This window comes from Bradyrhizobium sp. WU425, from assembly GCF_021052305.1.
In the GTDB taxonomy this organism is placed as follows: domain Bacteria; phylum Pseudomonadota; class Alphaproteobacteria; order Rhizobiales; family Xanthobacteraceae; genus Bradyrhizobium; species Bradyrhizobium canariense_D.
In genome coordinates this window covers 3,921,169-4,147,292 of record NZ_CP088089.1, presented here as the reverse complement: position 1 = coordinate 4,147,292, position 226,124 = coordinate 3,921,169, and the positions used below count along the sequence as shown (strand labels likewise).

Below are 226,124 nucleotides of genomic sequence, written 5' to 3'. Positions count from 1 at the left end.
GTCTGATCGCCCTTCACGGCCACGGTCCTGATCGCGCGCGGCGAATTGTTCGGCAGCGTGCCGTTGCTCGGATTCGGGCCCGCACTCGACAGCGGAATGCTGGACGGCGACACGCTCGCGACTGGCGGCGGGTTCGCGTTCTGGTTCAGCGCCGGGAACACCACGCGGGGACCTCCCGCCTTGGCGTTGACGTCGACAGGCGCCTCCTCGCGCGGCACGATCTTCTCGGCGCCATCTCCGGTGACCATGCGGTCCGGTACCTTGGCCGAGGAGTCCGACGGCGCCGGCACGATTTTGGTCGGCGTGTTGTCGGCCTTGATGATCGGCGGCTCGCCGCTGCGGGGCGAGCCCACATAGGTCTTGTAAGCGAACGCAGCGCCGGTCCCGACCACGGCAAGGGCCAGGATCGCCGCGACGGTCATCATGCCGCCGCGCTGCTTCTTCGGCTCGTCGAGATCGGCCTCGGGATAGTCGCTCTGGAACGCGTAAGGATCGTCGGGATAGGCGGGATCGCGCTGATAGTCCTGCTCGCCCGCCTCCAGCCGTCCGTAGAGCGCCTCGTCGTAGCGCGCCGGATCGGGCTGCTGGTGGGCTTGCTCCTGGTAAGCCTGATCGGGCTGCTGATATGCCTGATCCTGATAGGCCTGCCCCTGATGGGTGCGAGCTTGATAGGCCTGATCCGGATAGGCCTGCGGCTGACGATAATCAGGTTCAGGCTCGGGCGCAGTCGGCTGGGCTGAATAACGATGCAGTGGATGAACCGGGTTTACGGAAGCGGGATAGGCAGGCTCAGCTGGCACCGTCTGCGGCTGCACATTGGCGCGCCGCATCCATGAGGGTGGCCCGGGCGGCGGCGGGGCCTGCTCGGCATAGTCCTGCTGGCCATCGTCCTGGCGATAGTCGTCGTCCTGATAGCTCTGGGCAGGCGCAGGTGCTGCAGGCGGGTGCACGCCCGGCCGCTCTTGCGCTGCGAACGGATCGGTCTGCCCGATCAGGCGGGCAAGTTCGGCCAAGGGATCACCGCTCTCCGCCCTCCCATGCTGATCGCCACCGCGATAGTCATCGGAAGGAAACGGTCTGTCCTGATATCGTTCGGCCATCGTGATGATGCGTCCCTTCGGGAAAGCCGCGCGCCCTCGACCAAGGCGCGGCTTTCGACCCACAAGGCTTTCAACCAAGTCTAAGCGATCCGGCTTCTGCCGGTTACCCCCGAAATCCCTTAAGTAGTTCGCCCCAAACTACCGCATCTCGTCCGGAGCATGGACGCCGAGGATGGCGAGGCCCGATGCCAGGACAGAGACGACGCCCTGGACCATGGCCAGCCGCGCCTTCGTTAGATCTGCATCATTATTGATAATGAAGCGTAAATAGGGCAAATCGCGCCCCTTCGTCCAAAGTGCATGAAATTCGCTGGCTAAATCATAGAGATAGAAGGCAATTCGGTGCGGCTCGTGGGCGGTTGCGGCCGCTTCCAGCATGCGCGGAAATATTGCGAGCCGCTTAAGAAGGTCGAGTTCAGCCGGGTCCGACAGCCGTTCCACCGCCGACTCACCCAGCCAGGCGATGCGCTTTTCCGTTTCCTCCGGGAGTTCCGGGAACACCTCGGCCCGGGCGTTGCGGAAGATCGAGTGGCCGCGGGCGTGGCCGTACTGCACGTAGAACACCGGGTTGTCGCGCGACTGTTCCATGACCTTGGCGAGGTCGAAGTCGAGCACCGCGTCGTTCTTGCGGTAGAGCATCATGAAGCGGACGGCGTCCTGGCCGACTTCATCCACCACCTCACGCAAGGTGACGAAGTCCCCGCTCCGCTTGGACATTTTCACCGGCTCGCCGTTGCGCAGCAACTTCACCAGCTGGACGATCTTGACGTCGAGCGCCCCCTTGCCGGAGGTGGTCGCCTTCACCGCCGCCTGCATGCGCTTGATGTAGCCGCCATGGTCGGCGCCCCAGACGTCGATCATCTCCGCGAAACCACGATCGAACTTGTTCTTGTGGTAGGCGATGTCGGCGGCGAAGTAGGTGTAGGAATTATCCGACTTGATCAGCGGGCGATCGACGTCGTCGCCATAGGCGGTCGCCTTGAACAGCAACTGCTCGCGATCTTCCCAATCCTCGGTCGGAGCCCCCTTTGGGGGCGGCAGACGGCCCTGGTAGACGTCGCCCTTGGCGCGCAGGAAATCGATGGTCTCGGCGACCTTATTGTTGCCGGCGTTCTGTAGCGAGCGCTCGGAGAAGAACACGTCGTGGCGGATGTTGAGCGCGGCGAGATCATCCTTGATCTCGTCCATCATCATCGCGATCGCCTTGGCGCGCACCGTCGGTAGCCACGCGCCCTCGCTCACGGCGAGGAGCTTGTCGCCGTGCTCCTGCGCCAGCGCCTGCCCGACCGGCTTCAGATAGTCGCCGGGATAAAGGCCTTCCGGCATCGCGCCGATGTCTTCGCCGAGCGCCTCGCGATACCGGAGGAACGCGGAGCGGGCGAGCACGTCGACCTGCGCGCCGGCGTCGTTGATGTAATATTCGCGCGTGACGTCACGGCCTGCGAATTCAAGCAGGCTCGCCAGCGCATCGCCGAACACGGCGCCGCGGCAATGGCCGACATGCATCGGTCCGGTGGGGTTGGCGGAGACATATTCGACGTTGACCTTGGAGCCGCCGCGGACGCGGCCGTAATCGGCGCCCTCGCGCAGCACGGTCCGTAGCGCCTCGGCCCATGCGGCCGGCTCCAGCGTCAGGTTGATGAAGCCTGGACCTGCGACGTCGACCTTGGCGATCAACGGGTCCGCGCGCAGCCGTTCGGCGATCTGCTCGGCGAGGTCGCGCGGCTTTGCCTTTGCCTCTTTCGCAAGCACCATGGCTGCGTTGGTCGCCATGTCGCCATGGGAAGCATCGCGCGGCGGCTCGACCACCACGCGCGAGAAATCGATGCCCTCGGGCCAGTTGGCTTCCGCCGCGAGCGCGCGGCAGACCGCGTGCACGCGTGCGAGCACGTCGGCGAACAGGTGCAGTGCTGAGGATGTGTCGGGCATGGGCGCCGCCTAACGCAAATCCGGGGTCGAGTCAAAGAGCCGCTGGTGCTCGGTCAGGGCGAAACGGTCGGTCATTCCGGCAATGAAATTCCCGATCCGGCGGGCCCGGTCGCCCTCATTGTCCGCCTCCGCCCCGACCAGCCATTCCGGCGGCAGCTCGCCGGGCGAGGTGAGGTATTTTGCGAACAGGTCGAACAGGATCTGTTCCGCCTCGCCCATCACCCGCATGACCCGCTTGTGGCGGTACATGTGCTGATAGAGAAAGCGCTTGATGGCGGCCTCCTCCTCGGCGACCGCTGCGGGGAATGCGATCAATGCCCGGCTCTGCTGGCGCACGTCCTGTGCGGATTGCGGTTTCACGGCGGTAAGGTTTATCTGGGCCTCGGCGAACACGGCACCGATCAAGTGTGAGATCAGCTCGCGCACCAGCTCGGCGCCGCGCCTGACGTCTTCGAGATCGGGGTAATGCGCAGAAGTCTCGGCGATGATCTCCGCGGTCAGCGGCATCACCTTGAGGTCGTCGAGGTGAAACAGGCCGGCGCGCAGACCGTCGTCGATATCGTGGGCATCATAGGCGATGTCGTCCGCGATCGCGGCGACCTGTGCCTCCAGCGAGGCGAAACTCCACAATTCGAGATCATAGATCTTGATGTAGTCGGCGATGCCGACGGGAACGCCGCGCTCGCGATAACGCCCGGCCGGCGCACCGCTGCGATCGGTCAGCGGGCCGTTGTGCTTGACGATGCCCTCCAGCGCTTCCCAGGTCAGGTTGAGCCCGTCGAATTCGGGATAGCGCTGTTCCAGGGCCGCAACGACGCGGAGCGTCTGGGCGTTGTGATCGAAGCCGCCAAAATCCTTCAGGCAGGCGTCCAGCGCCCGCTCGCCGGCGTGCCCGAACGGCGGATGGCCGAGATCGTGGGCGAGCGCCAGGGTTTCCGTGAGGTCCTCGTCCAGCCCGAGCTGCCGGGCCAGCGCGCGGGCGATCTGCGCCACCTCCAGCGAATGGGTCAGCCGGGTGCGGTAGTGGTCGCCCTCGTGGAACACGAACACCTGGGTCTTGTATTTCAGCCGGCGGAACGCGGTGGAATGGATCACCCGGTCGCAATCCCGTCGAAACGGGCTGCGGGTCCGGCTTGGCGGTTCCGCGACCAATCGGCCGCGACTGCGCTCGGGATCGCAGGCATAGGGCGCGTGGGGGGCAGCCATTCCGACGGACACGGCGAATTTAGTCTCTATCCATTTGATTCTGCGTATGGTGGCACTTAACTATGCCGGACGCGGGATACCAACTGAATAGGGCACGTGACCTTCAGGTGACCTTGGTGTGACCGCGGGCCTATCGGAGACGAACGATGACGACTGACGTGACCATCAGTGACAAGGCCGCACGCCGGATTGGGGAGATCCTCAAGGGCGAAGGGTCTGGCGCGATGCTGCGGATCTCGGTCGAGGGCGGAGGCTGTTCCGGCTTCCAGTACAAGTTCGACATTGACCGTGCCCGCACTGACGACGATCTCGTGATCGAGCAGGACAATGCGGTGGTGCTGGTCGATTCCGCCTCGCAGCCGTTCCTGGCGGGGTCGCAGGTCGATTTCGTCGACGATCTGATCGGCGCCTCGTTCCGCGTCAACAATCCGAACGCCACGGCGTCCTGCGGCTGCGGGACCAGCTTCTCGATCTGACGTCGCCGGCTAGGCGCCGGTCATCTGCCTTTCCTCGTCCGTCCACTCCACGTCGACCGACATGAGCTCCGGCTGAAGTGGTGCGTCTCCCGCCATCACATGTCCATCGAGCGCGCGCAGCAGCGCCGCCAGCAGCGCGGGTTTGCGTAGCGGCTTGGCCAGGAAGTCCGACATGCCGGCCTCGCGGCAGATCTTGACGTCCTCGGGGAAGGCATTGGCGGTGAGCGCGATGATCGGCAAGGATTCGAATCGGCCACCTTGCGCACGGATCGCCCGGGTTGCGGCAAGGCCGTCCATGTCGGGCATCCGCACGTCCATCAGCACGATATCGTATTCGCCTTGGGACATGGCCGCGACGGCGTCAACACCGTCGGTCACGACGCGCAACTCGACATCGAAGGCGCCAAGCATCTTGCTCACGACCATGCGGTTGACGGCGTCGTCCTCGGCGACCAGCACCCTCAGCGGTCGGTCGAGACTCGCGATACGCGCCTTGAGGTCGTCGGCTTCGTCGCGGTCGGCAATGTAGTCGGACGCCTGCTCCTGGCTCCAGGGCAGCACCAGCGTGAAGCTGAATGTCGAGCCCTCGCCCGGCGTCGAGGTGACGCCGATGGTGCCGCCCATCTGTTCGATGATGCGCCGGGAGATCGCAAGCCCAAGCCCGGTCCCGCCGAAGCGGCGGCTGATCGAGGCGTCGGCCTGCGCGAAGTCGGAGAAGAGCTGGCCAAGCTTCTCGGGGGCGATGCCGATACCGCTGTCGGTCACGCTCCATTCGACGGTGGCGAGCAGATCGCGGCGGGCCTGACAGACGGCTGCGATCGTGACTTCGCCTTGGTCGGTGAACTTCACCGCGTTGGATGCGAGGTTGTGCAGGACCTGGCGGATACGCGCGACATCGCCGCGCAGCGTCGGCGGCAGGTTCGGATCGAGCTTGACCTTGACCGCGAGCCCCTTGCTCTTGGCACTCGCGCGCACGACGGTCGCCAATGTCTCTACCAGCGCCTGCGGCGCGAAGTCGATCACCTCGAATGCGAAGCGTCCGGCCTCGAGCTTGGAGAGGTCCAGGATGTCGTTGAGGATGCGCTGGAGATTGTCGCCGGACTCGCGGATCGTGGTGACGGCCTCGTGCTGCTCCGGATCGAGTTTTGTCTCCAGAAGCATGCTGGCAAGCCCGAGCACGCCGTTCATCGGCGTGCGGATCTCGTGGCTCATCACCGCGAGGAAATCCGATTTGGCGCGGCTCTCGGCCTCGGCCTTTTCCGCGCGCCAGCGCTCGGTCACGTCGCGGCCGAAGCCGCGATAGCCGAGGAATTGACCGTCGCGGTCGTAGGCCGGCTTCGCGGTGAGCGACCACAGCCGCGCCTCGCCGCCGGCGACGACCTTGAGGTTCATCTCGTGCAGCGGTTCGGCGTGCTCCATCAGGCCGACGACATTGTAGGCCGCGCTCTTGTCTTCGGGGCACAGCATGTCGAGCACGTCGGCGAAATGCGAGCCCTTCAGCAAGGGCAGTGGCAGCTGTGCGACCGCGGCGAAGCGCTCGGGCACGTCGACGAAATGCCCTTCGGCGTCGGTCTGCCACAGCCAGTCGCTGGCGTTCTCCTGAAAATCTTTCAGCAACAGCGAGATGATCTCGGTCTGGCGCTCGAGCTCAAGCTGGGCCTTGAGATTGCCAAGGAACAGATTGCCTTGCGAGACGATGTTGCGCGCCATGAAGAACGCGAACAGCAGCAGGAACACGGCGGTCACGAGGTAAGGCCCGGTGCCGCATAACAGCAACGCACCGGCGCAGGCGATCGTCGTCGTCGCGAGATAGACAAGGCCCGCACGCGGGAAGGTCGAGAGCGTGAAGGCACCGCCGGACATCATGCCGACCATAAGGCAGGCCAGAATGAGCTGACTGGTCGGCTCGATGCGGCTGAACAGCGCGACCGGCAGCGTGCCCCAGATTGCGGCGAGGAAGAACGCCTGCCGCAACATCTGCCGCGCGGCGCGGGGTGAGGCTTCCTGAGGCGGGCTTTGGTGGGAGCGCCGCCACGCGCGCACCGCGAGCGAGGCGGCGGTCGCGAGGGTCATGCCCCAGATCGCGAGAAAGTCGTTCCAGCCACGACCCCAGAACAAAATCAGCACAACGGCGACGTTGAGCATGGCGACGGCCATCGTCACGGGGATCAGGCGTATCACCGCGTCGATCTGCTTGGCGCGGATGCGGCTCAGCTCGCGGTCGCTGAGACCGGCGGTCAGGCCGTCCTCGATCTCGTAGCCGCCGAGCCAGTACAGGAACGCGCCGATCAACCCGTCGCGGGGCTCGGTTGGCTTCATGGCTTTGTTCGGCCGTCCCATTCGAAAAACCTTTCCACGATCAATGGCCCAGGCCCGACTTAAGCCGGGTTAATTTTGTGGGAGATTTCGCAGCGTCCTTGACGGGCGCGTTTGCATTTTGTTCTAACCATGGCCCCTGCCCGGAGCCGCCAAGATGCCCATCAGAATAGCCACCTGGAACGTGAACTCGGTCCGGCAGCGCATCGATCTCCTCCTGACCTGGCTGAAGGAGTGCCAGCCGGACATCGTCTGCCTCCAGGAGATCAAATGCGTCGACGAAGCCTTCCCGCGGCTGGAGATCGAGGCGCTCGGCTACAACGTGGTCACCCACGGCCAGAAGACGTTCAACGGTGTCGCCCTGCTCTCCAAGCTCCGGTTCGACGAGACCAAGTCGGGGCTGGCCGGCGACGACGAGGACGCCCATGCCCGCTTCCTCGAAGGCGTGGTGACGCTCAAGTCCGGCGTGCTGCGCATCGCCTGCCTCTATCTGCCCAACGGCAATCCGGTCGGCACCGAGAAATATCCCTACAAGCTCAAATGGATGTCGCGGCTTCTTGAGTATTCGAAGGAGCGCCTCAAGACCGAGGAGCCGCTGATCCTCGCAGGCGACTTCAACGTCATCCCGCATGCCCGGGACGTCCATAATCCCGCCGCCTGGACCGAGGACGCCCTGTTCAAGGCCGAGACGCGGGAGAGTTTTCAGTCCCTGCTCGGCCTCGGCCTGACCGATGCGCTTCGGGCCGTCACCGACGAGCCCGGGCTCTACACTTTCTGGGACTACCAGGCCGGCGCCTGGCAGAAGAACCACGGCCTGCGGATCGACCATCTTCTGCTGTCGCCACAGGCCAGCGACCGGCTCGCCAATGTCGGCATCGACAGCTATGTGCGCAGCTGGGAGAAGCCGTCGGACCACGTGCCGGTGTGGGCGGATCTCGATCTTGAGGCGGCGTGAGGCCGCCTCAACCCATCACTCCCGTCGACCCTGCACCCATTGCTCCAGCATCTGCAGGCACATGGCGCGATCGTCGTCGGAGGCCTTTGCGAAGGCGCGGTTGTAGTTTTCCTTGATCCAGGTCTCGTCGCTGCCTGCGCTGTCGCGCGCCAGCGTCAGCCACATCAGGCCGCGGGCGGCCTGCCGCGGCAGGCGGTCGCCGTTGAACAGCATCTGGCCGAGCAGCGCCTGGGCCTCGTGCTGGCCCTTCTGCGCGGCGAGCCCAAGCCAGCGCGCGCCGTAGCGGAAATCCTCGCGCGAAGCGTCCGGCGTCTTCAGGTACAGGCGGGCGAGATCGTATTGCGCATCCGCATTGCCGAAATAGGACGCGGCATAGGAAAACATCTCCCGCGCCCGCTCCTGGTCCGGCTTGACCTTCGAATTCGGGATGCCGCTGAGATAATAGCGGCCGAGCGCCACAAAGGCGTTGGCGACGATCTGCGCCTGCGGCGCGGACGGGCTGTCTTCGGCGTGCGCGTTGGCGATGCGGGTGAAATACTCGAACGCACGCACATCGTCCTGGGCGACGCCGTCGCCATTGGCGTACATGCGGCCAAGCTTCCACTGCGCGATGGGGTGGCCACCCTCCGCGGCATATTGCAGGGCGCTGAGCGAGGTTTCCTGGGGCACGACTGGCGGTACATTGCGCACCTTGCCTGCTGCGCCCGGCAAGGTCGTGACCACCGGGATGGTCGCATCCTTCTGGCTGACGGGTGCGCCGTCAAAGGCGAGCGCCGGCGCGGCCAGCGCAGTAGCCCCCAACACAAATGCAACGATGGTACGCCTAGATGTCCGCATAGCACTGTTTCTCGTGCGCGCCGCCCGGATGGGTCACTGCCCCACCGACCGCTGGTCCAACCTGCTGAGCATATTTCCAGAGCGCGCCCGTCGTGTGGTTAGTCGCGCGAGCGGTCCATTTGGTCTTGCGTTGGGCAAGCTCCTGGTCGCTCAATTTTACGTTAAGGGTACCGGCGACCGCGTCGATCTCGATGATATCGCCGTCCTCCAGCAACCCGATCGGGCCGCCGATGGCGGCTTCCGGCCCGACATGGCCGATACAGAAGCCGCGGGTGGCGCCGGAGAAGCGGCCGTCGGTGATGAGCGCGATCTTGCCGCCCATGCCCTGGCCGGTCAGCGCCGCGGTGGTCTGGAGCATTTCCCGCATGCCGGGACCGCCCTTCGGCCCCTCGTAGCGGATCACGATGACTTCGCCTTCGCGGTAGGTGCGCTTCTGGACGGCCTCGAAAGCATCCTCCTCACGGTCGAAGCACCTGGCCGGACCGGTGAACCTGAGGTTGGACATTCCCGCGACTTTCACGATCGCACCTTCTGGCGCCAGATTGCCCTTCAGACCGACCACACCGCCGGTGACGGTGATGGGCTTGTCTGCCGGGTGCACCACGTCCTGGTGCGGATTCCACTTCACGCTTTTGAGGTTTTCGGCGATCGTTCGACCGGTGACGGTCATGCAGTCACCGTGGAGAAATCCGTTGTCGAGCAGCGTCTTCATCAGAAGCGGTATGCCACCTACTTCAAACATGTCTTTGGCGACATAACGGCCGCCTGGCTTCAAATCCGCGACGTACGGTGTCTTTTTGAAGATTTCGGCGACGTCGAACAGGTCGAACTTGATGCCGCACTCGTGCGCGATTGCCGGCAGGTGCAGTGCAGCATTAGTCGAGCCACCGGACGCGGCGACCACGGCGGCGGCATTCTCCAGCGCCTTGAGGGTGACGATGTCGCGTGGCCGGATGTTTTGGGCGATCAGCTCCATGACCTGCTCGCCCGCGGTCATGCAGAAGGCGTCGCGAATTTCATAGGGTGCCGGAGCACCGGCCGAGTACGGCAAGGCCAGCCCGATCGCCTCGGAGACGGTCGCCATCGTGTTGGCGGTGAACTGCGCGCCGCAGGCACCCGCCGAGGGGCACGCCACGCGCTCGATCTCGTCGAGGTCCTCGTCCGACATTGCGCCGACCGAGTGCTTGCCGACGGCTTCGAACATGTCCTGCACGGTCACCTGCTGGCCCCGGAAATTGCCGGGCAGGATCGAGCCGCCATAGATGAAGATCGAGGGCACGTTGAGACGGACCATCGCCATCATCATGCCCGGCAGCGACTTGTCGCAGCCGGCCAGGCCAACGAGAGCGTCATAGGCGTGGCCGCGGATCGTCAATTCGACGGAATCGGCGATGCATTCGCGCGACGGCAGCGAGGAGCGCATGCCGTCATGCCCCATGGCGATGCCGTCGGTCACGGTGATGGTGCAGAACTCGCGCGGCGTGCCGCCGGCGGCTGCGACGCCCTTCTTCACCGCCTGCGCCTGGCGCATCAGGGAGATGTTGCAGGGCGCGGCCTCGTTCCAGCACGAGGCGACGCCGACGAAGGGCTGGTGGATCTGGTCGGTGGTCAGACCCATGGCGTAGAGGTAGGAGCGATGGGGCGCGCGCGCAGGACCTTCCGTCACGTGACGGCTCGGCAGCCTCTGCTTGATGTTGCTCTTCGCGTCCATCGCAAACCAGTTTCCCCGGCCAACCCTTTCAGACCCGAAAAATCAGAGCCAAGATTTGAATCGACCTTTTGAATCGACCTTGGGGATTTCCGTCGTCTTCCAGGATCACCGCTGCCGCTAAAATATTCGAGTGATTTTATTCATGTTCGGGTGTGGCCAAAAAGCGGCGTCGATGCGAACGGACAGAGAAGATGGTTAAATCCGTGACGAGTGTTGCACGGACGGCACAATCGTGGCCGTGAGGACACGATCGAGCTTACTGCGATACCCCCGGCGGGAGGACAATCCCACAACTTCAAGTTTCCGGTGCGTGCCTGCGTTGCAACTTCGGCGCGACGACGAGGCGCAGCCAAGGTGAGTCGGCGCTTCATCATCTCCCCGCCTGTCCGGACGCGCCGCAAGGGCGCTGCGTCCAGGCCACAGATCGAAGTGTTGTGCACACTCTCTCCACATCGTCTTTGCGAGCGGAGCGACTTGTCCGCCGAAGCTTTAGCGAAGGCGGAAGCAATCCAGAATCCTCCGCGGAAAGACTCTGGATCGCTTCGCTGCGCTCGCAATGACGGAGCAAGGGGCAGCAATCGCCATCCGCCAATGCAGATTCAACTTGCAGACACGCTTCGCGTTCTCGCGGCTGATTCCGCCCGAGCTTTGCTTCGTCGCTTCACCCTCTTGTCCAAGAGGGCGCAGGGTACCCGCTGTCGTGCTCGCCAGCGTGGGCAGCCTGATCGCGGTGCTCGACCATGCGCACGGGCTGATGACGAAACTGTCCATCGCCGTCGTGGTCTGCGCCTGGGTCTGGATCGTCTGTCGATCGCGGACGCGCGGCTTGAAAATCCGATCGTCCGTGCTGGCTGCAATGTGCGCCGCGACCGTTCTGACCGCGACGGCCGCGCTGTGGCCGGTTATGGGGCCCGCCGTCGTCCACACCCTCGGTGTCGCCAAGAAGCCGAAGCCTCCGGCCGGCTGATGGACGCAATCACAATCTTCGGAGTGCTGTCGGTCAGTGCGATGCTGCTGTTTTACGCGCTTGAGCCGCGCGGACCGCATTTCGTGCTGGCCTTCGCGGCAGCCTGCGCGTTCAGCGGGGTCTATGGCTTTCTCCAGGGCGCCTGGCCGTTCGGGTTTGTCGAGACGGTTTGGACAGCGGTCGCCTTGCAGCGCTGGGCAAAGGTCCGGTTATCGGCATGACCGGACTTCAGTGCCTTGGTTGGCGCTCAGGCGTTCCGCATCGCGCGCCCGAACGGATCGGCCAGACGGACGATCTCACAGACGGCGACGAGGCCGGCGAGCCAGATGGCGCTGGTCAGCCCGATCCGGGTCACGATGGCGGCGGTGAAGGCGCCCTCGCCGCCCAGGACCGGCGTCGCGGCAAGCAGCGCGAACTCATAGACCGCGTAGGCGGCAACGAATGCAATCGCAAGCATCAGTGGCGTGCGGCCTCGCGGCAGCCTACGGAGGACCGTCGATGCTGCTGCGGTCGATAGCAGCGCAGCAGCGCCGATGACGAAGCCCCAGGCGATAGTGCTGGGGTCGATCGGATAGTGCAGCGCGCCGAAGCCGATGCCCTGGTTCACCAGCCAGGCGCCGGTGACGACGAGCAGCGCCGGACGCAGCGGCAGCATGGCGGCGGCGACAACCGCGCAAGCCGCAAACGGCGTGGCACAGGCGAATGCAAAGCTTGCCAGCGCGCATGACACGATCAGCAGCGCGAAGCCGAACAGCGGCGCAAGGCGCGCCGCGACCGGGTTAAGGCGGAAACGGTCGCCGAGGGGCGGCAGGATTGGACGGGGCATGGATGAACTCATGCCGACGATCCTAGCACATTTGCACCTGCTTGGATCACCTCCCGCGGCAGTTCCAACCGCCTCATCAGAGGTCCCGACGGATGGTGACGCGCGCCCTCTTGCCCTCAGCTGGCTGCGCTCGGCCCTCTTCTCCTTAAACGGCGGGCTACGCTCGCCCTCTTGGGCGCTGGGCCTGAGCCCAGGCCGCGGTGACGTCGCGCGGCGGGACGTCGACGCGCCGGATCGGCGTCAACTCGCCGGAGGCGGAGATGATCGCGGTCTCCTCGCGGCGGCAGCGCGGGCAAACGAAGCGGACCTCGTTCGGCGAAGCCGACCAGCTCGAACGTCTTACATTGGCGGCCATCGGCCAGGCTGCGCAGTGAGAGCATGACACCAGGAACCGACCGGGATCGAGCATACCCATTCCAAAGGACTCCGCGTCCTGCCATCCCTTCAATGATTGATCCATGTGAATCGTTCCGGTGCCAAAACACCGTCGAGACACCATCGGCCCCGAACCAGGAGGCGGAGCCGCTCAGCGGGCGCCCTTGAGCGTGCACGACGTGCTGCAGGTGACCGTGTTGCCGTGGTCGCACGCCTTGCAGGCGGCAACGCACTGGGTCATGTCGCGGGGATTGAAGGAAGTGTAGTTCCGCATCGCGCAGACCGGGGTCGAGCCGGTGATCTCCTGCTCCTGGTTGCAGGCTGCCGTCATGAGTCCAAACATGATGACCGCAAAAAGGCGCATGGGATCGCCCTGCTAGGCACGACAAAACAATCTCGCGACGCGCGCTGCACCGCAGCGAGCCCCGGCATTACCACAGCGGGAAATCACCGGAGGCGTCCCCGCATCTGCATTGAGGATGCGCGCCAAGTGTTAAGAACGGATTGCCGGCGTCAGGCCGCAGCTTGGCTCGCTATGGCCTGCCGCATGTCCACCGCCAGCTGGCGATACCGCTCCGAGAGCTTCAGATAAAACTCACGCTTGGTGCTGTCGCTGGCGAGCCTGGCGATCAGCTCGCATTCGGCGGTGAGCGTCTCGAACCGTTCGAGCCTGTTCTCAAGTTCTGTCATCGGCGTGTCCCCATCAAACGCCTCAAGGACACCAAACCTAAGCCCGGGAAATAGGTCACTGCGAACATCGTTATCGAGTAGAATCAATTTTTCCCGCGCGGCCGACTATTTCTGCTCCAACCGCCAGGCGCCGTCCCAGCCCTCGTCCGGCGGATGGGCCTCGAACCGCGTGATACGAGCAAGCATTGCCCGCGAGGGGCCGTCGCCTGGGACGGCTTCAAGTGCCGCGTTGAAGCCCGCGCGGGCCTCGTCGAAGCGGCGGGCGCGATAGGCGGCGAGGCCTTCGGCGTAGTGAGAACGCAGGCTCTCATGCGCGGCCGTGAGTGCGCCTGCCCGGCCCATCACCTCGAAGATCGTTTGCGGCGCGCTCTGGCCGGCGACCGCAAGACGGTCGACCTCGCGCAATCCGAGGTGCGAGCCGATCGCGTCCGCCGTCGCCTGCGAGATCAGGATACGGGTGCCATAGGTCTTGTTGACGGCCTCCAGTCGTGAGGCGAGGTTCACGGCGTCGCCCATCACGGTGAAGCTCATCATCAGCTCGGAGCCGATGCTGCCGGTCAGGACCTCGCCGGTGGCGATGCCGATCCGCAGATCGCAAAGCCCGGGCATGGCGCGGATGCCGAGCAGATCCGGCAATTGCTTCTGCAGCGCGGGCACCTGATCGGCCATTTCGATCGCAGCAAGGCCTGCGAGCAGCGCCGGCTCTTCCTCCTCGATGAAGGGAGGGCCCCAGTAGGCCATGATGGCGTCGCCGATATATTTGTCGATGATGCCGCGGTTGCTCCTGATCGGACCGGACATGACGGTAAAATAGTGGTTCATCACCTTGACCAGGCCGCGCGGGGTCATGCCCTCGCTCATCGCGGTGAAGCCGCTCATGTCGCAGAACATGATGGTCATCACCCGGCGCTGGCCGTCGACGGCGACCTCCGGCCGGTCAATCAGCCCCTGCACCACCTTGGGATCGATGTAGCGGCCAAAGGTCTCGCGGATGCGCTCGTTCTGGCGCAATTGCTCGACCATGCGATTGAAGGCGGAGGCGAGTTCGCCAATCTCGTCCTGCGTCGAGACACTGATGGTCTTGTCGAAGCGGCCCGCCTCGACTTCGCGGGTGCCGGCCAGCAAGAGCCGGACCGGTCGCGTGATCCCGGTGGAGACCATGATCGCAAAGGCAAGTCCGACGATCGCCGCGAGGATGGTCACGATGCCCGAGACGATGATCGCCTGGCGCTGATGGCGGATCACCTGCGCGGTGCTCACGAACACCTGCGAGAGCATCTCGGCGCGGATCGCATCGATCCGCTGGGTGAAGAGATCGCGGAGCGCGTCCACATGGACGAGCACGTCGCGCGTGGCCGCAAAGTCCTTGGCATCGAGCAGCCGGAGCAGCTTGGCGTCCTCCTCGTCGAGTTCGCGGCGAAGCTCCTTGACTGCATTCTCGATGCGCGTCTCGATCCGGGCGAGTGCCGCGTTGTCCGACGGTGTGCTCTCATCGTCGATGATCGCGTTGATCAGCTTTCGCGCGGCTTCGGCCTCCTGCTCGACCTGGGCGTCCGTTTCCCTGAAGATCTTCAGCCGCGCCGCAAAGCCCTCTTCGTCCGGCGGCGTTTGCATTTTGGCGATCACCATGCGCCGCATCGCCAGCGCCCGCTCCAGCGAACGCACATTGGACCGCGCCAGGTGGCCGTAAGCCGGAATATACCGCGCGGTCAGCTCATCCAGAAGATGGCCGACGCGGCTGGACATCACCATCGACAGGATCGCGGTGACGACCATCAGGATGATGAGGCCGAGCGCAATCCCGACGATCTTGCGCCGGATCGACTGGTTGAAAATCGGCATGGGCGCGGGACAATGGGCTGAAGGGGAAAGGCTTTGGAACCCAATACAACGGATTTGCCGCCGGGAATACGCGCAATTTGGCCGCTTCGAGGCGTCCTGAACCGCCGCAACCGTCGCGCGAGCCGTATTCGTTAATGAAGGTTAAGAGACCCGCTCGCCCCGCCGTTGCACAGGTTCCCTGGCTCCATCCGTATTTCGCCGCATTGTTGGAACAGCTTCAGGATGCGAAACGACGTCGTGTCACCATTTTGACGCCGTTTTGATTCTCGAGCCGCATCTCGTCGCGGACTTTGGTTTGTACTGGTTTCGCAGGGGGACCACGGAATGAACCAGTGCCTACGCTCGCTCGCGTGTGTCGTTGCCGTGGCCGCTTTGGCCTTCATCCCTACAGAGCTGGCAGCGAAGAGCGGTCACAAATCGTCCGCGCCGAAGAAGACGCATGAGGCGAAAACCGGCAAGCAGCGCCACGCCTCCGCCGGCAAGGCGCGGCACGGCAAGCATGCCGAGGCCAAGCGCAAGTCGAAGAAGCAGGACGACGCGCCCTCGGACAAGCCGGCAGCCCCGCCGCTGACTGGCGATCTCGCCGCGCTGAAGGATGCCATCGATCTCGCGCGGAAGGGCAAGACCGAGGACGCCAGCGCGGCGCGCGACCGCATTGCCGACCCGGCCGGACAGAAACTCGCCGACTGGTTTATGCTGCGCCATTCCGAAAGCACGGCGAATTTCAAGCGCTACGCCGCCTTCCTCGCCGCCAATCCGGACTGGCCGAGCAGCGCGCTGCTCCGCCGCCGCGCCGAGGCGCGGCTGTGGCAGGAGAAGGCCAACGCGGCGACCGTGCACAAATTCACGATGGACCGGCCGACCAGCGCCAAGGGCAAGTTCGCGCTCGCCCGCGTGCTGATGACCGAGGGCGACAGCGACAGGGCCGCGCGTCTCGTGCGCGATGCCTGGCGCACGGACGAATTGTCCGAGCGCAGTGAGGAGGATTCCTACCAAGCGTTCCGCGATCTCCTGACCGCCGAGGATCATCGCGCCCGCATGGACAAGCGGCTCGGCGCCAAGGACTATGCGGGAGCGCGGCGCGCAGCCAAGCGGCTCGGCGAGGATGCGCTCGCGATCGTCAAGGCCTGCGCCGCAGTCACCGGCAAGGCCAGCAAGGCCAAGGATTACCTGGAGGACATTTCGGCCGAGGCGCGCCGCGACCTCGGCTATGTGCTGTGCCGCGCGCAATGGCATCTCCAGAATGACCGCATCGACGACGCGGCCGAGGTGATCCTGGCCGCCGCGCCCGATACGATGGCGGCGCAAGACACCGACGCCTGGTGGCGCGAGCGCCGCCTGCTCGCGCGAAAGCTGCTCGACCAGGGCAAGTTCAAAACCGCCTATGATTTGGTGCGCTCGGCAGCCGTGCCCGCGATGGAGGTCTATCGCGCCGACTATCACTTCATGTGCGGCTGGATCGCGCTGCGCTATCTCGATGATCCCAAGGCGGCGATGACGCATTTCGCCGCGATCGACGAAGGCTCCGCCAATCCGATCGCGCTGTCGCGCGCGCATTATTGGCGCGGCCGCGCGGCCGAGGCAATGAACGCACCGGCCGATGCGCGCCTGAGCTATCAGGCGGCGGCGCGCTATCCGACCGCCTATTACGGCCAGCTCGCCCGCGCCAGGCTCGGTCTCGACCGCATCGAGCTGCGTGCGCCCTCGCCCGTGCTGGCAGCAGTCGACGCGCCGCCCGCGGACGAGCGCGTGCGCGCCGCCGACATGCTCTACGGCGTCGGTGAGCGCGACATGGTGTTTTACTTCGCCGAGGATTTTGCCAAGGAGAGCACCGACGTCGCCGCACTCGAAGCGCTCGGCGAGCTCGCCGGCCGGCGCAACGATGCGCGCGTGATGCTGGAGGTCGGCAAGTCGGCGCTGGCGCGCGGGCTCGCGCTCGATCACTACGCCTTCCCGACCATCGGCATCCCTGAACATAAGCAGGTGGCGCCCGCGATCGATCCCAGCGTGATCTATTCGGTGGCGCGCACCGAAAGCTCGTTCGACCAGCGCGACAAATCGGCCGCCAACGCAGTCGGGCTGATGCAGGTGACGCCGGAAGCGGGCCGCGACACCGCAAAGCGCTTCGGCCTGACCTATGACTGGGACAAGATGGTCTCCGATCCCGTCTACAACACGCAGATGGGCGCGGCCGAGCTCAGTGCGCTCATGTCGGAATATCGCGGCAACCAGATCATGACCTTCGCCGGCTACAATGCCGGCCGGGGCCGCGTGCGCGAATGGGTGCAGGCGCGCGGCGACCCCAGGGATCCCAAGGTCGATCCGGTCGACTGGGTCGAGCGCATCCCGCTGTCGGAGACGCGCAACTACGTCCAGCGCGTGATCGAGAACGTGCTGGTCTATCGTGCGAGGTTTGAGGCCAGCAGCGTCGTCGCGGGGAAGTCCGAGCAGCGCGTTACGACGCCGAACAGGGGCGCGATGCCGACGGCATCGGCCGCAGCCGCCGCGCCCTAGCTTCGCGACGCCGGGGCTGGACGCGGCGTGAAGCTGGATGCAGTGACTGCGACCGACCTCTCTGCGCGGGTCCGCATCGTTTGGCGAGCCGTCACCTCCTTCCGTGGTCAGAGGGTTCGTACGCGCGCAGAAATGCTTCCGTCAGCGAGCGCGAGAGCGCGCCCGTCTGCAGTATCCAGTTCCAGCTCGACACCGTGATCGCTTCGAGCGAACTGCGGTAAGGCCAGAGCATTTCCACCGCCGTCTGCTGATATCGACGGTAGCAATCATAGTCGCAGTACCGCCGCTCAGCGGGCACATGGCGGACGTAACTCGCGCCCAGCGGCTGCGCGCACGCGCTGCAGGTACCGCCGTGGCGAGGCCCTTCCTGATTGACGAACATGAATCTCATCGCGATGTCCTCTCGCCCGGACGGCAAATCCACCGCCCGTTTCGCCCTCCTATCCGCTCAAGACGCCGCTCGTGTGCGCCCCTCGATCAGCGGCGCAGCTTCGCCATGAAGCGCGTAACACTCGTAGCCGCAGTAGGGCAGCAGCGTCTTCGCATCGCGCAGATAGCCGCCGCTGATCTCCTCGCAGCACCAGAGGCAGGACGTTTTGCGAAAAGGGGTCCTGCCGTTCACCAATATGAACCTCATGTGGCACCTCCGAGCGCAAAGCAGTAGACCGTGTCGACGAGAGAGGCGGACGGCGGCGGCGCGCAAAGATGGTTGCGGCCGTCGGGATTATCCCTGTTTCGCTCGACCTTCTGAGGCGGAATGAGGATGTATTTCCCGTCTTCCCGGCGCAGCGCGTAGATGCTCCCCTCGACCCGCCGTATCTCGGTCGGGTAGCAGTCGGCGTTGTTGCAGCAAGTCAGCACCGGATTGTCCGGCATGTGCCAACTCGAATAGAACTGCTCGTGGAGGAGCAGATCCCGAGGCGGATGACGATGTGCGCCATCCTGTCCAGCCTCGTCCGCCTCCGCTCCAGTCATCAACGAAAGCGGCAGCGTGATCGCCAAGAGGAGCTTGCAACAACGGTTCAACGCGCAGCCTCCCGATACAGAATTGCCGAACGCAGCGGATCCGGTGACTGGTGCTTACGCCGCCTGAGACCGAAACAGCCATCGGCGATCGCGTTCGCGGCGCGCTCTGAAGCGATCGAGACATTTCCGGGAGCAAAGCGGCGCTCGCCAGGAATAATACCGGATCAGGCCGAACTTCCCGCTGCAGACCGCGCAGCTTTTTGCGGCGGAAGGGCGCTCGGAGTGTTCGGGCTTATCGCACATGATCCTCTCCTCCTGGCCTCTGATGGGCGCCTCTGACGGTCGAGGATCCCCACGGGCGCTGATGCACAATCATCACGTTCGTCAACGAAATGCGGCTTCTCAATCGTGACCAGATCATCGGCAAGTCAGCGCCGGCGGAGGCGAAGCTGGCCTCTTGAGTGCACGACCCCGCGCTACTCAACTGTTCAAGCGTTGCGATCGACACCACTGGATTGCCGGTGAGACTAGTCCCCATGTGACGGGCCGCTCAATTGTACGGAGGTAAATGCAGCGTATGACTAGGATTGCGCGACCTATACATAGGTTTGTCCGGTGATTTACCGGAGTTTCGTCCGCTCGCAACGAGACGGCGCAACGCTGGCAAGCTGCACGGAGCCCGCGAACTTTCGATGCGGAATCCTGCTTTGATCAGGGAATTGCCCCTGCTGTCGCAAAGTGCTCTACTCTCCCTGCCCCACGCGGGCCGGGACGCTTGCGATGATGCCTGGCCAGATCGCAAAACTAGGGAATTCGGCCGCGCAATTCCTGCTCGGCGGCCTTGCGGCGCTTCGATCTCTCGGCAATGCGGGGAAAGGCGAGCCCGCGACTGGGGATGGCTGGCGGCAGGACAATGCCGACCTGCGCGACGCCGTGAAGCAATGGCGACAAGTGTTCGAGCACAATCCGGTCATGTATTTCATGGTCGATCCGGCCGGAACGGTGCTCAACGTAAATACATTTGGCGCCGCGCAACTGGGCTACACGGCGGCCGAGTTGACCGGCCAATCTGTGCTGAACGTCTTTTTCGAAGAGGACCGCGATTTCGTCCGTCGCTGTGTCGGGCTGTGCCTGGAAACCGTGGACCAGTCGCACACCTGGGAGATTCGCAAGATCCGGAAGGACGGCTCGGTTCTCTGGGTCCGTGAGAACGCCAAGGCCATGCGACGCGGCGACGGCACGCCGATCGTGCTGGTCGCCTGCGAAAACATCACCCAGCGCAAGGAGGCGGAGGATGCGCTGCGGCAGAGCGAGGCCTACCTTGCCCAAGCGCAGGAGTTGAGCCGCACCGGCAGCTTCGGCCTGAGCCTGGCAACCCGCGAGGCCGTCTGGTCCAGGGAGACCTTTCGCATCTTCCAATGTGACCCGCAGGTCAAACCGACGCTCGATTTCGTTTTCCAGCGCATTCATCCGGAAGATCGCAATGCGGTCAGCAAGACCCTTGATCGGGCCTTCCGTGAGGTCGGCGATTTCGACCATGAGTATCGCCTGCTGATGCCCGATGGAACCATCAAATATCTCCATTCCGTGGCACGCGTGGTGAGACATGGATCCGGCCACATCGAGTTTGTCGGAGCGGTCACTGACGTCACTACGGCAAAGGAAACCGAACAGCGGCTGCGTCGCAGCGAAGCCTATCTGACCGAAGCCCAGCGCCTCAGCCACACGAGCAGCTGGGCCTGGAACGTGCGCAGTCAGGAGTTTGCCTACCGATCGGCCGAACTCTATCGCCTGTTCGGATTCAACCCGGACCAGATCGATCTGTCGGCGCAGGCTTTCCAACAACGGATCCTCGCCGAAGACTTTCGCCGGATCGTCGATGTGGAACGTCAGGCAATCCGGCAAAAGCAGCCTTTCGAAGTTGATTTTCGGATTTTGCGTCCGGACGGTTCCGTACGACACGTCCATACGGAGGGGCATCCCGTCGTCGGCGGGGACGGCGATGTCACGGAAATCATCGGCACCCACGTCGATGTCACCGAGCAGTTTGCCGCCAGACAAGCGCTGCAAAAAGCCTTTGACGAGCTCAAGCTGTCCGAGCAGCGATTTCGCGACTATGCCGAAACCGCCTCGGACTGGTTTTGGGAGAGCGGGCCGGACCACCGTATCACACGGATTTCGGAACATGCCGACACGGCCGGTCCCGTGCCCACGGGCGTGATCGGCCTCGCCCGTTGGGACATTCCACCCGATGCCGAGCTCGAGCCCGAGAAGTGGGAGCGGCATCGCGCGACGCTCGATGCCCACCTTCCGTTTCGCGACCTGGTCTACCGAAGCAAGGATCGCAACGGATCTCCGATCTACGTGCGCACCAGCGGCAAGCCCTTGCACGACGCGAACGGCAACTTTCTCGGTTATCGTGGCGTCAGCAGCGACGTGACGGCGGCCATCCGCGCCGAGCAGGCCGAAGAAGCGCTGCGCAAGGCGCAAGCCGAACTAGCTCACGTGACGCGTGTCACGATGCTCGGCGAACTCACGGCCTCGATCGCCCACGAGATCAATCAGCCCTTGGCCGCCGTGATCTCCAATGCGGATGCCTGTATCGGATGGCTCGGCCGCGAACCAGCCCAACTGAATGCCGCACGCCGTTCCGTGGAATGGATCGTCGAGGACGCCAATCGCGCCAGCGAGGTGATCCGCCGGATCAGAACGCTTGCGAAGAAGACCGAGATCGAGATGGCTCCGGTCGACATGAACCAGCTCGTCAGGGAGACGGTGGCGCTCGTCCGCCGCGAGCTTGCCACCCATGCCGTGTCGGTACGAATGGAGCTGGCGTCCGCTCTACCCAGCGTTTGCGGCGACCGGATCCAGCTGCAGCAGGTGCTGATCAACCTGGTCATGAACGGGATTGAAGCCATGCACGCCAATGTGGACCGTCCGCGCGAGCTTGCGATCCGCTCCAGCCAGGCGAGCGAGCACGGCGAAGGCCGCATGCTCCTGATCGTGACAGACAGCGGGGTCGGCCTCGGCGACGGCGCGACGGAGCGCATCTTCACACCTTTCTTCACGACAAAGCCGAGCGGCCTGGGGATGGGACTGTCGATCTGCCGATCGATCATCGAGGCTCATGCGGGCCGGCTCTCGGCCTTCCCCAATGACGGAAGCGGAGCAACATTCCAGATTGCCCTGCCCTTGCCGATCGAGGACACGTCGTGACCGACCTTCCCAAGGTGGCGACGGTGCAGACGAGTTCCGACGATCCGATCGTCTTGATCGTCGACGACGATCCATCGATGCGCCGTGCGCTCACCAACCTCTTTCAATCCGTCGGCCTCAAGGTCGAGGCTTTCGGCTCCGCGGCGGAGATCATGGAAGCCAAGCCACCGGCGGTCCCCAGCTGCCTTGTGCTCGACATCCGCCTGCCGGGCTCAAGCGGCTTTGACCTGCAGTCGGACCTAGCGAAGGCGAACATTCACACGCCCATTATCTTCATCACCGGTCATGGTGATATTCCGATGACCGTCAGGGCCATGAAGAGCGGCGCCATCGATTTTCTGACCAAGCCGGTGCGCGACCAGGACATGCTGGATGCGGTTCAGGCCGCGATCGAACGGGATCGCAAGCGACGCAATGCCGAGGAGTCGGTCGCGGGAGTGCGGTCCCGATTCGAGGGTTTAAGCGCGCGCCAGCGCGACATCCTCGCCCTGGTGGCGTCCGGCCTGATGAACAAGCAAGTCGCTGCCGAGCTCGGATTGGCTGAGATTACCGTCAAGATCTACCGCGGGCAGATCATGCGGAAAATGGGCGCCAAGTCGTTGGCCGATCTCGTCAGAATGGTGGAGGCGCTCGGAATCTCACGCCCGGGCGGAAAGGTGCAAACCTAAGTATGCTTTTCAAGCTCGCTCCAAGGGCTCACTTTCGTCAAGTGCGGCACCGTGATCGGCGGCTCCCCGATCAGGAGCGATCATCTTGTCAATCCCCTCGGCCATTTCCGTCATCGACGATGATCGATCAGTCCGCCTTGCGACCAATAATCTGCTGACGTCGCGGGGATACACGGTCAACATCTTTCGCTCCGCTGACGAATTTCTTCAATCGGCCGAACTGAAGACGACGTCCTGCGTGATCGCGGATGTGCAGATGTCGTTGATGGGCGGCCTTGAGCTCTTGACGCACATGCGCAGCCTTGGTCACCACACGCCCTTCATTTTCATGACGGCTTTTCCCGACGATGCCGTGCGCGACCGCGCGCTGAAAGCGGGCGCTATCTGCTTTCTGGCGAAGCCGTTCTCCACGCCCGCTCTGCTTGAATGTCTGCGGATGGCCCTGTCCGGCTCCGATCAAACCGAGACGTGATACGCTGGCGCCGAGCCCTGGCGACACGGCGCTCACTCCACCTTGATGTTCGCCGCCTTGATCATTGGCCACCACTTCGCGATCTCCGCCTTCTGGCGGGCGCCCAGGGCCTCGGGCGTGAGCTGATCCTGGGGTGTCATCTCAAGCCCCTGACTTTCGAGCTGCTTCTTCACGCCGGGATCGTTCAGCGCTTCCACGGCAGCGGCATTGAGCTTGGCGACGATCGCCTTTGGCGTGCCCTTCGGCACCCACATGCCGGACCAGAGCGTCATGTTGAAGCCCTTCAGGCCCGCCTCCTCCGCCGTCGGGATGTCGGGCGCCGACGACAGGCGCCTGTCATCGGTGATGGCGTAGGCGCGAATGGTGCCGGCGCGGACCTGGTTGATGGAGTTCGAGGTCTGGTCGACGATGATGTCGATCTGGCCGGCAATGAGATCGTTCAGGGCGGGCGCGGTGCCGCGATACGGTACGTATTGCAGCTTGATGCCGCTGACGCTCTCGAAATAGACCCCGGCGATGTGGCTACCCGAGCCCGCGCCGGCGGTGCCGGCGGTCGGCGGCGACGGTCGCGACTTCAGCCAGTCCAGCAGCTCCTTCAGCGAGGTCGCGGGCACCGCGTTCTTGCTGACGACGATCATCGGATTGCTCGGCAGCAGCACCACCGGCTCCAGGTCCGCGACCAGGTCGTAATTGAGCTTGTAGACGGCGCCGTTGGCGACGTGGGTGCCGAGATGGCCGAACGAGATCGTGTAGCCGTCGGGGGCCGAATGCACGGCGCGGCCGACGCCGATCGAGCCGCCCGCGCCGGTGACGTTCTCGATCACCAGCGGCTGCCCAAGCGATGTCCGCATCCGCTCGGCAAGCACTCGCGCCATCGCATCCGACGGACCGCCGGCGGCGAAGGGAACGATGATGGTGATGGGACGCGAGGGATAGTCGTCGGCGCGCGCGGCGCCTGCAACAGCGAGAATAGCAATCAGCGCAGCCCAGGCGGCCTTCATTGTCTTCTCCCAGCAATGTCATTGTTGTTTTTGTCTCTTCCCGCGTACGGGAAGAGGGATCGTTCGTGAAGGGACGAAATGCCGCGCTAGAACTGCGAATAGTCGATCGGCTTGTGGCGATCGAGCGTACGGGTGACCGGCGGCAGCGGGTACTTCAGGCCGGTGGCGCAGTTGAACAGCATCACGCGGTCGGACCTGCTGACGCGGCCGTCGGCGAGGCTGTCCTTGTAGGCGGCGTAGGTGGCAGCACCTTCGGGGCAGAGCAACAGCCCCTCCTCGCGCGCGACCTCGCTGAGCGCCGACGAGATCTTGTCGTCGTCGACGGCAATGGCAAAACCGTTGCTCTGCCGCACCGCGCGCAAAATGAGAAAGTCGCCGATCGCCTGCGGCACGCGAATGCCTGACGCGATGGTGTGAGCGTCCTCCCAGCGCGTCGCATGCTCGGTGCCGGCCTCATAGGCGCGCACCATGGGCGCGCAGCCGGAGGCTTGCACCGCGACCATGCGCGGGCGCTTGCTGCCGATGAAGCCGATCTTCTCTAGTTCGTCGAACGCCTTCCACATGCCGATCAGGCCGGTGCCGCCGCCGGTCGGATAGAAGATCACGTCGGGCACGTCCCAGCCGAGCTGCTCGGCGAGTTCGAGCCCCATCGTCTTCTTGCCTTCGATGCGGTACGGCTCCTTCAAGGTCGAGGTGTCGAACCAGCCGACTTTCGCCTTGCCCTCGCCGACGATCTTGCCGCAATCGTCGATATAGCCGTTGACGCGGTAGACGGTCGCGCCCTGCAGCTCGATCTCGCTGACGTTCACCTCCGGCGTATCGGCCGGGCAGAAGATCGTGGTCTTGATGCCGCAGGAGGTCGCATAAGCCGCGAGCGCCGCGCCGGCATTGCCGTTGGTCGGCATCGCCATATGCTTGATGCCGAGCGCCTTGCCCATCGACACCGCCATCACGAGGCCGCGCGCCTTGAACGAGCCGGTCGGCAAGCGCCCCTCGTCCTTGACGATGATCTCGCCGCCGCCGAGTTTTGCACCGAGCTTGGGCAGCCGGATCAGCGGCGTCGTGACCTCGCCGAGCGAGACGATATCCTGACATTTACGCACCGGCAAAAGCTCGCGGTAGCGCCACATGTCGGCGGGGCGCTGGGCGAGCGCGTCTTTCGTCAGCGCCGTCTTCACACCGGCAAGGTCGTAGCGCACCAGCAGCGGCTTGCCGGCCTTGGAGAGGTTGTGGACCTGGTCGGCGGCGTAATGATCGCCCTCCATCGCGCATTCGAGATGGGTGACGAAGGTAGGGCGTTCGATGGTGAGGTTGTCGTTGTCTTGCATGGGGTGATTTCCTTCTTGTTTTGCAAACAGATCCCTCCGCTCGTCATTGCGAGCGCAGCGGAGCAATCCAGAGTCTTTCCGCGGAGGCAGTCTGGATTGCTTCGCTTCGCTCGCAATGACGGTGGTGGGCGGCGATGCGCGCCCGTCAAATATTCAGCACCCGTCCATACGCATCCAGCACGGCTTCCTTCATCATCTCCGACAGGGTCGGATGCGGGAACACCGTGTGCATCAGCTCCTCTTCCGTGGTCTCAAGGTTCATGGCGACGACGTAGCCCTGGATCAGCTCGGTGACCTCCGCGCCGATCATGTGGGCGCCAAGCAGCTGGCCGGTCTTCTTGTCGAAGATCACCTTGACCAAGCCCTGGTCCTCGCCGAGCGCGATGGCCTTGCCGTTGCCGACGAAGGGGAAGCGGCCGACGCGGATCTCGCGGCCGTTCTCCTTGGCCTTGGCTTCGGTGAGGCCGACGGAGGCCACCTGCGGCTGACAATAGGTGCAGCCCGGGATCAGGTTCTTGTCCATGGCGTGCGGATGCAGGCCCTTGATCGCCTCGACGCAGATCACGCCTTCATGTTCGGCCTTGTGAGCCAGCATCGGCGGCCCCGCGACATCGCCGATGGCATAGATGCCGGGGATGTTGGTCTTGCCGTAGCCGTCGATCACGATGACGCCGCGATCCGTTTTCACGCCGAGCTTCTCGAGTCCAAGGTTCTCGATGTTGCCGACGACGCCGACCGCCGAGATCACGCGCTCGAACTCGGTCGTCACAGGCTTGCCCTTGCCGTTGTCAATGGTAGCGACGACGCTGTCGGCCTTCTTCTCGAGCTTGGTCACCTTGGTCGAGGACAGGATCTTGATGCCCTGCTTCTCGAAACGCTTGCGGGCCAGGCCGGCGATCTCGGCGTCCTCCACCGGCAGGATCTGCGGCAGCACTTCGACCACGGTGACGTCCGAGCCCATGGTGTGGAAGAAGGAGGCGAACTCGATGCCGATCGCGCCGGAGCCGACGACCAGCAGCGATTTCGGCATCCGCTCCGGCACCATCGCCTCGAAATAAGTCCAGATCAGCTTCTTGTCGGGTTCGAGGCCCGGCAGCACCCGCGGCCGCGCGCCGGTCGCGACGATAATGTGTTTGGCCTGATACGTTCCCTCGCCCAGCGCACCCTTGGGGCCCTCGACGTCCGACTTCTTCACGGTGACTTTGCCGGGCGCGTCGATCGAGGCCGCGCCCCAGATCACGCTGACCTTGTTCTTCTTCATCAGGAAGCCGACGCCGTCGTTCAGCCGCTTCGAGACGCCGCGCGAGCGCTGCACCACCGCCTTCGGATCGAACGAGACGTTATCGGCCGACAGGCCGTAATCCTTGGCGTGCTGCATGTAGTGGTAGATCTCGGCCGAGCGCAGCAGCGCCTTGGTCGGGATGCAGCCCCAGTTCAGGCAGATGCCGCCGAGATAGGATTTTTCGACGATCGCGACCTTGAAGCCGAGCTGGGCGGCGCGGATCGCGGTGACATAGCCGCCCGGACCGGAGCCGATGATGATGATGTCGAAGGATGTCTCGGCCATGGCGGCTCCCATTCAACTCAAGAGGCGCCGCGGGCGCGGCGCTTGATCAGAAAAGACCTCACCAGCCATTCGAGCATCGTCGCCAAAGCCATTACGGCCAAGGCGATCGGCACGACCGGCTGGGCGATGTTCCGTGCCAGTTGTTCACCGGCAAAGAACGCTGAGTAAAGAAGATCGAGCCCAATCGGGTTGAGCGCGACGACTGCTCCAAGCAGCAGCGACATCCATGGCCAGCGGGTACGGACATGCAACGGTGCCCCCTCTACCGCGCGTCAGACCATCATCATGACGGGATTTTCGATCAGCTGCTTGAAGGCGCCGATCAGTTCCGCGCCGAGCGCGCCGTCGATGGCGCGGTGATCGCAGGACAGGGTCACGCTCATCATGTTCGCGATCTCGATCTTGCCGCCGCGGACCACAGGCCGCTCCTCGCTGGTGCCGACCGCGAGGATGGTCGCATGCGGCGGATTGATCACGGCAGTGAAGTGGCTGATGCCGAACATGCCGAGGTTCGAGACGGCCGTCGTGCCGCCCTGGTACTCTTCGGGCTTCAGCTTGCGCGAGCGCGCGCGTGCCGCAAAATCCTTCATCTCGTTGGAAATGGTCGACAGCGTCTTGGTCTCGGCCTTGCGGATGATCGGCGTGATCAGCCCCCCGGGCATCGCCACGGCGACACCGACGTCGGAATGGTGGTGCTTGACCATCCCGGATTCGGTCCAGCTCACATTGCAATTCGGGATCTTCTGCAGCGCCACCGCCATCGCCTTGATGACGAAGTCGTTGACCGAGATCTTGTAGAGCGGCTTCTTCTCCTTGTCCTTGGGAGCAGCCGCATTGATCTCCTCGCGCGCGGCGAGCAGCTTGCCGATGTCGCAGTCGATGGTGAGATAGAAGTGCGGGACGTTCTGGATCGACGCGGTCAGACGCTGCGCAATCGTGCGGCGCATGCCGTCATGCGGGACCACCTCGTAGGAGCCCGGCTCGAACAGCGCCAGGATCTGCTTGTCCGACATGGTCGGCGCGCCCGAGGGTGCACCTGACGGCGCCGCCGCGGGAGCCTTGAGGCCCTTGCCGGACTTGGCCTGCTCCACGTCGCGCGCGACCACGCGGCCGTGCGGGCCGGTGCCGGTCACCATCGCAACATCGACGCCAGCTTCCTTGGCGAGCCGGCGCGCCAGCGGCGAGGAGAACACGCGGCCGGCATGGCCGTTGCTCTGCGCAGCCGGTGCTGCGGCCTGCGGTGCAGGTGCTGCGGCGGGCGCCGGCGCGGCCTTGGGCGCAGCAGGCGCAGGAGCCGGCGCAGCAGCGGGAGCTTCAGCAGCTTTCGGAGGTGCGGCCGAAGCGCTCGGTTTGGCGGCACCTGCCGCCTTCACGTCCTCGCCCTCGCCGGCCAGCACCGCGATCACGTCGTTGACCGGGACGTCCTGCGTGCCCTCGGGCACGAGGATCCTGGCGATCGTGCCCTCGTCGATGGCCTCGACCTCCATGGTCGCCTTGTCGGTCTCGATCTCGGCGATGATGTCGCCGGATTTGACCTTGTCGCCTTCCTTCTTCAGCCACTTGGCGAGGTTGCCCTTCTCCATCGTCGGCGAAAGAGCGGGCATCAGGATGTTGATGGGCATGCTGACCTCAAGAAGAACTTTGCAAAAATCCGTCTCCGGACCGAAGACGAACAGACCAGGTTAGTTGCCGATGTCGCCCTGCCACAGGCGCTCATTGGCAGGGATGGAACGCCAATTCTTCATCATGGTGATGGAGCGGTCGTCGGCAAGGTCGATCCAGGAGATGCCAAACTTGTCGAGAATGTCCTTGGAGCCCTCGAAGGTGACGGACTCTCCAATAACCACAAGCTTGACCTTGAACAGTGAGAGCGCACCGGCACACATCGCGCATGGCGACAGCGTGGTGTACATGACGGTATCGTGGAACGAAATCGCACCCGCCTCGCGCAGGCAACTCATCTCGCCGTGCAGGATCGGGTTGTTCTCCTGCACCCGGTTGTTGTGGCCGCGGGCGATGACCTTGTTGTCGCGGGTCAGCACGGCGCCGATCGGCAGGCCGCCTTGCGCAATCGAGGCTTCCGCCTCGCGGATCGCCTCCAGCATGAAATCGAAATGATAGGCTTCGATCGCCACGGTCAGTGCCCCTTCCCGCGCGGCGTCGTGGTGCCGGTGTCGGTGGGACGCTCGATCTCGGCCTGGAACATCTCGATGATCCGGTTCAGCGCGTCCTCCTCGGTGTATTCGCTCTCGCGCGCATAGGCGCGCGCGGCGTGACGGGCGAGATCGACGAGCAGCAGGCCCCACATGTCGGGCTCGTCGAAGGCCCGCTGGAACGCCATCGACAGCCCGCCGTCCAGCACGAACACGCGCAGGATCTCGACCGCATCATCGCGGACGAGGACGTCGGGTGGCAATGGCTGCTCCTTCGGACCCGCCATGGTCTACCTGTAGCAGACGGCTTTGGCGGCCTCGATCACTTCGGCAGCCGAAGGCAGCGCGAGCTTTTCCAGGTTCGCGGCATACGGCATCGGCACGTCCTTGCCGGAGACCCGGGTTACAGGCGCATCCAGATAGTCGAAGGCATGCTCCATGATCCGCGCGGCGATCTCGGCGCCGACACCGCTCTGGGCCCAGCCCTCTTCCACCGTGACGGCACGTCCCGTCTTCTTGACGGAGTTGACGATGGTGTCGGTGTCCATCGGACGCAGCGTGCGCAGGTCGATCACTTCGGCCTCGATGCCGTCCTTGGCGAGTTCGTCGGCGGCCTTCAGCGCGTAGCTCATGCCGTTCGACCACGAGATGATCGTGACATGGCTGCCGGAGCGCACGATGCGCGCCTTGCCGATCGGAATCACGAAATCGTCGAGCTTCGGCACCTCGCCAGTGTGGCCGTAGAGCATTTCGTTCTCGAGGAAGATCACCGGATTGGGATCGCGGATCGCAGCCTTGAGCAGGCCCTTGTAATCAGCGGCCGAGAACGGCGCGACGACCTTGAGGCCGGGGACGTTCGAATACCAGGACGAATAATCCTGGCTGTGCTGGGCGGCCACGCGGGAAGCGGCGCCGTTGGGCCCGCGGAATACGATGGAGCAGCCCATCTGGCCGCCGGACATATAGAGCGTCTTGGCCGCGGAGTTGATGATCTGGTCGATCGCCTGCATAGCGAAGTTGAAGGTCATGAACTCGACAATCGGCTTCAACCCGGTCATCGCGGCGCCGACGCCGATGCCGGCAAAGCCGTGCTCCGTGATTGGCGTGTCGATGACGCGCTTGGCGCCGAATTCCTGAAGCAGCCCTTGCGTCACCTTGTAGGCGCCTTGGTATTCGGCAACCTCTTCGCCCATCACGAAGACGTCGGCGTCGCGGCGCATCTCTTCGGCCATAGCATCGCGCAGGGCTTCGCGGATGGTCTGCGTCACCATCTCGGTGCCTGCGGGCACTTCCGGGTCGGGTTCTGCGACGGCCTGCGGCGCCGGCGCAGCCTTGGGAGCTGGAGCCTCGGTCTTCGCGGCGGCAGGGGCTGCGGATTCGGCAGCCTTCTGCTGCTGGGCAGGCGCGGGCGCCTTGGCGAGATCGGCGGCACTTTCGCCATCGGCCAGAATTGTCGCGATCGGTGTGTTCACGGCAACGTCGGCGGTGCCCTCGGGGATCAGGATCTTGCCGAGCGTACCTTCATCGGTCGCCTCGACCTCCATGGTCGCCTTGTCGGTCTCGATCTCGGCGATGACGTCGCCGGACTTGATCGTCTCACCCTCTTTTTTCAGCCATTTGGAGAGGTTGCCCTTCTCCATCGTGGGCGACAACGCGGGCATCAGCACTTGAATTGGCATATCGGCTCCAAAAGAAAGCTTGCGCGCGTTCAGCGGTAAATATCGGTCCAGAGCTCGGCGGCATCCGGCTCGGGATCATGCTGGGCGAAATCGGCGGACGCGTTGACGATGTCGCGCACCTCGGCGTCGATCGCCTTCAGATCCTGCTCGCTGACCTTGGCGGCCAACAGGCGGTTGCGCACCTGCTCGATCGGATCCTGGTCGTGGCGGACTTTTTCGACCTCCTCGCGCGTTCTGTACTTTGCGGGATCGGACATCGAGTGGCCGCGGTAACGGTAGGTCTGCATCTCCAGGATGAAGGGTCCCTTGCCGGCGCGGCACCAGGCCGCCGCCTCGTCGCCGGCGGCCTTCACGGCGCGGACGTCCATGCCGTCGACCTGCTGGCCGGGAATGTTGAAGGAGGCGCCGCGCTTGGAGAAATCCTGCTGCGCCGAGGCGCGCGAGACCGAAGTGCCCATGGCGTAGCGGTTGTTCTCGATGACGTAGATCACCGGCAGCTTCCAGAGCTCCGCCATGTTGAAGCTCTCATAGACCTGGCCCTGGTTGGCCGCGCCGTCGCCGAAATAGGTGACGCTGACATTGTCGTTGTCGCGATAGTGATTGGCGAAAGCGAGCCCGGTGCCGAGCGAGACCTGTGCGCCGACGATGCCGTGGCCGCCGTAAAAGTGCTTCTCCTTGCTGAACATATGCATCGAGCCGCCCTTGCCCTTGGAATAGCCGCCGCGACGGCCGGTGAGCTCGGCCATGACGCCTTTGGCCTCCATGCCGGTGGCGAGCATATGGCCGTGATCGCGATAGCCGGTGATGACCTGATCGCCCGGCTTCAGGGCCATCTGCATCCCGACCACCACGGCCTCCTGGCCGATATAAAGGTGGCAGAAGCCGCCGATCGCGCCCATGCCGTAGAGCTGGCCGGCCTTTTCCTCGAACCGCCGGATCAGGAGCATGTCGCGGAGCGCCTTGAGCTCCTGCTCTCTGGTGAATTCCGGGGGCGAACCGCCGTCGGTCTTGTCCTGTGCAGTACTCGCGGCGGCTTTCTTGGGTGCGGCCATGGGAATTCCGGGTCAGAGAAAACTTCAGCCCTGTCTAACCCAAGTCAAACGCCCTTGGAAAGCACCGCGGCGGCATGGCACGCCTTTCATTATGCCGCACTGCAACGCGATCGTAATATTGCAAAATCTTTGACGCGGATCGGGCAACATTTAGCTCCCCGACTCCCGCATCGTGTGTGGAATACCGATCGCAGACCCGCTCACGTCAGCCGCAGGAAGCAACGGGCTGCTTGCATATCGCAATCGCGCTGGCTCGATGGAGTCAGCGGCAGACCGCAAACCCCGCAAATGGCGCTTGTGCCGCTCGCGTGTCAGTTCGCCGGGATTGTCCGGACGAGATCGCGCGGATTGACGTAGTCGAGCTGGAAGCGCGCCCGCTCGTCCAGCATGTCGGGGTCGATCTTCGCGGAGCGCAGCAGCGAAACGCGCTGCTCGCTCCTGGCGCGCTCGCGCTTGAGCTGCGCCAGTTCGCTGGTCAGCGCCACGATCTCCTGGTCGAGCTCCTGGCGGGCGTTGAGGCCGTATTTGCCGGTATAGGCGTTGACGCCGAAATAGCCGACGATGGCGGCCGCCATCGCATAGAGGGCAAGACCGGTCAGGATCGATTTCAGGCGCGCGCGGGAGACCATCCTGGGAAGATGGGACAGGTTGGTTAAGGGCGTGCTAATTGCCCGCCCGCTTGGCGTTCCAATGCCTGGCTCAGCCGTCATGCTCGGCCTTGTGCCGGGCATCCACGTTCTTCGTCAATTTGGCAAAGACGTGGATGGCCGGGACATCTAGCGCGAAGACGCGCTTCGCGCTTTTGCCCGGCCATGACGGAGACCCGGGGTTCGCGGCCTCAGCCGTGATGCTTCGCGACGTGCACCGCAAACGCGTCGATATAGGCCTGGAGCACCGGCTTCAAGGACTCCTTGGTCAGGTTGCCGTCGGCATCGAACGCGTCGCCCACCCCGTTCAGATAGGCCTCCGGCTGCTGCATGATCGGGCCGGAAATGCCCGGCAGGATGTTCTGGAGCGTCTTGGCGGCACTGACGCCGCCGAGCGGGCCCGGCGAGTTCGCGATGATGCCGACCGGCTTGTCGTTGAACGAGCTCTTGCCATAGGGCCGCGAGGCGACGTCGATGGCGTTCTTCAGCACCCCCGGGATCGCGCGATTGTATTCCGGCGTGACGAAGATGACGCCGTCCGATTTCTGGATTTTTTCGCGGAAAGACAGCCAATCCGCCGGCGGCGCTCCCTCGAGGTCCTGGTTGAAGAACGAGATGCCGGCCGGCGTGATGACCTCGAGCTTGAGCGAGGCCGGCGCGAGCTTGGCGAGCGCATTGGCGATCTTGAGCGAAAAGCTGTCCTTACGCAGGCTGCCGGCGATCGTGACGATATTGTAGGCCATAGAGTGTCCTCGAAATCTTCAGCGGGAGTGCCGGGTCGGCACTTAAGCGATCTCGACCGATAGATGCAAGTGCATGGACTGGACGGATTTGGAAACGCTGGGTTTCTGAACGGTTGCCCAAACAATCAGGCCGCCAAGTGGCGGCCCGATCCCTGGTACAAATCTGCAAATCGGCTCAGATGGTCGGATTCCACGCCGACGGGATCAGACGATATTTGGCGCCGTCCTTCTCGACATGGCCGACCGAGGGGAAGGTGAAGTGGAAGCCGATCACGGTCGCCTTCTCGGCGGCCGCCATGTCGTAGAATTTGTGGCGGGTTTCCTGCGCCAGCGCTGCATCGGTGTCGAACACCACATGCCAGTTCGGATTGCGCAGGAAGAACTCCGGGATGTTGGTGACGTCGGACTGGATCAGCACCTTGGAATCGCCTGAGGCGACCGCGAACGAGGTGTGCCCCGGGGTGTGACCGGGCGTCGCGATCGAGGTGATGCCCGGTGCGACCTCCTTGCCCCACTCGTACTTCGTCACCTTGGATTCGAGGCCGGCAAAGGTCTTCTTCACGTTGGCGAAGTAGTTCTTCATCATCGCGTTGGACTCGGCCTTGGCGGCGTTGTCCTCGCTGGTCCAGAACTCCCAGTCCTTGCCTGGCACCATGATCTCCGCATTGGGGAAGGCAAGCGCGCCGTCGGCGAGACGAATGCCGTTGGTGTGGTCGGGATGCAGATGCGAGAGCAGCACGACGTCGATGCTCTTGGGGTCGACGCCGGCGGCCTGGAGGTTCTGCAGCGTGCGGCCGACCGCGCCCTTGCTGGGCTCGAGATTGGCGACACCGTTGCCGGTATCGATCAGCACGAGCTTGGAGCCGGTGTTGATGAGCTGCGGGTTGAACGGCACCGTGACCATGCCCTTCGGCATGTAGGCCGCCTCGCCAGCGGCCAGCGCTTCCTCCTTCGGCGCGTTGACGACGAACTTGTCCGGCATCGGGAAAGTGCGCGCACCGTCATTGATGGAGGTGCACTCGTAGCTGCCGACCTTGTAGCGGTAGAAGCCCGGCGCCTGCGTGCCGGCTTGCGGTACTGAGGCATTGGCGGCGGTCGGCCCAAAGCCGGTCACGGCAGCCGCACCGAAGGTGGCGGCGCCTGCAAGCAAATGGCGGCGATTAAGATCGGTCATGAGGTCCCCTTCTGAGCGCCCCGCGGTTTTCCCGCGTGCAAATGGCGGCGGAATAATCCCCGGCTTCGCTCAGAAGGCAAGACCTTCTTTCGGTGACGTGCCGTCGCACGTCCCGATTATTTGTTCGGGTTGATGAGGAATTTTTCGCCAGTGGCGCGTTTGGCGTACACCGCGATGTTGGCGGGATCGAGCGCCTCGGAAAGCGACACCACCTTGGTGTAGTGGCTGGCAAACGTGGTCTTCAGTTCGTCGACGACGCGCTGGCGCAGCCTGGCCCCGTCCGCCTGCCCGATCTTCATCAGGAACGGAAACAGCAGCCAGCCGCCGACGCCCCAGGCCATGCCGAAGCCGCGCGGCAGCTCAATCGGGCGGACATCGAGCGCGCCATAGACATAGACCTGCTTGTGCACGTTGGAGCCGTAGCGGCTGTATTCCTTCGCGGTCTTGTTGATCGCGACTTCCATGCAGTTGAGGATGTCGCCGGCGAGCTTCCCGCCACCGATGGCGTCGAAGGCGATGGTGGCGCCGGTCTCGACCAGCGCATTGGTGAGATCGCCGAGGAAGCTCGGTGCGGTGGAATCGACGACATATTTGGCGCCGATCTTGTGCAGGATGTCGGCCTGCTCCTTGCTGCGCACAATGTTGACCAGCGGGATGCCGTCCTTGATGCAGATCTTGTTCAGCATCTGCCCGAGATTGGATGCGGCCGCAGTGTGCACCAGCGCCTTGTGACCCTCGCGCCGCATGGTCTCGGTCATGCCGAGCGCGGTCAGCGGATTGACGAAGCAGGAGGCTCCTTCGGCCGGCGTGGTGCCTTCCGGCAGCGGCAGGCACTCGCGCACTTTCAACGTGCGATACTGCGTGTACATCGCGCCGCCGATCATGGCGACGGTCTTGCCCATCAGCGCCTTCGCGGCATCCGAGGAGCCGGTCCTGATCACGACTCCCGCGCCTTCGTTACCGACCGGCATGGATTCGTCGAGCCGGCCTGCCATCGCCCGCATCGCGCCTTCCGGCACTTTCGCGGTGATGACGGGAGCTTCTTTGGTGCCCGAAGCCTTTGCCGTGCTCATGTCGGCCGCGCCGATCAAGAGCCCGAGGTCGGACGGGTTGATCGGCGCGGCCTCGACGCGGACGACAACCTCGTCCGCGGCGGGTTCGGGGGTCGGCACGTCGAGCAGCGAGATTTCGAGCTCACCGCTCTTCTTGATCAGCGAACGCAGTTGCAGGCCGTTCTTGCCGTCGCTCATGTCGATCCTCCCCTGTTCTTGTCCGACCGCTGGCTTATGCCAGCGCCTTCAGTGCCGCCTTGCCGCCGTAGAGCGCCTGCTTGCCGAGCTGCTGCTCGATGCGCAGGAGCTGGTTGTATTTGGCGGTGCGATCGGAGCGCGCAAGGGAGCCGGTCTTGATCTGACCGCAATTGGTGGCGACCGCGAGGTCGGCGATGGTAGAATCCTCGGTCTCGCCGGAGCGGTGCGACATCACCGAGGTGTAGCCGGCCTTGTGCGCCATCTCGACGGCGGCGAGCGTCTCGGTCAGCGTGCCGATCTGGTTGACCTTGATCAGGATCGAATTGGCCCGTCCGGCCTTGATGCCTTCGGCGAGGCGCTTGACGTTGGTGACGAAGAGATCGTCACCGACGAGCTGGCACTTCTTGCCGACGAGGTCGGTCAGCTCCTTCCAGCCGTCCATGTCGTCTTCCGACATGCCGTCCTCGATGGTCACGATCGGATAGCGCGAGACGAGATCAGCAAGGTACTTGGCCTGCTCGGAGATCGAGCGGGTCTTGCCCTCGCCCTCGTAGACGTATTTGCCGTCCTTGAAGAACTCGGTCGAGGCGCAGTCGAGGCCAATGACGATGTCGGAGCCCGCCTTGTAGCCGGCCTTGCCGATCGCGTTCATGACGAATTCGAGCGCGGCGTCCGCCGACGGCAGGTTCGGGGCAAAGCCGCCCTCATCGCCGACATTGGTGTTGTGGCCGGCCTTCTTCAATTCGGACTTCAGGGTGTGGAAGACCTCCGCGCCATAGCGCAAGCCCTCGGCAAAGGAGGACGCGCCAACCGGTAGGATCATGAACTCCTGGAAGTCGATCGGATTGTCGGCGTGCATGCCGCCATTGATGATGTTCATCATCGGCACCGGCAGCAGCCGCGCCGAGGTGCCGCCAACGTAACGATAGAGCGGCATGTCGAGCGAGTTCGCGGCCGCCTTGGCGCAGGCGAGCGACACGCCGAGGATGGCGTTGGCGCCCAGCCGGCTCTTGTTCGGCGTACCGTCGAGGTCGATCATGATCTGGTCGAGCTGGGCCTGCTGCTCGACATCGAGGCCGCTCAGGGCCTCGAAGATTTCGCCGTTGACGGCGCCGACCGCCTTGGTGACGCCCTTGCCGAGATAGCGAGTCTTGTCACCGTCGCGTAGTTCCACCGCCTCATGGGCGCCGGTGGAGGCGCCGGACGGCACGGCAGCACGGCCAAGCGCGCCATCTTCCAGCACGACGTCGACCTCGACGGTGGGATTGCCACGGCTGTCGAGAATTTCGCGGCCGATGATGTCGATGATGGCGGTCATGATGTGCACTTCCGTTCGTTAGGGCTGATCGGTGCCGCGGGTCTTACACGGACCGCAAGCAAATGTGAACGCTTGGAGGGTGGGCTTCGACTGACGCGTGAAGCGGCTCGGACTAAGGTTGACCGCATCTGGTCTGCCGCAAAACCTCAATCTGAAACGGTCGGGGTAACGCCATGAATCGCCGCCAGTTTCTTGCCTCGAGCATCGCCCTCCTCGCGACCCGCCCGAGTTTTGCGCAGGAAGGCCCGTTCCGGACAAAATACTACCCCATTAGCTCCGGCATCGGTCTGCACGACCTCGCTCCCGCTCCCGATGGCACGGTCTGGTTTACGGCCCAGGGCAAGGGCCTGCTCGGCAGGCTCGATCCGAAGGATGGCAGCCATAAGACGGTCAGCCTCGGCCAGGGCGCCGCCCCGCACGGCGTGACCATCGGCCCCGACGGCGCGCCCTGGATCACCGAGGGCGGCCAGAATGCGATCGCCCGCGTCGATCCTTCCGACCTCAAGGTCACCCTGTTCCGCCTGCCCGAGAAGTTCGCCTACGCCAATCCCAACACCGGCGTGTTCGACAAGGACGGCACCTATTGGTTCACCGGCCAGTCCGGCTATTACGGCCGCCTCAAGCCGAACGCGGGCGGGATGGACGTGTTCAGGGCGCCCAAGGGCGTCGGCCCCTACGGAATCACCGTCACGCCCAAGGGCGACGTCTGGTATGCCTCGCTTGCCGGCAGCTATATTGCCAGGATCGATCCGGCGACGGGCAGCGCCAGTGTGGTCGAGCCGCCGACGCCGAGCCAGGGTTCGCGACGGGTCTGGTCGGATTCGAAAAGCCGGATCTGGGTCAGCGAGTGGAACAGTGGCCACGTCTCGGTGCACGATCCCGCGGAAGCCTCCTGGAAGACCTGGAAGCTGCCCGGCGAGCGTCCCCGCACCTACGCGGTCTATGTCGATGACAAGGACAAAGTCTGGCTGACCGATTTCTCCGCCAACGCCATCGTCCGCTTCGATCCCGCCACCGAGCGTTTCAACGTGTTCGCCAGCGACAAGGCTAACGCCAATGTGCGCCAGCTCGACGGGAGGCCGGGCGAGCTCTGGGGCTGCGAATCCGGCAACGACCGGATCGTCATGATCCAGACGGTCGCCGCCGGTTGACGACAGCGGCATTTGCGTCCATCCCGGCACGCGGAACAGGATGTGACGACAATGGCGAAGAAATCCCTTCAGCTGGGCCGCGCGGTCGAATGGCCGCACACACCGGAAGAAGCGCAGCTCGACCGCGTGCCGAACCCGCAAAAGGGCACGGACTATCTGGTACGCTTCACCGTGCCGGAATTCACCTCGCTCTGCCCGGTCACGGGACAACCGGATTTCGCACATCTGATGATCGACTACGCCCCCGGCCAATGGTTGCTGGAGTCGAAGTCGCTCAAGCTCTACATCGCGAGCTTCCGCAATCACGGCGCCTTCCACGAGGACTGCACCGTGATGATCGGCAAGCGCATCGCGAGCGAGATCAAGCCGAAGTTCCTGCGCATCGGGGGCTACTGGTATCCGCGCGGCGGCATTCCAATCGACGTGTTCTGGCAGACGGGCCGCGCGCCGAAGGGATTGTGGGTGCCCGAGCAGGGCGTCGCGCCCTATCGCGGCCGGGGCTGAGCTTGAAGAGACCGTTTCTGACTCACCGCGTTCGGTCTCGACCGCGAAGATTTGCTCGCTCGGGGTACGAGGTATAGCGGCTAACAACCATGCCGCTCGAATAAGCCTTGGCCTCGAGTAATTTTAGCTTCCTGAACCCCGACGCCGCGAAGATCCCGACGCCGTCACCCAATACCGCCGGGTTGACGTAAAATTGAAACTCGTCAACGAGACCTTGTTCGATCAGCGCCGCGGCAAACCCCGCGCCACCGAACACGCCAATGTCGCGCCCTCGTTGGCTCTTTAAGGCGCCGACCACCTCGTGCAAATCTCCGCTGACAAGCGTGGTTCGTTCCCACGCCGGCTCCGTTGGCTTATTCGTCGGAACCATTTTGCTCATTTCTGTGATACGCTTAGCGAACGCGTAGAATGGCTCAGTTGGGTAGCGGTTCGCTGCGTTCTCCCAATGCCGTAGATACCCTTCATTCAGCATCTTCCGACTGAGAAGAATCGTGTCGATGCGCTCGAAGTGAGCATTGAAATCGCGCTTCAGTTCATCATCCCAAAAGTTGTTGTCACCCCAACCCCATAGCTGCCAATTTACCGTTCCGTAGGAGCCGACAAAGCCATCGGCTGACACCTGCATCTGAAGGATAAGTTTTCGCATCGGTCTATTCTCTCGAATCATGCAAGGATCGAAGCTGCGAACGATTCAGCAGCCCATTGTTTGAAGGTCGTTCGAGTTGTGTTTTCTGAAGCTGGCGTGTCGAGTGCCCATCGCTCTTGGCGATTGAAGCTCGCTGGGGTTTCGATCAACGCTTCCGTGAAGCTGGCTGATACCCCGTTTGCGATCATGCTGCTGCGGGCGTCATCGAGCGGGACAGATCGATAAGTCACGTCTTTGCGCAGTTTCCTGCCCAGGAGCTCTGTCACCTTCTGAAATATGTAAAAGCCGCCGCTTCCAACCTGATGAATATCTGCCGGCATTTTCCACCACTCCTCCAGCACTGAGACTTTGTGACTGGTTTACATTTGGAAGCATTGCAGCCAGCATCGAATGATGTCAATAGTAAATCGATTTACAAAGGGAACTACGGATGTCGGGAAGACAGCGATCAGGTTGCCCAATCAGTCTGTCGCTGGAGTTGCTCGGCGATCGCTGGACGCTGCTGATTGTGCGTGACATCGTTTTCGCGGGGAAACAGCACTTCCGGGAATTTCTGCAGTCCGATGAATCGATATCATCGCGGACGCTTGCGGAGCGGCTTCAAACGCTGCAAGAAGGCGGCGTCCTTACCCGTCATGACGACCCCACGCATAAATTGAAGGCGATTTATCGCCTTACGGAGGCGGGCATTGATCTGCTGCCTGTCCTCGCCGAGCTTGGCTTATGGGGCAGCAAATATCGTAATGCTGATCCGGATCTTGGTGCGATTGCCGAGAGACTATCGGCGGGGGGCCCCAAGATGCTTTCCCAGATGAAGCAAAAACTGAGGAAAGGAGGTTCTAAATGACGATACGCCGCGTCAGGCGCTAGACATCTTTTAGGCGACTGCATCCGATGGCGCCCGCTGTTTCAACAGCCGCGCACAGGCGAAGCCCAGCGCGACCATGATCGCGGCGCTCGCGAACAGGGTCGGCATCTTGCCGCCATGCTGGAGGCCAAGTCCATAGGCGAGCGGCCCCACCGTCTGCCCCATGAAGAAGAAGAACGAATGCAGCGACAACGCGGTTGCGCGCGCCTCGACCGAGAGTTCGCTGGCAAACATCTGAAGGCAGCCATGGGCGATGTAGAAGCCCCATCCCATCACGATGAGATTGAACGCCTGCACTTCCCAGCGCAGGCCGAAGCCGACGGCAACGAGCTGCGAAGCCACCAGCGTCATGCCCGCGATCATCATTCCCTTCATGCCCAGCCATGGCAGCAGGCGCGACACCGTCAGCGTGTAGAACAAGCCGCCGACCGCAAAGCCCGCGATGACGATGCCCGCGATCGAGAGCGAGGTCTGACCGAGCTCGAACAGGAACGAAGCGATGTAGGGAAACAGGCCGAGCACGCAGCAGCCTTCGATGAACACCGCCGCATAACAGACATAGGCGTTCGGGTTGGTGAAGATGGTGCGATAGCCCGCCTTCAGCGCCGACAGGCTCGTCTTCGGCGGATGCTTGACCTTGGCGCCACGAAAACCGGCGGCGACCGCGATCGAGGCAACGATCACCAGCGCGCCGAGCACCGCCAGCACGCCGCGCCAGCCGAGGAAATCGCCGATCAGGCCGGAGGCCGAGGCGCCGAGGAGATTGCCCGTCATCGCGCCGGCGAGCGTGCGGCTGATCGCGACCTGGCGCTTCTCCGGACCGACGAGATCGCTGGTCAGGCTGAGCGCCACCGGAAACACGCCGCCGGAGCCGATACCGGCGAGGATACGGGTCGCGAACAGAACCGAGAATGAGCTCGAGAGCGCCCCCAGGATGTTGGCAAGGCCGAGCAGCGCGAGGCAGCCGATCATCAGCCGCGTCTTGCCGAACAGATCGGCGGCGGCGCCGACGATCGGCTGGATGATCGAGAAGGTGAAGGCGAACACCGCGGCAAAACCGGCAGCGGTCGCGATGCTGACGCCAAAGTCCTCCGCGACGTGCGGCAGCACCGGATCGAGCGCGCGCGCGGAGAGCGCCGCGGCGAAGCTTGCACCGGAGATGACGTAAAGCGCGGCCGGCAGGCCGTGATCGTGCGCCCGCGCCTCGCCTTGCTGCATCAGCGCGGGTCGGCTTTGGTCGAATCCTTGGCGAGCGCGTCGAACGCCATCAGCCTTCGGATCAGCCCTTCGAACTCGCGCAGCGGCACCATGTTGGGTCCGTCGGACGGCGCGCTGTCAGGATCGGGATGGGTCTCGATGAAGATACCGGCAACACCGACGGCGACGGCTGCGCGTGCGAGCACCGGCACGAATTCGCGCTCGCCTCCGGAAGACGTCCCCTTCCCGCCCGGCTGTTGCACCGAATGAGTCGCGTCGAAGATCACGGGGGCGCCGGTGGTGCGCGCCAGGATCGGCAGCGCGCGCATGTCGGAGACCAGGGTGTTGTAGCCGAAGGACGCGCCGCGTTCGGTGACGAGCACGTTGGGATTGTTCGCGCTCGTGATCTTGGACACGACGTTGGCCATGTCCCAGGGCGCAAGAAACTGACCCTTCTTGACGTTGACGACCTTGCCGGTTGCGGCCGCCGCCAGCAGCAGATCGGTCTGGCGACACAGGAAGGCGGGAATCTGCAACACGTCCACCGCCTGCGCCACCTCGGCACACTGCCCGGCGTCATGCACGTCGGTCAGGACCGGCAGGCCGAGCGACGATCGGATTTCGGCGAAGATCGGCAGCGATTGTGCAAGTCCGAGGCCACGCGCGGCCGACGCGCTGGTGCGATTGGCCTTGTCGAATGAGGTCTTGTAGACGAGGCCGATCTGCAGCCGCGCGGCGATCTCCTTCAGCGCGGAGGCCACCTCCAGCGCATGCTGGCGGCTTTCGAGCTGACACGGCCCGGCAATGATCGAGATCGGCAGATCATTGCCGAATTTGACCTTGCCAATGGTGACGACCGGCGCCGCTGACGTCGAAGAGCTCAAGGCAAATCCCTCGTTCCGGCGCGACCATAGCCGCGATGAAGGGCGGATCAACCCCATTCGGCCTGGGCTCCCAGAATATCAGGGTTGCGCCCAGGCTCTCCGCGACGCCCTCGCGCCGGCCGCCTCTACTTCACCGACGAGAAGGCGGTCGGCGCCAGGATCTGGCTGACGATGTTGCCGACGATCTGGCCGTCCGCCTCGCTCTCGGCGCGCCCTTTCATCCAGTCCGGATCGGTCATGAAGGCGGCCCACTTCTTCTCGCGCTCGGCGAGCGACTCCCAGGCCAGGAAATAGGTCAGCTCCTGGTTGGATTCACCGATCACGGTCGTGAAGAACCCGGCCTGCTTGATGCCGTGCTTTTCCCACACCTTCAGCGTGACGGTCTCGAACCGCTTGAGCAGTGCCGGCAGGCGGCCGGGCACGCAGCGATAGATGCGCATTTCGTAGATCATTCATATTCCTCCCTGATCAGGTCCGGCGGTTATAACGGCCGGCCCCGACGGTGTCTTGAGGCCCGCTCAGCCGCCCCGGTAGCGTTCCGTGCATGGCTAGAGCCCGCTCAAGCCGCTTCATCGAGAGCGGGTTCCCGCAATGCTGCCGCAATGATACGGCCGCTAGAATGGCGCGATTGAGGTTGAGGTGCGGATCATGCGGATTTTGCTCGTCGAGGACGAGGTCGAAATGGCCGACGCGCTGGCGTCGGCGCTGAAGCGCTACGACATGGTGGTGGACCACGCCCCCACGCTCGCGGAGGCGGAAGAGGCCATTTCTGCCGACGTCCACGCCGCCGTCCTGCTCGATCGCCAGCTTCCCGATGGCGACGGTCTCACCCTGATCCCGAAACTCAGGGCGCGCGCCGACGGCGTGCCGATCATCGTGTTGACGGCGCGCGGCGAACTCGCCGACCGGGTCGCCGGGCTCGACTGCGGGGCGGATGATTATCTGTCAAAGCCGTTCGCGGTAGAGGAATTGCTGGCGCGGCTGCGCGCCGTGCTGCGCCGGCCCGCCGGGCTGCATCCCGACATCATGCACGCCGGCCGCCTCGCCTTCGATTTCGGCCATCGCGAGGCAAGCATCGACGGGGCTCCGCTCGAGCTGCCGCGACGCGAGCTCCTCGTGCTGGAAGCCCTGGTCCGTCGCATGGGCCGGACCGTGCTGCGCTCCGCGCTGGAAGAAGCCGTCTACAGTTTCGACGACGAGATCCAGTCGAATGCGCTCGATACGCACGTGTCGCGCCTGCGCCGCAAACTCTCGGAAGCCGATGCGCGCGTGGAGATCCACGGCATCCGCGGCGTCGGCTATCTCTTGAAGAAGCTGCTATGAGCAAGCACCACGAACCCTATTGCCTGCGCTCGCGGCTGAGCTGGCGCCTGCTGTCGCTCCAGGCGGTGCTGCTCACGGCGCTCGTTGCCGTCGTCGTCGGGGCATTGAGCGCGTCGGGATTCGTGATCGCCGGGCGCGACGAAGATCGCGTGATCGAGATCGTCCAGCGCGCGCTCGGACGCGACGCGCAAGGCGACCTGGTCCTGCGGCCGACGACCGAGCTGAAACAATTGCGCAGCGAGACCCCCGATCTCTGGTTCCTGGTCCGCGACAGGCAGGGACATTCGCTAAGCGAAGGCGCCGTGCCGGCCGAATTCGCCGCCATCGGCAGCGGCCTCGACCAGATCAGCCAGGCCCGGCTCGGGTGGCAGCTGTTCGAGGACGATCCGCGCAAGCCCCCGGCGCGGCTGAAGCGGGTCGATACCGACGCCGGCAATGTGCAAATCATCACGGCGACGCAAGGCAAGCTCACGGGCGCCAAGGCGTTGATCATGACATCGCTTGCACTGCTCGGCATCGCCCTGCCTGGCCTGCTCCTCATGGGAACGGCGACGTTCATCGCCACGCCGATGATCGTGCGGCGCGCCTTCGAGGCGCTCGATGCGACGGCGGACCAGGCGCGGCACATCGACATCCATCAACGCGGCGCGCGGCTGTCGCTGGACCGGATTCCGCTGGAAGTCGTGCCGCTCGTGACCGCGGTCAACGACGCGCTGGCGCGGCTGGACCAGGGCTATGCCCGCCACAAGCGCTTCGTCGCCGATGCCGCACACGAGTTGCGCACACCGATCGCGATCCTGAACACGCGGCTGGAGTCGCTTCCAGCGGGGCCGGACAAGACCCGGTTGCTGGAGGATTCCGCGCGGCTGGCAACGCTTGCCGAGCAGCTGCTGGACATTCAAAGGCTCGACCGCTGCGGCCATCCCTTCACGCGCGTTGACCTCGTCGCAATCGCGCAAAGCGCGGCCGCAGATCTTGCGCCGCTGGCCATTGCCGCCGGCTACGAGTTGGCGCTCGACGCCCCCTCCACGCCGGTCGAAACGATCGGCGATGCGGCGGCGCTGGAGCGCGCGCTGACCAACCTTGTGCAGAATGCGATCCAGCACGGCCCGCGCCGCGGCACCATAGGCATTCGTGTCAGCAGGCCCGCGAGCATCGAGGTCACGGACGAAGGCGCCGGCATTCCGGCCGATCAGCGCGAACAGATATTCGAACCGTTCTACCGGCTGACACCGCTGGATCGCGGTGCCGGCCTCGGTCTCAACATGGTGCGCGAGATCGTGCTCCTGCATGGCGGCCACATCTCGGTCGCGGACACAGCGATCGGCGGCGCGTGCTTCAGGATGTCACTGCCGCCCGTCCGGGAGAATTGACGCAATCGACAGGCGGCACGCAATGCTGTCGCAATGCACTCAAGCGATTGTTCGGCCGCCTCACCTCTGACCTGCGAGGCGCAAGCAAGATGCCGGAGTGCGCATGCCCAACGATTTCCTCTCGTTCTTCCTGTCATGGATGTCAGCCCCGCGCCGCGTCGGCGCGATCGCGCCGTCAGGCGCGGCGCTGGCCGATCTCATCACCCGCGAGATCACCGCATCGACCGGCCCTGTTCTCGAGCTCGGCCCCGGCACCGGCGCGTTCACCTACAAGCTGCTCAAACGCGGCGTGCGCCAGCAGGACCTCACGCTGATCGAATACGGCTCCGACTTCATGAAGGTGCTCCAGATGCGTTTTCCGAACGCGCGCGTCTTGTGGATGGATGCAGGGCGGCTCGCAACGGAGCGCCTCTATGACGGCGCGCCCGTCGGCGCGGTCGTGAGCGGCCTGCCGCTGCTCAACATGTCGACGCGCAAGGTGGTCTCGATCGTCGGTGGCGCGTTCAGTCATGTCCGCCCCGGCGGCGCCTTCTACCAGTTCACCTACGGCATGAGTTGTCCGATCCCGCGGCCCGTGCTCGACCGGCTGGGCTTGCGCGCAAAGCTGGTGGATCGTGCCCTGCTGAACGTGCCGCCGGCCGCCGTCTACAAGCTGACGCGACGGCCGCAGATGAAGCTCGTCACGGGATCGCTTGCGCCTGATACGTCAATGCCGGCCGCGCCGGAGCCGATGCATCTTGCAGGTGACTGCACCGCCACGCGCTGAGCGATTACACCAGGCGGCTCTGAACCATTGCCGCGCGAATGAACGACGCGAACAGCGGATGCGGCTCGAACGGTCGCGACTTCAGTTCCGGATGGAACTGGACGCCGATGAACCAGGGGTGATCCTCGTACTCGACGATCTCCGGCAGCACGCCGTCGGGCGACAGGCCCGAGAATTTCAGCCCGTGCTGTTCGAGGCGATCCTTATAGGCGGTGTTGACCTCGTAGCGATGGCGGTGGCGCTCGGAAATCTCGGTCGCGCCGCCATAGACTTCCGAAACGCGGCTGCCGCGATTGAGCGCCGCGGGATAGGCGCCCAAGCGCATCGTGCCGCCGAGATCGCCGGCGTTGGTGCGCTTCTCAAGCTCGTTGCCGCGCAGCCATTCCGTCATCAGGCCGACCAAGGGCTCCTTGGTCGGGCCGAACTCGGTGGAGTTGGCCTCCTCGATCCCGACGAGATTCCGAGCTGCCTCGATCACCGCCATCTGCATGCCGAAGCAGATGCCGAAATACGGCACGTCGCGCTCGCGCGCGAACTGCGCCGCGCGGATCTTGCCTTCGGCGCCGCGCTGGCCGAAGCCGCCGGGCACCAGAATGCCGTTGACGTGCTCGAGGAACGGCGCGGGATCTTCCTTCTCGAAGATCTCGCTTTCGATCCAGTCGAGATTGACCTTCACCTTGTTGGCGATGCCGCCATGGGAGAGCGCCTCGATCAGCGACTTATACGCATCCTTCATGCCGGTATACTTACCGACGATGGCGATGGTGACGTTGCCCTCGGGATTGCGGATGCGCTCGTTGATCTGCTGCCAGCTCCGCAGCTCCGGCGGAATCCGCGAGCCGATGCCGAAGGCGGCAAGCACTTCGTCGTCGAGGCCTGCCGCATGGTAAGCCTGAGGGACAGCGTAGATGCTGTCGGCGTCGCGCGCCTCGATGACGGCGCTCTCGCGCACGTTACAGAACAGCCCGAGCTTGCGCCGTTCCTCCTTCGGGATCTCGCGATCGGTACGGCAGAGCAGGATGTCCGGCTGGATGCCGATCGAGCGCAGCTCCTTGACGGAGTGCTGCGTCGGCTTTGTCTTCAGCTCACCGGCGCTCGGGATGTAAGGCAGCAGCGTCAAATGAATGTAGATGGCGTGATCGCGCGGCAACTCGTTCTTGAGCTGGCGGATCGCCTCGAAGAACGGCAGGCCCTCGATGTCGCCGACGGTGCCACCGATCTCGACCAGCACGAAGTCGTAATCGTCGTTGCCGTCGAGGACGAAATCCTTGATGGCGTTGGTGACATGCGGAACCACCTGGATGGTCGCGCCGAGATAATCGCCGCGCCGCTCCTTGGAGATGATGTCCTGATAAATCCGCCCGGTCGTGATGTTGTCGGCCTTGGTCGCCGGCCGCCCGGTGAAGCGCTCATAGTGACCGAGATCGAGGTCGGTCTCCGCGCCGTCATCGGTCACGAACACTTCGCCGTGCTGATACGGCGACATCGTTCCGGGATCGAGATTGAGATAGGGGTCAAGCTTGCGGAGGCGGACCTTGTAGCCCCGAGCTTGCAACAGGGCACCGAGTGCCGCTGAAGCCAGACCCTTGCCGAGCGAAGAAACCACGCCGCCGGTGATGAATATGTACCGCGCCATGGGGCTTAACCTCTAATCCCTCGAATTCGATTCGCCAAAGCGATTCGTATTCCGCCCCAAACATTTTGCGGGGCTGTGGGTGAGCCAGAACTGAGAGTGGTGACAGAGCCTTGATAGGGATTGTTGATCCAGGACGGTAGAAGCCGCCCTGCATGGCCCCCCTGTTTTATTGCGAACGCGGTACCTGCGGGCCGCTCGGTGCCGGAGCCTGCTGCTGCTCGTCGGCCTTCTTCAGCGAATCCAGGATGCCACCCGAGGTCGGCGGCGCGATCGGTCCGCCACCGGCCGGCTGTGTCTGCGACGCCGGCGCACCGATGATCGACGACGGCTTGCGGTCGTAGCCGGCATACCAGGACAGGAACAGGCTGGTGAGGAAGAAGCCGACGGCCAGAATCGCGGTGGTCCGCGTCAGAAGGTTCGCCGTGCCGCGGCTCGACATGAAGCCTGCGCCGCCTCCCATGCCGAGGCCCCCGCCTTCCGACTTCTGGAGCAGGACGGCGCCGATCATAACGGTGACGATCATGAGGTGAATGACGATGACAACGGTCTGCATAGTGTCCTTCCGTCACAAGCCGACAGCGCCGAGACGGCGGCCAATCGTGCTTCGCGGGGTTTTCCTGAAGTTGCGCGGTGTTACACGATCGGACGGGGCATTGCCACCCCCGATCAGCCCCGGACCAGTGGTTTGAACCAGCCAGGGACGGCCCTGCCTAATTAGGGCAGCCCTGCGCAATCGCAAGGAAATCGGCCGCCTTCAGACTGGCCCCGCCGACCAGCGCGCCATTGACGTTCTTCACGGCCATCAGCTCGGCCGCGTTCGAAGGCTTGACCGAGCCGCCATAGAGAATGCGCATCCCGGCGCCGTCGGCCTTGAACCTGGAGGTCAGGAATTTCCGGATAAAGCCATGAATCTGCTCGACATCCCGAGACGTCGGGGTCAGGCCGGTGCCGATTGCCCAGACCGGCTCATAGGCCACGACCAGATTGGCGGAGGTCGAGCCATCCGGCAGCGAGCCGGTGAGCTGGCCGCGCAGGATATCCAGGGTCTGGCCCGCATCGCGCTGGCCCTGCGTCTCTCCGATACAGACGATCGCCGTCACCCCGGCGCGCCAGGCGGCCTCTGCCTTCTGCCGGATCAGGGCATCGCCCTCGCCATGGTCGGCGCGGCGCTCGGAATGGCCGACGATGATAGCGGTCGCACCCGAATCCACCAGCATTTCGGCGGCGATGTCGCCGGTATGGGCGCCAGAGGCCTTGGGGTGGCAATCCTGGGCTCCCACCGCGACCTTCTTGCCGCGGGCCTTCTCGGCGAAAGCTGCGATCAGGGTCGCCGGCGGACAAACCAGCAAATCGGCTTTGCCGGCCACTTCTGTCGCACCATTGAGCATGGCGCCGAATTCGGCAGTCGAGGCCTTCAGGCCGTTCATTTTCCAGTTGCCGGCGATCAGGGGGCGGATGGCATCGATCATGTCAAATTCCAGCAAAATTTGGGTTGCGTATGCGCTAGCAGAGGTCCCGTGGCAGTTCCAGAGACCAGGGGCTTTTAACCGCAGGGATCGAAAGCCTGTCGGACCCGAGGTTGCGGGGGGAAAGCCACCACTTTATGATGGTTGATCAATTTGGTGACGCGCTTTTGCGGAATCTGCATTAAGACGCGCTCCCGTTCCCCTCCTGCCAAACAAGTTGGACCAAATGCTTCGAGGAATGCGCAAGGCCTCATCAAACTGGCTCGGCAAGACCATTATGGCCATTGTGATGGGCGTGCTGATCATCAGTTTCGGCGTTTGGGGCATTGCCGACATCTTCAAGGGCTTTGGGCAGTCCACCGTGGCCAAGGTCGGCGGCACCGAGATTTCGTTGAACGAGTTCCGCCAGATCTATACCGATCGCCTCCAGCAGATCAGTCGCCAATTCGGCCGGCCGCTGTCGCCGGAACAGGCGCGCGCCTTCGGCCTCGACCGTCAGGTGCTGCAGCAGACGATCGCGGAAGCCGCCCTCGACGAAGAGGCGCGCCGGCTCGGGCTCGGCCAGTCCGACGACCAGATCCGCCAGCTCATCATGAACGACCCGAACTTCAAGGGCGTCGGCGGCAACTTCGATTCGAACCGCTTCCAGTCCGTGATCCGCAATTTCGGCTATACCGAGCAGCGCTACGTCTCCGAGCAGCGCAAGGTCTCGTTGCGTCGGCAGATCACCGGCACGATCGGTGCCGGCCTCGAGCCGCCGAAGGCGATGCTAGACGTGCTGACGCGCTTCCAGAACGAGCAGCGCGCCATTGAATTCGTCAGGCTCGACGCAGCTCAGGCAGGCACCATCGACGCGCCATCGCCGGAGGCGCTCGCCGCCTATTTCGAGGATCACAAGGTCCAGTTCCGCGCGCCCGAATATCGCAAGATCGCGTTCGTCGTGATCTCGCCGGAGGAGATCGGCAAGTGGAGCGAGGTGTCGGACGAGGACGCCAAGAAAGCATTCGACCAGCGCAAGGACCGGCTCGGCACGCCGGAGAAGCGCCAGATCCAGCAGATCGTATTCCCCAACGCCGCCGAGGCGCAGGCCGCACGCGAGCGGCTCACCAGCGGGACGTCGTTCGAGGACCTCGGCAAGGAGCGCGGACTGAGCGCGTCTGACGTCGATCTCGGGCTCGTGACCAAATCCTCGCTCGATCCCGCAGTTGGAGACGCTGTCTTCGCGCTTCCCGCCGGTGAAATCAGCCAGCCGATCCAGGGCCGTCTCGGCACGTCGATCGTCAAGGTCGAAAAGATCGAGCCGGGCACTGAGGCGAACTACGCGAGCGTTGCCGCCGACATCAAGCGCGAGATCGCCACCGAGCGTGCGCGCGTCAAGGTCGCCGATCTCCGCGACAAGATGGAAGACGAGCGCGGCGGCGGTGCCAGCGTGATCGACGCGGCGCAGAAGCTCGGCCTCACCGCCGTGACCATCGACGCCGTCGACCGTTCCGGCCGCGCGCCGAGCGGCCAGCCGGTCTCCGGCATTCCGCAGGGCCTCGACGTGGTGTCGCAGGCCTTTAACACCGATGTCGGCGTCGACAACGACTCGATCTCGTTCAAGGGCGGCTATGTCTGGTACGACGTGCTTGCCATCACGCCCTCGCGCGACCGCAATCTCGACGAGGTTCGCGACCAGGTCGAGGTGCGCTGGCGCCAGGACCAGATCGCGACCAAGCTGAAGGCCAAGGCGACCGAGATGGTGCAGAAGCTCGAATCTGGCGGCAAGCTCGCCGACGAAGCAGCCGCGATCGGCGCCAAGGTCGAGACCGCCACCGGCTTCAAGCGGGACGACTCGCCCGCCAGCGTGCCCGCGGCCGTCGTGTCGGCCGCCTTCCGCGTCGCCAAGGACGGCGTCGGGCAGACGGCAGTGACCGGCGGCACCGAGGTGATCGTGTTCCGCGTTACCGAGATCATCGATCCCACCGTCGATGCCGCTTCCGATGCGGTCAAGAAGCTGAAGGACAGTCTCGACCGCGCGCAGACCGAGGAGCAGGTCGCGTCCTACGTCAACAAGCTTGAAACCGACATCGGGACCACGATTAATCAGGCCGCCTTCGCGCAGGTGACCGGCGCGAACCAGTGAGTTGAAAGCACGCGATGGACGACCTGAAATCGATCATTGGAAAAGTGGCGACCGGCGCCAGCCTGTCGCGTGACGAAGCGGCTTCCGCCTTCGACGCCGTGATGTCCGGCGAGGCTACGCCCTCGCAAATGGGCGGCCTCCTGATGGCGCTGCGGGTGCGCGGCGAGACCGTGGACGAGATCACCGGCGCGGTCTCGGCCATGCGCTCCAAGATGCTCACGGTCGATGCGCCCGCGGACGCCGTCGACATTGTCGGCACCGGCGGCGACGGCTCCGGCTCGGTCAATGTCTCGACCTGTGCCTCCTTCATCGTTTCGGGCGCCGGTCTGCCGGTGGCCAAGCACGGCAACCGCGCGCTATCGTCGCGTTCGGGCGCTGCCGACGTGCTGGCTTCGCTGGGGGTGAAGATCGATCTGAGGCCCGAACAGGTCGGCCGCTGCATACGCGAATGCGGCATCGGCTTCATGTTCGCGCCCGCCCATCATCCCGCCATGAAGAACGTCGGCCCGACCCGGGTGGAGCTTGCGACACGCACGATCTTCAACCTGCTCGGTCCGTTGTCCAATCCGGCCGGTGTGAAACGGCAGATGGTCGGCGTGTTCTCCCGGCAATGGGTGCAGCCGCTGGCGCAAGTGCTCAAGAACCTCGGCTCCGAATCCGCCTGGGTCGTGCACGGTTCCGACGGCCTCGACGAAATCACCCTCACCGGCCCGACCTTCGTCTCCGCGCTCCACAATGGCGAGATCCGGAATTTCGAGGTGACGCCGGAGGACGCGGGCCTGCCGTGCTGCGAGGCCGGTGCGCTCAAAGGCGGCGACGCCGACGCCAACGCTATCGCCTTGCAGGGCGTGCTCGACGGCAAGCCGAGCCCCTATCGTGACGTCGCGTTGATCAACGCCGCTGCCGCATTGGTCGTAGCGGGGCGTGCCAGGGATCTCAAGGAAGGTGTCGTGATCGGCGCAAAATCGCTCGACAGCGGCGCGGCGCGCGCGCGGCTGAAACATTTGATCGCGGTCTCGAACGGCTGAGCCTGACATGTCGGACATCTTGACCAAGATCGAAGCCTACAAGCGCGAAGAAATCGCTGCGGCCAAGCGCGCGCAGCCGCTGTCGGCGGTAGAGGCGAAGGCCAAGGCGCAAGCAGCACCGCGCGGCTTCCTGCGCGCGATCAAGGCCAAGCACGCCAATGGCGACTACGCGCTGATCGCGGAGGTCAAGAAGGCGTCGCCGTCAAAGGGCCTGATCCGCGCCGATTTCGATCCGCCGCTGTTGGCCAGGGCCTATGAGGCCGGCGGCGCTGCCTGCCTGTCCGTGCTGACGGACACGCCCTCGTTCCAGGGCCATCTCGACTTCATGGTGGCGGCCCGCGCGGCAACGTCACTGCCGGTGCTGCGCAAGGATTTCATGTTCGACATCTATCAGGTGGCGGAGGCCCGGGCGCACGGCGCCGACTGCATCCTGATCATCATGGCGGCGCTCGATGATGCCGCGGCAAAAGAGCTCGAGGATGCCGCCATCGCCCACGGCATGGACGTGCTGATCGAGATCCACGACCGCGTCGAGCTTGACCGCGCGCTGAAGCTGCGTTCGCCGATGATCGGCGTCAACAACCGCAATCTGCGCACCTTCGAAACCACGCTTGCGACCAGCGAAACATTGGCGCCGCTGATCCCCGGCGACCGGTTGATGGTCGGCGAGAGCGGCATCTTCACGCCCGCCGATCTCGCCCGGCTCGAGCGCGTCGGCATGTCGACCTTCCTGGTCGGCGAGAGCCTGATGCGGCAAGCCGATGTTACCGCTGCGACGCGCACATTGCTGGCGCGCGAGACGACGGCGCGCGCGACGGGCACGCGCTGACATGGCCCGCAAGCCGACCGCGACGAAACCAGCCAAGTCCGAGTCCAAGACCCAGTCCAACACCAAGACCGGCCCTGCCCTCACCCATATCGGCGCCTCCGGCGAGGCGCGGATGGTTGACGTGTCGGACAAGCCCGCCAGCGAGCGGCTCGCGGTCGCGGAAGGACGCGTCGTCATGACCAGGGCGACGCTTGACCTGATCGTGTCCGGCAACGCCAAGAAGGGCGACGTGCTCGGCACCGCCCGCATCGCCGGCATCATGGCCGCCAAGCGCACCGCGGAGCTGATCCCGCTCTGCCATCCGCTCGCGCTGTCGAAGGTGACGGTCGAGATCGAGCCAGACGCAACGCTGCCGGGCTGCCTCGTCCGCGCCAGCGTGAAGGTCACGGGCCCGACCGGCGTCGAGATGGAAGCGCTCACCGCCGTCTCGGTCGCCTGCCTCACCATCTACGACATGATCAAGGCGGTGGAGCGCGGCGTGCGCATCGAAGGCATCCATCTGGTCGAGAAGCTCGGCGGCAAGTCCGGCCATTACCGCGTCTGATTGCGGCTGCTACTTCAACGACGCGCTGATCGACCCGAATTTTGAATTGAGCTTGCTGCCCAGGCCGTCCACCACGGCGACGATCGCGAGCGCAATCAGCCCATACTCGATCGCATATTGATTGCTTTTGCGAGGGTCCCTTCACGGCCCATTAACCCAGCTTGCTAACTTCGCCTCCACTCCGTTCCCGTAAACCAACGGATGTTTCCGGGGCCAAGAATTGACCCTGGCGTGTGCACGACAACGATCGATCATGATGACGGGATTCGGCAGTCGCCTTTTTGACCAGGCCTTCGTGCGCAGCGGACCGATCCGCTGGCTGGTGGTGGGCGGCACGCTGTTGATCGCTGCGATCGCCGTCGGCGCGACGCTGATGGCGCAGAATTTCCGCGAACGTGCGCTGCGCAGCTCCGGGCGCGAGCTGGAAAACACCGTGCTGATGCTGGCCCATCATTTCGACCAGCAATTGCAGGATTTCGCGGTCATCCAGAAGGATTTCGTCGACTACGTCCGCGCAAGCGGCATCACCAGTGCGGCGGACTATCGCAAGCGCCTCGCCGGCCAGGACCTCCACCGGATGCTGCGTTCGAAGATCGAGGCACTGCCCTACATGGGCGGCGTCAATATCATCGATGCCGAAGGCAATTTGATCAATTCGTCGGCGGCATGGCCGGCCCCGAACGTGAACGTTGCCGATCGCGCCTATTTCCAGACCTTCCGGTACGATCCCGACGCTCCCGACGTCCTGATCGAGCCACTCTACAGTCGCATCTCCGGCGCATGGACCATCCTGATCGTGCGCAAGGTCGTCGGACCGAACGGCGAATTCATGGGTGTGGTCGGACGCGGCATTGAGCCGGCAAACTTCGAAAAATTCTTCGAGTCCGCCGTGCTCGGCGAAAGCACGACGATCTCGATGCTGCACCGGGACGGCACGATGCTCGCCCGTTATCCCCATTCCAGTGAATTGATGGGACGGAATTTCAAGAACGGTCCGTTCGCGCATCAAAGGGTTTTCGGGCTCGACCATTTTACCGGCCGCTTCATGAGCCCCGTCGACGGCGAGGACCGGCTGATTTCCTCACATGCCCTGCCTCACTTCCCGATCCTGATGATGGCCACCACGACGCGCGCGACGGCCCTGACGGACTGGCGCGAGCAGATCGGCATCCTGATCTCGGTCGCGGCCTCTTCCGCGCTCGCCATCGCGGGCGTGTTGATCGCGATCGTTCGCAAGCTCCTGGAGCAGCATCGTCTTTCGCGGGAACGGCTGACGCTGGAAAAGCAGCGTCTCGACCGCGCCGTCAACAACATGACCCAGGGCCTGCTGCTGTTCGACGCCTCGCAGCAGCTCGTGATCTGCAATCAGCGCTACATCGAGATGTACGGGCTGTCGGCCGAAATCGTGAGACCCGGCTGCAGCTTTCACGACATCATTGCACACCGCAAAGCCACCGGCTCGTTCACCGGCGATGCGGACCAGTATGTCGCACGGGTCCTGCGCGACGTCCACGTGCGCAATTCCATGGTGGTCGAGACCTCCGACGGTCGCTCGATCCAGATCGTGAACGAACCGCTCACGGATGGCGGCTGGGTGGCGACGCATGAGGACATCACGGAGCGCCGGCGTATCGAGGAGCGCATCACCCATCTCGCTCATTACGACGCACTGACCGACCTGCCCAACCGCACCATGTTCCACGAGCATCTGCGTCAGGAACTCGATCTCGTCGCCGGCGGCGAACAACTCGCGGTGCACTACATCGACATCGACGAGTTCAAGGGCGTCAACGACGCGCTCGGGCATCTCGTCGGCGACGAGCTCCTGAAGTCGGTCGCGCAGAGCCTCCACCGCTGTGCGGGGCCGGCGGACTTCGTGGCGCGCCTCGGCGGCGACGAATTTGCCATCGTCCAGAGCGCGGTGACATCGCCGGATCAGGTCAGCGAGCTCGTCGCGCGGGTGTTTGAGGCCATCCGGGCGCCGTTCGACTGCATGGGGCATCATCTTGCCACCGACGCCAGCATCGGCATCGCGCTGGCGCCGCAACATGGAACGGCGCTGGACCAGATCCTGAAGAACGCGGACATGGCGATGTACGCCGCCAAAGCTGCGGGGCGCCGCACCTATCGCTTTTTCGAGTCGGAGATGGACGCCAAGATCCACGAGCGGCGGCAGCTCGAGATCGACCTGCGCCACGCCATCGCTCAAGGCGGGCTCGAAGGCGGCCTCGAGGTGTATTACCAGCCCTGCCTCAGCCTGAAGGACGACCGCATCACCGGCTGCGAGGCGCTGGTGCGCTGGCGCCATCCCGAGCGCGGCATGGTCTCGCCGGCGGAGTTCATCCCGATCGCCGAGGACACCGGCCTGATCAACGAGATCGGCGAATGGGTGCTGGCGACCGCCTGCCGGGATGCGGCGAACTGGCCCGACGACATCCGCCTCGCCGTCAACGTCTCGCCGGTGCAATTCAAGAGCGGCACGCTGGCGCTGAAGATCATGGCGGCGCTTGCCGCCTCCAATTTGTCGGCGAGCCGGCTCGAGCTCGAAATCACCGAGGCGGTGCTGATCCGCGACGACGACACGGCGCTTGCGATCCTGCATCAACTCCGCGCCATCGGCGTCCGCATCGCGCTGGACGATTTCGGCACCGGCTACTCCTCGCTAAGCTATCTGCACCGCTTCCCGTTCGACAAGATCAAGATCGACCGCTGCTTCGTCAACGACATCGCCGGCCCCGACGGCTCCGCCAGCATCGTGCAGGCGGTCGTCAATCTCGCGGCCGCCCGCCGCATGACCACCACGGCCGAGGGCGTCGAGACCGAGGAGCAGCAGCGGTTGCTGCGCGCGCTCGGCTGCTCCGAGATGCAGGGCTATCTGTTCAGCGCCGCAAAGCCCGCCGACAAGGTGCTGGAGCTGTTCGCAGCTCATCGCAGCCGTCTCGCCCGGCGCGGCGGCAACGAAGGCCGCCGCCGCGAGGCAAGCTAGTTCGGACCTCGTGGTCGGCGCAGCGGCATTCCCAGAAGCTCTCCTCGATACACACGACGCAGGTGTCGCGGAGGTCATGCAATTGCTGGAGTTGCGGGTTCATCCCGGCGGCGAGGTCTGGTCGAGCGCGACCGCGCCCGCCGCTGGGCCGAGCGCGATGGCTGCTACGAGGCCACCTTCGCGGCCATGAACCCGAGCTGACACAGCGTCCCGAAACAAGTTCGCCCGGGAACGACTATCCGCTCCCGGGCGATCAACACCTTACCGTCGCGAGCGCCTAGTTCGGCACTGCAGCCTTCGACGCCGGCTTGGCGGCGACCGCATTCGCGGTTTGGCCGTGCAGGAAGTCGTAGGCCGTATGCAGGGCCTTGTCGTCTTTCGCTTCCGGTGGGACATAGGACTGCGACCCGGTCTGCTCGGTGCCGTCGGCTGCCTGGAGATGACCGCGCATCTGGGACTCCGCCATGGTGTCCATCCGGCCCTTCAGCTCGGGCGGCACGTCTTGGAGGATCTCGATGTCGGGCGCGATGCCCTGGGCCTGGATCGAGCGGCCCGAGGGCGTGTAGTAGCGCGCCGTGGTCAGCGCCAGCGCGCCGTTGCCGGTGCCGAGCGGAATGATGGTCTGCACCGAGCCCTTGCCGAACGAGCGCGTGCCGATCAGCGTCGCGCGCTTGTGGTCATGCAGCGCGCCGGCCACGATTTCCGAGGCTGAGGCGGAGCCGCCGTTGACAAGAACCACCAGCGGCTTGCCCTTGGTGAGGTCGCCACCATGGGCGGTAAAGCGCTGGGTCTCTTCCGGATTGCGGCCGCGAGTCGAGACGACCTCGCCACGCTGCAGGAACGCGCTCGACACCGACACGGCCTGGTCGAGCAATCCGCCCGGATTGTTGCGCAGGTCCATCACGTAGCCTACCAGCTTCTCCGGCGGAACCTCCTTGGTGATCGATGCGATCGCCTTCTTCAGGCCATCGGTGGTCTGCTCGTTGAACGAGGTGACGCGGATATAGCCGATATCCCCGTTCTCGACGTGGAAGCGCACGGGACGCACATGGATGATCTCGCGCTTGATCGCGACGTCGAGCGGGGCGTCGGCGCCCTTGCGCACGATCGTGAGCTTGGTCTGGGTCTCGACCGGCCCCTTCATCTTGTTGACGGCCTGCTCGAGCGTCATGCCCTGCACGGCATCGCCGTCGATCTTGCTGATGAGGTCGCCCGACATGATGCCGGCCTTGGATGCCGGCGTGTCGTCGATCGGCGAGACGACCTTGACCAGCCCCTCCTCCATCGTGACCTCGATGCCGAGCCCGCCGAACTCGCCGGAGGTGGTCTCCTGCATCTCGGTCCAGGCCTTGTCGTTCATGTAGCGCGAGTGCGGATCGAGCGAGGTCACCATGCCGGTGATCGCGCCTTCGATCAGCTTGGCATTGTCAGGCTTCTCGACATAGCTCGCCTTCACCCGCTCGAACACTTCGCCGAACAGATTGAGCTTGGAATAGGCGTCATCCGCGCTCGCTGCCGCCCGTGCCGCCCAAACGCCGCCGTGCGGACTGGCTACCAAAAGGGTCAGACACGCTCCGGTGAGCGCGCCCAGTGGAAACAGCAGGGTTTTCCGCATGGATAGGCTGGCCTTTTTGCTTCGCGGTTCGGTGGGCTGGGAGCCGCCATGCAAATGGCGATCCAGCCTGCTTCTCACAATACCATTCTGGTTTCTTCAAGGCCGGGATGCCACGCCGGCGGGTACACCGTAAAAATCGGTTGGTCCGGACCCAAACTTTCGGCAACGTTGCAGGACCGGTTCGTGCGCAGCGGGGGTCGGCCGGCCGGCCCGCGCCTCGCAGCCATGCCATTTTAGGATGGTTTTGGCGCCCCGGACGGGTTAGGCGATCAGGGAAGGCTTCAAATTCTCGGGAGGATAACAATGAACGAAGCACCCCGCATCCAACCGGAAAGGAACGTCGAGCTCGGCGCCAGCACCGAGCCGTTCCAGAATCTGCATGAATTCATCCGGAAAGCCCGCGCCAACCTCAACCAGAATGCATGGGACTATATCGTCGGCGCGGCCGAGACCGAGACCACGATGCGTCGCAACCGCATGGCGCTGGACGAGATCGCTTTCCGCCCGCGCGTGCTGCGCGATGTTCGCAAGGTTACAGGTTCGGTCGAACAGTTCGGCCGCAAGATGCGCCTGCCCGTGGTCCTCGCCCCGGTCGGCGCGCTCGAGATCTTCGATCCGGATGGTGCGGCGAGCGTGGCACGCGCCTGCGGCACTTTCGGTGCGGCGCACATGCTCAGTTCGGTGTCCGAGCCCGGCCTAGAAAAGACCGCCGAAGCTGCGTCCGACGCGCTGCGGCTCTACCAGCTCTATGTGCGCGGCGATGACGCCTTCGTCGCCGACGTCGTCAGCCGGGCCGAGAAGAACGCCTACGCCGCCTTCTGCCTGACCGTCGACACCGCCCACTACAGCCGCCGCGAACGTGACATCGCCAAGCGCTACGTTCGCGAGAGCCGCTTGCGCGCCACCGGGGGCGATTACCAGAAGGGTCTGGAGTGGCGGACGGTGAAGATGATCAAGGACAAGTTCAAGATCCCGCTGATCCTCAAGGGCATCGCGACGCCGGAGGACGCGCTGATCGCGATCGATCACGGCGTCGAATGGATCTACGTCTCCAACCATGGCGGCCGTCAGCTCGATCACGGTCGCGGCGCCATGCACGTGCTGCCCGAGATCGTCGACGCCGTGAACGGCCGCGCCAAGATCATGGTCGATGGCGGTGTCTGTCGCGGCACCGACATCGTCAAGGCGATCGCGGCGGGCGCCGACCTCGTCGGCATCGGCCGGCTGCAATGCTGGGCGCTGGCGGCGGCCGGCGAAGCCGGCGTGGCGCGCATGCTGGAACTGCTCGAGGACGAAGTGCTGCGCTGCCTCGGCCTCTTGGGTGCGACCTCGTTCGCCGAGGTCAACAAATCCTGCCTGCACCAGGCGACCGCAACCAACGCGCCGAGTGTGTTCAGCGCGTTTCCGCTGTTCGACCACGAGCCGTATCGATACTGAGTGAAAGGACGCAGGTGACATCGCTCTCTCCCGGCAGCGCGGATGCGCTCCTGTTCGATCTCGGCCGCGTCGTGCTCGATATCGATTTCTCCAAGGCGATCGCCTGCTGGGCGGGACATGCCGGCTGCAAGCCCGAAGCCATCGTCGCGCGCTATGTGCGGGACAGCGAAGCCTATCGGTTGCACGAGATGGGGAAGATCAGCGATGAGGACTATTTCGCCTCATTGCGAGCCTCGCTCGGAATCGGCATTTCGGATGCGCAGTTCCTGGAAGGCTGGAACGCGATTTTCGCCGGCGAAATGCCTGACATCGCCGAGCTGCTGCCGCGCGCAGCGAAACAGATGCCGCTCTATGCTTTCTCCAACACCAACCGGCCGCACGTGGACCATTTCTCGAGGGAATATGCCGACCTCCTCGGCCATTTCCGCGAGCTGTATTTGTCGTCCAGCATCGGCCTGCGCAAACCGGATGCGGAGGCCTTCGACCACGTCGTTGCGGCGATCGGCGTGCCCGCCGGGCGCATCGTGTTCTTCGACGATCTTGCCGAAAACATCGAGGGAGCGCGCGCGCGCGGCTTGACGGCGGTGCATGTGACCTCGCCGCGTGACGTCGGGAACGCATTGAAGGCATTGGGCATTTGACGACGGTCCGTTGTCGCGAAACCCACGACGGCACGGCCCGACGGACCAATTTTGAAAAATTGAGGAACCGGATCACTTTGTACATTTTTATACAGAGTTCCGGGAACGGAATACCGCCTTCCGGACTCTTAGAGTCCGTTGGGACTTCTACGGACGGATGCATCATCGTGCTGGGCAAAACCTACCTCACCAAGCAGGCCTCTCTTCTTCTTGAATTCGCGAGGACAACTTCAGATTCGGACCTTTCCGCCAAGCTTGTGAGCAAGGCCGCCGACCTGAAATCCCAAGCCGACCCGCTGCCCGACAAGGATCAGGGATCCAAGGCGCCCGACGTAACTCCCGGGCAGGCAGGGAGCTGATCGATTCAGGCCATGGCGCGTTCTCGCCTTGCCATGATTTTCGTCGCTTCCATGACCACTCTCCTGCCGATCTGTGACCTCCTTCGGATCATGCCGCGACGCGCTTGATCCTGCCTTCCGGAACAATGTGAAGGGGCGGGATGACTGTGCCTGCTCAGCCGCTTTTGCCTCTGCGCCTGCGCTCGGCTAGAAGACGTGCGGAACATTCGCCCGAACGTGCCGAGCAGGAGTTTTCGCCGTGGCCTTGATGCCGGTTTCTGACGCGCTTGCCGCGGTGCTGGCGGGTGCAGAGCCGCTGCCGGAAGAAATGATTTCCCTCGACGAGGCCTACCATCGCGTGCTCGCGCGTGACGTCGTGGCGCGGCGCACGCAGCCGCCGCAGGCGATGTCGGCGATGGACGGCTACGCGGTGCGCGCGGCCGATGCCGCGACGATCGATTCGGAGCTCACCGTCATCGGCGAAGTCGCAGCGGGCCGACCGTTCGAGGGGACGGTCGGAGCCGGCGAGGCCGTGCGGATCTTCACCGGCGGCGTCGTTCCCTTTGGCGCGGACGCCGTCGTGATCCAGGAGGACACGGTCGCCGCCGGCAAGCGGATCACGATCAAGGAAGCCGCAATCGCCGGCCGGCACATCCGCCCCGCCGGCGTCGATTTCCGCGAGGGCGACGTGCTCCTGCGCAAGGGAAGCCGTTTGACCGAGCGAGACCTCGCGCTCGCCGCCGGGATGAATCATCCGCACCTTGCCGTTGTCAGGCGTCCGAAAGTCGCGATTCTCGCCACCGGCGACGAGCTGGTGATGCCGGGCACCACGCCCGGCCACGGCCAGATCGTCTATTCCAACGGCTACGCCCTGCACGCGCTCGCCCGCAGCGAGGGCGCCGAGACCATCGACCTCGGTATTGCCGCCGACACGCTGGAGGCGACCACCGCCGGCATCCGCCGCGCCCGCGAGAGCGGCGCCGACGTCCTGATCACGACCGGCGGCGCATCGGTCGGCGACCACGATCTGGTCCAGCAGGCACTGCGGGACGAAGGCATCGCGATGGCGTTCTGGAAGATCGCGATGCGGCCAGGCAAGCCAATGATGCACGGGCGACTCGGCGCAATGGGTGTGATCGGCCTGCCGGGCAATCCCGTATCGTCCTACGTGTGCGCTTTCCTGTTCATGGTGCCGCTGATTCGCGCCCTGTCGGGCCGTTCAGTGATTCACCATCGCCGTGAACGCGCCGTGCTCGGCCGCGACGTCGGCGCCAACGACCAGCGCGAGGACTATCTGCGCGCGCATCTTGAGGAGCGTGACGATGGCACACGCGTCGTTGTTCCCGTCAATCATCAGGACTCTTCGCTGCTTGCGAATCTCGCTGCAGCACAGGTACTTCTCGTCCGCGCACCATTCGCGCCGAAGGCCGAAGCCGGCACGGCTTGCGAAGTGTTGCGGCTCCCCGTCTGAGCGCCCCCGCAACGCGCGTTCCGCGCACTTTGCTCTGTTCACGGTAAATTAAGCAGTTGCGGAACATGTATCGAACATATAGTGTCTGTTCATGATTTGTTTCGAGCATGCAGCGGCTTATGGCCGAATTCAGCGTCTCGGAATCGGACGACATCAACCGGGGGACTTTGGTCGAGATGTTAACGCGCAAACAATACGAGCTTCTGCGGTTCATCAGTGAACGTCTGAAGGAAAGCGGCGTGCCGCCCTCCTTCGACGAGATGAAGGATGCGCTCGATCTGCGCTCGAAGTCGGGCATCCATCGCCTGATCACGGCGCTCGAGGAGCGTGGCTTCATCCGACGCCTGCCCAACCGCGCCCGTGCGATTGAAGTCATCAAGCTGCCGGAGCTCCAGGCAGCCGCTGGCAGCCGCCGCGGCTTCACGCCGAGCGTCATCGAGGGCAATCTCGGCAAGGTGCGTGCGAGCGCGAGCCTGCCCGCTGACGAGGGCGAACGTCCCGTCGCGGTGCCGGTGATGGGCCGCATCGCGGCCGGCACGCCGATCGAGGCGTTGCAGACCCGCAGCCATACTATCAGCGTACCGCCTGACATGCTCGGCTCGGGCGAGCATTACGCGCTGGAAGTGCGCGGCGACTCGATGGTCGAAGCCGGCATTCTCGACGGCGACATGGCCCTGATCCAGCGCAACGAGAGCGCCGATACCGGCGACATCGTGGTGGCGCTGATCGACGACGAGGAAGCGACGCTGAAGCGCTTCCGCCGTCGCGGCGCCTCGATCGCGCTCGAGCCCGCCAACGCGGCCTATGAGGTCCGCATCCTGCCGCCCAACCGGGTGAAGATTCAGGGCAAGCTGATCGGGCTTTACCGGAAGTACTGATACCGGGAGTCTTTCTATCGGCAGTACTTCATATCGGAAGCACTTCATGCCGGAGGTGCTTGGCGCCTCGCGCGCTTCCGATCGGCATCGCCGGTCAGAGATTGGAGCGGATCATCGTCCGCTCCGGCTGGATAGCCTTTCTGGTTCTGCACAGACTATCCGGCCCCTCCTCCAACGCTGGCTCCTCGCCACGCCGACGAAGCAGCACCGCTTCAAGCAGCACCGCTTCGCGGCTCGGTTGTTCGAGGAAACAGCGACCAGCGGTCAAGTTCGGCCGTTGCAGCCAAGTTGGCAATGTTCGCGTACGCGCCTCCCGAATGCATCGCGGCGAGCTTTGTTCCTATTGAATTCGGGAAAGATAATGTGATCGCGGCTTGCGGAAGCCAGCCGCAGATTTGCCCACAACCAAGCAGAGCGTTCGTGCTTCCACTCTGATAGAGGCCTGCGCCTCGATAAGAGACGCGGGTTGCTATCCCAGCATGAGGAGCACCCGATGTGTGACTACAGCCTACATGCCGTCGCGTCGCGCCCCGCCGAAGTCGGCGAGACGATCGTCACGACAAGCTTCCGCGGCACCTCGACGCGCGGCTTCGCCTCTGCAGCCGATCCGTCTGTTGCCGTCTGCCTGCTGCCGGGGACGGAGCTCGCCTTCGCCGACGACGTCCGCTACGACAATCGCTGGATCTGGACGCGCACCATCAATTCCCGCGTGGGCAAGTTCGGCAAGATCGATCCGCACGTTCCCGACCGCCATCATGATGCGATCGAATTCCCCGACGGCAAATACGTGCTGGTGACGCAGCTCGTCGAAGGCCAGCGCGCGACGGTGCTGCAACTGCCGGTGACTCAGTCGGTCACCGAGCGCGAGCACAAGGCGCAGATCACCGCCGACAGGCAGCCGACCGTCACGCACCTGCCGATCGGCTGACAGAGCCGCCCTCCGGCTACGAAGTCGGAGGTCAGGATTGAATCGCCATCGCCGGCCGTGGCCGGCGAGATGGTGTGGTTTGCACCCCGCGAATCCGAACGGACGCACCGAACCACTGCGTTGCTCCGCACCATCAGATCAATCGTCGGCTTGCAGATCGGTGTCCGCCGGCGTTGCGTCCTTGATGCGAGGCGCGGTCGACTTTGGCGCGAGGCTGCCGTCGAAATCACCCTCGCCGGCGCCGGCCGGCAACCAGGGGCGGCTCGTGCCTCTCGCCCTCACTGCCTGAACCACAAAACCGTCACCACGCTGCGTCAGCGCCAGCGCGCTCTGGCTGGCGAGCCGCTGCCGATCGACCACCATCGCCGCGCAATCGGGCGGCGCGGGACGTGTCGTCACCACCAGGGCGGCCCGACTGCAATCGTCTGCGAGAGCGTCGACGCGCAGTGCCAGCGCGACCAGCCTCCCGTCGGCCAGTGGCGTCACGCAGCCGGATTCGTCGCAGGACACGCCATCGGCAAGCGAGGCTCTGCCCGCATCGCGCGGATCGGCGTCGGCAGCGAGCCATTCCTTGAGCAGAAAGCTGTCCTTGTTCGTCCTGATCAGGTGCAGATATCCGTCCCTGCCCCGCACCGCGACGCTGGCGCCATCCCCGGCAATCAGGATGTCGGGCTGCCGCGCCGACAGTCCCCAGAGGATCGCTGCCAGCAGCACCAGGGCGCCGGACCAGCGCAGCGGCGTGCGCAACAAGCCGAGCACAATGATTCCCAGGCTCGCCGCGATCAGCGGCGCGATCCCGAACGCCGGGATGCGGCCCACCGCGCCCGGCAAGGACGCGACCCAGCGCGAGACCGCGACCATCCACTCGATGCCAATCCCCATCACCCACCAGAACACGCTGTCCAGCCCGAACGGCGCAGCAAGCAGCCCCAACAGCCCCGCCGGCATCACCAGCGCAGAGACCACCGGCATCGCGCCGAGATTGGCGAGCACGCCGAACGGCGTGACACGGTGGAAATGAAAGGCGGCATAGGGCGTGGTCGCAAGTCCCGCAATCAGCGAAGCCATGAACAGCATCGCAATCTCGCGCCCACCCCACATCGCAATGCGCGCAGTCGCCGAATTGTCCGGCGAGGCAAACAAATTGGGCATGCCGATCTGCACCAGTGCGACCAAGCCGAGCGTTGCCGCAAACGACATCTGAAAACTCGGATGCACCAGCGCTTCCGGCGCGACCGCCAGCACGATCAGCGCAGCCACAGCAAGCGTGCGGAAGGTGATGGCGCGGCGATCGACCATCACCGCGATCAGCACCACCGCCGTCATGAAGAACGACCTTTGCGTGGCGACCTCCGCGCCCGACAGCAGCAGGTAGAACGCAGCGGCGACCAGCGCGGCGGCGGCCGACCATTTCTTGATGGCGAAGCCGGCCGCCAATCCGGGGATCAGAGCGAGCAGCGCGCGCACCGCGAAGAACACGACGCCGGCAACGACGGCCATGTGATAACCGGAGATCGAGAGCACGTGGCCGAGGCCGGAGATGAACATCGCATCGTTGACGGGCGTGGTGATCGCATCGCGCCGCCCGGTGAGCAGCGCGGTCGCGATCGCCCGATTGTCGCCGTCGAGCGTCGCCCGGATGCGGGCATCGATCGCATCGCGCAGGCCTTGCATGAAGGCCGCGTAACGCAGCCGTAAGCCGCCGGTCTCAGGCGGCGACGCCACCGTGATGGCGCCCATCGCGAAGCCGGAGGCGCCGATGCCCTGGAAGAACATGTCACGCGAAAAGTCGTAGCTGCCGGGCCGCACCGGCGCGAGTGGCGGCATCAGCCGTGCCTTCAGCTGAACGAAGCTACCGACCTCCGGCGCGGTGCCCTTGCGGACCGACAGGCGCACGCGCTCGAGCCTGACGTCGCTGCGCTGCGCCTCCATCGCCGTGACGCGCAGCACGAAACGATCGGTACGCTCGCGGATGTCGCGAGCCTCGACGAAGCCCGACAACGACACCGAATAGAGCGCCCTTGCCAGCACCGGGTGGGCGATGCGCGCCGTCTTCCAGGTTGCGACGGCAAAGCCGGCCGCGACCGCCGCGATCATGATGGCCGGGGCGAACAGCCGGCTCCGCCGCAACAGAGCCGCGCCAAGCAGGAGCGCGATGGCGGTCGTGGCAACGACCCACAGCACCGGCTCATGATCGGCAGAGAAATAAAGCGCGATGCCGCAGCCAAACGCGACGGGCACCCACGGCAACAGCCGCCCGGCGCCCGCCTCGGCGCGCAGCCAGGCGCGGAGGGTCTCGGCCAGCGATGTCCAGAGGTCGAGGCCTGCAGGCGCGAGGCCGCCCGCGGACGCGGCGCGGCCCGCGGGCCACGTCCCCGCGATCCCCTGCGATCGTACCGGCCGGCCCGGCTCGGCCATTCCCTGCACTCGATGATACGCAACGAAGCCAGAAGCTACCGGAACGTGCAGGTGGGCGGATAGCGGTACGGATCAGGAACGAAGGGGCGCGGCCGCTACTTTTCCTCTTCCATCGTCACGGCCACATCCGCCTTGGCCGACAGCCTGACCTTGTTGCCCTCGATATCGGCGACGAGGCCCTTGTCGATGAAGTGATGATGGCCCTTGTGGCTGCCCTCGCCGCTGTCCTTCTTGGTCAGCTTGATGCGATTGCCTTCGACCTTGTCGACGGTGCCGATGTGGACGCCGTCGGCGCCGATCACTTCCATATGCTCTGCGATGTTCTGCATGGTGGGTTCCTTGTTGGACCCACCCCAACGCGCGGGGAGCACGTTCGTTCTCTCACGAGAATGACGAAGCCGTGTGCCCGCTCGTCAGATCAGCGGCGCCTGCGACGAAGCATGGTGATTGACGATCTTCCACTCGCCGTCCTCGCGCATGATGACCCAGCTCATCTTGACCGAGAAATCGGGGCGTTCGCCGGCGAGATCGAACGAGATGGTCGCGGCCATATTGATCAGATCAGGACCTGCCTGCGCCGCCGTCACCTCGGAAAACACCGCGCTCGGCTTGCGCCAGCGCGGCAGGCCGTTGAAATAGTCTGCGACGCCGGCCCTGCCCCGGTAGAGCTTTGGGTTGGAGCCGAAGAAGAAGGCATTCCTCGCATAGAGCGATGAGAGCGCGGCCGCATCGAGCGTGGCGAAGCCGGCGCGCCATTTCGCGATGATGCCGGAAACGATAGCGTCGGCTTCGTTGCTCATTGTGGTCTCGCAGCTCTTTTCAGCCTTTGGCAACTTCCTTCGCGAACGTGTCGCGCAGACCGATAGTCCTGGAAAATACCGGTCTGTCGGACGTCGAGTCCTTGTCGCGCACGAAATAGCCCTGGCGCTCGAACTGCATCGGCTCGGTCGAATTGCTTTCCGCGACCGATGCCTCGACGCGGGCATTAGCGAGAATTTCCAGTGACTGCGGATTGAGGTCGGCGGCGAAGTTCGAGGCGTCCGGGCTCGGTTTGGCAAACAGCTGATTGTAGATGCGGATTTCCGCGGGCACGGATGTCGCCGCCGGCAGCCAGTGCATGGTGGCCTTGACCTTGCGGCCATCGGGCGCGTTGCCGCCCTTGGTCGCGGGATCGTAGGTGCAGCGCAGCTCCACCACCTCGCCGGCATCGTTCTTGATCACGCCGGTGCACTTGACGAAATAGGCGTAGCGCAGCCGCACCTCGTTGCCCGGCGACAGACGGAAGAACTTTTTCGGCGGGTTCTCCATGAAGTCGTCCTGCTCGATATAGAGCTCACGACCGAACGTGATCTTGCGGGTGCCGGCGGAGGGATCATCCGGATGGTTGATCGCCTCGAGCTCCTCGGTCTGCCCCTCGGGATAATTCTCGATCACGACCTTGAGCGGCTTAAGCACCGCCATGCGCCGCTGCGACGTGCGGTTCAATTCCTCGCGGATGCAGAATTCCAGCATGCCGACGTCGACCACGCTATTGGCTTTCGCAACGCCGATGCGCTTGACGAATTCGCGAAGCGCGGCCGGCGGCACGCCGCGGCGGCGCATGCCCGCCATGGTGGGCATGCGCGGGTCGTCCCAGCCCGCGACATGGCCCTCGCGGACGAGCTGGGTCAGCACACGCTTGGACAGCAGCGTGTAGGTCAGGTTCAGCCGCGCGAATTCGTACTGGTGCGGCTTCGAGGGCACCGGCAGCTTCTCGATGAACCAGTCGTAGAGCGGCCGATGGTCCTCGAACTCCAGCGTGCAGATCGAGTGCGTGATGCCTTCGATGGCATCCGACTGGCCGTGGGCATAGTCGTAGCTTGGATAGATGCTCCACTTGGTCCCGGTGCGCGGATGGTGCGCATGCAGGATGCGGTACAGCACGGGGTCGCGCAGATTGATGTTGCCCGCACCCATGTCGATCTTGGCCCGCAGCACGCGCGCGCCGTTCGGGAATTCGCCCGCCTTCATGCGACGGAACAGGTCGAGGTTTTCATCCACGGTGCGATCGCGGAACGGCGAGTTCTTGCCGGGCTCGGTCAGCGTGCCGCGCGCGAGACGAATCTGCTCCTGGGTCTGGTCATCGACATAGGCGAGCCCGTCGCGGATCAGCTGCTCCGCCCATTCGTAGAGGCGGTCGAAATAGTCCGAAGCGAAGAACAGGTTCTTGCCCCAGTCGAAGCCGAGCCAGCGCACGTCGGCCTGGATGGAATCGATATATTCCTGCTCTTCCTTGACCGGATTGGTGTCGTCGAAGCGCAGATGGCAACGGCCCGGAAACTCTTGGGCGATGCCGAAATTGAGCGCGATCGACTTGGCGTGGCCGATATGGAGATAACCGTTCGGCTCCGGCGGGAACCGGGTCACGATCTCCTTGTATTTGGCCTGCTCGAGGTCGGCCTGGATGATGTCACGAATGAAATCGCGCCCAACCTCGTTCGCCACCGGTTCTGTCATTACGAAAATCCTGTAGGGAAATCAGCGGCCCTTCTGCCAAATTCCCTTGGCTGAGCCAAGGGCTTAGGCAAGGTCTCAAGCAACCCCTGGCGGTCCGCTGCCGGGCTTTAGTTATGCTCCGGTCCTGTTATATACCACCGCCTCCAATGCATAGGCCCTGCCAAGAATGACCTCTCCCGTCGTCACCCGTTTCGCTCCTTCGCCGACCGGCTTCCTCCATATCGGGGGCGCGCGCACGGCGCTATTCAACTGGCTCTATGCGAAGAAGCACGGCGGCAAGATGCTGCTCCGGATCGAGGACACCGACCGGGAGCGCTCCACCGAGGCCGCGATCGGCGCCATCCTCGACGGCCTGAAATGGCTGGAGCTCGGCTGGGATGGCGACGTCATCTACCAGTTCAGCCGCGCCGCCCGCCACCGCGAGGTCGCCGAGCAGCTGCTCGCCGACGGCAAGGCCTATCGCTGCTACGCCACCGCCGAGGAGCTCACCGCGATGCGCGAGAAGGCGCGCGCAGAGGGGCGCACGCGCCTCTATGACGGCCTGTGGCGCGACCGCGATCCGGCGACGGCCCCGACCGACGTAAAGCCCACCATCCGGCTCCGTGCGCCCCAGACCGGCGAGACCGTGATCGAGGACCAGGTCCAGGGCCGCGTGGTCTGGCAGAACGAGAATCTGGATGACCTCGTCCTGCTGCGCGGCGATGGCAACCCGACCTACATGCTCGCTGTCGTGGTCGACGACCACGACATGGGCGTCACCCACGTCATCCGCGGCGACGACCATTTGATCAACGCGGCCCGCCAAAAGCAGATCTACGACGCGATGGGCTGGACGCTGCCGAGCATGTCCCACATCCCCCTGATCCATGGCCCGGACGGCTCAAAGCTCTCCAAGAGGCACGGCGCGCTTGGCGTCGATGCCTACCGCGCCATGGGGTACCTCCCGTCCGCGCTCCGCAACTATCTCGTCCGGCTCGGCTGGAGCCATGGCGACCAGGAAATCTTCTCGACGGAGGAGATGATCGCGGCGTTCGATCTTGCCAGCGTCGGCCGCGCAGCAGCGCGCTTCGATTTTGCCAAGCTGGAAAACCTCAACGGCCACTACATCCGCAATGCCGACGATCAATCACTCGTGAAGATGTTCGAGGACGTGCTCGACCACGTCGTGCCCAGCCGCGACGAGCTTAAGGCCAAGTTAAACGACACCACGCGCGCGCAGCTCCTGAAGGCCATGCCGGCCCTGAAGGAGCGCGCCAAGACGCTGATCGAGCTGATCGACAGCGCCTATTTCATTTTCGCGGACCGGCCGCTGGAGCTTGACCCGAAGGCGGCGGCGCTGCTGACGCCTGAGAACCGCAAGCTGATCGGCCAGCTTCATTCCGCGCTGGAGAAAGTCGAGACGTGGAGCGCGGCCAATGCGGAAGCCGCGCTGCGCGCCTTTGCCGAGGAAAATAGTCTCAAGCTCGGCGCGGTCGCCCAGCCGCTGCGGGCCGCGCTGACGGGACGGACGACGTCGCCCGGCATATTCGAGGTTTTGGACGTCTTGGGACGCCAGGAAAGCCTGGGCCGGCTTAAAGATCAGGCCACGGAATAGGCCTAGGACCGCGCTAAGGACCGGGCCCAAGGACCAGGCTACGACGTAAGTCGACCATGCGTGGCGCCATCTTGCAGCGCACACAGCAATAATATACCCATCTCAGCCGTACCTTCTGGAACATCCGGCCTGCCCCGCGATATCTCATCGGGGCCTCCGGGTCCGGCCCGTTTCACCATACATCGGGGACCTCTGATGGACGCAAAACCAAGCAATAAGACCGCCACACTGACGGTCGGAAACAAGAATTTCGATCTTCCGATCCACAGCGGCAGCGTCGGGCCCGACGTCATCGATATCGGCAAGCTCTACGGCCAGTCCGGCCTGTTCACCTACGACCCGGGCTTCACCTCGACCGCGAGCTGCCAGTCCAAGATCACCTATATCGACGGTGACGCGGGCGTGCTGGAATACCGCGGCTATCCGATCGAACAGCTCGCCGAGAATGGCGACTTCCTCGAGACCTGCTATCTGCTGCTGTTCGGGGAGCTTCCGACCGCCGCGCAGAAGAAGGATTTCGACGACCGCGTGATCCATCACACGATGGTGCACGAGCAGATGGCCCGCTTCTTCCAGGGCTTCCGCCGCGACGCCCATCCGATGGCGATCATGGTAGCGGCTGTCGGCGCGCTCGCCGCGTTCTATCACGACTCAACCGACATCAACGATCCGAAGCAGCGCATGATCGCCTCCATGCGCATGATCGCCAAGATCCCGACGTTGGCTGCGATGGCCTACAAATACACGGTCGGCCAGCCCTTCGTGTATCCGAAAAACTCGCTGAAGTTCGCCGAGAACTTCCTGCACATGTGCTTTGCCGTGCCGTGCGAGGACTACAAGATCAACCCGGTGCTGGCTGACGCGCTGGACAAGATCTTCATCCTGCACGCCGACCACGAGCAGAACGCCTCGACCTCAACCGTGCGTATCGCCGGCTCCTCCGGCGCCAACCCGTTCGCCTGCATCGCGGCCGGCATCGCCTGCCTGTGGGGCCCGGCCCATGGCGGCGCCAACGAAGCAGCGCTCGCGATGCTCGCCGAGATCGGCTCGGTCGACAAGATCCCCGAGTTCATCGCCAAGGTGAAGGACAAGAACTCTGAAGTCCGCCTCATGGGCTTCGGTCACCGCGTCTACAAGAACTACGATCCGCGCGCCAAGATCATGCAGAAGATGTGTCACGCCGTGCTCAAGGAGACCGGCCATGGCGACGATCCGATGCTGAAGGTGGCGCTCGAGCTCGAGAAGATCGCGCTCAGCGACCAGTACTTCATCGACCGCAAGCTCTACCCGAACGTCGACTTCTATTCGGGCATCACGCTGAAGGCGATGGGCTTCCCGGTCTCGATGTTCACCGTGCTGTTCGCGGTCGCCCGCACCGTCGGCTGGATCAGCCAGTGGAGCGAAATGATCGAGGATCCGCAGCAGAAGATCGGCCGTCCGCGCCAGCTCTACACCGGCGTCACCCGCCGCGACTACGTCGCGATCAACAACCGGAAGTAAGCTCGAGCCCATCACGGCTTTCGAAGCGGCGCCATCACAAGATGGCGCCGCTTTTGTTTGCGCTGAGACAATCTTGCTGCCGCGCACAACAACAAGTCAGCGCAATGCCTCGGCCGACGCTTGACGTTGAGACGCTTCGCGCGCAAATTCTTACTCTAAGTAAGAATGACGACAGGGATGGAAATGCCGGAGCAGCCGAGAAGTCGGCGGCAGACGCGTGCTGCCATTTTGATTCATCTGCTTCAGTCAGGCGCGTCGTTTCGCCCGCCGCTGGCCAAGGCCGTGCGCCTGTCGGAAGCGAGCCTGTCGCGCATCCTGTTGGATCTGAAGGCCGAAGGCCTGATCGAGGAAGTGCGGCGCCCTGCCCCTTATGTCGGCGGCCCGACGGGCCTCGTGTCACTCGATAAAGCGGTGGCGCTCGCGGCGTTCGAGCTGACCACTCAGCGGCTCAGCGTCGGGGTCGGGGGCCTGTCGGGCGAACTGCACTACACCGGGCATGTGCCGCTGCCGAAGACGCCGACCGTCGCGACGGTCGGCCGGGCGTTTCGCGAAGCGATGACATTGCTGCGCGAGTGGACGCGGCGTCGACGTATCCCCCTCGCACAGATCGGCGTCTCGATCCCGGGTCTCGGCCGGCTGGGCGCGTCAGGCAATCCGATCATTCCCTGCGATGTCGGGCGGATCAGCGAGATGTTCGGCGAGACGCTTCCCGGCGTGCGGGTCGAGTTCACCAATTCGGTCGTCGCGCACGCCATCTTTCACCGTTGCCGCACGGAGCATTATCCATTCAGCGGCGCGCATCTCTTCGTCTTCGTCGGTCAGGGCGTCGCGGGCACCTGGATGGATGACGCGGTCGAGGACGATGCCCTCCAGCCGGTCGAGCTCGGCCACATGGTGTTCGGAGCCGACGGACCAATTTGCCGCTGCGGTCATCATGGCTGCGTCGAGGCTTATACGTCGCTTCCCGCTTTGGCCGAGCTTCTTGGCGTCGCGGAAGCCGAGTTGCTTGAGCTCGGCAGCGAGTGGGTGACCGCGATGCCGCTCTCGTCGCGCGTGCGGCAGGAATTGCGCCGGCGGCTGTTCCGGCTTGGCCTTGCGATCGGCAATACGCTGAACGTGAAGCCATGCAAGGGCGTCGCGATCAGCGGCTGGCCGTCGCTCCTCACCGAGGACGATCGCAACGCGCTCGTCGAGGGGATCGACGCCAGCCTGTTGGGCGGCCGCAAACACGCGCAAGTGTCGCTCGCTTTCGTGCCGCCGTCGAACGGCAACGATCCGCGGGCGGCGCTGGCATTCGCATCTTTCTGCCTCGCTTGCCGCGGCGGCATGCCGGCCGCATCGGCCGAGGCCGCCTGACGTACCTGATGCCGCGCGGCTCTCGCGCGAAAGAGTTCACACCGGGAGGAAATTGCCATGCCGATCACGACAACAAGGCGCCAACTGCTCGCCGGATCTGCGGCCGCGCTCGCGCTGCCGGCATTCGCCCGCGCGCAAGGCGCGATCAAGCCGCGTCTGACTGCGATCTCGCAATGGTCCGCAGGTAGCGATGGGGCGGCCATCACGGCACTCGGCAAGAAATTCGAGGAGAAAGGCGGGGTTTGGCAGCACTCGCCCGTCCCCGGCTTCACCACCGAGATGATGAACAAGCTGCGTGCCCAGATCATGGCCGGCGATCCGCCGGCCTGCTCGCAGCTCAAAGGTCCCGAGATCGCGGCCTGGTCCAAGATTGCCCCAACCGTCGATCTCGATGCCGTCGTCGCTGCCGCCGGCTACGAAAAGGTTGTCGCTCCGGATCTTGCAAAATTGCACAAGCCGGGGGGCAAGTGGATTGCACTGCCGTTGCAGATCTACAGCACCAACATGCTGTTTCTCTCCAAACGCGCGATGGACAAGGCCAAGGCCGACAAGGTCCCCGTCACATGGGCTGAGTTCAACGACCTCGCCGAGAAGATGAAAGCAGGCGGCGTCCCCTATCCCATCGCCAACGGTGGCACCCGCCCGGACGACGGCCAGAAATTCGAGGCCGCTTTGGCGGGCATCAGCCCCACCGCTTACCGCGCAGCCATCATGAATCTCGACAAGAAGGCCCTGGAGGGCCCCGAGATAAAGGCTGCCTTCGTACAGGTGCGCAAGATTGCCGACTGGATGGACCCCAACGTCGGCGCCCAGCACTTTTCGACCAACTTGAAGCGCTTTGTCGACGGCGACATGGGGATGATGATCATGGGCGGGTGGGCGCAGGGCGTCTTGCGCAACGCCGGCTTCAAGTTCGAGGACTTCATCATCGCCCCGGGCCCGAGCGACAATAGCAAGCCGGTCTTCCTGTTGAATGCCGATGCCTTCATATTCTGGCAGCGCAAGGAGCCCGACCTGCAGGCCGGCCAGACGCTGATGGCCCAGCTCGTCATGGATCCGGCGATCCAGACTATGTATTCGCAGATCACGGGATCGATCCCCGTGCGCACCGATGTCGATCTCTCCGGCGAAGGCTGGTCGGACGGGCAACGGCGGACCGCAGCAGCCCTGAAAGACGCGATTGCCAGCAATCAGGCCGTCCTCAGCCTTGCGCACAACATGGCGCAGGAAAACGGCATGACCGCAGCGATGATCGACGTGATCACGGAGTACGTGAAGAACAAGACGATCAAGCCGGAGCAAGCGGCCATACGCCTCGCCGAAGCCGTCGAGAGCTCACGTTGACGATCGCCGTCTCGACAACACCGGGCCGGCCGGCAGCCTCTGGCTGGGTACGCCGGCTGCCTGAATATCTGACGATCTGGGTGCCGCTGCTGTTGTCCGCCGCGCATCTCATTGCGTTTACGCTGTGGACGATCTGGATATCGTTCACGCCGTCCACTCTGGTCCCGGTCTCGGGCTGGGTCGGCTTGCGCAACTATTCTGCGGTCGCCGCATCGCGGAACTGGCAGATTGCCTTGGACAATCTGCTGCTGTTTGGCAGCGCCTTCGTGTTGCTGAGCCTGGCGACCGGTCTCATCCTTGCGATCCTGCTCGATCAGCGCATTCGCGGCGAGAACCTGCTGCGGTCCATCTTCCTCTATCCTCTGGCGGTGTCATTCGTGGTCACCGGCACGGTCTGGAGTTGGCTGCTCAATCCCGGCCTCGGGATCCAGAAGCTGGTCCGCGACCTCGGCTGGACCTCCTTCCGGTTCGACTGGCTGATCGACCGCGACATGGCCATTTGGACCATTGTCATCGCTGCGATCTGGCAATCGTCCGGTTTCGCCATGGCGCTGTTCCTCGCCGGCCTTCGCTCCGTCGACGCCGACCTGATCAAGGCCGCGCAGATCGACGGCGCCGGACCGATCCGAATGTACCGGCGTGTCATCCTGCCGACCCTTTGGCCGATCACCATCACCGTCATCGTCATCCAGCTGCAGTTCGCGATTTCGACCTTCGACCTCGTCCGCGCGCTCACCAATGGCGGACCCGGGATCGCCACCCAGCTGCCGGCCCTCGTCGTCTATGACCTGATGTTCCAGCGCAGCCTGCTCGGACGCGGAGCGGCGGCGGCAGTGCTCATGTTGCTCATTCTTCTTGCGGTTTTGCTGCCCTATGCAGCGTGGCGTTATGTCCAGCGGCGGCGGGCGATCCATGCGTGAGCGAACCATCGCGCCAAGCCGGATTCTGATCTATCTCGTCGTCTCGCTGATCGCTGCAGCATGGCTCGCGCCATTGGTTGTTGTCGGGCTGAACTCGCTCCGCACCAACGAGGAGATCGCGCAGGCGTCGATGATCGGCTGGCCGAAGCAATGGGCATGGAGCAACTACGCCGCGGCCTGGAGCGGTTTCTGCGTCGCCGAGACCTGCGCCGGCATCCGGCCGTACATGCTGAACTCGGCGCTCGTCACGATTCCCGCGACGATTTTCTCGACTCTGCTCGGTGCTGTCGCCGGTTACGCTGTGTCGCTCTGGCGTTTTCGCGGCGATAACTGGATCTACGGCATCGTGACCCTCGGCCTCTTCCTTCCCCAGCAGATGCGCTTGCTTCCCTGGACCATCGTGTTGCGCGATACGGGCCTGATGAACACGCTCACGGGCCTGGTCGTGATCCACACGATCCAGGGGCTCTCCTTTACCGTCTTGTTCTGCCGAAACTACTACACTGCCATCCCGCAGGATCTGATAAGAGCTGCGCGCATCGATGGCGCAGGGTTCTTTCGTATTTTCTGGCGCATCATCCTGCCGCTCTCGCCGCCTATTCTGGTCGTCACCGTGATCTGGCAGTTCACGCATATCTGGAACGAATTTCTCTACGGCGTGACATTCACGACTGGTCAGCAGCAGCCCGTCACCGCCGCGCTGATCGCGCTATCCGCAGCAGTCGCGGACATCCCGCAGCATGGCGTGCAGAGCGCGGCGGTGATGATCGCCGCCCTGCCGACCCTGCTGATCTATCTGATCGGCGGCAAGTATTTCGTGCGCGGCCTCACCGCCGGGGCCGTGAAATGATCGGATTGTCATGGCAGCCCTAAGCATTCGCTCCCTGTCCAAGCGCTACGCCAATCTGGAGGTGCTGAAGGGCATCGATCTCGACATCGAGAGCGGTGAATTCACCGTGCTCGTTGGCCCATCCGGCTGCGGCAAGTCCACGCTGCTCAACATCATCGCTGGGCTCGACCTCCCGAGCGCAGGCACCGTGGAAATCGGCGGACGTATCGTCAACGACATTCCGCCGAAGGACCGCGACATCGCGATGGTGTTCCAGTCCTACGCGCTCTATCCGTCGATGACGGTGCGCCAGAACATCACCTTCGGCATGGAATGCCGTCACGTCCCGAAGGCCGAGCAGGAAAAGGCGCTGGCGAATGTGGCCAGGCTGCTCCAGATCGAGCCGCTGCTCGGCCGCAAGCCCTCGCAGCTCTCCGGCGGCCAGCGCCAGCGTGTGGCGATGGGCCGGGCGCTGGTGCGCGATCCCCTGCTCTTCCTGTTCGACGAGCCGCTCTCCAATCTCGACGCCAAGCTGCGCGTCGAGATGCGGATGGAGATCAAGCGGCTGCACCAGCGCATCGGCGCCACCATCGTCTATGTCACACACGATCAGATCGAGGCGATGACGATGGCGACGCGCATTGCCGTGATGCATCGCGGCGTGGTGCAGCAGTTTGCCGACCCGGATACCGTGTATCGCTATCCCGCCAATCTGTTCGTGGCCCGCTTCATGGGCTCGCCGCCGATGAACACGATGCCGGCACGGCTGGAGGCCGATGCCGGCGGGCCGGTGGTCGTGATCGGCGCGGGACGGCCGGACGAGGTCCGCCTCCGCCTTGGTCAATACGACGCGGCGGCCCCTTTCGTCGGCCGTGACGTGGTGGTCGGGATCAGGCCGGAATGCCTCGCCGAGGGCAGCCGCGTGTTCTCCGCCGATCCGCCCGTCGTCGTCAACGCGCCGGTGGAGATGGTCGAGCCGACGGGAGCCGAAACGATCGTGCTGCTGCGGCTTGGCGGCGAGCCTGCGCTGGCGCGCATCACGCCGGACATCCGCCCCACACCGGGCGCCGCCGCCCCGTTCGCGCTCGACACGCGTCGCATCTGCCTGTTCGACCCCGAGACGGAGCGACTGATCGCATGACAAGAACGAGCTATGCCGGCCTTAGGGACCGCGTGGTGTTGATCACCGGTGGCGCCAGCGGCATCGGTGCCGCCTTCGTGCGGGCGTTCGCGGCGCAAGGGGCGCGCGTCGCGTTCCTGGATCTCGATGAAGCAGCCGGCCGGGCGCTGGTCGCGGAAGTGAAGGCCGCGGCCGGGACCGTACCCTTGTTCGTGCCGTGCGATCTCCTCGACATCGACGCCTTGCGCGGCGCCATGGCGCAGGTCCGGGGATCGCTTGGCGATGCCGCGGTCCTCGTCAACAACGCCGCCAATGATCAGCGTCAGGTGCTGGCCGAGGTGACGCCGGCCGAATTCGACTGGATGATCGGCGTCAACCTCAAGCACGTCTTCTTTGCTGCGCAAGCGGTGGTGCCGCAGATGCAGGCGCGCGGCAGCGGTTCGATCATCAACATGTCGTCGATTGCCTGGATGCGCGGCGCGCCGGGGCTGCCTGTCTACGCCGCGGCAAAGGCCGCGATCGTCGGCTTCACCAACTCCCTGGCCCGGTCGCTCGGGCCCGACCGCATCCGCGTCAACGCGATAGCGCCGGGGATGGTGATCACGGAGCGTCAGCGCCGGCTGTGGTACCCAGACGACCAGGTGATCGCCGAGCTGCGCACGCGCCAGGCCATTCCCGACGCGGTGACACCCGACGACATCGCCAGCATGGCGCTGTTCCTCGCCTCCGATGAGAGCCAGCGCATCACGCGGCAGTGTTTTCAGGTCGACGCTGGTCTCGGCTAGAGCGTGTACTCACAAACCCGAGCTGCCTCGTAGAGGTCCGCTCCGTATCTTGATAGCAGTCGCGTTGGCGTAACTCTCCCTGGGTCCGAGTTGGGCCACAAGCGGAAGTAATCGCTCATTCATTCGATCGGCGCGCCGCCACAATCGCGTACAGTAGTTTCGCGACGCTGTACCCGATATCTTCCCGCGTGAGACCCATACGCAGGATCACCAGTTTACGCGAGGGGATGATCGCAATCACCTGGCGCAGGTGCCCTTGCAACATGAACGTGTCGGTAGGGAGTCGGAATCCCTGGCCCGGCCCCAACCAAAGCTGTCCGCGACCGTAGACCGGGCCATGTCCCTCATCGGACGCTGGCACAGGCGAGCGCATGTAATCGACAAAGCCCGGCGGCAAAAGCTGAGCACCGTTCCACTCTCCGTTCATGCGCAGGAATTCGCCGAAGCGCGCCCAATCATGCGCATTGGCGAAGAGAAAGGCTTCGCCAAGGAATGTGCCTGAAGGGTCAGCCTCAAGAACAGCGCTGGTCATGCCCAAAGGCTTGAACAATCGCTCCTGCGGATACGCTCGCGCGTCGGCTCCAACCGCGTTCTGCCAGACCCGGGCCAACAGGACAGACGAACCCCCGGAATAGTTGAACTGCGTCCCAGGCGGGGCGACAAGCGGACGGTCCCGCGCGAAAGCCGCCGCATCATGTGCGAGATTTTCTAACCCGTCGGGGTCGGGAGAGTCACCGTCCTCGCTCCATTTCAATCCGCTTGTCATGGCCATCAAATCGGCCACCGAGATGTCCGCGCGCGCGTCGCCAGTCCACTGCGGAAACAGATTTTTTCGGTCCAGCGAAAGCTTTCCGTCCCTGATCGCCATGCCGGCCAAGGCGGCGTTCACGGTCTTCGTCATCGACCAGCCCTGGAGGGGCGTCGAAGCGTTGAAGCCTTCGCCGTAGGTTTCTCCGATGATGCGCCCGTCCTGGACCACGACGATCGCGCGCATGCCCGGCCCCTGGAGAGCCGGATCGTTCAGCGTCGCCAGTAAGTGTTTGTCGTCAGACAATTGAGCACTCTCGCCGACCGGCCAGAGCGCACTAGGCTTTCCGGGCAGTGAGGGCGGCTCGGCACGGTCGGGGACTTCGTCCTTAGACACCAGCGTACAACCACGTCCTTCCTCATATTGGGCGTAGCGTTTGGCGAACAGGCCTCGATATGCCGCCTCGACACGCTGGTTGGCGGTGTCGACGTTGATCTTCAGACGTTCGACAATGCGTGGATGTGTTAACGCGAGGTCGGTTTTGATCACCGCATCCGCATCACGTTCGGCAATGAACACATTCGAGCAAACCATTTTTGCCGCATAAGCCGAGGCGGACACTAGTCCATTGGGTGGGCTGAAGGTCAGCCAGCCAGCGAACCCTAAAATCCCAAGAAGCAAGATCGCGACAAGAAATCTGAACATTTTTAGAGCAAGACGCATGCGTCCCTTTAGGTAAATCCAATCAGGAGGCCGCACCTAGGCGAGCGCACAAGATATTGCGCGCAGATCCTGACATGCACCTGACATCCCGGTTTGCCGTGGTTGTTTGGTGGACCGAGGATGTTGGCAGTCTTACCGAGACGATGAGAGATGCAAATCGACGCGAGGTCTGCTCTGGGTCACAAACCGCCGATCACGCCCAAGGTTAGGAGGCTTCCGCTTTGCGCTGGCAAGCCAACGTTTATGAGTACACGTCCAAGCCTGCCCGCCTACCCTTGCGCATCGTCGCCAGCACGATGTCAGCTGCGAGCACGCTCGGCGATCTGTTGCCGGTCGACATGATCGCATCGAGCTGGGCGAATGCTTCCACCTGCTGCCGGCGCAGCGGTGAATCGGTCAGAAGCTCCGAGAGCGCGGCCGCCAGCTTCTCCGGCGTGCAGTCTTCCTGCAGGAACTCCGGGATGACATCCTTGCCGATCACGAGATTGGCGAGGATCACCGAGGAGACACGGATCGCGCGGCGCAGGATGAAGGCTTCGATCGCGCCGACGCGATAGGCCGTCACCATCGGAATGCCCGATAGCGCGAGCTCCAGCGTCACCGTGCCGGATTTTGCCAGTGCCGCGCGCGCGATGCGGAAGGCAGCGCGCTTCTCGTTCTCGCCGACCACGATTTGAGGCTTGACCGGCCAGTTCGCGATGCCTTCGCGGATGGTGGTTTCGAGATGCGGCATGGTCGGCAGCATCAGCTCGAACGCGCGGCCTTCAGTCTGCAATCGGCCGAGCGTCGCGCCGAACACGTCGAGATGGTGCCTGATCTCGCTGCGGCGGCTGCCGGGCAACACCAGCAAGACCGGCGGCTCGCCGTCGCGGCGCGCCTGCTCCTCCGCGTTCGGCCGCAGCGAGGGCAATTGCTCGATCAGGGGATGGCCGACATAGCTGCATGGCGGCCCGCCGAGCTTGCGGTATTCCTCCGGCTCGAATGGCAACAGGCCGAGCACATGGTCGACATAGCCGAGCATGGTCCGCGCCCGTCCCGGCCGCCAGGCCCAGAGCTGTGGCGAGACGTAGTCGACGATCGGGATCGCCGGATTGCGCGTCCGCACGCGGCGGGCGACACGGTGGGTGAAATCGGGGCTGTCGATGATGACGAGCGCGTCCGGCGCGGCTTCGGTCACGGCCTCCGCGGTCTCGCGGATCAGCCGCAGGATCTTCGGCAATTGCTGCACGACCGCGGCGAAGCCGACGATCGAGAGCTGCTCGATCGGAAACAGCGTCTCGAGCCCCTGGCGCGCCATGGTGTGGCCGCCGACGCCCACGAACTGCACGCCGTCGCCGAGGCGCTGGCGCAGCACCTTCATCAAGGCGCTGCCGAGCCGGTCGCCGGATTCCTCCGTGGCGATCAGGAAGATCTTGCGCTTGGGATCGCGACCCTGCATCACGCCGGCAGGCCGATGACGAAGAGATATTTTGCGTCGGCGAGTGCGATCATTGCCTGCGGCTCGGCGGCGATGGTGTTGCCGGCAACGACGGCGATCCCGGCCAGCCCTGCGGCGGCGACGCCCTCGAGGGTGCGCGGGCCGATCGTCGGCAGGTCGAAGCGCAGATCCTGCCCGCTCTTTGGGACCTTCACCAGCACGCCCCGCCCGGTGGCGGCGCGGATGCGGCCCTCTTCGCGCAGCCGTGCCACGCGCGCGAGCAGTGCATCGGTGCCCTCGATATCCTCGACCGCCACCACATGGCCGTCGATCACGACCGCGGCCTGGCCGATGTCGAACGGACCGAGGGCGGTCAGCACCGCGCGTCCGCGCTCGATGTCGGTCTTGCCGGTGTCGCTCGGCCAGGCGCGGCTGATGCAGCCCTCGGGCATCAGCAGATCGGGCGCGACATCCTTGATGCCGACCATCCGAAAGCCGCCCTGCTCGAGAATGCGCCCGACGCCGGACAACAAATGATCGTCGCCGCCGCGGAAGGCGCGGATGACATTGCCGAGCAGCCGAAGCGTCGTGAAGTCGACCCGGACCTCCGAGAGCGAAGGTCGCACCAGCGTGCCGATGAAAATCAGGTCGCGGCAGCCCTCCTCGCGAAACAGCCGCATGGCGCGGCCGAGCTGGCCGACCGAGATCCAGCGATGACGGAATTTCTCTACCCGCGCGGGATCGCAGGCTCCCCGAAGGGGAAACAACACCGGCGTGATGCCGCGGGCGGCGAGCGAGTCGGCAACCGCGAACGGCATCGCGCCGCCGCCAGCGACGACGCCGACCGGCGATGAAATTTCCGAAGCCGCCGATGTCATGCCCGGGGCCATTCCATCATCACTTCGCGATGGCGGGAAGACAGAGCGGGCGCTTGCCCTTGCCGATGAAGTCGAGGATTTCGCCGATCGCCGGATCTCCACCGGCGAGCGGCCGCGCCGCCTCCAGGCGTTCGGCAAAGGTAGCGGGGCCATGGAAGAGTTTCTGGTAGAACGCGCGCACGGTCACAAGCCGCTGCTTGGTGAACTTGCGCCGCTTCATGCCGATCAGGTTGAGGCCTTCGAGCACCGCATATTGGCCGTTGACCAGCCCATACGGGATGACGTCGTCGCGCACGCCGCAGACACCGCCAACCATCACATAGGGGCCGATGCGGGTGAACTGATGCACTGCGGACAGGCCGCCGATATAGACGGCGTCACCGATCTCGCAATGGCCGCCGAGCGTCGCCGAGGTTGCGAAGATCACGTTGTTGCCGACCATGCAGTCATGCCCGACATGACTGTTGTTCATGAAATAGCCGTCGTTGCCGACGCGCGTCAGGCCACCGCCCTTGATGGTGCCGACATTCATGGTCGCACCTTCGCGGATGGTGCAGCCCGAGCCGATCTCAAGCTTCGTGGGCTCGCCCTTGTAGCTGAGATCCTGGGGCGCCCCGCCCAGCACCGCGAACGGCGAGATCACGCAGCCATCTCCGATCGAGGTGTGGCCGATGGCGGTGACCTGTCCGATCAGCTTGCAGTTATTGCCGATCGCGACATGCGGGCCGATGATGCAGAAGGGGCCGATCTCGGTGCCCTCGCCGATCACGGCGCCGTCCGCGATCCGTGCGGTGGGGTCAATCTTACTCATCAAGCAATCTGACTCATCAAGAAGGTCTGATTAGGTGTTGAAGTCGCTCGGTTTTCCGCTGGTTAGCGCGACTATGCCCGATCTGTCCAGTGACGTATGATCTCTCCGTGTTTCAAGTGCCGGATGAGGCAGCCTTCCCGGGTCATCAACAAGTTCACGCGGAGCTTCAGGTATCGTGGTCAGGGCCCTGGCACTTCTCCTCGCACAGTTCGCCGCGGCGCCGATCGTCTCCGAGACGATCGAGACCGCCGAACACCGCCCCATCGACCTCGCGACGTTCGAGTGCCGCGACATCAGCCGCAGCACGGTGCTTCAGCGGGTCTGTTACGACCGTGCGCAGCAGGCCCTCGTCGTGGCCGTTGAAGGCGTTTATGACCGCTATTGCGGCGTACCGGTCGACACGGTCGAGCGCCTGCTGGGCGCACCGTCCATGGGACAGTTCTTCAACCAGAACATCAAGCGCGAGGTCAGCGGCGGCCGGTACGCGTGTCCTGCGCGCGAGCGCATCCAGAGAAGTTGATCCCGCTCAGTCGGTCAGCATGGCGCCGACGTCGGCCTCCGCAACCACCTGGCCGTTGACCTTGGCGTCGCCGTGAAACCACCACATGGCCTTGCGGCGGCCGATCGAGCGCATGTGGTATTCGATGGTATCGCCGGGCAGCACAGGCTTGCGGAACTTGCACTTGTCGATGGTGAGGAAATAGACCGCGCGCGGCTTCTCGGTGCCTTCGACCGACTTGATGCCGATCACACCCGCGGTCTGCGCCATCGCTTCGATCATCATGACGCCGGGATAGACCGGGCGATCGGGAAAGTGGCCCTGGAACGGCGGTTCGTTGAAGGTGACATTCTTGATGCCGATGCCGCTGTAATCGGTGCGGATGTTGATCACGCGATCGATCAGCAGCATCGGAAAACGGTGCGGGAGCGTTTGCAGGATCATGTTGATGTCCACAAGCTCGAACCTGACCGGTGCTTCGTCCGTCACTCCCGTTCCTCCTGCTTCGGATCGGCCTTGCTGTCGCGCGCCAAGCGCTCGACCGCCAAAATTTCCTTGAACCACTGCCTGGTCGGCTTGGCGAAAAAACCACCCCAACGTCCGTTGGGAGGAACGTCGTCCTTGACGCCGCTCATGGCAGTCACCTGAGCTCCATCCCCGATCTTGACGTGATTGTTGATGCCCACCTTCGCTCCCAGCGCCACGTTGTCGCCGAGGGTGAGGCTGCCGGCAAGGCCGATCTGGGCTGCCAGCAGGCAGTGCCGGCCAATGGTCACATTGTGGCCGATCTGGACCTGATTGTCGATTTTGGTCCCTTCCCCGATCACGGTGTCGCGCAAGGAGCCCCGATCGATGGTGGTGCCGGCGCCGACCTCCACGTTGTTCTGAATCAGCACGCGGCCGGTCTGGGGCACCTTCAGATGGCCCTCGGGGCCGAAGAAGATGAAGCCGTAGCCGTCCTGGCCGATCGAACAACCGGGGTGGATCAGCACGTCGTTGCCGATCAGCGCGCACTGGATGGCGGTGCGTGCGCCGACATTGCAGTCCCGGCCGATCTTGACGCCGGGGCCGATCACGGCCCCCACACCGATCACCGTGCCGCTGCCGATCTCCACGTCAGGGCCGATCACGGCCAAGGGATCGACGATCACGCCGTCCTCGAGCCTGGCGGTGGGGTCGATGATGGCCGACGGCGCGATGCCGTCGTTGCCGGTCCAGGATTGCGGCCGGAGCGCGTCGCCATGCCACTCCCGCGCGATCCTGACGAAGGCGCGGAACGGCTGTGGCGCCCGCAGCACGGCGACATGCGCGGGCACCCGCGCCTCGAAGCGTGGGCTCACCAGGCAAGCACCGGCCTTGGTCGCCTTGAGCTCATCGGCATATTTGAGATTGTCGAAGAACGTCAGGTGCATCGGGCCGGCTTCGTCGAGCGAAGCAAGACCCCTGATGATTTGGCCGCCCCTGGCGGGATCGACCAACTCCGCCTTGGTCAGCGTGGCGATGTCAGCCAGCGCTGAGGCGGGCGGCTGTGTGAAGAAGGTCGGCTGCGCCATTCCACCCCGTCGCGGTCCGGCTTCGGCATGAAGCGGCCAAGCCGCATCATGCCTCATCTCCTGGATTGGCACGATCCCTTTCGGAAACCGGCTCCGGTGGTCCGGATCGTGCCGTGCTGTTCGAATTAGAACGAGGTGCCGCCGCCGAACCGGAACTCCTGCGTACGGTCGTTCTTGCCCTTGGTCAGCGGCACGGCGTAGTCGAAGCGCAGCGGACCGAACGGCGAGGCCCAGATCAAGCCGACGCCGACCGACGACCGGACCGCATTGCCATTGTCATACACCAGGCCGGTGCAGGTTCCAGCCGAAGCGGGATTGACGGTCGACGGCGTGCAGCTCGAATTCTTGGTCGTGGTCAGTTCGTTGGTCACCGACCACGTCGTCGGTCCCTGATAGTCGAACAGTCCGCCGGCGTCGGCGTAGACGGCGCCCTTCAGACCCACTTCCTTCGGCAGGAACCAGAACGGCATCTGCAATTCGAGCGAAGCACCCCAATACTTGGTGCCGCCAAGCGCGTCCTGCGTACCGAAGGGGTTCAAATCGCGCGGTCCGATGCCGTTCGGGGCAAAGCCGCGGACGAGGTTCGGGCCCATCTGGAAATGATCGAGCATGCGCAGATCGCTGCCCATCTTGTTCAGCATGCCGCCCTGGAGGCGAACGAGACCGACGATATCGGAGACCAGCGGAGTGTAGTACTTCGCGTCAACCACAGTCTTCAGATAGGAGACGTCGCCGCCGACGCCGGCGAAGTCCTGCCGGAAATCGACCAGCAGACCGTCGGTGGGGTTCTTGTTGTTGTCGAGCGTGTTGTAGGTCAGCGTGTAGCCGAGCGCCGAGGTCAGGGTCTTGCCGTTGGCAAGCTCCTTGCGGACCGGCAGCGAGGCCTCGCCGTCGCTGTAGCAGCCGAGGCCGTTGGTCGAGGGAGCCAGAGGAATACCACTCGCCGCGGAGAAAGCCGGGCTTGGATTGAATGCCGGATTCGGAGTGACACCGTCGGCAAGGAACTGGTTGTTGTTACAGTTCGCGAGGTACGACGGCAGCGTGATTTCCTGCCGGTAGATCGAGTAGCGCACCTGCAGCGACAGATCTTCACGCAGGGAGAAACCGAGGCGCGGCGAGAAGCCGAGCGTCTTGGTGCCGTAGGAGATGTAGCTGTTGGACCTCTGCTCACGCTGATAGAGGTCGAGACCCAGCGCGACCCGGTAGTCGAGCAGATAGGGTTCGACGAACGACAGCGAGTAGCCGCGGGCATACTGGCCGTAGGTCACCGCCGCCTTGGCGAACAGGCCGCGGCCGAGCAAATTGCGTTCGGAAACCGAGACTTCGGCCAGCGCGCCGTCGGTGGTGGAATAACCACCCGAGACCGAGAAGTCGCCGGTCGATTTCTCTTCCATGTCCACGAGCAGGATCACGCGGTCGCTCGACGAGCCGGGCTCCGTCGTGATCTTCACGCTCTTGAAATAGTCGAGGTTCTTCAAGCGGCGCTCGGCACGGTCGACCAGCGCGCGGTTGTAGGCATCGCCCTCGGAGACGTCGAACTCGCGACGAATCACGTAGTCGCGCGTGCGGGTGTTGCCGCGAAGGTTGATGCGCTCGATATAGGTGCGCGGACCCTCGTCGATGTTGAACACGACCGACACGGTGTGCGCCTCGAAATTGCGGTCGCCGCCGGGACGGACCACGGCGAAGGCGTAACCGCGACGCGAGGCCTCGATCTGCATCTCCTCGACCGACTTCTCGACCGACTCGACGTTGTAGAGCGAGCCGACATTGACGCGCGAATAGTTGCGCATCGAGGTGGGATCGAAGTTCGGAATGCTGGAGCGGAAGTCGATCGAGCCGACCCGGTATTGCGAGCCCTCCTCGATCTTGAAGGTAACGTTGAAGCCCTTCTTTTCCGGATCGTATTCGGTGAGCGCGGCGACGACCTGGACGTCGGCGAAACCGTTCTTGAGATAGAAGCGGCGGATCAGGTCGCGGTCGGCCTCGACCCGATCGGGATCGTAGATGTCGCTGCTGGCGAGGAAGCTCAGCAGGTTCGATTCGTGCGTCTTGATGACGTCGCGCAGGCGGTACGACGAGTACGCGTTGTTGCCGACGAACTCGATCGACTTGACGCCGGTCTTGGCGCCCTCCTCGACCGTGAAGACGAGATCGACGCGGTTGTTCGGCTGCTCGATGATTTCAGGCGTGACGCGAACGTCGTAACGGCCGGAGCGGCGATAGATTTCTGCGATTCGCAGGGTGTCGGACTGCACCATGGCGCGGGAGAAGGTGCCGCGCGCCTTGGACTGGACTTCACCGGTGAGCTGCTCGTCCTTGATCTTCTTGTTGCCCTCGAAGGCAATGCGGCCGATCACCGGGTTTTCCACCACGGAGACGACGATCTGGCCACCGGCCCCGCGGTTGATCCTGACGTCCTGGAACAGGCCGGTCTCGATCAACGCCTTGAGGCCGTCGTCGATGGCACCCTGATCCAGGCGACCGCCGGGACCCGGCTTGAAGTAGGAGCGGATCGTCTCCACCTCGACCCGGCGATTTCCTTCGACGGAAATCGACTGCACGGTCTGAGCAAGCGCAGACGAAGACACAAAGGCAGCCCCAACCGGGACACCCGGCGCGCCGAACATGATCAGGGTTGCGAGCAAGCCCCCCCGGAGTCGCAGTCCAAACTTCATTGCGCAACGCGCCCTTATCATTCCGTACCAGACCCAACCCCAACGCCGGTCTGGAGATTCCCCAAGTTCAAGCCGCTTGTAGACAATTTCACCGACGCCGCAAACGGTCGAGCGCGCCGTAATTTCATTTTCATTCCAAGACGTTGCCCAAGAGCAACGCCCGGGCAACGCCACAAAAAAGCCCCTATCAGGATGCGGCCATTCGCAGGATGTCGTTATAGGTCGCAAACACCATCAACATCAGCACCAAGCCAAGCCCGATTCGGAACCCCATCTCCTGGGTCCGCTCGGACAGGGGCCGACCACGGGCGACCTCCGCCGCATAGAACATAAGGTGACCGCCATCGAGCAGTGGGATCGGGAACAGATTCAGCAGGCCGATCGACACCGACAGCACCGCGCAGAGGTTGATCACGAACTGGAACCCGGCGCTGGCCGCCTGCCCTGACATCTTGGCAATGCCGAGCACGCCGCTGACCTCGTTCGGATTGCCGTTCCCGACGAACAACGAGCCCAGGAACTTGAAGGTGCTGGTGATGATGAACCAGACCTGCTCCACCCCGATCTTGAGCGCTTCGCCGACGCCGACCGGCGACGTCGAGGCCTCCCCGGCCTGAGACTTGTGTTCGACGCCGAGCACGCCGAGACGGTGGCTGTTGCCGAAGGGATCCTTGCGCTCGAGCAGCGCCGGCGTCGCGGTCAGCGACACGATGGCGCCGTCGCGCTTGACCTGGAAGACAAGCGGCGAACCAGCATTCATCGCAACCCTGCGCTGCATGTCGGCAAAGCTTTCGATCGGCTTGCCGTCGATCTGGACGACGACGTCGCCGATCTTGAAGCCGGCTGCCGCCGCAGCGCCATCGGCGACGACACCGTCGACGCGCGCAATCGTGCTCGGCTTGCCGTAATACAGCGCCATGCCGGCGAAGATCAGCGCGCCCAGGATGAAATTGGCGATCGGTCCGGCGGCAACGATGGCGGCGCGCGGGCCGACCTTCTTGTGATGGAAGCTGCCGGCGCGCTCCTCGGCCGTCATGGCCGCAAGCTTCTCGGACGACGGCGTCGAAGCCTCGCTCTCGTCGCCGAAGAACTTGACGTAGCCGCCGAGCGGGATCGCCGAGACCTTCCAGCGCGTGCCATGGCGGTCGTTGAAGCCGACCAGCTCAGGTCCGAAACCGAGCGAAAAAGTTAACACGCGAACGCCCGCCCAGCGCGCGACCAGGAAATGGCCGAGCTCATGGAAGAACACGACGATGGTCAGGACGAACAGGAAGGGAACCGCGTAGCCGAGGAGCCCATGGCTCAACGTATTGAAACTATGGACGAAAAAGTCGATCATCGAATTCCCTCATCCAGTGCCGCAAGGCGCTGGCCCCGAACCATCTAGGATGCCTTTAAGGCAATTTGAGGCAATAGGGCGGCAGCCCTATTTCGCGCAACATGGTCAACAGCGATTGCATCGTCCGCTGACGTCAGCGGCGCCTGGTTCCCGCTGCGGATCCAGTCATCCAGCGTCTCCTCCACCAGCCTGGCAATCGCCCCGAACCGGATCTTGCCGGCGATGAAGGCGGCGACCGCGACCTCGTTGGCGGCGTTGTAGACCGTGGTCGCCCCCTTCCCGGTCCGGAGAGAATCGAAGGCCAGGCGCAGCCCGGGGAAGCGCTCGAAATCTGGCGCCTCGAAGGTCAACTGGCCGATCTTGGCCAGATCGAGCTTGGCGGCCGGACCCTTGATACGGTCGGGCCAGCCGAGGCAATGCGCGATCGGCGTGCGCATGTCGGGTGAGCCGAGCTGGGCCACGACCGAGCGATCGGAGAACTCAACCATGCCGTGGATGATCGACTGCGGATGAACGAGGACGTCGATCTCGTCGGGCGAGAGCGCGAACAGATAGGAGGCCTCGATCACCTCGAGCCCCTTGTTCATCATCGAGGCGGAATCGATCGTGATCTTCTGGCCCATGCTCCAGTTCGGATGCTTCAGGGCTTGCGCGAGTGTCGCCTGCTCGATGTCGGCAGGCTTCCAGGTGCGGAAGGGGCCGCCGGAGGCCGTGATGATGACACGGACGAGCTCGTCGCGATTGCCCGAGGCGAGCGCCTGGAACAGCGCATTGTGCTCGGAATCCGCAGGCAGGATACAGGCGCCCGCTTTCGCCGCGCGCTGCATGAAGAAATCACCAGCGCAGACGAGACATTCCTTGTTGGCGAGCGCGACATGCGCGCCGCGATCGACCGCCGCCAGTGCCGGCTTCAGCCCGGCCGCGCCACTCACGGCGGCCATCACCCAATCGGCCGGACGCGCGCCGGCCTCGATCACCGCGCTTTCACCGGCGCCGCATTCGGTGCCGGTGCCCGCGAGCGCAGCCTTGAGTTCGGCAAACTTGGAGGTGTCGGCGATCGCAACGAAGCGCGCGGAAAACTCCTTCGCGAGCTTTGCCAGCGCCTCGACATTGCTGTTCGCCGTTAGCGCCTCGACACGGTAGCGCTCGGGAGAGGCGCGCAGCAGATCCATCGTGCTGTCGCCGATCGAGCCGGTGGCGCCGAGAACCGTGACGCTGCGGACGCTCGATGCCGCAGCCTTGTTGTTACGCAATGGAACCGCGCTCATATCTTCACCAAACCATAAGACCGCTTCCGGCGCTATGCACACCATGGCGGAGGAAGCCGATAATCCATGCCACCAGGATGGCGGCGACAAAACCGTCCAGACGGTCCAATAGCCCGCCATGGCCCGGAATTAAGTGACTGGAATCCTTGACATCGAAGCGCCGCTTGACCGCGGATTCGAACAGATCGCCGCAGGCCGACACGATTGAGAGGACCGCGCTGACGAACAGCAATGGAACTATCTTTCCAACCCCGCAAGCGGCAAAGGCGACCGCGACCAAAAGGCTCGCGGCAAAGCCGCCGAGCGCCCCTGACCAGGTCTTCTTCGGGCTCACGCGCGGCCACAGCTTCGGTCCGCCGATGCCGCGGCCGGCGAAATAGCCGCCGATATCGGTCGCCCACACCACGAGCAGCACGAACATCAGCGCGGCGAAGCCGTTCAGGGGATCCTTCCGCAGCAGGATCGAGGCGAGTAGCGCCGCCGACGCATAGGCAAATCCGGAGGCCGCCCAGACGAACTTGCCCCGCGCGATCACCGTCACGACCGCCCCGCCAATCAGGCCGGTGATGATTGCGGTCTTCAGCGCGCCGAAGGCAACGCACAAGCCCATCGTGGCGATGACGATCGTCCCCGCCCCGGTCAGCGCGGTCGAGCCTGCGCCAACCACCATCAGCCATTCCGCGAACAGTCCGATCGACACCAGGGTGACGAGAAGCGCCCACAGCCAGCCGCCGGCATAAGCGAGCGCAATGGCGAGCGGCGCCAGCACCAGCGCCGCGAGGATTCGCATCACGAGATTGCTCGGGGCAGGCTGAGAGCCGGCCGGTGCGGAGTTGGGCTCGCTCACGAGGCGGTTTTCGCGACCAGGCCGCCGAAACGGCGCTCGCGCCTGGCGAATTCGGCGATTGCGCCTTCCAGCGCCGCCTTGTCGAAATCGGGCCAGTGAATCGGCACGAAGACAAGCTCGCTATAGGCGGCCTGCCACATCAGGAAGTTGGACAGGCGCTGCTCGCCACTGGTGCGGATGATGAGATCGGGATCGGGAATGTCGGGCGCGTCGAGATGCGCCCCCAGTGTCTCGGCATCGATCGTGTCAGGATTGCGCCGGCCCTCGGCGACTTCGCGCGCGAGCTTCTGCGCCGCCTTCGCGATCTCCTGCCGGGAGCCGTAATTGAATGCGACGACGAGCGTGAGGCGCGTGTTATCGCGCGTCAGTTCCTCCGCCTCATTGAGAAGTGCGCAGATGTCGCCCTCCAGCCCATCCCGCTCGCCGATGATGCGTACCTTGACGCCGTCGCGATGCAAGCTCGCCAGATCGTTGCGGATGAAGCGGCGCAACAGGCCGAACAGATCGCCGATCTCGCTCGCCGGACGCGACCAGTTTTCCGAGCTGAAGGAGAAGATGGTGAGATAGCGGATGCCAAGTTCATGCGACGCCCGAACCACGCGACGCAGGGCCTCCACGCCGCGGCGATGGCCCTCCGCCCGTGGCAAGCCGCGCGCGGCCGCCCAACGTCCGTTGCCATCCATGATGATGGCGACATGCGCAGGCGCATCGGACCGTTCTGGTCCTTCCGTTGCGGGCGCGGCGGCGTTGGACATGAGGCTGCCTTAAAGCATGATCCGGACCCGAAGGGCCGCGTTAGCGCAAAGTGCGAAGCGGTTTTCCGTAAATCATGCGCGAACAATAACCTAGAGCGCGATCCATCGTGCTTTAGACGGTGAGGATTTCTTTTTCCTTGGCGGCCAGCAACTGGTCGATCTCGGAGATCGTGCCGTCGGTCGCCTTCTGCACCTCGTCGGCGTGGCGCTTCTGATCGTCCTCGGACATCTCGTGATTCTTCTCGAGCTTCTTGAGAACGTCGAGACCGTCGCGGCGGACGTGGCGCGCAGCGACCTTGGCGGCTTCCGCGTATTTGTGCGCGACCTTGACGAGCTCCTTGCGACGCTCCTCATTGAGTTCGGGGATGCGCAGGCGCAGAACCTGGCCTTCAGTCGCCGGCGACAGGCCGAGATTGGAATCGACGATCGCCTTCTCCACCGCCTTGACCATCGACTTGTCCCAGACCTGCACCGAAATCAGGCGCGGCTCCGGCACGCTGACGGTGGCGAGCTGGTTCAGCGGCATGTGGCTGCCATAGGCGTCGACCTGCACCGGATCGAGCATCGAGGCGGAGGCGCGACCGGTGCGCAGGCCGCCAAGCTCGTGCTTGAGCGACTGGATCGCGCCCTGCATGCGGCGCTTGACTTCGTTGAGATCGAAATTGTCCGTGGCCATCACGTTTCTCCTTCAAAATCCCGGCGACCTCTCCGCACCCCTTCTCTGAGGGTGCAACGACAAGCCGTCAGCCGGCGACAATGGTTCCGTGGCCGCCGCCACGCAGTACAGCACCGATCGAGCCCGGCTCCGCGATCGAGAACACGATGATAGGCAGCGACGTCTCGCGGGCAAGCGCGAAGGCGGTCGCATCCATCACCTTGTAGCCGCCCTCGATCGCCTGCGAATGCGTCAGACGGTCGAATCGCGTCGCCGTCGGGTCTTTCTTCGGGTCGGCCGAGTAGACACCGTCGACATTGGTCGCCTTCAGAACCGCCTGGGCGCCGATCTCGGCTGCGCGCAGCACCGCGGTCGTGTCCGTGGTGAAGAACGGATTACCGGTTCCGCCGCCGAGCAGCACGATCCGGCCCTCGGCGAGGTATTTATGTGCCGCGGTGCGGGTGAACAGCTCGGAAATCTCGGGCATGACGAAGGCCGACAGCGTGCGCGCAGGCGTGCCCTTGCGCTCGATCGTGGCCTCGAGCGCGAGGCAGTTCATCATCGTCGCGAGCATGCCCATGGTATCACCGGTCGGGCGCGACACGCCGCGCGAGGAGACCTCGACGCCGCGAAAGAGATTGCCCCCGCCGATGACGACGGCGACTTCGGTGCCGAGGTGGCGAGCGGCGATCAGATCGTCGGCGACCCGGTCGATGGTCGGTTGATCGATGCCAAAACCCTGCGGTCCCGCGAGATATTCGCCGGACAGCTTGATCACGACGCGACGATAGACCGGATCAGTCATGAGCACTTTCCTTGTCCGGGCGCCGCTTCCGGCGGCACGCCGGAAGGAACGTTCCGGCGCTTACTTCTTGCCGCTGGCCGCCGCGACCTCGGCCGCGAAGTCGCTTTCCTGCTTCTCGATTCCCTCACCGAGAGCATAGCGCACAAAGCCCGCGATTTTCACCGCGCCGCCGACCTTGCCTTCGGCTTCCTTCACCGCCTGCGCCACCGACTTCCCGGTGTCGTGGATGAAGGCCTGCTCGAGCAGGCAAACTTCCTTGTAATAGGTCTTCAGGCCGGACTCGACGATCTTCTCGATCACGTTCTCGGGCTTGCCCTGCTGGCGATATTTGTCGGCGAGCACGTCCTTCTCGCGCTTGACGACCGCCGGATCGAGACCGGACGGATCCAGCGCCAGCGGGTTGGCGGCCGCGACATGCATCGCGATCTGGCGGCCAAGCGTTGCGAGCTCGTCGGCCTTGCCGGGGGATTCCAGTGCCACGATCACGCCCATCTTGCCGGCGCCCTCGACCACCGCGCCATGGACGTAGCTCGACACCACGCCCTGGCTGACCTCGAGCGAAGCTGCGCGGCGCAGCGTCATGTTCTCGCCGATGGTGGCGATTGCGTCATTGATCGCAGTTTCGATCGTGACGTCGCCGACCTTGGCGGCCTTGATCTTGTCGACATCGGCGCCGGTGTTGAATGCGACCTGGGCGATCATCTTGACGAGGCCCTGGAACTGGCCGTTGCGCGCGACGAAGTCAGTCTCGGAATTGACTTCGACCACGACGCCCTTGTTGCCCTTGGTGAGCGCGCCGATCAGACCCTCGGCGGCGACGCGGCCCGACTTCTTGGCGGCCTTCGACAGGCCCTTCTTGCGCAGCCAATCCTGCGCCGCTTCCATGTTGCCGTCGTTTTCGGTCAGCGCGGCCTTGCAGTCCATCATGCCTGCGCCGGTCGACTCGCGCAGGTCCTTGACCATCGCAGCTGTGATCGTTGCCATCGTTCAAAATCCTTTTTGCCTGCCGGTTTGCCGCGGCGCGGCCAGATCGCCTCGCCGCGGTCCATCTCAGGAATTCGCGTCAACTGAAATGGTGGCCGGAGCTTGTCCGGCCAACCCATCGCTCTTTTTGACTATTCCGCTTCCGCGGTCAGCGCCTTGGCCTTGGCCACCCAGGCGTCCGCGCGGCTCGGCAGGCCGACTTCTTCGCCGATCTTGTGCGCGGTATCGTGATCGAGCTCAGCCAGCTGCCAGAAGTGGAAGATGCCGAGATCGTTGAACTTCTTCTCGATCGCGCCCGACACGCCCGGGAGCTTCTTGAGGTCGTCGGACGTCCCGCGCGGGCCGGCAAGGCCTTGGAAGCCGCTCGTGGCGGGCAGCTCTTCTGCGACCGGCCGAACCGAAGCACCGACGTCGATTCCGGAATCGCCCTGCGCGCGTGAAATGCCGTCAATCGCTGCGCGCGCGATCAGATCGCAATAGAGCGCAATCGCGCGGCCGGCGTCGTCATTTCCCGGCACCACATAAGTGATGCCCTTCGGATCCGAATTGGTGTCGACGATCGCCGCGACCGGAATGTTGAGCCGCTGGGCTTCCTGGATCGCGATGTCTTCCTTGTTGGTGTCGATCACGAAGATCAGGTCGGGCAGACCGCCCATGTCCTTGATGCCGCCGAGCGAGCGGTCGAGCTTGTCGCGCTCGCGCTGAAGGGTCAGGCGCTCCTTCTTGGTGTAGGAGGAGGCATCGCCGCCGGCGAGCACGTCGTCGAGATGACGCAGGCGCTTGATCGAGCCCGAGATCGTCTTCCAGTTGGTCAGCGTGCCGCCGAGCCAGCGCGAATTGACGAAGTACTGAGCGCAGCGCTTGGCCGCGTCGGCAACGCCGTCCTGCGCCTGGCGCTTGGTGCCGACGAACAGGATGCGGCCGCCCTTGGCGACGGTGTCGCTGACCGCCTGCAAGGCGTTGTGCAGCAACGGCACGGTCTGCGCGAGGTCGACGATGTGGATGTTGTTGCGGGCGCCGAAAATGAACGGCGCCATTTTCGGATTCCAGCGGTGAGACTGGTGACCAAAGTGCACGCCGGCTTCGAGGAGCTGACGCATAGTGAAATCGGGTAGTGCCATCGTTCTAATTCTCCGGTTGGTTCCTCCGGAAGCGTGTGAGCAGGACAGAGCGTTGTCGCCCCGGCTGCCACCGGACGGCCTTGTGAGCCATGCTTCCGTGTGAGATGGCGCGGTGTATAGCGCGATTTCGGCCAGAAGCAAGGAAATAAGGGCCTTTCGGGGCGGCTTTCGCCCGCAAGAGGCCCCCTTCCGTAAAGATCGCTCCGGCCTAGCCCCTGCCTAGCATCTGGGCTGGTTCGGCGGGCACTTCTTTGCCGCCGGCGGCGGAGCCGGAGGACGCGGTGGAGGTGCTGCCGGGCGCGGCGGCGGCGGTGGCGCGACGGCCATCCGGGGCGGCGGAGGTGGCGCCGGCCGGGCGACCGGCGGCGGCGGCGCGGGCCGCGCCATTGGCGGCGGCGCCGGTCGAGCAACCGCCACGGGTGGAGCCGCCCGTGGCGGTGGCGGCGGCGCAACACGCGGCGGAGGCGGAGGCGCCGGCCGCGCCACGGCCTGAGACCGCGGTGGTGGCGCCGACGGCCGGGCAGCCTGGGCGGGAGCTGCGGTCGGCTGATGCTGCGGCCTGATCGGCTCCCGCGCCGCCGAGGGCGGCGGCGTGACCGGTCGTCCAACTGCGCCAGGAGGCGTGCGGGCAGCAGGCGGCGAACCAGCCGGCTCGCGGGTCGCGGACTTGCCATGGTCCCCAGGCCCGGTCCCGGTCCCGGGCGGGGCCTGGGCCACCGGCGGCTTCGGCGGTTGGCCGGGCACAGCGGCCGGGTTTGTCGCCGTGGGCGCAGTCGCCGGCGCGGCGGCGGTCGGCGCACCGGGATGACCCGGCGGCGTGGTGCCGGGAGCAGCAGTCGTCGGCGCTCCCGCAGGCCCTCCCGGATGGGTCGGCGGCGGTGTGCCGGGAGCAGTGGCCGTGGGCAGCCCGGGTCTGCCGCCCGGCAGTGGCCCGGCTCCCGCTGGCGGTACAGGTGGACCGCCATGGGTGCCGGGAACCGGCAGGGTGTTGGCTTGGGGCAGCTTGGCCGGTGGCGTGGCAAGCGGACTGGCAGGTGGAGTCGTAGGTGGCGTACCGGTCGGTGCGGCATTGGCCGGCCTGGCCGGAGGCATTCCTGGCCTCGCCGTCGGCTGCATCGTCGCGCTCGGCGGCATCGGCGCCTTGCCCTGCTGAATCAGGGCGGCGCGCTGCACGACCGCCTGCGGCATGGCGGGACCAGCCGGATTGGTGCGCCCGGCAATGGCTGGCGCGAGATTGCCCGCTCCGGCACCCGCACCCGCCGGCGGTGCCGGCGGCTGGTTGATCACCGTGTTGATGACCGTCCTGTTATGGATGTTCTGATAGATGATGTTGTTCGGGGGCGGTGCGACATAGACCGGCGGCCTGACGAACACAGGAATTGGCACGAACATCGGCTGCGGCAGCACGAACAGGCCGACCACCGGCATCGGCGGCGACAGCACGACGAAATCCGGCGGCGGCGGTGGCAGATAATAGACCGGCGGCGGCGGTGGCGGCGCAAAGCCAAAATCCGGATCGCTGAAATACAGCACGGGACGCTCGACATAGACCACCTCCTCCGGCGGCGGTGGCGGCACGTCGTAGTCGATCATCGCGAAGCTCGGCGGCGGCTCGGCCGGCGCGGTGAGAATCGCCAAGCGCCGGCGCGCATCCGCCGCATGCGGACCGCGCGGATAGCGACGCAGATACGACCAATAGGCCTCCGGCGTGTCGGTCCGATAGGTCCGCCGCCAGGTGATGGCCTCGCGGCGCGCCGCGACGATCACCATCACGCGCTTCGACAGCGGGTCGCCGGGATAGGCGGAGAGAAACTCTTCGTAGGCCGGCAGCGTGTCGCGCGTGAGCGCGGCGGCATAGGCATCCTGCACGCCGAGATCGCGGATCGGCTTGTTGCGCATCGCGGCGACTTGGTCGGGTGCGGCCTCAGGCGGCGGCGCGTCAGGTCCGCGCTCGAAGAACGAGAATTGCGCCGATATCTTCTGCTCGTTCCAGGGCACTTGCGCGCCCTTGCTGGCCTCGTTGACGCGCAGGCGAACGCGGTCGAACACCTCAGGCAGCGGTAGGCCGCCGGTGCGGATCATCTCCGCCAGCGACTGCGCATAGATGCCGTAAGGTCCAGGCTCCTCGGGCGCCACCGTGCCGGGCGCGGCGTTGAACGCGACCAGCATGTTGGCGTCGGGCTCGACCAGCGCAAGTCCGCTCGCGATCTGCTGGCCGCCCTCCACGAAGGGCTGCGCCCGCGCAGCGTCGAGCACGACGATGTTGGCCTTGAGCGGAACGGAGGCGAGCTGGCGGAGATAGTCGCCGATGCGCAGGCCTTCGGTCGGAATGTCGGTGTCGCGGGTGATGTTGGAATCGACCGGGATGAAGTAGTTCTCACCGGCAAGTTGCACGCCATAGCCGGCGAGGTAGACCATCGCGACGGTGCCCGGTCCGGAGGCCTGCGCCTTCTGGATGAAATCGCGAAAGCTCTTGCGCAGCGTGTCGCCGTCGAGATCGCGGGCGCCGACGACGTCGAAGCCCGCCGCCTGCAGCGTCTGCGCGATCAGGCCGGCATCGTTTGCCGTCGTCGCCAGCGGCGACTTGGCATAGGCGCCGTTGCCGACCACGAGCGCCATACGCTTTTCCTGCTGCTGTGCACGCGCCGGATCCGGCGCGCCCGCGGCAAGGACCGCGATTGGCAGGAGAAGGCAAATGAAGGCTCGGAGCGTCCCACGCATGACTTGCTTGCCCGTTTTTGTTGTTGAGATGCCGCCACGCATCAGACGCGTGGCGAGCTGAATGACACTTGAACGAAAGGCTTCCAAATAACGAAGGCTTGGATTGAGGCGGCGGCATGGCGCCCGGCACCAACGCCAGGGCGCCTGCGTCAGCCTCGCGACAACGAACCGGCGCGAGCCGGTTCGTCTCGTCAGACCTGCGCGATCAGGTCGACCGTTCCCGTCGTGAGCCGATAGATGCCGCCGACGACCTTCAGCTTGCCCTGCTCCACGGCCGCATTGAGGATCGGCGCTGCCGACTTCAGCTTCGCGACGTTGTCGATGACGTTCTGCCGGATCGCCTTGTCGAGGACGTCCCCACCCTGCTGCATCGCAGCCTTCGCTGCAGGCGTGATCGCATCGACCAGCGATGGAATATGGCCCGGCGGCGGCTTGTTGTCCTTGATCGCCTTCAGCGTCGCATCGACCGCGCCGCAAGCGTCATGGCCGAGCACGAGGATCAGCGGCGCATTCAGCACGGCCACCGCGTATTCCATGCTGGCGATGGTTTCGGTGCCGGCAAAATTTCCGGCGACGCGGCAAACGAACAGATCGCCGCGGCCAGTGTCGAAGGCATATTCCGGCGCGATGCGCGAATCGGCACAGCTCAGTACGGCCGCGAACGGATTCTGTCCGCCGACCAACGCCTCGCGCTCGTGCTTGAAATCGTGCCGCCGCGACACGCCGTCGACATAGCGGGCATTGCCTTCCGTCAGGCGCTTCAATGATGCGTCGGGCGACAGCACGTTCTGCGGCTTGGGCGGCGCCTTGGTCTCTTTGGCGAAGGCTCTGCCGGTCAGGGCGAGGCCGAGCGCCGAGGCACCCAACAACATCGCGGATCGTCGCGACGGCGCGATCCTCTCATGTGGGGATTCATTGCACTTGTCGCACATGTCACGTTCCCTCCCGGCGCGATGGACGAACGGCCTCACGGCGATCATAGCCGCAACGCTGTGACGACACCACAAATGACGGTGCGGGCGGAGCTCGAATTTCGCGCGGAGGCTATTCTGCCAACCGAAGCTCTGCGATCGTCGTCCTGGCGGCCGGTTCATCCAAGGGCAGGAAATCCAGCGGTCCCTGATTTTTATAGCCGGACGTCATCGCAAGCGTGAGACCCCAGCCCAGCACCCCCGTGCTCGCATTCGCGATCATGGCGCTCTTGCGCTGACTGAAGCGCGCTACGAAGAACACGGTCTGGCCGGACTGAGCCGAAAAGTCCACGCGCGTGACGCCGAGCGCCGCCTCCTCTGCTACGAACTGGTGCTGGCCTGCCGGGCGATCGACATAGACATATGTCCCGGTCTTCAGACCCTTGATCGGCGTACCGTCGAGGGAAAATTCCCAGTCCGGATCGCCGATGCCGCCGAAGCCCTTCTCGCGAAACACGACGACGCGGGCCTGCCCGGCTTTCGGCGGACCCAGCTTTCGTACCGTCTCCGAATATCCAAGCCCGCTCCTCGCCGTCTCACAGCCGCACAGCAGTGCCGCAGCCACGAGCAATACCAGCCCACGCAATAGCATCACGCCCCCAAATTTTCCCCGAGTGCATGCTAACCGAAAACAGCGAAAGGTTGCAACAGGGCCGCCGCATGTCCCGCGCAAGACATACAGCCGCCTGCAACACCGTGCGCGTTGCTAGAGCTGCTGCACGTCCACCACACCGGCGACCGCCTTGATGGCGCCGGCGATCTGCGGCGAGACCTTGAAGCGGCCGGGCAGCTTCATCTCGACCTCGGTTTCGAGGTCGAGCATCATGACCAGCGAGACCTCGCCGTCGCCGTTGGAGCGGGGCGCGATGCCCGGACTGCCGACCTTCGGCGCGGCGCCGTTCGCCATGTCGGGGCCGGCGAGACGCTTGGCGATCGATTCCAGCGGCTTGGTGTCGCGCACGAAGATGCGCAGGCCCTTCTGCGTCTTGGCCGCGGCCTCGTCCAGCGGCTCGGCGTGCAGCACGCGCGCGCGGACGTCCTCGCCCTGGAGCTCGGCGCCGAGCTGGAGCAGCACCGCGGCGCCCGGTTCCAGGACGTCGCGATATTGCGCGAGGCCTTCGGAGAACAGCACCGCCTCAAAGTGACCCGTGGGATCAGAGAGCCCCATGATGCCCATCTTGTTGCCGGTCTTGGTCCGCCGCTCCATGCGCGACACCACGGTGGCCGCGACCTTGCCGGCGGTGGCGCCGGTCTTCACCGCGCGGGAGAACTCGGCCCAGGACTGCACGCGCAGCCGCTTCAGCACGGTGGCGTAATCGTCGAGCGGATGTCCCGACAGGAAGAAGCCGATCGCGTCATATTCGCGGCGCAGCCGCTCGGCCGGCAACCAGGGCTCGATCTGCGGCAGCATGATGGTCGGCGCGTCGGCCGAGCTGCCGAACATGTCGTTCTGGCCGATGGTTGCAGCTTCGTTCGCCCGCTGGCACGCGGCGAGAATCGAGTCGGCGCCGGCGAAGACCCGCGCCCTGTTCGGCTCCAGCGTGTCGAAGGCGCCCGCGGCGGCGAGGCTTTCGATGATGCGCTTGTTGATCGCGCGCGGCGACACCCGCGCGGCAAAGTCGGCGAGCGAGGTGAACAAGCCGTTTTTGGTCCGCTCCGCGATGATCTGCTCGACGGCCGCAATACCGACGCCCTTCAGCGCCGCGAGCGCGTAGTAGATGGTCTTGTCGCCGACCTCGAAAGTCGCGCCGGAACGGTTGACATTGGGCGGCTCGACCTTGATGCCGAGGCGCTGCGCCTCGGCGCGGAATTCGGACAGCTTGTCGGTATTGTTGAGATCAAGCGTCATCGACGCGGCGATGAACTCCACCGGGTAATGCGCCTTCATGTAGGCGGTGTGGTAGGACACCAGCGCATAGGCCGCCGCGTGGCTCTTGTTGAAGCCGTAGTCGGCGAATTTCGCCAGCAGCTCGAAGATGGTATCGGCCTGCCCCTTCGGCACGCCGTTCTTCACTGCGCCTGCGACGAAGATCTCGCGCTGCTTCTCCATCTCGGCGCGGATCTTCTTGCCCATGGCGCGGCGCAGCAGGTCGGCGTCGCCAAGCGAATAGCCCGACATCACCTGCGCGATCTGCATCACCTGTTCCTGGTAGATGATGACGCCGAAGGTCTCCTTGAGAATCGGCTCCAGCACGGGGTGGAGATATTCCGGCTCCTCGTCGCCGTGCTTGCGCGCGCAATAGGTCGGGATGTTCGCCATCGGACCCGGTCGATAGAGCGCGACCAGCGCGATGATGTCCTCGAAACGGTCGGGGCGCATGTCGACCAGCGCGCGCCGCATGCCCTGGCTTTCAACCTGGAACACGCCGACCACCTCGCCGCGCGCCAGCATCTGGTAGCTTTCGGCATCGTCGATCGGCAGCGTCGCGAGATCGACGTGGATGTTGCGCGGCTTGAGCAGTTTGCACGCGACGTCGAGTACGGTCAGCGTTTTCAGGCCGAGGAAGTCGAACTTCACGAGGCCCGCGGGCTCGACCCATTTCATGTTGAACTGGGTCACCGGCATGTCGGATTTGGGATCGCGATACATCGGCACGAGTTCGCTCAGCGGCCGATCGCCGATCACGATGCCGGCCGCATGCGTCGAGGCGTGACGGGTCAGGCCTTCGAGGCGCTGCGCGATGTCGAAGGCGCGCGCCACCACCGGATCCTCGTCGCGGAACGCCTGGAGTTTTGGCTCGCTCTCGATCGCGGCGGCCAGCGTCACCGGCGCGGCCGGATTCTGCGGCACGAGTTTTGTGAGCTTGTCGACCTGGCCATAGGGCATCTGCAGCACGCGGCCGACGTCGCGCAGCACGCCGCGCGCCTGCAGCGTCCCGAAGGTGATGATCTGCGCGACCTGGTCGCGACCGTAGCGCTCCTGGACGTACCTGATCACCTCGCCGCGGCGATCCTGGCAGAAGTCGATGTCGAAGTCCGGCATCGAGACGCGTTCCGGATTGAGGAAGCGCTCGAACAGCAGGCCGAACTTGATCGGGTCGAGGTCGGTGATGGTCAGCGCCCACGCCACCAGCGAGCCTGCGCCGGAGCCGCGGCCCGGCCCGACCGGGATGCCCTGGCCCTTTGCCCATTTGATGAAGTCGGAGACGATCAGAAAGTAGCCCGCGTATTTCATGCGCATGATGACGTCGAGCTCGAACGCAAGCCGCGCGTTGTAATCTTCTTCCGTCGTGCCTTGCGAGAGGCCGTGCACGCGCAGGCGGTTGGCGAGCCCCTCCTCCGCCTGCCGCTTCAATTCGGCCGCCTCGACTGCGGCGGCATCGGAGCTTGCGGCAGCGCCGACCGTGAAGAACGGCAGGATCGGCTTGCGCGTCATCGGCCGGAACGAGCAGCGCTCGGCGATCTCCACCGTCGAGGCCAGCGCCTCCGGAATGTCGGCGAACAGCACCGCCATCTCGGCGCGGGTCTTGAAGCGGTGATCGGGCGTGAGCTGCTCGCGCTCGGTCTCCGCGATCAGCCGCCCGCCGGCGATGCAGAGCAGCGCGTCATGGGCTTCATAATCGTCGGTCGTGGCGAAATACGGCTCGTTGGTCGCAACCAGCGGCAGGCCCTTGGTGTAGGCGATGTCAATCAGGCTGCTTTCGACCCGCCGCTCCTTCTCGATGTTGTGGCGCTGCAATTCGATGTAGAGACGGTCTCCGAACAGGCTGGCCAGACGCTCGCAGCGCGCCGCCGCGAGCTCGGTATAACCGCCGGCAAGCGCCAGCGAGATCGGTCCGTCCGGACCGCCCGTCAGCGCGATCAGACCTTCGGTCTCGCCTTCGAGCCAGTCGAACTTGATGTGTGGAGCATGAGTGTCGGGCGTCTCCAGGAACGCGCGCGAGTTCAGCCGCATCAGGCTGCGATAGCCGCGCTCCTGCGCGGCCAGCAGCACCACGCGCGAGGGCAGCAGCACGTTGCGCGCATTGGGATCCTGGTCGCCGAACTCGATCGCGATCTCGCAGCCCACGATCGGCTGGATACCGGAGCCCGCCATCTTGTCGGAGAACTCCAGCGCACCGAACATGTTGTCGGTGTCGGTCAACGCCAGCGCCGGCTGATGGTCTTTCTTCGCTAGCTCGGCGAGCTTGGCGATCTTGATCGAGCCCTTGAGCAGCGAATAGGCCGAGTGAACGTGAAGGTGGACAAATCCGGCGCTCGGCATGGTCGCGTGACGGCCTCTTGCAGATGAGATGGAGCGGTCACCGGCACCGGAGGCATCCTGCACCCGCCCGGCCGACTCGCCTCATAATGGTGGGGCGTCATGGTGCCAGAGTCCACGCCGGAGCGGCCGATCGGCCGCGTCGTCCTGCTTTTCCCCAACCTAGGCCCGCGCCTAGAGCTGCGGGAGCACCTGGGCCCAGATCGCAATCATCCCGACAAACAGCGCGATCGACGCCAACGCGGCGGCCTCTTCAACGAAAATCCTGAACATGGCTTACTCCATGGTGAGAACGTATGAAGAACATTGTTCTCATTTCGTTCTCAGGAGTCAAGCCATCTCGACCATCTCCAAACAGAATGGTTAACCCGCTGAATTTAAGCAACAAAAAAGCCCCGGCCGATGGCCGGGGCTTTCGCCAACCGCTCGAAGTCGAGCGATCGATACCAGTCTTTTACTCAGTAACGGCCGAGGCTCGGGCCGCCGAACTTGTAGTTCAAGCGAACGAGGCCCATGTCGACGTCCTGGCGGATGCGATCGGTGCCAACCAGGCCTGCGAACGTGACGTTCTTGTCCTGCAGGAAGATGTGGTTGTACTCGACGCCAACCGACCAGTTCGGGGCGAAACCGTACTCGAGGCCGGCACCGATCGTGCCACCCCAACGGGTCTGATCGTTCGAGGACAGCAGCGCCCCGCCAAGGGTCGAGACTTCATACTTGCTGCCGGCGACAGCCGCACCGCCCTTGGCGTAAAGGAGGACGTTGTTCCAGGCGTAGCCGATCTGACCGGTGATCAGACCGAACGAGTCGATCTTGGAGCGGTTGCGCGTCGCGAACAGCGCGCTGACGTTGTCGCCCGAGAAGTCAGCCCAGTTGCCCTGACCTTCGATACCGAACACCCACTGGCCCGACTGCATGCGGTAGCCGATCTGGCCGCCGACCGTGCCGCCGGTCGCATCGTGCGAACCCTCGCGGCCACCGCCGACGAGATCCCAAGTCGAATGGGCGGAACCGCCGCCGCCGTTGACGCCGATGTAGAAGCCGCTCCAGTCGTAGATCGCGGCGACCATCGCCGGCGCCTTGGTGTAAGGCCGCGCAGCGAGGTCAGCAGCCACCGCCGGTGCGGTCGCGCCGAGCGCGACAAGGCTCACAGCAGCAAGCAACAGATTCTTGTTCATTTGATTCCCGTTCCAGTTTCGTCGTTAGGCCCCCGGGCCGTAGCGTCGTCATAGCAGCGCTCGACAGAATTGCTGTAACCTCGACGCCACAGTTCGCGCCAAAGGATCGCGCTTCATTAATGAAGATTTACCAGCGCGCGCGGGAAACCCTTTGAAACAAGAGTTTTCATGAGTTCCATTGTCGACTACACGACATACGCAGCATGCGCGCGTAACAACGTCGCGCGCACGTTCGCGTGATTGGAGAATCGAATGCGCAGACGAATTGCTCTCCCCATTGTCGCCACATTTTCGCTCGCCCTCGCCACATTTGGTTTCACGCTTAGCGCAAGCGTGCCTGCGCGCGCGTTCGGGACCCACCATGCCTTCTGCCTCACCGGCGATGAATGGCCGGGGCTGAGCAATTGCACGTTCGACACTTACGCGCAGTGCCAGGCGAGTTCGTCGGGCCGCGCGCTCACCTGCATCGCGAACCCGTATTTCGCAGGCCAGAGCGACGATCCCTACGCGTATCAGAACAGGCCGCGCGCGCAGGTGCCGGGTTATTCGCCCGGTTACTATTTGCCGCGCTGAGATGCGTCGCGCTCGCTTCGCGCTCCTCGCGATCGGCCTGCTGCTCGCCGGCGCGCCTGCGCACGCGCAGACCTACGATCCGAGCTATCCGGTCTGCATGCAGATCTACGGTCCCGTCGGCTATTTCGATTGCCGCTACACCTCTCTCGAGCAGTGCAGATTTTTAGCCCTCGGTCGGTCAGCGACGTGCGTGGCGAACCCGTATTTTGCGCAGAAGAAGCCCCCTCGCCACTCGCGGCGCGTCAATTAAATCGGGACTTCGATATGCGGCCCGCCTTGCGTTGAGCTTCCGACGCCACGCTCGGCAATCTGGTCGGCGAGACCGGCGCCGCCGCTGGCTCTGGATGATCGAACCCGTTCGGATGCTGCCCGAGATCCGGTGGCTTGAGGAGCCTCCTTAACCAGCCATCGTAACGATCAACGGTCCGCTTCGCGTGGCGATCACGGTGTGCTCGTATTGAACGGTCGGCGCCTCGGGGCTGCTGTAGAGCGTCCATGGATCATCGCCATCCTCTGCCCATTCCGCGCCAAGGGACAGGAACGGCTCGACGGTGAACACGAGGCCTTCGCTCATGATGCGGCGTTCGGAGCGGTCGGGCCACGTTGCGATCTCCGTCGGCTCCTGGTGGAGCGACAGGCCGACGCCGTGACTGGCAAGGTTCCTGACCAGGCTGTAACCGTTCTTCCGCGCAAAGGTCCCGATGGCCTGACCGATACCGGCAATCGGTTTGCCGGCTCCGACCTGCTGCAGGCCCGTCCACATCGCCCGCCGGCCGTCCCTGCAAAGACGTTCGACCGCGCGGGTTGCGGGTGGAACGGCGAATGAGGCTCCCGTATCCGCAAAGAAGCCGTTCTTCTCGGCTGACACGTCGATGTTCACGAGGTCCCCGCGCGCGATCCGCCGATCGCCGGGGATGCCATGAGCGATCTCCTCGTTCACGCTGATGCAGGTTGCGCCCGGAAAGTCGTAGGCCAGCTCCGGAGCCGAACGTGCACCGGCGGCCTCCAGCAGCGTTCGCCCGATCTGGTCGAGCTCGGAGGTGGACATGCCCGGCTCGAGCGCCTTTCCCATTGCCTCCAGGGTATTGGCGACAATGCGCCCGATCTCCTTCAGGCGCGCGAGGTCGTTGTCATCCGAGATTGTCATGTCATGCTCTTCCGAAAGCCGGGACATAGCCCTTGTGAAGGCAGCTTGCAAACGGAAGAGATCGTTTCCAAAACGCGTTCAGATCTCGTCGAGCAAGGTGCGGACTTTGGCAGCCAGGTCTTCGATAGAGAAGGGCTTGGGAAGCAGATGCTTGCCGGCATCGAGCACGCCATTGTGAACGATTGCATTGCGCGTGTAGCCGGTGGTGAACAGCACTTTCAGCGCCGGGTATCGTTTCGACAGCTCGGCCGCCAGCTCGGCGCCGGTCATGTCGGGCATGACGACATCCGTGAACAGCAGATCTGGAACGAAACCATTTTCGATCGTCCTGATCGCCTCTTTGGCGCTGGCTGCCTCCATGACGTTGTAGCCAAGTTCGCGCAAGCTTTCGGACGAAATGTTGCGGACGCGCTCGTCGTCTTCCACGACGAGAATGGTTTCGTTCTGATGGCTTGCACCGGCGGGTATTTCTTCCTGTGACAGAGCTGAGCCCGCCTCCTCGCCGGCGAAGCGTGGAAGGTAGATCTTCACGGTCGTGCCAACATCGACTTCCGAGTAAATTTTGACATGGCCGCCCGACTGCCGCACGAAACCGTAGACCTGACTGAGGCCGAGACCGGTGCCCCTGCCCACGACCTTGGTCGTGAAAAACGGATCGAACACCTTGCCCAGCACGTCGGCCGGAATTCCCGTGCCGTTGTCCGTCACGGCCACGAGAACGTACTGCCCGGGTGCGAGTGCATACTCGCGAGCATATTTTCGGTCTATCGAGACGTTGCTGGTTTCTACTGTCAGCCTGCCGCCCTTCGGCATGGCATCGCGCGCATTGACCGCGAGGTTGATCATCGCGCTTTCCAGCTGGGCCGGGTCTGCCTTGACCCGCCAGAGGCCAGCCGCCAGCACCGTCTCGAGGCGGATCAGCTCGCCCAGCGAGCGCTCGAGCAACTCGCTCATCCCGCCGACCATCTTGTTGATGTCCACGACCTCAGGCGCGAGCGGCTGTTGGCGCGAGAACGCGAGCAGCCTCTGCGTCAACGTGGCTGCGCGATTTGCACCGTCGATGGCGCCCTCGATGAAGCGGTCTATGCTGACCTCTCCCCTGCCGAGCCGCCGCTTGGCAAGATTCAGGCTGCCGAGAATCACGGCCAGCATATTGTTGAAGTCGTGGGCAATGCCGCCGGTCAACTGCCCGACGGCTTCCATCTTCTGGGATTGCCGCAATTGCTCTTCGGCCTTCATGCGCTCGGCAATTTCGTCGGCAACACGTTGCTCCAATCCGGCGTTGAGCGCCTCGAGCCGGGTCAAGAGCTGGGCGTTGTCGATAGCGGTGGCGGCATGGCCCGCAATACCAAGCAACGCGGACTCCTGCTCGGCTTGGAATTTACCCGTCTCGGCGTGACCGAAGAAAAGTCCGCCGAAAACTTCGCCGGTGCGCGAGATCACAGGGACCGCCAGGTAGGATCGGACCGGAAGATGGCCCTCGGGCATGCCTTTCCGCGGCGCGTTCTTGCCATAGCGGGGGTCCCGCAGGATATCGTCGGACCTCACCACGCCGGAGCCCTCGAAGGTCGGGCCAAAGACGGCTGTGTTACGCGGCATCGGAAAGTTTTCAAACGCGGATCGCGGCGCACCAGACAGCGAATACAGCATGTAGCTGCCGCCATCCGGCGCCAGAACGTTGTAGAAAAAGGCGCCGAATTGAGCACCGGTGAGTCCGACGCCGGCATCCGTCACGATCTGGACGATCTTGTCGAGGTCGCGTTCGCGAGAGACCGAGGCCCCGGTATCATTGAGTATTCTGAGATGACGCTCGGTTTTCTTTTGCGCGGTGATATCCAGAACCGTTCCGATGAACCGAACAGCTTGGCCGTTGGCAAAGATGGCTTGACCGGTCGCGGCGATCCAGCGTTCGACCCCATCCTCGATGCCAATGGTCCGGTATTCCATGTTGTAGTTTGCCGGCGCGTGCGGCGTCAGCGCCGCGGAGACGGCCTCGTGGGCGCGCTGCCTGTCTTCGGGATGAAGGCCCTTCAGGAACGACCCTTCATAGCTGACTTCGGCGTCCGGCGATAAACCGAACACCTCCTTGCAGCGGCTATCCCATCGAAGAACGTTGTTGACCGGGTCGTAGTCCCAGGTGCCGATACCAGCCGCCTTGTTTGCAAGCGTCAGTCGTTCGGCGGCCTCCCGCGCCGCCTGTTCCGATCGGACGCGCTCGATGTGGGCCCACGACCGTTCGGTCACTTCGGTGAGCAAGGCGAGTTCGCGCGGCGTCCACTGGTGCGGGCCCCGGTGATGGATCGCCATCAAGGCGGTGAGTTGCCCTTCTTTGACCAAGGGCATGCAAATCGTCGAACCGATCCCGATGTTCTGGAAAGTGGCGGCTTCCTCAGGCGCAAGCTCCTTCAAATTGTCATTGATGATCAGGGGCCTGCCGGCGCCGAGCTCTCGCACCGCCTTCTTCCCGAAGTCAGCCAGGCTGTAGTGACCAAGGATATGCACCGCGCCCGGCGCCGCCCAATCCCCGCGTATGGTGAAGCCGTCCTGGTCGGGATCCATATCGGCATAGGCACAGCTCGATACCTCGAGATGCTCGCCAAGCATCCTGGTCGTCACCGCCATCACGCCGTCGGCATCGCGGGTCCTGGCCGTCTCCTTGTTGAGTGCGTCCAGGAAAAGCAGCCGGGCTTCGTTCTCCCGCACGGCCGTCTCAGCACGGCGACGCTCAACGGCCGTGCGCGTACGCTCGGCAACATCGCGAATGAGCTCCAGCTCTTCGGGGCTCCATTCGCGCGGCCCGGCATTGTTCAAATACAGCAGCGCCACGACCCCATCGGCCTCCGAGATCGGCATGTTGACGAGCGCACGCGCAGAGATCGCCTCGAGAGCCTCGGCACGATCGCCGACGCGAGGGTCTTTTTCAGCATCGGCACAGATGACGGTCTCGCCCCGCTTGAGATCTTCGATGTAGCTGCCATAGTCGCGGAAGCGCAGCACGCCTGCGAGGCTCAGGATGCCCGGTGCGTTCCAGTCGCGGACAATGGTGATGGTCTCGGCTGAGGTGTCGACCGTGCCATAGCCCGCCCGGCTGACGTTCAGGCTGCGGCCGAGCAGTTCCGCCGCAGCATAGGCGAGATCGTCGGGATTGCTGATCTCTCGGATGAAGTCGCCGAGTGTGGCTAAGACGGAATTGCGATCGGCCGAGCGGATCCCGGTCGCTGTCGTCATTGGTCTTCCCCTGCCACGTTCCTAGCTCCACGAGGAGCTACTGCTTGATCGTCCCGCTGCTGTTCGCTTCGACCACAGGTAGCCCGCCTGACTTTCTGAGTGATGCAGCCGGGTCGCGCAAATTGTCTGCGCGATAACCGCATGATGGCATTTAGGTTCCTGTCGTCACCGTCCCCTTGGGAGATGCTGTTCTGCCTGTTCCCACATCGCCGCCAGATTGCCAATCCAGTCGTCGCGGACAGACCCGTGCGGATGCGCCACCGCAAGTTGTGGCTGCGCGGATCATCCTGTAACATCGATCTCTGCTTTTCACTGCGCGTGGTCCCGTCGTTTCATGCTCGCCCGTAGTCTGCTTGTCCTGGCCTCGCTGATGCTTCCTGGCGCTTTGCACGCCGAAGGGACGCCGGCCGAGATGACTGGATTTGCATCCAGGCTGACGATCTATCTTGCCAAGGGACCACCAGACGCCTGCGGACCGGGCTGCGACCGCTGGATCGCCATCGAGGGCGATATCGACCAGGACGCTGCGCCGCGCATTCGCCGCTTTCTCACCGGCGTCAAGGACACGCAGCGTCCGATCTACCTCTATTCACCGGGCGGAAACGTGGAGCAGTCCTATGTCATCGGGCGGTTGTTGCGCAGCCGCAAGGCGATCGCTCGGGTTGGCCGGACCATCGCGACGGCGTGCGCCGCGGGCACGCAGGTGGACGCCGCGTGCCTGAAAATAAAAAATACCGGCGGCGAGGTGGAAGCCGAACTCACCACTTACCATGCGATGTGCAACTCGGCCTGCGGCTACCTGTTTCTCGGAGCGACATCGCGCGAGGTCGCCCCCGACGCCGCGCTGGCGGTCCATAATTCCAGGCTGGTCCTTGCCTTTCACGGGCATCCGCCTCCGGCGGCGGTCGCGGAATACAGGCAGCGCCGGATGGCCAGGGCCGATCGCGATCGCGCTGCGTTCATCGCGGCGATGGGGATCAGCCGCGAGCTAGACGATCTGATCCGGACGGTGAAGTTCGAAAACCTGCACCTGCTGACGCGCGCCGAGCTCTATCGTTTCGGCATCGACACGCGTTCGCTTGCCGAAACGGCGTGGAAACTGGAAAAGGAAGCGCGCCCCTTCGTCCGCAAGATCGCGATGCTGAAGGAGAATGGCGCTTCGTTCCGGCCTATGGAATGGCGTCTGTCTTGCGAAAGCGGAAAGCGCGTGCCGTTGACATTCGCGCGCGAGATCGACGAGACGGTCGTCGGCAAGACCACCATCCTGGTGACGGCGGACGCCGCTCCGGACAACGCGGCCGGAGGGTCTGCGTTGCGGACCGGAAAATACGAAGTCTGGCGTGGCAGCATCGATCCGGACATGCTCAAGGCGATACTGGCGTCCCGCTCCCTCCATGTCCGCGAAACCACGCTGTTACCCGACGACAAGGCGGACATCACGAAATTCGACATCGACTTGACGGGCCTGACGTCAGTGTGGCCGCAGCTTGCGGCGTCATGCGCGGCGGCGACGCCGGCTCCGAAGAGCCCGTGGCCGGCCATTCAGCAGCCGAACGCCAGCGTAACGCCCCCGGCCGCACCGTCGCCATGAGTCAACGTGGCGAAACTCGAACATCGCGCCGAAGGTCAGCTCCGCCAGGGAGTGTTGCGGATGCGCGTGCATGCGTTCGGCTTGTGAAATGTGGGGTCGTGATCTTCGATGTAATCGAAATTGACAGTCCCGAACGTGGTCTGCGGCTTCTTCAAGGCCGAGCAGGTTTGTACCTGAAGGAATTCGTTCTTGAAATCACCGCGCGGAAATGCGGTGGTCACCTGGTCGCGCTGCTCTGGCGAGTACTCGTCATAGCCAATCCCCACGACGTCGACCAACACACCCGCATTCGTGAGAGCGATTTCCGGCCGCATGTATTGTGGAATTCCGGGCGTCGTATGTAACGCGATCGCCTCCCAAACCAGATCGGCTTTTGGCTCGTCGATGCCGTGCCCCCTCAGAAATTCGCGGGCGGCATCGGCGCCATCAAGTTCAAATCGCTTGGTCTGTGTATGGTAATGGTCGACAAGCCCGAGATCATGGAACAGCGCCGCGATGTAGAGCAGCTCGGAATCGAATTCCAGATTTTGCCGATGTCCCTTGATCGCGCCGAACACAAAGACGCGGACCGAGTGGTTGAACAACATGTCGTTTTCGTACTGGCGCACCAGCTCGGCGGCCTCCCGTGCGATCTTGCTGTCGGGAATCTTCACGCCGGAAATTGCGATGGTCATTTCAAGCTCCTGCCTTGAATCGCCGATATCTCAGGACATGCCGTCGCAGTCGATGGCATGTGTTTACCCTCTTGCCGTCCGGCACCGGGGTCAGGCTGCCATCTCTTTCGCGGCCTGTGGCGTATTTCGGAAGCTGATTGCCATGCGATTGTACGCATTCATCAGGCCGATCGCGATGGTGAGATCGACGAGCTCGCGCTCCTCGAAGACGGCGCGGGCAGCCTCGTAAGCTTGATCCGGGATGCCGGTGTCGGCCACACGGGTCACCGTTTCAGCCCATGCGAGGGCGGCACGCTCCCGCTCGTCGAAGAGATGACCGCCTTCCGCCCAGGCCTGCACCAGCGCGATCTTTTCGATCTTCTGTCCGCTCTTCAGCAGATCGCGCGTGTGCATGTCGAGGCAGTAGGCGCAATTGTTGATCTGCGAAATGCGCAGATAAACCAGAGTGACGAGCGTTGCAGGAAGATTGCTCTGCATGACATAGCCGTAAACGCCGCCGAGCGCTTTCATGCCTGCGGGTGCAATGCGGTCGTAGTCGAGACGCTTAGCCATTTTCATACTCCATGATCGGTTCTGTTCGGCGGCTGTCGCCATGTACTTCCGCCATGTACTTCCCTGCCCGATAAATGGCCCCGCCCTGGTCTACAAAAAAGCACCAAGAATGGACGAAAATCGTGTACCACGGGGGCATGGTCAAACCGCTGCAGCTGGAGCTCGATCGATCTGCGAAGACGCCATTGGCGGAACAAATCCGCAGAGGTATCGGAGCTGCCATCGAGAGCGGCGTGCTGGCTCCGGGAGCTCGTCTGCCCTCATGGCAGGATTTGGCGGCTCAGCTGGGCGTGGCGCGCGGCACCGTGCGATCGGCCTACGAAAAACTTTCCTCTGCGCAACTGATCGTCGCGTCGCGCGCGACCGGAACGCGTGTTGCGGATCGACCCGCCTTTACCCCTCGGCAGGAAGCCGCTCCCCACCCCGGCTCGTTCATGGAGATGTACCAGGAGCTCACTGCGGGACCGGCCGTTTTCCAAATGGGTGTGCCCGCTCACGAGACCTTTCCCGCCAAGCTCTTCTCGAGGATGCGCACGCGGGCGGTGCGCGCGGAAACCAGCGCACCGGCCATTTATCGGGATCCCCGCGGCGAGCTGGAATTGAGGCGCGACATTGCGGCATATCTCGCGCTGGCGCGGGGGATCGAATGTGCACCGTCGCAGATCATCATCACCGGCGGCTTCAGCAGCGGCCTCGGACTGGCACTGCGGGTTCTCGGCCTCGAGCAGAAGAAGGTCTGGATGGAGGACCCGGGCTTCCCCTTCACAAGACACGGCCTTGAGCTTGCAAGGTTGTCGATCAGGCCGATCCCGGTTGATGTAGACGGCATTGACGTCCGTTACGGCCTGAAACACGCTCCTGATGCTGCGTTGGTGGTCGTGACGCCAGGACAGCAGGCACCGCTTGGCTCCACCTTGTCGCTGGCAAGACGTTCATGTCTTCTCGACTGGGCAGCCCAGGAAGGGGTGTGGGTGATCGAGGACGACTATCTGAGCGAGCTTCAGCTGAGAGGGCGGGCCACACCGGCGCTCGCCTCTCTCGATCGTTTCGGGCGCGTGATTCACATCGGGTCGTTCAGCAAGACCCTGACTCCTGCCTTGCGGCTGGGCTTCCTCGTTGCACCCGCCTCTCTGGCATCCCGTTTTGCCGAGGTAGCGGCATGCCTCGCTCCGGCGCCCGGGCCCTCCGTACAGCTCGCAACCGCCGAATTCATCCGCGACGGCCACTATCTGCGGCATCTTCGACGCACGAAGCGGGCCTATGCCGCGCAAGGCGATGCGCTGCTGAAATATTTGAAGGCACGCGCCAAGGACGTTGCGAAGGACGTTGCGATCGCCGGATTGGCCGCGGTCCTGAGACTGCCGGACGGAACCTCCGACGTCGCGATCGCGAGGGAAGCAGCATCGTTTGGGTTGGCGCCCACGCCCCTGTCGCTATGGCATGCGTCCGCGGCCTCGGCGCGATCCGGCCTGTTGCTGGGCGTCGCCACATCTCCCCACAAGAGGATCGAGGCGTCCTGCGATCGGCTCCTTCAGATCATCGACCGTCATACGTGACGAGCTTCGACCCCATGTTTCCGCAATCTACACCGGCGTGTAGATCACGAGCTTCAGCGCCGGATCGTCATTGGCCTGAAAGCTCGTGTGCTCGAACCGGAGCACGCCCTTGGTCGGATGGTTCATGATCTTGAGGCCCGCGGCAGTGCTGCGGATCTCGTGCGCCTCCCACCATTTGACGAATTCCGGACTGCCCTGGCGCAGCCGCGTCAGCAATTCCGTAAAGGCGGGATCGCCGGCCCAGACGTCGTGAGTGGCGCGAAACATCGCGACCATGCTCTTGGCGATGTCAGCCCAGCCGGCACCGTAGAATTTTCGCGTCTGCTTGTTCGTCATGACCAGCAGCAGCGTGTTGCGGTCCTGCTCGGGCAATTGTCCGAACCCGAAGATCTCCTCGGCCGCCGCGTTCCAGGCCAGCACGTCCCAGCGCCGCCCCGTGACATAGGCCGGCTGCGCCAGGCTCTCGATCATCCGCCGAACGGGGGGCGGCACGATCTCGCGCGTGAACGCGCGCCTATCGCCGTCGCGCGCAAGTGCCTTGAGATGGGCGTGCTCGGTCTTGCTGAGGCGCAACGCTCGCGCCAGCGCATCCACGGTGGTGACCGAGGGGCTGACGGTGCGGCCCTGCTCGAGGCGGATGTACCAGTCGACGCCGATGCCGGCGAGCTGCGCCACCTCTTCGCGGCGCAGGCCCGCCGTGCGACGCCGCCGGCCCGCGGGAAGCCCGACCGTCTTCGGCGACAGCTTTTCGCGGCGGGACCTGAGGAAGTCGCCGAATTCGACGCGGCGTGGGTCGGCCATGGTGACGTGCCTCGATGGAGGGCTTGGGGAATACTAGGATAATACCAGGCCTTCCTGGGCCTGGAAAGGCGGCGCATATGGGCTTCAACCCACTTTGAGGTGAGATCATGAAAGCTGCCGTATTGAAATCATTTGGATCGCCCCTTGCGATTGAGGAAGCCGCGGACCCTGTGCTCGGCACGGGCGAGATCATCGTGGACGTCATCGCAACGCGGGTGCTGTCCTACATGAACGAGGTCTTCAGCGGGGCACGCAACTATGCCCTCGACCTGCCGATCATCCCGGGGCCAGGCGGCATCGGCCGGGTGCGCGCCATCGGCCCGGACGCAACCAAGCTCAGCGTTGGCGACTGGGTGTTCTGCGACCCGACGGTGCGCTCGCGCGACGACGCCGCAGCGCCCGACATTGCCCTGCAAGGACTCACTGCCCCCGGTGCCGGCGCCATGCGCCTGCAACAGCATTTTCGCCATGGCTCGTTCGCCGAGCAGATGCGGGTGCCGACGGAGAACGTCAAACGGCTTGGCACGATCGCGTCGGAGGACGCCACGCGATGGTGCGCGCTGGGGACGCTGCTGGTGCCCTATGGCGGCTTTCTCGCCGCCAGCCTTCAGCCCGGCGAGACCGTGCTGGTGAGCGGGGCCACCGGCAATTTCGGAAGCGCAGCCGTCTCGGTCGCGCTCGCGATGGGCGCGGCCTGCGTGGTCGCGCCCGGCCGCAACGACAAGATCTTGGCCGACCTCGTCCGCCGTTTCGGCGATCGCGTGAAGCCGGTCAAACTCTCCGGCAACGAGGATGACGACCGCGAGAGCATGAAGCGTGCGGCGCCCGGGCCGATCGACTGCGTGCTCGACATCATGCCGCCCTCGGTGAGCACGAATGTGGTGCGCGCGGCGATCATGACGGTGCGCCCCAATGGCCGCGTCGTGCTGATGGGTGGCGTCGGCATGGCCGGCGGCGCCGGCCTCGAGCTGCCCTACCCCTGGATCATGCGCAACTGCATCGGCATCCACGGCGTCTGGATGTATCCGCCGGATGCGGCAAGCCGCCTGATCGCGCTGGTGCGCGCGGGACTGCTGAGGCTGGAGGAGTACGAGGCCACGGCCTTCGACCTCGACCACGCCAATGAGGCGGTAGCCCATGCCGCAGCCAATGGCGGGCCGTTCAAATTGACGGTGATCCGGCCTTGAACGTCCCGGGAGCACCATTTTTTTCGTCAGTGCGCCCAAGCACTTGGCTACTGTGCATGGGGTTGTTTTCGCGGTTTTTACTCGAGCTCAACCACCTGGCCGTTCGACAGCGACACGCGGCGGTCCATCCGGCCGGCGAGCTCCATGTTGTGGGTCGCGATCAGCATCGAGACCTTGGTCGCCTTGACGAGCTGCATCAGGGCCTGGAAGACGTGGTCCGCGGTGTGCGGATCGAGATTGCCGGTCGGCTCGTCCGCAAACAGCACCCGCGGAGCATTGGCCACCGCGCGCGCGATTGCAACGCGCTGCTGCTCGCCGCCCGACAGCTCGGACGGACGGTGCGTGATGCGCTCGCCGAGGCCGAGATAGCCAAGGATCTCCTTGGCGCGCTTGACGCTCTCGGATTTCTTGAGGCCGCGGATCATCTGCGGCAGCATGACGTTCTCCAGCGCCGAGAACTCCGGCAACAGCCGGTGGGACTGGTAGACAAAGCCGATGTCGGTGCGGCGAAGCTGGGTGCGCTCGATGTCGGGCAGTTGCGAGGTCGGCGCGCCATTGACGTAGACCTCGCCGGAATCAGGCGCTTCCAACAGACCCGCGATGTGCAGCAGCGTCGACTTGCCCGAGCCTGACGGCGCCACCAGCGCGACGGACTGCCCCGCCCACAGCGCGAGCTTGGCGCCGTCGAGGATCGTCAGCGGCACCTCGCCCTGCAAGTACTGCCGCTTTATCTCGTGGAGATAAATGACCGGTACATCTTCCGCCCCCTGCTGCTCCATCAGCCCCTCACTCGTACCGCAGCGCTTCGACGGGATCGAGGCGCGCGGCGCGCCAGGACGGATACAGCGTCGCCAGGAACGACAGCGTCAGCGCCATGATGACGACGGCCGAGGTCTCGCCGATGTCGATCTCGGCGGGCAGCTTCGACAGGAAATATAGCTCTGGCGAAAACAGTTCGGTGCTGGTCAGCCAGGAAAGGAATTGCCTGATCGATTCGATGTTCAGGCAGATCACCAGCCCGACGATGAAGCCGACCATCGTACCGACCACGCCGATCGAGGCGCCCGTGATCAGGAAGATGCGCATGATCGAGCCTTGCGAGGCCCCCATGGTCCGCAGGATCGCGATGTCGCTGCCCTTGTCCTTCACCAGCATGATCAGGCCGGAAACGATGTTGAGCGCGGCGACCAGCACGATCATGGTGAGGATCAGGAACATCACGTTGCGCTCGACCTGGAGCGCGTTGAAGAAGGTCGAGTTGCGCTGCCGCCAGTCCACCAGAAACACCGGCCGGCCCGCCGCCTCCGTCACGGCTTGGCGGAACGCGACGATCTGATCCGGATTGGTGGTGAAGACCTCGATCGAGGTGACGTCGTTGCTGCGGTTGAAATAGGCCTGCGCCTCCGCGAGCGGCATGAACACAAAGCCGAGATCATACTCGGACATGCCGATCTCGAACACCGCGGCGATCTTGTACGGCTTGATGCGCGGTGTCGTGCCCATTGGCGTGACTGCGCCCTTTGGCGCGACCAGCGTGATGCTGTCGCCGGCGTGCAGCGACAGCTGGTCAGCGAGGCGCCGGCCGATCGCGACCCCTTGCCCGTCATCAAAACCCTCGAGCGAGCCCTGCTTGATGTTCTTGGCGATCGAGGTGAGGTTGTTGAGGTCGTCGGAGCGGATGCCGCGCACCAGGACGCCGGAGGCGTTCCACGGCGATGACGCCAGCGCCTGGCCATCCACCACGGGCGCTGCGAGCCGAATGCCCTGGACCTGACTGAGGCGGTCGGCGACGTCCTTCCAGTCGGTCAGCGGCGATTCCAGCGGCTGGACCAGGATGTGGCCGTTGAGCCCGAGTATCTTGTCGAGCAACTCCTTGCGGAAGCCGTTCATGACGGCCATGACGATAATCAGTGTCGCCACGCCCAGCATGATGCCGAGGAAGGAGAACCCGGCGATGACCGAGATGAATCCCTCCTTGCGGCGCGCCCGTAGGTAGCGCCCCGACAGCATCCACTCGAATGGTGCAAAAGGCGCGGTTTGAACAGTTTCGGTCATGGTCTCATCCATCGCTCGATAGTCCCATGATTCGGGGTCAAATGTGGCCGGATTGGCGGCCGCGATCTCGGGCGATGAACAATATTCAGCCGACCAGCCTTATCAGCCCACAAGTCTTGCGACCGCGTCCGCAGGCGACATGATCTCGCGGGCGCCGTCACTTCGCCGCTTGAGCTCGACCTTGCCGTCGGCGAGCCCTTTCGGCCCGATCATGATCTGCCACGGAACGCCGATCAGGTCGGCGGCGGCGAATTTGGCTCCGGCGCGCTGGTCGGTGTCGTCGTAGAGCACGTCGACGCACTTGGCGGACAGCTCCGCATAGAGCTTCTCGCAGGCCGCATCGACCGCGGCATCGCCCTGCTTGAGGTTGAGAATCGACACGCGGAACGGGGCAACGGCCTCCGGCCATTTGATGCCGGCATCGTCATGGCAGGCCTCGATAATGGCGCCGAGCAGGCGCGAGACGCCGACGCCGTAGGAGCCGCCGTGGATCGGCACGTCGACACCGTCGGGGCCTGCCACCAGCGCCTTCATCGCCTCGGAATACTTCGTGCCGAAATAGAAGATCTGCCCGACCTCGATACCGCGGGTGTTCACCCGCTTGTCCGCGGGCACTTCCTGCTCGAAGCGCGCGGCGTCGTGAACGTCTTCCGTCGCTGCATAGACCGACGTCCATTGCTTGATGATCGGCGTCAAATCGCTCTCATAGTCGACGTCCTCGCCCGGCACCGGCAGGTCCAGCACGTCGCGATTGATGAACACGCCGGATTCGCCGGTCTCGGCCAGCACAATGAACTCATGACTGAGATCGCCGCCGATCGGGCCGGTCTCGGCGCGCATCGGGATCGCCTTCAGCCCCATCCGCGCGAAGGTGCGCAAATACGCGACGAACATCTTGTTGTAGGCGACGCGCGCCGCGGCCTCGTTGAGGTCGAATGAATAGGCGTCCTTCATCAGGAACTCGCGGCCGCGCATCACGCCGAAGCGCGGACGCTGCTCGTCGCGGAATTTCCATTGAATATGATAGAGATTCAGCGGCAGGCTCTTGTAGGACTTCACATAGGCGCGGAAGATCTCGGTGATCATTTCCTCGTTGGTCGGGCCATACAGCAGCTCACGCTTGTGCCGGTCGGCGATGCGCAGCATCTCGGGGCCATAGGCATCGTAGCGGCCGCTCTCGCGCCAGAGGTCGGCAAGCTGCAGCGTCGGCATCAACAGTTCCAGCGCGCCAGAGCGGTCCTGCTCCTCGCGCACGATCTGCTCGATCTTCTTGAGCACGCGGAAGCCGAGCGGCAGCCAGGCATAGATGCCGGCGGCCTCCTGCCGGATCATGCCGGCACGCAGCATCAGCCGATGCGAGACGATCTCCGCCTCTTTCGGATTTTCCTTCAGAATGGGCAGAAAGAACCGCGACAACCGCATGGCAATACTCGAGGAATCAGTGATGACTTGCAGTGAAACCGGATTGGGAGCCAAAACACAAGACCGGGAATGAGGAAAACCCGCTAACACAGCGGAATTCCTGTCATTTTTCCGTCGACTTCAGATTCGACGTGATGTGCCGAAGAGCCCGATTCAGGGCGCCGCCACCTCAAGCTCGTCCTCCAGCGTGATCTTCTCGAAATCGCTCACCAGCGCGTCGATCCGCACATGCCAGCGGCCCGCAAAGGGCAGCTCGACCTTGCGCACGTGCCAGTAGCTGTCCGGCCCGAGCGAGGCGTTCCGCTCCATCGGCTCGATGCCGCGTTCGGGCAGGCTCAGCGTCAGCGTCACCTCCTTGGCCTCCAGCACCGCCCCCTCGCCAGTCATGAGCTGCAGGACGAAATCGTCGATACCCGCCTTACCCGGCGAGACCAGGATCTGAAACATCGCCCTCTCCGTATGGATGTGGATCGCCAGCGGGGTCTCCGGAACGATCGTCCGCGGCGGCGGCGTGAAGCGCCAGCCGGCGACCACGGCGAAGATGCCGAGCGCGATGGCGCATTCGATCACGATCGAGCGCTTCAGGGCCGGCGCAGCCTTGTGATCTCCCGCCAGCGCCGGGGTCAGGCGGAAGCGGTTGAGCGCGGCAAGCGCCAACAGCACGAGGACCAGCGCGAGCTTGATCGAGAGGATGAGCCCGTAGCGGGTCTCGACCAATGCAGACGGATTCTCAAGCTGGACGATGGCGAGCGCGAGGCCGGTCAATGCGAGAACACCAACGACCGGCGCGGCGAGGCGAGAAAAGCGGTTCACGATAGGCAATGCCACGGCGGGCCGCTTCGATAACAGGGCGACCAGCGGTGCGAGGGCTCCAATCCAGAAGGCAACACCAAGACCATGGAGAAAGATCGCCGGCCGGGTCAACAGTTCGGGCGGTGCCGTAGCGGCGTGCCCGGTCATTGCCAGCGACAAGCCGACGCCGACGAAGGCAATAATGGCCAGAGCGCGCGCGCACCACGCGCTGCCTAGCGCCAGCAATGCGAACAGCATTGCAGCGACGGCCACGAGCAAGGCGGGGCCCGCGCTGGTCCCGAATGCCACTTTCCAGGGAGCCATCGTCGCGAGAGCCGACAACGGTAGCCCGAGGAGATCCAGCCCCAACACACCAAGGGACGCCACCGCGCTCGGGGCGCCGATGGCAAGCGCCACGCACGGAATGGTTATGCCGGTCATCGACCACGCAACCCAGCGTGCAAAGAAAACGCCGCCGACGCCGACGAACAGGCCAAGATAGAGACCGACCCGCGCCAGCCAGATCAGCACGTTCAATCCGCGATCGGCGTTTGCGGGAGGTTGCGTCCCCGTCGGCATGCCGATAGAGAAGATCACCGATCCCGTGACGGGATGGCCGTCCTGCGAGATCACGCGATAGCTGACGACCGCCGTGCCCTTCGGCATGTTCATCGGCATCGCGACCGAGATGGTCTCGCCCGATGCGTTGACGCGCACATCATCCCGCGCCCTGCCCGCGCCGTCGATCAGCCGGATCGCGCCCGGCGTGACCGCCTCGTTGAAGTGCAGCTCCACGGCCTTCGGCGCGCTCGCGAGCATGCTGCCGCTCGCCGGCTCGACCGCGACGAGCGCCGCGTGCGCCGAGGCGCCGGTCGCTAAACCGACAAAGAGGAGCAGCGTCGCGAACGCGGCGAGCAGGCGCATCAGGGTTTTGGCAGGAGTTTCAGGCCAGGCGCCGGTGACTTGTCCTCGTGCGAATGCCCGGTCCCATCCGCGGGGATCTCGATCCAGCGGCTGACGCCCGTCTCGCATTCCTGGACGACGGGGAAATACAGCGTCGTATTCGGCTTCAGGCTCGTGGTGAGGAAGCTGCTGATGACGAACTCATCGTAATTGTGGTCCGGCAGCTTGCCGCCGGACCAGGCCACCTCCTTGACGCCGGAGGAAAGCTTGTTGCCGTGGTAGTCGTACTCATTGGCGTATTTGCCCTCGACGATATCGACGGTCCAGCCCGCCTTCGGCATCGGTTTCACCGCGATCACGCCTTCCGGAATCTGCACCCGGATCTTCACCGTGGGCGAGCCCTTGCAGCCGTGCGGCACGGCGAAGACGGCCTTGTAGTAGGAGCCGACCGCCGCCTGTTTGGTCTCTAGCGTGATATGCGCCGCCGCGGGCGACGCTGCGAGCGCGGCGATCAAACTCGCAAGGATTCGATGCATTGTCATGGAAGGCTTGATCTGTTTCATCACATCTTCATTCCCGAATGATCCGGCATTTTCTTCATCATGTGTCCGCTATCGCCGGGCGCCTGCGCGCCGACGCCCTGGACATCGAGGGAGACGACGACCTTGCCGGCCTTCTCGAACTGAAGCGTCACGGGGACCTTGTCGCCCTGCTTGAAGGGGCCCTTCAGCTCCTGGAGCATCAGGTGGTAGCCGCCGGGGGCGAACTTCACCGTCTTGCCGGGATCGATCACCAGGCCCTTGTCGAGCAGGCGCATCTTCATCACGCCGTTCTCCATCGCCATCTCGTGAACCTCGGCCTTCCCCGCGATATCCGCGGAAACGCTGACCAGCTTGTCGGCCACTGTGCCCTTGTTCTCGATGGTGAGATAGCCGCCGGCGACCTTGGCGCCGCCCGGCGTCGCCCGGCTCCACGGTTGCGAGATGACAAGATCGCCCGCCTTGACGTCGTCGGCCCGTGCGACGGCATAGCCGGTCAGCAATAGCGAAATTGCAAGCAGAGCTCGTCCGATAGTCTTCATGTTGATTGCCTCTTTCTCGATTGATCCGGCCACGGATGGCCCTGCATTCTTCCACGACGACCTTCCGCCACCGTCAGCATCGGCATTCGAATGCCGGCCTGCCGCGGGCCGAATATAGACCCAAGCGCCCATTTGCACGTCACCATCGATACCTCATTCCAGCGTACACTGCCCGTCCCGTGCCCGGCTCAAACAATGCTGACGTCGCCGTCGCTCGATCGATGATGCTCGCGCTGGCTGTGTAGGTCTTGTTGGTGAGATTACGCCCCTCGATGTAGGCAGACATCGGGCCGCCATTGTCGAAGCCGGCTTTCAATCCCAACAGGGCGTAAGGCTCTGTCGTCAGCGTGTTCATGCTGTCGACGAAGTAGGCCTGTGGCACCCATTCTACGTTGGGTCCAACATAGAAACCGGTAGGGTGCTTGTAGAGAAGCTCCGTGCGCAAATAGTGAGTTGGGGCTCCCGGCAATCGATTGTTTCCGAAGATCGGATCTTTGTCGAAGCGGAAGTCGTTGAAGGAATAGGCGACATTTAGCCAGATCTTGTCCGGCGCCGGGCCATTGACGAAGATGTCACGAAAGATGGCTGCGCCCGCGCCGGCCTCGACGCCCTGATGGATGGTGCGGTCGGCATTGGTCACATTGCAATTGCCGAAAGCACTATAGAGGCATTGCAATTCGTCGCGAATGTTGGCCCGGTAGGCAGTCAGTTCCCAGGCATAATCAGATCGCTTCATGCGAGTCCCGATTTCGTACGTGGTCGCAATCTGCGGGCGGATGCTGGTGAACGGGATCGTCGGAATGCCGAGACCGATCGCGCTTTCGCCGAAGCTCGGCACCTCGGCACTCCGCGAGACATTGGCGAAGGCCTGCCAAGCCGGATCGATTTGCCACAACAGACCGCTTTTCGGCGACCAGAGATTAAAGCGCGTTGCCCCCGATTGATCCCCGTCGCTGATGAAGCGATCCTGCCGATTGCGGGTCGCGTAGAGAAATTGCGTGCCGCCGATCAGCGCAAGATTTGGAAGGACGTAGAAGCTGTCCTCGACATAGGCGGAAATATTCTCCGACCGATCGATCGAGGAAGAAAGCAGTGCGCCCTTCTGCCCGCCAATGTTGGCGAACTGCTGGTTGTCAATGCTGCCGTTCAGCACATTGACGCCTGCGACCAACTTGTTGCGGAAGCCGCCAATGGTGCGGTCATCCGTGATCTTCGCGAATCCGCCGTAGTCCTTGTAACGGTAGTCCAGCCACTGGAAGATCGGATGCATCAAATGGCGATCGACGCCAAAGGCGCCGAATTCGACTTTGGTATCATCGAAACGAACGGTGGTTTTGTTGGCGAGCCTGACAGTATCGATATTGCGCTGCTGATCCATCGCAACATTCGCGGGTGCAGCAGCTTCCGGATCGGTCAAAGCGGACGTCTTGGTCACGGTACCCGGAATTCGCTGCCGCACCTCGTTGGCATTGAGGTAGAACCGTGTCTCGACATCCGCGGAGAACTGATAGCCCACATTACCGCTCAAACGGTTGCTCGAGCCGAAGCTCTGATCGCGAAATCCGTCTGCGGCCTGCGCGGAAGCGGTCACGAAACCATCCCACCGCCCGTTGACGCCTCCCGCGTTCGCCTGAAGTCGTTTGTAGCCGAATCCTCCGACATCGAAGGATACACCGTTCGGAAACGAGTCGCGGCCAGTCGGGGTCACAAAGTTGATCGCGCCCCCCAGCGAATTGGCGCCAAACTGAAGCGCATTGCCGCCCTTGAAGACTTCGACATATTTGTAGGCGCTCGGATCAATCTCCTGGAAATCGCCATAGCCATCCGCGGTGTTGATCGGAATGCCGTCCATATAGAGCTGCACGCCGCGCAGATGAAAATTGCGCGACAGGCCGGATCCGCGAATCGAAAGACGGGTGTCGTCGCCCCATTTGGGCTGGGCGTACACGCCGGGCACGTAATCCAGAACATCCTTGATCGTGTTGGACGGCGTCGAGTTCCTGTACGCCTCGGCCGACACGAGCGCCACGCCGCCCGGAGTCTGGTCAATTTCCGCCAGCGCTTGTTGAGCAGTCAGAACCGTCAGGGCACCCGGAGCCCCTGCACTCTGGTCGCTCACGGTTTCCTGCGGTGATGGGGTCGTTCGCAGGCTTCGGGTGATGCGGGCCGATCGCGCAGAATTGCGTGGCGGTCGGACCGCCGGCGTACGCTTCTGGTGAGGCGCCTCAACCGTGATCGGCGGCAGCACTGCGCTGCTGTCTTGGGCAAAGGCTCCGCTCGACGACGCAAGCAGCGCGGCCTGAATGGCAACGACGCTCACGCCAAGGCGGGCATGACAACGTAACATGGGGCATTCCTGACGCCGGGCTTTCTCTCCGGCCATTCGACAGCATCAATCGCCTGCGGCGGACCGCGGCGATCACGAGAGTCGTCAGGAAAATTGAGGCGGGGCGCGCGCCTGGGCGTTTGTACCCTTATGGGCCGCGCCGGCGAATGCCTCCGCCGCGTGCCACACCACGCGCTGGGCGTGGCGCAAGGGAACGGAGAGTGCGGCGTGCGGCGGCGAATCGGGCGACGCGCCCACCTGCGCCAGGCAACAGAGGGCACACGTACCGGCATGTGCGACCGGCGTACCCGCCGGATCGTTCAGCCCGCCTTGCTCGCCTGCGCTGTGGCAGATGACGGCGGCGGACAGCGGATCGGCCACGGCCTGGCCGGCCGCCAGACAGGCGGCAATCGGCGCCAGCACCTGCATCACTAGGGCAAGCAGGACCAGAGGTAGGAATTTTTGCAGCCGTGCGCGCATCCGCCGAACCGTTTGTTCGTCTACTAACTAAACACCGGCGGATGGCCAAGTCGAGCCCGGTTCCGCCGCCTTCTTGGTCCCGCGCAAATTCCCCGGAACTGTGGTCCGGCCGGCCCAAGGGAGGGGACCTCCGGGATTTGAGGCAGTCGAGACCTGGCCCATCCACAGATTTCTTATATTTGTCATACACTTATGCGGCCGGCCGCCCGATCATTTCGTCAATTGCTCGAATTTTGAACATTCGTTGCCGAAAATGATGACAAGTGAGAAAAGTTGATCTAGCATCCTTTTGCTCAGGCTGGCCGCGAGGTCGAAGTCTGGTGGTCCAAGTCTCGGGAGGAGCCCCTGACGCGCAAAATGCAGCGTCGCCCCGCCAATCAAGATCAAATCTTAGAATCGGGGATAATAGGGTCGACACAATTTTCGAGCGGGGCTAGGGCCCCGCTCTTTTTTTGTCTGCGGGGCTAAAGCACCGATGAATCCTTCTCCCAATCCGATCGAACAGAGCTTTGAACTTGCAGCCTCGCGCTGCATCGATCTCACGCCACTCGTCTATCAGCGGCTGTTCGAGCAGCATCCCGAAACCCGGGCGATGTTCCGCACGCTAGGCAGCGAGATCGTGATGGGATCGATGCTCGCACTCACGATCGAGGCGATTCTCGACTTCGCCGGTGATCGCCGCGGGCAATTCCGGCTGATCACATGCGAGGTCGTATCGCACGATGGCTACGGCACGCCGCGCGAGCTGTTCATCGCCTTCTTCGCCGTCATCAGGGATACGCTGCGCGATCTTCTCCGCGATGAATGGTCGCCGGGCATGGCGCAGGCATGGGACCGATTGCTCATCGAGATCGACGCGTTCGCCGCCGTACAGGCCTGACGCTTTGCGCTGCACCAACACGAGCTCGCGGCGACCCCGCCGTTGATTGCGGATTGAGTGGCACCAACTCTTGTGAGACACTTTCGAACATCGGTCGCGCAATCAATGACGCGCCGAGATAGAATTGTATGGGAGCGAGCGATGTCCGGGACGAAAGATTTCTCGACGACGAGGCGCGATCTTCTTCAGGCGGCAGCAACCGCCGGCGCCGCGACTGCCATCCTCGGCAGCATGGGCATAAACCCCGCCCTTGCAGCCGAAGTCGGACGAAGCGAGAAGCCGCTGAAGGCGGCGTTCTCCAACGCGGGCCTCCAGGCGACCTGGTGCGCGCAGGGCAAGCAGGCCGCGGAATTCTGGGGCAAGCTGTTCAATGTCGAGGTCACCTGGTTCGACGGCCAGCTCGATGCCGTGAAGCAGCGCGCGGCGATCGACAACATGGCCTCGCAGAAATGGGACTTCGTCGCGATCCAGGCTTTTGGCATCGGCACGCTCACCCAGCCGGTGCAGAAGATGATCGACGCCGGCACGCCCGTGATCGACATGGACACGCTGATTGCGCCGCTCGACCAGATCAACGTCCACTCCTTCCTCGCCCCCGATAACGAGTTCATGGGCGCCTCGGTGACGCAGGCGCTGTGCAACGCCATGGGCGGCAAGGGCAAGATCATCATGACGCAAGGAGCCCTCGGCCACACCGGCGCGCAGGGCCGCGCCAAGGGCTTCAACAACGTCGTGAAGCAATTCCCTGGGATCGAGGTGCTCGACACCCAGCCGGCCGACTGGGATGTGTCGAAGACCGCGCGTCTCTGGGAAACCTACCTGACGAAGTATCCGCAGATCGACGCGGCGTTCTTCCACAATGACGACATGGCGCTCGCCGCCGCCAACATCATGAAGGCGCGGGGCCGCACCAACATCCTGATCGGCGGTGTGGATGCGATGCCGCCGGCGATCCAGGCCGTCAGCGAAGGCCGCATGTTCGCCACCGTGCGCAATCCGTCCTGCCGCATTCATGGCGGCGCCATCATTGCGGGCGTCTCCGCCGTGGTCGGGGGCGAAAAGAGCGGACAGGGCATCCCGAAGAACGTCGTCACCGACGGTCCGGTCGTGACCAAGGCCAACGCCGCCGGCATGCAGTGGATGCAGGATCACTTCCTGATCTGAGCCTCCATGCGAGAGGATCGTTCGCCCATTCTGGAACTGCAGGGCATCACGAAGAGCTTCGGCGGCGTCGAGGCGCTTCGTGGTGTCGACTTCGCGCTCTCACCCGGCGAGATCCATGGTCTCGTTGGCGAGAACGGCGCGGGAAAAAGCACGCTGATGAAGATCATCGCCGGCGTGCACACCGAATTCTCGGGTCGCTTCCTGATCGACGGACAGGAGACGCATTTCCGCTCGGCCCGCGACGCTCACAGCGCCGGCATCGCCATGGTGCACCAGGAGCTGTCGGTCGCGCCCGACCTCACGGTTGCGGAGAACGTGTTTCTGGGCAACCAGCCGACCAACCGGCTCGGCCTCGTGCAATGGCGGCGGATGGCGCGGGAGGCCGGCGAGCAGCTCGCCCGCTTCGGCATCGACGTCGATCCGATGAGCAGGCTCGGCGACCTCCCGATTGGGCTGCAGCAGCTGATCGAGATCGCGCGCGTGCTGTTCTCCGGCGCGCGCATCGTCATCCTGGACGAGCCGACGTCCGCCCTCTCTCCGCCCGAGGTCGAGCGATTGTTCGCGACCCTGCGGCGCCTGCGCGAGGAAGGCACGGCGATCGTCTTCATCTCGCATTTCATCGAGGACATCTTGCGCGTGTCCGACACGGTCACCGTGTTCCGCAACGGGCGGAAGGTCGCGGAGACGGCAAGTGCCGCGACCAACAAGGGCGCGCTGATCGAGGCCATGATCGGCCGCGGCGGCGAAGCGCTCGAGCACAGCTACAGCGACGATTTGATGCTGCCCCAACCGAGCGACAGCTCGGTTGTCCTAAGGGTCGACCAGCTGTCGCTGGCCCGCAGCCTGAAGGACATCTCCTTCGAGGCGCGCGCCGGCGAAGTGCTCGGCATCTACGGCTTCATGGGCTGCGGCCAGCAGGAGCTGTCGCGCATCTTGTTCGGCAAGCTGAAGCCGGACGGCGGCACGCTCGCTGTCGAGGGCAAGCCCAAGACCTTCGCGAGCACGGCGGCGGCGCGGCGCGCCGGGGTGGCGCTGGTGCCGGAGAGCCGGCGCGCGATGCTGTTTCACCAGGAGCCGGTTTACAAGAACATCTCGATCAGCATCCTCGATCGCATCTCGGCGTTGCTGCTCAAGCCGGCGCAGGAGCGCGACATCGCAAAGCGCCAGGTCGAGCAGCTCCAGATCAGGCCGCCCGTGGTCGGCCTCGATCTCGGCATGCTCTCCGGCGGCAACCAACAGAAAGTCGCGCTGGCGAAATGGCTGACCTATCCGCCAAAACTGCTGGTGCTCTGCGAGCCCACTCGCGGCATGGATGTCGGCGCCAAGAACGACGTCATCAACATCGTCCGTGATCTCCGCGCCAGGGGGCTCGCGATCATCGTGCTGTCGACCGAGCCGGAAACGGTGCTGTCGCTGGCCGACCGCATCCTGGTGCTCAAGCGCGGCGCATTGGTGCGCGAATTCAAGAACGAGCCGGTCAGCAAGGACCGCCTGCTGGAAGCGGCGTGACGGAGAAGCACCATGGCAAGCAGTGACACGGCTTTGGCGGCGGGGCAGCGGACGCGAGGGCTTGCGCCCTTCCTGCGCTCGCAGATGCGCAACATCGCCCCGTTCCTGACGCTGATCTTCCTGTCCGGCTTCTTCGCGCTGGCCAGTCCGTCGTTCGCGACGCTGGACAATCTCGGCAACATCCTGACGCAGGTCTCCGTCACAGGCATCATCGCCGTCGGCCTCACCTTCGTGATCCTCTGCGCGGAGATCGACCTCTCGATCGCCAGCATCGCCAACGTCACGGGCATCGCGGTCGCCTACTTCACGCTCCAGGAATCCTACGTCAACATTCCCAACATTCCCCTGCCCGGGGCCGCAGCGATCCTGCTGGCCATTTTGCTGTGCGCGTTTCTCGGCCTCGTCAATGCGCTGGGACTGACCGTGATCGGCATCCCCTCCTTCATCATGACCCTGGCGATGATGCAGATCGCGGCCGGCATCTCGGCGCTGCTGGTGCGGGGCCAGATCGCCTACAAGGTGCCCGGCGTGATCACCACGCTCGGCTCCGGATCGATCGGCGGCATCCCATGGATCGTCATCGTCGCCGCGATCATGCTCCTCTTGGGACATCTGGTGCTGACCTACACGCGCTTCGGCCGCTACGTCTACATGGTCGGCGGCAACCGCGAGGCGGCCGAATATTCCGGCCTTAACGTCAAGCTCATCCTCGGCGCGGTGATGGTCATTTCGGCGGTGTGCTCCGGGATCGGCGGCATGCTCGGTGTCGCTCATTTCGGCAGCGCGCAGCAGAACGAGTTCGACACCTATCTGCTCGACTCCATCGCTGCCGTCGTCGTCGGCGGCACCAGCCTGTTCGGCGGCCGCGGCGGCATCGGCAACACCATCGTCGGTCTCTTCGTTCTCGGTGTTCTCAACAACGGCCTCGACCACGTCAACATCGACAGCTTCCTGAAAATCCTGATCCGCGGCCTGATCCTGCTGGCAGCGCTGGTGATCAATGTTTATGCGCAGCGGCTGAGGGAGAAAGCGGTGGAATAGCCGCCCCTCAAAACAAAAAGCGCGAAAACAACCCCATGCACAGTAGAGACTGTGAGGGAATTCAACGACTTACAAAAACCCGAAATTGTGTAGCTGCGACCGTGGCGGCATTTGACTCGTCGGGCAAAACAGGAGCAGGATGTCATCGTGGCAGCGGGCGCGGATGGGCTCAGGGTCGCTCCCCAAACTCCGTCATTGCGAGCGCAGCGAAGCAATCTAGGCTGCCGCCGCGGAAAGATTCTGGATTGCTTCGCTGCGCTCGCAATGACGACGTGACAGCAGGGGCAATCCAGCCTCACCTCGATCGCGGAGCATGAGAACGCGGCTTAGCTCTCCGCTTTCTCATCCGGCGCAAGCCGCGAGAACCGGAAATTGCAGTGGCTCGCACCGCCCGCTAACGTCTGTGTCCTTTCCAGCCGGATGCCTCGCGCTGCGTAGGCAACGAAATCGAGCCCGCAGATGTTCGGCAAAATGTCCTTGTCGCCATGGCGCGCCGCGAGTTTGCAGAAGCCGCAAGCCTTGTAGTTGATGCCGAACTCAAAACTGTCACCCGTATCAGGCTCGACGAAATCGTAGACGAAATCTTCCGGAAATTCGGTCTGATGGCTTTCAGTCGCGCTTCTTGCCGCCTGCTCGCGCAGCAAGGCCTGGTTCTCCGGCGACATGAATTGACGCCCTGAGGCGAGACGCTCCGCTTCAGGCGCGGTGAGCAATTGCGCCTTGTAGGTTTCCCGCTCGATCTCGCCGATCACAGGCACCGGCACGCCGTGGCGCCGCAGCACCCGGCTGATGGCCATAAAACCCATCAGACGCATGAAGAAATCGCTCATGCGGCTTGCCGCGCCGCCGACATAGGGCATTTGGGTGAGCACGATTTCGAACTCGTCCATCACCTCGCGCCTGATCTCGTCGATCTCGGAAAGTTGCGCGCACTCACGCAACATCGCTTCGGCCAAATCGAGCCGATCGCGCATGGCGGCCTCCATTGCACCGCGATGCGCTTCGTAAAACGGATGGATGATCTCAGCCATGGGACACCCGATATGATTGGCTCATTGCAAAGTCGGCTGGTTCACTCCGCGGCGATCGCCTCGATCTCCAGCAGCCATTTGCTGTCGACGGTCTCGACGATCACGACCGTCAGCGCAGGCTGGTGTTCGCCCAGCATCGCGCGACGAATGGAGCGGTTGGTCACGAGTTGATTGCGGTCAGTCAGGAACGTGGTGACCTTGACCAGATGCGCGATGCCAAGGCCGGCGGCAGCAAGCACCTCGATCAAATTGCGCCAGGCCTGCTCGCACTGCGCCTCGAAACCTTCGGGCACGGTGCCGTCGAGTCTCTCCGGCACCTGGCCGCTGATGAACAATAGGCGGCGATACTGCGTCAATTCAAGTCCCATGCAGTAGCCGCCGGCAGGCGCATGGACTGTTGCGGGATTGTGGCTGACGAGGTGAGCTGGGGGCACGAGGTTTCTCCGGATTGCGGGTCGGACCGTATCCGGCGCCATCACCGCTCCGCAAAGCATCATTGCTGCGGTTCAGCGCAAGAGAATCTATTGCAAGGCCACAGCCCATCAGTGTCAAAATGGAGCCCGATGACCTACGCCCTTCCCCCACTCAACGCGCTGCGCGCCTTCGAGGCCGCCGCGCGGCATCTCAGCTTCAAACTGGCCGCACACGAGCTGCACGTGACGCCCGCCGCCGTGGGGCAGCAGGTGAAGGCGCTGGAGGCGCGCCTCGGCGTGCAGCTCTTCGAGCGGCTGCATAAGCAGCTCGTCCTCACCGTCGCCGGTCAGGCCTATCTGCCCGGCGTCTCCGAAGGCTTTCGCCACATTGCGGAGGCGACCTCGCAATTGAAACCGGCAGGTGCGGTGCTGCTGCAATTGGGCATCCATGGCGGCTTCGACCTCCGCCGCCTCGACCTGGCGGCGTTTCGCAGCACGCATGCGGAGATCGGCTTGCGGGTGCTGCACCCGGCCGGCCTGCACGAATTGGTCGAAGGCAAGGTCGACCTGTTGCTCGCCCGCGGCCTCGGCCACCATCCCGGCTATCGCTGCGACCGGATCGATCAGGGATCGGGTTTGGGTGATTGGCTGGTTTCGCCTGAAGGCACCGCGGATTGTCCGGAGATCGTCAGTTTTCGCGCGTGGCTGCGTGCGCTGCCGGCGGAGAACTCGATAGCGAATCGCCGCCCTCGTCTGGTTGGTGGCAGACGATAGGCTCGACCGGCACGGAGGGTAACGGAGATAGAGCGACGCTCGCTGCACCAATTTCGTCACTTCGCCAACACCTCACCGCGTGCCCGTCGGCTCGCGTCTCCAGCACAGGCCCCGGCTCGCGCCGACACACAGCCTCCGCATACCGGCATCGCGGGCTGAATGCGCATCCGTTCGGCGGATTGAGCGGGTTGGGAAGGTCGCCCCCTGTCGTCGCCAGCGGCGCATGGCGCAAGGGATCGGGGATGGCGGCGATCAGGGCTTGCGTATAGGGGTGCGCGGGCCGTTCGAAGATCTCGCGCCAGTGGCCGTTCTCGACGATGCGGCCGAGATACATCACGGCGACCTTGTCGCTCATGTGTTCGACGACGCCGAGATCGTGGCTGATCATGATGTAGGAGAGGCCGAGCGTTTCCTTCAATTCCAGCAGCAGATTGATGATCTGGGCGCGGATCGAGACGTCGAGCGCCGAGACCGGTTCATCGCAGATGACGATCTTCGGATTGAGGATCAGCGCACGCGCAATGCCGATGCGCTGGCGCTGGCCGCCTGAGAATTCATGCGGGTAGCGGTCGGCCTGCTCCGGCCGCAGGCCCACATGCCGCAGCATCTTCGCGACGCGGTCGTCGATCTCGCTCTTGGCCGTGACGCCATGCACGCGCAGGGGATCTTCCAGCGTGCGGCGAACGGTCTGGCGCGGATTGAGCGAGGCGTAGGGATCCTGAAACACGATCTGCACGATGCGGGCCAGCGCCTTCCGATCGCCGGATGGTCGGTTGGTCACGTCCTGTCCGTCCAGCACGATGCGGCCGCGCGTCGGGGTCACGAGGCCAAGGATCGACAATGCGACCGTCGACTTGCCGGAGCCGGACTCGCCGACGAGGCCGAGGCATTCGCCCCGCTTCAGGGTGAGATCGACGCCGTCGACGGCGTGGAGCAGCCGCCGGCCGCGCCCGAGCAGGCCGCCTCCGAGCGGAAAATGGACCGCGAGATCTCTGACGCTGAGAATGACATCGTCGTCCGGCCGTGTTTCAACCAAACTAGCTTGCGGCTCATGCATGGTGGTGACACCTGACCAGGCCGCCGGCGTCCAGCAAATCCGCTTCCGGCGGGGTGGTCCTGCAAATATCGGTCGCCTGCGCGCAACGCGGATTGAACCGGCAGCCGTTGGGGAAATTCGTGATGGCCGGGACCACACCCGCGATCTCCGTCAGGCGGCTGCGGCCAAGCGCTGCGCGACTGCCGAGCCGCGGCAGCGAGGCAACCAGGCCTCGCGTATAGGGGTGCGAGGGTGCCCGGAAAATATCGGCCGAGCCGCGCTCCTCGACGATGCGGCCGGCATACATCACGGCCACGCGGCGGCAGACATTGGCGACCAGCCCCAGATCGTGGCTGATCATCAGGATTGCGGTTCCCCGCTCGGCACACAGATTCCGCATCAGCTCGATGATTTCGGCTTGCACGGTAACGTCGAGCGCCGTGGTCGGCTCGTCGGCGATCAGGAGATCCGGACCGCAAGCGAGCGCGATGGCGATCATCACGCGCTGGCGCATGCCGCCGGACAGCTGGTGCGGGTAATCCTTCACGCGCCGCTCCGGGGCGGGAACGCGCACGCTCGCCAGCGCCTCGACCGCCAGTCTATCGGCTTCCCGCCAGCTCTTGCCCTTGTGCAGCACGAACATCTCGGCGATCTGCCGGCCCACCGGCGAGACCGGGTTGAGCGCCGTCATCGGCTCCTGGAAGATCATGGCGATGCGATTGCCGCGCAGATCCCGTTGCCTGGCGGCTGAAAGGTGCTGGATCTCCCGTCCCTCAAACCGGATGACACCGCCGCCGATCGACAACGGCTGCCGCAACAGGCCGATCAAGGCCAGCGCCGTGATGCTTTTGCCGCAGCCGGATTCGCCGACAAGGCCGAACGTCTCGCCGCGATCGATGCGGAATGAAATGCCCTCGGCCGCCGCAACGCGCCGCGATCCATCGTCGAGATCGATACGCAAATCCTCGACTTCGATCAGCGGCGTGCGGGTCATGTGCGCCGGCTCCGCGATTGCGGATCGAGAATGTCGCGCAGGCCGTCACCGAGCAGATTGAGGCCGAGCACCGTCAGGAAGATCGCAAGGCCGGGAAACACCGAGAGCCACGGCGCGGTCGTGATCTGATCGCGGGCATCCGACAACATGCTGCCCCAGCTCGGAAACGGCGGGCGGACGCCGAGGCCGAGGAACGACAACGCGGCTTCGGACAAGACCGCGCTGCCCATGCCGAGCGTGCCGATGACGACGATCGGCCCTAGCATGTTCGGCAGCAGCTGCGTGATCATGATGCGGAGATCGCCGTAGCCGAGCACGGTCGCGGCCTGCACATAGCCCTGGCTCCTCAGCGACAGCGCCGAGGCCCGCGCGATCCGGCACGTGAAGGACCAGTTGGTCAAGCCGAGTGCGATCAGCAGGCTGGTCAGGCCGGGACCGAGCACCGCCATGATGGCCAACGCGAAGATCAGCGAGGGGATCGCGAGCATGAGATTGGTCAGGCCGTTGACGACATCGTCCCACCAGCCGCCCCAATAGCCGGCGCTCAGGCCCAACGCGACGCCGATGACGCTATTGATGAGCTGCGAGACGATGCCGACCGTCAGCGAAACCCGCGCGCCATAGACGACGCGGGAATAGATGTCGCGGCCTTGGTCGTCGGTGCCGAACCACCAAGTCCAGCTCGGAGGCTCTTCCGCGTTGAGCAGATTGGCGTCCAGGACAGGATCGGTATGCGCCAGCCATGGCGCGAGCAGGCCGACCAGGATCGCAAGCGCGAACAGCGCGCCACCGATGATGAGATTGGCGCGGAGCTTCATGCGTATCTGATCCTGGGATCGATCACGCCGTAGAGCACGTCGATCAGCAGATTGATAGCGAGAAAGGACAGCACCACGACAAGAATGGAGCCCTGGACGGCCGGAATGTCGCGCTGCAGGACACTGTCGACCAGCAGCGAGCCGATGCCCGGCCAGGAGTACAGTTTCTCGACCACGACCGCCTGCCCCATCAGCCCGCCGAACTGCAGGCCGACGGTGGTGAGAATGATGACAAGCGCGTTGCGCATCACATGCCACTTCACGACTCGGGTCTCGCTCATGCCCTTGGAGCGCGCGGTGCGGACGAAATCCGCGGTCATGATCTCGAGGACCGCGGCGCGTGTCGTCCGCGCGAACAGCGCCATCGGCGAGACGCCGAGCGTCACGGCCGGGAGGATCAGATATTTCAGTCCGCCATCGCCATAGCCGAAACTCGGCAGCCAGCCGAGCTTCAACGCGAACAAGTACATCAGCACCAGTCCGAGCCAGAATTTGGCGATCGAAAGGCCTGATACCGCCACGACCATGGCCAGCGTGTCGACGATACCCCCCGGCTTCAGCGCGGCGATGAAACCCAGGGGAACACCGATCACGACGGAAAACGCCATGGCGGTGAAGATGAGCTGGAGCGTCGGCCATATCCGCTTGGCGATCATGAACGTCACAGGCTCGCGCGTCCGGAACGACGTTCCGAAATCACCGGTCGCAAGCTTGGCGATGTAGGCGCCGAAGCGGACATAGACGGGATCGTCGAGCCCGAGCTGCTTCTTCATGCGCAGCTCGACCTGCGGATCGGCATCGTCGCTCATCGACGAGACGATGCTGCCGGGAACGACGCTGAACAGCACGAACACCAGAGCCACCACTGCGAGCACGGTCGGAATGGTCTGCAGCAGGCGGCGGAACAGGAAGGAGAGCATCGGCACTTTTCCTCTCTCCCTCCGTCGTTCATGGCGACGGAGGGAGCGCGAGAGCGCGTGTCACTTCGCGGGCGAGGTCTCGTCGACCCAGAGGTCTTCGACGTTCTGATGGGTCAGTTCGGTCGCATTCAGCTGAACCCCCTTGAGCCACGGCTGCACGGCCATGACCGCCTTGTTGTAGTTGAAGAACCAGACCGGCGCCTCTTCGTAGAGAACAGCATTGGCCTTCTGCAGCAGCTGGGTACGCTTTGCAGCGTCATCGGACTGCCCCGCCTCGTCGATCAGCTTGTCGAACTCGGCATTCTTGAAGTTCATGTAGTTGCAGGCCGACTGCGGTGTCGATGAGTGGAAGCATTTGAGGGCGGCCTGCGGATCGGGTCCGGTCGCCTGCGAATAGACAAAGGCCTGGTAGTCGCCGCTGCGAACCACCTCCGCCAGCACCGCGGTCTCGACCTGCTTGACCTTGGCCTTGATGCCCACCCTGTCCAGCATCGGGATCACGGCCGAGACGATCGGCAGACCCCAGCTCTCGTTCTGGCTGGTGGTCCATTCGAATTCGAAGCCTGAGGGATAGCCGGCGTCGGCGAGCAGCTGCTTGGCCTTGGCGGGATCGAAGGCGTAGGGCTTCATGGCCTTGTCGTAGGCGGTAGAGGTGAGCGGCAGCCAGCTGGTGGCCCGGTAGGCCTTGCCCTTGACCAGCTTGTTGATGATCAGGTCGGTGTCGATCGCGTAGTTGATCGCCTGCCGGACCCGCTTGTCGGCGAACGGCTTGAACGCGGGATTCATCCCCATGTAGCGGGTGAAGACCTCGGCGACTTCCACGACCGTGCCCTTGAGGTCGGCGTCGTTCTGATAGGCGACATATTGCGCCGGTCCCAGCACCGAGGTGTCGATCTCCTTGTTGCGGAAGGCGACATCGCGTGCCGCGGCCTCCCCCATGACCGACACAATGATCTTGTCAGCGTAGGGCTTGCCGGGCTTGTAGAACCGATCCCAGCGCTCCAGAACGATGCGCGACCCCGGCACGTGCTCGACGAATTTGAAGGGTCCAAGACCGATCGGCTTCTGGAGAAAGCTCTCCTTGGCGGCCTCGTCGGCGGGATAGATCGACGTGATCGCGTTCCAGAAGTAGAAACCTGGATCGACCTTCTCGGTCAGCTTCATCTCGAAGGTAAAGTCGTCGATTTTCTTCAGGCCGGAGATCTCCTTGGCCTGGCCCTTCTCGACCGCCGCCGCGCCCTCGATCACGCGGACATAGCGCGCACCGGGATAAGCCTTGGTGCCGTCCATGATGCGGTTGTAGGTCCAGATGATGTCGTCGGCCGTCATCTTGCGGCCGTTGTGGAAATAGGCGTCGTCGCGCAGCTTGAAGGTATGAACGAGGCCTCCGCCCGAGACGACGTCCTCCTTGGCAAGCTCCAGAACCGGCTTGCCTTCCGTGGAATTCCAGATGTAGAGCGACCGGTGCAGCGCCTTGGCGTAGATCTCGTCCTGGGCGCGCTGCGTGGTAAGAATGTCCAGGCTGGTGAAGCTCGAGCCATAAGGCGCGGTCATGCGGATGGTTCCGCCCTTGCGCGGCGTCTGGGCCTCCGCCGAGGCCACCAGTGCCAGCCCCAAACCCGCGATGATCGCCACTATCCTGAACATCATGGTCCCTCCGACAACGCAGCGTGCTCTGGTCCGAGAGTTGACCATCCACGGCACGTCGAGCGCAAGCGTCTTGAAGGGGTTGACGTATGCGAGCGTCGCGCGCGGGCCCGACCGATTTGCGCAGAAGCCCGCTAGAACTCCGGCTGCCAGTCGCGCAATTTTCGCGCTGCAGCGGTGACATCCGCGATGGTCGGAAACGCCCCCACCTCGAGCATCATCGCCCTTGCCAGCCTGACGGCGCGTGCTTCGCTGATCGCGCGCCGGCGCGGATCCTCGATCAGCTCGAAGTCGATATTGTGGGCGAGGCCGAAGATGCGGCGGATGGTTTTTGCCGCGGCGAAGCCGACCGTGTCCGCGAACAGCCGCTGCATGTAGGCCTGCCGCTCGGCTTCCAGCCGTGCCGCGCCTGTCTCGCCGGCGAACAGTGAGGCGGGATAGGCATCGCCTGCGGCGCCAGCGCGCCAGAGCTCGAGGAACTTTCGCGTAAAATCGTTCCAGACCGTTTCCACCGTCTCCAGCACCCAGGCCTCGAAAGCACGCCGTTCGCCCGGCGTGCGCTCATGCCCGGCGGAGGCAAAATAGGCCATCAGGAGGTTGGCCAGCACGGCGCCGACATCGAAACCCATCGGGCCGTAGAACGCGAATTCGGGGTCGATCACCCGCGTCTCGCCGCCCGTGACCATGATCGAGCCGGTGTGCAGGTCGCCGTGGAGCAGCGCCTCGGGGCTCGCCATGAACTTCAGCTTCAACCGGGAGATCGCGACGTGGAGGTCCATATCCTCGCGAAGCTCTGCGGCGAGCGCATCGAGATACGGCGCAGTCCAGCGGTTCTGCTCGGCGACGCGGTAAGGATCGGTGAAGATCAGATCCTCGGTGATCTTGCACAGCGCATGGTTGCCGGCGAAAGCTGCGATGCCCTGCTTCTTCTCGGCCGCCGACACCGCGAGGTCGGAGGTGAAGAACAATGTCCGCGCCATGAAGGTGGTGATGTCATCGACAAAGCGCGGATACTGCGAGCCCGCAACCATCCCCTTGCGCATGATGATGTGGGGCTCGAGCAGCTCCATCACCGTCAGCGCCAGGGCCTCGTTGTGATGCAGCAGCGCCGGCACGAGGCCGGGCGCGAGCTCGGCCTGCCGCGACAAAGCGAGATATTCGTAATGAGCCCGGGACAACGGCAGCGGCCAGCTCTCGCCGACGAGGCGGACATAGGGCAGCGCCTGCTTCACGGCGATGCCGCCGCGGCCGCCCTTGACGATGAAAACGAGATTGAGATTGCCGTCGCCGACTTCGGTGATCGACCAGGAGGCCGGCTCGCCGCCGAGGGTCGCGGCGAGATCCGCAACGCCCGCGAGATAGTCCCGCAACGCCGCCTCATGCAAAATCCGGTAGTCCCCCTGCCCCTGCGCCATGACGATCCCATCCCATGCTTGGCATGGCCGAATCGTTACTCCCGCTCCAGGAAGCTCGAGCCGATCTCGGCCTTTCTTTTGATCGGATCGTAATCACAATAGACGCTGTCCGCCACCAGCGTGTAGCTGGCGCTGACGGTGTATTTGTCTGTTTTGACCGAGTTCAGGCCGATCACCGCGGTGCTCTTGCCGCCGTTCCATTTGAACGGTGTCGAGCTCTTGGCCTGCTCGCAGGCGATCACGGCCTCATTGAAGACATAGCCCTCGACGAACGCCTTCAGGGTGCGCACCTGCACGGCCATCTTCCACTCGAAATAGCCGATGGCACCGAGACCGGCGACGATAAGCACCAGAAGCGCGACGACGATCCGCTGAAAAGTCATTCTTCCCCCAACCAAGCCAACCACGAAATCCTAAAACGGCATGCCCATCAATTTCGACAGGCGCTCGATCGACAAATAGCCGGCGTGATAGGCGACCATGGCGATCCCGTAGATGACCGCCGAGATGATGGTGGTCCAGATCAGCTTGCCCCCCATCCGTGTCAGGATCGGCGCACCGGGGTCGCTGCCCGGCACTCCGACGCCGTCCTCGTGCTGGCTGCGCACGCCAAACGGCAGCGTCAGGAACAGCGCGACCCACCAGATGACGAAGTAGATCGCGATCGCGGTTGAGATCTGGATGGCCATGGCTTCGGCCTATGCCTGCTCGATTTCGACCAGCGCGCCGGAAAAATCCTTCGGGTGCAGGAACAGCACCGGCTTGCCGTGGGCGCCGATCTTCGGCACGCCGTCGCCGAGCACCCTTGCCCCCTCCTTCACCAGCGTGTCGCGCGAGGCGATGATGTCGACCACCTCGTAGCAGACGTGGTGGATGCCGCCGTCGGCGTTGCGGTCCAGGAACTTTGCGATCGGCGAGGCCTCGCCGAGCGGCTCGATGAACTCGATCTTGGTGTTGGGCAGCGTCGCGAACACCGTGGTGACGCCATGCTCGGGCAGCGCGACGGCCTCCGAGATCTGGGCCCCGAATGCGGTGCCATAGATTTTGGCGGCCTTGACGGCGTCCTTGGTCGCGATCGCGACATGGTTGAGCCGGCCCAGCATGTTTCTCTCCCGTTACACTGTCAGCACATGTACCAGACAGGGGGGCTTTTTGCCCCAATGTTCGTTGATCACGGAGCGGACAGCGCGTCGCACCGACTCCGCCAGCGCATCCGGGTCGCGACGGCGCGCCTTCGGCAGGCCCTCGACGGTGGAGACCACGGCGTCGAAGACGAGGTCGTCGAAGGGCTCGCCCGCTTTGTTCTTCTCGGGGATACCGACGAGTTCGACCGCGGGATCGTCGGCAAGCTCGCCCTGCTCCGTCATGGCGATGGCGACAAAGGCGCAGCCGGAGAAGGCCATGCGGCGCCGCTCGCCCACCGCGCGGGACTTGGAGTCCTCCAGAATCGTGCCGTCCTTGTAGAGACGGCCCGCAGGCACTTGCCCAATGATGCCGGGATCGCCGGGGCCGAGCTTGACGAGATCGCCGTTGCGGCAGACCAGCACGCGCGGCACGCCGGCGGCACGCGCGAGCTTGGCGTGCTCATTCAGGTGCAGGGCCTCGCCATGGACGGGGATCAGGAGCTGCGGCCTGGTCCAGGCGATCATGTCGCGCAATTCGTCGCGGCGGGGATGACCGGAGACATGGACCAGCTGGTCGCGGTCGGTGATGACCTCCACGCCCTGCAAGACCAGGCCATTGATGATGGCCCCGACCGCCTTCTCGTTGCCGGGAATGGTGCGCGAGGAGAAGATGACGCTGTCGCCACGGTTGAGCGTGATCTCGGGATGGTCGTCATTGGCGATGCGCGCCAGCGCGGCACGCGGCTCGCCCTGGCTGCCGGTGCAGAGCGCCAGCACCTTGTCCTGCGGCAGATGACCGTAGACCTCGGCGGAGCGGAAACTCTGCACGCCGTCGAGATAGCCGGTCTCGCGCGCGACCTGCACCACGCGTTCCATGGCGCGGCCGACCACGACGACCTCACGGTCGGCGGCCTTCGCAGCGATGGCGACGGCCTTGAGGCGCGCGACATTGGAGGCAAAGGTCGTGACCGCGACGCGGCCCTTGGCGGCCTTGACGAGCTCGGTGATGGAGCTCGCAACCTCGGCCTCCGAGGGTGAGCGGCCGTCGCGCACGGCGTTGGTGGAATCACCGATCAGGGCGAGCAGGCCCGCATCGCCGAGCTCCCGCAGCCGCTTTTCGTCGGTCGGGCGGCCGATGATCGGGGTCGGATCGATCTTCCAGTCGCCGGTGTGCAGCACCGTGCCGACTTCGGTGTGAATCGCGAGCGCATGCGACTCCGGAATCGAATGCGCGACCGGGATGAACTCGACGTTGAACGGGCCGATATCGACGCGCCCGCCCGACGGCACCACCGTCACCGGGATCTTGGGCGCATTGCGCTCGGCGGCGCACTTGGCCTCGAACAGCGCGGCGCTGAACTGCGTCGCGTAGATCGGACATTTCAGCTTCGGCCAAAGGTCGATGATGGCGCCGAAATGATCCTCATGGGCGTGGGTCAGCACCAGCCCCATCAGATTCTTGCGTTCCTTCTCCAGGAAGCTGACGTCGGGCATGATCAGGTCGATGCCCGGCAGATGCTCCTCGTCGCCGAAGGAGACGCCGAGATCGATCGCCAGCCAGGCGCGCTGCTGGCGGTTGCCGAGGCCGTAGATCGACAAATTCATGCCGATCTCGCCGACCCCGCCGAGCGGTGCAAATACCAGTTCTTCCGGCTTCGCCATCACGCAGCTCCCACGGAGGCGGCCGTGCCGAAGAACACCTCGCCCGCGGCGACCGGCACGCGCCGGCCCTCCGCGGTGCGGACGATCAGGCAGCCGGTGTCGTCGATCGTGTCAAAAATGCCGTCCAGCGTCATCACTCCCGTGTGGATCGCGACCCGCTCGCCGAGGCCGGCGGCGCGCTCCAGCCACAATTTGCGAATTTCGGCAAAGCCACGGCCATTGTCCCAGATACCGCGGAATTCCACCCAGGCATCGGAGAGCGCCGAGAACAACTCCTCCGCACTGATCTGGACGCCGAGCGCGGCCAGCGACACCGCAGGCGTCGGCGTACCCTCGGGCGCGGCGACGACGTTGGTGCCGATGCCGACGACGATGGCAAGACGGTCGCCGATGGCTTCGGCCTCCAGGCCGATGCCGACCAGCTTCTTGCCGCCGGCCAGCACGTCGTTCGGCCATTTCAGGGCGTAGCGGGGACGGCCCTCGCCGAGGCGCAGTGCAGCCTCCAGGCTGACCTTCTCCAGGGCGGCCTCCTCGGCCAGCCCGGCCGCAAAGCCGATCGTCGCGGCGACGGAAGGGGCAACGTCCAGGACTTCGAGGACGCTGGCTGCAAGGTTGCCCTTTGGTGCGATCCAGGGGCGCTGGCGGCGGCCGCGGCCGGCGGTCTGCTCCGACGTCACGAACCACATCGGGCCGCGTTCGCCGCGCCTCGCGTGCTCGATCGCCTCGGTATTGGTCGAGCCGGTCCGTTCGAAAGCTGCGAGCTTGTAGCCCGCCGACGCCGCACGAGGACCGAGCGCGAATGCCATCCTAGAACAGCGACTTGGCGGCGGCGGAGGCGACGCTCACCACCGGGCCCGCGAACAGGGCGAACAGAATGTTGAACAGGCCCGCGACCGCCAGCACCGTCTTGACTTCGACGCGCACCGGATCGACCTGCCCGGCCGGCTCGTCGAAATACATCGTCTTGACGATGCTGAGATAGTAGTAGGCGCCGACCACGCTGGAGAGCACGCCGATCACGGCGAGCGTGAACAGGTTCGCCTTGATGGCGGCGACGAAGACGTACCATTTGGCGAAGAAGCCGGCGAGCGGCGGGATGCCGGCGAGCGAGAACAGCAGCATCGCGAACATGAAGGCGAGCAGCGGATTGGTCCGCGAGAGACCCGCGAAATCGCTGATCTGCTCGACCGGCTGGCCATCGCGTTTCATCGCCAGGATGATGGCGAAGGAGCCCAGCGTCATCGCGACATAGATCACGATGTACATCAACACGCCCTGCGCGCCCTCGACCGTGCCTGCGGCAAGACCGACCAGGGCAAAGCCCATATGGCCGATCGAGGAATAGGCCATCAGGCGCTTGATGTTGCTCTGGCCGATCGCGGCGAACGAGCCCAGCGCCATCGAGGCGATCGACACGAACACCAGGATCTGCTGCCACTGCGAGACGATGCCCGGGAATGCGGTCAGCGTGACGCGGGTGAAGACCGCGAGCGCGGCCACTTTCGGGGCCGAGGCGAAGAAGGCCGTCACAGGCGTCGGTGCGCCCTCGTAGACGTCGGGTGTCCACATGTGGAACGGCACCGCCGAGACCTTGAAGCAGAGGCCGGCGAGCAGGAACACCAGGCCGAACACCAGGCCGACATTCGAGATCGTCGCGGCCGCCGCGATGCCGGTGAAGGCCACCGTGCCCGTGAAGCCGTAGATCAGCGAGGAGCCGTAGAGCAGCATGCCCGAGGACAGCGCGCCGAGCACGAAGTACTTCAGGCCGGCTTCGGTCGACTTGGCGTTGTCGCGGTTCGAGGCCGCGACAACGTAGAGCGCCAGCGACATCAATTCGAGGCCGAGATAAAGCGAGATCAGATCGCCGGCCGAGATCAGCACCATCATGCCGAGCGTCGAGAGCAGCACCAGGATCGCATATTCGAAGATGCGGCGCGACGGATCCGACAGGAACTCGGTCGACAGCACCAGCGTCACCGCCGAGCCGATCAGGGCCAGGATCTTCATGAAGCGGGCAAAATCATCGACGATGAAGCTGCCGCCGAAGGTCACGTGCTTGCCCGCGGGCAGCATGTATTCGAGCACGCCGACAACGATCAGGAGCAGCACCGCAAGCGTCGTGACCGTCTTGGTGGTCTCCTGCCCGCGATAGGCGCCGAGCATCAGGAGTGCCATCGCCCCGACCGCGAGCACGAGCTCGGGCAGCACCGGCGCCAGTTGATAACCTGCAGTCTCAAAGCTCATGGCGATATCCTGACCTGCCCGCTCACTGGAGCAGTGCGGCGGCCTTCACGGCCGTCACAGCGGTGTTGTAATTGTTGACGAGTTGCTGGACCGAGGCCGCCGACATGTCGAGCACCGGCTTCGGATAGATGCCGAACAGGATCGTCAGCGCGATCAGCGGGAACAGCGTCAAGCCCTCCCGGAAGGTGAGATCCTTCATGCTCGCCAGCGACGGCTTGACCAGCGCCCCGAACACGACCTTGCGGTAGAGCCACAGCGCGTAGCAGGCCGACAGGATCACGCCGAAGGTGGCGAAGAACGCGGTCGGGATCGAGACCTTGAAGGTACCGAGCAGCGTCATGAACTCGCCGACGAAGCCGGAGGTGCCGGGCAGGCCGACATTGGCCATGGTGAAGACCATGAAGGTCAGCGCGTAGAGCGGCATCCGGTTGACGAGGCCGCCATAGGCCGCGATCTCACGGGTGTGCATGCGGTCGTAGACGATGCCGACGCAGAGGAACAGCGCGCCGGAGACGATGCCGTGCGAGATCATCTGGAACACGCCGCCGGCGACACCCTGCATGGTACCGGCGAAAATGCCCATGGTGACGAAGCCCATATGCGCCACCGAGGAGTACGCAATCAGCTTCTTCATGTCCTCCTGCATCAGCGCCACCAACGAGGTGTAGATGATGGCGATGGCCGAAAGCGTGAAGACCAGCGGCGCGAAGTCGTGCGAAGCCAGCGGGAACATCGGCAGCGAGAAGCGCAGGAAGCCGTAGCCGCCCATCTTCAGAAGGATCGCGGCCAGGACCACCGAGCCTGCGGTCGGCGCCTCGACGTGGGCGTCGGGGAGCCAGGTGTGCACCGGCCACATCGGCATCTTCACCGCGAACGAGGCGAAGAAGGCGAGCCACGCCCAGGTCTGCAGCGAGCGCGGCACGGCGGTGTGCATCAGGGTCGGGATGTCGGTGGTGCCGCCGTTCCAGTACAGCGCCATGATCGCGAGCAGCATCAGCACCGAGCCGAGCAGCGTGTAGAGGAAGAACTTGAAAGATGCATAGACCCGGCGCGGACCGCCCCAGACGCCGATGATCAGGAACATCGGGATCAGGCCGCCTTCGAAGAACAGGTAGAACAGCACGAGATCGAGCGCCGAGAAGGTGCCGATCATCAGCGTTTCCAGGATCAGGAACGCCATCATGTATTCGCGGACGCGGTTGGTAATCGCCTTCCAGCTCGCGATGATGCAAAACGGCATGATGGCGGTGGTCAGGATCACCAGCGGCAACGAGATGCCGTCCACGCCCATGTGGTAGGTGATGCCGGTGGCAAGCCAGTTCGCCTTCTCGACGAACTGGAAGTCGGCGCTCGACGCATCGAACCGCATGACCAGGATCACCGACACAGCGAAGGTGATCAGCGTGGTCCACAGCGCGATCCAGCGCGAGTTGCGCCGGGCCGCCTCGTCGTCGCCACGGCTGAGATAGACGATCAGCGCGCCGACCAGCGGCAGGAACGTCGTGACGGATAGAATTGGCCAGGTCGTCATTTACTGGCCTCCAAAGCCGAACATGAACCAGGTGATCAGGCCGGCGGCACCGATCAGCATGGCGAACGCGTAGTGGTAGAGATAGCCGGTCTGGATTTTCACGACGTTGCGGGTGACGTCCAGCACGCGGGCTGAGACGCCATCGGGGCCGAGACCGTCGATGATGAAGCCGTCACCCTTCTTCCAGAGCTGATAGCCAATCCACTTCGCCGGACGGACGAAGATGATGTCGTAGAGCTCGTCGAAGTACCATTTGTTGAGCAGGAACTTGTACAGCATTGGCTGCGTGTTCGCGAGCTCGACCGGCAGATAAGGCCGGCGGATGTAGAACAGGTATGACACCAGGAAGCCCAGCACCATCATCACCGTCGGCAGGAAGGCGATGGTCTCGGGAATGTGGTGCATCTCCTCGATGATATGCGGGTTCATCTTCACGGACTCGCGGAAGAACTCCTCGATGCCGTGACCGGCGAACAGCTCCTTGAACGGGAAGCCGGCCAGGATGGAGCCGACCGCAAGCACACCGATCGGGATCAGCATCCAGATCGGCGCTTCATGCGCGGCCTCGTAGTGGTGCTCGTCATGCGGCTCGCCGTGGAAGGTCTTGAAGATGAGGCGCCACGAGTAGAACGAGGTCAGGCCGGCCGCGACGACCGTCATCAGGAAGCCGTACATCGCGAACGGATTGTGCGAGGCGTAGGCGGACTCGATGATCGCGTCCTTGGAGAAATAGCCCGCGGTCAGCGGGAATCCCGTGAGCGCGAGCGTGCCGACCACCATCACCGCGTAGGTGTAGGGGATCTTGCGCCACAGGCCGCCCATGTTGCGGATGTCCTGCTCGTGATGCATCGCGTAGATCACCGAGCCGGAGCCCAAGAACAACAGCGCCTTGAAGAAGGCGTGCGTGAACAAATGGAACATGCCTACCGAATAGGCCCCTGCTCCCATCGCCACGAACATGTAGCCGAGCTGCGAACAGGTCGAGTAAGCGACGATGCGCTTGATGTCGTTCTGGACCAGGCCAATGGTCGCCGCGAAGAACGCCGTAGTGGCGCCGAAGAACATCACGACGGCCTGCGCGTTCGGCGCGAGTTCGAACAGCGGCGACAGGCGCGCCACCATGAAGACGCCGGCGGTGACCATGGTCGCGGCGTGGATCAGCGCCGACACCGGGGTCGGGCCTTCCATCGCGTCCGGCAGCCAGGTGTGCAGCAGGAACTGCGCCGATTTGCCCATCGCGCCCATGAACAGCAGCAGGCAGGTCAGGGTCAGCGCGTCGGCGTGCCAGCCGAGGAAGTCGATGGTCTTGCCGGTCAACCCGGGCGCAGCGTGGAAGATGGTCTCGAAATCGGTCGAGCCGGCCAGCAGGAAGATCGCGAAGATGCCGAGCGCGAAGCCGAAATCGCCGACACGGTTGACCACGAAGGCCTTGATGGCGGCGGCGTTCGCCGACGGCTTCTGGTACCAGAAACCGATCAGGAGGTAGCTTGCCAGACCCACGCCTTCCCAGCCGAAGAACAGCTGCACGAGGTTGTCGGCGGTCACCAGCATCAGCATGGCGAAGGTGAACAGCGAGAGATAGCCGAAGAAGCGCGGCCGGTTCGGATCCTCGTCCATGTAGCCGATGGAATAGAGGTGCACGAGCGAGGACACGGTGGTCACGACCACCAGCATCACGGCGGTGAGCGTGTCGACCCGCAGCGTCCAGTAGACCTGGAGATCGCCGGAGAGGATCCACGGCAGCAGCGGAATGCGCATGTCGTGGTGCATGAAGCCGACATCGACCAGCGTCATCCAGGACAGCGCCGCCGACACGAACAGCAACGCCGTGGTGATCAGCTCGGCAGCGCGCGAGCCCGCCGCGGGCGGCTTGGAGACGTGGTGGTCGTCGTGGCCATCTCCGGGTTCGTGATGAGTCTCGTGGACGACCGACGCATCCTCGTTGATCGTGTCCGACGCATGGGCGTGCGCGCCATGACCGTGATCATCGTGATGCTCGACCGTGTCGCCCGAGGGGTTGCGGGCATGCGCGCCGAACAGCGCGATCAGGCCAGCCAGAATGGCGCCCAGCAGAGGCAGGAAGACGATTGCCTGGACCATGATTTACTCTTTCCGCATGATCTGGTCGGAAAACCGGTGTCCACTTTTCCGGATCATGCGATCAGCCCTTCATCAGATTGACGTCCTCAACCGCGATCGAGCCGCGGTTGCGGAAATAGACCACCAGGATGGCGAGACCGATCGCGGCTTCAGCGGCCGCGACGGTGAGCACCAGGAGCGCGAAGACCTGCCCGACGATGTCGCCGAGGAAGGTCGAGAACGCCACGAGGTTGACGTTGACCGCGAGCAGGATCAGCTCGATCGACATCAGGATGACGATGATGTTCTTGCGGTTCAGGAAGATGCCGAGGATCCCGAGCGTGAACAGGATCGCGCCGACCGCAAGATAGTGTCCGAGCCCGATCGTCATTTCACCCACTCCGCCGCGTCAGAGTCCTGGAGCCCCTGCCCCGGCGCCACCTTGCGTATCGCCATCGCTATTTCGGGCGTGCGCGCGTTCTGAATGTTGATGTCCTGCCGCTTGACGCTCGCCTTGTGCCGCAGCGTCAGCACGATGGCGCCGATCATCGCGACCAGCAGCACCATGCCCGAGAGCTGGAAGTAGTGGATGTACTTGGTATAGAGCACCAGGCCGAGCGCCTCGGTATTGGAGACGTTGGTCGGGATCGCCGCCGTGATCGTCTTGGCGACGCCGGGGTTGATGACCCAGAAGCCGACCGTGAGCAGCAGCTCGAACAGGAAGATGCCGCCGATCACGAGGCCGACCGGCAGGTATTCGATGAAGCCCTCGCGCAGCTCGAGGAAGTCGACGTCGAGCATCATGATCACGAACAGGAACAGGACCGCGACCGCACCGACATAGACGACGATCAGGATCATCGCGAGGAATTCGGCGCCCATCAACACGAACAGACCGGAGGCGTTGACGAAGGCCAGGATCAGGTACAGCACCGAGTGCACGGGATTGCGCGAGACAATCACCATCACCGCCGAGGCGACACAGACGCCGGCGAACAGATAGAAGAACAGCGCGGGAAGGATCATGCTCTCATCTCACCGGTACGGCGCGTCGAGTTCGATCGCTTTCGCGATCTCGCGTTCCCAGCGGTCGCCATTGGCGAGCAGCTTGGCCTTGTCATAGAACAGTTCCTCGCGGGTCTCGGTCGCGAACTCGAAGTTCGGACCTTCGACGATGGCGTCGACCGGACAGGCTTCCTGGCAGAGGCCGCAATAGATGCACTTCACCATGTCGATGTCGTAGCGCACGGTGCGGCGGGTGCCGTCGTTGCGGCGCGGACCGGCCTCGATGGTGATGGCCTGGGCCGGGCAAACCGCTTCGCACAGCTTGCAGGCGATGCAGCGCTCTTCTCCGTTCGGATAGCGGCGCAGCGCATGCTCGCCGCGGAAGCGCGGGGAGATCGGGCCCTTCTCGAAGGGATAGTTCAGCGTCGGCTTCGGCTGGAAGAAATAGCGCATGGCGAGGAAGAACGCCGAGACGAATTCCGACAGCAGAAGCGAGCGTGCAGTGGCGTTGATGTTGATACCCATGACGGCCCTCACTTCGGCGCGATGTCGGCGAAGTGCAGCACACCGGCCACCACGATCACCATCGCCAGCGACAACGGCAGGAACACTTTCCAGCCGAGGCGCATCAGTTGATCGTAGCGGTAGCGCGGCACGATCGCCTTGGCCATCGCGAACAGGAAGAACATGAAGAACAGTTTCAGCGAGAACCAGATGATCCCCGGCACCCAGTTGAAGGGCGGCAGGTCCACCGGCGGCAGCCAGCCTCCGAGAAACAAGATCGTCGCCATCGCGCACATCGTGGCAATCGCGACATACTCGCCGAGCATGAACAGAAGATACGGCGTCGAGCCGTACTCGACCATGAAGCCGGCGACGAGCTCGGATTCTGCTTCGACGAGGTCGAACGGCGGGCGGTTGGTTTCAGCCAGCGCCGAGACGTAGAAGATCACGAACATCGGGAACAGCGGCCAGACGTACCAGTTCAGGATGGTGAGCTGCGGCAGCCCGATCAGGCTGGCGAGGCCGCGGACATGCTGCGCCTCGACCACGGCCGAGAGGTTCAGCGTGCCGGCGCAGAGCAGCACCGTGATGATGACGAAGCCGATCGAGACCTCGTAGGACACCATCTGCGCCGCCGAGCGCAGCGCCGCGAGGAACGGATATTTCGAGTTCGACGACCAGCCGGCCATGATGATGCCGTAGATCGACAGCGACGAGATCGCGAAGATGAAGAGAACGCCGACGTTGATGTCGGAGATCACCCAGCCGAGATTGGTAGGGATCACCGCCCAGGCCGCGAGCGCGAGCACGCACGAGACCAAGGGAGCAAGAAGAAACACGCCCTTGTTGGCGCCGGACGGGATGATCGGCTCCTTCAGCACGAACTTCAGGAGGTCGGCGAAGGATTGCAGCAGGCCCCAGGGACCAACCACGTTCGGGCCGCGGCGGATCTGCACCGCCGCCCAGATCTTGCGGTCGGCGAGCAGGATGTAGGCGATCGCCACCAGCAGAACGACCAGCACCAGGACGCTCTGCGCGATCATGATGATCAGCGGCCAGAGGAACCCGGTCCAGAATGCGCTTTCGAAGAATTCCATCGGCTCACTCCGCTGCGGTCAGCATCTGCCCGGAGGCAAGCCGCGAACATTCCGCCATCACGGCGGACGCACGCGCGATTGGGTTGGTCAAATAGAAGTCCTCGACAAGCGGCTTGAACGGGGCCTTCTCCGTCGTGCCGCCCTTCCCCGCGAGCTTCCTGATCTGGTCGGCCGAGCCGGGCTCGGTCTGGTCGAGACGGATCAGATGCGGCACCGCCTTGAAGATCGCCTGGCGCAGGGCCGAAAGCGAGTCATAGCCGAGCTTCTTGCCGAGCGCCTCCGACAGCGCGCGGATAATCGCCCAGTCCTCGCGGGCCTCGCCCGGCGGGAATGCGGCCCGTCCGGTCATTTGCACGCGGCCTTCGGTGTTGACGTAGATCGCGGACTTCTCGGTATAGGCGGCGGCCGGCAGGATCACGTCGGCGCGATGGGCGCCGCGGTCGCCGTGGGTGCCGATATAGACGACGAAGGTGCCGTCCGACGGCTTGATCTCGTCGGCGCCGAGCAGGAACAGCAGATCGAGCGTCCCGAACGTCGTCATCTGCGCCGCGTTCAGTCCGCCCTGACCGGCGACAAAGCCGATGTCGAGCGCCCCGACGCGCGAGGCGCTCTCATGCAGCACGCCAAAGCCGTTCCAGCCGTCCTTGAGCGCGCCGACATCGAGCGCGAGCTTAGCAGCGGCGGCGAGAATGGCGGCGCCGTCGTGGCGCGAGGCGGCGCCCGCACCGACCAGGATGATCGGGTTCTTGGCGTTCTTCAGCACATCCATGAAGGAGTGCTTGCCGGCCGCGAGCTCGCCCAGCGTGTCGGTGCCTGCGCCGAGATGGTCATAATCGTAGGTGAGGTCGGCCTTGGCGCCGATCACGCCGACCTTGAAGCCGCCGGCGCGCCAGCGCTTGCGGATGCGGGCGTTGAACACGGCCGCTTCTTTCCGCGGATTGGCGCCGATGATGAGCAGCGCATCGGCCTGCTCCACGCCGGCGAGCGTCGGATTGAAGATGTAGGAGCCGCGGCCGAGCGCGGGATCGAAGGCGTCGCCGCCCTGCACCGCCAGATTGGCCGAGCCGTATTTGGCCAGCAGATCCTTCAGCGCGAACATCTCTTCGACGCCGGCGAGGTCGCCCGCGATCGCGCCGATGCGCTTGCCGTCGGTGCGGGCCGCTTTCGCGGCGATCGCGGCAAAGGCCTCGGGCCAGTTCGCCGCGCGCAGCTTGCCGGCTTCGCGGATATAGGGCCGGTCGAGACGCTGGGTGCGCAGGCCGTCGACGACGTGACGGGTCTTGTCGGAGATCCACTCCTCGTTCACGGCCTCGTTGATGCGCGGCAGGATACGCATCACTTCGCGGCCGCGGGTGTCGACGCGGATCGCGGATCCCACGCCGTCCATCACGTCGATCGACTGGGTCTTGCCGAGCTCCCACGGGCGCGCGGCGAAAGCATAGGGCTTCGAGGTCAGCGCGCCGACCGGGCAGATGTCGACGAGATTGCCTTGCAATTCCGAGGTCAGCGCGTGCTCGAGATAGGTCGTGATCTCCATGTCCTCGCCGCGGCCGGTCGCACCCATTTCGGGGGCACCGGCCACTTCCGCCGAGAAGCGGACGCAGCGGGTGCACTGGATGCAGCGGTTCATCGAGGTCTTGACCAGCGCGCCGAGATATTTGTCCTCGACCGCGCGCTTGTTCTCGGCGAAGCGGCTGGTGTCGACACCGTAGCCCATCGCCTGGTCCTGGAGGTCGCACTCGCCGCCCTGATCGCAGATCGGGCAATCCAGCGGATGGTTGATCAGAAGGAATTCCATCACGCCTTCGCGCGCCTTCTTCACCATCGGCGAACGGGTGGAGATCTCCGGCGGCTCGCCCTTGGGACCCGGACGGCAATCGCGCACGCCCCAGGCGCAGCTCGCGACCGGCTTCGGGCCGCCCTTCACCTCGACGAGGCACATCCGGCAATTGCCGGCGATCGACAGCCGCTCATGATAGCAGAAGCGCGGAATCTCGGCGCCGGCCGCTTCGCACGCCTGGAGCAGCGTGTATTCGGCGGGGACATCGATCTCTTTACCGTCGATGATGAGCTTGGTCATTCTCTCTACTCCGCCGCGACCATGTTCACGGGATCGCGGACGCCGATATCGTCGATGTCGGACTTGTGCGAATATTGGTCGATGCGCGCTTCGATCTCGTGACGGAAATGCGCGATCAGGCCCTGGATCGGCCACGCCGCCGCATCGCCGAGCGCGCAGATGGTGTGACCTTCGACCTGCTTGGTGACTTCCAGCAGCATGTCGATCTCGCGCTTGTGGGCGCGGCCTTCGGCCATGCGGGTCAAGACGCGCCACATCCAGCCGGTGCCTTCGCGGCACGGCGTGCACTGGCCGCAGCTCTCATGCTTGTAGAAATAGGAGATGCGGGCGATGGCGCGGATCAAATCGGTCGACTTGTCCATCACGATCACGGCCGCGGTGCCGAGACCCGAGCGCAGCTTGCTCAAGCTGTCGAAATCCATCGGCGTGTCGATGATCTGCTCGGCCGGCACCATGCGCACGGAGGAGCCGCCGGGGATCACGGCCTTGAGGTTGTCCCAACCACCGCGGATGCCGCCGCAATGCTTCTCGATCAGCTCACGGAACGGAATGCCCATGGCCTCTTCGACGTTGCAGGGCCGCTCGACATGGCCGGAGATGCAGAACAGCTTGGTGCCGACATTGTTCGGACGACCGATGCCGGCGAACCATGCCGCGCCACGGCGCAGGATGTCGGGCGCAACCGCGATCGACTCGACATTGTTGACGGTGGTCGGGCAGCCGTACAGGCCGACATTGGCCGGGAACGGCGGCTTCAGGCGCGGCTGGCCCTTCTTGCCTTCGAGGCTCTCGAGCAGCGCGGTTTCCTCGCCGCAGATATAGGCGCCGGCGCCGTGGGCGACGTAGATGTCGAACGGCCAGCCGTTGACGTTATCCTTGCCGACCAGCTTGGCCTCATAGGCCTGGTCGATCGCCGCCTGGAGATGCTCGCGCTCGCGGATGAACTCGCCGCGGACATAGATGTAGCAGGCATGCGCGTTCATCGCGCAGCTCGCGATCAGGCAGCCCTCGATCAGGAGATGCGGATCGTGCCGCATGATCTCGCGATCCTTGCAAGTCCCGGGCTCGGATTCGTCGGCGTTGACGACGAGATAGCTCGGCCGGCCGTCGGTCGATTCCTTCGGCATGAACGACCATTTCAGGCCGGTCGGGAAGCCGGCGCCACCGCGGCCGCGCAGCCCCGACGCCTTCATCTCGTTGATGATCCAGTCACGGCCCTTGTCGATGATGTTCTTCGTACCATCCCAGGCGCCGCGGCGCCGCGCGCCCTCGAGGCCCCAATCGTGGAGGCCGTAGAGGTTCTTGAAGATGCGGTCCTTGTCCTCGAGCATGTCAGTGCTTTCCGATCAACGGTTGGCTTGCTTGTAGGCAAGCCCGGCGGCGCAGACGGCGAAGGTCAGCGCCCAGAGCAGACTGGATTCCAGCGACGCGTTCAGGGCGAAGCGCTGAAGCAGGAAAATGAATGTGGCCGCCACGGCGGAATGCATTGCGACGAAGCCCCACTTCTTCACAACACTGCTCCCTTCAACTGGCGGTAAGAGATCACGCATCAGGTGATTTCCTTCAGCGTGGTCGGCCCACCGGTCGGCGCCGAGAACTGGCGGCCGTTCTGCGGACCGGGCTTGGGCGGATTGCCCGAGGCAAAGCCATCGAGCACCTTGCCGAAGCTTTCCTTCGTCAGATCCTCATATGTGTCCTTGCCGATCAGCACCATCGGCGCATTCACGCAGGCACCGAGGCACTCCACCTCTTCCCAGCTGAAATTGCCGTCCTTGGAGAGATGGAAGGGCTCGTGATGAATGCGGTGCTCGCAGACGTGGATCAGATCCTCAGCGCCGCGCAGGCGACACGGCGTGGTGCCGCAGACCTGGACGTGGGCCTTCTTGCCGACCGGGCCCAGCTGGAACATCGTGTAGAAGGTCGCGACCTCGAGCACGCGGATATAGGGCATGTCGAGCATGTCGGCGATGACGCGGATCGCGGCTTCCGAGACCCAGCCGTCGTGCTGCTCCTGCGCCCGCCAGAGGATGGCGATGACGGCCGAAGCCTGGCGTCCGGCCGGATATTTCGCGATCTGCTGCTTGGCGAACGCGAGGTTCTCCTCCGTGAACGCAAAGCTCGCGGGCTGGACTTCCTTCGATGCTAATCGGCGAACGGACATCTCTTCAATCTCTCACTGCACGCGGCGCGCTGTTTTCGCATTCAGGGCATTGATCCTGTCCTGCCAGAATGCGCTTGCGGTGCCGAAAACATTGTAGCCGACGTGGGTGGAGACCTTGATGCGGTCGAGGATCGACAGCTCGGTCACCGTTTCCATACGTCGGGTGCTGGGATCGTAGACGATCAGCTTCAGCGGGGTGTGTTCGAGGATGTAGCGCGAGACCGCGTGCGAACGGTCGCTGCCGTGCTCCTCGCACATGATGACGCTGTCGGCCTGGAGCAGCCGGGCGCCGCCCTTGATCGCCTCGATCTCGACGCCCTCGACGTCGAGCTTGATCAGGTACTTGCCGGTGCCTGCGATCTTGCCGTCGTCGATCAGATTGTCGAGCGCAATGACCGGCACGTCCTCGCCGCCCGCCGACGCATCGCCGGCGATGCTGAAGGCCTCGTGCTTGGTGCCTGACAGGCGCGCGGTGCCACGGGCCGCGCCGATCGCGCATTTCATGGTCTCGAAGCGGCTGCCATTGATGCGGGCGTTGTTGGCGAGCTTCGGATAGTTCTGCCCCGACGGCTCGATCGCGATCGCCTTGTGCGAGCCGAACGGCTTGCTCGACACCAGCACCGACCAATAGCCGTAATTCGCGCCGCAATCGAGCAGCGTGTAGTCGACGTCGATGGAATCGGCGAACAACAGCTCCAGCTCGTCCTCGTAATTGTAGGAGCGGTTGAGCAGCTTGCTCCAATAGCCGTCGCCGTAGGGAAATTCGAACACGGCGTCGGGGTTGAGCTTGATCGCGATGTTGCGCTCGGGCAGCGTCTTGCGCAGCAGATTGGCGCAGGCGATGTAGCCCATATGCGAGAAGTGCGACGAGATCTTCGATCCCGTCACCAGCGCCAAGGCAGCCGTCCGCTCCCACAGGTTGGCCCCTTCAAGGGCCCCCGAGGCACGGTCAAACTGGATCGGCGCCTGCGCCATCACCGATCGACCTCTCCGAACACGATGTCGAGCGAGCCGAGGATCGCCGAGACGTCGGCGAGCAGATGACCGCGGCAGATGTGGTCCATCGCCTGCAGATGCGCAAAGCCGGGCGCGCGGATCTTGCACTTGTAGGGCTTGTTGGTGCCGTCCGAGATCAGAAAGACGCCGAACTCGCCCTTCGGCGCCTCGACCGCGGCGTAGACCTCGCCGGCGGGCACGTGGACGCCTTCGGTGTAGAGCTTGAAGTGGTGGATCAGCGCTTCCATCGAGCGCTTCATCTCGCCACGGCGCGGCGGCGCGACCTTGTTGTCCTCGACGACGACGGGACCCTTCCCGTCGGCCGCGTTCAGCTTCTGGATGCACTGCTTCATGATGCGCACGGACTGGCGCATCTCTTCCATGCGGATCAGATAGCGGTCATAGCAGTCGCCGTTCTTGCCGATCGGGATATCGAAATCCATCTCGGCGTAGCATTCATAGGGCTGCGACTTGCGCAGATCCCAGGCCGCGCCCGAGCCGCGCACCATCACGCCCGAGAAGCCCCACTCCCAGGCTTCCTTCAGCGACACGACGCCGATGTCGACGTTGCGCTGCTTGAAGATGCGGTTGGCGGTGAGCAGCCGGTCGAGATCTTCGACCACTTTCAGGAACGGATCGCACCAGGCGTCGATGTCGTCGACCAGCTTCTGCGGCAGGTCCTGATGCACGCCGCCGACGCGGAAATAGGCTGCGTGCATGCGACTGCCGGAGGCGCGCTCGTAGAACACCATCAGCTTTTCGCGCTCTTCAAAGCCCCACAGCGGCGGGGTCAGCGCGCCGACGTCCATCGCCTGCGTGGTGACGTTGAGCAAATGCGACAGGATGCGGCCGATCTCGCAATAGAGCACGCGGATCAGCTGCGCGCGGCGCGGCACCTCGATGCCGAGCAGCTTTTCTGCAGCCATGCAGAAGGCGTGCTCCTGGTTCATCGGCGCGACGTAGTCCAGGCGGTCGAAATAAGGGATCGCCTGCAGATAGGTCTTCTGCTCGATCAGCTTTTCGGTGCCGCGGTGAAGCAGGCCGATATGCGGGTCGACGCGGGCGACGACTTCGCCGTCAAGCTCCAGCACCAGGCGCAGCACGCCGTGCGCCGCCGGATGCTGCGGACCGAAGTTGATGGTGAAGTTGCGAAGGACTTCGGGTTGCTCGTTCATGATCAGACCTTCGGCCCTGCTTTTTCATCCCCTGGAAGGACCGGATAGTCGGCGCCCTCCCACGGGGACAAAAAGTCGAACTTGCGGAATTCCTGGTTGAGCCTGACCGGCTCGTACACCACCCGCTTCTCCTGGTCGTCGTAGCGGACCTCGAGGAAGCCGGTGGTCGGGAAGTCCTTGCGCAGCGGATGACCCTCGAAGCCGTAATCGGTCAGGAGGCGGCGCATGTCGGGATGACCGACGAAGATCACGCCATAGAGGTCGTAGGCTTCGCGCTCGAACCAGTCGGCCCCGGGAAACACCTCGATCAGCGACGGCACCTGCGTGGTCTCGTCCGCCTGGGCCTTGAGCCGGATCCGCGCGTTCAAGGTCGGTGACAGGAAGTGATAGATCACGTCGAAGCGTTTTTCGCGCGACGGATAATCCGCGGCCGTGATGTCGGTGAAGTTGATGAAGCGGCAGCTCGGGTCGTCGCGGAGGTACTTGACCACCTCGACGATTTTGCTGACCTCGACATCCACCGTGAGTTGGTTGAAGGCCACCGAATGACCGATGGCGGCGCCCGGAAGGGCGCTAACGATCGTCTGCCCCAGGGCGTCGAGCTTGGCGTCGTCCATGACGTAAAACCTTAGCGTTCGATTGTGCCGGTGCGGCGGATCTTCTTCTGCAGCAGCAGCACGCCGTAGAGCAGCGCTTCCGCCGTGGGCGGGCAGCCCGGCACATAGATGTCGATCGGCACGATGCGGTCGCAACCGCGCACGACCGAGTAGGAATAGTGATAATAGCCGCCGCCGTTGGCGCAGGAGCCCATCGAGATGACGTAGCGCGGCTCGGGCATCTGGTCGTAGACCTTGCGCAACGCAGGCGCCATCTTGTTGGTCAGGGTCCCCGCGACGATCATCACGTCCGACTGACGCGGTGAAGCGCGCGGCGCGAAGCCGAAGCGCTCGACGTCGTAGCGCGGCATCGAGACCTGCATCATTTCGACTGCGCAGCAGGCGAGACCGAAGGTCATCCACATCAGCGAGCCGGTGCGCGCCCAGGTGATGAGGTCGTCGGTCGCGGCCACGAAGAAGCCCTTGTCGGACAGTTCCGAATTGACCTCGAGGAAGAACGGATCATTGGCCCCGACCGGCTTGCCCGTCGACGGGTCCAGGATGCCCTTGGGGGCCGGCGCGAGAACCGGACCGGCGGACGACGTAGGGGTCAATCCCATTCCAGTGCGCCTTTCTTCCATTCATAGGCGAACCCGACCGTCAGCACGGCGAGGAACACCACCATGGACCAGAAGCCGGTCGCGCCAAGCTTGCCGAACGCCACCGCCCAGGGAAACAGGAACGCCACCTCGAGGTCGAAGATGATGAAGAGGATGGCGACGAGATAGAAGCGGACGTCGAACTTCATGCGGGCGTCGTCGAAGGCGTTGAAACCGCACTCATACGCCGACAGCTTTTCCGGGTCCGGCTGCTGGAACGCCACGATGAACGGCGCGATCAGCAGCACCAGGCCAATGAGGCCCGCTACCCCTATGAAGACGACGAGTGGAAGATAGTTCTGCAGAATGCCGCTCATTGACGAGCCCTTTTTCCCGCAGCCTCGGGACAGCCACGGATTCGTCCAGTTTGGAATTGTTCTGAGCCTTAGCGCAGTGCACCAATGGGCGCAAGACACGCTCTTTTTAGGCCCTTTGTCGCCCTCAGAACGGTGGAAATCCCGGAATCACCCCGCGGCTGGTATGGAGCAGATCGACAGCCCCAGCAAGGGCGCCCCGATCAGTCCACACGCGCTGGGCCGTGACGTCCGTGGTTGGGAAGGCTCACCTTATCTAGGCCGCGACGCTGCAAAGTCCAGATTATAACGAGGCAAGCGCGCCCATTATCGGGCGAGCGACCCGGGAGCCATGCATCACGATCGGACCTGGGCTCGTCTGGCGAATGTGTCGGGCAGGAGGCCCACTTCGCCTCAGCGGAAAATGGGTGGCGAGCGCGGCGGCGACGTGGCTGGGTCGTCGCGCGCCGCGCTCGCATGAGCTTCGGGCCGGGGGGCATGACCCGCGAGCTCATCGATCTCGTGGTGGAAGCCGGCGACGGGCCGGTCAGGCTCTCACGATGGCCTTCCCTCGCCTGTTCTCGTCATTTGCCTCACCATTTGTAGGAGACGCTGGCGGTGACGCGCCGGCGGTCGCCGTAGAAGCAGGATGACGCCGCCGCGCAGCTCGCGACGTAGATCTTGTCGGTCAAATTGACCACGTTCAGCGCGGTGCGCCAGTTCTGCCATTCGTAGTGGAGCGCGAGATCGCCGAGCACGACCGCGGGAACCTCGAGGGTATTGGCGGTATCCGCCCACGACGAACCGATATAGCGGAGACCGCCGCCGAAGCCGAACCCCGCGAGTGGCCCGTCCTTGAAGGTGTAGTCCGCCCAGCCGGACACCAGGAGCTCCGGCGTGTTGGTCGGGGTCTTGCCGACCAGCGCCGGGTCCAGATCCCTGCTGTTGAACAAACGGTAGGCCGTGAACGAGCCGATCAGCTTCAGCTCACGCGTGGCGTTCGCCACCGCTTCGAGCTCGATGCCGCGCGAGGTCACCTCGCCGGTCTGGTTCTGCAAGGTCGTGAAAACCGGATCGGTCGTTGCCACATGCTGACGTTTCAAGTCGAACACCGAAGCGGTGAAGTAGCCGTCAAATCCCCGCGGCGCGACCTTCACGCCGATTTCCGTCTGTTGGCCGGTCTCCGGCAGGAACAGCTGGTTTTGCGCGTTGAGGCCGATGATCGGATTGTAGCTCGTGGCGTAGGACACATAGGGTGCGATGCCGTTGTCGAAATTGTAGATCAGCCCGGCGCGCCCGCTGAACCTGCTGTCGTCGCGGCTGGCAAGCGTGGCGCCGGTATCACGGGCAGCCTGCGTCGTCTCGACCCAATCGTTGCGGCCGCTCAGCACCAGCGTGAAGTTGCCGAGCTTCATCTGGTCCTGAAGATAGGTGCCGGCCTGCTTCTGCGTGATCTGGAAGTTGCGGAACGGTGCGCCCGTCAACGGAATGTCAAACCCGTAGGCGGGATTGAAGACGTTGATCGAAGGGACGGTGCCGAAGTTGAAAGCCTGATAATCGTCGATCTGGTAGCCCTTCAAATCGACCCCGAACAGCATCGTATGCCGCACCGCGCCGGTGTTGAAGCGGTACTCCAGCTGATTGTCGAGATTGGCCTGGTTGGCGGTGTTCTTCGCATACCAATTATAGCGACCGAGACTGGCCGTGTTGATGTCAGCCCAATTATTGCCGACATAGCCGCGATAGGTCACATCGACATGGGCAAAGCGCGCATTCTGCCGGAACGTCAAATCGTCGATGAGATTGCGCTCGAACTGATAGCCCAGCATCTCCTGCTCGCGCGTGAACTTGTCCACGCTGGGATCGCCAGCGAAAAAGCTGGTCGGGATCTTGCCGAACCGAGCGTTGATCACCGTGCCCTCATAGGGCAGGAAGTTGATGCCACGGGTTTCCTGCCGGGAAGCTGAAGCCAGTACCGTGAACCTCGTGTCGGCGTCCGGCTTCCAGGTCACCGACGGCGCGATGAAGTAGTTGTTGTCCGGCGTGAAATTGACCTGCGTGGGGCCGTTCTGGACCTGACCGACGACGCGGTAGAACAGCTTGCCGTTCTCGTGGCTCGTTGCGACCGGACCGCCAACATCGAAGCCGACATAGGCGTTGCCGAAATTGTTGACGCCGGTCTCGATGAAACGGACGGGCTCCGCCGGCGGCATCTTGCTGATGACGTTGACGATGCCGCTCGGGCTCGATCCGCCATAGAGCACGGCCGATGGACCGCGCAGCACCTCGACGCGCTCCATGTTGGGCGTCTGGAGCTTCCAGCTCGCATAGGAGGTGTAGAACAGCTGCATGCCGTCGAGAAACAGTCCGACGTCGTCGGACTTAAAGCCGCGGATCAGCCACCAGTCGTTGCGCGTGTCCGCGCCGAAGGTCCCGGCGCGGACTCCAGCAGTATAGCGCAGGACCTCGTCGAGCTTGTTCGCCTTCTGGTCGCGAATCTGCTCCGCGCCGATCACCGACACCGCCTGCGGCGTCTCCATGATCGGCGTGTTGGTCTTGGTGCCGGACGAGCTGCGGCCGGCGACGTAGCCGTGCACCGGGCCGAGCGGGGTCTCGACGAAACCGACATTGCGCGGCGGCTGCGGCCTGTTTCGGTTGGCGGTCTGCTGGGACGATCGCGGCGCACGGCGCTGCACGGAGATGGCTCGTCGGCGCGCTTCCGGCGCGGCGACGGTCACCGACGGAATGTTCTGCGCGCCAATCTGCGCAGGAGATTGTGCAAGCGATGCCTGCGGCAGCAAAACCCAAGCGGATGCGGTCGCCAACATGGCCGACCGCAGCATTCCAAGACTGTTCACGCGCAACCCCAAAACTGCGTGTTCTGATGGCACATGCTGTCGGCCCATGACGGCATGCGCTTGCGGTGACGCTTAGGGCAGCGCGCGCGAATTCCCTAATTGAAAGCCTCTTAGAAGGAGTCTTAAAAACGGTCTTGGAAGCGATCCAACATGTTCCCGGATTGCCGAAACGTCAGCGCGAAATCTTCTCGCTCTCAAGCATCTCGGCGGCGATTGCCGTCAATTGATCGACCTGCTGCAGCAGCGTCTCGAACTCGGCTTCGCTCAGATGTTCGCGCAAACGCCGATTGCGCTCCTGCGCACCGGCGACGATCGCATCGTGCGCCGCGAGGCCCGTTGCGGTCAGCGAGACCAGCACCTCGCGGCTATCCTTCGGGTTCGCCGATTTCGCGATCAGCTTGCGCGACACGAGTTCCGCAAGCGCGCGGCTGATCTGCCCCTTGTCCTGGCCGACGGCTTCCGCGAGCCGCGCCACGCTCATCGGCGGCCGCCGGCCAAGCGAGGCGACCAGGCCGAACTCGACCGATGACAATCCGGCGAGACGCTTGTAGCGCAGGATGGCGCCGCGCTTGAGCAAATTGGCCAGCACCATCAGCCGCGACGACAGCATGACGGTGATCGGCGCCAGCGACTGACTTTCGTCCGCATCGGACGATGTGCGCCCGTCCCTGCCTGATATCTGGCTCATGGTCCACCTCTGCCAAGAAAGCCGCGGCGTGCCAAGTCTTGGTAGCGCGACCTCCCCAGCCGGATCCGAATGCGATCAAGAGGCATTTGGAAATCGTTGACATTGTCATCGATCTAATCTTCACTTGGTACAAGGCATCAAAAAAGCCCGGCCGGTACGGCCGATTGCGGGAGGACCAGCATGACCATCACGCAGCGGGATCGCGATCTCGGAACGGCCTATGCGATGAAGCCGGCGCACACCCGCACCGAGCTCACCTCGGTCATGCGCGGCACGCCGATGGGCGAACTGCTCCGCCGCTACTGGCATCCGGTCGGGCTCATCAGAGACGCAACCGACACTCCGAAGAAGGTCCGCGCGCTCGGCGAGGATCTGGTGCTGTTCCGCGACAAGCACGGCCGCGCCGGCCTGCTGCACGCCCGCTGCTGCCACCGCGGCACCACGCTCTATTATGGCAAGGTCGAGGAGGACGGCATCCGCTGCTGCTATCACGGCTGGAAGTTCGACACCGAGGGCCATTGCCTGGAGCAGCCCTGCGAGCCCGATGGCGGCCAGTTCAAGGACAAGGTGCGCCAGCCCTGGTATCCGGTCGAGGAGCGCTACGGGCTCATCTTCGCCTATCTGGGCCCGGCCGAGAAACGCCCGGTGCTGCCGGCCTATGAGTGCCTGGAGACCATGGACGACGGCGAGTTCGTCGACGCCGACGATTCCTCGATCGGCGGCGGTGGTCCCGCGATCATCCCCTGCAACTGGCTCCAGCATTTCGAGAACGTGGTCGATCCCTACCACGTGCCGGTGCTGCACGGCTCGTTCTCGGGTCCGCAATTCACCAACATGATGGCATCGATGCCGGAGGTGACGTTCGACAAGACGCCGCGCGGGATCGCCGTGCGCTCGATCCGCAAGCAGGATGACGGCAACGTGTTTTACCGCGTCACCGAGGCGGCGCTCCCCACCTTGCGCGTCGTGCCAAACCCGCGCGTGGCGCAATTCGCCCGCGTCGAGTCGATCGGCTGGACGCTGCCGATCGACGACACCTCGTTCCGCATCTACGTCGCCGGCCGCGTCAAGAACGCCGGCGACATCGGTCGCATGCGCTCGAAATTCAACGGCAAATTCTGGTGGGACATGACCGAGGAAGAACATCAGCGATTTCCGGGCGATTACGAAGCCCAGGTCGGCCAAGGACCGCAGACCATCCATTCCGAGGAGCATTTCGGCCAGAGCGACCGCGGCATCCTCATGATCCGACGCATGCTGAGCGACCAGCTCGAGGCGATGGAAGCAGGCCGCGATCCGATCGGAATCTCGTTCGATGCAAGCGCGCCTCCCGTCGAATTCGAAGCGGGGAATTACATCCGCGAAGGCTGACCTGCCAGCCCCAATCAGGGCTGGACCGACAACGATAACAAAGACTAATTGGGGGAAGCGATGGTCGATGTGACGTCACAAATGTCGGTGCAAACGGCCGCGACGGCAAAACCCTCGGCGCGGCGCTATTACGTGCTAGGCCTGCTTACGATCATCTACGCGCTGAACTTCCTCGACCGCACGATCTTCAACGTGCTGATCGAGCCGATCAAGAAGGAGTTTCAGCTCAGCGATACCATGATGGGCCTGCTCGCGGGCTTCGGCTTCGCGCTGTTCTACTCCCTGCTCGGCATCCCCATCGCGCGCGTCGCCGACCGGCTCAACCGGCGCAACATCGTCGCCGCCGCCTTCGCGTTCTGGAGCGCGATGACGGCGTTGTGCGGCGCCGCTTCGAGCGTCACCTCGTTGGCGCTGGCGAGGATCGGCGTCGGCATCGGCGAATCCGCAGGCTCGCCCGCCTCGCAATCGATCGTGGCCGACCTCTTCGCCAAGAACGAGCGTCCGCGCGCGCTCGGCATCTACGCCGTCGGCACCTATCTCGGCGTATTCCTCGGCTATTTCGTGGGCGGGTACGTCAACCAGCACTATGGCTGGCGGATGGCGTTCTACGTTGCGGGCCTGCCCGGCATCCTGCTTGCTGTTGTCCTGTGGCTGACGATCTCCGAGCCGAAGCGCGGCGCCATGCAGGAGAATTTCGTGCCCGAGCCGCTCCGGCCGACGCTGCGCTTCCTGGCCTCGCAGCGAAGCTTCATCATCGTGCTGATCGGCTTCTGTCTCACCACTTACACGAACTATGCGACCGCGGCGTGGATCCCGCCGTTCCTGGCGCGTGTGCACCATCTGTCGAGCGCGGAGATCGGCACCTATGCCGGCACCTTCAAGGGTCTCGCCGGCATGGCCGGCACCCTGCTCGGCGGCTTCGTGGTGGCGCAGATCAGCCGCCGCGACGACCGCTGGAAGCTGTGGGCGCCCGCCATCACCTCGGGCCTTGCCGGCCCGGTGTTCGCGCTGTGCATGCTGACGCAGGACTTTGCGCTGATGGTGGCCACGCTGGCGCTGACCTCGTTCCTGGTCGGCTTCCATCTCGGACCGATCTTCGCGATCGCGCAGACGGTCGCCAAGCCGAGCATGCGGGCGCTGGCCTCCGCCCTGATCGCGCTCACTGCCACCTGCTTCGGCCAGGGCCTCGGCCCGCTCGCCGTGGGCGTGGTCAACGATGCCCTGAAGGGCGCTTACGGCGCCGACGCGGTGCGCTATTCCCTGCTCTCGGCGGCGGTCACGACCACGCTGGGGGCACTCCTGTTCGTCTGGGCGGCGCGCTCGATCCGGGACGATATCGGCCGGGCGGCCGCCTGACGCCGGTACAGGCCGCAAGCCCGGCGAAACCAACCGGGCGCATTAATGAAACCATTTTGCGGAACCCGCGAAACCATCCGGAAACAGACGGTCTTTACAAGACGAGCCATAGACGGCGGCAAAGCCCGTCGGGAGGCTCAGATGAACCACTCTATCCACTCTGCTGATCGTGCGACCCATCTGAAGATCGTGGTGGTGGCGCTGGTGGCCGGAATTACAGTGGCCGGCTTCGGGATCGCAGCCCGCACCAATGCCGATTACAGCCAGACCGCCCAGTCCGCCCATGTGATCAAGGCCGGGAAGCCGGTGGTGGTGACGAGCGCAGGGACGTCGGAGATCCGCTGACACCGCCCCGCTCGGGGCTGACAGAGGCCGCCGCCTGGCGGCCTTTTTCGTTTTCCAGAGCAATGCTTAGCCGGGATGTGCCGGTGAAGCGCAACATCCTTGACTTCACCCAGCCCCGCCTTTAAGTCCCCCCTCGTTCCGCGCGCTGTCAGCGAACCACGCGGGAGTAGCTCAGTTGGTTAGAGCGCCGGCCTGTCACGCCGGAGGTCGCGGGTTCGAGCCCCGTCTCTCGCGCCATTTTGGCAATTCCTTCATAGCCTTAGAACAAACTTCTACACGCCTTTCGCGGCTGTGACGGCGATCGCCGGCATCCGTCGAGAACTTGCGCCATAGTCAGCCGAAGCCCGAATCGTCTAGGCCTTGCAGGACTTGGAGGGATCCCCACCCTTTACCGCCTTTTCCGGGGCCCCTGTGATTGAGGAGGCCAGATATGGCTAAGAAGGATTCCACGAAGAAGCCTGCCGCGCCCGCCACCATCACGCTCAAGCACCTCGCCGCCGACATTGCGGAGAGCCAGGACCTGTCGAAGAAGCGCGCCGAGGCCGTTCTGACCGACATGGTCGAACTCATCACCAAGCACCTGAAGAAGGGCGACCGCGTCCGCATCGTCGGCCTTGGCATCCTCCAGGTCCGCAAGCGCGCCGCCCGCACCGGCCGCAATCCCGCCACGGGCGAGCCGATCCACATCAAAGCCACCAAGAAGGTCGCCTTCCGCCCCGTCAAGGAACTAAAAGAGGCGATCTGACCACTCACGTTTCGTTAAGCCTGATCAGCCTCCTCCGGCCTCACCGCACCCTGCTTTTCTGGTATACCGCCTCTCTCCCCTGACCCGGCGGTTTGACCAGAAATGTCCTCCCTCACCTTTTCGCATACCGTGACCGAGCGCTTCCTGCGCTACGTCACCATCGACACCCAATCCGATCCGGAATCCCCGGCCTCGCCATCGACCGAGAAACAGAAAGATCTCGGCCGTGTGCTCGCCGCCGAGCTCAGGGAGATGGGCGTCGAGGACGCTCATCTCGATGATTACGGCTACGTCTATGGAACGATCCCGGCGAACACGACCAAGAAGGTGCCCGTGATCTGCTTCTGCTCGCACATGGACACTTCGCCCGACGTCACCGGCAACGACGTCAAGCCGCAGATGGTGAAGAACTATCGCGGCGGCGACATCACGCTGCCGGGCGATACCAGCCAGGTGATCCGCTTCGCCGAGCATCCGGCGCTGAAGAACCAGATCGGCAACGACATCATCACCACCGACGGCACCACGCTGCTCGGTGCCGACAACAAGGCCGGCGTGGCTGAGATCATGGATGCCGCGCATTTCTTCATCAACAACCCGCAAGTGAAGCACGGCACCATCAAGATCCTGTTCACGCCGGACGAGGAGATCGGCCGCGGCGTCGACAATGTCGACATCAAGAAGCTCGGCGCTGATTTCGGCTACACCATGGACGGCGAGAGCGCGGGTAGCGTCGAGGACGAGACCTTCTCGGCGGACGGCGCCACCATCACCATCAACGGCGTCAGCGCCCATCCCGGCTATGCCAAGGGCAAGATGGAGCACGCCATCAAGATCGCCGCCGCCATCGTCGAGCGTCTGCCCCGGGAAGGCTGCTCGCCCGAGACGACATCAGGCAAGCAGGGTTTTCTGCATCCGATCGGGATCGAGGGTGCGCTGGAGCAGGCTACGCTCTCCTTCATTGTGCGCGACTTCACCGAGGAAGGGCTGAAGGAGAAGGAGATCCTGCTCGAGAACATCGTCAAGGACGTGATGAAGGATTTTCCGCGCTCGACTTACACATTCGAGGTGCGGGAGCAGTACCGCAACATGAAGCAGGTTATCGATCGCCACCCGCACATTCTTGAATACGCCATCGAAGCGATCCGCCGCGCCGGCCTGCGCCCGATGCGCACCGCGATCCGCGGCGGCACCGACGGCTCCCGCCTGTCCTTCATGGGACTGCCCTGCCCCAACATCTTCGCCGGCGAGCACGCATTTCACTCCCGGCTCGAATGGGTCAGCCGGCAGGACATGGAGAAGGCGGTGCAGACGATCGTCCATCTCGCCATGATCTGGGAGGAGAAGGCTTAGGCCTCTCGTCAAAAGGCAATATGGCCGGGATCGCTCCCGGCCATCGTCCTGCACGTTACGGCACCCGCATCGCACGCGGAGAGCGATGGAAGCGGTTGGAGCTCGCCATCCAGTTCGGGAGCGGCGCGCCGTCGCGATGCCGGCCACCGGCAACAGCCGCAGCCCAGGCCACCGCAGCGCCGATCAGGGTTGCTGCCGCAACGGAGAAGGCGACGATGATGGAGTTACGCCGCGCCCGATTGATGGCCGTCCTTGAATCCGCGATCAGCGTGTCGACCCGTCGCTCCGAGTCGGGTGCTGCAAGTCCCGTCAACGCGGCCACCTGCTGCACGAGGTAGGCCCGGTCATCGGTGCTGACGCCGCTGTGGCTCGACGCCGTCATCAGGATGCGTCCCGCTTCGGCACGAGGTTCCCTGAGGTCGGTGTTGGGGGGCCGCCGCGCTGCGCGAAACAGCTTATCCAGCTCGTAGCTCAACAGAGGCTCGGCGGCGGAGGTACTGCTCGCCGAACTGCGCATCGGCGAGCGGTCAATCGCAGCTGCGCCGAGCATCGCGAGCAGAGCGGCACCAAGCAGCACGGCGAGCGCCCAGGACATCAGGCCATGCAGCCCGTCCCGCCGTTCGCCCTCGTCTTCGATCGTTGTGACCGCCGGGGCTGGTCGCGTCGTCCGGCCGGCGATATAGCCGCCGAAGCCGAAGCTGATAATCGCCTGGATGATCAGATACAGCCCCGACAGCAAAGCCAGCGCCGCCGATGCATCGCGCCATGTCGGCGAGGCTGAACTGACGCCCAGGCCGACGGCGACTCCAAAGCCGACCAGGATGAACGACATTGCGCCGGCAGCCAAAGCGCCTGCGATCACCGAGCTCCACTGGATGATGCGCCTTTCATCGGCAGCGACGCCGCCGCCTTCCACGATGTCTTCCCGTATGAGAGTTTCCATGGTCATCGCCGCTCTCTCAGCGCAAGCCGAAGAACGACAAGATCGCCATGACCACCACGATCAAGCCGATGAGATAAATCAATCCGTCCATGGTCCGTCCTCCTCAATTTCTCCTCGTCGCTAATCACAATGAACAAGGAACGTTCCAAATTGGACCGAGCCAGCGGGAACGAACCCGCGCGATGCGGATTATCTGTCCAAGTCCCAAGGATGAAGTTTGTGAGCACGAAAGCCTCAGCCGGTAAGTCCCGGCTGGGGCTTTCTTTTTGTGCGCCGGTTCCTGTCCTATGTTAACGACGCCGGCTCTCGGATCATCAAGGATGCGCTCGGGGCGGGAACCTCCGGATCGGGAGAGCCGCGTGGATCGCAGAACCGCGTGCCTTCATCAGGCAGATGCATTCCGGGAAAAGGCGATCGCCGATCCCGAGCACCACGACCAGTGGATCGATGAAGCCATCAAATGGCTGGAACGGGCCATGGAAGCGGGCTGCCGCGCCGTCGTCCCGGTCGAAGGCGGCGATATGCCGAACGTTGCACGCGGAGCGGCAGCCGATGCTCGGCTGAGCTTGATCACACGCCAATGAGAAGAGCTGCCGTCTTCGCGAGCGCTGCGGCAATTGTTCCCGGAACGTAACAATGTTGCGGGTCGACACTGTTCCCAACGCCATGCTAGGCCGGGCGCAGACCGCAACCAGAGTGACGTCGTGCTCGCGAACCGCCAGCCCTCAGGATCATGCCGGCCGCGCAACTGGCGCGGGCTGCTGTCTGTGCTGATCGCGGTCGTCTACCTGCTCGCGGGAGCGCTGCATGGCCTGCACGACATCGACGTCACCACGCCCGGTGGCGGCTCGGAGATCAGCGCGGTGCTTGACGGCTCGGCGGATCACAACGACCACAAGGCCATCGGCGGGCATCATTGCCATGGCTGCTTCTCGGTGACGGTGGCGCAGCCGACGCCACCGGCCGGATCGATCGGGCTCGTGTCCGCATCGCGCCCGCAACGCGCACCCCGGCTCGCCGGCATTGTTCCCGACACCGACTCCCCGCCTCCCAAACATATGGCCTGAACGGATTGGTCGGGCGCCACGAGCGTCCATTCGGTTCATCCTCACAGGTCGGTTTCATGTTTTTCAGGGGAATGGCCGCGCGCCTGGCGTGCGCGGCAGCGTGTCTGATTGCCGGATCGGCGCTTGCGCCATCTCACGCCCAGACTCTGACGATGCGGAGCGCGCTTTCGCGCGCGCTGGCCGCGAGCCCGCGGCTGACCGCGGCGGAGCGCGATGTCGGCATCGCCACGGGCCAGCGCATCCAGGCAGGTGCGCTTCTCAATCCGGAACTGACCTACGAACAGGACAATTCGTTCGGGTCCGGCATCTATCGCGGCACACGATCGGCCGAGACCACGCTCCAGATCAGCCAGGCCTTCGAGCTGTTCGGCAAGCGCGACGCGCGGATTGCAGCTGGCGTCGCCGGCATCGAGGTCGCCGCGATCCAGCGCAAAGCCGTCAGGCTGGAGGTGCTGTCGGAGACCGCGATCGCCTTCCTCAGCGTGCTCGGCGCACAGCGGCGCATCCAGATCCTCGACGAGCAGATCACCGCCATCGACCGGCTGACGCCGCTTTTGCGCCGACGCGTCGAGGCCGGCGCCTCCTCGCCGGCCGAGACCGGCCGTGCGGAGGTGGCGTCCGCACTGGTGAAGGCCGACCGCGAGCGCTTCAAGGCGACGCTGGCCAGCGCCCGGCGCGAGCTTGCGGTCCTGATGGGCGACGCGGCACCGAAATTCGGCGAGGTCTCCGGCCGGCTCGACACCATGGGACGGCCGCCGACGTTCCAGTCGGTCGTCGCCGCGATCGATGCCAATCCGCAGCTGGTGCGCTGGACCGCGATCTATGCCCAGCGCAACGCCGAGCTGTTGCTGGCGCGGCTACGGCCCTATCCCGACGTGCGGATCGCCGCCGGCTGGCGCCATTTCAACGAGACCAATGACGACGCGGCGCGCCTCACCGTCTCGGTGCCGATCCCCGTGTTCGACCAGAACCAGGGCAATATCCTTTCGGCCCAGGAAAGCCTCGCCAAGACCAAGGCCGAGCGCGAGGCCAACCGCAACACGCTGATCGTGGTCGCCGGCCGCGCCTACGACTCGCTGCAGGGCTCGCTGCGCGAGCTCGCGGTGCTGCGCGAGAGCGCCATTCCCAAGGCCACCGAAGCCTCGGACGCCATCGCGCAAGGCTACGGCCAGGGCCGCTTCAGCCTGCTCGAAGTGCTCGATGCCCAGGCCAGCGTCACCCAGGCGCGGCTGCGCGAGCAGGAGGCGCTGCAGAATTTCCACGCGGGGGTGGCGACCATCGAAGGGCTCGTCGGCAATCCCTTTACGCTGGCGCGGGAGAGCGCACGATGAAGACGTCCTCCACCATCCTCGTCGCATTCGTTGCCGCCGCACTTGGCGTCGCACTTGGCGCTTACGGATATTCCCTGCTCGGCCCGGCCAGGGTCGAGCATGCCGAACACGCCGCGGACAAGAAGCCGGAGAAGCCGAACGACCATGTCGAGCAGGACGAGCACGGTGCCGACCGGATCCGCATCTCCGACGTCAAGCTTGCCGCCGCCGGCGTGACGCTGGCGGAAGCCGGGAGCGTCACGCTGACCGACACGCTCGCCTTCAACGGCATCCTGCGCGCCAACCAGGAAGCCGTGGTGCAGGTGACGCCGCGCTTTCCCGGCGTTGCCAAATCGATCCAGAAGCGCATCGGCGACGAGGTCGGCAAGGACGATCTGCTCGCCGCGATCGAGAGCAACCAGAGCCTCACCGTCTACGAGCTCAAGGCGCCGCTTGCCGGCACCGTCATCGAGCGGCAGATCTCGCTCGGCGAATACGCCTCCGAGCAGAAGCCGGCCTTCGTCGTCGCCGACCTCTCCACCATCTGGGTCGATCTGTCGATCTATCGCCAGGATCTGCGGCGCGTTCGTCTCAACGACGAGGTGCTGATCGATCCCGACGACGGCCGCGGCGAGATCAAGGGCACGATCGCCTACATGGCCCCGATCGGCTCGAGCGAGACCCAGACGGCGCTGGCGCGCGTGGTGCTGCCAAATCCGGACGGGCGCTTGCGTCCCGGCCTGTTTGTCACGGCACGGCTGATCCTCGCCGCCCGCAACGTCGCGGTCGCGGTGCGCAAAAGCGCGATCCAGACGCTGGAGAACAGGACTATCGTGTTCGTTCGTGAGGACGGCGACAAGATCGAGGCGCGCCCGGTGGAGCTTGGCGATTCCGACCCGCGCCATGTCGAGATCAAGGCCGGTCTATCGGCCGGCGAGCATTACGTCGCGGAAAACAGCTTCGTCGTGAAGGCGGAGATGGGCAAGGGCGAGGCCGAGCATGATTGAGCGTCTCATCGCGGTCTCGCTGCAGCAGCGTTGGCTGGTCCTGCTGCTCGCGCTCGGCGCCGTCGCTTTCGGAGCGTGGAATTTCCAACGCCTTCCGATCGACGCCGTGCCTGACATCACCAACGTCCAGGTCCAGATCAACACCCGCGCCCCCGGCTATTCGCCGCTGGAAACCGAGCAGCGCATCACCTTCCCGGTCGAGACCGCGATGGGCGGGCTGCCCAAGCTCGACTACACGCGCTCGCTGTCGCGCTACGGCCTGAGTCAGGTGACCGTCGTCTTCAAGGACGGCACCGACATCTATTTTGCCCGCCAGCTCGTCGGCGAACGGATCCAGCAGGTGAAGGACCAGCTTCCGGCCGGCGTCGAGGTCGCGATGGGACCGGTCTCGACCGGGCTCGGCGAAATCTTCATGTACACCGTCGAGGCCAAGGCGGGCGCGAAGACGCAAGGCGGCCACGACTATTCGCTGACCGACTTGCGCACCGTGCAGGACTGGATCATCAAGCCGCAGCTTCGCAACGTGCCGGGGGTGATCGAGGTCAACACCATCGGCGGCTTCGAGCGGCAATTCCATGTGCTCCCCGATCCCGGCAAGCTGATGGCCTACCGGCTCGGCTTTCGCGACGTCATGACGGCGCTCGCCGCCAACAATGCCGATGTCGGCGCCGGCTATATCGAGCGCAACGGCGAGCAATATCTGGTTCGCTCGCCGGGCCAGGTCGGCAATGTCGGCGAAATCAGGGACATCGTCATCGGCTCGCGCGGCGGCAATCCCGTCAGGATCAGGGATATCGCGACCGTCACCGAAGGCCGCGATTTGCGCACGGGAGCCGCAACGCGCGATGGCGAGGAAACCGTGCTCGGCACCGCCATGCTTTTGATCGGCGAGAACAGCCGCACCGTGGCGCGCCGTGTCGCGGCCCGGCTGGAGGATATCGCCAAATCGCTGCCCGACGGCGTCGTGACGCGGACCGTCTACGACCGCACCGATCTGATCCAAGCCACCATCCGCACCGTCGAGAGCAATCTGCTGGAAGGCGCGGCCCTGGTCGTGGCCGTGCTGTTCCTGATCCTCGGCAACATCCGCGCCGCGCTGGTGGTGGCTTGCGTCATTCCGCTGTCCATGGCCATGACGGTCACCGGCATGGTCGAGACCAAGGTCAGCGCGAACCTGATGAGCCTGGGTGCAATCGATTTCGGCATCATCGTCGACGGCGCCGTGATCATCGTCGAGAACTGCCTGCGCATGCTGGCCGAGGTCCAGCGCGAGAAAGGCGGCCTGCTCACGATCTCCGAACGGCTGCGCGCGATCCGGAGTGGGTCGAGCGAGGTGATCAAGCCGAGCCTGTTCGGAACGCTGATCATCGCAGTGGTCTACCTGCCGGTGCTGACGCTGACCGGCGTCGAGGGCAAGATGTTCACGCCGATGGCCCTGACGGTGCTGATGGCGCTGGGTGCCGCGGTGCTGTTCTCCATCACCTTCGTGCCGGCGGCGGTTGCCATCTTCGTCACCGGCAAGGTGTCCGAACACGAAAACCTGTTCATGCGGCTGGCGAAGCGCGCCTATCTCCCCGTGCTCCGGCTGGCGATCGACCATCGCCTCGGCGTCGCAATCATGGCCGCCATCATCGTGGTCGCAAGCTGCGTTGCCGCCGCGCGCATGGGCGGCGAGTTCATCCCGAGCCTGGACGAAGGCGACGTCGCGCTGGCCTCGATCCGGATTCCCGGCACCAGCCTGACCCAGTCGCTGGACCTGCAAAAGGCGCTGGAAAAGCGCGTCAAGCAGATTCCGGAGGTGAAGGAGTTCTTCACCCGCATCGGCACCGCCGAGATCGCAACCGACCCGATGTCGCCGGCACAGACCGACGGCTACATCATGCTGAAGCCGCGCGCCGAATGGCCCGACCCTGGCAGCTCCAAGGCCGAGGTGATCGAGGCCATCGCCCGTGCCGCCGACGACATCCCCGGCAGCGCCTATGAAATCTCCCAGCCGATCCAGTTCCGCGTCAACGAGTTGATCTCCGGCGTGCGAAGCGACGTCGGCGTCAAGATCTTCGGCGACGACCTCGACATCCTGCAAGGCGCGGCAAAACAGGTCGAAGCCGCGATCCGCGGCATCCGCGGCGCCAGCGACGTCAAGATCGAGCAGGTCTCGGGCCTGCCAATCCTCACCGTCCGCCTCGACCGCCAGGCGCTCGCCCGGTATGGGCTCAGCATCAGCGAGGTGCAGGGCATCGTCGAGATCGCGGTCGGCGGCAAGTCGGCCGGCAAGCTGTTCGAGGGCGACCGCCGCTTCGACATCGTCGTGCGCCTGCCGGAACATCTGCGCGGCAATCTCGAAGCCATCAGGGCAATCCCGATCCCGCTGCCGCCGGGTGAGGATGCGACAATCGGTGCGCCGATCCGGACGGCACTGCCCGGCTCCCCCCTCGCCCAGATGCGCTATGTGCCGCTGTCGTCGGTTGCCACCGTCGATGCGACGCCCGGCCCCAACCAGATCAGCCGCGAGAACGGCAAGCGGCGCATCGTGGTCACCGCCAATGTCCGCGCGCGCGATCTCGGCTCCTTCGTCACCGAGGCGGAGGCGGCCGTCGCGGAGAAGGTCAAGCTGCCGCCGGGCTACTGGATCGGCTGGGGCGGACAGTTCGAGCAGCTGGTCTCCGCCACCAAGCGGCTGACGCTCGTGGTGCCGTTGGCGTTGCTGCTGGTCTTCCTGCTGCTGTTCATGGGCATGGGATCGGCGGCTGATGCGGCCCTCGTGTTCTCCGGCGTGCCGCTGGCACTGACCGGCGGCGTCATGGCGCTGCTGCTGCGCGGTATTCCGCTGTCGATCAGCGTCGGCGTCGGCTTCATCGCACTGTCGGGCGTCGCCGTCCTCAACGGGCTCGTCATCATCGCCTTCATCGAGCGGCTGCGCAGCGAGGGCCACCCCGTTGCCGACGCGGTGCGCGAGGGCGCGCTGACACGCCTGCGTCCGGTGCTGATGACGGCCCTCGTCGCGTCCCTCGGCTTCGTGCCGATGGCCCTTGCCACCGGGGCCGGTGCCGAGGTGCAGCGGCCGCTTGCGACCGTGGTGATCGGCGGTATCATCTCCTCGACCGTGCTGACGCTGCTGGTGCTGCCGGCGCTCTACGTGCTGTTCCGCCGTGACGGGGCTGCCGAAACGCCTACAATAGCGCCTGATTTGGCAGCGTCCGGGGAGCGGTAGAGGTGGGCAGCCACGACCATCACGGCCATCACGGCCATCATCACGATGATCATAGCCACGATCACGATCATGGTGGCCACGCCCATGCCCATGCGCCCGCCAGTTTCGGCAAGGCATTCGCGATCGGCATCTCGCTCAACACCGCGCTGGTCTTGGCGGAGGCCGTCTACGGCTATATCGGCAACTCCACGGCTCTGCTTGCGGACGCCGGCCATAATCTTTCCGACGTGCTCGGCTTGGTCGTGGCCTGGTGCGCGTCGATCGCGGCGCGGCGCGCGCCCAGCGGCCGCTTCACCTATGGCCTGCGCGCCTCCACCATCCTGGCGGCGCTGGCGAACGCGGTGTTCCTGCTGGTCGCAACCGGCGCGATCGGCTGGGAAGCGATTTTGCGCCTGCGGGAGCCGGAGCCGGTCGCCGGCATCACCGTGATGGTGGTCGCCGGCATCGGCATCCTCATCAACGGTTTTACCGCCATGTTGTTCGCGCGCGGTCGCAAGGACGACATCAACATCGAAGGCGCCTATCTGCACATGGCGGCCGACGCCGCGGTCTCGCTCGGCGTCGTCATCTCGGCGGCGCTGATCATCTGGACCGGCTGGCTCTGGCTCGATCCCGTCACCAGCCTCGTCATCTGCGCCACCATCCTCTGGAGCACCACCAGCCTGCTCCGTGGCTCCATCGACATGTCGATGGCGGCGGCGCCCAGGGGCACCGACATTGCCGCGATCAAGATCCTTCTGCTGGAGCGGCCCGGCGTCACTGCGATCCACGATCTCCACGTCTGGCCGATCTCGACCACCGAGACGGCGCTGACCTGCCACCTCGTCATGCCCACCGGCGCCGGCGATGCCTTCCTGATGGAGACGGCGCAGATGCTGAAGCGCTCCCACCGCATCGGCCACACCACGCTTCAGATCGAGACGCATCCGGACAATGGCTGCGCGCTGGCGCCGGATGACGTGGTGTGAGGTAGTTGCGTTGCTGCGTCCCCATCGTCATTGCGAGGAGCGAAGCGACGAAGCAATCCAGACTGCCTCCGCGGAGAACGGTCTGGATTGCTTCGCTGCGCTCGCAATGATGAGGACAGAGCGACGCCTACGCCGCCTTCGCCGTCACGATCCAGATCGCGCCCTGGAGCGCCACGCTCTGACCCTTCAGGAACGGCGCGAGCGTCTCGCGGATCGAGGCTTTTGCCGCGGCATAGGTCTCCGGCGGATGCCCTTGCAGCGCGCGGCTCGCCGGGCCGATCTGGAGCGAGCCTTCGACCGCGGCATCGAGCCCGCCGCCAATCGCGACGTCCATCGCGAGATTGTGCGGCTCCATCGCGACGTCGACGAAGCCCGCGCCTTTCAGGATGCGCGTCACGCGCTCTTCGGAGGCGAAGGCGAACGGGCCCGGCTCCTCCGGCCCGACCGGCGGCATCTTGGGAACGTGCTTGTAGACCGCCATAAGCGGCGCCATCATCCACGGATTTTCCTTCGGCTCGCGCCAGCAGGCAAACGCCAACCGTCCCGTCGGCTTCAGCGCGCGGCGGAGATTGGTGAAAGACGCGATGGGATCGGCGAAGAACATCACGCCGAACCGCGAGGCCAGCAGGTCAAAGCTCGCCGGCTCGAACGGATGCACCGTCGCATCGGCCAGCACGAAATCGAGCGGCAGGCCTTTTGGCGCAAACGCGCGCGCCTGCGACAGCATCGGCTCGGAGACGTCGAGCCCGAGCGCAAAGCCATCAGGCGCGACAGCCTTCGCGAACGCGAACGTCGTCGCACCGGAGCCACAGCCGATGTCGAGGACGCGCTCGCCCGGCTTCGGCCTGGCGCGGGCGATCAGCACGTCGGCAAGGGGTCCCAGCAGGCTCTCCTGCGCCGCATGGCGATCGGCCCAGCGCTGCCCGCTGGGGCCATTCCAGTAGGCGATCTGATCGGCGTTCTGCTCGTGTCCGCTTGGTTGTTGCATCAGGGCCTCTGTGGCTCGGTATCGCCCGCCTGCGCCTATCGGCTTCGGCGCGGCAGCCTTCGTTCGCTTCGCGCCAATAACGTGTGAGGCTGGCTCGCCGAGCCGAAGCTCGCGAAGCGAGCAAAGGCTGGTGGGCGGTGAGAGATTCGAACTCCCGACCCTCTCGGTGTAAACGAGATGCTCTAACCAGCTGAGCTAACCGCCCCTCGCCGCTTCTTTATCCCTACCGGCCCCGAACGGGCAAGCGCGGAACGCCAATTCCAGGGCCTCAATCCTGTGGCCGGCCCGGCAGCAGCGGCACCGCGTCGATCCACACCGCCGCCGACTGGCACCAGATCTGCCTGACGGGCCGCAATTTGTCGCGCTGGCGGATGCTGCCCCAGCGGATGCCCCAATCGTCCTCCTGGTCGCCGTCGCCGTTCGTGAACAGCGGGGAACCGCAGTCGGCGCAAAAGTGCTGGAAGCGCATCCGGCCGTTGTCGCCGCGCTTGCCGTAGATCCTGGGCGTGCCGGCAGTCAGGCGGACTTCGGCGCCCGAACAGACGGCCGTCACCCGGAAGGGCGAGCCGGTCAGTGTCTGGCAATCGGTGCAGTGGCAGACCGACACCGTCTCCGGGTCGATCTCGGCTTCAAAGGTAATCTCGCCGCAATGGCATTGCCCGTCGATGTGCATTGTCGTCATCCGCTGCCCAAAACAAAATGCCCCACAAAAAAACGGCGCCCGAAGGCGCCGTTTTATCATCTTTTTCGAGCTGCGATCTCAGTGAGCGGTCAGGCCGCCGGCGGCTTCGTCGCCGTCCGGCTTCACCGTCACCTTGGTGTCCTCTTCCCAGACGATCGGCACTGGCTTCTTGACCAGCGCCTTGGCGACGACGTCGTCGAGGCGCGAGACCGGGATGATCTCCATGCCGCCCTTGATCGCATCGGAAATCTCCGTGAGATCCTTGGCGTTGTCCTCAGGAATCAGCACCGTCTTGATGCCGCCGCGGGCAGCAGCCAGCAGCTTCTCCTTCAGGCCGCCGATCGGCAGCACGCGGCCGCGCAGCGTGATTTCGCCGGTCATCGCGACATCGTGGCGGACCGGGATGCCGGTCATGACCGAGATGATCGCGGTGGCCATCGCCACGCCCGCCGACGGACCGTCCTTCGGCGTCGCGCCTTCCGGCACGTGCACGTGGATGTCGCGCCGGTCGAACAGCGGCGGCTCGATGCCGTAGACGATCGCGCGCGAGCGGACATAGGACGCCGCCGCCGAGATCGATTCCTTCATCACGTCACGCAGATTGCCCGTGACCGTCATCTTGCCCTTGCCGGGCATCATGACGCCTTCGATCGTCAGCAACTCGCCGCCGACATCGGTCCAGGCAAGGCCGGTGACGATGCCGACCTGCGGCTCGCTCTCGATCTCACCGTAGCGGTACTTCGGCACGCCCAGAAGCTCTTCGAGAGTCTTCTCGGTGATCTTGACCGACTTCTTCTTGGAGATCATCAGCTCCTTCACCGCCTTGCGGGCGAGTGTGGAGAGCTCACGCTCCAAATTGCGCACGCCCGCTTCGCGGGTGTAGCGGCGGATCAGAAGCAGCAGCGCGTCGTCGTCGATCGAGAACTCCTTGGAGTCCAGGCCGTGCTTGGACACCGCGGTCGGGATCAAGTGCTTGCGCGCGATCTCGACCTTCTCGTTCTCGGTGTAGCCCGCGATCCGGATGATCTCCATGCGGTCCATCAGTGGTCCCGGAATATTGAGCGTATTCGCGGTCGTGATGAACATCACGTTGGACAGATCGTAGTCGACCTCGAGATAGTGGTCGTTGAAGGTCGCGTTCTGCTCGGGGTCGAGGACCTCGAGCAGCGCCGAGGACGGATCGCCGCGGAAATCGGCGCCCATCTTGTCGATCTCGTCCAGCAGGAACAGCGGATTGGACGACTTCGCCTTCCGCATCGACTGGATGATCTTGCCGGGCATCGAGCCGATATAGGTGCGGCGGTGCCCGCGGATCTCGGCCTCGTCGCGCACGCCACCGAGCGAGACGCGCACGAATTCGCGCCCCGTCGCCTTCGCGATCGACTTGCCGAGCGAGGTCTTGCCGACGCCGGGAGGGCCGACGAGGCACAGGATCGGGCCCGTCAGCTTGTTGGCGCGCGACTGTACGGCGAGATACTCGACGATGCGGTCCTTGACCTTCTCCAGCCCGTAGTGATCCGCATCCAGAACCGCCTGCGCGGCTTCCAGATCCTTCTTCACCTTGGACTTCTTGTTCCACGGAATCGACAGCAGCCAATCCAGATAGTTGCGCACGACGGTCGCTTCCGCGGACATCGGCGACATCTGGCGCAGCTTCTTCAATTCATGCTGCGCCTTCTCGCGCGCTTCCTTGGAGAGCTTGGTCTTGGAGATCTTCTCTTCGAGATCGGCGAGCTCGTCGCGACCGTCGTCGTCGCCGAGCTCCTTCTGGATCGCCTTCATCTGCTCGTTGAGATAGTACTCGCGCTGGGTCTTCTCCATCTGGCGCTTGACGCGCGAGCGGATGCGCTTCTCGACCTGGAGCACCGAGATCTCGCTCTCCATCAGGCCCAGCACCTTCTCCAGGCGCTGCGTGACCGACAGCGTCTCCAGGATGCCCTGGCGATCCGCGATCTTGACGGCGAGATGCGAGGCGACGGTGTCGGCGAGCTTGGCAAAATCGGTGATCGCCTGCACGACGCCGACGACCTCGGCCGAGATCTTCTTGTTGAGCTTCACGTAGCTCTCGAAGTCGGACACGACGGAGCGCGCCATGGCCTCCGCCTCGACCGACTTCGCATCGGTATCGGCGAGCGCAATCGCGGTCGCTTCGTAATAGTCGGCGCGATCGGTGTACTTCTGCACGCGCGCCCGCTCGAGCCCTTCGACCAGCACCTTCACAGTGCCGTCGGGAAGCTTCAAGAGCTGGAGCACGCTGGCAAGCGTACCGGTCTCGTAAATGGAATCGGGTGCCGGATCATCGTCGGACGCGTTCTTCTGGGTCGCGAGCATGATCAGCGCGTCGTTCTTCATCACCTCTTCGAGCGCGCGGATCGACTTCTCGCGGCCGACGAAGAGCGGAACGATCATGTGCGGGAAGACGACGATGTCGCGCAGGGGCAGCACGGGATAGGCGTGCGTTTCGCCATGGACGATGGTTGGCCTGGGTTTTGGATTGGTCATGGCCTTTTCCTTTTGCTTTGCCCCCTTGCACGCAGCCCGCCATGCTCATGCGCAACCGCCACAAGGTGCCGAGGTGACCCGCAATACCGATCGGTCCTTTTGAGGTTGGACCGGCTTGCCGAATCGGAACTGAGGCGAATCTTGAAGAGAATTTTTACTCGCCGCCGACATTAGGTGGCTATCGACCCGGGGGGTGTCAAGTCATTGAAAGACGCGCGCCATCAGGCGCTTACGCACGCAAATAAGCGACGCAACACCGGCTGCGGAGATACTTTCCGCAGCCCCTGCTTGAGGAGACGATTGGAGCGTTCCAGCGCCGAAATCAGGCGCTGGCGTTCTCGACGGCGCGATCGGACCGATCGGCGTAGATGTAGAGCGGACGCGCCGTTCCTTCCACGACTTCGCGGGAAATCACGACTTCTTCCACACCTTCGAGGCCCGGCAGGTCGAACATGGTCTCGAGCAGGATCGCCTCGAGGATTGAACGCAGCCCCCGCGCACCGGTCTTGCGCTCGATCGCCCTGCGGGCAACCGCGCCAAGCGCCTCGTCGGCGAAGGTCAGCTCGATGTTCTCCATCTCGAACAGCCGCTGGTACTGCTTCACCAGCGCGTTCTTCGGCTCGACCAGGATCTTCTTGAGCGAAGCCTCGTCCAGATCCTCCAGCGTCGCCACGACGGGCAGACGGCCGACGAATTCCGGGATCAGGCCGTACTTCAGGAGATCCTCAGGCTCGACATGACGGAAGATTTCGCCGGTGCGGCGGTCTTCCGGTGCGAGCACCTGAGCGGCGAAACCGATCGAGGTCGAACGTCCGCGTGCCGAGATGATCTTTTCGAGGCCCGAGAACGCACCACCGCAGATGAACAGGATATTGGTGGTGTCCACCTGCAGGAACTCCTGCTGCGGATGCTTGCGGCCGCCCTGCGGCGGGACCGAAGCCACCGTGCCTTCCATGATCTTGAGCAGCGCCTGCTGCACGCCCTCACCCGACACGTCGCGCGTGATCGAAGGATTGTCGGACTTGCGGCTGATCTTGTCGATTTCGTCGATGTAGACGATGCCGCGCTGGGCACGCTCGACATTGTAGTCGGCGGCCTGGAGCAGCTTCAGGATGATGTTCTCGACGTCCTCGCCGACATAGCCGGCTTCGGTCAGCGTCGTCGCATCCGCCATCGTGAACGGCACGTCCAGGATGCGGGCGAGCGTCTGCGCGAGCAGGGTCTTGCCCGAGCCGGTCGGACCGATCAGCAGGATGTTCGACTTCGCAAGCTCGACGTCGTTGTGCTTGGTCTGGTGGTTGAGGCGCTTGTAGTGATTGTGCACCGCGACCGAGAGGACCTTCTTCGCATGGTTCTGGCCGATCACGTAATCGTCCAGCACCTTGCAGATTTCCTTCGGCGTCGGAATCCCGTCGCGCGACTTCACCAGCGAGGATTTGTTCTCCTCGCGAATGATGTCCATGCAGAGCTCAACGCACTCGTCGCAAATGAAGACCGTGGGACCCGCGATCAGTTTGCGCACTTCGTGCTGGCTCTTGCCGCAGAACGAGCAATACAGCGTGTTCTTGGAGTCGCTCGTGCCGACCTTACTCATTCATGTCTCCGTCCGCGGTTCGATCCCGTCCGCTCGATCGCCCTATTCCGGCACGACAGCCGGTACAGTCCTTCAAATAGAGCAAATTCCGTACCAAAAAAGACCCTACGCGTTACATGCCGTGCGAATCGCGGTCATTCGATTCCCCGCGATCATAGCCGATCAGTCATAGCGAACCATGCTGGCACCCGACTATCAAGAATTCGCTAATCGGGGGTCGCCGGCTACCCGTGACAATACCGTGATTTCCGGTCTTGGCACGGGCGAAGTGATCGAAATCACCCCGGCGTTGCTGGATTGCCACGAAAAACAAGCACGAAAGCGGAACTTTCTGCCTGTCGCAGGGCGCAAAAGTGCGTTTTGCGACGCGCGCACGTGTCCTTAACGTGAACGCTCCCTGATGGTGCCCGCGGTCCCAGAGGGATTGCCGGCACAGTAGTGCTACGGGGTCTTCGGCGACGCGGTTTCCTCGGCGCGCTTGTCGATCACCCTGTCGACCAGGCCGAACTCCTTGGCGTCGCTCGCGGTCAGGAACTTGTCGCGTTCCAGCGCGTCCTCGATCGCCTTGTAGGTCTGGCCGGTGTGCTTCACGTAGATCTCGTTGAGCCGCTTCTTCAGGTTCAGGATTTCCTGGGCGTGCAGCATGATGTCGGTGGCCTGGCCCTGGAAGCCGCCGGAGGGCTGATGCACCATGATGCGCGCGTTCGGCAGCGAGAAGCGCATGTCCTTCTCGCCGGCGCAGAGCAGCAGCGAGCCCATCGAGGCGGCCTGGCCGGTGCACAGCGTCGAGACCGGCGGACGAATGAACTGCATGGTGTCGTAGATCGCGAGGCCCGACGTCACCACGCCGCCCGGCGAGTTGATGTACATCGAGATTTCCTTCTTCGGATTTTCCGCCTCAAGGAACAACAGCTGCGCGACGATCAGCGTCGACATGCCGTCCTCGACCGGCCCGGTCAGGAAGATGATGCGCTCTTTCAGAAGGCGCGAGAAAATGTCGTAGGCGCGCTCGCCACGGTTGGTCTGCTCGACCACCATGGGCACGAGGTTCATGTAGGTTTCAACCGGATCGCGCATGAGTCACCTAGGGTTTTGAAGAGGCGGACATCGCCAGGCCCGGCTGCCAGTCGGGGCTGGATCTGCCGGAAGGCCGATGGACGTCCCGTGATGCAGGAACTTGGCAGAAGAACTTGGTAGAGGCACTTGGCAGAAGCAGAGGGCGTAGCGACAGATATAGCCCAATTCGCGCCTGACAAGTGCGGAGCGAATTAAGGCTTAATCCGTGAGGCAGTTGAAGCTGATTCGTACAAAGAGGCCCAGCCGGCCACCTGGCTAGCTCGACCTCTTCGCTGATCATCCTTAATGCAAGGCTATCCTGGAGGCTCTCCTAAAGGCTCTTCTGGAGCCCTCAGGCCGCGGTCTTTTCCGCCTCGTCGTCCTTGTAGAGATCGTCGCGCGAGACCTTCTTCTCGGTCACCTTGGCAAGCTCGAGGATGAAGTCGACGACCTTGTCCTCATAGATCGGTGCACGAAGCTGGGCCAACGCTTGGGCGTTGCTGCGGTAATAGTCCCAGACCTCCTTCTCGCGGCCCGGCATCGAGCGCGCCCGCTCGATCACGGCGCGGCCGACCTCGTCATCGGTCACGGAGATCTTGTTCTTCTCGCCGATCTCCGAGAGCACGAGGCCGAGCCGCACGCGACGATCGGCGATCTTGCGGTACTCTTCCTTGGCGGCGTCTTCAGTGGTGTCTTCGTCGGCGAAGGTCTTGCCGGCGGAGTCCATCTCGGCCTTCACCGAGTTCCACATCAGATTGAACTCCTCGTCGACCAGCGAGGGCGGAGCCTCGAAGCGATGGGCCTCGTCGAGGCGGTCGAGCAGCGCGCGCTTGACGCGCTGGCGGGTCGCGGTCGCGAACTCGGCCACCAGCCGCTCGCGCGCCGCTTCCTTCAGCTTGTCCAGCGATTCCAGGCCGAGCGTCTTCGCGAACTCGTCGTCGATCGCGAGATCCTGCGGCGCCTCGATCAGCGTCGCGGTGGTCTCGAACTCGGCCGGCTGGCCGGCAAGCTTGTCGTTCATGTAGTTCTTGGGGAACGCCACCTTCAGCGTGCGGGTCTCGTTGGCGGCGATGCCGATGAGCTGCTCTTCGAAGCCGGGGATGAAGGTGTTGGATCCGATCACCACCTGGATGCCCTCGCCGGCGCCGCCTTCGAAGGCTTCGCCGTTGATGGTGCCCTTAAAGGCGACGGTGACGCGATCACCCGATTCGGCCTTGGCGCCCTCGCCCTTCGCGGCATAGCCACGGTTCGAATCGGCGATGCGCTTGATCGCCTCGTCGACGTCGGCGTCGGTGACTTCGGCCACGGGCTTTTCGACCTCGAAGGTCTTGAAGTCGGCGAGCGCAATCGACGGCACCACCTCGATCGCAACCGTGTAGGTCAGATCGGTTTTGCCGTTGAGCAGCTCCTCGACCTCGGCCTGCTCGGTCGGCATGGTGATCTTCGGTTCGGTCGCCAGGCGGAAGCCGCGCTCGGAGAACAGCTGAGTGTTGGTGTCGCGGATGGTCTGGTCGATGGTCTCGGCCATCACCGAGCGGCCATAGACCTTCTTGAGGTGCGTGACCGGCACCTTGCCGGGACGGAAGCCGTTGATGCGAACCTTGTCCTTGAGGTCGACGAGCTTGGCACCGGCCTTGGCGTCGAGATCAGACGCGGGAACGCTGATCTTAAACTCGCGCTTCAAACCTTCCGAGAGGGTTTCTGTGACCTGCATGGTGTCCAATCTTCTTCTCGTTCGGTCCCGGCGCGCATGCGTCGGGACGCTGTCATTAATCGATCCGGCGCGAGGCGAACGCCTCAACGCCGGTGGTTCATCGGACCGACTTCCGGCGGACAAACATCCGCGCGGGAGCAGATCGCGTAATCCGTGCAAACGCTGAAAGCGCTTGGTGCGGGCGGAGGGACTCGAACCCCCACAACTTTCGTCACTGGAACCTAAATCCAGCGCGTCTACCAGTTCCGCCACGCCCGCGTAAATTTGCATCAAGACCGGCCGCGATGCCGCGGGCGGCGGGCTTATAGCATGTGCCCGCCTGTTCGCAGCAAAAAAATGGCCCGATAGAGGCAGGCTTCACCTAGGCACGACGGCTGGACTTATCCAGCACGGCGTGGTCCGGATCGGCCCATGAAAACGCGGATCTTCGACCTGACGAGGCGCGAGGTTTTGGCCGGATTTGGCGCCTCTGCGGCCGGGCTGACGGCGGGCGGCGCAGTCCCGGCCGTGACCGCCCAACTCGCGCTTCAGGCAAGGCCGGCAACGCTGGCTCTGAGGTCGGGGCAGCCGGCTACAGCCATCTGGGAGCTGGCCGCCGTCAGCCATCTCGGGGATGTCCGCCTCAAACGTGGCGACCGCTGCGAGGTGGTCTTCCGCAACGACCTGCCTGTGCCGCTTGCACCAGTTTGGTACGGCCTCAATGGCCCGGCCGCGGCCGACCCGCTTCGGGGTCGCGCACCGACGGCCCCGGACGCGACGGAAACATCAATCATTTCAGTGCCAACCGCGGGAACCCTGTTGGCCGACTTCCGGCTGTTCGAGGACGGCCTGAAGCAGCCCGCGCGCCCCCTTCCGATCATCGCCACCGAGACCAACACGGTCGCCGCCGATCGCGACGTGGTCCTCTTGATCGAGGAGTGGCGGCTGCGGCCGGATGGGACCGCACTTGCCCCGGGCCGGGAGCCGAAGGACACATCCCCGCTCTATACAATCAACGGAACGACTTCATTCGAACTCTCAGCTTCAGCAAATGAGCGGCTGCGGCTGCGCTTTATCAACGGCTCGCAACGTTCTGTTCTGGCGATCAAATTGGAAAGTCACGAGGTCCACGTGGTGGCCTTGGACGGACAGCCGGCTGAGCCGTTCCCGGCTCGCAACGGCGCGCTGGTGCTGGCTCCCGGCGCACGCGCCGACGCCTTCGTGGATGCGGCCACATCGGCCCCATTCCTGCTGCATGACGGCAAGGAGGCGCGCCAGGTCGGCCGCCTGATGGTCTCCGGCAAGCTTGAGCGGCGTGCGCCGCCGTTGCCGCTCTTGCCACTCCCTCCGAATGACCTGCCCGACCGGCTCGATCTGAGGGGCGCCCTGCGATTCGATGTCGCTCTCGGGGCAGCCGACGCCGGGTGGGTACGGGCCGCAAATTTCTCGACGTCCTCCGCCCCCGCCTTTCGCACCAAGGCCGGCCGCACCGTCGTGTTGGCCCTCAAGAACCCCGCCTCCGTCGCAACCGTCTTCCATCTCCACGGCCACCATTTCCGCCTGCTCGACAAGCTCGACGACGGCTGGAAGCCCTATTGGCTCGACACGCTCGCGATCGAACCCGGCCAGACCCAGCGCATCGCATTCGCTGCGGCCTCTCCCGGGCGGTGGCTGATCGAATCCGTCGTCACCGACTGGGCCGCGCCGCGGCTGGTGCGCTGGTACGGGGTGGAGTGAGCTATCGGCCACGCGTCCAAAGATAGCGAGCGTCCGGTTCTTTCTCCTCGTTTCGGGTCCCGTTGGTCTGCTCGATCAGCGTGAACCCGCGCGCTTCATAGAAGCGGCGCGCCAACGCGTTGCGCTGGAAGGTCCAGAGCTCCAGCTGTTCGCTGGCCTGCTTGGCGATATCGAGGAGTTCGGTGCCGACGCCGCGCCCTTGAACAGCAGGAAGCACGTAAAGCTGCTCGACCCAGCCGTCACGGACAGCGATGATTCCGCTCAGTACATCGGCATCGAAGCGTCCCCACACGCGGCACGTCGCCAAGACATGCTCGCGGTAGAACCAGCGGTCCTCATCCGGCGTATGCAGCCCAGCAAGCCAGGGCATCGCATGGTCGAATGCAGCCCGGTGAACCTGCGCCGCCGCGCCCATATCGGTGAGCGCGAGCGGCCTGAGCATTAGTACTCGATCCCCAGCGCATGATAGATCCGTCGGTGCACGGCGGGCAGCGTCTCGGTGAGATCCTCCGCGATCAGGCCCGGCCCCGCCTCGCTCGCCGCTTCGCCATGCATCCACACCGCGATGCTGGCGGCTTCGAACGCCGGGACGCCCTGCGCAAGGAGGCCTGCGATGATGCCGGCGAGGACGTCGCCGGCACCCGCGGTGGCGAGCCAGGGCGGAGCGTTGGCGGCGATAGTGGCGCGGCCGTCGGGCGCGGCAATCGTGGTGTCGGCGCCCTTCAGCAGCACGACCGCGCCGGAGCGCTCGGCGGCGGCGCGCACGCGCTCGATCTTCGAGCGCCCCGGATGTTTATTGCTGAGGTCGGAGAACAGCCGCGGGAACTCGCCCTCGTGCGGCGTCAGCACCACCGCCTTGTCCTGCGACGTCTTGATCGATTCGAACAGGCGCTCGGGATTGGCGGCAAAGCTCGTCAGCGCATCCGCGTCGAGCACCAGGCGCCGCTGGGAGGTAAGCGCCGTGTGGACGAGATCGCAGGTGCGCTCGCCGACGCCCGCGCCAGGGCCGATGATGCAGGTGTTGTAGCGCTTGTCGCCGAGCAGCTCGCCGAACTCGATGGCGGTATCGACGGGGTGAACCATCACCGCGGTGAGCGCAGCCGCATTGATCGCCAGCGCATCACGCGGCGTGGCCAGAGTCACCAGGCCCGCGCCGGCGCGCAGCGCCCCGCGCGCGGCGAGCCGCGCCGCACCGGTCGCCGCCGCATCGCCCGAGACCGCCAGCACATGACCTCGCGCGTATTTATGGCCGTCGATGCGCGGCACCGGAAAGGCCGAGCCCCAGAAGTCCGGATCGTTCTCAAAAATCCGCGGCGCGATCTCGTCCAGCACCTGCGCCTCGATGCCGATGTCGGCGACGCGGACGTGACCGCAATGCATGCGCCCCGGCAGCAGCAGATGCGCCGGCTTCTTGCGAAAGAAGGTGACGGTCTCGGCGGCGTTCACGGCCACGCCCAGCACGGCCGCGCTGGTGCCGTTGATGCCGCTCGGCAGGTCGACCGCGAGCACCGGCGCACCATTGGCGTTGATCGCCTCGATCATCTCACGCGCCTCGCCCTCGACGGGACGGCTGAGGCCCGCGCCGAACAGCGCATCGATGATCAGCGCCGGTCGCCCGATCGCCTGCGGGTTGAACGGGAGCACCGGGTGTTTCCAACCCCGCGCCGCCGAGGCCGCGTCGCCCTGGAGCTGGTCCCGCTCGCACATCAGGATCACCGAGACCTCGCGGCCTTGCGCGGCGAGCTCGGCGGCTGCGACAAAACCGTCCCCGCCGTTGTTGCCCGGGCCGGCCACGATCAGGATCGGCCCCTGCTCCACCAGTGCGTTCGCGGCCTCGGCGACCGCCTGGCCGGCGCTGAGCATCAGCTTGAATCCGGGGGTGCCTGCTGCAATGCTGAGCTGGTCGGCGCGCTGCATTTCGGCGTTGGTCAGAACTTCCATGCCACTTCCCTGTCCAAAAGCCTTTTCAACAGGCACGTTCCGCACCGGGCTATCCGGCGGAACAACGGTCTGCACAAATATTCAACCGTTTGCCTATTTCGTAGTCTGCGGTATTTTGTGCGGGTCGGCGCCACCTATCAGAGCTGCACGTTAAAAGGCTGATAACGCTCCAATAATCAGGGCATTTGCAACTTGGCATAGACCCTGCTTTCGCGGAAGTCGCTTCGGTTCGTCGTGCTCACTGGCATTTATCAGGGTGTGGCCGGCCGTTGTTGCCGGACTGGTCAGGGATCCCGGCATAGCGAAGACAAGATCGTGCGTTAAGAAAGCGCATCCTGACGAAGACGTTGCTATTTGTTCGAAAGGCCGGGAGGCGCGCAGTGAAGAAAATCGAAGCCATCATCAAGCCATTCAAGCTCGACGAGGTGAAGGAAGCGCTTCAGGAAGTCGGCCTTCAGGGCATCACCGTCACCGAAGCCAAGGGCTTCGGCCGGCAGAAGGGTCACGCCGAGCTGTACCGCGGCGCAGAATACATCGTCGACTTCCTGCCCAAGGTGAAGATCGAGATCGTGATCGGCGACGATCTGGTCGAGCGCGCCATCGACGCAATCCGCCGCGCCGCGCAAACCGGGCGCATCGGCGACGGCAAGATTTTCGTCTCCAACATCGAAGAGGCGATCCGCATCCGAACCGGCGAATCCGGGCTGGACGCTATCTGAGCCGGGTGCTATCCCGCATTTTGCGACATTCTGACAAGAAATAGGCTGCTTCGGCGGCCTCGTTTTGTTTGTGCCTCGCGCGCCTCAAGAAGCGTGAACACGGTCGCTCGAAGTTTGGAAACCGACCCGCAGAGCCAAAAGGGGTATGCATGAAGACCGCCAAAGACGTCCTGAAATCGATCAAGGACAACGACGTCAAATACGTCGACCTGCGCTTCACCGATCCGCGCGGCAAGTGGCAGCACGTCACCTTCGACATCAGCATGATCGATGAGGACATTTTCGCCGAAGGCACGATGTTCGACGGCTCATCGATCGCCGGCTGGAAGGCGATCAACGAGTCCGACATGTGCCTGATGCCCGATCCGGTGACCGCGACGATCGATCCGTTCTTCGCCGAGACCACCATGGTCATCACCTGCGACGTGCTCGAGCCGACCACCGGCGAGCCCTACAACCGCGATCCCCGCGGCATCGCCAAGAAGGCCGAGGCGATGGTGAAGTCGATGGGCGTTGGCGACACCGTCTTCGTCGGCCCCGAAGCCGAATTCTTCGTGTTCGACGACGTGCGCTTCTCCGCCAATCCCTACAGCACCGGCTTCCGCCTCGACTCCTCGGAGCTGCCGACCAACTCCGACACCGAATATGAAGGCGGCAATCTCGGCCATCGTGTCCGCACCAAGGGCGGCTACTTCCCGGTGCCGCCGCAGGATTCCGTGCAGGACATGCGCTCGGAGATGCTCGGCGCCATGGCCAAGATGGGTGTGAAGGTCGAGAAGCACCATCACGAAGTCGCCTCCGCCCAGCACGAGCTCGGCATGAAGTTCGACACGCTGACGCTGATGGCCGACCACATGCAGATCTACAAATACTGCATCCACCAGGTCGCGCACATCTACGGCAAGACCGCCACCTTCATGCCGAAGCCGGTCTTTGGCGACAACGGCTCGGGCATGCACGTGCACCAGTCGATCTGGAAGGACGGCAAGCCGGTGTTCGCCGGCAACAAATACGCCGACCTGTCGGAGACCTGCCTCCACTACATCGGCGGCATCATCAAGCACGCCAAGGCGATCAACGCCTTCACCAATCCGTCGACCAACTCCTACAAGCGTCTGGTCCCGGGCTATGAGGCTCCCGTGCTGCTCGCCTATTCCGCGCGCAACCGCTCGGCCTCCTGCCGGATCCCCTACACTGCTTCGCCGAAGGCCAAGCGTGTCGAGGTGCGCTTCCCCGATCCGCTCGCCAATCCCTATCTCGGTTTCGCCGCGATGCTGATGGCTGGCCTCGACGGCATCAAGAACAAGATCGATCCGGGTCCGGCGATGGACAAGGACCTCTACGATCTGCCGAAGGAAGAGCTGAAGCAGATCCCGACGGTGTGCGGCAGCTTGCGCGAGGCGCTCGAAAACCTCGACAAGGACCGCGGCTTCCTGAAGAACGGCGGCGTGTTCGACGACGATTTCATCGACGCCTATATCGAGCTGAAGATGACCGAAGTCGCCCGCTTCGAAATGACCCCGCACCCGGTCGAGTTCGAGATGTACTATTCGGGCTAGGTGGCCCGAACGACCACGACGCACGAAAGGCGCCCCTCGGGGCGCCTTTTTTGTGGTCATCGAGTTTCGTTCTGCGTCTGACTCCATTTCGTTCTCAAAGAACGAATCGGAATCGAGAAAACTGGCGCGCATCAATTCTTGATATCTGGTTTATTGCGCCCGAGAGATCGCGAGCGCTGTTGGTAATTCGCAGGATGCATTCAGCGCCGCGAAATCCATCCTGGAGACTAGTTCTCGTGCCTGTTTGCGAAAATCGCCAATCCTCCGCCGCCGGTCGCAACGATCGATAGCCTTATAGGCCTCGGCGCAGCCCCGCAGCTACGCCGCCGCGCGCTGCTTCGCCACCATGGCCTGACCGAACGCCTCGAACAGTTTTCGGTTGATCGGATTGTGCTGCGGGTCGTATTCGGCGTGCCATTGCACGCCGAGCGCAAAGGTCTTGGCTTCCGCGATGCGGATCGCCTCGATGGTGCCGTCCTCGGCAATGCCCTCGATCAGCACGCGCTTGCCGGGATCGAGGATGCCCTGGCCGTGCAGCGAATTGACCCTGATCTTGTCACAGCCGAGCAATTCCGCGAACGCGCCGCCCGGTGTCAGATCGACGTCGTGACGATCGGCGAACACCACTGTCGGGTCGGGATGGATCTCACCATTCTCAAGCCTTGGCATGCGATGGTTCATGCGGCCCGGGATTTCGCGGATCTCGGGATGCAGCGAGCCGCCGAAGGCGACGTTCATCTCCTGGAGGCCCCTGCAGATGCCGAACAGCGGGATACCGCGGGCAACGCAGGCGACCGAGAGCGCCAGCGCCACCTCGTCGCGGTGGATGTCGTAGGGCTCGTGCGCCTCACACGGATCGACGTTGAAACGGGTCGGATGGACGTTGGCGCGGGCGCCGGTGAGCACGATTCCGTCGACGGTATCGAGCAGCGCGCCGATATCGGTGATGTCGGGCGAGCCCGCGAACATCACCGGCAGGCCGCCGGAAACCTCGGCCACGGCGCGCAGATTACGCTCGCCGACCATCTGGACCTGAAATCGATTCTCAACGCGATGGGCGTTCCCGATCACGCCGACGACCGGCTTTCTCATCTCCCGTTCAGACCTCTCGCCGAAGACGATTCTCCAAACATGCCCCTGGGGTGGAACAAATTCAACAGAAGGGTACGCGGGACGGCAATGCTATTTTCGCGCAAATGCCTCCCGGGCCACGATCGCGCCGCCAAGGGGCAGGCCGGCGGTCTTCAGCGCGGTCGCCGCCGGGTCGCCCGGCGCAGCCAACCAGGGCAGTTTCGTCTCGATTCCGCGCGTCATGGGCTCCCCGAGCGCGCCACCGAAATCAATCGGCCAAAGCCCGTTGGGCACTATTTCGGCGGTAAGGCCACGGAGTGCGTAACCGTCGCCCAGCACCGCCTCCACATGGTCGCCGGCGACAAGGCGCGCGGTCGTAGGGTCCAGGGGATCGCCAAAGCTCACCAGCGCGGGCATTAGGTCGCCCTGCACCGCGACGACGCCGGTCTGCCGGTTGAGCTCGTTGAACGAGACGCGGTTGCCTCGCGCAGCGCCATAAGCGCGGAGCGCGACATAGTTGATGTCGTCGAGATCGAGCTTCGCGCCCTGCTGATGCGCGAGCAATGCCATCACATTCTTTCCCCGGCCGAGGTCGACGAACACGGCCTCGCCGCGCATCGTGGTGCGGCCGCCCCGGCTATTGCCGCGATCGGGCACGACGGACAGAATGCCCGACCCGGTCTTGATCCCGTCAGGCGTCGTCACCTCGACCGCGAGGCGATATTTGTGACCGGGCCGATTGATCCGGATCTGGTCGCCAATCACGAGCACAGCCAGAAGCCCGAGCAGACCCACCCATTTGCTGATGAAACTCAAGCGCGCCCCACCTGTTCTCTCCTCGTCGGTCTGCACCGTTCATACGGCAGCGTCAAACAAGCGCGTTGACGCGGTCTTGATCAAAAGCGTGTTTGTCGAAAGAGTGCCCCCCGGTCCACCTAAAGGACATTGCGTGATCACATTCCCGAATGAACGACCCCCGACCCGTTTTGATCTGGCTTGGGGCATTTCGGTCGGCGGCATCGGTGTGGTGCTGTTCGCCGTGCTGCTCGCTTTCTCCTGGTACTTCGCGACCACCCTGCTCCTGATCTTCGCCGGGGTGCTGCTGGGCCTTGGGCTCAACGCGCTGACCAACGCGCTTGGCCGGCACGCGCGTCTTCCGCATACGCTGCGGCTCGCGATCGTCTGCTTGGCCCTCGCGCTGATGCTCGCGGGCATCGCATATCTCGGCGGCGCCACCATCGCCGATCAGGCGGCGGGACTCAGCAAAACCATCAAATCCCAGATCGGCAACGTCAAATCATTCCTGGACAATCACGGCATCGACACCAGCTTCTTCGATTTCGGGAGCTCCGGACCCGGTTCGTCTCCCGACGCGCAACCGGAGCCGACGCCGTCGGCCGGCACGGCGTCGCGCGGGGCAATACCCGGCGCAGGCGCCCTTGCCTCCAGCGGCGGGGCGATCGTGAGCCAGACGTTCAAGCTGCTGCTTGGCACCATCCACGGCGTGGGAAACATCTTCATCGTGCTGTTTCTGGGAGTCGCCTTCGCCGCCCAACCCAGCGTCTATCGCGAGGGATTGCTGTTCATCGCGCCTGCAAAACATCGCGCGCGCACGGCCGTCATCATCGACCGCGTCAGCGAGACACTTGAACGATGGCTGATCGCACAGATGATCGTCATGCTCGCGGTCGGCGCGGTAACCTGGATCGGGCTTCTCATCATCGGCATCCCGGGCTCCTTCATTCTCGGGATTCAGGCGGGACTGCTCGGCTTCATTCCGACCGTCGGCGCCATCATAGCCGGCGTCGTGGTCGTGCTGGCGAGCCTCGCCTCAGGATGGATTCCGGCGCTGTCGGCGTTTCTCCTCTTCATGGGCGTCCACGCCATGGAGAGCTACGTGCTGACGCCCCTGCTGCAGCGGCAGGCACTGGACATTCCGCCGGCCACGCTGTTCGCGTTCCAGATCCTGCTCGGCGTCGTGTTCGGGATCTGGGGCCTGGCGCTGGCGCTGCCACTCGTCGCCATCGCCAAAGTCGTGATCGACCATTTCAAGACGTATGAAGCGCCGCCTCTGGCGGAGGCGGCCTGAGCCGCCTCAGGTGATGAGCACGGTTTCGGTGTGCTCGACCTCAGGGGGTGCCGCAAAATACTGGCCGACGAGCCCGCGCCATTCGGTAAAATTCTCGGAGCCGCGAAAATCGACGGTATGGTTCTCGAGCGTTTCCCACTTCACCATCAGACGATAGCGCTGCGGCTTCTCGATCGACTTGTGCAGCTCGAAACCGTGAAAACCCTTGGAGCGGCCGAAAGCGGCCCTCGCCTTGGCGACGGCGGCCTCAAAATCCTTCTCGCTGCCCGGCTTGACGTCGATTTGCGCGATCTCGGTGATCATCTGCTTCCACCCATTTTGTTCGATGGGCGTGTCTACCGCAGCCCGGGACAAAGAAAAAGGCGCCGAAACGGCGCCCTGCCCGGTCCAAAAATGCAGATCACTCAGGCGAGCAGCAGAACGGTGCCAGCCACCATCAGCGCACAACCGGCGAACAGCGCGAGCGGCCAGTAATTGCGGCCTTGCGTGTAACGCCCCTGGGCGCGGCGCTCGGTGATCAGCGCGCTCTCGTATTCGTCCGCGGTCGAGAACAGGCACGCGAAGCCGCCGCGTGCCGAAGTCGCCGCGGCTTCGAGCGACATCAAGGCGGTCTGCGGGTTCTGTCGACGGATCGATTCCATGACCGCAATGGTAGGGATCGAATGGTAAACAGGGGATTACCGCGAGGCCTCCTTTGCCTAGGCGGTCGCCGGCTGCGCTTTGGACTGCGTGTTGGGCACGCCGATCCGCGCGGCGCTCTGGCGGCGCCAGTTCTCCAGCGAAAGTGGCAGCTCCTCCGCCGACTCGACGCGGTTTCGGCCGCCGCGCTTGGCCTGGTAGAGCGCGGTGTCGGCCGAGGCCAGCAGCACTTCGAGCTCGGTGCCGGCCGGACCGCCGGCGACGCCGATGCTGACGGTGGTGTCGACCGGGCCCTCGTCGACGACGACCCCGGAGGTCTCGAAGGCCTCGCGCACGCGCTCAGCGACCAGCACGCCCTCCTCGAGCGAACACGGCAGGAGGGCGGCGAACTCCTCGCCGCCGATGCGACCCGACATGTCGCTGATGCGCAGATTGCTGACGACGACGGTCGAGAACAGTTTCAGCATCTCGTCGCCGGCGGGATGGCCGAACCGGTCGTTGATCGACTTGAAATGATCGATATCGAAGATCATCACGGTCACGGGACGTCCGGCCTTTGCCTCGCGCTCGATCACGCGCCCGCAGGCTTCCGAGAAGCCGCGGCGGTTGAGCATGCCGGTCAGCGGATCGGTGGAGGCGGCGGTTCGGTGCGCGGTGACGGTGCGATCGGACACCAGCATGAAGATCACGAACACGGTGCCGACGGCATAAAGCACGAGCTCGACCGCGAACACGGTGACCCAGATGCTGCTGGCCAAACCCGCATCGTGCGGACGCAGGAAGCTGCCGAGCACGATCGGCAGCATCAAGACGCAGCCGTGCATCACCGGCACCACGAAGGCCGGCCAGCGCCGTTGCAGGCTCTTGCGTCGCTCGACCCAGAGCTCGCTGGCGGTCAACGCCGCATAGACCGACACGATGCCGGCGCCGACGATCATGCGCAGCATGGACGCGGGGGGATCGAGCAGCGTGGCGGCAGCGACCCAGGCGAGCGCGCCGACCAGGAGACCCGGCCAATTCGGCTTGCGGCCGTGGAAGACGCGCGCCGCATTCCACACCATGCCGCACGCGACGAAGCCGACCGCGTTCAGCGCAAGGTAAAGATGCGGCCCCAATCTGTCGCCCGCCGCCGTCCAGAGCGCGACCGATGCGGCGCCGAGGAGATAGGCGGTGCCCCACCATTTCAGCGCAGCGCTATTCTCCTGCCTTCCGAAAAACACCATCATGGCGCCGAGCAGTGCGGCGACCATGGTGGCGACCAAATAGAGCGTGATGCTATCGAGCGACATCATGTCGGCCCCCTTCTAGACATAGCAGTTACGCGATCGGATCAACCGATTTGCGCGCCCTTCCAAAAGCGACGCTATGTCCCGCGGGTTCCATTCAGGTTTTCATGCGAGCCCAAGTTTTCAGGAAACACGCCATCAATTTGCATACAAACGAACAGCAAAAAGGGCGCTGAAATCAGCGCCCTTTTGCATCTCATTGAAGCCGCTTTCGCGACGAATGCGACCGATGCGATTAACGCTTCGAGAACTGGAAGGACCGGCGGGCCTTGGCCTTGCCGTACTTCTTGCGCTCGACCACCCGGGAGTCGCGGGTGAGGAAGCCGCCCTTTTTGAGCACGGTGCGCAGCTCCGGCTCGAAATAGGTCAGTGCCTTGGAGATGCCGTGACGGACGGCACCGGCCTGGCCGGACAGACCACCGCCGGCGACGGTGCAGATCACGTCATACTGGCCGGACCGCGCGGCCACGGAGAACGGCTGCTCGATCATCATGCGCAGCACGGGACGGGCGAAATAGACCTCGACCTCGCGCGCGTTGACCGTGACCTTGCCGGCGCCTGGCTTGATCCAGACGCGGGCGACCGCGTCCTTGCGCTTGCCGGTGGCATAGGCGCGGTTGAACTTGTCGACTTTCTTCTCGTGCTTGGGCGCGTCGGGCGCGGCCGCCGTCTTGAGCTGCGAGAGCTGGTCGAGCGACTGGATGGATTCGGCCATGTTATGCGGCCCTCGTGTTCTTGCGGTTCAACTTGGCGATGTCGATCTTCTCGGGCGTCTGGGCCTCGTGCGGATGATCGGCGCCGCCATAGACGCGCAGGTTGCCCATCTGGACGCGACCGAGCGGGCCACGCGGGATCATGCGCTCGACGGCCTTCTCCAGCACGCGCTCGGGATGCTTGCCCTCGAGGATCTGGCGCGCGGTGCGCTCCTTGACGTGGCCGACATAGCCGGTGTGCTTGTAATAGGTCTTCTGCTCGCGCTTGCGGCCGGTGAGAACCGCATGCTGCGCGTTGATGATGATGATGTTGTCGCCGCAATCAACGTGCGGGGTGTAGGTCGGGAGGTGCTTGCCGCGCAGGCGCATGGCGACGATGGTGGCGAGACGGCCGACGACCAGACCCTTGGCGTCGATCAGTACCCACTTCTTCGTCACCTCAGCCGGCTTTGCCGAAAAGGTTTTCATGTCAGAGTTTCCGTGAACGGGGAGCATCGGCGCGAACACCGCACCGGACTGGCGGTTTTTTAGAGAACAGAGGCGCCGCGGTCAATGCCCAAAGGCGGAATTTACTTGTTCAATATCAACGACTTAGAAATATGGTATTAAGATACCCGTAAAAAGTTCAAACGTTTGGAATGGAATAGGTCGAGGTGACATGCGCAATCGGATCGGGCGAGGTGCCGGACAATAGCTTCACCTCACCGACTGCGAGGCGCTTGCCGAGCTTGAGCAGCCGCGCCTCCGCCAGCACGTCCTGCCCGGGCTGGCCCTTGCGCAGGAAGTTAATGTTGAGATTGGTGGTCACCGCGAGCCCGATCGGCCCGATCGCGGACAACAGCACCACGTACATCGCGAAATCGGCGAGCGCCATCAGGGTCGGGCCGGACACGGTTCCACCCGGCCGCAGCATCTTTTCGCTATAGCGCTGACGCAAAAGGCAGGCCTGACCGTCCGCGCTCTCGATCGTGATGTCGTCGCCGCTGAAGGCCTGGGGAAACTCGTTGCGGAGGAACTGCTCGAGCTCCGCCACGCTCATTTTCGCTAACGCCATGCTGCCCCTCACCCTCGCTTCACGTCCCCTGTTACATTAAGTTATCTGCGTCATCCAATCGCAATAATCCAACCGGAAACGCTTTGATGTCCGTCCAGGCCGCCCGCGCCCCCTCCCCGCAACTGCCGATCCTGCTGCGCGAGACCGTCGGCCCTATCGCGGTCCTGACCCTGAACCGCCCGGCCGCCCGCAACAGCCTGTCGGCGGCGATGATCGCAAGCCTGCATGCCGAGCTCAACGAGATCCGCGACGACAAGTCCGTCCGCGGCGTCGTGATCGCGGCCAACGGTCCCGCCTTCTCCGCCGGCCACGACATGAAGGAGCTGACCGCGCGTCGCGGCGACCCGGATCGCGGCCGTGCCTTCTTCGCCGAGATGATGACCGCCTGCAGCGCGATGATGCAGGCGATCGTGCACCTGCCCAAGCCCGTGGTCGCATCCGTTCAGGGCATCGCCACTGCCGCCGGCTGCCAGCTCGTGGCCAGCTGCGATCTCGCGATCGCCTCGGAAGCAGCACACTTCGCCACTCCGGGCGTCGACATCGGCCTGTTCTGCTCGACGCCAATGGTGGCGCTGTCGCGCAATGTGCCGCGCAAGCAGGCGATGGAGATGTTGCTGACAGGCGAGCCGATCCCGGCCGCACGCGCTCGCGAGATCGGGCTCGTCAATCGTGTCGTCGCCGCCGGCAGCGAGCGCCATGCCGCCATTGCGCTCGCCGAACAGGTCGCGCTGAAATCCGCCTATACCGTCAAGCTCGGCAAGGAGGCGTTCTACCGCCAGGCCGAGATGAACCTTGCAGATGCCTATCGCTATGCGGCAGAGGTGATGACCGAGAACATGATGGCGCGCGACGCCGAGGAAGGCATTGGCGCCTTCATCGAGAAGCGCACGCCGACGTGGCGGGATGAGTAATTCGTCATTGCGAGCGAAGCGAAGCAATCCAGAATCCCTCCTCGGAGACAGACTGGATTGCTTCGTCGCTTCGCTCCTCGCAATGACGGCGAAAGATGAGCCCGAAAAGATGAGCCAATGAACCACGACGCCTATCCCGACAATTACATCCGGGGCATCCTCAACAACGTGAAATCGATCGCGATGGTCGGCGCCTCGCCGGCCAACGTGCGGCCGAGCTATTTCGCGTTCAAATATCTGGCCCAGCGTGGCTACGACATGATCCCGGTCAATCCCGGCCATGTCGGCAAGGAGCTGCTCGGAAAACCCTTCGTCGCCTCGCTGTCCGACATCGGCCGTCCCGTCGACATGATCGACATTTTCCGCAACTCCAGCCACATCATGCCCGTGGTCGAGGAAGCCCTCACGCTCGATCCGCTGCCGATGGTGATCTGGATGCAGTTGGGGGCACGCGACGACGCGGCGGCGCTGAAGGCGGAATCGGTCGGTATCAAGGTGGTGATGAACCGCTGCCCCAAGATCGAATATGGCCGCCTGTCGTCGGAGATCTCGTGGATGGGCGTCAATTCACGCACGCTGAGCTCGAAACGCGCTCCGGTGCCGACGCAGGGCATGCGGCTATCCCTCAATCGGATGAGTGTCGGCGGCGGCGAAACCGCGGCATCGGACCGCGCCGCCAAAAACAAGACCGAGCAAAGCTGACGCAGTTGCGAAGGTTTCATTTCGCGAACGCGACAATGCGTAGCACGATCGTTCCGATGTGAAGCCGCGCCTTGACGGCAGCCGCGGCGCCAATCAGCATGCCGCGCGATTTCAGACCACGACAACAGGACGCCCTCAATGAGCGATCGCCTTCCGGGATTTTCGACCCTCGCCGTGCATGCCGGTGCACAGCCCGATCCCACCACTGGTGCGCGCGCGACTCCGATCTATCAAACGACGTCGTTCGTCTTCAACGACGCCGACCACGCCGCCTCTCTGTTCGGCCTGCAGGCCTTCGGCAACATCTATACCCGCATCGGCAATCCCACCAACGCGGTGCTGGAAGAGCGCGTCGCAGCACTCGAAGGCGGCACGGCCGCGCTGGCGGTGGCCTCGGGCCATGCCGCGCAGGTCGTGGTGTTGCAGCAATTGCTCCAGCCCGGCGACGAGTTCATCGCCGCGCGAAAGCTCTATGGCGGCTCCATCAACCAGTTCACCCACGCGTTCAAGAGCTTCGGCTGGAACGTGGTGTGGGCCGATCCCGACGACATCGCGAGCTTCGAACGCGCGGTCACGCCGCGCACGAAAGCGATCTTCATCGAGTCCATCGCCAATCCCGCCGGCAGCATCACCGACATCGAGGCGATCTCGACGGTGGCGCGCAAGGCGGGCGTCCCGCTGATCGTCGACAATACGCTGGCCTCGCCCTATCTGATCCGCCCGATCGACCACGGCGCCGACATCGTCGTGCACTCGCTGACGAAATTTCTCGGCGGCCACGGCAATTCGATCGGCGGCATCATCGTCGATGCCGGCACTTTCGACTGGTCGACAGGCGGCAAATATCCGATGCTATCGGAGCCGCGGCCCGAATATCACGGCATCCGGCTCCAGGAGACGTTTGGCAATTTCGCCTTCGCGATCGCCTGCCGCGTGCTCGGCCTGCGCGACCTCGGACCCGCGCTGTCGCCGTTCAACGCCTTCATGATCCTCACCGGCATCGAGACATTGCCGCTGCGCATGCAGAAGCACTGCGACAATGCGAAAGCGGTCGCCGAATTCCTCGCCGGCCATCCGGCGGTGGCCGCGGTGAACTATGCGGGCCTTGCAAGCGACAAGTACAACCAGCTCGCGCGCAAATACGCGCCGAAGGGTGCCGGCGCCGTGTTCACCTTCAGCCTGAAGGGCGGCTACGATGCCGGCGTCAGCCTGGTGTCGAAGTTGCAGCTGTTCTCGCATCTGGCCAATGTCGGCGACACCCGCTCGCTGGTCATCCATCCGGCCTCGACCACGCACAGCCAGCTCGACGACGCCGCTAAGGTCAAGTCCGGCGCCGGCCCCGACGTGGTGCGGCTCTCGATCGGCATCGAGGACAAGGAAGATTTGATCGCCGATCTGGAACAGGCGCTGGGCACGTAGCTGTCCTGGTCATTCCGGGGCGCCTGAGTGCGCCCCGGAATATGGCTCCAGTTAACAGTCATTAACCATATCTGCCGCATACATCGTCACTGGATCGCCCCTTTGATTCGGAGCCGACGATGCTGCGCTGGATGGTGCCTGCCCTTGCGGCGATGCTGACGGTCTCAGCTGCGATTGCCGCCGATTTGCCGGCCACGCCAAAGCGGCGGGCGGCCGCTCCGCCACAGGAGCCGCCGCAGGTCTATGTCGAGACCGATCCGGATGCGCTGATCTCGCCGGCCTACGGCATCGGCAGCTACATCCGCAATTTGCCGGGTACGCCACTGCTCCCGGGCTCCCACACGCTGCCGGGCTATTACGGCCGCCCCTGGGACTACGATTACCAGGGCGCGTATTACGGCGGGAAGCAGGTCGATTATTTCTGGCGCCTGCCCTACTCGTGCGGCATCTACGGCTATTGCTGAAGAGCAGATCCGATCAGCCGGCCTGACCGACGGGAACGGCGCGCGGCTGCGCTTCGGTTGCGCCACGCGGCGCGAGCCGCTCTGTCTGCATCACCGCAAGCGTCAGCACCACGATCGCAACTGCCTGATGCGCGAGCGCGAGATCAATCGGCACCTGGTTGAGCAGCGTGAGGATGCCGAGCACGCCTTGCAGGCTGACCGCGCCCAGCAGCAAGAGCGCGCCGCTTGCCGCAGAACCCGCGCGTGAACGGACCGCATCGAACGCGTGCAACGCCGCCAGCGCGAACAGCGCATAGGCCGTCATGCGGTGCTCGAACTGCACCGTCAGCACATTGTCGAACATGTTGCGCCACCACGGCGTCTCGAACCACAGCCGTTCCGCCGAGGGAATGAACGCGCCGTCGATCTGCGGCCAGGTGTTGTAGGCGCGGCCCGCGCGCAGGCCCGCAACCAGAGCACCAAAATAGATCTGGATAAAGGTCACCGCGAGGAGCAAGGCGCTGGTAAAGCGCAGCCGCGACGATGCTGCGATCTGCGGACGCCCGGCGAGCCGCCGCACCGTCCAGACGATGCCGGCGAAGATCACGAGCGCGAGCATAAGATGTGTCGCCAGCCGATATTGCGACACCTCGACGCGTTCGGACAGCCCCGAGGCCACCATCCACCAGCCGACCGCGCCCTGGAGGCCGCCGAGCCCAAACAATAGCCACAGCCGCCGCTTCAACTCACCGGACAGGCCGCCGCGCCAGAGGAAGAACAGGAACGGCAACAGATAGGCGACGCCGATGAAACGGCCGAGCAGCCGATGGCTCCATTCCCACCAGAAGATCTCCTTGAACTCGGACAGGCTCATGCCGGCGTTGAGCTCGCGATATTGCGGGATCGTCTTGTAGGCCTCGAAGGCCGCCGTCCACTGCGCTTCCGAAAGTGGCGGCACGCTGCCCGTGACCGGCTTCCACTCGACGATCGAGAGCCCGGATTCCGTCAGCCGCGTTGCGCCTCCGACCAGTACCATCAGCGCGATCAGCGCAGCCACTGAGATCAGCCACCAGCGCACGGCGCGATACGGCTCGGACGGGGCGGAATTCGTCGTCATTCGAGGCAAAACCAGAGCTTGAACCGGACTGCGTGCCCCTTATAGTCCCCCGCTCCCGCAGCGCAAGTTACGCGAAAGCCGCGATATTCCGTCATGACGATCCGCACTCGCAAGTTCCTCGGCACCATCCTGCTCCTGGTGCTCGCCACCGTCTGGGCACTGCTCGGCATGGCGCTGGCGCAGATGCCGTGGATCGCCGAATCCGGCTGGCGGCAGGCGATCTACTACGTGGTGGTCGGCATGGGCTGGGTGCTGCCGGCGATGCCGATCGTGAGCTGGATGCAGCGGCCGGACCGGGCCAAGTCGAGTTCGTAGCGCTTCCAGTTCGTAGCGCTTCTAGGTCCCAGCAGTGCCAGTCGGCTTCACCGGCGCAAAAGCGACCCCCGACACCAGCACCCGCATCATGCGCAGCGAGCGCACCCGGCCGTCCCAGGAAATGCGCGGCAGCGCGCGCAGATTGGTGCGTCCCTCCGCGTCCACCACGCCCGGGATCGTCGTCACCGCGCTGGCAAAGCCCGCCTCCTCCGCCATGATGACATGGCTGCGCCGGAACGAGGCGCGATCACCGAACGGAAAGGCGAGATGCCGGATGTCGCGATCGAAGGCCGCCTCCGCCACCGCCTTGCCCATCGTCATCTCGCGCAGTGCGACCGCATCCTTCATGTTGGCGAGAACGGGATAGTTCACGGTCGCACTGCCGATTGTCACCAGCGGATCGGCCGAAAGCCTTGCCAGATCCTCCCAATTCATCGATGCCTCGCGTGAGAGCGCGGCAAGGTCGACCCGGTAGCGCGTGCAGAGGTCTGCGATCGCAGCCGACACATCCGCCGGCGGCAGCGAGCGCAGCCAGGCCTCGAGGAACGAAAACAGCGCCTGCTTCTCCGCGTTGCCAGTCACAGTGAAGCGCTGCTCCTTCTCGCCCATCAAGAGACTGACACGGCTCTCGCGCGCGATCACCTGTTCGAGTCCGAGCCACCAGGCCTCACCGACGCCGTCGGGAAACGCCGTGGGCACATAGATCGTGAAGGGCACGGCGTGGCGCGCCAGCACCGGATAGGCAAAGTCGATCAGATCCTTGCCGGCGCCGTCGAAGGTGAGTGCCACGAAGCGCCGCTGTTCCGACAGCGTCACCGCGCGCCGGCAGACCTCGTCCATGCCGACGAAATCATAGTTCCACCGCTTCAGCGCGCGAATGGCGCGATCGAGGAAATGCGGCGTGATCTCGTTCTCGCGCAGCGGCTGAAACCCGCCGCGCCGGCGCGACCGCACATGCGCAAAGCGCAGGATGGCGCCGGCTCCACGACTGCGCAGCGCAGCCTGGCCCGTGAACCAGGTCAGCTCAAGTCGCAGCCGTTCCAGCCATCTGTCGTCGGATGCCAATGTCCCACCTCGCGCCCGTCGGCGGCCGGTCCCCTCTTATAGTCATTACCCTTTGTTGACATTTCTTTGCAAAGGTCGGCCACAGGCCGAATTACGCATATTTTTGATTTCTCGACAGGTTCGCGAATGACCATGGCTGCGGCGATGCAAAGCCGGACGGCAGAATTGCCAGCGCAGTCGAAAGCGGGCCGCATCGCGCATGTCGATATCGTGACCGATCTCGGCGCGGCCGAGGCCGTCTGGCGCGCCTTCGAGCAGCCCGGTCATCTCTTCACGCCCTATCAGCGATTTGATCTGCTCAGTCCCTGGCAGCGTCTGGTCGGCGAGCAGGAACGCGCCCGCCCCTTTATCGTCATTGCCCGCGACTCCGAGCATCGGCCGCTGCTGCTGCTGCCGCTCTCGCTGCGCCAAAGCCACGGCGTGCGCACCGCCTGCTTCATGGGCGGCAAGCATACGACCTTCAACATGGGCTTGTGGAACGCCGAATTTGCAGCGCAGGTCGCCAGCGGTGATCTCGACGCGCTGCTTGCGCCGCTCAACGAACATGCCGACGTGCTCGCACTGACGCAGCAGCCGCTGCACTGGAACGACCAGCAGAACCCGTTCGCGCATTTGCCACGCCAAAGCGCGATCAACGGCTGCCCGCTGCTCACGATGGAACCGGGCGGTCCGCCGGCATCGCGGATCAGCAACTCCTTCCGCCGCCGCCTCAAGAGCAAGGAGAAGAAGCTCCAGGCGCTCGCCGGCTATCGCTATCATTTGGCGACCACCGATGCGGACATCACCCGCCTGCTCGACTGGTTCTTCCGTATCAAGCCGGCTCGGATGGCCGAACAGAAGCTGCCCAACGTCTTCGCAGAGCCCGGCGTCGAGCAATTCGTCCGCAGCGCCTGCCTTGCACCACGCGGCGACGGCCGCGTCATCGACATCCACGCGCTCGAATGCGACGACGAGGTGATCGCAATCTTCGCTGGCGTCGCCGACGGCCAGCGCTTCTCGATGATGTTCAACACCTACACGATGTCCGAGCACGCCCGCTACAGCCCCGGGCTGATCCTGATGCGCTACATCATCGACCGCTGCGCCGAGCGCGGCTACCGCTCGCTCGACCTCGGCATCGGCTCGGACGAGTACAAGCGGATGTTCTGCAAGGACGACCAGGACATCTTCGACAGTTTCGTTCCGCTGACGTCACGCGGAAAGCTCGCGGCCATGGCGATGTCCTCGCTGAGCCACGGCAAGCGGCTGGTGAAACAGAACCAGATGTTGTTCGACCTGGCGCAGCGGCTGCGGCGAGCGTTCGGGTAGCTCTCGCCATTGCACGACTGCCCACCTTCTCCCCTTGTGGGAGAAGGTGGCACGAAGCGCCGGATGAGGGGTTGTATCAGCAAGTCAAAATGCGAGAGGCACGCGCGGAGAGAGACCCCTCACCCGTCTCGCCGCTATCGCGGCGAGCCACCCTCTCCCACAGGGGGAGAGGGTAAGAAACGCCTACGCCGCCACGACGCGCGGCGCGTCCCTCGCATCCGACGGCTGCACCGGTCTGTTCAGCATCGTCACTTCATTGAATCCGACGGCGCTGAGCTGCTCGCACATCAGTGCGCGCGCATCCGGCGCCATCGACGCGTCGGGCACGACGACGGCGCGGGCATTCGCCGTCAGGAGCTCCGCAGGAAGGTCGGAGGCACTGCCGGCATCGAGCAGCACGTGGTCGTAGGCGCGCAGCAGCGCGTCGATCGCGAGCGTCACGCGGGGCGACTGCAACAGGCTGCGATCGAAGCCGGGGCGGCCTGCCATGACCAGATGCAGCCGCGAGAGCTTGTCCCGGGTGATGATCTGCGCGAACGACGCCTCGCCCTGCATCAGTTCGGCGAGGCCGGGTGCCGAGGCATCGACGGACACGGCGGCCATGGTCGGCGAGGACGCGGCGAGATCGACCACGACGACCCGCGCATCGCGCGCCAGGTGCCGGGCCAATGTCAGCGTCGACAGCGTGATGGCTTCGCCGCTCGCAGTGCCGAGCACCGTGACCTTCTTCGCCATGGCTCCGGCGGCGCGCAGGCTGTCGGCCAGATGCTCGATCTCCGCGAATTCGGCGACATCGGCATCGGCCGTCATCTCCGGCTGCAGCGGCGCGGGTTCTGCCATGACCGGATCGACGACCGGATCGGCGAAGGGCTCGACGACCTCCGGTTGGACGATTTGTTCCTGGCGAGCCGACGCCCGCATGAGCGTTGGCGTGAACACCGCCACCGCACGGGGCGCGGTCTGGCGCAACAACTCTCCGGTGACGACGACGCCCGACGAGAGCAGCAGTGTCGCGATCGTCGCGATCAGCACGATCGGCAGCTTCTTCGGATAGGCCGGCGTGTTCGAGACGACGGCGCGCGAGATGATGCGGCCATCCGTCGGCGCGGTGTCGATGGTCTCGCGGGTGTTGGCCTCACGGTACTTCGCGAGATAGGTTTCGAGCAGGTCGCGCTGCGCCTTGGCCTCACGCTCGAGGGCACGGAGCTGCACGTCCTGGCCGTTGGTGGCCGTCGCCTGCTTCTTGAGCTGCTCGAGGCTCGCCGACAATTCCTGAACGCGCCCGCTGGCGGCGCGCGCATCGTTTTCGAGCGTGCGGGCGAGCTTGGCGGCCTCGTCGCGGATCTGGGTGTCGAGGTCGGCGAGCTGCGCCTTCAACTCCTTGATGCGCGGATGGTTGCCGAGCAACGTCGACGATTGCTCGGCCAGCTGGGCCCGCAACGCCACGCGCTGCTGCGAAGGCGTGCGCATCGATTCCGAGTTCAAAATTTCCGACGATTCGATCGGTTTGCCGCTCTGGATCATCTCGCGGATCAGGCGCGCCTTGGACTCGGCATCGGCCTTGAGCGCGCGCGCATTGTTGAGCTGGGTGTTGACCTCGCCCATCTGCTGGTTCGATAGCGTCGTGTTGTTGGTGCCGACGAACAGGCTCGACTTGGAGCGGAAGTCCTCGGCCTTCGCTTCGGCCTCGGAGACATTCCGTCGCAGCTCGTCGATCCTGCCGGCATACCACTGGCTGGCGTTTCGGGCCTGGTCCTGGCGCGCATCCTGCTGGAGCACGAGATAGCCGTCGGCGATCGAATTGGCGACGCGCACGGCGAGATCGGGATCGGCAGACTGGAATTCGATCACGATCACGCGTGACTTGTCGACAGCGTAGGCCTGGAGGCGCTCGTAATAGGCGTCCAGCACCCGCTCTTCCGGCGTCATCGAGAACGGATCGCGGCCCATGCCGACCAGCGCCGCAAGAGACTTCAGCGGCGAAACGCCTTGCAGCACCGGATCGAACTCGGGCCGCTCCGCAAGCTTGTTCTTCTTGATGATCTCGCGCGCGAGATCGCGCGACAGCACGAGCTGCACCTGGCTGGTGACGGCTTCGGCGTCGAGCGCCTGCCGTTCCTCGGCGCGATCGCTATTGGGCCGCAGAAACACGTTCTCACGGCCGTCGATCAGGATACGGGATTCAGACTTGTAGCGCGGCGTGATGAGATTGACGATTGCGATGGATGCGACGAGCGCCAGCACCGTCGGAACGATGATCCAGCCGCGCTTGCGCGCCAATGCCGCGCCGAGCGCGTGCAGGTCGATGTCGCCGGATTCGACTGGCGCCGGCCGCGGAGCAACGGGCGCAGGCTTTGCTTCAATGCTGGACTCGAGTTCAGCCCGCTTGGCTGCTGCCTTCGAGACAGCCCGCTTGACCACCGCCTTGTCCTTGCCGGCACGCCAGAACGCTAAACGCATCGAACACTCCCGCAGGCGCAACGCCACGAACCTACCTCAACCAGGGCGATTACACTCCATTAAGGTTGCCGCTGGGTTAATCGCAGCGTCGGGCGGCTCGCGCAGGTGCGTCCGTCACCGTTTGTTAACCACGAGGCCTCTTAATCCGTCTCGATATTTCGTCAGATTGTTCGAGCATTCGCCGTCGAGCGCTGGTTTTGATCATGCCCCCCTTTCCCGACCAGCCGCTTCGCATCCTGCACGCCGTGCGCGCTCCGGTCGGCGGCATCTTCCGCCACATCCTCGACGTCGCCAACGGCCAGGTCGATCGTGGCCATCATGTCGGCATCCTCGCCGACAGTCTCACCGGCGGTGAGCGCGCCGACAAGGCCCTTGCCGAGCTCGCACCGCGGCTGAAGCTCGGCGTGCACCGGATGGCGATCCGCCGCGAACCGTCGCCCGACGATGTGCTGGTCTGGTTCCGCTTGCGGCGCCTGATCGCCACGCTCAAGCCCGACGTCATGCATGGCCACGGCGCCAAGGCCGGCGCTTTCATCCGCATGCGGCGGCGATCCGACGACACCATCCGCATCTACACCCCGCATGGCGGCTCGCTGCATTATCCCCTCAACACCCTCAAGGGCGAGTTTTACGCGCGGCTCGAGCGTGCGCTGATGGACGCGACCGACCTGTTCCTGTTCGAAAGCGCGTTTGCCCGCGACACCTATCAGCGCATCGTCGGCAAGCCGAAGGGCGTGGTGCATTGCGTCTTCAACGGCGTGACGCCGGAGGAATTCGAACCTGTCGTCATGGCCGACGACGCCACCGACCTCGCTTATGTCGGTGAGTTCAGGCACATCAAGGGCGCCGATCTGCTGGTTGACGCGGTGGCGCGCCTGCACGAGGGCGGTAAGAAGGTCACGCTGACGCTCGGCGGTGACGGCGAGGAGACCGCGGCGCTCAAAGCGCAAGTCGAGAGGCTCGGCCTCTCCAGCGCCATCCGCTTCATCGGTCACGTCAAGGCACGCTACGGCTTTTCCAAGGGGCGGCTGCTGGTCGTTCCCTCGCGTGGCGATTCCATGCCCTATGTCGTGATCGAGGCCGGTGCCGCCGGGATACCGATGATTGCGTCCAAGATCGGCGGCATTCCCGAGATTTTCGGCGCGGAGAACCCGGCTCTGTTTGCGCCGAGCAACGCGGAAGCCATGGCGGAGGCGATCGCGGCCGCGCTCGACAATCCGCTGGGAACAGCGCAGCGCGCCTTGTCGCTTCGCGAGCGCATCTCCGCGCATTTCTCGCAGCAGGCGATGGTCGAGGGCGTGCTCGCGGGCTATCGCGACGCATTTACCAATCACTAACCATTCTTAAGACCCGCTTTAGAGAATCTTCCGATTTGTCCGATAACCCAAGCGCCAGGGGATGCTCGCCCGGGACGCAAGGACGCGGCCCGCGGGTTTTTGGAATGGACGTGGACGCCCGTGGAACCGCTCAACGCACGCTCGATGCTCGATGCCGCGACCAGCGCCGCGGCGAAGCCGGCTGACCGGCCCTTTGTGGAGCGGCGTCAACGGCTCTCGGCCGCCGCGCTCGACGTCGTCAACCAGAAGGTCGCCCGCGCCTATTCGCCGATCGTGATCACCGGCTTCGTGCGCCTCGCCGATTTCGCGCTGCTGAGCCTCGTCGGCATCGTACTCTATCTCGGCTATGTCATGCCGCACGCCGGCTCCTTCAGCTGGATCTATCCCGCGCAGATCATCGCCGTCGCGGTCTCCGCCGTGGTCTGCTTCCAGGCCGCCGATATCTATCAGGTGCAGTTGTTCCGCGGTCAGCTCCGGCAGATGACGCGGATGATCTCGTCCTGGTCGTTCGTCTTCCTGTTGTTCATCGGCATCTCCTTCTTCGCCAAGTTCGGCAGCGAAATATCGCGGCTCTGGCTTGCCGCCTTTTACGTCCTCGGGCTCGCCGCGCTCCTCTGCGAGCGTCTGGTGCTGCGCTCGCTGGTGCGCGCCTGGGGGCGCGAGGGCCGGCTCGACCGCCGCACCATCATCGTCGGCTCCGACCGCAACGGCGAACAATTGGTCGAGGCGCTGAAGCAGCAGGAGGATTCCGACATCCATGTGCTCGGCGTGTTCGACGACCGCAACGACAGCCGCGCGCTCGACACCTGTGCCGGCGCGCGCAAGCTCGGCAAGGTCGACGACATCGTCGAATTCGCCCGCCGCACCCGCGTCGATCTCGTGCTGTTCGCGCTGCCGATCTCCGCCGAGACGCGCATCCTGGAGATGCTGAAGAAGCTCTGGGTGCTGCCGGTGGACATCCGCCTCTCCGCACACACCAACAAGCTGCGCTTCCGCCCCCGCTCCTATTCCTATATCGGCGAGGTGCCGACGCTGGACATGTTCGAGGCGCCGATCACCGACTGGGACCTGGTGATGAAATGGCTGTTCGACCGCATGGTCGGCACCCTCGCGCTGCTCGTGGCCTTGCCGGTGATGGGATTGGTAGCGCTGGCCGTGAAGCTCGACAGCCCCGGACCCGTGCTGTTCCGCCAAAAGCGCTTCGGCTTCAACAACGAGCGCATCGACGTCTACAAGTTCCGCTCAATGTACCATCATCAGGCCGATCCGACGGCCTCGAAGGTCGTGACCAAGAACGACTCGCGCGTCACCCGCGTCGGCCGCTTCATCCGCAAGACCAGCCTCGACGAGCTGCCGCAGCTCTTCAACGTGGTCTTCTCCGGCGATCTCTCTTTGGTCGGCCCACGTCCGCATGCGGTACAGGGCAAGCTGCAGAGCCGCCTGTTCGACGAAGCCGTCGACGGCTATTTCGCCCGCCACCGGGTCAAGCCCGGCATCACCGGCTGGGCCCAGATCAACGGCTGGCGCGGTGAGATCGACAACGAAGAGAAGATCCAGAAGCGCGTCGAGTTCGACCTCTATTACATCGAGAACTGGTCGGTGCTGTTCGATCTCGTCATTCTGCTGAAGACGCCGATCTCGCTGCTGACCAAGAACGAGAACGCGTATTGAGTTGAATATTTCCGTCATGCCCCTCCTTGTGCGCTGTTGCGCACTGGGGCGGGGCATCCGGTACTCCGCGGCGCCGGCCGTTTCCGCAATAGACGCCGCGGAGTACTGGATCGCCCGGTCAAGCCGGGCGATGACAGCGGTATTTGTGGCGTACCAGTTGCGTAAACGTGTGAGCGTGTGATGGCGTATGCGGCAACAGCCGGGGAGATGAATGCAGCGGTTCGGGCCGCGCCCGGCGTGTTGGCGCTCCAGCGCGCGCTGGTATGGCTGGTCGGCGCCTCCGGCGCGATCGTGTTCATCGAGCCGAGCCCCTACGAGATCGTGACGCTGCTGGCCACCGTCACCTTCTTCGCCACCGGACTGCGTCTGCGGCTCGCTTTGATGCCGCTGGTGCTGATGCTGGTCCTGCTCAATATCGGCTATACGATCAGCGCGATCCCGCTGTTCGAGCAGTCCGAGGTGGTCAGCTGGATTGCGACCTCCTGGTACATGGCGGTGACGGTCGTGTTCTTCGCCATGGTCACGTCGGAGGACACCGCTGCCCGGCTCGACATGCTCCGCCGCGGGCTCGTGATCGGCGCGATGGTCGCCTCGCTGTCGGCGGTCGCCGGCTACTTCCACCTGGTTCCCGGCGGCGACGACCTCCTGACACTGTACGGACGCGCGCGCGGCACCTTCAAGGATCCGAACGTGCTCGGCGCCTTCCTGATCCTGCCGGCGCTGTTCTCGCTGCAGAGCGTCGTCTCCGACAAGTTCGGCAAGGCCCTCCGCAACGTCATCGCCTTCGGCATCATGTCGCTCGCGATCCTGCTCGCGTTCTCCCGGGCCGCCTGGGGCGGGCTGGTGCTGACATCCGCCTTCATGCTGGCGCTGATGGTGCTGACCAGCCGCACCAACGCGCAGCGCTCGCGCATCATCGTCATGGCGGTTTTGGCCGCGGTGCTGGGCCTCGCGTTGATCGCGGTGTTGATGTCGTTCGATTCCACCGCCGAAATGTTCAAGCAGCGCGCGAGCTTCGACCAGAGCTACGACGAAGGCAGGTTCGGCCGGTTCGGCCGGCACATCCTGGGAGCGGAGATGGCGCTCGACCTGCCGTTCGGCATCGGCCCGCTGCAATTCCACCGCTTCTTCCCCGAGGACACCCACAACTCTTATCTCAACGCCTTCATGTCGGGCGGCTGGCTGTCCGGCATCTGCTACCCCGCGCTGGTCTTCACGACCGTCATCATGGGCGTCAGGCACATCTTCGTGCCGGTGCCCTGGCAGCGCGCTTATCTGGCGGTGTTCTCCGCCTTCGTCGGCACCGTCGGAGAAAGTTTCGTGATCGACACCGACCACTGGCGGCATTTCTGGATGATGCTGGGCGCGATGTGGGGCATGATCGCGGCTGCGCAGATCTACAAGATCAGGGCTGGCGACGAAGCTTCTTCAGCTTGAGATCGGGGCGTTTCTCGGGCGGCGTGTCGAGCAGGCCTTTCAGCGCCGCGGTCGCCGCCAGCACGCCCTTGTAGCCCTCATTGGCGAAGCGCAGCAGCAGGCGCAATTCCTGGTCGGAATAGCCGCCAAAAACCTTCTCCATCGCCTGCTGCATCGGCACGTAGAACTGGCCGAGCCTTTCGATCGCCTCCGGCACGACGGCAATGAAGACCTTGCGACGATCGGCATCGTCGCGCTCACGACGGACCAGGCCCGCCTTTTCGAGCCGGTCGACCACGCCGGTGATGGCGCCGGTCGTGAGCCCCGTGACTTCGGCGAGCCGGCCGGCGGTGACGCGGCCTTCGAGGTACAGGATGTCCATGCATTCGAGGTCGGAATTGGCGATTCCGGCAACGTTCGCAACGGTCTGGCCATAAAGCACGCCCTGCGCGGACGACCTGCGCATCGCCTCCTCGAGCTCCTGCAGCAGCGCGGCGCGCGCCTTCGTCCTTGACAAGGCAAACCTCGTATCTTAGTCGATATATATCTTAGTCACTAAGAGATTTAGCGACTGTAATCTCCTAGCACCACGGAAACGTCGGGAGCAAGCCATGTCCTATCGTCCTCGTAAGGCCCTGATCATCGGCGCCGGCATCGAGTCCGCGATCTACGAAGGCTGGCCCTATTCGAAAGGCATCGGCGGCGGCCTTCAGATCGCGCCGAACGGCATGCAAGTCATGGACGAGATTGGCCTTTCCAATGAGCTGATCAGCCGCGGCTCGATCGCGGAATCGTTCGACTTCTATTCGCAAGCCGGAGAGAGGCTCGGCTCGATCAATCGCGACATGGCGCGGCGCTTCGGCCAGCCCGCGGTCAATGTCTGCCGCGCCACGCTGAACGAGATGCTGATCGACAAGGCTTGGTGCGCATGCGTTTCACTTTATTTCGAGAAGCGCCTGATCAAGATCGAGGATCGCGCCGACCAGCCGATCATCGCCTACTTCGCCGACGGTACCACGGCCGAAGGCGACTTCGTGATCGGCGCCGACGGCGTGCACTCGGTGACGCGGCGCCAAGTCGTCCCGGACGGGCCGCAGCCGTTCGATACCGGACTGATCGGCTTCGGCGGCTTCGTACCGCACGCCGTCCTCGATGGCCGGCCGATCGGCCGGCACGTCGAAACCACGTTCGGACAGAGCGGCTTCTTCGGCTACGGCTATTGCAGCCCCGATCCGAACGACGGCGTGATGTGGTGGAGCACGCAACCCGCGCACGGCATGGACGCGGCGATGTTTCGCGCGCTCGACCATGCAACGCTGAAGCAGCACCTGCGCGGCTTCCACCGCGGCTGGCACGATCCGATCCCTGGCATCATCGAGGCAGCCGAGAACATCGTGGTCACCGACACGCTCGACGTCGCCACCCTGCCGACCTGGTCGCGCAAGCGCTCGTTGCTGATCGGCGATGCCGCCCATGCGACCAGCCCCCATGCCGGCCAGGGCGCCTCGCTCGCGCTGGAGGATGCGATGCGCCTCGCCCGGTTGATGCAGCAAGGCCGGGAGCTCGGCGCCACCTTCCAGGCCTTCGAGGCCGAACGGCGCCCGCGCACGGAAAAGATCGTCGCCATGGCCCGCCGCAACGGCAACAACAAGCGCGAGTTCAGCGCCACCGGCGCGTGGATCCGCAATCAGATGATGAAGTGGCTGCTGCCGCTGGGCGCGAAAAGCATGGAGTTCATGTACGCCTACGACGCGCGGGCGGTGTAGTGGCACGAACGCTGTCATGCCCGCCTTGTGCGCACTTGCGCACCGGGGCGGGCATCCAGTACGCCGCGGCCTCTCGATTCAATCGGTGCCGTCTCTGGAATACTGGATCGTCCGGTCGAGCCGGACGATGACACCGTGATTGCGGCAAGTGACCGCCTCTACTTCTCCACCGCGAACGTCAGCCCGGCATTCTCGACCAGCCGCTTGATCAGCTTGTGCTGCATCGCCGCGCCCGGGGTCCAGAAGCCGGCTGCGACGTCAGTCGTGTCCCGCAGCATGCAGATGGCGCATTCGGAGATCATCTTCGAGGTCGAGCCGTAGCCGGGATCGCGGTCGCCGGTGACGCCGGCGCGAACCATGCGGCCATCGGGTGCGATCGCGACATAGAGCAGATCGAACAGACCGTTTTCACGCTCTTCCTTCGACGGCCCCTCGCCCGGCTTCGGTGCGTCGGGGCCGGTCTTGCCCGCATTGGCAGCCATCACGAGCTTGGCGTTGGCCTCGCCCTTCTCGCCGGGACCGGTCAGGACCATCTCGTCGTAGACGAAGTCCTGGCCGTAGGGGAATCCCATCAGCATGTTGGAGCGATGAACGTTGCGCGTGTTGATCAGCGCCATCGTGAACGGCGCGGCCCAGGATTGCAGATCCTCCTCGAAGGCGGCCCTGTTGCCTTTCGGCTGCTTCGGGCCGGTGAAGCCGGGCGTCAGCGCAAAATGATCGTTGAGAATGGCGACAAGGCTGAGATCCTTGGCCACCGCATCGAAGGTCGCCTTAGCGCTGGCGGCGGTGCCGCCCGAGAGCGTGCCCCGCATGTCGCGCACACGCCCTTTCACCCGCGGGGCCGGCGCGCCGAAGACACGTTTAGCCTCTTCCTGGACGAAGAATGTACCGAGCTCGAACGGCACGGAATCGTAGCCGCACGACAACACGATCCGCGCGCCGCTCTCTTTTGCAGCCGCCTCGTACTTGTCGATCATCTGGCGCATCCAGATCGGCTCGCCGCAGAGATCGAAATAATCCGTGCCCGTGGCCACGCAGGCCGCGAGCAACTCCTCGCCGTAGAGCTGATACGGGCCGACGGTGGTGATCACCGACATGGTCTGCTCCGCCATCGCCTTCAGCGAAGCCGCATCCGACGCATCCGCGACAATCAACGCCGTATTCCCGGGCGCGCCGATCGCATCGCGGACCGATTTCAGCTTGCCGAGGCTGCGGCCTGCCATCGCCCATTTGAGCGCGTGGTCGCTCTTGTAACGCTGGGTCAGGTATTCGGCGACGAGCTGGCCGGTAAAACCGGTCGCGCCATAAACGACGATGTCGAATTTCGCAGAGCTCATGATCCGCCTTTGCTTTACTTCTTCGCGTAGCTCACGCCCATGCCGGCACGGACGTCGCTTTGAATACCATAGGGCGGGATCGGATAACGCAGGCCGTTCTTCGCCAGCGCCTTCATGCCCACAACCGCCTTGGCGAGATGTTCCGGCTTCAGGGCCATCAGCATCTCCTCGTCCGGCACGCCGCCATAGCGCCGTTCGGCGTAGCATGGCAAGGACAGGCTGGGCTCACCGCTCTTGAGCGCCCTGCCCCAGGAATCGGCGCAAGCGGTCTCGCCGACCACGCCCCATTCGAACTTCTTGTAGCCGGTGTATTGCAGCCCGTTGATCAGGATGATCATCTGCCCCGGCGTGGCATAGACGAGACAGATGTCCGGCGGATCGAGCCGGCCGCTCGCCAGCGGACTGACCGCGAGCGCCTGATATTGCCCGAACGGAACCACGTCCAGCGCCTCCTGGCGCTTGCGTGCGTCCTCCGCCGTGCCGTGCCAGACCCCGACATAGTTTTCGCCGGCGAGCCATTTCTCGTCCTGCGGTGCAAGGCCGATCACCGCGCGGCATTGCGCGCCGACGAGATCATCGGCCGTGATGCCCACGGTCCAGCCCAGACGTGCCGCCATGCTGACGATCTGGTCGGTGGTGTGAACCGCGTTCGGCCGCCGGATTTTCGGGATTGCCTCCATGTCCGCGGTCTGCGCGAACAGCTTCATGCCGATCACCGTGGTCTTCAGCCGCAACAGGCTGTTGAGATCGGCGACGAGGCCGGCAAGATCGATGCTGTCTGCACTCTGCTGTTGCATGGCGTCCTCCGGGGCCGGCGACCGTGAGCCGGTGCTGTTATTGCTTCTTGAACGGTTCTAGTCCTTCGCCGGTCCCGGGAGCAACTCGCCAGTCCGGCCCATCAGGCGGTAGGCGACGAGCCCGATCCATTCGCGCACGGCGACCTCGGTTCGGCCGAGCCCGTCCGTGCCGACATTGGTGAAAGAGAAGAGATCGTCACGCCCGCCCATTCGCCAGTCCACGGGATAGGCTTCGACGTCGAATCCCGCCTTGCGAAAGATTCCCATCGAACGCGGCATGTGAAAGGCCGACGTGACCAGGAGCCAGCGTTCGCCCGCCTTCGGCGACACCAATTGTTTGGTGAAGATGGCATTCTCGTAGGTGTTGCGGGAGTCCCGCTCCAGGATCAGGCGCTGCTTCGCGATGCCCAGATTCTCCAGGATCGGCGCGGAGTAGTCGGCCTCCCGGGAGTCCGTCGAAACCAGGTTCGCGGTGCCCCCGGTGAAGACAATGCGCGTGTTCGGATAGCGGCGCGCGAGCTCGGCCGGCGCAAACAGGCGATCGGCCGCGTGCGCAACGACCGGCGTGCGGTGCGCCGCCGACAGATCGGTGTCGATCGAGCCGCCGAGCACGATGATGCCATCGGGCGCACCGCGCGACGGATCCCACGGAGGAAAACGCGACTCCAGCGGATAGAGCAAGAGGTTGCCGAGCGGCGAAAACGCGGCGAGCGCCAGCAGGATCAGCGTGGCCGCGGCGAGCTTGCGGCCGAAGGCGGCAAAGCGCGTCGCCATCAGGACCACCGAGACGATCCCGAGTTCGATCATCAAGTTGATCGGCAGCACCGCGGCGCCGAGGGTCTTGGACAGGACAAAAAGCAGGGGAGCCTCGCTGGAATGATCGTGCCTGTTGCGCGCGGGCTTGACCCGCCCGTCGATCTTCAGAAAGCTTCTTGGAAGAGGATCGATTGCCTGGTCAAGCCCGGGCCTGTGAAACGGACGGACGCCACATGACCCATCACCACCTGCATTCCAGCCCCGAGACCTGTCATTGGGGCTTCTTCGAGGCTGCGCTCAAGCCCGTCCTCACCATCGCGAGCGGTGACGAGGTCACGGTCGACACCATCAGCGGCGGTCCGGACATGCTGCCCGACCGCAGCAAATTTCACATTCCGCCCGAGATGCACGAGGTTCACGCCAAGAACGAGCGCATGCTGCCCGGCCACATCCTCACCGGCCCGATCGCGGTCGAGGGTGCCGAGCCCGGCGACGTGCTCGCGGTCGAGATCCTCGACGTCCAGCTCCGGCAGGATTGGGGCTGGAACATGATCAAGCCGCTGTCCGGCACCCTGCCCGACGATTTCCACGAGACGCGCATTCTGAACATCCCGCTCGACCGTTCCCGGATGGTCGCCCGCATGCCGTGGGGGCTGGACCTGCCGCTCAAGCCGTTCTTCGGCGTGATGGGCGTTTCGCCGCCGCCGGCCTGGGGCCGCATCTCCTCGCTCGTTCCTCGCGCCATGGGCGGCAATCTCGACAACAAGGAGCTTGGCGCCGGGGCGACGCTGTATCTGCCGGTGTTCGTCCCGGGCGCGCTGTTCTCCTGCGGTGACGGCCATGGCGTGCAGGGCGACGGCGAGGTTTGCGTCACCGCGATCGAGACCGCACTCCAGGGCCGCTTTCGCCTGACGCTGCGCAAGGACCTCAGGCTCGATTATCCCCGTGGCGAGACGGCGACGCATTACATGACCATGGCGATGGACCCCGATCTGGACCAGTGCGTGGTGCGGGCGCTGCGCGACATGATCGTGCTGCTCGGCGAGAGGCGCAATTTGTCGCGCGAGGACGCCTATACGCTGTGCAGCCTGGCGGCCGATCTGCGGGTGACCCAGACCGTCAACGGCTCCAAGGGCATCCATTGCATGATCGAAAAGACGATCGTGCACGGCTGAGCCGACCGGCCCACTCCTGACCGGTCGAAGCCACGCCGCCGCCGGCCTGCCGCGCGGCGTGCCTTGTCATGCCTAAATTTCCCTCGCGATTCCAACGGGCTGAACAGGCGACGCAGCCTGCATTTGACTTCTGCCTCCAAACCTAAATAGAGTCTTAATCGTAACTTTTATGTACCCGAGTAAGAGGCTAGCGTTCGGCCATGGCCACCGAAAAAGCCGAGACTGACCGCATTCCCGTAACCCTGGCGCTCTCGACCATCACCTATCTGGAGAAGCTGGTGAGACAGGGCACCCACGGCACCAGCGTTCCCGGCGTCGCACGTACCTTGATCGAGGAAGGCATCCGTCTCGCCATCAAGGACGGGCTTTTGTCGATTCGCGACAATGGCAGGACGTGAGCGCGCGCCGAACGTGAGGCGGACGGATCTCGAGAGGCGGATGGCCGACATCTGCAACCTGGGACCGTTACACATGCCTGTTCTCTCACCCACCTGGACCGACGAACGCATCGAACTGCTGAGGCAGCATTTCGAGGCCGGGCTCTCCTGCCGCGAGATCGCCGCCGACATTGGCGTCAGCCGCAACGCCGTGATCGGCAAGCTGTCTCGCCTCAATCTCACGCGCGGCCGAACCATCGACGATCGCAAGGTTCACGACAGGGGCCTGGCGCCGGCGCGCGCGCCGCGGACCGTGCCGCGGCTGCAATATGAGATGCTCGCCACGATCTACGGCGAGACCGGCGCGCCGATGGTCACCGGTCCGATCGACGACGCCAATCGCTGCTCGCTACTCGAGCTTGCCGAGAACCGCTGCCGCTGGCCGATCTCGACACCTGGCGCCGACGATTTCTGCTTCTGCGGCAACTCCGCACCCGACGGCCAGTCCTATTGCGCCGGCCACAGCCGCCTCGCCTACCGGCCGAATTCCCGCGCGCGCGTCATGCGCGGCTAGAGCCAAGTCCTGGAGGCGAGTCCCGGAGCCATGCCCAAAACGAAAAACCTCCGGCAGGGCATTGCCGGAGGTTTCTGGAGGTTTAGCATCAAGTCAGAGCCGCAACTTTCGTCATCGGCTGGGAGCTATATAGCTTAGTAGCTCAGGTAAGTAAATAAATTTGGGCCGATCGATTCGCATGGCTCGTCTTCGTCGCCCGCACGTGCCGCCGGATTTTCCGAACGCCCGCTCGCAAAGAAGCCCACCTCATAAAAAAGCCCCGGCGGTGTCCCGCCGGGGCTGCGTCCTATCCGAAGGTCTTGAGCTTACCAGTTGCGCTGGGCGCGAACCAACAGGCTGTAGGTGTCCTGGTCCTTCAGCTCATAGGTCGCCGCGGGCTTGGCAACGCTGGTGAGCGCCGGCGTGGTGATCACGCCCGAGTACTTCTGGTCAAGATGGCTGTAGGTGAAGTCAGCCGAGAAGGTCAGGTTCTTGATCGGGGTCCAGCGGGTGATGACACCGATCTGGCCGATGTTGAAGTCCGGGTTGCAGGTGCCGGTCAGGGTCGCGAACGCGGCGCTGCCGCAGATCATGCCCTTGGCGGTGCCGCTGTAGTTGACGGCAGCCCACGCACCATAAAGCGCCGAATTCCAGTACGGGCTCCAGTTGTGAGTGTAGGCACCACGGAAGCCGTAGGTCTTGGTCAGCTCGAGGCCGCTGCCGGGTGCGAACACCGCGTCAGACACGCCGGCGAAGCCGATGCTCTGATACGCGCCGCCCGAACCGCCGAACATCGAGTAGCTGGTCGCTGCCAGCTCCTGGAAGTTGTAGCGGCTCGCGCCGTCGGTGTAGACGCCCGAGATGTTGATCACGTCGCCTGCACCGGTCGGGATGTTCTTGATCGACAGCGCCAGCTGGACGGCCCAGCCCCACTTGTCTTCAGGATGACCGGTGACTTCGCTCGCGCCGTAATAGCCGACGTGGTTGTCGTGCGCAGCGACCGAGGCCTGGAACAGGCCCCAGGCCTGGTCGACACGGAGCGTGCCGACGAGATCGGGGGAGCGGGTGCCGCCGAGATCGTTGGAGCCGTAGGCACCGCCGAGGACGCCGGCGGTGGACATGCCGGCCGTATTCCAGAGCGCGGTCTGGAACACCTGCGTCTGGTCCTGGGCCGAGACGATCGCCGTCACGCCCTGGCCGAGATCGGCGGTGTAGGTGAACTGGGCAACACCGTTGGTGGTGCCGCTGCCGCCGACGAGCTGGTCGAAGTTGTTGCCGGGATAGTTGATCCAGGGCGCGTCGAACTGCGACACGGCCTTACCCATGGTGAAGCCGGCGAACTGGATGAAGGCGTAGTAGACGCCGAGCGCGCCGCCCGAGATCGTGCCGTCGGTGCCGTTGACGGCGCCGCCGCTGGAGCCGATCAGGCTCGTGCCTGCGGCGTTGAGGCCGAGCGTACCGCTGTACTGGGTCGCACCCGTTCCCGAACCGGCGCCGACATAGTTGCCGGTCGTCCAGGTGAAGACCGCATCGAAATAGGTGCGGACCACGCCGTACTCGGTTGCGGTGCGGGTGTCGATGTTGAGATCTTCACGAGCGCGCATCGAGTAATAGTTGGTCAGGCGGTTGTTGGCCGCGAAGACGTTGTTGTACTGGGCGCTGTAATTGCCGCCGGCATTGAGCGCCACTTCGGCACGCAGATAGCCGCCCAGCTTGATGCAGGTGTCGCTGCCCGGGATGTAATAGAAACCCGCGCCGTAGAGCGAGCAGACCTTCACATACTCGACCGCCTTGGCCTTGACCGGAAGATCAGCCGCCTGAGCTCCACCGACGGCGATCAGACCCGCCGCAGTGCCGAGCAAAAGGCTCTTCACCACTTTCATATTAAAACCTCCAAGTTGCTCATTTTACGAAGACCGGACCGTGAGGCCCCCCAACATCCCCGTCTTTGAAATCCGCTCGGCCGCTTTGCGCTTCGGACACACCCTCTCTCGACGCGAGGGACGTGAGCAAACCACCTGCAACGGGACGATCGAGTACCCCCCACCGCCACGAAGCAATATGCCTGCGCCTTTCGGTAATCAAAATACCTTATTTAGTCAGCTTTGTTGGTTTTGCTAAACCTGTGCCCCGTTCGCAACACCATTGCGAACCGATTCCGTGAGCTGATCATCTTTGTAATTTTACTGACAAAATTACCCTGCTCTGCACTTGCGTCAGAGCAGGCTTGCGTGGACTATGGCTTGCACGACACCGGCCGCATACAAATCAGATCACGGGAGTGAAGCTGTGTCAGCGACGAGGAAAGAAGGGGCGCGCCTCCGCACCATCGGCAATCTGGATATCATCAGGCGCTTCACCTGGGAGATATCGTCGATCAACATGTATCTGGAGGAGCTGCGTCAGTTCTGGGCGAGAACGCTCGGCATCAGCGGCCCGCAATGGCTGATCCTGATGGCGATCTCCGACCTCGACAAGGACGACGGCATTCCGGTCAACGTCGTCTCGAAACTGCTCCACGTCGATCCGTCGTTCGTCACCACCCAGTCCAAGCTGCTCGAGAAGAAGGGCCTGTTGCGCCGCCGCCCCTCGCCGACCGACGCAAGGGTGGTCCGACTGTCCCTGACCGAGAAGACGCAAAAGCACCTGGCGAGCCTCAACGAGCAGTACAAGACGATCAAGGAATTCGTCTTCCAGGAGTTCGACGAGAAAGAGCTGACGGAATTCACCACCAAGCTCGCGATGTTGAAGACCCGTCTCGAAAAGGCCTGCGTCCGCCTGACCCTCGACTTCTGAGGCGACGTTCTCAGATGCGCCCCGCGGCGCCGAGCCGCGATTCCAGCCAATCGAAGATGTATTCATTGGCAAGGCTCGGATTGTCCGCATGGGCCTGCGCCGCGCCGGTTTCGGCCGCGGTGAACACCTTCAACATCACATCCGAACTGCCGAGCCGCGACGTCTGGACGATCTGACGCGCCCGATCGGCCTTGAGCCAGCCGTCCTCGCCGAGCGTGATCAGCACCGGACAGTCGGCGCTGGAGGCCATCAGCGGAGCATGCGGCACCGGAACGATGCTGACGTCGCTCATCGCGAATCGGCTGGCAAAGAAGGCCCGCTCGTGCAGGTCCCACAGGCCGCCATCGCAGACGGCGGCGGCAAGCCGCGGCTCCTGCAGCACCGCGCGCGCCACGAAGGAAGAGCCCCAGCCATCGGCGACGATCGCGACGCGTTCGAAATCGACCTCGCTGCACGTCTCCAGATAGTCCATGACGCACGGAATCGCACTCTCGAGATCCCGGCGCCGCAACAGCGCGTCGAGATAATCGTCCCGCTGGTCGCCGAACAGGTCCAGCGCCAGCAGCGAAAAGCCGCGCTCGCGCGCGTGCGGCGCGAGCTTGAACAGAAACTCTTCCTTGCGATGGCCGGGCTCGCCGATGCAGATCACGGTCGGGGCTCGCACGCGTCCCAACGACGCGTGCGCTGGCAGGAAATAGCCCTGCAACGAATGTCCGTCGAGCCAGGGTATCGTCACGACTTCCCCGGCAGGGTCGCGCGCGGCGAGGAAGCGGCGGGCGCAATCCTGCATCGCGAGGACCGCGACCCAGCGGCGCTCGTCCGCCTGATCGAGCGGCATTGCGGCCGCGCTGTAGTAATTCATGGCGCGCAGCCAATTGCGCTGCGCGGTCGCCCTGTGACCTTCGGCGAACGCGGCCTCGGCACGATGGCGATTGGCCTGCGCCAGCTTCTTCCACTCGCGATGCCAGGACTGGTCGTCGCCCCGCTTCAGCTGCCGCGCGATCATCAGGCATTCGGCGATCGTGGCGCCGCCGTCCTGGGCCGCGGTGAGGAGCCGCGTGAACTCAGCGGAGATGTCCTCTCGCTCCGGGCAAAGGATCCAGTCGTCGGAGAGGCATGCGGGTATCATCGGGAGCTACGCTCTGGTCATCGCCTTACACGTGACTGAATAAACTATTTTGGTTCCCTGACCAAGCTGCGGCGCGCCCAATGAGAGCCGTTCGAGATCACCATCGCTTGAACGCAGGGATGTGTCGCATGCGTGACATTCCAATGCGTCAGGAGTGGCCGACACGGCCAAGAAACGCCGGCAGCGAACTGGCAAGAGGTGGCACGTGAAATTGCCTGCGCGCCTCTTGCCATGATGCGCATCATACCTATATCGGCGCGCGCTCGTCGCCTGCGTCAGCCGAGCCGCCAGCCGACCTCCTGCGTGAAACTTTCGTAGAAGGCGCGGTCGTAGGCCTGCTCCGGCGTAGCACGAACGCGCTCGTCAAGGCGCTTTGCATCCTCGCCCACGAGAATGCGCCATTGCTCCGCCTTGACCCCGTCGAGGATGATCCTGGCGGCCTGAGCCGCCGTCGTCGGCGCATCCTCGAGGAAGCTGCGGGCCCGCTCGGCGAACGCCGCCTGGATGTCCTCGTCCGACATCTTGTCGGCATCCGGCACGCCGGCCGCGACCATGCGCTTGCGGGTCAGCGCGACCTCGTCGGCGTTGAGCCGCTCCGAGCCGTCGGCGCTCTGCACCTTGCGCGAATTGGAGACGATCGAGGTGCCGATATGGCCGGGCATCACCACCGAGCATTTGACGTGCGGCGCGTGCAGGCGAAGGTCGTTGATGAGCGCTTCGGTAAATCCCTTCACGGCGAACTTCGCCGAGCTGTAGGCGGTGTGCGACTGGTTCATGCCGATCGAGGCCCAGAAGCCGTTGACGCTCGCGGTGTTGACGATGTGGGCCTCGTCGGCCGCGACCAGCATCGGCAGGAAGGTGCGGACGCCGAGATAGACGCCGCCCCAGCAGATGTTGAAGGTGCGCTCCCACTGCTCGCGCGTGTTGGTGAACAGGCTGCCGCCGCCGCCGATGCCGGCGTTGTTGAACAGGAGGTGGATCCGGTCGGTCTTCTGCTGCTCGGCGAGCTCGTCGCGGAATCGCTTGAGATGATCCTCGATCGAGACGTCGGCGACATGCGTCGTGACGCGCAGGCCCTGCGGCAGCTTCTCGAGCTCGCACAGCCGCTTGGTCTCGGCCATCGCGGCTTCCGAGACGTCGCACATCGCGACATTGCAGCCCTCGGCGACGAGCTGCCGCGCGAGCTCGCGTCCCATTCCCGTGCCGCCGCCGGTGATGACGGCGATCTTTCCTGCAAAATCCTTCATGGGACTTTCGGCCCCTCCCCTGTCGGTATGTTTCTTCATGGCTACGCCACGCATCGGTGCGCGCGCAAAATGTAGCAGCGCCGCATCCGCAGGTAAAAGCGGATCGGCGCTGCCATGTTCATCAGGGATTTCGGGGCGCGGACTATTCGGCCGCCTCGACGCGCCGCCCGTTCAACGCGCCGAGGCCGTCCAGCGCCTTGCGGATCGCCGCCTGCTGCGCGCTTGAGGGCTCCGGCATCGGCGCGCGCGGGTAAGTCCTGGGCAAGCCCTGCAGCGTCTGCGCATAGTGCGTGCAGGCCGGGAGATTGTCGGCGATGACAGCGTTCCACAGCGTCAACAGCTTCTTGTGCAGATCGAGCGCGCGCGGATGGTCACCCGCCTTCACCGCATCCCACAGCGCGACGGAGGCATGCGGCGCGGCGGTCAGGATCGCGGCGATCGAGCCATGGGCCCCCAATGTGTAGGACGGATACATCAGGGCATCGACCGCGCTGTAGATCAGCTTCTCCGGCGCCATCATCATGAGGTCCGCGAACAGTTTCAGATCGCCCGCACTCTGCTTGACGCCGACCACCAGCGGCACCTCGGTCATGATCCGCGTCAGCAGCGCCGGGGAAAGATAGGACCACGGCACCACGTTGTAGATGATGATGGGCATGCCGGTCTCGTCCGCCATGGCGCGGAAATGCGCCACCATCGCCTCGTCGTCTGGCTTGAACAGATAATGCACCGGCGTGACCTGGAGCGCTGCGACATTCATGTCGCGCACCAGCTTGCCGCGGCGGATCGCATCGCGGGTGGAGTCGACGATGATGCCGGCGATGACGGGAATGCGCCCCTTCACCGCGGCTACCGTCGCCTCCATCAGGTCGCGATATTCCTCGTGATCGAGCGTATGCCCCTCGCCGGTCGAGCCGCCGGCCGCGACGCCGTGTGCGCCGGCGCCGATCATCCAGTCGACCTGGGCTGCTACGAGGGTGTAGTCGATTTCGCCATCCTTCCGGAACGGCGTCGTCATCGGCGGGATTACGCCGGTCGGTCGTGTCTTCATGGTCTGCCCTCGCGTTTCCATATCCCTTGTGGCGGTCCCGATCTTTTGGCGGGTGGCCGCGGTCTGAAAGACTAGCGGTTACAAGCGGCCTGTGAAGCGCCACCGGCGCGGCGCTGCTCCCAGCATTCGACATCCCTGCGGTTATTATTGACCCGGTTCCCCGTATTTGCCCGGCTTCGGTTTAGGGGCAATTTTTTTACAATCCGAATCGTTAAATGGAGTCCGGACGCTGGGTCGAGTCGGCCAGGTCAGCGTGTTGTTTGCGTCACAGGCTCTGGCACTCCGCTTGCATCCTCTTCGTGGTCAGAAACTACCGATGAGGTGACTGGAATGTTCGTGACCGTCGTTGCCGTGCTCTGCCGGCTGAGTGCAGCCAGCTCAGGCAGTTGCATCGAGGAAATCGTGACCGACAGCAACATGACGCCCGAGATGTCGATGATGCAGTGTGCGATCGGCGCACAGGCTCCATTGGCGAAATGGATGGGCGAGCATCCGATCTACCACGCCAACTGGCGGCTCGATCGCTACAAATGCGTTCCGGGTCGCTACGAGGTCAAGGGCCACGCCTAAGGGCCCGCAAAACTACTGATACCAAGACGACGGACCAAGACTAAAAACGAGGAAACGCCCCGGAGGCCGACTGGTCTTTCCGTGCGGGCATCGACAGCGCCAGCCCCCATTGCGGCGGCGCGCTTTGTGACAACGATCACACCTTCCCCTTAAGCCACCGCCCGCAGAATGATCGCACGCGCGCCTCGCCCCTCCGGCGTCGGCATCAGCGCGTAATTGTGCGGCTGGTCACGGAGCAGATGCAGCTCGACCGGCACGCCCGCCGCCCGCGCCCCGGCATCAAACTACAGAGTGGCTGATCCAGGTTTGAGTCGAGGGAGCCCATCAATTACTCGAGCGACGACGCTCAGCATGCTAGTCGCAAAGATTCGAGCCTCGACCAGTCTTTCGTCTTGTTCAAGGTCCAGCTGTAAGACTGACGCTAACCATTCGGCCTTGTTTCTGCGGGAAAAGCTCCTGCAAAAGCCTTCTAGCTCTCCCTCCCTTAAGATCAGAAGACCTATGGCCTGCGACGCAACACATATCTTCTCGAAGGCATTGATCAAATCTGAATCGGCAAATCCTCGATACCCGTCTTCTTTGATCCTTTGCCAAGGTGAAGCGCTCTTTCCCATCTCAGCTATTTGCTTCCGAGATTGGTCCGCAATGGCTTGGCTATTCCGCAACACAGCAGCGATCCGTTCAAGCTCCAGCGCGACTTCTATGGTTGAAGGCTCCAATCGTTTTGATTTCACTTTGGTTATCCCTATAGGTGAACCAGTGAACCAACGACATGAGTCAACTTGGAAGTGAATTGAAATGGACAGGACACTAATGTGTAGACAGGAAAAAGAGAGAGAAAATAGAGCACAAGAGAGACCGCGCCCAACTGCCCGGGGTACGGCGACGGTGGTAAATGGTAAGGGCGGGGCTACAACGCAACAAATAGAAAGAAATCGCTGCGCCGCCCGACGTAGGCTTCACAATCGTTATCGCCTGGGCCAGCCTATCAAGAAGCCAGTGGCCTTGTTTCTGAAGGTAGAAAGGGTAGGAGCAGCGAGCACACCCCGAAGCGGATCCATAATCGCGATGTAGTCGGTGTTGTCCCGCTGAATCCCATAAGCGACGACTACATGAGCTGGGTTTTTCCCTTCCATTACTATGTAGAGATGGTTCCCGGACGTCCCCGCCAGAGGAAACATCTTTTCGTATACATAGTCGAACGTGAGGTCGGCTCTGTCGATTTCCTCGTAATCCATGTTGATCGAGAGGCTGTTTGCAATCTCACCAAAGTACGCAAGATCGAGCGCATTTCCATTGCAGTACATCTGAAACATTTGGATGATTGAGCTATATGACCAACTGACCCCGCGAGTGGCTTCAAGCCAGGAGCTAAGGGCGCAAGCCCAACACACGGGCAGTGAAACTTCGTCGTCGCCAGTTCCTACCGATGGTTGCTTTACAATTCGGGGTTTCGATAGACGATACGTGACCATCTGATACCCTCATTCCCGACAGCATGATCCCCAGATCAAAGCCCGTACTAATGTGTCTTCATTGTTGCTGCTAAGTTCAAGCGCAGGCAAGAATTGTATTGCGGCCAACCGAAGCCGTTCTTCAATCCGCTCGAAGCCCTCGAAGCCGTCCATTAATCCGCGCGCTCGTTCGCACCGAATCGCAGCGCCCTCGCGCGCTGGATTGCAGCGCCTTAGTTCTGCTGACTAGTGCTCCGTTACGCTGCGTTACGCTAATTGCAGCACTTTTTCATGGATTCGAACCCCTTCTTTTCGAGGGCTTCCAGAGTTGCGTAAATCGTCGCCATCGGAACCGCCTTGCGCACCGCAGAAGGGCATACGTCGCCTGGCCGTTTGCCGTTTAGGGCCGCCTCCAATGCGGCAACCTTTTCCTCAAGCGCCTTCGTCCGATCAGGTATCGTCCCGAGTTCCTTCCATAGCGGTACGTCGTTTAGCCACTTACGGACGTCGTCGATTACTCCGATTGCCCTACCGCCTGGTGTGCGACTTGGAAATCAGATAGGTGAGGAACGATGCGCATGCTCCGATAAAGAAGATCGCGTCAGCTTCATCAACGTCCGCTTCAGCCTCACTTAAGAGCGCATGTCGGATGCCCTTCTCATCGCTCGTATATCCATAGAGTGATAGGAACGCCTTTTTAAGCGCCGGATGGAGAGCAATCCTCTGTTCTAATCCCGACAATGCCTTCGAAAGATCGCCAGTAGGTTCGAGCACGCGCGCAACTGACTCCGCTGCGCTGATACTTTCACGAACGCTTGCTGGGTAATCTCCTTCGGTGAGTTTCGAAGCAGCATTTTTTAAGTGAGTTTTGCGCCACCGAATTGCGAAGCAGATAATGCTGCGTTCGCCTGGATAAGCGCGTCGGCTTCCTCTGTTGAGGCAGTCGGCCAGAACACACCGTCTTCAATGCGGTAAGCCGCGCGGCAGTTCTCTAATACCAACTGAACTGCTGGACCGAGATCAGGCGGACAATTTGGGTGCCGAAGAACAGCCTAAAGCCAACCG

The 226,124-nt window shown here is 64.1% G+C and carries 212 protein-coding genes and 3 tRNA genes (2 of these 215 only partly in view); 77 read left to right on the top strand and 138 right to left on the bottom strand.

Going from position 1 to position 226,124, the window contains the following annotated elements; translation table 11 throughout:
* The 3 genes from BcanWU425_RS20135 to BcanWU425_RS20125 all read right to left on the bottom strand — a co-directional run.
* On the bottom strand, positions 1–1,100 hold the 5' portion of the coding sequence (locus BcanWU425_RS20135) for an SPOR domain-containing protein (RefSeq protein ID WP_204511289.1). The gene continues 475 nt to the left of window position 1, outside the view; the window shows 1,100 of its 1,575 coding nt (coding positions 1–1,100); the start codon lies at positions 1,098–1,100; its stop codon lies beyond the left edge, outside the window.
* 138 nt (positions 1,101–1,238) lie between these two features.
* Positions 1,239–3,029 carry an arginine--tRNA ligase gene (gene argS, locus BcanWU425_RS20130; protein ID WP_204511290.1) on the bottom strand — a complete coding sequence of 597 codons (1,791 nt, stop codon included), beginning with the start codon at positions 3,027–3,029 and terminating at the stop codon, positions 1,239–1,241.
* 9 nt (positions 3,030–3,038) lie between these two features.
* Positions 3,039–4,247 (bottom strand): deoxyguanosinetriphosphate triphosphohydrolase, encoded by a 1,209-nt coding sequence (locus BcanWU425_RS20125; protein ID WP_085362127.1) that lies wholly within the window; start codon positions 4,245–4,247, stop codon positions 3,039–3,041.
* Between the two features lie 134 nt (positions 4,248–4,381).
* Between BcanWU425_RS20125 and erpA the strand changes: the two genes are divergently transcribed.
* Positions 4,382–4,711 carry an iron-sulfur cluster insertion protein ErpA gene (erpA, locus tag BcanWU425_RS20120; protein WP_007610737.1) on the top strand — a complete coding sequence of 110 codons (330 nt, stop codon included), beginning with the start codon at positions 4,382–4,384 and terminating at the stop codon, positions 4,709–4,711.
* A gap of 9 nt (positions 4,712–4,720) precedes the next feature.
* On the opposite strand, the gene BcanWU425_RS20115 is transcribed toward erpA, so the two are convergent.
* Complete coding sequence (locus BcanWU425_RS20115; RefSeq protein WP_409363669.1) at positions 4,721–7,030, bottom strand: hybrid sensor histidine kinase/response regulator; 2,310 nt, start codon at positions 7,028–7,030, stop codon at positions 4,721–4,723.
* A 154-nt stretch (positions 7,031–7,184) separates the two neighbouring features.
* Between BcanWU425_RS20115 and xth the strand changes: the two genes are divergently transcribed.
* Positions 7,185–7,982, top strand: a complete 798-nt coding sequence (gene xth, locus BcanWU425_RS20110) for an exodeoxyribonuclease III (RefSeq protein ID WP_007610740.1) — start codon at positions 7,185–7,187, stop codon at positions 7,980–7,982.
* A gap of 15 nt (positions 7,983–7,997) precedes the next feature.
* Here the strand turns inward: xth and BcanWU425_RS20105 are convergent, their stop codons facing one another.
* Both BcanWU425_RS20105 and ilvD read right to left on the bottom strand, forming a co-directional pair.
* Complete coding sequence (locus BcanWU425_RS20105; protein ID WP_007590646.1) at positions 7,998–8,819, bottom strand: tetratricopeptide repeat protein; 822 nt, start codon at positions 8,817–8,819, stop codon at positions 7,998–8,000.
* On the bottom strand, positions 8,806–10,530 hold the full coding sequence (gene ilvD, locus BcanWU425_RS20100; protein ID WP_027518135.1) for a dihydroxy-acid dehydratase: 1,725 nt from the start codon (positions 10,528–10,530) through the stop codon (positions 8,806–8,808). Before ilvD ends, BcanWU425_RS20105 begins: the two co-directional genes overlap by 14 nt.
* A 700-nt stretch (positions 10,531–11,230) precedes the next feature.
* Here ilvD and BcanWU425_RS20095 point away from each other — a divergent pair.
* Together BcanWU425_RS20095 and BcanWU425_RS20090 are read left to right on the top strand one after the other, a co-directional pair.
* Positions 11,231–11,497, top strand: a complete 267-nt coding sequence (locus BcanWU425_RS20095) for a hypothetical protein (protein WP_204511292.1) — start codon at positions 11,231–11,233, stop codon at positions 11,495–11,497.
* Positions 11,497–11,718, top strand: a complete 222-nt coding sequence (locus tag BcanWU425_RS20090) for a hypothetical protein (RefSeq protein WP_018458040.1) — start codon at positions 11,497–11,499, stop codon at positions 11,716–11,718. Before BcanWU425_RS20095 ends, BcanWU425_RS20090 begins: the two co-directional genes overlap by 1 nt.
* A gap of 26 nt (positions 11,719–11,744) precedes the next feature.
* Here BcanWU425_RS20090 and BcanWU425_RS20085 read toward each other — a convergent pair whose 3' ends face one another.
* A complete protein-coding gene (locus BcanWU425_RS20085) occupies positions 11,745–12,323 on the bottom strand; it encodes a hypothetical protein (protein ID WP_204511293.1) in 579 nt (192 codons plus the stop codon).
* 200 nt (positions 12,324–12,523) lie between these two features.
* On the opposite strand from BcanWU425_RS20085, the gene BcanWU425_RS20080 reads away from it, so the two are divergent.
* Complete coding sequence (locus BcanWU425_RS20080) at positions 12,524–12,697, top strand: hypothetical protein (protein WP_018458042.1); 174 nt, start codon at positions 12,524–12,526, stop codon at positions 12,695–12,697.
* A 152-nt stretch (positions 12,698–12,849) separates the two neighbouring features.
* On the opposite strand, the gene BcanWU425_RS20075 is transcribed toward BcanWU425_RS20080, so the two are convergent.
* The 3 genes from BcanWU425_RS20075 to BcanWU425_RS20065 form a co-directional block, all read right to left on the bottom strand.
* Positions 12,850–13,062, bottom strand: coding sequence for a hypothetical protein (locus BcanWU425_RS20075; protein ID WP_018458043.1), 213 nt, complete (start codon positions 13,060–13,062; stop codon positions 12,850–12,852).
* Between the two features lie 149 nt (positions 13,063–13,211).
* Positions 13,212–13,388, bottom strand: a complete 177-nt coding sequence (locus tag BcanWU425_RS20070; RefSeq protein WP_204511294.1) for a hypothetical protein — start codon at positions 13,386–13,388, stop codon at positions 13,212–13,214.
* 105 nt (positions 13,389–13,493) lie between these two features.
* Positions 13,494–15,230, bottom strand: a complete 1,737-nt coding sequence (locus BcanWU425_RS20065) for an adenylate/guanylate cyclase domain-containing protein (protein ID WP_018458045.1) — start codon at positions 15,228–15,230, stop codon at positions 13,494–13,496.
* Between the two features lie 324 nt (positions 15,231–15,554).
* Here BcanWU425_RS20065 and BcanWU425_RS20060 point away from each other — a divergent pair, with 324 nt between their 5' ends.
* The gene (locus BcanWU425_RS20060) at positions 15,555–17,744 is read left to right on the top strand and encodes a lytic transglycosylase domain-containing protein (RefSeq protein WP_018458046.1); all 2,190 of its coding nucleotides are present in this window, start codon (positions 15,555–15,557) and stop codon (positions 17,742–17,744) included.
* A 91-nt stretch (positions 17,745–17,835) separates the two neighbouring features.
* Here the strand turns inward: BcanWU425_RS20060 and BcanWU425_RS20055 are convergent, their stop codons facing one another.
* The 3 genes from BcanWU425_RS20055 to BcanWU425_RS20045 all read right to left on the bottom strand — a co-directional run bounded on the left by BcanWU425_RS20055 (position 17,836) and on the right by BcanWU425_RS20045 (position 18,746).
* Positions 17,836–18,126, bottom strand: coding sequence for a hypothetical protein (locus tag BcanWU425_RS20055; RefSeq protein ID WP_231188451.1), 291 nt, complete (start codon positions 18,124–18,126; stop codon positions 17,836–17,838).
* Between the two features lie 66 nt (positions 18,127–18,192).
* Complete coding sequence (locus BcanWU425_RS20050; protein ID WP_039800268.1) at positions 18,193–18,381, bottom strand: hypothetical protein; 189 nt, start codon at positions 18,379–18,381, stop codon at positions 18,193–18,195.
* A complete protein-coding gene (locus BcanWU425_RS20045; protein ID WP_231188449.1) occupies positions 18,378–18,746 on the bottom strand; it encodes a hypothetical protein in 369 nt (122 codons plus the stop codon). Before BcanWU425_RS20045 ends, BcanWU425_RS20050 begins: the two co-directional genes overlap by 4 nt.
* Positions 18,747–19,490: 744 nt before the next feature.
* On the opposite strand from BcanWU425_RS20045, the gene BcanWU425_RS20040 reads away from it, so the two are divergent.
* The 3 genes from BcanWU425_RS20040 to BcanWU425_RS20030 all read left to right on the top strand — a co-directional run bounded on the left by BcanWU425_RS20040 (position 19,491) and on the right by BcanWU425_RS20030 (position 23,066).
* A complete protein-coding gene (locus tag BcanWU425_RS20040; RefSeq protein ID WP_085384619.1) occupies positions 19,491–21,926 on the top strand; it encodes a PAS domain-containing sensor histidine kinase in 2,436 nt (811 codons plus the stop codon).
* Positions 21,923–22,594: a response regulator transcription factor gene (locus BcanWU425_RS20035; protein WP_018458051.1), complete on the top strand. Its 672-nt coding sequence runs from the start codon at positions 21,923–21,925 to the stop codon at positions 22,592–22,594. Before BcanWU425_RS20040 ends, BcanWU425_RS20035 begins: the two co-directional genes overlap by 4 nt.
* 85 nt (positions 22,595–22,679) lie before the next feature.
* Positions 22,680–23,066, top strand: coding sequence for a response regulator transcription factor (locus tag BcanWU425_RS20030; protein WP_018458052.1), 387 nt, complete (start codon positions 22,680–22,682; stop codon positions 23,064–23,066).
* A 32-nt stretch (positions 23,067–23,098) separates the two neighbouring features.
* On the opposite strand, the gene BcanWU425_RS20025 is transcribed toward BcanWU425_RS20030, so the two are convergent.
* The 14 genes from BcanWU425_RS20025 to eno form a co-directional block, all read right to left on the bottom strand.
* Complete coding sequence (locus tag BcanWU425_RS20025) at positions 23,099–24,067, bottom strand: tripartite tricarboxylate transporter substrate binding protein BugD (protein WP_018458053.1); 969 nt, start codon at positions 24,065–24,067, stop codon at positions 23,099–23,101.
* A gap of 86 nt (positions 24,068–24,153) precedes the next feature.
* Positions 24,154–25,395: a threonine synthase gene (locus tag BcanWU425_RS20020; protein WP_204511296.1), complete on the bottom strand. Its 1,242-nt coding sequence runs from the start codon at positions 25,393–25,395 to the stop codon at positions 24,154–24,156.
* Between the two features lie 145 nt (positions 25,396–25,540).
* Positions 25,541–26,962 carry a dihydrolipoyl dehydrogenase gene (gene lpdA / locus BcanWU425_RS20015; protein ID WP_204511297.1) on the bottom strand — a complete coding sequence of 474 codons (1,422 nt, stop codon included), beginning with the start codon at positions 26,960–26,962 and terminating at the stop codon, positions 25,541–25,543.
* Between the two features lie 17 nt (positions 26,963–26,979).
* On the bottom strand, positions 26,980–27,186 hold the full coding sequence (locus BcanWU425_RS20010) for a hypothetical protein (RefSeq protein WP_204513939.1): 207 nt from the start codon (positions 27,184–27,186) through the stop codon (positions 26,980–26,982).
* Between the two features lie 48 nt (positions 27,187–27,234).
* Positions 27,235–28,584, bottom strand: coding sequence for a pyruvate dehydrogenase complex dihydrolipoamide acetyltransferase (locus BcanWU425_RS20005; protein WP_204511298.1), 1,350 nt, complete (start codon positions 28,582–28,584; stop codon positions 27,235–27,237).
* Between the two features lie 60 nt (positions 28,585–28,644).
* On the bottom strand, positions 28,645–29,097 hold the full coding sequence (locus BcanWU425_RS20000) for a nucleoside deaminase (protein ID WP_204511299.1): 453 nt from the start codon (positions 29,095–29,097) through the stop codon (positions 28,645–28,647).
* A gap of 2 nt (positions 29,098–29,099) precedes the next feature.
* Positions 29,100–29,402, bottom strand: coding sequence for a DUF5076 domain-containing protein (locus BcanWU425_RS19995; protein WP_007590623.1), 303 nt, complete (start codon positions 29,400–29,402; stop codon positions 29,100–29,102).
* 3 nt (positions 29,403–29,405) lie between these two features.
* Positions 29,406–30,794 carry a pyruvate dehydrogenase complex E1 component subunit beta gene (locus BcanWU425_RS19990; RefSeq protein ID WP_204511300.1) on the bottom strand — a complete coding sequence of 463 codons (1,389 nt, stop codon included), beginning with the start codon at positions 30,792–30,794 and terminating at the stop codon, positions 29,406–29,408.
* Between the two features lie 29 nt (positions 30,795–30,823).
* The gene (gene pdhA, locus BcanWU425_RS19985; RefSeq protein ID WP_085353223.1) at positions 30,824–31,846 is read right to left on the bottom strand and encodes a pyruvate dehydrogenase (acetyl-transferring) E1 component subunit alpha; all 1,023 of its coding nucleotides are present in this window, start codon (positions 31,844–31,846) and stop codon (positions 30,824–30,826) included.
* 311 nt (positions 31,847–32,157) lie between these two features.
* Positions 32,158–32,475, bottom strand: a complete 318-nt coding sequence (locus tag BcanWU425_RS19980; protein WP_007590617.1) for an FtsB family cell division protein — start codon at positions 32,473–32,475, stop codon at positions 32,158–32,160.
* Between the two features lie 209 nt (positions 32,476–32,684).
* A complete protein-coding gene (locus BcanWU425_RS19975; protein WP_085353225.1) occupies positions 32,685–33,236 on the bottom strand; it encodes an NADPH-dependent FMN reductase in 552 nt (183 codons plus the stop codon).
* A 175-nt stretch (positions 33,237–33,411) separates the two neighbouring features.
* On the bottom strand, positions 33,412–34,410 hold the full coding sequence (locus BcanWU425_RS19970) for an MBL fold metallo-hydrolase (protein WP_085353228.1): 999 nt from the start codon (positions 34,408–34,410) through the stop codon (positions 33,412–33,414).
* A 116-nt stretch (positions 34,411–34,526) separates the two neighbouring features.
* Complete coding sequence (locus tag BcanWU425_RS19965) at positions 34,527–35,660, bottom strand: zinc-binding dehydrogenase (protein ID WP_018458063.1); 1,134 nt, start codon at positions 35,658–35,660, stop codon at positions 34,527–34,529.
* A gap of 34 nt (positions 35,661–35,694) precedes the next feature.
* Positions 35,695–36,978 (bottom strand): phosphopyruvate hydratase, encoded by a 1,284-nt coding sequence (eno, locus tag BcanWU425_RS19960; protein WP_018458064.1) that lies wholly within the window; start codon positions 36,976–36,978, stop codon positions 35,695–35,697.
* A gap of 173 nt (positions 36,979–37,151) precedes the next feature.
* On the opposite strand from eno, the gene BcanWU425_RS19955 reads away from it, so the two are divergent.
* Entirely contained in the window at positions 37,152–38,129 is a 978-nt protein-coding gene (locus BcanWU425_RS19955) for a Vgb family protein (protein ID WP_204511301.1), read from the top strand.
* 51 nt (positions 38,130–38,180) lie between these two features.
* A complete protein-coding gene (queF, locus tag BcanWU425_RS19950) occupies positions 38,181–38,633 on the top strand; it encodes a preQ(1) synthase (RefSeq protein ID WP_018458066.1) in 453 nt (150 codons plus the stop codon).
* Between the two features lie 22 nt (positions 38,634–38,655).
* On the opposite strand, the gene BcanWU425_RS19945 is transcribed toward queF, so the two are convergent.
* Both BcanWU425_RS19945 and BcanWU425_RS19940 read right to left on the bottom strand, forming a co-directional pair.
* A complete protein-coding gene (locus BcanWU425_RS19945; RefSeq protein ID WP_204511302.1) occupies positions 38,656–39,279 on the bottom strand; it encodes a dihydrofolate reductase family protein in 624 nt (207 codons plus the stop codon).
* Positions 39,280–39,296: 17 nt separating this feature from the next.
* The gene (locus BcanWU425_RS19940) at positions 39,297–39,599 is read right to left on the bottom strand and encodes a hypothetical protein (RefSeq protein WP_204511303.1); all 303 of its coding nucleotides are present in this window, start codon (positions 39,597–39,599) and stop codon (positions 39,297–39,299) included.
* Positions 39,600–39,709: 110 nt separating this feature from the next.
* On the opposite strand from BcanWU425_RS19940, the gene BcanWU425_RS19935 reads away from it, so the two are divergent.
* On the top strand, positions 39,710–40,126 hold the full coding sequence (locus tag BcanWU425_RS19935; protein WP_204511304.1) for a winged helix-turn-helix transcriptional regulator: 417 nt from the start codon (positions 39,710–39,712) through the stop codon (positions 40,124–40,126).
* Positions 40,127–40,156: 30 nt separating this feature from the next.
* Here the strand turns inward: BcanWU425_RS19935 and BcanWU425_RS19930 are convergent, their stop codons facing one another.
* The 3 genes from BcanWU425_RS19930 to BcanWU425_RS19920 form a co-directional block, all read right to left on the bottom strand.
* Positions 40,157–41,365 (bottom strand): MFS transporter, encoded by a 1,209-nt coding sequence (locus tag BcanWU425_RS19930; protein ID WP_085353232.1) that lies wholly within the window; start codon positions 41,363–41,365, stop codon positions 40,157–40,159.
* Positions 41,365–42,228 (bottom strand): 3-deoxy-8-phosphooctulonate synthase, encoded by an 864-nt coding sequence (kdsA, locus tag BcanWU425_RS19925; RefSeq protein ID WP_018458071.1) that lies wholly within the window; start codon positions 42,226–42,228, stop codon positions 41,365–41,367. Before kdsA ends, BcanWU425_RS19930 begins: the two co-directional genes overlap by 1 nt.
* Before the next feature lie 125 nt (positions 42,229–42,353).
* Positions 42,354–42,680 carry an NIPSNAP family protein gene (locus BcanWU425_RS19920; RefSeq protein WP_085353235.1) on the bottom strand — a complete coding sequence of 109 codons (327 nt, stop codon included), beginning with the start codon at positions 42,678–42,680 and terminating at the stop codon, positions 42,354–42,356.
* Positions 42,681–42,876: 196 nt separating this feature from the next.
* Here BcanWU425_RS19920 and BcanWU425_RS19915 point away from each other — a divergent pair, with 196 nt between their 5' ends.
* The 3 genes from BcanWU425_RS19915 to BcanWU425_RS19905 all read left to right on the top strand — a co-directional run bounded on the left by BcanWU425_RS19915 (position 42,877) and on the right by BcanWU425_RS19905 (position 45,690).
* Positions 42,877–43,551 carry a response regulator transcription factor gene (locus BcanWU425_RS19915; protein WP_018458072.1) on the top strand — a complete coding sequence of 225 codons (675 nt, stop codon included), beginning with the start codon at positions 42,877–42,879 and terminating at the stop codon, positions 43,549–43,551.
* A complete protein-coding gene (locus tag BcanWU425_RS19910) occupies positions 43,548–44,924 on the top strand; it encodes a sensor histidine kinase (protein ID WP_204511305.1) in 1,377 nt (458 codons plus the stop codon). The genes BcanWU425_RS19915 and BcanWU425_RS19910 overlap by 4 nt, the downstream gene beginning before the upstream one ends.
* A gap of 103 nt (positions 44,925–45,027) precedes the next feature.
* On the top strand, positions 45,028–45,690 hold the full coding sequence (locus BcanWU425_RS19905; protein WP_018458074.1) for a class I SAM-dependent methyltransferase: 663 nt from the start codon (positions 45,028–45,030) through the stop codon (positions 45,688–45,690).
* 4 nt (positions 45,691–45,694) lie between these two features.
* Here the strand turns inward: BcanWU425_RS19905 and BcanWU425_RS19900 are convergent, their stop codons facing one another.
* The 3 genes from BcanWU425_RS19900 to tpiA form a co-directional block, all read right to left on the bottom strand.
* Positions 45,695–47,326, bottom strand: a complete 1,632-nt coding sequence (locus BcanWU425_RS19900; RefSeq protein ID WP_007590604.1) for a CTP synthase — start codon at positions 47,324–47,326, stop codon at positions 45,695–45,697.
* 166 nt (positions 47,327–47,492) lie between these two features.
* Positions 47,493–47,879 (bottom strand): preprotein translocase subunit SecG, encoded by a 387-nt coding sequence (gene secG, locus BcanWU425_RS19895; RefSeq protein WP_007590603.1) that lies wholly within the window; start codon positions 47,877–47,879, stop codon positions 47,493–47,495.
* Positions 47,880–48,036: 157 nt separating this feature from the next.
* Positions 48,037–48,795: a triose-phosphate isomerase gene (gene tpiA / locus BcanWU425_RS19890; RefSeq protein WP_204511306.1), complete on the bottom strand. Its 759-nt coding sequence runs from the start codon at positions 48,793–48,795 to the stop codon at positions 48,037–48,039.
* Between the two features lie 223 nt (positions 48,796–49,018).
* On the opposite strand from tpiA, the gene BcanWU425_RS19885 reads away from it, so the two are divergent.
* From BcanWU425_RS19885 to moaC, 4 genes are read left to right on the top strand one after another with little or no spacing between them, the layout of a single operon-like run.
* Positions 49,019–50,917, top strand: a complete 1,899-nt coding sequence (locus tag BcanWU425_RS19885; RefSeq protein ID WP_204511307.1) for a peptidylprolyl isomerase — start codon at positions 49,019–49,021, stop codon at positions 50,915–50,917.
* Between the two features lie 14 nt (positions 50,918–50,931).
* A complete protein-coding gene (trpD, locus tag BcanWU425_RS19880) occupies positions 50,932–51,945 on the top strand; it encodes an anthranilate phosphoribosyltransferase (RefSeq protein WP_204511309.1) in 1,014 nt (337 codons plus the stop codon).
* A gap of 7 nt (positions 51,946–51,952) precedes the next feature.
* Positions 51,953–52,774, top strand: a complete 822-nt coding sequence (gene trpC / locus BcanWU425_RS19875) for an indole-3-glycerol phosphate synthase TrpC (RefSeq protein WP_204511310.1) — start codon at positions 51,953–51,955, stop codon at positions 52,772–52,774.
* A 1-nt stretch (position 52,775) separates the two neighbouring features.
* The gene (gene moaC, locus BcanWU425_RS19870) at positions 52,776–53,318 is read left to right on the top strand and encodes a cyclic pyranopterin monophosphate synthase MoaC (protein WP_018458079.1); all 543 of its coding nucleotides are present in this window, start codon (positions 52,776–52,778) and stop codon (positions 53,316–53,318) included.
* Between the two features lie 9 nt (positions 53,319–53,327).
* Here moaC and BcanWU425_RS19865 read toward each other — a convergent pair whose 3' ends face one another.
* Positions 53,328–53,429 carry a Flp family type IVb pilin gene (locus BcanWU425_RS19865; protein WP_085353576.1) on the bottom strand — a complete coding sequence of 34 codons (102 nt, stop codon included), beginning with the start codon at positions 53,427–53,429 and terminating at the stop codon, positions 53,328–53,330.
* Positions 53,430–53,571: 142 nt separating this feature from the next.
* Here BcanWU425_RS19865 and BcanWU425_RS19860 point away from each other — a divergent pair, with 142 nt between their 5' ends.
* Positions 53,572–56,304: a bifunctional diguanylate cyclase/phosphodiesterase gene (locus tag BcanWU425_RS19860; RefSeq protein WP_204511311.1), complete on the top strand. Its 2,733-nt coding sequence runs from the start codon at positions 53,572–53,574 to the stop codon at positions 56,302–56,304.
* A 277-nt stretch (positions 56,305–56,581) separates the two neighbouring features.
* Here the strand turns inward: BcanWU425_RS19860 and BcanWU425_RS19855 are convergent, their stop codons facing one another.
* The gene (locus BcanWU425_RS19855; RefSeq protein ID WP_026233497.1) at positions 56,582–57,919 is read right to left on the bottom strand and encodes a S41 family peptidase; all 1,338 of its coding nucleotides are present in this window, start codon (positions 57,917–57,919) and stop codon (positions 56,582–56,584) included.
* 303 nt (positions 57,920–58,222) lie between these two features.
* On the opposite strand from BcanWU425_RS19855, the gene BcanWU425_RS19850 reads away from it, so the two are divergent.
* The 6 genes from BcanWU425_RS19850 (at position 58,223) to BcanWU425_RS19825 (ending at position 63,612) form a co-directional block, all read left to right on the top strand.
* Positions 58,223–59,356 carry an alpha-hydroxy acid oxidase gene (locus BcanWU425_RS19850; RefSeq protein ID WP_018458083.1) on the top strand — a complete coding sequence of 378 codons (1,134 nt, stop codon included), beginning with the start codon at positions 58,223–58,225 and terminating at the stop codon, positions 59,354–59,356.
* 14 nt (positions 59,357–59,370) lie between these two features.
* The gene (locus BcanWU425_RS19845; RefSeq protein WP_085395035.1) at positions 59,371–59,997 is read left to right on the top strand and encodes an HAD family hydrolase; all 627 of its coding nucleotides are present in this window, start codon (positions 59,371–59,373) and stop codon (positions 59,995–59,997) included.
* A gap of 167 nt (positions 59,998–60,164) precedes the next feature.
* The gene (locus tag BcanWU425_RS19840) at positions 60,165–60,356 is read left to right on the top strand and encodes a hypothetical protein (RefSeq protein WP_026233498.1); all 192 of its coding nucleotides are present in this window, start codon (positions 60,165–60,167) and stop codon (positions 60,354–60,356) included.
* 238 nt (positions 60,357–60,594) lie between these two features.
* A complete protein-coding gene (locus tag BcanWU425_RS19835; protein ID WP_018458086.1) occupies positions 60,595–61,806 on the top strand; it encodes a molybdopterin molybdotransferase MoeA in 1,212 nt (403 codons plus the stop codon).
* Positions 61,807–61,982: 176 nt separating this feature from the next.
* Complete coding sequence (lexA, locus tag BcanWU425_RS19830; RefSeq protein ID WP_026233499.1) at positions 61,983–62,684, top strand: transcriptional repressor LexA; 702 nt, start codon at positions 61,983–61,985, stop codon at positions 62,682–62,684.
* Between the two features lie 493 nt (positions 62,685–63,177).
* A complete protein-coding gene (locus tag BcanWU425_RS19825; RefSeq protein ID WP_018458088.1) occupies positions 63,178–63,612 on the top strand; it encodes a hypothetical protein in 435 nt (144 codons plus the stop codon).
* Between the two features lie 138 nt (positions 63,613–63,750).
* Here BcanWU425_RS19825 and BcanWU425_RS19820 read toward each other — a convergent pair whose 3' ends face one another.
* From BcanWU425_RS19820 to BcanWU425_RS19805, 4 genes are all read right to left on the bottom strand, one after another.
* Entirely contained in the window at positions 63,751–66,030 is a 2,280-nt protein-coding gene (locus tag BcanWU425_RS19820) for a ComEC/Rec2 family competence protein (RefSeq protein ID WP_204511312.1), read from the bottom strand.
* 95 nt (positions 66,031–66,125) lie between these two features.
* The gene (locus BcanWU425_RS19815; RefSeq protein ID WP_007610829.1) at positions 66,126–66,359 is read right to left on the bottom strand and encodes a DUF2171 domain-containing protein; all 234 of its coding nucleotides are present in this window, start codon (positions 66,357–66,359) and stop codon (positions 66,126–66,128) included.
* Positions 66,360–66,443: 84 nt separating this feature from the next.
* Positions 66,444–66,830, bottom strand: a complete 387-nt coding sequence (locus BcanWU425_RS19810; protein ID WP_018458090.1) for a nuclear transport factor 2 family protein — start codon at positions 66,828–66,830, stop codon at positions 66,444–66,446.
* A gap of 19 nt (positions 66,831–66,849) precedes the next feature.
* A complete protein-coding gene (locus tag BcanWU425_RS19805) occupies positions 66,850–68,526 on the bottom strand; it encodes a glutamine--tRNA ligase/YqeY domain fusion protein (protein ID WP_018458091.1) in 1,677 nt (558 codons plus the stop codon).
* Positions 68,527–68,692: 166 nt separating this feature from the next.
* On the opposite strand from BcanWU425_RS19805, the gene gltX reads away from it, so the two are divergent.
* The 8 genes from gltX to BcanWU425_RS19765 all read left to right on the top strand — a co-directional run bounded on the left by gltX (position 68,693) and on the right by BcanWU425_RS19765 (position 77,974).
* Complete coding sequence (gene gltX / locus BcanWU425_RS19800; protein ID WP_018458092.1) at positions 68,693–70,120, top strand: glutamate--tRNA ligase; 1,428 nt, start codon at positions 68,693–68,695, stop codon at positions 70,118–70,120.
* 195 nt (positions 70,121–70,315) lie between these two features.
* Positions 70,316–71,620: a citrate synthase gene (gene gltA, locus BcanWU425_RS19795; RefSeq protein WP_018458093.1), complete on the top strand. Its 1,305-nt coding sequence runs from the start codon at positions 70,316–70,318 to the stop codon at positions 71,618–71,620.
* Between the two features lie 177 nt (positions 71,621–71,797).
* Positions 71,798–72,976 (top strand): ROK family transcriptional regulator, encoded by a 1,179-nt coding sequence (locus BcanWU425_RS19790; protein ID WP_204513940.1) that lies wholly within the window; start codon positions 71,798–71,800, stop codon positions 72,974–72,976.
* A 57-nt stretch (positions 72,977–73,033) separates the two neighbouring features.
* Positions 73,034–74,320: an ABC transporter substrate-binding protein gene (locus tag BcanWU425_RS19785; RefSeq protein WP_085353258.1), complete on the top strand. Its 1,287-nt coding sequence runs from the start codon at positions 73,034–73,036 to the stop codon at positions 74,318–74,320.
* On the top strand, positions 74,317–75,240 hold the full coding sequence (locus BcanWU425_RS19780; RefSeq protein WP_085362119.1) for a carbohydrate ABC transporter permease: 924 nt from the start codon (positions 74,317–74,319) through the stop codon (positions 75,238–75,240). Before BcanWU425_RS19785 ends, BcanWU425_RS19780 begins: the two co-directional genes overlap by 4 nt.
* Complete coding sequence (locus BcanWU425_RS19775) at positions 75,233–76,090, top strand: carbohydrate ABC transporter permease (protein WP_204511313.1); 858 nt, start codon at positions 75,233–75,235, stop codon at positions 76,088–76,090. Before BcanWU425_RS19780 ends, BcanWU425_RS19775 begins: the two co-directional genes overlap by 8 nt.
* Before the next feature lie 10 nt (positions 76,091–76,100).
* The gene (locus tag BcanWU425_RS19770; RefSeq protein WP_085353264.1) at positions 76,101–77,210 is read left to right on the top strand and encodes an ABC transporter ATP-binding protein; all 1,110 of its coding nucleotides are present in this window, start codon (positions 76,101–76,103) and stop codon (positions 77,208–77,210) included.
* Entirely contained in the window at positions 77,207–77,974 is a 768-nt protein-coding gene (locus BcanWU425_RS19765) for an SDR family NAD(P)-dependent oxidoreductase (RefSeq protein ID WP_085353267.1), read from the top strand. The genes BcanWU425_RS19770 and BcanWU425_RS19765 overlap by 4 nt, the downstream gene beginning before the upstream one ends.
* Positions 77,975–78,089: 115 nt before the next feature.
* On the opposite strand, the gene BcanWU425_RS19760 is transcribed toward BcanWU425_RS19765, so the two are convergent.
* The 4 genes from BcanWU425_RS19760 to lpxA form a co-directional block, all read right to left on the bottom strand.
* Entirely contained in the window at positions 78,090–79,445 is a 1,356-nt protein-coding gene (locus tag BcanWU425_RS19760) for a serine hydrolase domain-containing protein (RefSeq protein ID WP_204511315.1), read from the bottom strand.
* A 241-nt stretch (positions 79,446–79,686) separates the two neighbouring features.
* Positions 79,687–80,886: a lipid-A-disaccharide synthase gene (gene lpxB, locus BcanWU425_RS19755; protein ID WP_204511317.1), complete on the bottom strand. Its 1,200-nt coding sequence runs from the start codon at positions 80,884–80,886 to the stop codon at positions 79,687–79,689.
* Entirely contained in the window at positions 80,883–81,740 is an 858-nt protein-coding gene (locus BcanWU425_RS19750) for an LpxI family protein (protein ID WP_085384805.1), read from the bottom strand. The genes lpxB and BcanWU425_RS19750 overlap by 4 nt, the downstream gene beginning before the upstream one ends.
* A 19-nt stretch (positions 81,741–81,759) precedes the next feature.
* On the bottom strand, positions 81,760–82,551 hold the full coding sequence (gene lpxA, locus BcanWU425_RS19745; RefSeq protein WP_085353276.1) for an acyl-ACP--UDP-N-acetylglucosamine O-acyltransferase: 792 nt from the start codon (positions 82,549–82,551) through the stop codon (positions 81,760–81,762).
* Positions 82,552–82,726: 175 nt separating this feature from the next.
* Here lpxA and BcanWU425_RS19740 point away from each other — a divergent pair, with 175 nt between their 5' ends.
* Complete coding sequence (locus BcanWU425_RS19740) at positions 82,727–83,071, top strand: KTSC domain-containing protein (protein ID WP_085353277.1); 345 nt, start codon at positions 82,727–82,729, stop codon at positions 83,069–83,071.
* A 6-nt stretch (positions 83,072–83,077) separates the two neighbouring features.
* Here BcanWU425_RS19740 and fabZ read toward each other — a convergent pair whose 3' ends face one another.
* The 16 genes from fabZ to BcanWU425_RS19660 all read right to left on the bottom strand — a co-directional run bounded on the left by fabZ (position 83,078) and on the right by BcanWU425_RS19660 (position 104,126).
* The gene (fabZ, locus tag BcanWU425_RS19735; protein ID WP_050992707.1) at positions 83,078–83,494 is read right to left on the bottom strand and encodes a 3-hydroxyacyl-ACP dehydratase FabZ; all 417 of its coding nucleotides are present in this window, start codon (positions 83,492–83,494) and stop codon (positions 83,078–83,080) included.
* Positions 83,495–83,535: 41 nt separating this feature from the next.
* The gene (gene lpxD, locus BcanWU425_RS19730) at positions 83,536–84,603 is read right to left on the bottom strand and encodes a UDP-3-O-(3-hydroxymyristoyl)glucosamine N-acyltransferase (protein ID WP_085353279.1); all 1,068 of its coding nucleotides are present in this window, start codon (positions 84,601–84,603) and stop codon (positions 83,536–83,538) included.
* A 125-nt stretch (positions 84,604–84,728) separates the two neighbouring features.
* Positions 84,729–87,281 (bottom strand): outer membrane protein assembly factor BamA, encoded by a 2,553-nt coding sequence (gene bamA, locus BcanWU425_RS19725; RefSeq protein ID WP_231188448.1) that lies wholly within the window; start codon positions 87,279–87,281, stop codon positions 84,729–84,731.
* 187 nt (positions 87,282–87,468) lie between these two features.
* A complete protein-coding gene (gene rseP / locus BcanWU425_RS19720; RefSeq protein ID WP_204511319.1) occupies positions 87,469–88,620 on the bottom strand; it encodes an RIP metalloprotease RseP in 1,152 nt (383 codons plus the stop codon).
* A gap of 44 nt (positions 88,621–88,664) precedes the next feature.
* Complete coding sequence (gene dxr / locus BcanWU425_RS19715) at positions 88,665–89,888, bottom strand: 1-deoxy-D-xylulose-5-phosphate reductoisomerase (RefSeq protein WP_204511320.1); 1,224 nt, start codon at positions 89,886–89,888, stop codon at positions 88,665–88,667.
* Positions 89,889–89,892: 4 nt separating this feature from the next.
* Entirely contained in the window at positions 89,893–90,735 is an 843-nt protein-coding gene (locus BcanWU425_RS19710) for a phosphatidate cytidylyltransferase (protein ID WP_204511321.1), read from the bottom strand.
* The gene (locus tag BcanWU425_RS19705; RefSeq protein ID WP_085353284.1) at positions 90,732–91,490 is read right to left on the bottom strand and encodes an isoprenyl transferase; all 759 of its coding nucleotides are present in this window, start codon (positions 91,488–91,490) and stop codon (positions 90,732–90,734) included. Before BcanWU425_RS19705 ends, BcanWU425_RS19710 begins: the two co-directional genes overlap by 4 nt.
* A 112-nt stretch (positions 91,491–91,602) precedes the next feature.
* On the bottom strand, positions 91,603–92,166 hold the full coding sequence (gene frr, locus BcanWU425_RS19700; protein ID WP_007603628.1) for a ribosome recycling factor: 564 nt from the start codon (positions 92,164–92,166) through the stop codon (positions 91,603–91,605).
* Between the two features lie 67 nt (positions 92,167–92,233).
* Positions 92,234–92,950, bottom strand: coding sequence for a UMP kinase (gene pyrH, locus BcanWU425_RS19695; RefSeq protein WP_018455040.1), 717 nt, complete (start codon positions 92,948–92,950; stop codon positions 92,234–92,236).
* Positions 92,951–93,010: 60 nt separating this feature from the next.
* Positions 93,011–93,934 carry a translation elongation factor Ts gene (gene tsf / locus BcanWU425_RS19690; protein WP_018455041.1) on the bottom strand — a complete coding sequence of 308 codons (924 nt, stop codon included), beginning with the start codon at positions 93,932–93,934 and terminating at the stop codon, positions 93,011–93,013.
* Between the two features lie 131 nt (positions 93,935–94,065).
* On the bottom strand, positions 94,066–95,055 hold the full coding sequence (locus tag BcanWU425_RS19685; protein WP_007603625.1) for a 30S ribosomal protein S2: 990 nt from the start codon (positions 95,053–95,055) through the stop codon (positions 94,066–94,068).
* A gap of 219 nt (positions 95,056–95,274) precedes the next feature.
* A complete protein-coding gene (locus BcanWU425_RS19680) occupies positions 95,275–97,776 on the bottom strand; it encodes a caspase family protein (protein WP_204511322.1) in 2,502 nt (833 codons plus the stop codon).
* Positions 97,777–97,967: 191 nt separating this feature from the next.
* Positions 97,968–98,708, bottom strand: coding sequence for a carbonic anhydrase (locus tag BcanWU425_RS19675; protein ID WP_085353578.1), 741 nt, complete (start codon positions 98,706–98,708; stop codon positions 97,968–97,970).
* A gap of 112 nt (positions 98,709–98,820) precedes the next feature.
* On the bottom strand, positions 98,821–99,339 hold the full coding sequence (locus BcanWU425_RS19670) for a hypothetical protein (RefSeq protein WP_027518200.1): 519 nt from the start codon (positions 99,337–99,339) through the stop codon (positions 98,821–98,823).
* Between the two features lie 114 nt (positions 99,340–99,453).
* On the bottom strand, positions 99,454–102,951 hold the full coding sequence (dnaE, locus tag BcanWU425_RS19665; RefSeq protein ID WP_204511323.1) for a DNA polymerase III subunit alpha: 3,498 nt from the start codon (positions 102,949–102,951) through the stop codon (positions 99,454–99,456).
* 455 nt (positions 102,952–103,406) lie between these two features.
* A complete protein-coding gene (locus tag BcanWU425_RS19660) occupies positions 103,407–104,126 on the bottom strand; it encodes an outer membrane protein (protein ID WP_085394829.1) in 720 nt (239 codons plus the stop codon).
* Positions 104,127–104,378: 252 nt separating this feature from the next.
* Here BcanWU425_RS19660 and BcanWU425_RS19655 point away from each other — a divergent pair, with 252 nt between their 5' ends.
* Together BcanWU425_RS19655 and BcanWU425_RS19650 are read left to right on the top strand one after the other, a co-directional pair.
* Positions 104,379–104,699: a DUF3551 domain-containing protein gene (locus BcanWU425_RS19655; protein WP_018455047.1), complete on the top strand. Its 321-nt coding sequence runs from the start codon at positions 104,379–104,381 to the stop codon at positions 104,697–104,699.
* A 1-nt stretch (position 104,700) separates the two neighbouring features.
* On the top strand, positions 104,701–104,949 hold the full coding sequence (locus BcanWU425_RS19650; protein WP_018455048.1) for a DUF3551 domain-containing protein: 249 nt from the start codon (positions 104,701–104,703) through the stop codon (positions 104,947–104,949).
* A gap of 147 nt (positions 104,950–105,096) precedes the next feature.
* Here BcanWU425_RS19650 and map read toward each other — a convergent pair whose 3' ends face one another.
* Both map and BcanWU425_RS19640 read right to left on the bottom strand, forming a co-directional pair.
* Positions 105,097–105,846, bottom strand: coding sequence for a type I methionyl aminopeptidase (gene map, locus BcanWU425_RS19645; protein WP_204511325.1), 750 nt, complete (start codon positions 105,844–105,846; stop codon positions 105,097–105,099).
* A 78-nt stretch (positions 105,847–105,924) separates the two neighbouring features.
* Positions 105,925–109,074: a GAF domain-containing hybrid sensor histidine kinase/response regulator gene (locus BcanWU425_RS19640; RefSeq protein ID WP_204511326.1), complete on the bottom strand. Its 3,150-nt coding sequence runs from the start codon at positions 109,072–109,074 to the stop codon at positions 105,925–105,927.
* A gap of 334 nt (positions 109,075–109,408) precedes the next feature.
* Between BcanWU425_RS19640 and BcanWU425_RS19635 the strand changes: the two genes are divergently transcribed.
* Entirely contained in the window at positions 109,409–110,665 is a 1,257-nt protein-coding gene (locus BcanWU425_RS19635) for a hypothetical protein (RefSeq protein ID WP_204511327.1), read from the top strand.
* Between the two features lie 35 nt (positions 110,666–110,700).
* Here BcanWU425_RS19635 and BcanWU425_RS19630 read toward each other — a convergent pair whose 3' ends face one another.
* The gene (locus BcanWU425_RS19630) at positions 110,701–111,339 is read right to left on the bottom strand and encodes an HD domain-containing protein (protein ID WP_204511328.1); all 639 of its coding nucleotides are present in this window, start codon (positions 111,337–111,339) and stop codon (positions 110,701–110,703) included.
* A 90-nt stretch (positions 111,340–111,429) separates the two neighbouring features.
* Complete coding sequence (locus tag BcanWU425_RS19625) at positions 111,430–111,891, bottom strand: carboxymuconolactone decarboxylase family protein (protein ID WP_085353296.1); 462 nt, start codon at positions 111,889–111,891, stop codon at positions 111,430–111,432.
* Between the two features lie 137 nt (positions 111,892–112,028).
* Between BcanWU425_RS19625 and pdxR the strand changes: the two genes are divergently transcribed.
* Entirely contained in the window at positions 112,029–113,447 is a 1,419-nt protein-coding gene (gene pdxR, locus BcanWU425_RS19620) for a MocR-like pyridoxine biosynthesis transcription factor PdxR (protein WP_204511330.1), read from the top strand.
* Positions 113,448–113,474: 27 nt separating this feature from the next.
* On the opposite strand, the gene BcanWU425_RS19615 is transcribed toward pdxR, so the two are convergent.
* Complete coding sequence (locus BcanWU425_RS19615; protein WP_018455054.1) at positions 113,475–114,248, bottom strand: helix-turn-helix transcriptional regulator; 774 nt, start codon at positions 114,246–114,248, stop codon at positions 113,475–113,477.
* Positions 114,249–114,355: 107 nt separating this feature from the next.
* Between BcanWU425_RS19615 and BcanWU425_RS19610 the strand changes: the two genes are divergently transcribed.
* Positions 114,356–115,435: a zinc-binding dehydrogenase gene (locus tag BcanWU425_RS19610; RefSeq protein ID WP_204511331.1), complete on the top strand. Its 1,080-nt coding sequence runs from the start codon at positions 114,356–114,358 to the stop codon at positions 115,433–115,435.
* Between the two features lie 77 nt (positions 115,436–115,512).
* Here BcanWU425_RS19610 and BcanWU425_RS19605 read toward each other — a convergent pair whose 3' ends face one another.
* The 8 genes from BcanWU425_RS19605 to BcanWU425_RS19570 all read right to left on the bottom strand — a co-directional run bounded on the left by BcanWU425_RS19605 (position 115,513) and on the right by BcanWU425_RS19570 (position 124,494).
* Positions 115,513–116,214, bottom strand: coding sequence for an ABC transporter ATP-binding protein (locus BcanWU425_RS19605; protein ID WP_018455056.1), 702 nt, complete (start codon positions 116,212–116,214; stop codon positions 115,513–115,515).
* 7 nt (positions 116,215–116,221) lie between these two features.
* Positions 116,222–117,502: a lipoprotein-releasing ABC transporter permease subunit gene (locus BcanWU425_RS19600; RefSeq protein WP_018455057.1), complete on the bottom strand. Its 1,281-nt coding sequence runs from the start codon at positions 117,500–117,502 to the stop codon at positions 116,222–116,224.
* A gap of 90 nt (positions 117,503–117,592) precedes the next feature.
* Positions 117,593–118,912 carry a proline--tRNA ligase gene (gene proS, locus BcanWU425_RS19595; RefSeq protein WP_204511333.1) on the bottom strand — a complete coding sequence of 440 codons (1,320 nt, stop codon included), beginning with the start codon at positions 118,910–118,912 and terminating at the stop codon, positions 117,593–117,595.
* A gap of 153 nt (positions 118,913–119,065) precedes the next feature.
* Entirely contained in the window at positions 119,066–120,628 is a 1,563-nt protein-coding gene (locus BcanWU425_RS19590) for a copper resistance CopC/CopD family protein (RefSeq protein WP_204511334.1), read from the bottom strand.
* On the bottom strand, positions 120,628–121,143 hold the full coding sequence (locus BcanWU425_RS19585; RefSeq protein WP_231190891.1) for a YcnI family copper-binding membrane protein: 516 nt from the start codon (positions 121,141–121,143) through the stop codon (positions 120,628–120,630). Before BcanWU425_RS19585 ends, BcanWU425_RS19590 begins: the two co-directional genes overlap by 1 nt.
* A 26-nt stretch (positions 121,144–121,169) precedes the next feature.
* Positions 121,170–121,688, bottom strand: coding sequence for a copper chaperone PCu(A)C (locus tag BcanWU425_RS19580; protein WP_204511337.1), 519 nt, complete (start codon positions 121,686–121,688; stop codon positions 121,170–121,172).
* A 139-nt stretch (positions 121,689–121,827) separates the two neighbouring features.
* Positions 121,828–124,035, bottom strand: coding sequence for a TonB-dependent receptor family protein (locus tag BcanWU425_RS19575; RefSeq protein WP_204511339.1), 2,208 nt, complete (start codon positions 124,033–124,035; stop codon positions 121,828–121,830).
* 84 nt (positions 124,036–124,119) lie between these two features.
* Positions 124,120–124,494, bottom strand: coding sequence for a DUF2946 family protein (locus tag BcanWU425_RS19570; protein WP_085394838.1), 375 nt, complete (start codon positions 124,492–124,494; stop codon positions 124,120–124,122).
* 475 nt (positions 124,495–124,969) lie between these two features.
* Here BcanWU425_RS19570 and BcanWU425_RS19565 point away from each other — a divergent pair, with 475 nt between their 5' ends.
* The 4 genes from BcanWU425_RS19565 to BcanWU425_RS19550 all read left to right on the top strand — a co-directional run bounded on the left by BcanWU425_RS19565 (position 124,970) and on the right by BcanWU425_RS19550 (position 129,088).
* Positions 124,970–125,374: a globin gene (locus BcanWU425_RS19565; protein ID WP_085353314.1), complete on the top strand. Its 405-nt coding sequence runs from the start codon at positions 124,970–124,972 to the stop codon at positions 125,372–125,374.
* A gap of 141 nt (positions 125,375–125,515) precedes the next feature.
* Positions 125,516–126,538: a sugar ABC transporter substrate-binding protein gene (locus tag BcanWU425_RS19560; RefSeq protein WP_007610940.1), complete on the top strand. Its 1,023-nt coding sequence runs from the start codon at positions 125,516–125,518 to the stop codon at positions 126,536–126,538.
* A gap of 6 nt (positions 126,539–126,544) precedes the next feature.
* Positions 126,545–128,047, top strand: coding sequence for a sugar ABC transporter ATP-binding protein (locus BcanWU425_RS19555; protein WP_231188447.1), 1,503 nt, complete (start codon positions 126,545–126,547; stop codon positions 128,045–128,047).
* Between the two features lie 12 nt (positions 128,048–128,059).
* Positions 128,060–129,088, top strand: coding sequence for an ABC transporter permease (locus BcanWU425_RS19550; RefSeq protein ID WP_085353317.1), 1,029 nt, complete (start codon positions 128,060–128,062; stop codon positions 129,086–129,088).
* Positions 129,089–129,414: 326 nt separating this feature from the next.
* Here BcanWU425_RS19550 and BcanWU425_RS19545 read toward each other — a convergent pair whose 3' ends face one another.
* Both BcanWU425_RS19545 and BcanWU425_RS19540 read right to left on the bottom strand, forming a co-directional pair.
* On the bottom strand, positions 129,415–130,119 hold the full coding sequence (locus BcanWU425_RS19545; protein ID WP_204511342.1) for an L-2-amino-thiazoline-4-carboxylic acid hydrolase: 705 nt from the start codon (positions 130,117–130,119) through the stop codon (positions 129,415–129,417).
* 41 nt (positions 130,120–130,160) lie between these two features.
* Entirely contained in the window at positions 130,161–130,553 is a 393-nt protein-coding gene (locus BcanWU425_RS19540; protein ID WP_026232871.1) for a RidA family protein, read from the bottom strand.
* Positions 130,554–130,682: 129 nt separating this feature from the next.
* Here BcanWU425_RS19540 and BcanWU425_RS19535 point away from each other — a divergent pair, with 129 nt between their 5' ends.
* The gene (locus tag BcanWU425_RS19535) at positions 130,683–131,306 is read left to right on the top strand and encodes a LysR family transcriptional regulator (protein ID WP_026232872.1); all 624 of its coding nucleotides are present in this window, start codon (positions 130,683–130,685) and stop codon (positions 131,304–131,306) included.
* Here the strand turns inward: BcanWU425_RS19535 and BcanWU425_RS19530 are convergent.
* The 29 genes from BcanWU425_RS19530 to BcanWU425_RS19390 form a co-directional block, all read right to left on the bottom strand.
* Positions 131,221–132,363, bottom strand: coding sequence for an ABC transporter ATP-binding protein (locus tag BcanWU425_RS19530; RefSeq protein ID WP_204511343.1), 1,143 nt, complete (start codon positions 132,361–132,363; stop codon positions 131,221–131,223). The two genes, BcanWU425_RS19535 and BcanWU425_RS19530, sit on opposite strands and share 86 nt — an antisense overlap.
* Positions 132,356–133,336 (bottom strand): ABC transporter ATP-binding protein, encoded by a 981-nt coding sequence (locus BcanWU425_RS19525; protein ID WP_204511344.1) that lies wholly within the window; start codon positions 133,334–133,336, stop codon positions 132,356–132,358. The genes BcanWU425_RS19530 and BcanWU425_RS19525 overlap by 8 nt, the downstream gene beginning before the upstream one ends.
* A complete protein-coding gene (locus tag BcanWU425_RS19520; protein WP_007603580.1) occupies positions 133,333–134,154 on the bottom strand; it encodes an ABC transporter permease in 822 nt (273 codons plus the stop codon). Before BcanWU425_RS19520 ends, BcanWU425_RS19525 begins: the two co-directional genes overlap by 4 nt.
* Entirely contained in the window at positions 134,151–135,074 is a 924-nt protein-coding gene (locus BcanWU425_RS19515; RefSeq protein ID WP_018455074.1) for an ABC transporter permease, read from the bottom strand. The genes BcanWU425_RS19520 and BcanWU425_RS19515 overlap by 4 nt, the downstream gene beginning before the upstream one ends.
* Positions 135,075–135,134: 60 nt before the next feature.
* Entirely contained in the window at positions 135,135–136,724 is a 1,590-nt protein-coding gene (locus BcanWU425_RS19510) for an ABC transporter substrate-binding protein (protein ID WP_018455075.1), read from the bottom strand.
* A 131-nt stretch (positions 136,725–136,855) separates the two neighbouring features.
* Positions 136,856–138,136: an S-methyl-5-thioribose kinase gene (gene mtnK, locus BcanWU425_RS19505; protein ID WP_018455076.1), complete on the bottom strand. Its 1,281-nt coding sequence runs from the start codon at positions 138,134–138,136 to the stop codon at positions 136,856–136,858.
* A gap of 35 nt (positions 138,137–138,171) precedes the next feature.
* Complete coding sequence (locus BcanWU425_RS19500) at positions 138,172–138,519, bottom strand: hypothetical protein (RefSeq protein ID WP_007603574.1); 348 nt, start codon at positions 138,517–138,519, stop codon at positions 138,172–138,174.
* Positions 138,520–138,549: 30 nt separating this feature from the next.
* Complete coding sequence (locus BcanWU425_RS19495) at positions 138,550–138,825, bottom strand: DUF1467 family protein (RefSeq protein WP_018455077.1); 276 nt, start codon at positions 138,823–138,825, stop codon at positions 138,550–138,552.
* A 9-nt stretch (positions 138,826–138,834) separates the two neighbouring features.
* Positions 138,835–139,239, bottom strand: a complete 405-nt coding sequence (gene mce / locus BcanWU425_RS19490; RefSeq protein ID WP_018455078.1) for a methylmalonyl-CoA epimerase — start codon at positions 139,237–139,239, stop codon at positions 138,835–138,837.
* Positions 139,240–139,251: 12 nt separating this feature from the next.
* Positions 139,252–140,922, bottom strand: a complete 1,671-nt coding sequence (locus tag BcanWU425_RS19485) for a ribonuclease J (protein WP_018455079.1) — start codon at positions 140,920–140,922, stop codon at positions 139,252–139,254.
* On the bottom strand, positions 140,922–141,728 hold the full coding sequence (locus BcanWU425_RS19480) for a biotin--[acetyl-CoA-carboxylase] ligase (RefSeq protein ID WP_085394843.1): 807 nt from the start codon (positions 141,726–141,728) through the stop codon (positions 140,922–140,924). The genes BcanWU425_RS19485 and BcanWU425_RS19480 overlap by 1 nt, the downstream gene beginning before the upstream one ends.
* Before the next feature lies 1 nt (position 141,729).
* Complete coding sequence (gene nuoN, locus BcanWU425_RS19475) at positions 141,730–143,166, bottom strand: NADH-quinone oxidoreductase subunit NuoN (protein ID WP_204511345.1); 1,437 nt, start codon at positions 143,164–143,166, stop codon at positions 141,730–141,732.
* A gap of 22 nt (positions 143,167–143,188) precedes the next feature.
* Positions 143,189–144,697: an NADH-quinone oxidoreductase subunit M gene (locus BcanWU425_RS19470; protein WP_018455082.1), complete on the bottom strand. Its 1,509-nt coding sequence runs from the start codon at positions 144,695–144,697 to the stop codon at positions 143,189–143,191.
* Complete coding sequence (nuoL, locus tag BcanWU425_RS19465) at positions 144,698–146,797, bottom strand: NADH-quinone oxidoreductase subunit L (RefSeq protein ID WP_018455083.1); 2,100 nt, start codon at positions 146,795–146,797, stop codon at positions 144,698–144,700.
* Positions 146,798–146,858: 61 nt separating this feature from the next.
* The gene (nuoK, locus tag BcanWU425_RS19460; protein ID WP_007603558.1) at positions 146,859–147,167 is read right to left on the bottom strand and encodes an NADH-quinone oxidoreductase subunit NuoK; all 309 of its coding nucleotides are present in this window, start codon (positions 147,165–147,167) and stop codon (positions 146,859–146,861) included.
* Positions 147,164–147,802 (bottom strand): NADH-quinone oxidoreductase subunit J, encoded by a 639-nt coding sequence (locus tag BcanWU425_RS19455; protein WP_018455084.1) that lies wholly within the window; start codon positions 147,800–147,802, stop codon positions 147,164–147,166. The genes nuoK and BcanWU425_RS19455 overlap by 4 nt, the downstream gene beginning before the upstream one ends.
* 9 nt (positions 147,803–147,811) lie before the next feature.
* Complete coding sequence (gene nuoI / locus BcanWU425_RS19450; protein WP_026232873.1) at positions 147,812–148,300, bottom strand: NADH-quinone oxidoreductase subunit NuoI; 489 nt, start codon at positions 148,298–148,300, stop codon at positions 147,812–147,814.
* Between the two features lie 14 nt (positions 148,301–148,314).
* Positions 148,315–149,382, bottom strand: coding sequence for an NADH-quinone oxidoreductase subunit NuoH (gene nuoH, locus BcanWU425_RS19445; protein ID WP_018455085.1), 1,068 nt, complete (start codon positions 149,380–149,382; stop codon positions 148,315–148,317).
* Positions 149,383–149,386: 4 nt separating this feature from the next.
* Complete coding sequence (nuoG, locus tag BcanWU425_RS19440; protein WP_018455086.1) at positions 149,387–151,462, bottom strand: NADH-quinone oxidoreductase subunit NuoG; 2,076 nt, start codon at positions 151,460–151,462, stop codon at positions 149,387–149,389.
* Positions 151,463–151,467: 5 nt separating this feature from the next.
* Complete coding sequence (gene nuoF, locus BcanWU425_RS19435) at positions 151,468–152,793, bottom strand: NADH-quinone oxidoreductase subunit NuoF (protein ID WP_018455087.1); 1,326 nt, start codon at positions 152,791–152,793, stop codon at positions 151,468–151,470.
* A gap of 15 nt (positions 152,794–152,808) precedes the next feature.
* The gene (locus BcanWU425_RS19430; RefSeq protein WP_204511346.1) at positions 152,809–153,012 is read right to left on the bottom strand and encodes a hypothetical protein; all 204 of its coding nucleotides are present in this window, start codon (positions 153,010–153,012) and stop codon (positions 152,809–152,811) included.
* Positions 153,012–153,623: an NADH-quinone oxidoreductase subunit NuoE gene (nuoE, locus tag BcanWU425_RS19425; RefSeq protein ID WP_204511347.1), complete on the bottom strand. Its 612-nt coding sequence runs from the start codon at positions 153,621–153,623 to the stop codon at positions 153,012–153,014. The genes BcanWU425_RS19430 and nuoE overlap by 1 nt, the downstream gene beginning before the upstream one ends.
* A 12-nt stretch (positions 153,624–153,635) precedes the next feature.
* Entirely contained in the window at positions 153,636–154,598 is a 963-nt protein-coding gene (locus tag BcanWU425_RS19420; RefSeq protein WP_204511348.1) for an FkbM family methyltransferase, read from the bottom strand.
* On the bottom strand, positions 154,598–155,794 hold the full coding sequence (locus BcanWU425_RS19415; RefSeq protein ID WP_018455091.1) for an NADH-quinone oxidoreductase subunit D: 1,197 nt from the start codon (positions 155,792–155,794) through the stop codon (positions 154,598–154,600). The genes BcanWU425_RS19420 and BcanWU425_RS19415 overlap by 1 nt, the downstream gene beginning before the upstream one ends.
* Positions 155,795–155,796: 2 nt before the next feature.
* On the bottom strand, positions 155,797–156,411 hold the full coding sequence (locus BcanWU425_RS19410; RefSeq protein ID WP_085384778.1) for an NADH-quinone oxidoreductase subunit C: 615 nt from the start codon (positions 156,409–156,411) through the stop codon (positions 155,797–155,799).
* Between the two features lie 11 nt (positions 156,412–156,422).
* Positions 156,423–157,004 (bottom strand): NuoB/complex I 20 kDa subunit family protein, encoded by a 582-nt coding sequence (locus BcanWU425_RS19405; RefSeq protein ID WP_026232875.1) that lies wholly within the window; start codon positions 157,002–157,004, stop codon positions 156,423–156,425.
* Positions 157,001–157,366: an NADH-quinone oxidoreductase subunit A gene (locus BcanWU425_RS19400; RefSeq protein WP_008136158.1), complete on the bottom strand. Its 366-nt coding sequence runs from the start codon at positions 157,364–157,366 to the stop codon at positions 157,001–157,003. Before BcanWU425_RS19400 ends, BcanWU425_RS19405 begins: the two co-directional genes overlap by 4 nt.
* A gap of 569 nt (positions 157,367–157,935) precedes the next feature.
* Complete coding sequence (locus BcanWU425_RS19395; RefSeq protein WP_204513941.1) at positions 157,936–160,185, bottom strand: TonB-dependent siderophore receptor; 2,250 nt, start codon at positions 160,183–160,185, stop codon at positions 157,936–157,938.
* 187 nt (positions 160,186–160,372) lie between these two features.
* Positions 160,373–160,888: a MarR family winged helix-turn-helix transcriptional regulator gene (locus BcanWU425_RS19390; protein WP_204511349.1), complete on the bottom strand. Its 516-nt coding sequence runs from the start codon at positions 160,886–160,888 to the stop codon at positions 160,373–160,375.
* A gap of 180 nt (positions 160,889–161,068) precedes the next feature.
* Here BcanWU425_RS19390 and BcanWU425_RS19385 point away from each other — a divergent pair, with 180 nt between their 5' ends.
* The 6 genes from BcanWU425_RS19385 to pepT all read left to right on the top strand — a co-directional run bounded on the left by BcanWU425_RS19385 (position 161,069) and on the right by pepT (position 166,058).
* Positions 161,069–162,259 (top strand): aromatic ring-hydroxylating dioxygenase subunit alpha, encoded by a 1,191-nt coding sequence (locus BcanWU425_RS19385; RefSeq protein ID WP_204511350.1) that lies wholly within the window; start codon positions 161,069–161,071, stop codon positions 162,257–162,259.
* A gap of 60 nt (positions 162,260–162,319) precedes the next feature.
* The gene (locus BcanWU425_RS19380) at positions 162,320–163,615 is read left to right on the top strand and encodes a spinster family MFS transporter (RefSeq protein WP_204511351.1); all 1,296 of its coding nucleotides are present in this window, start codon (positions 162,320–162,322) and stop codon (positions 163,613–163,615) included.
* Between the two features lie 141 nt (positions 163,616–163,756).
* Positions 163,757–163,960 carry a hypothetical protein gene (locus BcanWU425_RS19375; protein ID WP_026232877.1) on the top strand — a complete coding sequence of 68 codons (204 nt, stop codon included), beginning with the start codon at positions 163,757–163,759 and terminating at the stop codon, positions 163,958–163,960.
* Between the two features lie 160 nt (positions 163,961–164,120).
* A tRNA-Asp gene (locus BcanWU425_RS19370) sits at positions 164,121–164,197 on the top strand.
* A 193-nt stretch (positions 164,198–164,390) separates the two neighbouring features.
* Positions 164,391–164,705, top strand: coding sequence for an HU family DNA-binding protein (locus BcanWU425_RS19365; protein WP_018455099.1), 315 nt, complete (start codon positions 164,391–164,393; stop codon positions 164,703–164,705).
* A gap of 102 nt (positions 164,706–164,807) precedes the next feature.
* A complete protein-coding gene (gene pepT, locus BcanWU425_RS19360) occupies positions 164,808–166,058 on the top strand; it encodes a peptidase T (RefSeq protein ID WP_204511352.1) in 1,251 nt (416 codons plus the stop codon).
* Between the two features lie 55 nt (positions 166,059–166,113).
* Here the strand turns inward: pepT and BcanWU425_RS19355 are convergent, their stop codons facing one another.
* A complete protein-coding gene (locus BcanWU425_RS19355) occupies positions 166,114–167,007 on the bottom strand; it encodes a hypothetical protein (RefSeq protein WP_204511353.1) in 894 nt (297 codons plus the stop codon).
* Positions 167,008–167,360: 353 nt separating this feature from the next.
* Here BcanWU425_RS19355 and BcanWU425_RS19350 point away from each other — a divergent pair, with 353 nt between their 5' ends.
* The 6 genes from BcanWU425_RS19350 to BcanWU425_RS19325 all read left to right on the top strand — a co-directional run bounded on the left by BcanWU425_RS19350 (position 167,361) and on the right by BcanWU425_RS19325 (position 174,564).
* Positions 167,361–167,585 (top strand): hypothetical protein, encoded by a 225-nt coding sequence (locus tag BcanWU425_RS19350; RefSeq protein ID WP_204511354.1) that lies wholly within the window; start codon positions 167,361–167,363, stop codon positions 167,583–167,585.
* Positions 167,586–167,705: 120 nt separating this feature from the next.
* A complete protein-coding gene (locus BcanWU425_RS19345) occupies positions 167,706–168,068 on the top strand; it encodes a hypothetical protein (RefSeq protein ID WP_085353356.1) in 363 nt (120 codons plus the stop codon).
* Between the two features lie 56 nt (positions 168,069–168,124).
* The gene (gene ihpA / locus BcanWU425_RS19340) at positions 168,125–169,399 is read left to right on the top strand and encodes a divalent metal ion exporter subunit IhpA (protein ID WP_085353357.1); all 1,275 of its coding nucleotides are present in this window, start codon (positions 168,125–168,127) and stop codon (positions 169,397–169,399) included.
* Entirely contained in the window at positions 169,396–170,385 is a 990-nt protein-coding gene (gene ihpB / locus BcanWU425_RS19335; RefSeq protein ID WP_204511355.1) for a divalent metal ion exporter adaptor subunit IhpB, read from the top strand. Before ihpA ends, ihpB begins: the two co-directional genes overlap by 4 nt.
* A complete protein-coding gene (locus tag BcanWU425_RS19330; protein WP_204511356.1) occupies positions 170,378–173,596 on the top strand; it encodes an efflux RND transporter permease subunit in 3,219 nt (1,072 codons plus the stop codon). Before ihpB ends, BcanWU425_RS19330 begins: the two co-directional genes overlap by 8 nt.
* 2 nt (positions 173,597–173,598) lie before the next feature.
* The gene (locus BcanWU425_RS19325) at positions 173,599–174,564 is read left to right on the top strand and encodes a cation diffusion facilitator family transporter (RefSeq protein ID WP_018455107.1); all 966 of its coding nucleotides are present in this window, start codon (positions 173,599–173,601) and stop codon (positions 174,562–174,564) included.
* A gap of 127 nt (positions 174,565–174,691) precedes the next feature.
* On the opposite strand, the gene BcanWU425_RS19320 is transcribed toward BcanWU425_RS19325, so the two are convergent.
* The 8 genes from BcanWU425_RS19320 to BcanWU425_RS19285 form a co-directional block, all read right to left on the bottom strand.
* Positions 174,692–175,552 (bottom strand): class I SAM-dependent methyltransferase, encoded by an 861-nt coding sequence (locus BcanWU425_RS19320; protein ID WP_204511357.1) that lies wholly within the window; start codon positions 175,550–175,552, stop codon positions 174,692–174,694.
* 128 nt (positions 175,553–175,680) lie between these two features.
* A tRNA-Val gene (locus BcanWU425_RS19315) sits at positions 175,681–175,757 on the bottom strand.
* Between the two features lie 63 nt (positions 175,758–175,820).
* Positions 175,821–176,225: a GFA family protein gene (locus tag BcanWU425_RS19310; RefSeq protein WP_231188443.1), complete on the bottom strand. Its 405-nt coding sequence runs from the start codon at positions 176,223–176,225 to the stop codon at positions 175,821–175,823.
* Between the two features lie 87 nt (positions 176,226–176,312).
* Positions 176,313–178,736 (bottom strand): endopeptidase La, encoded by a 2,424-nt coding sequence (gene lon, locus BcanWU425_RS19305; protein ID WP_018455109.1) that lies wholly within the window; start codon positions 178,734–178,736, stop codon positions 176,313–176,315.
* A 322-nt stretch (positions 178,737–179,058) separates the two neighbouring features.
* A complete protein-coding gene (clpX, locus tag BcanWU425_RS19300; protein ID WP_007603503.1) occupies positions 179,059–180,330 on the bottom strand; it encodes an ATP-dependent Clp protease ATP-binding subunit ClpX in 1,272 nt (423 codons plus the stop codon).
* A 441-nt stretch (positions 180,331–180,771) separates the two neighbouring features.
* On the bottom strand, positions 180,772–181,407 hold the full coding sequence (locus tag BcanWU425_RS19295; RefSeq protein WP_007611005.1) for an ATP-dependent Clp protease proteolytic subunit: 636 nt from the start codon (positions 181,405–181,407) through the stop codon (positions 180,772–180,774).
* Between the two features lie 331 nt (positions 181,408–181,738).
* The gene (gene tig / locus BcanWU425_RS19290; RefSeq protein WP_085362115.1) at positions 181,739–183,100 is read right to left on the bottom strand and encodes a trigger factor; all 1,362 of its coding nucleotides are present in this window, start codon (positions 183,098–183,100) and stop codon (positions 181,739–181,741) included.
* Between the two features lie 173 nt (positions 183,101–183,273).
* A tRNA-Leu gene (locus BcanWU425_RS19285) sits at positions 183,274–183,358 on the bottom strand.
* Between the two features lie 153 nt (positions 183,359–183,511).
* Here BcanWU425_RS19285 and BcanWU425_RS19280 point away from each other — a divergent pair.
* Positions 183,512–184,816, top strand: a complete 1,305-nt coding sequence (locus tag BcanWU425_RS19280) for a multicopper oxidase family protein (protein ID WP_204511358.1) — start codon at positions 183,512–183,514, stop codon at positions 184,814–184,816.
* A gap of 1 nt (position 184,817) precedes the next feature.
* Here BcanWU425_RS19280 and BcanWU425_RS19275 read toward each other — a convergent pair whose 3' ends face one another.
* Complete coding sequence (locus BcanWU425_RS19275) at positions 184,818–185,258, bottom strand: GNAT family N-acetyltransferase (protein WP_204511359.1); 441 nt, start codon at positions 185,256–185,258, stop codon at positions 184,818–184,820.
* Positions 185,258–186,757, bottom strand: a complete 1,500-nt coding sequence (locus BcanWU425_RS19270; protein ID WP_018455113.1) for a bifunctional ADP-dependent NAD(P)H-hydrate dehydratase/NAD(P)H-hydrate epimerase — start codon at positions 186,755–186,757, stop codon at positions 185,258–185,260. The genes BcanWU425_RS19275 and BcanWU425_RS19270 overlap by 1 nt, the downstream gene beginning before the upstream one ends.
* A gap of 380 nt (positions 186,758–187,137) precedes the next feature.
* On the opposite strand from BcanWU425_RS19270, the gene BcanWU425_RS19265 reads away from it, so the two are divergent.
* Positions 187,138–187,476: a P-II family nitrogen regulator gene (locus BcanWU425_RS19265; RefSeq protein WP_007603495.1), complete on the top strand. Its 339-nt coding sequence runs from the start codon at positions 187,138–187,140 to the stop codon at positions 187,474–187,476.
* 149 nt (positions 187,477–187,625) lie between these two features.
* The gene (gene glnA, locus BcanWU425_RS19260; protein ID WP_007603494.1) at positions 187,626–189,035 is read left to right on the top strand and encodes a type I glutamate--ammonia ligase; all 1,410 of its coding nucleotides are present in this window, start codon (positions 187,626–187,628) and stop codon (positions 189,033–189,035) included.
* Positions 189,036–189,353: 318 nt separating this feature from the next.
* Here the strand turns inward: glnA and BcanWU425_RS19255 are convergent, their stop codons facing one another.
* Together BcanWU425_RS19255 and BcanWU425_RS19250 are read right to left on the bottom strand one after the other, a co-directional pair.
* On the bottom strand, positions 189,354–190,127 hold the full coding sequence (locus tag BcanWU425_RS19255) for a gamma-glutamyl-gamma-aminobutyrate hydrolase family protein (RefSeq protein WP_018455114.1): 774 nt from the start codon (positions 190,125–190,127) through the stop codon (positions 189,354–189,356).
* A 90-nt stretch (positions 190,128–190,217) separates the two neighbouring features.
* On the bottom strand, positions 190,218–190,922 hold the full coding sequence (locus BcanWU425_RS19250; protein ID WP_204511360.1) for a hypothetical protein: 705 nt from the start codon (positions 190,920–190,922) through the stop codon (positions 190,218–190,220).
* Between the two features lie 136 nt (positions 190,923–191,058).
* Between BcanWU425_RS19250 and BcanWU425_RS19245 the strand changes: the two genes are divergently transcribed.
* Positions 191,059–192,195 carry an AI-2E family transporter gene (locus tag BcanWU425_RS19245; protein ID WP_039799329.1) on the top strand — a complete coding sequence of 379 codons (1,137 nt, stop codon included), beginning with the start codon at positions 191,059–191,061 and terminating at the stop codon, positions 192,193–192,195.
* Positions 192,196–192,201: 6 nt separating this feature from the next.
* Here BcanWU425_RS19245 and BcanWU425_RS19240 read toward each other — a convergent pair whose 3' ends face one another.
* The 6 genes from BcanWU425_RS19240 to BcanWU425_RS19215 all read right to left on the bottom strand — a co-directional run bounded on the left by BcanWU425_RS19240 (position 192,202) and on the right by BcanWU425_RS19215 (position 195,887).
* Positions 192,202–192,498: an antibiotic biosynthesis monooxygenase family protein gene (locus BcanWU425_RS19240; protein ID WP_085362109.1), complete on the bottom strand. Its 297-nt coding sequence runs from the start codon at positions 192,496–192,498 to the stop codon at positions 192,202–192,204.
* A gap of 101 nt (positions 192,499–192,599) precedes the next feature.
* On the bottom strand, positions 192,600–192,836 hold the full coding sequence (locus BcanWU425_RS19235) for a hypothetical protein (protein ID WP_085362108.1): 237 nt from the start codon (positions 192,834–192,836) through the stop codon (positions 192,600–192,602).
* 57 nt (positions 192,837–192,893) lie between these two features.
* The gene (locus BcanWU425_RS19230; protein ID WP_204511361.1) at positions 192,894–194,126 is read right to left on the bottom strand and encodes a GGDEF domain-containing protein; all 1,233 of its coding nucleotides are present in this window, start codon (positions 194,124–194,126) and stop codon (positions 192,894–192,896) included.
* A gap of 229 nt (positions 194,127–194,355) precedes the next feature.
* A complete protein-coding gene (gene rpsI, locus BcanWU425_RS19225) occupies positions 194,356–194,835 on the bottom strand; it encodes a 30S ribosomal protein S9 (protein ID WP_007603485.1) in 480 nt (159 codons plus the stop codon).
* 1 nt (position 194,836) lies between these two features.
* Entirely contained in the window at positions 194,837–195,301 is a 465-nt protein-coding gene (gene rplM / locus BcanWU425_RS19220) for a 50S ribosomal protein L13 (RefSeq protein WP_018455120.1), read from the bottom strand.
* A gap of 157 nt (positions 195,302–195,458) precedes the next feature.
* A complete protein-coding gene (locus BcanWU425_RS19215; protein WP_007603483.1) occupies positions 195,459–195,887 on the bottom strand; it encodes a PaaI family thioesterase in 429 nt (142 codons plus the stop codon).
* 86 nt (positions 195,888–195,973) lie between these two features.
* On the opposite strand from BcanWU425_RS19215, the gene BcanWU425_RS19210 reads away from it, so the two are divergent.
* From BcanWU425_RS19210 to BcanWU425_RS19195, 4 genes are all read left to right on the top strand, one after another.
* Positions 195,974–196,798 carry an enoyl-CoA hydratase gene (locus BcanWU425_RS19210; RefSeq protein ID WP_204511362.1) on the top strand — a complete coding sequence of 275 codons (825 nt, stop codon included), beginning with the start codon at positions 195,974–195,976 and terminating at the stop codon, positions 196,796–196,798.
* A gap of 117 nt (positions 196,799–196,915) precedes the next feature.
* Positions 196,916–197,500, top strand: a complete 585-nt coding sequence (locus BcanWU425_RS19205; protein WP_085384765.1) for a CoA-binding protein — start codon at positions 196,916–196,918, stop codon at positions 197,498–197,500.
* Positions 197,501–197,638: 138 nt separating this feature from the next.
* Positions 197,639–198,919: an O-acetylhomoserine aminocarboxypropyltransferase gene (locus BcanWU425_RS19200; protein WP_085353375.1), complete on the top strand. Its 1,281-nt coding sequence runs from the start codon at positions 197,639–197,641 to the stop codon at positions 198,917–198,919.
* Positions 198,920–199,038: 119 nt separating this feature from the next.
* Positions 199,039–199,383 (top strand): hypothetical protein, encoded by a 345-nt coding sequence (locus tag BcanWU425_RS19195; protein ID WP_085362104.1) that lies wholly within the window; start codon positions 199,039–199,041, stop codon positions 199,381–199,383.
* A gap of 13 nt (positions 199,384–199,396) precedes the next feature.
* On the opposite strand, the gene BcanWU425_RS19190 is transcribed toward BcanWU425_RS19195, so the two are convergent.
* Positions 199,397–200,479, bottom strand: coding sequence for a COX15/CtaA family protein (locus tag BcanWU425_RS19190; protein ID WP_085362103.1), 1,083 nt, complete (start codon positions 200,477–200,479; stop codon positions 199,397–199,399).
* A gap of 93 nt (positions 200,480–200,572) precedes the next feature.
* On the opposite strand from BcanWU425_RS19190, the gene BcanWU425_RS19185 reads away from it, so the two are divergent.
* The gene (locus tag BcanWU425_RS19185) at positions 200,573–200,794 is read left to right on the top strand and encodes a DUF2842 domain-containing protein (RefSeq protein ID WP_007603477.1); all 222 of its coding nucleotides are present in this window, start codon (positions 200,573–200,575) and stop codon (positions 200,792–200,794) included.
* A 21-nt stretch (positions 200,795–200,815) separates the two neighbouring features.
* Here BcanWU425_RS19185 and BcanWU425_RS19180 read toward each other — a convergent pair whose 3' ends face one another.
* On the bottom strand, positions 200,816–201,859 hold the full coding sequence (locus BcanWU425_RS19180) for a polysaccharide deacetylase family protein (protein ID WP_204511363.1): 1,044 nt from the start codon (positions 201,857–201,859) through the stop codon (positions 200,816–200,818).
* Positions 201,860–201,985: 126 nt separating this feature from the next.
* On the opposite strand from BcanWU425_RS19180, the gene BcanWU425_RS19175 reads away from it, so the two are divergent.
* The gene (locus tag BcanWU425_RS19175) at positions 201,986–203,167 is read left to right on the top strand and encodes a GNAT family N-acetyltransferase (RefSeq protein WP_085353381.1); all 1,182 of its coding nucleotides are present in this window, start codon (positions 201,986–201,988) and stop codon (positions 203,165–203,167) included.
* A 183-nt stretch (positions 203,168–203,350) separates the two neighbouring features.
* On the opposite strand, the gene BcanWU425_RS19170 is transcribed toward BcanWU425_RS19175, so the two are convergent.
* On the bottom strand, positions 203,351–205,627 hold the full coding sequence (locus tag BcanWU425_RS19170) for a GumC family protein (RefSeq protein ID WP_204511364.1): 2,277 nt from the start codon (positions 205,625–205,627) through the stop codon (positions 203,351–203,353).
* Positions 205,628–205,830: 203 nt separating this feature from the next.
* Between BcanWU425_RS19170 and BcanWU425_RS19165 the strand changes: the two genes are divergently transcribed.
* The 3 genes from BcanWU425_RS19165 (at position 205,831) to BcanWU425_RS19155 (ending at position 210,072) form a co-directional block, all read left to right on the top strand.
* Positions 205,831–206,964: a glycosyltransferase family 4 protein gene (locus BcanWU425_RS19165; protein WP_204511365.1), complete on the top strand. Its 1,134-nt coding sequence runs from the start codon at positions 205,831–205,833 to the stop codon at positions 206,962–206,964.
* Between the two features lie 120 nt (positions 206,965–207,084).
* Positions 207,085–208,635, top strand: a complete 1,551-nt coding sequence (locus BcanWU425_RS19160; RefSeq protein ID WP_204511366.1) for an undecaprenyl-phosphate glucose phosphotransferase — start codon at positions 207,085–207,087, stop codon at positions 208,633–208,635.
* Between the two features lie 180 nt (positions 208,636–208,815).
* A complete protein-coding gene (locus BcanWU425_RS19155) occupies positions 208,816–210,072 on the top strand; it encodes an O-antigen ligase family protein (protein ID WP_204511367.1) in 1,257 nt (418 codons plus the stop codon).
* On the opposite strand, the gene BcanWU425_RS19150 is transcribed toward BcanWU425_RS19155, so the two are convergent.
* Positions 210,041–210,517 carry a MarR family winged helix-turn-helix transcriptional regulator gene (locus BcanWU425_RS19150; protein ID WP_051462695.1) on the bottom strand — a complete coding sequence of 159 codons (477 nt, stop codon included), beginning with the start codon at positions 210,515–210,517 and terminating at the stop codon, positions 210,041–210,043. The two genes, BcanWU425_RS19155 and BcanWU425_RS19150, sit on opposite strands and share 32 nt — an antisense overlap.
* Positions 210,518–210,662: 145 nt before the next feature.
* On the opposite strand from BcanWU425_RS19150, the gene BcanWU425_RS19145 reads away from it, so the two are divergent.
* A complete protein-coding gene (locus tag BcanWU425_RS19145; RefSeq protein ID WP_204511368.1) occupies positions 210,663–211,817 on the top strand; it encodes an FAD-dependent monooxygenase in 1,155 nt (384 codons plus the stop codon).
* A gap of 158 nt (positions 211,818–211,975) precedes the next feature.
* Here the strand turns inward: BcanWU425_RS19145 and BcanWU425_RS19140 are convergent, their stop codons facing one another.
* The 3 genes from BcanWU425_RS19140 to BcanWU425_RS19130 are packed head-to-tail and all read right to left on the bottom strand — an operon-like array spanning position 211,976 to position 214,758.
* Entirely contained in the window at positions 211,976–213,154 is a 1,179-nt protein-coding gene (locus BcanWU425_RS19140) for a saccharopine dehydrogenase family protein (RefSeq protein WP_204511369.1), read from the bottom strand.
* A 14-nt stretch (positions 213,155–213,168) separates the two neighbouring features.
* Complete coding sequence (locus BcanWU425_RS19135; RefSeq protein ID WP_085384762.1) at positions 213,169–213,951, bottom strand: DUF169 domain-containing protein; 783 nt, start codon at positions 213,949–213,951, stop codon at positions 213,169–213,171.
* Positions 213,952–214,008: 57 nt separating this feature from the next.
* A complete protein-coding gene (locus BcanWU425_RS19130; RefSeq protein WP_231190852.1) occupies positions 214,009–214,758 on the bottom strand; it encodes a YdcF family protein in 750 nt (249 codons plus the stop codon).
* Positions 214,759–214,940: 182 nt separating this feature from the next.
* On the opposite strand from BcanWU425_RS19130, the gene BcanWU425_RS19125 reads away from it, so the two are divergent.
* The 3 genes from BcanWU425_RS19125 (at position 214,941) to BcanWU425_RS19115 (ending at position 216,833) form a co-directional block, all read left to right on the top strand.
* Positions 214,941–215,882, top strand: coding sequence for an acetamidase/formamidase family protein (locus BcanWU425_RS19125; protein ID WP_085362095.1), 942 nt, complete (start codon positions 214,941–214,943; stop codon positions 215,880–215,882).
* Between the two features lie 200 nt (positions 215,883–216,082).
* Positions 216,083–216,280: a hypothetical protein gene (locus tag BcanWU425_RS19120; protein WP_007603456.1), complete on the top strand. Its 198-nt coding sequence runs from the start codon at positions 216,083–216,085 to the stop codon at positions 216,278–216,280.
* Between the two features lie 73 nt (positions 216,281–216,353).
* Positions 216,354–216,833, top strand: coding sequence for a GcrA family cell cycle regulator (locus tag BcanWU425_RS19115; protein WP_018455139.1), 480 nt, complete (start codon positions 216,354–216,356; stop codon positions 216,831–216,833).
* A gap of 305 nt (positions 216,834–217,138) precedes the next feature.
* Here BcanWU425_RS19115 and BcanWU425_RS19110 read toward each other — a convergent pair whose 3' ends face one another.
* On the bottom strand, positions 217,139–218,695 hold the full coding sequence (locus BcanWU425_RS19110; protein ID WP_204511371.1) for a porin: 1,557 nt from the start codon (positions 218,693–218,695) through the stop codon (positions 217,139–217,141).
* Between the two features lie 406 nt (positions 218,696–219,101).
* On the opposite strand from BcanWU425_RS19110, the gene BcanWU425_RS19105 reads away from it, so the two are divergent.
* A complete protein-coding gene (locus tag BcanWU425_RS19105) occupies positions 219,102–219,608 on the top strand; it encodes a MarR family winged helix-turn-helix transcriptional regulator (RefSeq protein WP_007611061.1) in 507 nt (168 codons plus the stop codon).
* Between the two features lie 10 nt (positions 219,609–219,618).
* Here BcanWU425_RS19105 and BcanWU425_RS19100 read toward each other — a convergent pair whose 3' ends face one another.
* The 3 genes from BcanWU425_RS19100 to BcanWU425_RS19090 form a co-directional block, all read right to left on the bottom strand.
* Positions 219,619–220,737 carry an alpha/beta hydrolase family protein gene (locus tag BcanWU425_RS19100; protein WP_085362091.1) on the bottom strand — a complete coding sequence of 373 codons (1,119 nt, stop codon included), beginning with the start codon at positions 220,735–220,737 and terminating at the stop codon, positions 219,619–219,621.
* A 275-nt stretch (positions 220,738–221,012) separates the two neighbouring features.
* Complete coding sequence (locus BcanWU425_RS19095; RefSeq protein WP_085362090.1) at positions 221,013–221,984, bottom strand: SDR family NAD(P)-dependent oxidoreductase; 972 nt, start codon at positions 221,982–221,984, stop codon at positions 221,013–221,015.
* Between the two features lie 142 nt (positions 221,985–222,126).
* A complete protein-coding gene (locus BcanWU425_RS19090; protein WP_231190850.1) occupies positions 222,127–223,035 on the bottom strand; it encodes a dihydrodipicolinate synthase family protein in 909 nt (302 codons plus the stop codon).
* Positions 223,036–223,365: 330 nt separating this feature from the next.
* Here BcanWU425_RS19090 and BcanWU425_RS19085 point away from each other — a divergent pair, with 330 nt between their 5' ends.
* On the top strand, positions 223,366–223,605 hold the full coding sequence (locus BcanWU425_RS19085) for a hypothetical protein (protein WP_162496319.1): 240 nt from the start codon (positions 223,366–223,368) through the stop codon (positions 223,603–223,605).
* Between the two features lie 284 nt (positions 223,606–223,889).
* On the opposite strand, the gene BcanWU425_RS19080 is transcribed toward BcanWU425_RS19085, so the two are convergent.
* The 3 genes from BcanWU425_RS19080 to BcanWU425_RS19070 all read right to left on the bottom strand — a co-directional run bounded on the left by BcanWU425_RS19080 (position 223,890) and on the right by BcanWU425_RS19070 (position 225,833).
* On the bottom strand, positions 223,890–224,339 hold the full coding sequence (locus BcanWU425_RS19080; protein WP_204511372.1) for a hypothetical protein: 450 nt from the start codon (positions 224,337–224,339) through the stop codon (positions 223,890–223,892).
* A 234-nt stretch (positions 224,340–224,573) separates the two neighbouring features.
* On the bottom strand, positions 224,574–224,921 hold the full coding sequence (locus tag BcanWU425_RS19075; protein ID WP_018455146.1) for a hypothetical protein: 348 nt from the start codon (positions 224,919–224,921) through the stop codon (positions 224,574–224,576).
* Positions 224,922–225,587: 666 nt separating this feature from the next.
* Entirely contained in the window at positions 225,588–225,833 is a 246-nt protein-coding gene (locus tag BcanWU425_RS19070) for a hypothetical protein (protein ID WP_085364696.1), read from the bottom strand.
* Between the two features lie 263 nt (positions 225,834–226,096).
* Here BcanWU425_RS19070 and BcanWU425_RS19065 point away from each other — a divergent pair, with 263 nt between their 5' ends.
* Positions 226,097–226,124: the start of a hypothetical protein gene (locus BcanWU425_RS19065; protein WP_018456779.1), read on the top strand. 401 nt of this gene lie beyond the right edge of the window; only the first 28 of its 429 coding nucleotides appear in the window; it begins with the start codon at positions 226,097–226,099; its stop codon lies beyond the right edge, outside the window.

What these genes read in the sequence shown, in the direction of transcription:
- argS (WP_204511290.1), bottom strand. Translation starts at nt 3,029, where the DNA reads ATGCCCGACACATCCTCAGCACTGCACCTGTTCGCCGACGTGCTCGCA.
- erpA (WP_007610737.1), top strand. Translation starts at nt 4,382, where the DNA reads ATGACGACTGACGTGACCATCAGTGACAAGGCCGCACGCCGGATTGGG.
- BcanWU425_RS20115 (WP_409363669.1), bottom strand. Translation starts at nt 7,030, where the DNA reads ATGAAGCCAACCGAGCCCCGCGACGGGTTGATCGGCGCGTTCCTGTAC.
- xth (WP_007610740.1), top strand. Translation starts at nt 7,185, where the DNA reads ATGCCCATCAGAATAGCCACCTGGAACGTGAACTCGGTCCGGCAGCGC.
- BcanWU425_RS20105 (WP_007590646.1), bottom strand. Translation starts at nt 8,819, where the DNA reads ATGCGGACATCTAGGCGTACCATCGTTGCATTTGTGTTGGGGGCTACT.
- ilvD (WP_027518135.1), bottom strand. Translation starts at nt 10,530, where the DNA reads ATGGACGCGAAGAGCAACATCAAGCAGAGGCTGCCGAGCCGTCACGTG.
- BcanWU425_RS20090 (WP_018458040.1), top strand. Translation starts at nt 11,497, where the DNA reads ATGGACGCAATCACAATCTTCGGAGTGCTGTCGGTCAGTGCGATGCTG.
- BcanWU425_RS20085 (WP_204511293.1), bottom strand. Translation starts at nt 12,323, where the DNA reads ATGCCCCGTCCAATCCTGCCGCCCCTCGGCGACCGTTTCCGCCTTAAC.
- BcanWU425_RS20075 (WP_018458043.1), bottom strand. Translation starts at nt 13,062, where the DNA reads ATGCGCCTTTTTGCGGTCATCATGTTTGGACTCATGACGGCAGCCTGC.
- BcanWU425_RS20070 (WP_204511294.1), bottom strand. Translation starts at nt 13,388, where the DNA reads ATGACAGAACTTGAGAACAGGCTCGAACGGTTCGAGACGCTCACCGCC.
- BcanWU425_RS20065 (WP_018458045.1), bottom strand. Translation starts at nt 15,230, where the DNA reads ATGCCGATTTTCAACCAGTCGATCCGGCGCAAGATCGTCGGGATTGCG.
- BcanWU425_RS20060 (WP_018458046.1), top strand. Translation starts at nt 15,555, where the DNA reads ATGAACCAGTGCCTACGCTCGCTCGCGTGTGTCGTTGCCGTGGCCGCT.
- BcanWU425_RS20055 (WP_231188451.1), bottom strand. Translation starts at nt 18,126, where the DNA reads ATGTTCGTCAATCAGGAAGGGCCTCGCCACGGCGGTACCTGCAGCGCG.
- BcanWU425_RS20050 (WP_039800268.1), bottom strand. Translation starts at nt 18,381, where the DNA reads ATGAGGTTCATATTGGTGAACGGCAGGACCCCTTTTCGCAAAACGTCC.
- BcanWU425_RS20040 (WP_085384619.1), top strand. Translation starts at nt 19,491, where the DNA reads ATGATGCCTGGCCAGATCGCAAAACTAGGGAATTCGGCCGCGCAATTC.
- BcanWU425_RS20025 (WP_018458053.1), bottom strand. Translation starts at nt 24,067, where the DNA reads ATGAAGGCCGCCTGGGCTGCGCTGATTGCTATTCTCGCTGTTGCAGGC.
- BcanWU425_RS20020 (WP_204511296.1), bottom strand. Translation starts at nt 25,395, where the DNA reads ATGCAAGACAACGACAACCTCACCATCGAACGCCCTACCTTCGTCACC.
- lpdA (WP_204511297.1), bottom strand. Translation starts at nt 26,962, where the DNA reads ATGGCCGAGACATCCTTCGACATCATCATCATCGGCTCCGGTCCGGGC.
- BcanWU425_RS20010 (WP_204513939.1), bottom strand. Translation starts at nt 27,186, where the DNA reads ATGTCGCTGCTGCTTGGAGCAGTCGTCGCGCTCAACCCGATTGGGCTC.
- BcanWU425_RS20005 (WP_204511298.1), bottom strand. Translation starts at nt 28,584, where the DNA reads ATGCCCATCAACATCCTGATGCCCGCTCTTTCGCCGACGATGGAGAAG.
- BcanWU425_RS19995 (WP_007590623.1), bottom strand. Translation starts at nt 29,402, where the DNA reads ATGGCGGGTCCGAAGGAGCAGCCATTGCCACCCGACGTCCTCGTCCGC.
- BcanWU425_RS19990 (WP_204511300.1), bottom strand. Translation starts at nt 30,794, where the DNA reads ATGCCAATTCAAGTGCTGATGCCCGCGTTGTCGCCCACGATGGAGAAG.
- pdhA (WP_085353223.1), bottom strand. Translation starts at nt 31,846, where the DNA reads ATGGCCGCACCCAAGAAAGCCGCCGCGAGTACTGCACAGGACAAGACC.
- BcanWU425_RS19980 (WP_007590617.1), bottom strand. Translation starts at nt 32,475, where the DNA reads ATGGTCTCCCGCGCGCGCCTGAAATCGATCCTGACCGGTCTTGCCCTC.
- BcanWU425_RS19975 (WP_085353225.1), bottom strand. Translation starts at nt 33,236, where the DNA reads ATGGCCTACAATATCGTCACGATCGCCGGCAGCCTGCGTAAGGACAGC.
- BcanWU425_RS19970 (WP_085353228.1), bottom strand. Translation starts at nt 34,410, where the DNA reads ATGACCGATCTTAATCGCCGCCATTTGCTTGCAGGCGCCGCCACCTTC.
- BcanWU425_RS19965 (WP_018458063.1), bottom strand. Translation starts at nt 35,660, where the DNA reads ATGAGCGACGGCAAGAACGGCCTGCAACTGCGTTCGCTGATCAAGAAG.
- eno (WP_018458064.1), bottom strand. Translation starts at nt 36,978, where the DNA reads ATGACCGCCATCATCGACATCATCGGCCGCGAAATTCTCGACAGCCGT.
- BcanWU425_RS19955 (WP_204511301.1), top strand. Translation starts at nt 37,152, where the DNA reads ATGAATCGCCGCCAGTTTCTTGCCTCGAGCATCGCCCTCCTCGCGACC.
- queF (WP_018458066.1), top strand. Translation starts at nt 38,181, where the DNA reads ATGGCGAAGAAATCCCTTCAGCTGGGCCGCGCGGTCGAATGGCCGCAC.
- BcanWU425_RS19945 (WP_204511302.1), bottom strand. Translation starts at nt 39,279, where the DNA reads ATGCGAAAACTTATCCTTCAGATGCAGGTGTCAGCCGATGGCTTTGTC.
- BcanWU425_RS19940 (WP_204511303.1), bottom strand. Translation starts at nt 39,599, where the DNA reads ATGCCGGCAGATATTCATCAGGTTGGAAGCGGCGGCTTTTACATATTT.
- BcanWU425_RS19935 (WP_204511304.1), top strand. Translation starts at nt 39,710, where the DNA reads ATGTCGGGAAGACAGCGATCAGGTTGCCCAATCAGTCTGTCGCTGGAG.
- BcanWU425_RS19930 (WP_085353232.1), bottom strand. Translation starts at nt 41,365, where the DNA reads ATGCAGCAAGGCGAGGCGCGGGCGCACGATCACGGCCTGCCGGCCGCG.
- BcanWU425_RS19920 (WP_085353235.1), bottom strand. Translation starts at nt 42,680, where the DNA reads ATGATCTACGAAATGCGCATCTATCGCTGCGTGCCCGGCCGCCTGCCG.
- BcanWU425_RS19915 (WP_018458072.1), top strand. Translation starts at nt 42,877, where the DNA reads ATGCGGATTTTGCTCGTCGAGGACGAGGTCGAAATGGCCGACGCGCTG.
- BcanWU425_RS19910 (WP_204511305.1), top strand. Translation starts at nt 43,548, where the DNA reads ATGAGCAAGCACCACGAACCCTATTGCCTGCGCTCGCGGCTGAGCTGG.
- BcanWU425_RS19905 (WP_018458074.1), top strand. Translation starts at nt 45,028, where the DNA reads ATGCCCAACGATTTCCTCTCGTTCTTCCTGTCATGGATGTCAGCCCCG.
- BcanWU425_RS19900 (WP_007590604.1), bottom strand. Translation starts at nt 47,326, where the DNA reads ATGGCGCGGTACATATTCATCACCGGCGGCGTGGTTTCTTCGCTCGGC.
- secG (WP_007590603.1), bottom strand. Translation starts at nt 47,879, where the DNA reads ATGCAGACCGTTGTCATCGTCATTCACCTCATGATCGTCACCGTTATG.
- tpiA (WP_204511306.1), bottom strand. Translation starts at nt 48,795, where the DNA reads ATGATCGATGCCATCCGCCCCCTGATCGCCGGCAACTGGAAAATGAAC.
- BcanWU425_RS19885 (WP_204511307.1), top strand. Translation starts at nt 49,019, where the DNA reads ATGCTTCGAGGAATGCGCAAGGCCTCATCAAACTGGCTCGGCAAGACC.
- trpD (WP_204511309.1), top strand. Translation starts at nt 50,932, where the DNA reads ATGGACGACCTGAAATCGATCATTGGAAAAGTGGCGACCGGCGCCAGC.
- trpC (WP_204511310.1), top strand. Translation starts at nt 51,953, where the DNA reads ATGTCGGACATCTTGACCAAGATCGAAGCCTACAAGCGCGAAGAAATC.
- moaC (WP_018458079.1), top strand. Translation starts at nt 52,776, where the DNA reads ATGGCCCGCAAGCCGACCGCGACGAAACCAGCCAAGTCCGAGTCCAAG.
- BcanWU425_RS19860 (WP_204511311.1), top strand. Translation starts at nt 53,572, where the DNA reads ATGATGACGGGATTCGGCAGTCGCCTTTTTGACCAGGCCTTCGTGCGC.
- BcanWU425_RS19855 (WP_026233497.1), bottom strand. Translation starts at nt 57,919, where the DNA reads ATGCGGAAAACCCTGCTGTTTCCACTGGGCGCGCTCACCGGAGCGTGT.
- BcanWU425_RS19850 (WP_018458083.1), top strand. Translation starts at nt 58,223, where the DNA reads ATGAACGAAGCACCCCGCATCCAACCGGAAAGGAACGTCGAGCTCGGC.
- lexA (WP_026233499.1), top strand. Translation starts at nt 61,983, where the DNA reads ATGTTAACGCGCAAACAATACGAGCTTCTGCGGTTCATCAGTGAACGT.
- BcanWU425_RS19825 (WP_018458088.1), top strand. Translation starts at nt 63,178, where the DNA reads ATGTGTGACTACAGCCTACATGCCGTCGCGTCGCGCCCCGCCGAAGTC.
- BcanWU425_RS19820 (WP_204511312.1), bottom strand. Translation starts at nt 66,030, where the DNA reads ATGGCCGAGCCGGGCCGGCCGGTACGATCGCAGGGGATCGCGGGGACG.
- BcanWU425_RS19815 (WP_007610829.1), bottom strand. Translation starts at nt 66,359, where the DNA reads ATGCAGAACATCGCAGAGCATATGGAAGTGATCGGCGCCGACGGCGTC.
- BcanWU425_RS19810 (WP_018458090.1), bottom strand. Translation starts at nt 66,830, where the DNA reads ATGAGCAACGAAGCCGACGCTATCGTTTCCGGCATCATCGCGAAATGG.
- BcanWU425_RS19805 (WP_018458091.1), bottom strand. Translation starts at nt 68,526, where the DNA reads ATGACAGAACCGGTGGCGAACGAGGTTGGGCGCGATTTCATTCGTGAC.
- gltX (WP_018458092.1), top strand. Translation starts at nt 68,693, where the DNA reads ATGACCTCTCCCGTCGTCACCCGTTTCGCTCCTTCGCCGACCGGCTTC.
- gltA (WP_018458093.1), top strand. Translation starts at nt 70,316, where the DNA reads ATGGACGCAAAACCAAGCAATAAGACCGCCACACTGACGGTCGGAAAC.
- BcanWU425_RS19790 (WP_204513940.1), top strand. Translation starts at nt 71,798, where the DNA reads ATGGAAATGCCGGAGCAGCCGAGAAGTCGGCGGCAGACGCGTGCTGCC.
- BcanWU425_RS19785 (WP_085353258.1), top strand. Translation starts at nt 73,034, where the DNA reads ATGCCGATCACGACAACAAGGCGCCAACTGCTCGCCGGATCTGCGGCC.
- BcanWU425_RS19775 (WP_204511313.1), top strand. Translation starts at nt 75,233, where the DNA reads ATGCGTGAGCGAACCATCGCGCCAAGCCGGATTCTGATCTATCTCGTC.
- BcanWU425_RS19770 (WP_085353264.1), top strand. Translation starts at nt 76,101, where the DNA reads ATGGCAGCCCTAAGCATTCGCTCCCTGTCCAAGCGCTACGCCAATCTG.
- BcanWU425_RS19765 (WP_085353267.1), top strand. Translation starts at nt 77,207, where the DNA reads ATGACAAGAACGAGCTATGCCGGCCTTAGGGACCGCGTGGTGTTGATC.
- BcanWU425_RS19760 (WP_204511315.1), bottom strand. Translation starts at nt 79,445, where the DNA reads ATGCGTCTTGCTCTAAAAATGTTCAGATTTCTTGTCGCGATCTTGCTT.
- BcanWU425_RS19750 (WP_085384805.1), bottom strand. Translation starts at nt 81,740, where the DNA reads ATGACATCGGCGGCTTCGGAAATTTCATCGCCGGTCGGCGTCGTCGCT.
- lpxA (WP_085353276.1), bottom strand. Translation starts at nt 82,551, where the DNA reads ATGAGTAAGATTGACCCCACCGCACGGATCGCGGACGGCGCCGTGATC.
- fabZ (WP_050992707.1), bottom strand. Translation starts at nt 83,494, where the DNA reads ATGATCCTGCAAACGCTCCCGCACCGTTTTCCGATGCTGCTGATCGAT.
- lpxD (WP_085353279.1), bottom strand. Translation starts at nt 84,603, where the DNA reads ATGGCGCAGCCGACCTTCTTCACACAGCCGCCCGCCTCAGCGCTGGCT.
- bamA (WP_231188448.1), bottom strand. Translation starts at nt 87,281, where the DNA reads ATGAAGTTTGGACTGCGACTCCGGGGGGGCTTGCTCGCAACCCTGATC.
- rseP (WP_204511319.1), bottom strand. Translation starts at nt 88,620, where the DNA reads ATGATCGACTTTTTCGTCCATAGTTTCAATACGTTGAGCCATGGGCTC.
- dxr (WP_204511320.1), bottom strand. Translation starts at nt 89,888, where the DNA reads ATGAGCGCGGTTCCATTGCGTAACAACAAGGCTGCGGCATCGAGCGTC.
- BcanWU425_RS19705 (WP_085353284.1), bottom strand. Translation starts at nt 91,490, where the DNA reads ATGTCCAACGCCGCCGCGCCCGCAACGGAAGGACCAGAACGGTCCGAT.
- frr (WP_007603628.1), bottom strand. Translation starts at nt 92,166, where the DNA reads ATGGCCACGGACAATTTCGATCTCAACGAAGTCAAGCGCCGCATGCAG.
- pyrH (WP_018455040.1), bottom strand. Translation starts at nt 92,950, where the DNA reads ATGACTGATCCGGTCTATCGTCGCGTCGTGATCAAGCTGTCCGGCGAA.
- tsf (WP_018455041.1), bottom strand. Translation starts at nt 93,934, where the DNA reads ATGGCAACGATCACAGCTGCGATGGTCAAGGACCTGCGCGAGTCGACC.
- BcanWU425_RS19685 (WP_007603625.1), bottom strand. Translation starts at nt 95,055, where the DNA reads ATGGCACTACCCGATTTCACTATGCGTCAGCTCCTCGAAGCCGGCGTG.
- BcanWU425_RS19680 (WP_204511322.1), bottom strand. Translation starts at nt 97,776, where the DNA reads ATGCGTGGGACGCTCCGAGCCTTCATTTGCCTTCTCCTGCCAATCGCG.
- BcanWU425_RS19675 (WP_085353578.1), bottom strand. Translation starts at nt 98,708, where the DNA reads ATGTGCGACAAGTGCAATGAATCCCCACATGAGAGGATCGCGCCGTCG.
- BcanWU425_RS19670 (WP_027518200.1), bottom strand. Translation starts at nt 99,339, where the DNA reads ATGCTATTGCGTGGGCTGGTATTGCTCGTGGCTGCGGCACTGCTGTGC.
- dnaE (WP_204511323.1), bottom strand. Translation starts at nt 102,951, where the DNA reads ATGCCGAGCGCCGGATTTGTCCACCTTCACGTTCACTCGGCCTATTCG.
- BcanWU425_RS19660 (WP_085394829.1), bottom strand. Translation starts at nt 104,126, where the DNA reads ATGAACAAGAATCTGTTGCTTGCTGCTGTGAGCCTTGTCGCGCTCGGC.
- BcanWU425_RS19655 (WP_018455047.1), top strand. Translation starts at nt 104,379, where the DNA reads ATGCGCAGACGAATTGCTCTCCCCATTGTCGCCACATTTTCGCTCGCC.
- BcanWU425_RS19650 (WP_018455048.1), top strand. Translation starts at nt 104,701, where the DNA reads ATGCGTCGCGCTCGCTTCGCGCTCCTCGCGATCGGCCTGCTGCTCGCC.
- map (WP_204511325.1), bottom strand. Translation starts at nt 105,846, where the DNA reads ATGACAATCTCGGATGACAACGACCTCGCGCGCCTGAAGGAGATCGGG.
- BcanWU425_RS19640 (WP_204511326.1), bottom strand. Translation starts at nt 109,074, where the DNA reads ATGACGACAGCGACCGGGATCCGCTCGGCCGATCGCAATTCCGTCTTA.
- BcanWU425_RS19635 (WP_204511327.1), top strand. Translation starts at nt 109,409, where the DNA reads ATGCTCGCCCGTAGTCTGCTTGTCCTGGCCTCGCTGATGCTTCCTGGC.
- BcanWU425_RS19630 (WP_204511328.1), bottom strand. Translation starts at nt 111,339, where the DNA reads ATGACCATCGCAATTTCCGGCGTGAAGATTCCCGACAGCAAGATCGCA.
- BcanWU425_RS19625 (WP_085353296.1), bottom strand. Translation starts at nt 111,891, where the DNA reads ATGGCTAAGCGTCTCGACTACGACCGCATTGCACCCGCAGGCATGAAA.
- pdxR (WP_204511330.1), top strand. Translation starts at nt 112,029, where the DNA reads ATGGTCAAACCGCTGCAGCTGGAGCTCGATCGATCTGCGAAGACGCCA.
- BcanWU425_RS19615 (WP_018455054.1), bottom strand. Translation starts at nt 114,248, where the DNA reads ATGGCCGACCCACGCCGCGTCGAATTCGGCGACTTCCTCAGGTCCCGC.
- BcanWU425_RS19610 (WP_204511331.1), top strand. Translation starts at nt 114,356, where the DNA reads ATGAAAGCTGCCGTATTGAAATCATTTGGATCGCCCCTTGCGATTGAG.
- BcanWU425_RS19605 (WP_018455056.1), bottom strand. Translation starts at nt 116,214, where the DNA reads ATGGAGCAGCAGGGGGCGGAAGATGTACCGGTCATTTATCTCCACGAG.
- BcanWU425_RS19600 (WP_018455057.1), bottom strand. Translation starts at nt 117,502, where the DNA reads ATGGATGAGACCATGACCGAAACTGTTCAAACCGCGCCTTTTGCACCA.
- proS (WP_204511333.1), bottom strand. Translation starts at nt 118,912, where the DNA reads ATGCGGTTGTCGCGGTTCTTTCTGCCCATTCTGAAGGAAAATCCGAAA.
- BcanWU425_RS19590 (WP_204511334.1), bottom strand. Translation starts at nt 120,628, where the DNA reads ATGCGCCTGCTCGCCGCGTTCGCGACGCTGCTCCTCTTTGTCGGTTTA.
- BcanWU425_RS19585 (WP_231190891.1), bottom strand. Translation starts at nt 121,143, where the DNA reads ATGCATCGAATCCTTGCGAGTTTGATCGCCGCGCTCGCAGCGTCGCCC.
- BcanWU425_RS19580 (WP_204511337.1), bottom strand. Translation starts at nt 121,688, where the DNA reads ATGAAGACTATCGGACGAGCTCTGCTTGCAATTTCGCTATTGCTGACC.
- BcanWU425_RS19575 (WP_204511339.1), bottom strand. Translation starts at nt 124,035, where the DNA reads ATGTTACGTTGTCATGCCCGCCTTGGCGTGAGCGTCGTTGCCATTCAG.
- BcanWU425_RS19570 (WP_085394838.1), bottom strand. Translation starts at nt 124,494, where the DNA reads ATGCGCGCACGGCTGCAAAAATTCCTACCTCTGGTCCTGCTTGCCCTA.
- BcanWU425_RS19565 (WP_085353314.1), top strand. Translation starts at nt 124,970, where the DNA reads ATGAATCCTTCTCCCAATCCGATCGAACAGAGCTTTGAACTTGCAGCC.
- BcanWU425_RS19560 (WP_007610940.1), top strand. Translation starts at nt 125,516, where the DNA reads ATGTCCGGGACGAAAGATTTCTCGACGACGAGGCGCGATCTTCTTCAG.
- BcanWU425_RS19555 (WP_231188447.1), top strand. Translation starts at nt 126,545, where the DNA reads ATGCGAGAGGATCGTTCGCCCATTCTGGAACTGCAGGGCATCACGAAG.
- BcanWU425_RS19550 (WP_085353317.1), top strand. Translation starts at nt 128,060, where the DNA reads ATGGCAAGCAGTGACACGGCTTTGGCGGCGGGGCAGCGGACGCGAGGG.
- BcanWU425_RS19545 (WP_204511342.1), bottom strand. Translation starts at nt 130,119, where the DNA reads ATGGCTGAGATCATCCATCCGTTTTACGAAGCGCATCGCGGTGCAATG.
- BcanWU425_RS19535 (WP_026232872.1), top strand. Translation starts at nt 130,683, where the DNA reads ATGACCTACGCCCTTCCCCCACTCAACGCGCTGCGCGCCTTCGAGGCC.
- BcanWU425_RS19530 (WP_204511343.1), bottom strand. Translation starts at nt 132,363, where the DNA reads ATGCATGAGCCGCAAGCTAGTTTGGTTGAAACACGGCCGGACGACGAT.
- BcanWU425_RS19525 (WP_204511344.1), bottom strand. Translation starts at nt 133,336, where the DNA reads ATGACCCGCACGCCGCTGATCGAAGTCGAGGATTTGCGTATCGATCTC.
- BcanWU425_RS19520 (WP_007603580.1), bottom strand. Translation starts at nt 134,154, where the DNA reads ATGAAGCTCCGCGCCAATCTCATCATCGGTGGCGCGCTGTTCGCGCTT.
- BcanWU425_RS19515 (WP_018455074.1), bottom strand. Translation starts at nt 135,074, where the DNA reads ATGCTCTCCTTCCTGTTCCGCCGCCTGCTGCAGACCATTCCGACCGTG.
- BcanWU425_RS19510 (WP_018455075.1), bottom strand. Translation starts at nt 136,724, where the DNA reads ATGATGTTCAGGATAGTGGCGATCATCGCGGGTTTGGGGCTGGCACTG.
- mtnK (WP_018455076.1), bottom strand. Translation starts at nt 138,136, where the DNA reads ATGGCGCAGGGGCAGGGGGACTACCGGATTTTGCATGAGGCGGCGTTG.
- BcanWU425_RS19500 (WP_007603574.1), bottom strand. Translation starts at nt 138,519, where the DNA reads ATGACTTTTCAGCGGATCGTCGTCGCGCTTCTGGTGCTTATCGTCGCC.
- BcanWU425_RS19495 (WP_018455077.1), bottom strand. Translation starts at nt 138,825, where the DNA reads ATGGCCATCCAGATCTCAACCGCGATCGCGATCTACTTCGTCATCTGG.
- mce (WP_018455078.1), bottom strand. Translation starts at nt 139,239, where the DNA reads ATGCTGGGCCGGCTCAACCATGTCGCGATCGCGACCAAGGACGCCGTC.
- BcanWU425_RS19485 (WP_018455079.1), bottom strand. Translation starts at nt 140,922, where the DNA reads ATGGCGAAGCCGGAAGAACTGGTATTTGCACCGCTCGGCGGGGTCGGC.
- BcanWU425_RS19480 (WP_085394843.1), bottom strand. Translation starts at nt 141,728, where the DNA reads ATGGCATTCGCGCTCGGTCCTCGTGCGGCGTCGGCGGGCTACAAGCTC.
- nuoN (WP_204511345.1), bottom strand. Translation starts at nt 143,166, where the DNA reads ATGAGCTTTGAGACTGCAGGTTATCAACTGGCGCCGGTGCTGCCCGAG.
- BcanWU425_RS19470 (WP_018455082.1), bottom strand. Translation starts at nt 144,697, where the DNA reads ATGACGACCTGGCCAATTCTATCCGTCACGACGTTCCTGCCGCTGGTC.
- nuoL (WP_018455083.1), bottom strand. Translation starts at nt 146,797, where the DNA reads ATGGTCCAGGCAATCGTCTTCCTGCCTCTGCTGGGCGCCATTCTGGCT.
- nuoK (WP_007603558.1), bottom strand. Translation starts at nt 147,167, where the DNA reads ATGACGATCGGGCTCGGACACTATCTTGCGGTCGGCGCGATCCTGTTC.
- BcanWU425_RS19455 (WP_018455084.1), bottom strand. Translation starts at nt 147,802, where the DNA reads ATGATCCTTCCCGCGCTGTTCTTCTATCTGTTCGCCGGCGTCTGTGTC.
- nuoH (WP_018455085.1), bottom strand. Translation starts at nt 149,382, where the DNA reads ATGGAATTCTTCGAAAGCGCATTCTGGACCGGGTTCCTCTGGCCGCTG.
- nuoG (WP_018455086.1), bottom strand. Translation starts at nt 151,462, where the DNA reads ATGACCAAGCTCATCATCGACGGTAAAGAGATCGATGTCCCCGCCGAA.
- nuoF (WP_018455087.1), bottom strand. Translation starts at nt 152,793, where the DNA reads ATGCTCGAGGACAAGGACCGCATCTTCAAGAACCTCTACGGCCTCCAC.
- BcanWU425_RS19430 (WP_204511346.1), bottom strand. Translation starts at nt 153,012, where the DNA reads ATGCGTGATCTCTTACCGCCAGTTGAAGGGAGCAGTGTTGTGAAGAAG.
- nuoE (WP_204511347.1), bottom strand. Translation starts at nt 153,623, where the DNA reads ATGTCCGTTCGCCGATTAGCATCGAAGGAAGTCCAGCCCGCGAGCTTT.
- BcanWU425_RS19420 (WP_204511348.1), bottom strand. Translation starts at nt 154,598, where the DNA reads ATGGCGCAGGCGCCGATCCAGTTTGACCGTGCCTCGGGGGCCCTTGAA.
- BcanWU425_RS19415 (WP_018455091.1), bottom strand. Translation starts at nt 155,794, where the DNA reads ATGAACGAGCAACCCGAAGTCCTTCGCAACTTCACCATCAACTTCGGT.
- BcanWU425_RS19410 (WP_085384778.1), bottom strand. Translation starts at nt 156,411, where the DNA reads ATGGACGACGCCAAGCTCGACGCCCTGGGGCAGACGATCGTTAGCGCC.
- BcanWU425_RS19400 (WP_008136158.1), bottom strand. Translation starts at nt 157,366, where the DNA reads ATGAGCGGCATTCTGCAGAACTATCTTCCACTCGTCGTCTTCATAGGG.
- BcanWU425_RS19395 (WP_204513941.1), bottom strand. Translation starts at nt 160,185, where the DNA reads ATGCTGCGGTCGGCCATGTTGGCGACCGCATCCGCTTGGGTTTTGCTG.
- BcanWU425_RS19390 (WP_204511349.1), bottom strand. Translation starts at nt 160,888, where the DNA reads ATGAGCCAGATATCAGGCAGGGACGGGCGCACATCGTCCGATGCGGAC.
- BcanWU425_RS19385 (WP_204511350.1), top strand. Translation starts at nt 161,069, where the DNA reads ATGACCATCACGCAGCGGGATCGCGATCTCGGAACGGCCTATGCGATG.
- BcanWU425_RS19380 (WP_204511351.1), top strand. Translation starts at nt 162,320, where the DNA reads ATGGTCGATGTGACGTCACAAATGTCGGTGCAAACGGCCGCGACGGCA.
- BcanWU425_RS19375 (WP_026232877.1), top strand. Translation starts at nt 163,757, where the DNA reads ATGAACCACTCTATCCACTCTGCTGATCGTGCGACCCATCTGAAGATC.
- BcanWU425_RS19365 (WP_018455099.1), top strand. Translation starts at nt 164,391, where the DNA reads ATGGCTAAGAAGGATTCCACGAAGAAGCCTGCCGCGCCCGCCACCATC.
- pepT (WP_204511352.1), top strand. Translation starts at nt 164,808, where the DNA reads ATGTCCTCCCTCACCTTTTCGCATACCGTGACCGAGCGCTTCCTGCGC.
- BcanWU425_RS19355 (WP_204511353.1), bottom strand. Translation starts at nt 167,007, where the DNA reads ATGACCATGGAAACTCTCATACGGGAAGACATCGTGGAAGGCGGCGGC.
- ihpA (WP_085353357.1), top strand. Translation starts at nt 168,125, where the DNA reads ATGTTTTTCAGGGGAATGGCCGCGCGCCTGGCGTGCGCGGCAGCGTGT.
- ihpB (WP_204511355.1), top strand. Translation starts at nt 169,396, where the DNA reads ATGAAGACGTCCTCCACCATCCTCGTCGCATTCGTTGCCGCCGCACTT.
- BcanWU425_RS19330 (WP_204511356.1), top strand. Translation starts at nt 170,378, where the DNA reads ATGATTGAGCGTCTCATCGCGGTCTCGCTGCAGCAGCGTTGGCTGGTC.
- BcanWU425_RS19320 (WP_204511357.1), bottom strand. Translation starts at nt 175,552, where the DNA reads ATGCAACAACCAAGCGGACACGAGCAGAACGCCGATCAGATCGCCTAC.
- BcanWU425_RS19310 (WP_231188443.1), bottom strand. Translation starts at nt 176,225, where the DNA reads ATGCACATCGACGGGCAATGCCATTGCGGCGAGATTACCTTTGAAGCC.
- lon (WP_018455109.1), bottom strand. Translation starts at nt 178,736, where the DNA reads ATGACCAATCCAAAACCCAGGCCAACCATCGTCCATGGCGAAACGCAC.
- clpX (WP_007603503.1), bottom strand. Translation starts at nt 180,330, where the DNA reads ATGAGTAAGGTCGGCACGAGCGACTCCAAGAACACGCTGTATTGCTCG.
- BcanWU425_RS19295 (WP_007611005.1), bottom strand. Translation starts at nt 181,407, where the DNA reads ATGCGCGATCCGGTTGAAACCTACATGAACCTCGTGCCCATGGTGGTC.
- tig (WP_085362115.1), bottom strand. Translation starts at nt 183,100, where the DNA reads ATGCAGGTCACAGAAACCCTCTCGGAAGGTTTGAAGCGCGAGTTTAAG.
- BcanWU425_RS19280 (WP_204511358.1), top strand. Translation starts at nt 183,512, where the DNA reads ATGAAAACGCGGATCTTCGACCTGACGAGGCGCGAGGTTTTGGCCGGA.
- BcanWU425_RS19275 (WP_204511359.1), bottom strand. Translation starts at nt 185,258, where the DNA reads ATGCTCAGGCCGCTCGCGCTCACCGATATGGGCGCGGCGGCGCAGGTT.
- BcanWU425_RS19270 (WP_018455113.1), bottom strand. Translation starts at nt 186,757, where the DNA reads ATGGAAGTTCTGACCAACGCCGAAATGCAGCGCGCCGACCAGCTCAGC.
- glnA (WP_007603494.1), top strand. Translation starts at nt 187,626, where the DNA reads ATGAAGACCGCCAAAGACGTCCTGAAATCGATCAAGGACAACGACGTC.
- BcanWU425_RS19255 (WP_018455114.1), bottom strand. Translation starts at nt 190,127, where the DNA reads ATGAGAAAGCCGGTCGTCGGCGTGATCGGGAACGCCCATCGCGTTGAG.
- BcanWU425_RS19240 (WP_085362109.1), bottom strand. Translation starts at nt 192,498, where the DNA reads ATGATCACCGAGATCGCGCAAATCGACGTCAAGCCGGGCAGCGAGAAG.
- BcanWU425_RS19235 (WP_085362108.1), bottom strand. Translation starts at nt 192,836, where the DNA reads ATGGAATCGATCCGTCGACAGAACCCGCAGACCGCCTTGATGTCGCTC.
- BcanWU425_RS19230 (WP_204511361.1), bottom strand. Translation starts at nt 194,126, where the DNA reads ATGATGTCGCTCGATAGCATCACGCTCTATTTGGTCGCCACCATGGTC.
- rpsI (WP_007603485.1), bottom strand. Translation starts at nt 194,835, where the DNA reads ATGGCCGAATCCATCCAGTCGCTCGACCAGCTCTCGCAGCTCAAGACG.
- rplM (WP_018455120.1), bottom strand. Translation starts at nt 195,301, where the DNA reads ATGAAAACCTTTTCGGCAAAGCCGGCTGAGGTGACGAAGAAGTGGGTA.
- BcanWU425_RS19215 (WP_007603483.1), bottom strand. Translation starts at nt 195,887, where the DNA reads ATGGCGTTAGCGAAAATGAGCGTGGCGGAGCTCGAGCAGTTCCTCCGC.
- BcanWU425_RS19210 (WP_204511362.1), top strand. Translation starts at nt 195,974, where the DNA reads ATGTCCGTCCAGGCCGCCCGCGCCCCCTCCCCGCAACTGCCGATCCTG.
- BcanWU425_RS19205 (WP_085384765.1), top strand. Translation starts at nt 196,916, where the DNA reads ATGAACCACGACGCCTATCCCGACAATTACATCCGGGGCATCCTCAAC.
- BcanWU425_RS19200 (WP_085353375.1), top strand. Translation starts at nt 197,639, where the DNA reads ATGAGCGATCGCCTTCCGGGATTTTCGACCCTCGCCGTGCATGCCGGT.
- BcanWU425_RS19195 (WP_085362104.1), top strand. Translation starts at nt 199,039, where the DNA reads ATGCTGCGCTGGATGGTGCCTGCCCTTGCGGCGATGCTGACGGTCTCA.
- BcanWU425_RS19190 (WP_085362103.1), bottom strand. Translation starts at nt 200,479, where the DNA reads ATGACGACGAATTCCGCCCCGTCCGAGCCGTATCGCGCCGTGCGCTGG.
- BcanWU425_RS19185 (WP_007603477.1), top strand. Translation starts at nt 200,573, where the DNA reads ATGACGATCCGCACTCGCAAGTTCCTCGGCACCATCCTGCTCCTGGTG.
- BcanWU425_RS19175 (WP_085353381.1), top strand. Translation starts at nt 201,986, where the DNA reads ATGACCATGGCTGCGGCGATGCAAAGCCGGACGGCAGAATTGCCAGCG.
- BcanWU425_RS19170 (WP_204511364.1), bottom strand. Translation starts at nt 205,627, where the DNA reads ATGCGTTTAGCGTTCTGGCGTGCCGGCAAGGACAAGGCGGTGGTCAAG.
- BcanWU425_RS19165 (WP_204511365.1), top strand. Translation starts at nt 205,831, where the DNA reads ATGCCCCCCTTTCCCGACCAGCCGCTTCGCATCCTGCACGCCGTGCGC.
- BcanWU425_RS19155 (WP_204511367.1), top strand. Translation starts at nt 208,816, where the DNA reads ATGGCGTATGCGGCAACAGCCGGGGAGATGAATGCAGCGGTTCGGGCC.
- BcanWU425_RS19150 (WP_051462695.1), bottom strand. Translation starts at nt 210,517, where the DNA reads ATGCGCAGGTCGTCCGCGCAGGGCGTGCTTTATGGCCAGACCGTTGCG.
- BcanWU425_RS19145 (WP_204511368.1), top strand. Translation starts at nt 210,663, where the DNA reads ATGTCCTATCGTCCTCGTAAGGCCCTGATCATCGGCGCCGGCATCGAG.
- BcanWU425_RS19140 (WP_204511369.1), bottom strand. Translation starts at nt 213,154, where the DNA reads ATGAGCTCTGCGAAATTCGACATCGTCGTTTATGGCGCGACCGGTTTT.
- BcanWU425_RS19135 (WP_085384762.1), bottom strand. Translation starts at nt 213,951, where the DNA reads ATGCAACAGCAGAGTGCAGACAGCATCGATCTTGCCGGCCTCGTCGCC.
- BcanWU425_RS19130 (WP_231190852.1), bottom strand. Translation starts at nt 214,758, where the DNA reads ATGATCGAACTCGGGATCGTCTCGGTGGTCCTGATGGCGACGCGCTTT.
- BcanWU425_RS19125 (WP_085362095.1), top strand. Translation starts at nt 214,941, where the DNA reads ATGACCCATCACCACCTGCATTCCAGCCCCGAGACCTGTCATTGGGGC.
- BcanWU425_RS19120 (WP_007603456.1), top strand. Translation starts at nt 216,083, where the DNA reads ATGGCCACCGAAAAAGCCGAGACTGACCGCATTCCCGTAACCCTGGCG.
- BcanWU425_RS19115 (WP_018455139.1), top strand. Translation starts at nt 216,354, where the DNA reads ATGCCTGTTCTCTCACCCACCTGGACCGACGAACGCATCGAACTGCTG.
- BcanWU425_RS19110 (WP_204511371.1), bottom strand. Translation starts at nt 218,695, where the DNA reads ATGAAAGTGGTGAAGAGCCTTTTGCTCGGCACTGCGGCGGGTCTGATC.
- BcanWU425_RS19100 (WP_085362091.1), bottom strand. Translation starts at nt 220,737, where the DNA reads ATGATACCCGCATGCCTCTCCGACGACTGGATCCTTTGCCCGGAGCGA.
- BcanWU425_RS19095 (WP_085362090.1), bottom strand. Translation starts at nt 221,984, where the DNA reads ATGAAGGATTTTGCAGGAAAGATCGCCGTCATCACCGGCGGCGGCACG.
- BcanWU425_RS19090 (WP_231190850.1), bottom strand. Translation starts at nt 223,035, where the DNA reads ATGAAGACACGACCGACCGGCGTAATCCCGCCGATGACGACGCCGTTC.
- BcanWU425_RS19085 (WP_162496319.1), top strand. Translation starts at nt 223,366, where the DNA reads ATGTTCGTGACCGTCGTTGCCGTGCTCTGCCGGCTGAGTGCAGCCAGC.
- BcanWU425_RS19075 (WP_018455146.1), bottom strand. Translation starts at nt 224,921, where the DNA reads ATGTTTCAGATGTACTGCAATGGAAATGCGCTCGATCTTGCGTACTTT.